The 224,011-nt window shown below is 61.3% G+C and carries 217 protein-coding genes, 2 tRNA genes, 1 other RNA gene and 4 pseudogenes (2 of these 224 only partly in view); 106 read left to right on the forward strand and 118 right to left on the reverse strand.

What is annotated here, in order from left to right; translation table 11 throughout:
- Positions 1-701, forward strand: the 3' portion of a protein-coding gene (locus ACSQ2Z_RS03825) for a hypothetical protein (RefSeq protein ID WP_436079983.1). 136 nt of this gene lie to the left of the window's left edge; 701 of the gene's 837 nt are visible here — the last part of the coding sequence; its start codon lies off the left edge, out of view; the stop codon is at positions 699-701.
- A gap of 44 nt (positions 702-745) precedes the next feature.
- Here the strand turns inward: ACSQ2Z_RS03825 and ACSQ2Z_RS03830 are convergent, their stop codons facing one another.
- From ACSQ2Z_RS03830 to gltX, 3 genes are all read right to left on the reverse strand, one after another.
- The gene (locus tag ACSQ2Z_RS03830) at positions 746-919 is read right to left on the reverse strand and encodes a DUF1328 domain-containing protein (protein ID WP_264266696.1); all 174 of its coding nucleotides are present in this window, start codon (positions 917-919) and stop codon (positions 746-748) included.
- Positions 920-1,041: 122 nt separating this feature from the next.
- Positions 1,042-2,571: a lysine--tRNA ligase gene (lysS, locus tag ACSQ2Z_RS03835; protein ID WP_436079984.1), complete on the reverse strand. Its 1,530-nt coding sequence runs from the start codon at positions 2,569-2,571 to the stop codon at positions 1,042-1,044.
- A 10-nt stretch (positions 2,572-2,581) separates the two neighbouring features.
- Positions 2,582-4,039, reverse strand: coding sequence for a glutamate--tRNA ligase (gene gltX / locus ACSQ2Z_RS03840; protein WP_436079985.1), 1,458 nt, complete (start codon positions 4,037-4,039; stop codon positions 2,582-2,584).
- 281 nt (positions 4,040-4,320) lie between these two features.
- Here gltX and ACSQ2Z_RS03845 point away from each other — a divergent pair, with 281 nt between their 5' ends.
- From ACSQ2Z_RS03845 to ACSQ2Z_RS03855, 3 genes are all read left to right on the forward strand, one after another.
- Positions 4,321-4,668, forward strand: coding sequence for an ArsR/SmtB family transcription factor (locus ACSQ2Z_RS03845; RefSeq protein WP_436079986.1), 348 nt, complete (start codon positions 4,321-4,323; stop codon positions 4,666-4,668).
- Positions 4,652-5,146 (forward strand): SRPBCC family protein, encoded by a 495-nt coding sequence (locus ACSQ2Z_RS03850; protein WP_436079987.1) that lies wholly within the window; start codon positions 4,652-4,654, stop codon positions 5,144-5,146. Before ACSQ2Z_RS03845 ends, ACSQ2Z_RS03850 begins: the two co-directional genes overlap by 17 nt.
- An 84-nt stretch (positions 5,147-5,230) precedes the next feature.
- A complete protein-coding gene (locus ACSQ2Z_RS03855) occupies positions 5,231-5,767 on the forward strand; it encodes an SRPBCC family protein (protein ID WP_436079988.1) in 537 nt (178 codons plus the stop codon).
- Positions 5,768-6,082: 315 nt separating this feature from the next.
- Here ACSQ2Z_RS03855 and ACSQ2Z_RS03860 read toward each other — a convergent pair whose 3' ends face one another.
- Together ACSQ2Z_RS03860 and ACSQ2Z_RS03865 are read right to left on the reverse strand one after the other, a co-directional pair.
- The gene (locus tag ACSQ2Z_RS03860; protein ID WP_436079989.1) at positions 6,083-6,832 is read right to left on the reverse strand and encodes a TerC family protein; all 750 of its coding nucleotides are present in this window, start codon (positions 6,830-6,832) and stop codon (positions 6,083-6,085) included.
- 167 nt (positions 6,833-6,999) lie between these two features.
- On the reverse strand, positions 7,000-7,698 hold the full coding sequence (locus ACSQ2Z_RS03865) for a TetR/AcrR family transcriptional regulator C-terminal domain-containing protein (RefSeq protein WP_436079990.1): 699 nt from the start codon (positions 7,696-7,698) through the stop codon (positions 7,000-7,002).
- Between the two features lie 130 nt (positions 7,699-7,828).
- Here ACSQ2Z_RS03865 and ACSQ2Z_RS03870 point away from each other — a divergent pair, with 130 nt between their 5' ends.
- The 5 genes from ACSQ2Z_RS03870 (at position 7,829) to xylA (ending at position 15,160) form a co-directional block, all read left to right on the forward strand.
- The gene (locus tag ACSQ2Z_RS03870; RefSeq protein ID WP_436079991.1) at positions 7,829-9,055 is read left to right on the forward strand and encodes an HlyD family secretion protein; all 1,227 of its coding nucleotides are present in this window, start codon (positions 7,829-7,831) and stop codon (positions 9,053-9,055) included.
- Positions 9,056-9,320: 265 nt separating this feature from the next.
- Positions 9,321-10,913 carry a DHA2 family efflux MFS transporter permease subunit gene (locus ACSQ2Z_RS03875; RefSeq protein WP_436082973.1) on the forward strand — a complete coding sequence of 531 codons (1,593 nt, stop codon included), beginning with the start codon at positions 9,321-9,323 and terminating at the stop codon, positions 10,911-10,913.
- Between the two features lie 371 nt (positions 10,914-11,284).
- The gene (locus ACSQ2Z_RS03880) at positions 11,285-12,358 is read left to right on the forward strand and encodes a LacI family DNA-binding transcriptional regulator (protein WP_436079992.1); all 1,074 of its coding nucleotides are present in this window, start codon (positions 11,285-11,287) and stop codon (positions 12,356-12,358) included.
- 10 nt (positions 12,359-12,368) lie between these two features.
- A complete protein-coding gene (gene xylB, locus ACSQ2Z_RS03885) occupies positions 12,369-13,853 on the forward strand; it encodes a xylulokinase (protein WP_436079993.1) in 1,485 nt (494 codons plus the stop codon).
- The gene (gene xylA / locus ACSQ2Z_RS03890) at positions 13,850-15,160 is read left to right on the forward strand and encodes a xylose isomerase (protein WP_436079994.1); all 1,311 of its coding nucleotides are present in this window, start codon (positions 13,850-13,852) and stop codon (positions 15,158-15,160) included. Before xylB ends, xylA begins: the two co-directional genes overlap by 4 nt.
- Before the next feature lie 159 nt (positions 15,161-15,319).
- Here xylA and ACSQ2Z_RS03895 read toward each other — a convergent pair whose 3' ends face one another.
- From ACSQ2Z_RS03895 to ACSQ2Z_RS03905, 3 genes are all read right to left on the reverse strand, one after another.
- Positions 15,320-15,793, reverse strand: coding sequence for a VOC family protein (locus ACSQ2Z_RS03895; protein ID WP_436079995.1), 474 nt, complete (start codon positions 15,791-15,793; stop codon positions 15,320-15,322).
- Between the two features lie 275 nt (positions 15,794-16,068).
- A complete protein-coding gene (locus ACSQ2Z_RS03900; RefSeq protein ID WP_436079996.1) occupies positions 16,069-16,440 on the reverse strand; it encodes a VOC family protein in 372 nt (123 codons plus the stop codon).
- Positions 16,441-16,454: 14 nt separating this feature from the next.
- Positions 16,455-17,477 (reverse strand): LacI family DNA-binding transcriptional regulator, encoded by a 1,023-nt coding sequence (locus ACSQ2Z_RS03905; RefSeq protein WP_436079997.1) that lies wholly within the window; start codon positions 17,475-17,477, stop codon positions 16,455-16,457.
- Positions 17,478-17,643: 166 nt separating this feature from the next.
- Here ACSQ2Z_RS03905 and ACSQ2Z_RS03910 point away from each other — a divergent pair, with 166 nt between their 5' ends.
- The 5 genes from ACSQ2Z_RS03910 to ACSQ2Z_RS03930 all read left to right on the forward strand — a co-directional run bounded on the left by ACSQ2Z_RS03910 (position 17,644) and on the right by ACSQ2Z_RS03930 (position 23,938).
- Positions 17,644-19,170: a sugar ABC transporter ATP-binding protein gene (locus tag ACSQ2Z_RS03910; protein WP_436079998.1), complete on the forward strand. Its 1,527-nt coding sequence runs from the start codon at positions 17,644-17,646 to the stop codon at positions 19,168-19,170.
- Positions 19,171-19,241: 71 nt separating this feature from the next.
- Positions 19,242-20,246 (forward strand): ABC transporter permease, encoded by a 1,005-nt coding sequence (locus tag ACSQ2Z_RS03915; protein ID WP_436079999.1) that lies wholly within the window; start codon positions 19,242-19,244, stop codon positions 20,244-20,246.
- Between the two features lie 67 nt (positions 20,247-20,313).
- A complete protein-coding gene (locus ACSQ2Z_RS03920) occupies positions 20,314-21,267 on the forward strand; it encodes a substrate-binding domain-containing protein (protein WP_436080000.1) in 954 nt (317 codons plus the stop codon).
- Between the two features lie 246 nt (positions 21,268-21,513).
- Positions 21,514-22,566: a sugar phosphate isomerase/epimerase family protein gene (locus ACSQ2Z_RS03925; protein WP_436080001.1), complete on the forward strand. Its 1,053-nt coding sequence runs from the start codon at positions 21,514-21,516 to the stop codon at positions 22,564-22,566.
- A gap of 190 nt (positions 22,567-22,756) precedes the next feature.
- On the forward strand, positions 22,757-23,938 hold the full coding sequence (locus ACSQ2Z_RS03930; protein ID WP_436080002.1) for a Gfo/Idh/MocA family protein: 1,182 nt from the start codon (positions 22,757-22,759) through the stop codon (positions 23,936-23,938).
- 9 nt (positions 23,939-23,947) lie between these two features.
- On the opposite strand, the gene ACSQ2Z_RS03935 is transcribed toward ACSQ2Z_RS03930, so the two are convergent.
- From ACSQ2Z_RS03935 to ACSQ2Z_RS03945, 3 genes are read right to left on the reverse strand one after another with little or no spacing between them, the layout of a single operon-like run.
- Complete coding sequence (locus tag ACSQ2Z_RS03935) at positions 23,948-24,334, reverse strand: TfoX/Sxy family protein (RefSeq protein WP_436080003.1); 387 nt, start codon at positions 24,332-24,334, stop codon at positions 23,948-23,950.
- Positions 24,331-24,696, reverse strand: coding sequence for a nuclear transport factor 2 family protein (locus ACSQ2Z_RS03940; RefSeq protein WP_436080004.1), 366 nt, complete (start codon positions 24,694-24,696; stop codon positions 24,331-24,333). The genes ACSQ2Z_RS03935 and ACSQ2Z_RS03940 overlap by 4 nt, the downstream gene beginning before the upstream one ends.
- Entirely contained in the window at positions 24,686-25,273 is a 588-nt protein-coding gene (locus tag ACSQ2Z_RS03945) for a TetR/AcrR family transcriptional regulator (protein ID WP_436080005.1), read from the reverse strand. The genes ACSQ2Z_RS03940 and ACSQ2Z_RS03945 overlap by 11 nt, the downstream gene beginning before the upstream one ends.
- A 235-nt stretch (positions 25,274-25,508) precedes the next feature.
- Between ACSQ2Z_RS03945 and ACSQ2Z_RS03950 the strand changes: the two genes are divergently transcribed.
- A complete protein-coding gene (locus ACSQ2Z_RS03950) occupies positions 25,509-26,882 on the forward strand; it encodes a GH1 family beta-glucosidase (RefSeq protein WP_436080006.1) in 1,374 nt (457 codons plus the stop codon).
- A 55-nt stretch (positions 26,883-26,937) separates the two neighbouring features.
- Entirely contained in the window at positions 26,938-27,543 is a 606-nt protein-coding gene (locus ACSQ2Z_RS03955; RefSeq protein ID WP_436080007.1) for an NADPH-dependent FMN reductase, read from the forward strand.
- A 91-nt stretch (positions 27,544-27,634) separates the two neighbouring features.
- Here ACSQ2Z_RS03955 and trhO read toward each other — a convergent pair whose 3' ends face one another.
- From trhO to ACSQ2Z_RS03980, 5 genes are all read right to left on the reverse strand, one after another.
- Positions 27,635-28,591, reverse strand: a complete 957-nt coding sequence (gene trhO, locus ACSQ2Z_RS03960; RefSeq protein WP_436080008.1) for an oxygen-dependent tRNA uridine(34) hydroxylase TrhO — start codon at positions 28,589-28,591, stop codon at positions 27,635-27,637.
- 82 nt (positions 28,592-28,673) lie between these two features.
- Positions 28,674-29,042, reverse strand: coding sequence for a VOC family protein (locus tag ACSQ2Z_RS03965; RefSeq protein ID WP_436080009.1), 369 nt, complete (start codon positions 29,040-29,042; stop codon positions 28,674-28,676).
- Between the two features lie 67 nt (positions 29,043-29,109).
- Positions 29,110-29,802, reverse strand: coding sequence for a helix-turn-helix transcriptional regulator (locus tag ACSQ2Z_RS03970; RefSeq protein ID WP_436080010.1), 693 nt, complete (start codon positions 29,800-29,802; stop codon positions 29,110-29,112).
- 63 nt (positions 29,803-29,865) lie between these two features.
- Positions 29,866-30,771, reverse strand: coding sequence for a CHAD domain-containing protein (locus ACSQ2Z_RS03975; protein WP_436080011.1), 906 nt, complete (start codon positions 30,769-30,771; stop codon positions 29,866-29,868).
- Positions 30,746-31,243: a CYTH domain-containing protein gene (locus tag ACSQ2Z_RS03980; RefSeq protein WP_436080012.1), complete on the reverse strand. Its 498-nt coding sequence runs from the start codon at positions 31,241-31,243 to the stop codon at positions 30,746-30,748. The genes ACSQ2Z_RS03975 and ACSQ2Z_RS03980 overlap by 26 nt, the downstream gene beginning before the upstream one ends.
- A gap of 222 nt (positions 31,244-31,465) precedes the next feature.
- On the opposite strand from ACSQ2Z_RS03980, the gene ACSQ2Z_RS03985 reads away from it, so the two are divergent.
- The 4 genes from ACSQ2Z_RS03985 (at position 31,466) to ACSQ2Z_RS04000 (ending at position 34,034) form a co-directional block, all read left to right on the forward strand.
- Positions 31,466-32,104 (forward strand): 2-dehydro-3-deoxy-phosphogluconate aldolase, encoded by a 639-nt coding sequence (locus ACSQ2Z_RS03985; RefSeq protein ID WP_018327996.1) that lies wholly within the window; start codon positions 31,466-31,468, stop codon positions 32,102-32,104.
- A 128-nt stretch (positions 32,105-32,232) separates the two neighbouring features.
- Positions 32,233-32,997: a tellurite resistance TerB family protein gene (locus ACSQ2Z_RS03990; RefSeq protein ID WP_436080013.1), complete on the forward strand. Its 765-nt coding sequence runs from the start codon at positions 32,233-32,235 to the stop codon at positions 32,995-32,997.
- 132 nt (positions 32,998-33,129) lie between these two features.
- Positions 33,130-33,822, forward strand: coding sequence for a GNAT family N-acetyltransferase (locus tag ACSQ2Z_RS03995; RefSeq protein WP_436080014.1), 693 nt, complete (start codon positions 33,130-33,132; stop codon positions 33,820-33,822).
- Entirely contained in the window at positions 33,819-34,034 is a 216-nt protein-coding gene (locus tag ACSQ2Z_RS04000; RefSeq protein ID WP_436080015.1) for a hypothetical protein, read from the forward strand. Before ACSQ2Z_RS03995 ends, ACSQ2Z_RS04000 begins: the two co-directional genes overlap by 4 nt.
- A gap of 63 nt (positions 34,035-34,097) precedes the next feature.
- Here ACSQ2Z_RS04000 and ACSQ2Z_RS04005 read toward each other — a convergent pair whose 3' ends face one another.
- From ACSQ2Z_RS04005 to ACSQ2Z_RS04015, 3 genes are all read right to left on the reverse strand, one after another.
- Positions 34,098-35,156: a nickel/cobalt transporter gene (locus ACSQ2Z_RS04005; protein WP_436080016.1), complete on the reverse strand. Its 1,059-nt coding sequence runs from the start codon at positions 35,154-35,156 to the stop codon at positions 34,098-34,100.
- Complete coding sequence (locus ACSQ2Z_RS04010; protein WP_436080017.1) at positions 35,150-35,791, reverse strand: DUF1007 family protein; 642 nt, start codon at positions 35,789-35,791, stop codon at positions 35,150-35,152. Before ACSQ2Z_RS04010 ends, ACSQ2Z_RS04005 begins: the two co-directional genes overlap by 7 nt.
- A 106-nt stretch (positions 35,792-35,897) precedes the next feature.
- Positions 35,898-36,791 carry a LysR family transcriptional regulator gene (locus ACSQ2Z_RS04015; RefSeq protein WP_436080018.1) on the reverse strand — a complete coding sequence of 298 codons (894 nt, stop codon included), beginning with the start codon at positions 36,789-36,791 and terminating at the stop codon, positions 35,898-35,900.
- A 708-nt stretch (positions 36,792-37,499) separates the two neighbouring features.
- Between ACSQ2Z_RS04015 and odc2 the strand changes: the two genes are divergently transcribed.
- From odc2 to ACSQ2Z_RS04030, 3 genes are all read left to right on the forward strand, one after another.
- Positions 37,500-38,633 carry an ornithine/lysine decarboxylase gene (gene odc2, locus ACSQ2Z_RS04020; protein WP_436080019.1) on the forward strand — a complete coding sequence of 378 codons (1,134 nt, stop codon included), beginning with the start codon at positions 37,500-37,502 and terminating at the stop codon, positions 38,631-38,633.
- Between the two features lie 88 nt (positions 38,634-38,721).
- Complete coding sequence (locus ACSQ2Z_RS04025; protein ID WP_436080020.1) at positions 38,722-39,312, forward strand: GNAT family N-acetyltransferase; 591 nt, start codon at positions 38,722-38,724, stop codon at positions 39,310-39,312.
- Between the two features lie 453 nt (positions 39,313-39,765).
- Complete coding sequence (locus ACSQ2Z_RS04030; RefSeq protein WP_436080021.1) at positions 39,766-40,209, forward strand: glyoxalase superfamily protein; 444 nt, start codon at positions 39,766-39,768, stop codon at positions 40,207-40,209.
- 39 nt (positions 40,210-40,248) lie between these two features.
- On the opposite strand, the gene ACSQ2Z_RS04035 is transcribed toward ACSQ2Z_RS04030, so the two are convergent.
- The 3 genes from ACSQ2Z_RS04035 to ACSQ2Z_RS04045 all read right to left on the reverse strand — a co-directional run bounded on the left by ACSQ2Z_RS04035 (position 40,249) and on the right by ACSQ2Z_RS04045 (position 43,270).
- Positions 40,249-41,238 (reverse strand): WD40 repeat domain-containing protein, encoded by a 990-nt coding sequence (locus tag ACSQ2Z_RS04035; RefSeq protein ID WP_436080022.1) that lies wholly within the window; start codon positions 41,236-41,238, stop codon positions 40,249-40,251.
- Positions 41,238-42,335: a CobW family GTP-binding protein gene (locus tag ACSQ2Z_RS04040; RefSeq protein WP_436080023.1), complete on the reverse strand. Its 1,098-nt coding sequence runs from the start codon at positions 42,333-42,335 to the stop codon at positions 41,238-41,240. Before ACSQ2Z_RS04040 ends, ACSQ2Z_RS04035 begins: the two co-directional genes overlap by 1 nt.
- A gap of 143 nt (positions 42,336-42,478) precedes the next feature.
- Positions 42,479-43,270, reverse strand: a complete 792-nt coding sequence (locus tag ACSQ2Z_RS04045) for a creatininase family protein (protein WP_436080024.1) — start codon at positions 43,268-43,270, stop codon at positions 42,479-42,481.
- Between the two features lie 94 nt (positions 43,271-43,364).
- Between ACSQ2Z_RS04045 and ACSQ2Z_RS04050 the strand changes: the two genes are divergently transcribed.
- The 3 genes from ACSQ2Z_RS04050 (at position 43,365) to ACSQ2Z_RS04060 (ending at position 45,998) form a co-directional block, all read left to right on the forward strand.
- Positions 43,365-43,865: a MarR family winged helix-turn-helix transcriptional regulator gene (locus tag ACSQ2Z_RS04050; RefSeq protein ID WP_436080025.1), complete on the forward strand. Its 501-nt coding sequence runs from the start codon at positions 43,365-43,367 to the stop codon at positions 43,863-43,865.
- A 104-nt stretch (positions 43,866-43,969) separates the two neighbouring features.
- Positions 43,970-44,998, forward strand: a complete 1,029-nt coding sequence (locus tag ACSQ2Z_RS04055) for a LacI family DNA-binding transcriptional regulator (RefSeq protein WP_436080026.1) — start codon at positions 43,970-43,972, stop codon at positions 44,996-44,998.
- A gap of 28 nt (positions 44,999-45,026) precedes the next feature.
- Entirely contained in the window at positions 45,027-45,998 is a 972-nt protein-coding gene (locus ACSQ2Z_RS04060; protein ID WP_436080027.1) for a 2-hydroxyacid dehydrogenase, read from the forward strand.
- Between the two features lie 12 nt (positions 45,999-46,010).
- Here the strand turns inward: ACSQ2Z_RS04060 and ACSQ2Z_RS04065 are convergent, their stop codons facing one another.
- Positions 46,011-46,769, reverse strand: coding sequence for a gamma-glutamyl-gamma-aminobutyrate hydrolase family protein (locus ACSQ2Z_RS04065; RefSeq protein WP_436080028.1), 759 nt, complete (start codon positions 46,767-46,769; stop codon positions 46,011-46,013).
- Between the two features lie 410 nt (positions 46,770-47,179).
- On the opposite strand from ACSQ2Z_RS04065, the gene ACSQ2Z_RS04070 reads away from it, so the two are divergent.
- The 4 genes from ACSQ2Z_RS04070 (at position 47,180) to ACSQ2Z_RS04085 (ending at position 50,637) form a co-directional block, all read left to right on the forward strand.
- Entirely contained in the window at positions 47,180-47,404 is a 225-nt protein-coding gene (locus ACSQ2Z_RS04070) for an aa3-type cytochrome c oxidase subunit IV (RefSeq protein WP_436080029.1), read from the forward strand.
- A 198-nt stretch (positions 47,405-47,602) separates the two neighbouring features.
- Positions 47,603-48,754 (forward strand): Re/Si-specific NAD(P)(+) transhydrogenase subunit alpha, encoded by a 1,152-nt coding sequence (locus ACSQ2Z_RS04075; protein ID WP_436080030.1) that lies wholly within the window; start codon positions 47,603-47,605, stop codon positions 48,752-48,754.
- Between the two features lie 61 nt (positions 48,755-48,815).
- On the forward strand, positions 48,816-49,226 hold the full coding sequence (locus ACSQ2Z_RS04080; RefSeq protein ID WP_436080031.1) for a proton-translocating transhydrogenase family protein: 411 nt from the start codon (positions 48,816-48,818) through the stop codon (positions 49,224-49,226).
- A 10-nt stretch (positions 49,227-49,236) separates the two neighbouring features.
- Complete coding sequence (locus ACSQ2Z_RS04085; protein ID WP_436080032.1) at positions 49,237-50,637, forward strand: NAD(P)(+) transhydrogenase (Re/Si-specific) subunit beta; 1,401 nt, start codon at positions 49,237-49,239, stop codon at positions 50,635-50,637.
- A 74-nt stretch (positions 50,638-50,711) separates the two neighbouring features.
- Here ACSQ2Z_RS04085 and ACSQ2Z_RS04090 read toward each other — a convergent pair whose 3' ends face one another.
- From ACSQ2Z_RS04090 to rpsU, 3 genes are all read right to left on the reverse strand, one after another.
- Positions 50,712-51,188, reverse strand: a complete 477-nt coding sequence (locus ACSQ2Z_RS04090; protein ID WP_436080033.1) for a DUF992 domain-containing protein — start codon at positions 51,186-51,188, stop codon at positions 50,712-50,714.
- Positions 51,189-51,436: 248 nt separating this feature from the next.
- Positions 51,437-52,321 carry a tetratricopeptide repeat protein gene (locus ACSQ2Z_RS04095; protein ID WP_436082974.1) on the reverse strand — a complete coding sequence of 295 codons (885 nt, stop codon included), beginning with the start codon at positions 52,319-52,321 and terminating at the stop codon, positions 51,437-51,439.
- A gap of 296 nt (positions 52,322-52,617) precedes the next feature.
- Positions 52,618-52,854: a 30S ribosomal protein S21 gene (gene rpsU, locus ACSQ2Z_RS04100; protein WP_037120916.1), complete on the reverse strand. Its 237-nt coding sequence runs from the start codon at positions 52,852-52,854 to the stop codon at positions 52,618-52,620.
- A 413-nt stretch (positions 52,855-53,267) separates the two neighbouring features.
- On the opposite strand from rpsU, the gene ACSQ2Z_RS04105 reads away from it, so the two are divergent.
- From ACSQ2Z_RS04105 to soxG, 4 genes are read left to right on the forward strand one after another with little or no spacing between them, the layout of a single operon-like run.
- Positions 53,268-54,521: a sarcosine oxidase subunit beta gene (locus ACSQ2Z_RS04105; protein WP_436080034.1), complete on the forward strand. Its 1,254-nt coding sequence runs from the start codon at positions 53,268-53,270 to the stop codon at positions 54,519-54,521.
- Between the two features lie 12 nt (positions 54,522-54,533).
- A complete protein-coding gene (locus tag ACSQ2Z_RS04110) occupies positions 54,534-54,878 on the forward strand; it encodes a sarcosine oxidase subunit delta (protein WP_018327970.1) in 345 nt (114 codons plus the stop codon).
- Positions 54,875-57,868 (forward strand): sarcosine oxidase subunit alpha, encoded by a 2,994-nt coding sequence (locus tag ACSQ2Z_RS04115; RefSeq protein ID WP_436080035.1) that lies wholly within the window; start codon positions 54,875-54,877, stop codon positions 57,866-57,868. The genes ACSQ2Z_RS04110 and ACSQ2Z_RS04115 overlap by 4 nt, the downstream gene beginning before the upstream one ends.
- Entirely contained in the window at positions 57,861-58,439 is a 579-nt protein-coding gene (gene soxG / locus ACSQ2Z_RS04120) for a sarcosine oxidase subunit gamma family protein (protein ID WP_436080036.1), read from the forward strand. Before ACSQ2Z_RS04115 ends, soxG begins: the two co-directional genes overlap by 8 nt.
- 217 nt (positions 58,440-58,656) lie before the next feature.
- Here the strand turns inward: soxG and ACSQ2Z_RS04125 are convergent, their stop codons facing one another.
- From ACSQ2Z_RS04125 to ACSQ2Z_RS04140, 4 genes are all read right to left on the reverse strand, one after another.
- Entirely contained in the window at positions 58,657-59,730 is a 1,074-nt protein-coding gene (locus ACSQ2Z_RS04125) for a DUF2332 domain-containing protein (protein ID WP_436080037.1), read from the reverse strand.
- Positions 59,723-60,211, reverse strand: a complete 489-nt coding sequence (locus tag ACSQ2Z_RS04130; protein WP_436080038.1) for a MaoC family dehydratase — start codon at positions 60,209-60,211, stop codon at positions 59,723-59,725. The genes ACSQ2Z_RS04125 and ACSQ2Z_RS04130 overlap by 8 nt, the downstream gene beginning before the upstream one ends.
- Positions 60,212-60,290: 79 nt before the next feature.
- Positions 60,291-62,264, reverse strand: coding sequence for a glycogen debranching protein GlgX (gene glgX, locus ACSQ2Z_RS04135; RefSeq protein ID WP_436080039.1), 1,974 nt, complete (start codon positions 62,262-62,264; stop codon positions 60,291-60,293).
- Between the two features lie 281 nt (positions 62,265-62,545).
- On the reverse strand, positions 62,546-63,472 hold the full coding sequence (locus tag ACSQ2Z_RS04140) for a LysR family transcriptional regulator (protein ID WP_436080040.1): 927 nt from the start codon (positions 63,470-63,472) through the stop codon (positions 62,546-62,548).
- A 61-nt stretch (positions 63,473-63,533) separates the two neighbouring features.
- Between ACSQ2Z_RS04140 and ACSQ2Z_RS04145 the strand changes: the two genes are divergently transcribed.
- The gene (locus tag ACSQ2Z_RS04145; RefSeq protein ID WP_436080041.1) at positions 63,534-63,770 is read left to right on the forward strand and encodes a DUF1127 domain-containing protein; all 237 of its coding nucleotides are present in this window, start codon (positions 63,534-63,536) and stop codon (positions 63,768-63,770) included.
- Between the two features lie 146 nt (positions 63,771-63,916).
- Here ACSQ2Z_RS04145 and ACSQ2Z_RS04150 read toward each other — a convergent pair whose 3' ends face one another.
- The 13 genes from ACSQ2Z_RS04150 to ACSQ2Z_RS04210 all read right to left on the reverse strand — a co-directional run bounded on the left by ACSQ2Z_RS04150 (position 63,917) and on the right by ACSQ2Z_RS04210 (position 84,168).
- On the reverse strand, positions 63,917-64,570 hold the full coding sequence (locus tag ACSQ2Z_RS04150) for a glutathione S-transferase family protein (protein WP_436080042.1): 654 nt from the start codon (positions 64,568-64,570) through the stop codon (positions 63,917-63,919).
- A gap of 198 nt (positions 64,571-64,768) precedes the next feature.
- Positions 64,769-66,397: an alpha-D-glucose phosphate-specific phosphoglucomutase gene (locus tag ACSQ2Z_RS04155; protein ID WP_436080043.1), complete on the reverse strand. Its 1,629-nt coding sequence runs from the start codon at positions 66,395-66,397 to the stop codon at positions 64,769-64,771.
- A gap of 6 nt (positions 66,398-66,403) precedes the next feature.
- Complete coding sequence (gene glgA, locus ACSQ2Z_RS04160) at positions 66,404-67,843, reverse strand: glycogen synthase GlgA (RefSeq protein WP_436080044.1); 1,440 nt, start codon at positions 67,841-67,843, stop codon at positions 66,404-66,406.
- Between the two features lie 3 nt (positions 67,844-67,846).
- Complete coding sequence (glgC, locus tag ACSQ2Z_RS04165; RefSeq protein ID WP_436080045.1) at positions 67,847-69,106, reverse strand: glucose-1-phosphate adenylyltransferase; 1,260 nt, start codon at positions 69,104-69,106, stop codon at positions 67,847-67,849.
- 123 nt (positions 69,107-69,229) lie between these two features.
- Complete coding sequence (glgB, locus tag ACSQ2Z_RS04170) at positions 69,230-71,440, reverse strand: 1,4-alpha-glucan branching protein GlgB (RefSeq protein WP_436080046.1); 2,211 nt, start codon at positions 71,438-71,440, stop codon at positions 69,230-69,232.
- A complete protein-coding gene (locus ACSQ2Z_RS04175) occupies positions 71,437-73,902 on the reverse strand; it encodes a glycogen/starch/alpha-glucan phosphorylase (protein WP_436080047.1) in 2,466 nt (821 codons plus the stop codon). The genes glgB and ACSQ2Z_RS04175 overlap by 4 nt, the downstream gene beginning before the upstream one ends.
- Before the next feature lie 425 nt (positions 73,903-74,327).
- A complete protein-coding gene (locus ACSQ2Z_RS04180; RefSeq protein ID WP_436080048.1) occupies positions 74,328-75,206 on the reverse strand; it encodes a transglutaminase family protein in 879 nt (292 codons plus the stop codon).
- Between the two features lie 37 nt (positions 75,207-75,243).
- Positions 75,244-77,658, reverse strand: a complete 2,415-nt coding sequence (locus tag ACSQ2Z_RS04185; RefSeq protein ID WP_436080049.1) for a circularly permuted type 2 ATP-grasp protein — start codon at positions 77,656-77,658, stop codon at positions 75,244-75,246.
- 7 nt (positions 77,659-77,665) lie between these two features.
- On the reverse strand, positions 77,666-80,995 hold the full coding sequence (locus tag ACSQ2Z_RS04190) for a DUF2126 domain-containing protein (protein WP_436080050.1): 3,330 nt from the start codon (positions 80,993-80,995) through the stop codon (positions 77,666-77,668).
- A 159-nt stretch (positions 80,996-81,154) separates the two neighbouring features.
- Complete coding sequence (locus tag ACSQ2Z_RS04195) at positions 81,155-81,835, reverse strand: redoxin domain-containing protein (RefSeq protein ID WP_436080051.1); 681 nt, start codon at positions 81,833-81,835, stop codon at positions 81,155-81,157.
- Between the two features lie 242 nt (positions 81,836-82,077).
- Positions 82,078-82,851, reverse strand: coding sequence for a VOC family protein (locus tag ACSQ2Z_RS04200; protein WP_436080052.1), 774 nt, complete (start codon positions 82,849-82,851; stop codon positions 82,078-82,080).
- 52 nt (positions 82,852-82,903) lie between these two features.
- Complete coding sequence (locus ACSQ2Z_RS04205; protein WP_436080053.1) at positions 82,904-83,392, reverse strand: DUF1579 domain-containing protein; 489 nt, start codon at positions 83,390-83,392, stop codon at positions 82,904-82,906.
- Between the two features lie 44 nt (positions 83,393-83,436).
- The gene (locus ACSQ2Z_RS04210; RefSeq protein WP_436080054.1) at positions 83,437-84,168 is read right to left on the reverse strand and encodes a DUF899 domain-containing protein; all 732 of its coding nucleotides are present in this window, start codon (positions 84,166-84,168) and stop codon (positions 83,437-83,439) included.
- 72 nt (positions 84,169-84,240) lie between these two features.
- Between ACSQ2Z_RS04210 and ACSQ2Z_RS04215 the strand changes: the two genes are divergently transcribed.
- On the forward strand, positions 84,241-84,687 hold the full coding sequence (locus tag ACSQ2Z_RS04215) for a MarR family winged helix-turn-helix transcriptional regulator (protein WP_436080055.1): 447 nt from the start codon (positions 84,241-84,243) through the stop codon (positions 84,685-84,687).
- Between the two features lie 57 nt (positions 84,688-84,744).
- The gene (locus tag ACSQ2Z_RS04220; protein ID WP_436080056.1) at positions 84,745-85,146 is read left to right on the forward strand and encodes a VOC family protein; all 402 of its coding nucleotides are present in this window, start codon (positions 84,745-84,747) and stop codon (positions 85,144-85,146) included.
- 99 nt (positions 85,147-85,245) lie between these two features.
- Here the strand turns inward: ACSQ2Z_RS04220 and ACSQ2Z_RS04225 are convergent, their stop codons facing one another.
- Positions 85,246-85,752: a MarR family winged helix-turn-helix transcriptional regulator gene (locus ACSQ2Z_RS04225; RefSeq protein WP_436080057.1), complete on the reverse strand. Its 507-nt coding sequence runs from the start codon at positions 85,750-85,752 to the stop codon at positions 85,246-85,248.
- 84 nt (positions 85,753-85,836) lie between these two features.
- On the opposite strand from ACSQ2Z_RS04225, the gene ACSQ2Z_RS04230 reads away from it, so the two are divergent.
- Positions 85,837-86,241, forward strand: a complete 405-nt coding sequence (locus ACSQ2Z_RS04230) for a GFA family protein (protein ID WP_436080058.1) — start codon at positions 85,837-85,839, stop codon at positions 86,239-86,241.
- Positions 86,242-86,515: 274 nt separating this feature from the next.
- Here the strand turns inward: ACSQ2Z_RS04230 and ilvD are convergent, their stop codons facing one another.
- The 6 genes and pseudogenes from ilvD to cpdR1 all read right to left on the reverse strand — a co-directional run bounded on the left by ilvD (position 86,516) and on the right by cpdR1 (position 90,649).
- Positions 86,516-88,357, reverse strand: coding sequence for a dihydroxy-acid dehydratase (gene ilvD / locus ACSQ2Z_RS04235; RefSeq protein WP_436080059.1), 1,842 nt, complete (start codon positions 88,355-88,357; stop codon positions 86,516-86,518).
- A gap of 256 nt (positions 88,358-88,613) precedes the next feature.
- A complete protein-coding gene (locus ACSQ2Z_RS04240; RefSeq protein WP_436080060.1) occupies positions 88,614-88,802 on the reverse strand; it encodes a hypothetical protein in 189 nt (62 codons plus the stop codon).
- A 437-nt stretch (positions 88,803-89,239) separates the two neighbouring features.
- Entirely contained in the window at positions 89,240-89,440 is a 201-nt protein-coding gene (locus tag ACSQ2Z_RS04245; RefSeq protein ID WP_436080061.1) for a hypothetical protein, read from the reverse strand.
- A gap of 272 nt (positions 89,441-89,712) precedes the next feature.
- A pseudogene (locus ACSQ2Z_RS04250) lies at positions 89,713-89,826 on the reverse strand (chemotaxis protein CheW); the annotation flags it as partial.
- 278 nt (positions 89,827-90,104) lie between these two features.
- Positions 90,105-90,179, reverse strand: a tRNA-Val gene (locus ACSQ2Z_RS04255).
- A 107-nt stretch (positions 90,180-90,286) separates the two neighbouring features.
- Positions 90,287-90,649 carry a response regulator CpdR1 gene (gene cpdR1 / locus ACSQ2Z_RS04260; protein WP_018327941.1) on the reverse strand — a complete coding sequence of 121 codons (363 nt, stop codon included), beginning with the start codon at positions 90,647-90,649 and terminating at the stop codon, positions 90,287-90,289.
- 194 nt (positions 90,650-90,843) lie between these two features.
- On the opposite strand from cpdR1, the gene ACSQ2Z_RS04265 reads away from it, so the two are divergent.
- On the forward strand, positions 90,844-91,728 hold the full coding sequence (locus ACSQ2Z_RS04265; RefSeq protein WP_436080062.1) for an N-formylglutamate amidohydrolase: 885 nt from the start codon (positions 90,844-90,846) through the stop codon (positions 91,726-91,728).
- Between the two features lie 390 nt (positions 91,729-92,118).
- Positions 92,119-92,892, forward strand: coding sequence for a histidinol-phosphatase (gene hisN, locus ACSQ2Z_RS04270; protein ID WP_436080063.1), 774 nt, complete (start codon positions 92,119-92,121; stop codon positions 92,890-92,892).
- On the opposite strand, the gene ACSQ2Z_RS04275 is transcribed toward hisN, so the two are convergent.
- Positions 92,881-93,882 carry an alpha/beta fold hydrolase gene (locus tag ACSQ2Z_RS04275; RefSeq protein ID WP_436080064.1) on the reverse strand — a complete coding sequence of 334 codons (1,002 nt, stop codon included), beginning with the start codon at positions 93,880-93,882 and terminating at the stop codon, positions 92,881-92,883. The genes hisN and ACSQ2Z_RS04275 overlap by 12 nt on opposite strands.
- 495 nt (positions 93,883-94,377) lie before the next feature.
- Here ACSQ2Z_RS04275 and ACSQ2Z_RS04280 point away from each other — a divergent pair, with 495 nt between their 5' ends.
- The gene (locus ACSQ2Z_RS04280; protein WP_436080065.1) at positions 94,378-94,851 is read left to right on the forward strand and encodes an Hsp20 family protein; all 474 of its coding nucleotides are present in this window, start codon (positions 94,378-94,380) and stop codon (positions 94,849-94,851) included.
- An 80-nt stretch (positions 94,852-94,931) separates the two neighbouring features.
- Here ACSQ2Z_RS04280 and ACSQ2Z_RS04285 read toward each other — a convergent pair whose 3' ends face one another.
- Positions 94,932-95,978, reverse strand: a complete 1,047-nt coding sequence (locus tag ACSQ2Z_RS04285; protein WP_436080066.1) for a threonine aldolase family protein — start codon at positions 95,976-95,978, stop codon at positions 94,932-94,934.
- Between the two features lie 563 nt (positions 95,979-96,541).
- Between ACSQ2Z_RS04285 and gltB the strand changes: the two genes are divergently transcribed.
- On the forward strand, positions 96,542-101,260 hold the full coding sequence (gene gltB, locus ACSQ2Z_RS04290; RefSeq protein WP_436080067.1) for a glutamate synthase large subunit: 4,719 nt from the start codon (positions 96,542-96,544) through the stop codon (positions 101,258-101,260).
- A gap of 178 nt (positions 101,261-101,438) precedes the next feature.
- A complete protein-coding gene (locus ACSQ2Z_RS04295; RefSeq protein ID WP_436080068.1) occupies positions 101,439-102,893 on the forward strand; it encodes a glutamate synthase subunit beta in 1,455 nt (484 codons plus the stop codon).
- Between the two features lie 111 nt (positions 102,894-103,004).
- On the opposite strand, the gene ACSQ2Z_RS04300 is transcribed toward ACSQ2Z_RS04295, so the two are convergent.
- From ACSQ2Z_RS04300 to ACSQ2Z_RS04315, 4 genes and pseudogenes are all read right to left on the reverse strand, one after another.
- Positions 103,005-103,328, reverse strand: a complete 324-nt coding sequence (locus ACSQ2Z_RS04300; protein ID WP_436080069.1) for a type II toxin-antitoxin system PemK/MazF family toxin — start codon at positions 103,326-103,328, stop codon at positions 103,005-103,007.
- Positions 103,325-103,519 (reverse strand): annotated as a pseudogene (locus ACSQ2Z_RS04305) (antitoxin MazE family protein); the annotation flags it as partial. The gene ACSQ2Z_RS04300 and the pseudogene ACSQ2Z_RS04305, both read right to left, overlap by 4 nt.
- 49 nt (positions 103,520-103,568) lie before the next feature.
- Complete coding sequence (locus ACSQ2Z_RS04310) at positions 103,569-104,789, reverse strand: SGNH/GDSL hydrolase family protein (protein ID WP_436080070.1); 1,221 nt, start codon at positions 104,787-104,789, stop codon at positions 103,569-103,571.
- Positions 104,790-104,894: 105 nt separating this feature from the next.
- On the reverse strand, positions 104,895-106,115 hold the full coding sequence (locus ACSQ2Z_RS04315) for a lytic murein transglycosylase (RefSeq protein WP_436080071.1): 1,221 nt from the start codon (positions 106,113-106,115) through the stop codon (positions 104,895-104,897).
- Between the two features lie 303 nt (positions 106,116-106,418).
- On the opposite strand from ACSQ2Z_RS04315, the gene galU reads away from it, so the two are divergent.
- Positions 106,419-107,306, forward strand: a complete 888-nt coding sequence (gene galU, locus ACSQ2Z_RS04320; RefSeq protein WP_436080072.1) for a UTP--glucose-1-phosphate uridylyltransferase GalU — start codon at positions 106,419-106,421, stop codon at positions 107,304-107,306.
- A gap of 56 nt (positions 107,307-107,362) precedes the next feature.
- On the opposite strand, the gene ACSQ2Z_RS04325 is transcribed toward galU, so the two are convergent.
- The 11 genes from ACSQ2Z_RS04325 to hmgA form a co-directional block, all read right to left on the reverse strand.
- Entirely contained in the window at positions 107,363-108,862 is a 1,500-nt protein-coding gene (locus ACSQ2Z_RS04325; protein WP_436080073.1) for an outer membrane beta-barrel protein, read from the reverse strand.
- 88 nt (positions 108,863-108,950) lie between these two features.
- Positions 108,951-109,409: an NfeD family protein gene (locus ACSQ2Z_RS04330; RefSeq protein WP_436080074.1), complete on the reverse strand. Its 459-nt coding sequence runs from the start codon at positions 109,407-109,409 to the stop codon at positions 108,951-108,953.
- A 3-nt stretch (positions 109,410-109,412) separates the two neighbouring features.
- A complete protein-coding gene (locus ACSQ2Z_RS04335; protein ID WP_436080075.1) occupies positions 109,413-110,420 on the reverse strand; it encodes an SPFH domain-containing protein in 1,008 nt (335 codons plus the stop codon).
- 146 nt (positions 110,421-110,566) lie between these two features.
- Positions 110,567-111,598, reverse strand: a complete 1,032-nt coding sequence (hemH, locus tag ACSQ2Z_RS04340) for a ferrochelatase (protein WP_436080076.1) — start codon at positions 111,596-111,598, stop codon at positions 110,567-110,569.
- A gap of 131 nt (positions 111,599-111,729) precedes the next feature.
- Entirely contained in the window at positions 111,730-113,640 is a 1,911-nt protein-coding gene (locus ACSQ2Z_RS04345; protein WP_436080077.1) for a 5'-nucleotidase C-terminal domain-containing protein, read from the reverse strand.
- A 216-nt stretch (positions 113,641-113,856) separates the two neighbouring features.
- On the reverse strand, positions 113,857-114,225 hold the full coding sequence (omp10, locus tag ACSQ2Z_RS04350; protein WP_436080078.1) for an outer membrane lipoprotein Omp10: 369 nt from the start codon (positions 114,223-114,225) through the stop codon (positions 113,857-113,859).
- A gap of 174 nt (positions 114,226-114,399) precedes the next feature.
- Positions 114,400-115,851: a homospermidine synthase gene (locus ACSQ2Z_RS04355; protein ID WP_436080079.1), complete on the reverse strand. Its 1,452-nt coding sequence runs from the start codon at positions 115,849-115,851 to the stop codon at positions 114,400-114,402.
- Between the two features lie 299 nt (positions 115,852-116,150).
- On the reverse strand, positions 116,151-116,462 hold the full coding sequence (locus ACSQ2Z_RS04360) for a hypothetical protein (protein ID WP_436080080.1): 312 nt from the start codon (positions 116,460-116,462) through the stop codon (positions 116,151-116,153).
- Positions 116,463-116,692: 230 nt separating this feature from the next.
- The gene (maiA, locus tag ACSQ2Z_RS04365) at positions 116,693-117,346 is read right to left on the reverse strand and encodes a maleylacetoacetate isomerase (RefSeq protein WP_436080081.1); all 654 of its coding nucleotides are present in this window, start codon (positions 117,344-117,346) and stop codon (positions 116,693-116,695) included.
- A gap of 8 nt (positions 117,347-117,354) precedes the next feature.
- Positions 117,355-118,371, reverse strand: coding sequence for a fumarylacetoacetate hydrolase family protein (locus ACSQ2Z_RS04370; protein WP_436080082.1), 1,017 nt, complete (start codon positions 118,369-118,371; stop codon positions 117,355-117,357).
- A 56-nt stretch (positions 118,372-118,427) separates the two neighbouring features.
- A complete protein-coding gene (hmgA, locus tag ACSQ2Z_RS04375; protein ID WP_436080083.1) occupies positions 118,428-119,783 on the reverse strand; it encodes a homogentisate 1,2-dioxygenase in 1,356 nt (451 codons plus the stop codon).
- Between the two features lie 80 nt (positions 119,784-119,863).
- Here hmgA and ACSQ2Z_RS04380 point away from each other — a divergent pair, with 80 nt between their 5' ends.
- Positions 119,864-120,325 (forward strand): MarR family winged helix-turn-helix transcriptional regulator, encoded by a 462-nt coding sequence (locus tag ACSQ2Z_RS04380; RefSeq protein ID WP_436080084.1) that lies wholly within the window; start codon positions 119,864-119,866, stop codon positions 120,323-120,325.
- 7 nt (positions 120,326-120,332) lie between these two features.
- Here ACSQ2Z_RS04380 and ACSQ2Z_RS04385 read toward each other — a convergent pair whose 3' ends face one another.
- A complete protein-coding gene (locus tag ACSQ2Z_RS04385) occupies positions 120,333-120,812 on the reverse strand; it encodes an Lrp/AsnC family transcriptional regulator (protein ID WP_436080085.1) in 480 nt (159 codons plus the stop codon).
- 131 nt (positions 120,813-120,943) lie between these two features.
- On the opposite strand from ACSQ2Z_RS04385, the gene hppD reads away from it, so the two are divergent.
- Positions 120,944-122,056, forward strand: a complete 1,113-nt coding sequence (hppD, locus tag ACSQ2Z_RS04390; RefSeq protein WP_436080086.1) for a 4-hydroxyphenylpyruvate dioxygenase — start codon at positions 120,944-120,946, stop codon at positions 122,054-122,056.
- Between the two features lie 148 nt (positions 122,057-122,204).
- Here hppD and ACSQ2Z_RS04395 read toward each other — a convergent pair whose 3' ends face one another.
- The 3 genes from ACSQ2Z_RS04395 to ACSQ2Z_RS04405 form a co-directional block, all read right to left on the reverse strand.
- On the reverse strand, positions 122,205-122,822 hold the full coding sequence (locus ACSQ2Z_RS04395) for an aminotransferase class IV family protein (protein WP_436082975.1): 618 nt from the start codon (positions 122,820-122,822) through the stop codon (positions 122,205-122,207).
- Between the two features lie 266 nt (positions 122,823-123,088).
- On the reverse strand, positions 123,089-124,246 hold the full coding sequence (locus ACSQ2Z_RS04400) for an aminodeoxychorismate synthase component I (RefSeq protein WP_436082976.1): 1,158 nt from the start codon (positions 124,244-124,246) through the stop codon (positions 123,089-123,091).
- Positions 124,247-124,436: 190 nt separating this feature from the next.
- On the reverse strand, positions 124,437-126,296 hold the full coding sequence (locus tag ACSQ2Z_RS04405; RefSeq protein ID WP_436080087.1) for a M3 family oligoendopeptidase: 1,860 nt from the start codon (positions 126,294-126,296) through the stop codon (positions 124,437-124,439).
- A gap of 204 nt (positions 126,297-126,500) precedes the next feature.
- Between ACSQ2Z_RS04405 and ACSQ2Z_RS04410 the strand changes: the two genes are divergently transcribed.
- Positions 126,501-128,048, forward strand: a complete 1,548-nt coding sequence (locus tag ACSQ2Z_RS04410) for a sigma-54-dependent transcriptional regulator (protein WP_436080088.1) — start codon at positions 126,501-126,503, stop codon at positions 128,046-128,048.
- Between the two features lie 183 nt (positions 128,049-128,231).
- The gene (locus ACSQ2Z_RS04415; protein ID WP_436080089.1) at positions 128,232-130,091 is read left to right on the forward strand and encodes a DUF882 domain-containing protein; all 1,860 of its coding nucleotides are present in this window, start codon (positions 128,232-128,234) and stop codon (positions 130,089-130,091) included.
- A gap of 73 nt (positions 130,092-130,164) precedes the next feature.
- Here the strand turns inward: ACSQ2Z_RS04415 and ACSQ2Z_RS04420 are convergent, their stop codons facing one another.
- The 3 genes from ACSQ2Z_RS04420 to ACSQ2Z_RS04430 all read right to left on the reverse strand — a co-directional run bounded on the left by ACSQ2Z_RS04420 (position 130,165) and on the right by ACSQ2Z_RS04430 (position 131,668).
- A complete protein-coding gene (locus ACSQ2Z_RS04420) occupies positions 130,165-130,428 on the reverse strand; it encodes a DUF2312 domain-containing protein (RefSeq protein WP_436080090.1) in 264 nt (87 codons plus the stop codon).
- A gap of 117 nt (positions 130,429-130,545) precedes the next feature.
- The gene (locus tag ACSQ2Z_RS04425; RefSeq protein WP_436080091.1) at positions 130,546-130,851 is read right to left on the reverse strand and encodes a DUF1244 domain-containing protein; all 306 of its coding nucleotides are present in this window, start codon (positions 130,849-130,851) and stop codon (positions 130,546-130,548) included.
- Between the two features lie 22 nt (positions 130,852-130,873).
- Positions 130,874-131,668, reverse strand: a complete 795-nt coding sequence (locus tag ACSQ2Z_RS04430) for an N-formylglutamate amidohydrolase (RefSeq protein ID WP_436080092.1) — start codon at positions 131,666-131,668, stop codon at positions 130,874-130,876.
- Positions 131,669-131,953: 285 nt separating this feature from the next.
- Here ACSQ2Z_RS04430 and ACSQ2Z_RS04435 point away from each other — a divergent pair, with 285 nt between their 5' ends.
- Both ACSQ2Z_RS04435 and pyk read left to right on the forward strand, forming a co-directional pair.
- Positions 131,954-132,337 (forward strand): DUF1036 domain-containing protein, encoded by a 384-nt coding sequence (locus ACSQ2Z_RS04435; protein ID WP_083926021.1) that lies wholly within the window; start codon positions 131,954-131,956, stop codon positions 132,335-132,337.
- Positions 132,337-133,776 carry a pyruvate kinase gene (gene pyk, locus ACSQ2Z_RS04440; RefSeq protein WP_436080093.1) on the forward strand — a complete coding sequence of 480 codons (1,440 nt, stop codon included), beginning with the start codon at positions 132,337-132,339 and terminating at the stop codon, positions 133,774-133,776. The genes ACSQ2Z_RS04435 and pyk overlap by 1 nt, the downstream gene beginning before the upstream one ends.
- Positions 133,777-133,990: 214 nt before the next feature.
- Here the strand turns inward: pyk and ACSQ2Z_RS04445 are convergent, their stop codons facing one another.
- The 5 genes from ACSQ2Z_RS04445 to ACSQ2Z_RS04465 all read right to left on the reverse strand — a co-directional run bounded on the left by ACSQ2Z_RS04445 (position 133,991) and on the right by ACSQ2Z_RS04465 (position 136,887).
- Positions 133,991-134,584, reverse strand: coding sequence for a hypothetical protein (locus ACSQ2Z_RS04445; protein ID WP_436080094.1), 594 nt, complete (start codon positions 134,582-134,584; stop codon positions 133,991-133,993).
- A gap of 172 nt (positions 134,585-134,756) precedes the next feature.
- The gene (gene ykgO / locus ACSQ2Z_RS04450; RefSeq protein WP_034855034.1) at positions 134,757-134,882 is read right to left on the reverse strand and encodes a type B 50S ribosomal protein L36; all 126 of its coding nucleotides are present in this window, start codon (positions 134,880-134,882) and stop codon (positions 134,757-134,759) included.
- Positions 134,883-135,066: 184 nt separating this feature from the next.
- The gene (locus tag ACSQ2Z_RS04455) at positions 135,067-136,116 is read right to left on the reverse strand and encodes a 5-(carboxyamino)imidazole ribonucleotide synthase (protein ID WP_436080095.1); all 1,050 of its coding nucleotides are present in this window, start codon (positions 136,114-136,116) and stop codon (positions 135,067-135,069) included.
- Positions 136,113-136,577: a 5-(carboxyamino)imidazole ribonucleotide mutase gene (gene purE / locus ACSQ2Z_RS04460; RefSeq protein ID WP_037120781.1), complete on the reverse strand. Its 465-nt coding sequence runs from the start codon at positions 136,575-136,577 to the stop codon at positions 136,113-136,115. The genes ACSQ2Z_RS04455 and purE overlap by 4 nt, the downstream gene beginning before the upstream one ends.
- A 106-nt stretch (positions 136,578-136,683) precedes the next feature.
- Positions 136,684-136,887 (reverse strand): YdcH family protein, encoded by a 204-nt coding sequence (locus ACSQ2Z_RS04465; RefSeq protein ID WP_018327895.1) that lies wholly within the window; start codon positions 136,885-136,887, stop codon positions 136,684-136,686.
- Positions 136,888-137,095: 208 nt separating this feature from the next.
- Here ACSQ2Z_RS04465 and ACSQ2Z_RS04470 point away from each other — a divergent pair, with 208 nt between their 5' ends.
- Positions 137,096-137,269 carry a YdcH family protein gene (locus tag ACSQ2Z_RS04470; protein WP_436080096.1) on the forward strand — a complete coding sequence of 58 codons (174 nt, stop codon included), beginning with the start codon at positions 137,096-137,098 and terminating at the stop codon, positions 137,267-137,269.
- 193 nt (positions 137,270-137,462) lie between these two features.
- Here ACSQ2Z_RS04470 and ACSQ2Z_RS04475 read toward each other — a convergent pair whose 3' ends face one another.
- A complete protein-coding gene (locus ACSQ2Z_RS04475; RefSeq protein WP_060639373.1) occupies positions 137,463-137,723 on the reverse strand; it encodes an ArsR/SmtB family transcription factor in 261 nt (86 codons plus the stop codon).
- A gap of 110 nt (positions 137,724-137,833) precedes the next feature.
- Entirely contained in the window at positions 137,834-138,613 is a 780-nt protein-coding gene (locus tag ACSQ2Z_RS04480; RefSeq protein WP_436080097.1) for a sulfite exporter TauE/SafE family protein, read from the reverse strand.
- Between the two features lie 102 nt (positions 138,614-138,715).
- Here ACSQ2Z_RS04480 and ACSQ2Z_RS04485 point away from each other — a divergent pair, with 102 nt between their 5' ends.
- The 7 genes from ACSQ2Z_RS04485 to ACSQ2Z_RS04515 all read left to right on the forward strand — a co-directional run bounded on the left by ACSQ2Z_RS04485 (position 138,716) and on the right by ACSQ2Z_RS04515 (position 146,181).
- Positions 138,716-139,369 (forward strand): thiamine phosphate synthase, encoded by a 654-nt coding sequence (locus ACSQ2Z_RS04485; RefSeq protein ID WP_436080098.1) that lies wholly within the window; start codon positions 138,716-138,718, stop codon positions 139,367-139,369.
- A 9-nt stretch (positions 139,370-139,378) separates the two neighbouring features.
- Entirely contained in the window at positions 139,379-140,578 is a 1,200-nt protein-coding gene (locus ACSQ2Z_RS04490; protein WP_436080099.1) for a tetratricopeptide repeat protein, read from the forward strand.
- Positions 140,579-140,684: 106 nt separating this feature from the next.
- Entirely contained in the window at positions 140,685-141,248 is a 564-nt protein-coding gene (efp, locus tag ACSQ2Z_RS04495; protein ID WP_436080100.1) for an elongation factor P, read from the forward strand.
- Positions 141,249-141,318: 70 nt separating this feature from the next.
- Entirely contained in the window at positions 141,319-142,119 is an 801-nt protein-coding gene (locus tag ACSQ2Z_RS04500; protein WP_436080101.1) for an inositol monophosphatase family protein, read from the forward strand.
- Positions 142,120-142,275: 156 nt separating this feature from the next.
- Positions 142,276-143,373: a flagellar motor protein MotA gene (locus ACSQ2Z_RS04505; RefSeq protein ID WP_436080102.1), complete on the forward strand. Its 1,098-nt coding sequence runs from the start codon at positions 142,276-142,278 to the stop codon at positions 143,371-143,373.
- A gap of 3 nt (positions 143,374-143,376) precedes the next feature.
- Positions 143,377-144,408, forward strand: coding sequence for a peptidoglycan -binding protein (locus ACSQ2Z_RS04510; protein ID WP_436080103.1), 1,032 nt, complete (start codon positions 143,377-143,379; stop codon positions 144,406-144,408).
- 129 nt (positions 144,409-144,537) lie between these two features.
- On the forward strand, positions 144,538-146,181 hold the full coding sequence (locus ACSQ2Z_RS04515; RefSeq protein ID WP_436080104.1) for an FAD-binding dehydrogenase: 1,644 nt from the start codon (positions 144,538-144,540) through the stop codon (positions 146,179-146,181).
- A 45-nt stretch (positions 146,182-146,226) separates the two neighbouring features.
- Here the strand turns inward: ACSQ2Z_RS04515 and ACSQ2Z_RS04520 are convergent, their stop codons facing one another.
- Together ACSQ2Z_RS04520 and ACSQ2Z_RS04525 are read right to left on the reverse strand one after the other, a co-directional pair.
- Entirely contained in the window at positions 146,227-147,216 is a 990-nt protein-coding gene (locus tag ACSQ2Z_RS04520; protein WP_436080105.1) for a Bug family tripartite tricarboxylate transporter substrate binding protein, read from the reverse strand.
- 139 nt (positions 147,217-147,355) lie between these two features.
- Complete coding sequence (locus ACSQ2Z_RS04525) at positions 147,356-149,161, reverse strand: ABC transporter ATP-binding protein/permease (RefSeq protein ID WP_436080106.1); 1,806 nt, start codon at positions 149,159-149,161, stop codon at positions 147,356-147,358.
- A gap of 217 nt (positions 149,162-149,378) precedes the next feature.
- Between ACSQ2Z_RS04525 and rpmE the strand changes: the two genes are divergently transcribed.
- From rpmE to ACSQ2Z_RS04550, 5 genes are all read left to right on the forward strand, one after another.
- Positions 149,379-149,600, forward strand: coding sequence for a 50S ribosomal protein L31 (gene rpmE / locus ACSQ2Z_RS04530; RefSeq protein ID WP_018327882.1), 222 nt, complete (start codon positions 149,379-149,381; stop codon positions 149,598-149,600).
- Positions 149,601-149,777: 177 nt separating this feature from the next.
- Positions 149,778-150,107: a metalloregulator ArsR/SmtB family transcription factor gene (locus ACSQ2Z_RS04535; RefSeq protein ID WP_112846878.1), complete on the forward strand. Its 330-nt coding sequence runs from the start codon at positions 149,778-149,780 to the stop codon at positions 150,105-150,107.
- Entirely contained in the window at positions 150,104-150,586 is a 483-nt protein-coding gene (locus ACSQ2Z_RS04540) for an SRPBCC family protein (RefSeq protein ID WP_436080107.1), read from the forward strand. Before ACSQ2Z_RS04535 ends, ACSQ2Z_RS04540 begins: the two co-directional genes overlap by 4 nt.
- Before the next feature lie 96 nt (positions 150,587-150,682).
- The gene (locus ACSQ2Z_RS04545; protein ID WP_436080108.1) at positions 150,683-151,471 is read left to right on the forward strand and encodes a DUF899 domain-containing protein; all 789 of its coding nucleotides are present in this window, start codon (positions 150,683-150,685) and stop codon (positions 151,469-151,471) included.
- A 168-nt stretch (positions 151,472-151,639) separates the two neighbouring features.
- Positions 151,640-152,056 carry a GFA family protein gene (locus ACSQ2Z_RS04550; protein ID WP_436080109.1) on the forward strand — a complete coding sequence of 139 codons (417 nt, stop codon included), beginning with the start codon at positions 151,640-151,642 and terminating at the stop codon, positions 152,054-152,056.
- Positions 152,057-152,203: 147 nt separating this feature from the next.
- Here the strand turns inward: ACSQ2Z_RS04550 and rcdA are convergent, their stop codons facing one another.
- From rcdA to ACSQ2Z_RS04565, 3 genes are all read right to left on the reverse strand, one after another.
- Complete coding sequence (rcdA, locus tag ACSQ2Z_RS04555; protein WP_018327877.1) at positions 152,204-152,722, reverse strand: protease adaptor protein RcdA; 519 nt, start codon at positions 152,720-152,722, stop codon at positions 152,204-152,206.
- 386 nt (positions 152,723-153,108) lie between these two features.
- Positions 153,109-153,300, reverse strand: coding sequence for a DUF1192 domain-containing protein (locus tag ACSQ2Z_RS04560; protein WP_436080110.1), 192 nt, complete (start codon positions 153,298-153,300; stop codon positions 153,109-153,111).
- Positions 153,297-154,574 carry an MFS transporter gene (locus ACSQ2Z_RS04565; protein WP_436080111.1) on the reverse strand — a complete coding sequence of 426 codons (1,278 nt, stop codon included), beginning with the start codon at positions 154,572-154,574 and terminating at the stop codon, positions 153,297-153,299. The genes ACSQ2Z_RS04560 and ACSQ2Z_RS04565 overlap by 4 nt, the downstream gene beginning before the upstream one ends.
- Positions 154,575-154,753: 179 nt before the next feature.
- Here ACSQ2Z_RS04565 and ACSQ2Z_RS04570 point away from each other — a divergent pair, with 179 nt between their 5' ends.
- Positions 154,754-154,909: a hypothetical protein gene (locus ACSQ2Z_RS04570; RefSeq protein ID WP_436080112.1), complete on the forward strand. Its 156-nt coding sequence runs from the start codon at positions 154,754-154,756 to the stop codon at positions 154,907-154,909.
- Here the strand turns inward: ACSQ2Z_RS04570 and ACSQ2Z_RS04575 are convergent.
- The 6 genes from ACSQ2Z_RS04575 to tkt all read right to left on the reverse strand — a co-directional run bounded on the left by ACSQ2Z_RS04575 (position 154,906) and on the right by tkt (position 162,129).
- Positions 154,906-155,823 carry a PhzF family phenazine biosynthesis protein gene (locus tag ACSQ2Z_RS04575; RefSeq protein ID WP_436080113.1) on the reverse strand — a complete coding sequence of 306 codons (918 nt, stop codon included), beginning with the start codon at positions 155,821-155,823 and terminating at the stop codon, positions 154,906-154,908. The two genes, ACSQ2Z_RS04570 and ACSQ2Z_RS04575, sit on opposite strands and share 4 nt — an antisense overlap.
- 220 nt (positions 155,824-156,043) lie before the next feature.
- Positions 156,044-157,069 carry a class I fructose-bisphosphate aldolase gene (locus tag ACSQ2Z_RS04580; protein WP_436080114.1) on the reverse strand — a complete coding sequence of 342 codons (1,026 nt, stop codon included), beginning with the start codon at positions 157,067-157,069 and terminating at the stop codon, positions 156,044-156,046.
- Between the two features lie 210 nt (positions 157,070-157,279).
- A complete protein-coding gene (locus ACSQ2Z_RS04585; protein WP_436080115.1) occupies positions 157,280-158,479 on the reverse strand; it encodes a phosphoglycerate kinase in 1,200 nt (399 codons plus the stop codon).
- Positions 158,480-158,492: 13 nt separating this feature from the next.
- A complete protein-coding gene (locus tag ACSQ2Z_RS04590) occupies positions 158,493-159,059 on the reverse strand; it encodes a putative glycolipid-binding domain-containing protein (protein WP_436080116.1) in 567 nt (188 codons plus the stop codon).
- A gap of 4 nt (positions 159,060-159,063) precedes the next feature.
- Positions 159,064-160,074 (reverse strand): type I glyceraldehyde-3-phosphate dehydrogenase, encoded by a 1,011-nt coding sequence (gene gap, locus ACSQ2Z_RS04595; RefSeq protein WP_113004401.1) that lies wholly within the window; start codon positions 160,072-160,074, stop codon positions 159,064-159,066.
- Positions 160,075-160,146: 72 nt separating this feature from the next.
- Entirely contained in the window at positions 160,147-162,129 is a 1,983-nt protein-coding gene (gene tkt / locus ACSQ2Z_RS04600; RefSeq protein ID WP_436080117.1) for a transketolase, read from the reverse strand.
- A 340-nt stretch (positions 162,130-162,469) separates the two neighbouring features.
- On the opposite strand from tkt, the gene ACSQ2Z_RS04605 reads away from it, so the two are divergent.
- The 3 genes from ACSQ2Z_RS04605 to ssrS all read left to right on the forward strand — a co-directional run bounded on the left by ACSQ2Z_RS04605 (position 162,470) and on the right by ssrS (position 163,366).
- Positions 162,470-162,742 (forward strand): DUF4164 domain-containing protein, encoded by a 273-nt coding sequence (locus tag ACSQ2Z_RS04605; protein ID WP_436080118.1) that lies wholly within the window; start codon positions 162,470-162,472, stop codon positions 162,740-162,742.
- Between the two features lie 31 nt (positions 162,743-162,773).
- Positions 162,774-163,148, forward strand: a complete 375-nt coding sequence (locus ACSQ2Z_RS04610) for a cell division protein ZapA (protein WP_436080119.1) — start codon at positions 162,774-162,776, stop codon at positions 163,146-163,148.
- A gap of 59 nt (positions 163,149-163,207) precedes the next feature.
- Positions 163,208-163,366: non-coding RNA, 6S RNA (ssrS, locus tag ACSQ2Z_RS04615), on the forward strand.
- 20 nt (positions 163,367-163,386) lie between these two features.
- On the opposite strand, the gene ACSQ2Z_RS04620 is transcribed toward ssrS, so the two are convergent.
- The gene (locus ACSQ2Z_RS04620; RefSeq protein WP_436080120.1) at positions 163,387-164,268 is read right to left on the reverse strand and encodes a LysR family transcriptional regulator; all 882 of its coding nucleotides are present in this window, start codon (positions 164,266-164,268) and stop codon (positions 163,387-163,389) included.
- 468 nt (positions 164,269-164,736) lie between these two features.
- Here ACSQ2Z_RS04620 and ACSQ2Z_RS04625 point away from each other — a divergent pair, with 468 nt between their 5' ends.
- From ACSQ2Z_RS04625 to ACSQ2Z_RS04645, 5 genes are all read left to right on the forward strand, one after another.
- Positions 164,737-165,348, forward strand: coding sequence for a 5-formyltetrahydrofolate cyclo-ligase (locus ACSQ2Z_RS04625; protein ID WP_436080121.1), 612 nt, complete (start codon positions 164,737-164,739; stop codon positions 165,346-165,348).
- The gene (locus ACSQ2Z_RS04630) at positions 165,326-166,150 is read left to right on the forward strand and encodes a TIGR00282 family metallophosphoesterase (protein ID WP_436080122.1); all 825 of its coding nucleotides are present in this window, start codon (positions 165,326-165,328) and stop codon (positions 166,148-166,150) included. Before ACSQ2Z_RS04625 ends, ACSQ2Z_RS04630 begins: the two co-directional genes overlap by 23 nt.
- Before the next feature lie 123 nt (positions 166,151-166,273).
- A complete protein-coding gene (locus ACSQ2Z_RS04635; RefSeq protein ID WP_436080123.1) occupies positions 166,274-167,113 on the forward strand; it encodes an MBL fold metallo-hydrolase in 840 nt (279 codons plus the stop codon).
- 30 nt (positions 167,114-167,143) lie between these two features.
- Positions 167,144-167,620 (forward strand): hypothetical protein, encoded by a 477-nt coding sequence (locus ACSQ2Z_RS04640; RefSeq protein WP_436080124.1) that lies wholly within the window; start codon positions 167,144-167,146, stop codon positions 167,618-167,620.
- Positions 167,621-167,707: 87 nt separating this feature from the next.
- Positions 167,708-168,454 carry a YebC/PmpR family DNA-binding transcriptional regulator gene (locus ACSQ2Z_RS04645; RefSeq protein ID WP_436080125.1) on the forward strand — a complete coding sequence of 249 codons (747 nt, stop codon included), beginning with the start codon at positions 167,708-167,710 and terminating at the stop codon, positions 168,452-168,454.
- Between the two features lie 49 nt (positions 168,455-168,503).
- Here ACSQ2Z_RS04645 and ACSQ2Z_RS04650 read toward each other — a convergent pair whose 3' ends face one another.
- On the reverse strand, positions 168,504-169,505 hold the full coding sequence (locus ACSQ2Z_RS04650) for an LLM class flavin-dependent oxidoreductase (RefSeq protein WP_436080126.1): 1,002 nt from the start codon (positions 169,503-169,505) through the stop codon (positions 168,504-168,506).
- A gap of 173 nt (positions 169,506-169,678) precedes the next feature.
- On the opposite strand from ACSQ2Z_RS04650, the gene ruvC reads away from it, so the two are divergent.
- The 8 genes and pseudogenes from ruvC to ACSQ2Z_RS04690 form a co-directional block, all read left to right on the forward strand.
- Complete coding sequence (ruvC, locus tag ACSQ2Z_RS04655) at positions 169,679-170,191, forward strand: crossover junction endodeoxyribonuclease RuvC (protein WP_436080127.1); 513 nt, start codon at positions 169,679-169,681, stop codon at positions 170,189-170,191.
- A 57-nt stretch (positions 170,192-170,248) separates the two neighbouring features.
- Complete coding sequence (locus ACSQ2Z_RS04660; protein WP_436080128.1) at positions 170,249-170,500, forward strand: AbrB/MazE/SpoVT family DNA-binding domain-containing protein; 252 nt, start codon at positions 170,249-170,251, stop codon at positions 170,498-170,500.
- A gap of 4 nt (positions 170,501-170,504) precedes the next feature.
- The gene (locus ACSQ2Z_RS04665) at positions 170,505-170,915 is read left to right on the forward strand and encodes a type II toxin-antitoxin system VapC family toxin (RefSeq protein ID WP_436080129.1); all 411 of its coding nucleotides are present in this window, start codon (positions 170,505-170,507) and stop codon (positions 170,913-170,915) included.
- Positions 170,916-170,928: 13 nt separating this feature from the next.
- A complete protein-coding gene (ruvA, locus tag ACSQ2Z_RS04670; protein ID WP_436080130.1) occupies positions 170,929-171,546 on the forward strand; it encodes a Holliday junction branch migration protein RuvA in 618 nt (205 codons plus the stop codon).
- 73 nt (positions 171,547-171,619) lie between these two features.
- Positions 171,620-171,904 (forward strand): AbrB/MazE/SpoVT family DNA-binding domain-containing protein, encoded by a 285-nt coding sequence (locus ACSQ2Z_RS04675; protein ID WP_436080131.1) that lies wholly within the window; start codon positions 171,620-171,622, stop codon positions 171,902-171,904.
- Positions 171,901-172,305 (forward strand): PIN domain-containing protein, encoded by a 405-nt coding sequence (locus ACSQ2Z_RS04680; RefSeq protein WP_436080132.1) that lies wholly within the window; start codon positions 171,901-171,903, stop codon positions 172,303-172,305. The genes ACSQ2Z_RS04675 and ACSQ2Z_RS04680 overlap by 4 nt, the downstream gene beginning before the upstream one ends.
- Entirely contained in the window at positions 172,302-173,342 is a 1,041-nt protein-coding gene (gene ruvB, locus ACSQ2Z_RS04685) for a Holliday junction branch migration DNA helicase RuvB (protein ID WP_436080133.1), read from the forward strand. Before ACSQ2Z_RS04680 ends, ruvB begins: the two co-directional genes overlap by 4 nt.
- 24 nt (positions 173,343-173,366) lie before the next feature.
- Positions 173,367-173,498, forward strand: a pseudogene (locus ACSQ2Z_RS04690) (metallophosphoesterase); the annotation flags it as partial.
- A gap of 41 nt (positions 173,499-173,539) precedes the next feature.
- Here the strand turns inward: ACSQ2Z_RS04690 and ACSQ2Z_RS04695 are convergent.
- From ACSQ2Z_RS04695 to ACSQ2Z_RS04705, 3 genes are read right to left on the reverse strand one after another with little or no spacing between them, the layout of a single operon-like run.
- The gene (locus tag ACSQ2Z_RS04695; protein ID WP_436080134.1) at positions 173,540-174,430 is read right to left on the reverse strand and encodes an NAD-dependent epimerase/dehydratase family protein; all 891 of its coding nucleotides are present in this window, start codon (positions 174,428-174,430) and stop codon (positions 173,540-173,542) included.
- On the reverse strand, positions 174,427-175,314 hold the full coding sequence (locus ACSQ2Z_RS04700) for a glycosyltransferase (RefSeq protein WP_436080135.1): 888 nt from the start codon (positions 175,312-175,314) through the stop codon (positions 174,427-174,429). Before ACSQ2Z_RS04700 ends, ACSQ2Z_RS04695 begins: the two co-directional genes overlap by 4 nt.
- Positions 175,311-176,531, reverse strand: a complete 1,221-nt coding sequence (locus tag ACSQ2Z_RS04705; RefSeq protein WP_436080136.1) for an NAD-dependent epimerase/dehydratase family protein — start codon at positions 176,529-176,531, stop codon at positions 175,311-175,313. Before ACSQ2Z_RS04705 ends, ACSQ2Z_RS04700 begins: the two co-directional genes overlap by 4 nt.
- A gap of 123 nt (positions 176,532-176,654) precedes the next feature.
- On the opposite strand from ACSQ2Z_RS04705, the gene ybgC reads away from it, so the two are divergent.
- The gene (ybgC, locus tag ACSQ2Z_RS04710) at positions 176,655-177,098 is read left to right on the forward strand and encodes a tol-pal system-associated acyl-CoA thioesterase (protein WP_436080137.1); all 444 of its coding nucleotides are present in this window, start codon (positions 176,655-176,657) and stop codon (positions 177,096-177,098) included.
- On the opposite strand, the gene ligD is transcribed toward ybgC, so the two are convergent.
- The 3 genes from ligD to ACSQ2Z_RS04725 are packed head-to-tail and all read right to left on the reverse strand — an operon-like array spanning position 177,099 to position 180,884.
- The gene (gene ligD, locus ACSQ2Z_RS04715; RefSeq protein ID WP_436080138.1) at positions 177,099-179,732 is read right to left on the reverse strand and encodes a DNA ligase D; all 2,634 of its coding nucleotides are present in this window, start codon (positions 179,730-179,732) and stop codon (positions 177,099-177,101) included.
- Between the two features lie 9 nt (positions 179,733-179,741).
- Positions 179,742-180,584: a Ku protein gene (locus ACSQ2Z_RS04720; RefSeq protein ID WP_436080139.1), complete on the reverse strand. Its 843-nt coding sequence runs from the start codon at positions 180,582-180,584 to the stop codon at positions 179,742-179,744.
- Between the two features lie 27 nt (positions 180,585-180,611).
- On the reverse strand, positions 180,612-180,884 hold the full coding sequence (locus tag ACSQ2Z_RS04725) for a hypothetical protein (protein ID WP_436080140.1): 273 nt from the start codon (positions 180,882-180,884) through the stop codon (positions 180,612-180,614).
- A 317-nt stretch (positions 180,885-181,201) separates the two neighbouring features.
- Between ACSQ2Z_RS04725 and tolQ the strand changes: the two genes are divergently transcribed.
- The 5 genes from tolQ (at position 181,202) to pal (ending at position 185,533) form a co-directional block, all read left to right on the forward strand.
- Entirely contained in the window at positions 181,202-181,924 is a 723-nt protein-coding gene (gene tolQ, locus ACSQ2Z_RS04730; RefSeq protein WP_436080141.1) for a protein TolQ, read from the forward strand.
- A 27-nt stretch (positions 181,925-181,951) separates the two neighbouring features.
- Complete coding sequence (tolR, locus tag ACSQ2Z_RS04735; protein ID WP_018327843.1) at positions 181,952-182,404, forward strand: protein TolR; 453 nt, start codon at positions 181,952-181,954, stop codon at positions 182,402-182,404.
- Between the two features lie 9 nt (positions 182,405-182,413).
- Positions 182,414-183,487 (forward strand): hypothetical protein, encoded by a 1,074-nt coding sequence (locus ACSQ2Z_RS04740; protein WP_436080142.1) that lies wholly within the window; start codon positions 182,414-182,416, stop codon positions 183,485-183,487.
- Positions 183,488-183,522: 35 nt separating this feature from the next.
- Complete coding sequence (tolB, locus tag ACSQ2Z_RS04745; protein WP_436082977.1) at positions 183,523-184,827, forward strand: Tol-Pal system beta propeller repeat protein TolB; 1,305 nt, start codon at positions 183,523-183,525, stop codon at positions 184,825-184,827.
- A 178-nt stretch (positions 184,828-185,005) separates the two neighbouring features.
- On the forward strand, positions 185,006-185,533 hold the full coding sequence (gene pal / locus ACSQ2Z_RS04750; RefSeq protein ID WP_436080143.1) for a peptidoglycan-associated lipoprotein Pal: 528 nt from the start codon (positions 185,006-185,008) through the stop codon (positions 185,531-185,533).
- Positions 185,534-185,612: 79 nt separating this feature from the next.
- On the opposite strand, the gene ACSQ2Z_RS04755 is transcribed toward pal, so the two are convergent.
- A complete protein-coding gene (locus tag ACSQ2Z_RS04755; protein ID WP_436080144.1) occupies positions 185,613-186,458 on the reverse strand; it encodes an alpha/beta fold hydrolase in 846 nt (281 codons plus the stop codon).
- Between the two features lie 317 nt (positions 186,459-186,775).
- Here ACSQ2Z_RS04755 and ybgF point away from each other — a divergent pair, with 317 nt between their 5' ends.
- From ybgF to serA, 8 genes are all read left to right on the forward strand, one after another.
- Positions 186,776-187,762: a tol-pal system protein YbgF gene (gene ybgF, locus ACSQ2Z_RS04760; protein ID WP_436080145.1), complete on the forward strand. Its 987-nt coding sequence runs from the start codon at positions 186,776-186,778 to the stop codon at positions 187,760-187,762.
- A gap of 73 nt (positions 187,763-187,835) precedes the next feature.
- The gene (gene tilS / locus ACSQ2Z_RS04765; protein ID WP_436082978.1) at positions 187,836-189,113 is read left to right on the forward strand and encodes a tRNA lysidine(34) synthetase TilS; all 1,278 of its coding nucleotides are present in this window, start codon (positions 187,836-187,838) and stop codon (positions 189,111-189,113) included.
- A gap of 99 nt (positions 189,114-189,212) precedes the next feature.
- Positions 189,213-191,156 (forward strand): ATP-dependent zinc metalloprotease FtsH, encoded by a 1,944-nt coding sequence (gene ftsH / locus ACSQ2Z_RS04770; protein ID WP_436080146.1) that lies wholly within the window; start codon positions 189,213-189,215, stop codon positions 191,154-191,156.
- Positions 191,157-191,446: 290 nt separating this feature from the next.
- Positions 191,447-192,799, forward strand: a complete 1,353-nt coding sequence (glmM, locus tag ACSQ2Z_RS04775) for a phosphoglucosamine mutase (protein ID WP_436080147.1) — start codon at positions 191,447-191,449, stop codon at positions 192,797-192,799.
- A 234-nt stretch (positions 192,800-193,033) separates the two neighbouring features.
- The gene (locus ACSQ2Z_RS04780) at positions 193,034-193,864 is read left to right on the forward strand and encodes an outer membrane beta-barrel protein (RefSeq protein WP_436080148.1); all 831 of its coding nucleotides are present in this window, start codon (positions 193,034-193,036) and stop codon (positions 193,862-193,864) included.
- 188 nt (positions 193,865-194,052) lie between these two features.
- Complete coding sequence (locus ACSQ2Z_RS04785) at positions 194,053-194,859, forward strand: outer membrane protein (RefSeq protein WP_436080149.1); 807 nt, start codon at positions 194,053-194,055, stop codon at positions 194,857-194,859.
- A 153-nt stretch (positions 194,860-195,012) separates the two neighbouring features.
- A complete protein-coding gene (locus ACSQ2Z_RS04790) occupies positions 195,013-196,191 on the forward strand; it encodes a phosphoserine transaminase (protein WP_436080150.1) in 1,179 nt (392 codons plus the stop codon).
- A 73-nt stretch (positions 196,192-196,264) separates the two neighbouring features.
- Positions 196,265-197,860, forward strand: a complete 1,596-nt coding sequence (serA, locus tag ACSQ2Z_RS04795; protein ID WP_436080151.1) for a phosphoglycerate dehydrogenase — start codon at positions 196,265-196,267, stop codon at positions 197,858-197,860.
- Positions 197,861-197,966: 106 nt separating this feature from the next.
- Here the strand turns inward: serA and ACSQ2Z_RS04800 are convergent, their stop codons facing one another.
- Positions 197,967-198,872 carry a DMT family transporter gene (locus ACSQ2Z_RS04800; protein ID WP_436080152.1) on the reverse strand — a complete coding sequence of 302 codons (906 nt, stop codon included), beginning with the start codon at positions 198,870-198,872 and terminating at the stop codon, positions 197,967-197,969.
- Between the two features lie 206 nt (positions 198,873-199,078).
- Here ACSQ2Z_RS04800 and ACSQ2Z_RS04805 point away from each other — a divergent pair, with 206 nt between their 5' ends.
- Entirely contained in the window at positions 199,079-200,377 is a 1,299-nt protein-coding gene (locus tag ACSQ2Z_RS04805; protein WP_436080153.1) for an adenylosuccinate synthase, read from the forward strand.
- Between the two features lie 63 nt (positions 200,378-200,440).
- A complete protein-coding gene (locus ACSQ2Z_RS04810; RefSeq protein ID WP_436080154.1) occupies positions 200,441-202,747 on the forward strand; it encodes a hypothetical protein in 2,307 nt (768 codons plus the stop codon).
- 73 nt (positions 202,748-202,820) lie between these two features.
- Here ACSQ2Z_RS04810 and rpoH read toward each other — a convergent pair whose 3' ends face one another.
- On the reverse strand, positions 202,821-203,726 hold the full coding sequence (gene rpoH, locus ACSQ2Z_RS04815; RefSeq protein ID WP_436080155.1) for an RNA polymerase sigma factor RpoH: 906 nt from the start codon (positions 203,724-203,726) through the stop codon (positions 202,821-202,823).
- A gap of 244 nt (positions 203,727-203,970) precedes the next feature.
- A complete protein-coding gene (locus tag ACSQ2Z_RS04820) occupies positions 203,971-204,999 on the reverse strand; it encodes an RluA family pseudouridine synthase (RefSeq protein ID WP_436080156.1) in 1,029 nt (342 codons plus the stop codon).
- A gap of 31 nt (positions 205,000-205,030) precedes the next feature.
- Here ACSQ2Z_RS04820 and ACSQ2Z_RS04825 point away from each other — a divergent pair, with 31 nt between their 5' ends.
- Positions 205,031-205,414 (forward strand): hypothetical protein, encoded by a 384-nt coding sequence (locus ACSQ2Z_RS04825; RefSeq protein ID WP_436080157.1) that lies wholly within the window; start codon positions 205,031-205,033, stop codon positions 205,412-205,414.
- 12 nt (positions 205,415-205,426) lie between these two features.
- On the forward strand, positions 205,427-206,254 hold the full coding sequence (locus ACSQ2Z_RS04830) for a TrmH family RNA methyltransferase (RefSeq protein ID WP_436080158.1): 828 nt from the start codon (positions 205,427-205,429) through the stop codon (positions 206,252-206,254).
- Between the two features lie 6 nt (positions 206,255-206,260).
- Here the strand turns inward: ACSQ2Z_RS04830 and ACSQ2Z_RS04835 are convergent, their stop codons facing one another.
- Positions 206,261-207,418 carry a hypothetical protein gene (locus ACSQ2Z_RS04835; protein WP_436080159.1) on the reverse strand — a complete coding sequence of 386 codons (1,158 nt, stop codon included), beginning with the start codon at positions 207,416-207,418 and terminating at the stop codon, positions 206,261-206,263.
- Positions 207,419-207,568: 150 nt separating this feature from the next.
- On the reverse strand, positions 207,569-208,102 hold the full coding sequence (locus ACSQ2Z_RS04840; RefSeq protein WP_436082979.1) for a DUF1134 domain-containing protein: 534 nt from the start codon (positions 208,100-208,102) through the stop codon (positions 207,569-207,571).
- Positions 208,103-208,435: 333 nt separating this feature from the next.
- Here ACSQ2Z_RS04840 and chpT point away from each other — a divergent pair, with 333 nt between their 5' ends.
- Both chpT and ACSQ2Z_RS04850 read left to right on the forward strand, forming a co-directional pair.
- The gene (gene chpT / locus ACSQ2Z_RS04845) at positions 208,436-209,083 is read left to right on the forward strand and encodes a histidine phosphotransferase ChpT (RefSeq protein ID WP_436080160.1); all 648 of its coding nucleotides are present in this window, start codon (positions 208,436-208,438) and stop codon (positions 209,081-209,083) included.
- Positions 209,084-209,199: 116 nt separating this feature from the next.
- Positions 209,200-209,562 carry a response regulator gene (locus ACSQ2Z_RS04850; protein ID WP_436080161.1) on the forward strand — a complete coding sequence of 121 codons (363 nt, stop codon included), beginning with the start codon at positions 209,200-209,202 and terminating at the stop codon, positions 209,560-209,562.
- Between the two features lie 238 nt (positions 209,563-209,800).
- On the opposite strand, the gene ctrA is transcribed toward ACSQ2Z_RS04850, so the two are convergent.
- Positions 209,801-210,499 (reverse strand): response regulator transcription factor CtrA, encoded by a 699-nt coding sequence (ctrA, locus tag ACSQ2Z_RS04855; RefSeq protein ID WP_018327818.1) that lies wholly within the window; start codon positions 210,497-210,499, stop codon positions 209,801-209,803.
- Positions 210,500-210,942: 443 nt separating this feature from the next.
- On the opposite strand from ctrA, the gene ACSQ2Z_RS04860 reads away from it, so the two are divergent.
- Entirely contained in the window at positions 210,943-211,293 is a 351-nt protein-coding gene (locus ACSQ2Z_RS04860) for a flagellar export protein FliJ (protein WP_436080162.1), read from the forward strand.
- A gap of 111 nt (positions 211,294-211,404) precedes the next feature.
- Here the strand turns inward: ACSQ2Z_RS04860 and ACSQ2Z_RS04865 are convergent, their stop codons facing one another.
- Positions 211,405-211,686, reverse strand: coding sequence for a GNAT family N-acetyltransferase (locus ACSQ2Z_RS04865; protein WP_436080163.1), 282 nt, complete (start codon positions 211,684-211,686; stop codon positions 211,405-211,407).
- A gap of 146 nt (positions 211,687-211,832) precedes the next feature.
- Positions 211,833-212,108: a CtrA inhibitor SciP gene (sciP, locus tag ACSQ2Z_RS04870; protein WP_436080164.1), complete on the reverse strand. Its 276-nt coding sequence runs from the start codon at positions 212,106-212,108 to the stop codon at positions 211,833-211,835.
- 520 nt (positions 212,109-212,628) lie between these two features.
- Here sciP and ACSQ2Z_RS04875 point away from each other — a divergent pair.
- From ACSQ2Z_RS04875 to ACSQ2Z_RS04885, 3 genes are all read left to right on the forward strand, one after another.
- Positions 212,629-213,375 (forward strand): response regulator transcription factor, encoded by a 747-nt coding sequence (locus ACSQ2Z_RS04875; protein WP_436080165.1) that lies wholly within the window; start codon positions 212,629-212,631, stop codon positions 213,373-213,375.
- A gap of 172 nt (positions 213,376-213,547) precedes the next feature.
- Positions 213,548-214,744: a tRNA 2-thiouridine(34) synthase MnmA gene (mnmA, locus tag ACSQ2Z_RS04880; protein WP_436082980.1), complete on the forward strand. Its 1,197-nt coding sequence runs from the start codon at positions 213,548-213,550 to the stop codon at positions 214,742-214,744.
- A 166-nt stretch (positions 214,745-214,910) separates the two neighbouring features.
- Positions 214,911-214,987, forward strand: a tRNA-Met gene (locus ACSQ2Z_RS04885).
- A gap of 298 nt (positions 214,988-215,285) precedes the next feature.
- Here the strand turns inward: ACSQ2Z_RS04885 and ACSQ2Z_RS04890 are convergent.
- The 7 genes and pseudogenes from ACSQ2Z_RS04890 to ACSQ2Z_RS04920 form a co-directional block, all read right to left on the reverse strand.
- The gene (locus tag ACSQ2Z_RS04890; RefSeq protein ID WP_436080166.1) at positions 215,286-216,377 is read right to left on the reverse strand and encodes an IS5 family transposase; all 1,092 of its coding nucleotides are present in this window, start codon (positions 216,375-216,377) and stop codon (positions 215,286-215,288) included.
- A 62-nt stretch (positions 216,378-216,439) separates the two neighbouring features.
- Positions 216,440-216,646 (reverse strand): annotated as a pseudogene (locus ACSQ2Z_RS04895) (AAA family ATPase); the annotation flags it as partial.
- Positions 216,647-216,694: 48 nt separating this feature from the next.
- The gene (locus ACSQ2Z_RS04900; protein WP_436080167.1) at positions 216,695-217,117 is read right to left on the reverse strand and encodes a hemin receptor; all 423 of its coding nucleotides are present in this window, start codon (positions 217,115-217,117) and stop codon (positions 216,695-216,697) included.
- Between the two features lie 317 nt (positions 217,118-217,434).
- On the reverse strand, positions 217,435-217,704 hold the full coding sequence (locus ACSQ2Z_RS04905) for a hypothetical protein (protein ID WP_436082981.1): 270 nt from the start codon (positions 217,702-217,704) through the stop codon (positions 217,435-217,437).
- Between the two features lie 193 nt (positions 217,705-217,897).
- The gene (locus ACSQ2Z_RS04910) at positions 217,898-218,293 is read right to left on the reverse strand and encodes a DUF1236 domain-containing protein (protein ID WP_436080168.1); all 396 of its coding nucleotides are present in this window, start codon (positions 218,291-218,293) and stop codon (positions 217,898-217,900) included.
- Positions 218,294-218,553: 260 nt separating this feature from the next.
- The gene (locus ACSQ2Z_RS04915; protein WP_436080169.1) at positions 218,554-218,721 is read right to left on the reverse strand and encodes a hypothetical protein; all 168 of its coding nucleotides are present in this window, start codon (positions 218,719-218,721) and stop codon (positions 218,554-218,556) included.
- Between the two features lie 158 nt (positions 218,722-218,879).
- Positions 218,880-219,818: an AraC family transcriptional regulator gene (locus tag ACSQ2Z_RS04920; protein ID WP_436080170.1), complete on the reverse strand. Its 939-nt coding sequence runs from the start codon at positions 219,816-219,818 to the stop codon at positions 218,880-218,882.
- 222 nt (positions 219,819-220,040) lie between these two features.
- On the opposite strand from ACSQ2Z_RS04920, the gene ACSQ2Z_RS04925 reads away from it, so the two are divergent.
- Positions 220,041-221,081: an NAD(P)-dependent alcohol dehydrogenase gene (locus ACSQ2Z_RS04925; protein ID WP_436080171.1), complete on the forward strand. Its 1,041-nt coding sequence runs from the start codon at positions 220,041-220,043 to the stop codon at positions 221,079-221,081.
- Between the two features lie 171 nt (positions 221,082-221,252).
- Here the strand turns inward: ACSQ2Z_RS04925 and ACSQ2Z_RS04930 are convergent, their stop codons facing one another.
- Together ACSQ2Z_RS04930 and ACSQ2Z_RS04935 are read right to left on the reverse strand one after the other, a co-directional pair.
- A complete protein-coding gene (locus ACSQ2Z_RS04930; RefSeq protein WP_018327806.1) occupies positions 221,253-221,717 on the reverse strand; it encodes a winged helix-turn-helix transcriptional regulator in 465 nt (154 codons plus the stop codon).
- A gap of 19 nt (positions 221,718-221,736) precedes the next feature.
- A complete protein-coding gene (locus ACSQ2Z_RS04935) occupies positions 221,737-222,900 on the reverse strand; it encodes a M20 aminoacylase family protein (protein ID WP_436080172.1) in 1,164 nt (387 codons plus the stop codon).
- 176 nt (positions 222,901-223,076) lie between these two features.
- Here ACSQ2Z_RS04935 and ACSQ2Z_RS04940 point away from each other — a divergent pair, with 176 nt between their 5' ends.
- Positions 223,077-224,011, forward strand: the 5' portion of a protein-coding gene (locus ACSQ2Z_RS04940; RefSeq protein WP_436080173.1) for a D-alanyl-D-alanine carboxypeptidase family protein. Its footprint extends 157 nt past the window's final position; the window shows 935 of its 1,092 coding nt (coding positions 1-935); the start codon lies at positions 223,077-223,079; its stop codon lies off the right edge, out of view.

Below are 224,011 nucleotides of genomic sequence, written 5' to 3' on the forward strand. Positions count from 1 at the left end.
AAAAAGCCCCTTCGCTCTCGGGCCTCGCCTGCACCACCGTCGAGACCCTGAAAATACGGCGCAACGGCCAGCGCTGGATCCGCAAATTTGTGAGCACGGAAACGGCTGGCGGTGTGGACCGGGTGCGCACGGCGTTGCGGATCGCGGGCCTGCTCGCCAAGGAAGAAAAGGCCGACCTCTACCAGGTCGTCGTTCTGGACCAGGCCGGACCGCGGGATCGCGCCGGGCGCCGTGGACCCGCCATCGGTGCGGAAGTGCTGTTCGCGCCCGAGCCGACCGGAATGCCGGGCATGAGCACACCATTTGTTGCGCGCTACAATGACGGCAAGGCGAATACTGTCGGCCTGTTCTATGGCCGCGACGTCGCTCTCTCGACCGACGATATCAAGAGCACGATGACGGCGATGGACGACAAGTCCGATTGCTTCGATCCGGTCGCCGCTGCCGCTGCGGCCGCGGCAGGAGCCGCCGGATCGGCATCGGGTGCGCATGGCGAAGAGGCTGCGGGTGACGATGGCGAGGCTGCTGCACCGGCGCATGGCCAAGAGCCGATACCCGAGCACGGCGAAGTGAAGGTGGAACAGAAGGATTTCTTCGGCTCCATGATGGCGATGGTTTGGGGCGAAAGCACAGAGCCAGCCGCGGATGCGCCCGTCGATCATGCCATCGAAAAGGTTGAAGGCGAAGCAGCCGGCCACTAACAGTCTTGCCGGCCGTGCGCCGTGTCAGCGCAAGACGGCGTGTATCAAACGACTGCGCTGCCCGCGATGAAAGCAAGCACCAGGAAGATCAGGAAGATGATCAGGGCGATGGCGAAGAGCACGCGCGCGATCGTCGCGGTTGCCGCCGAGACGCCCGAAAAACCGAGAAAACCTGTAATCAGCGAGATCACCAGGAAGATAAGCGCCCATTTCAGCATGGAAGGTTCCTTTTTCGATTCTGCCCGGATTGACGCGCAGTATCGGAAAAAGTTCCATGTGCGGAAAACGGACACGCCGCCGCATGGAGACGGCGGCGTGTTCCTGAGGGTGGCTTTCTTCCTCAGTCCGCCTTGCTGCGGCGGGCCGGGAACAGGATGATGTCGCGGATCGACGGCGCGTTGGTGAGCAGCATGATCAACCGGTCGACGCCGATGCCCAAGCCCCCGGCGGGGGGCATGCCCTGGTCGATGGCGTCGAGGAATTCGTCGTCCAGCTGCTTTGCCTTTTCGCCGCGCGCGTGCGCCTGCTCCAGCTGCTCGACCATGCGGGCGCGCTGCTCTTCCGGATCGTTGAGTTCCGAGAAGGCGTTGCCGAGTTCCCAGGTGTTGCAATAGGTTTCGAAGCGTTCGACGAGGCGCGGCTCGCCCGGCACTTCCTTGGCAAACGGCGAGATGTCTTTCGGGAAATGCGTCACATGCGCCGGCTGGATCAGCGTTGGCTCAACCTTCTCCTCGAAGATGAAGGCGAGGCATTCGCCCCATGTCGCATCCTTTTCGATCTCGAAACCGGCAGCCTTGGCCGCTGCGCGGGCCTCCTCGTCGGTCTTGAGGCTGAGGAAATCGATACCGGTCGCTTCCTTCACGGCATCCGGCATCGGCACCCGGCGGAACGGCCCCCTGAAGGAGATTTCCTTGTCGACGAAGGTGAACTCCGTGCCGCCATGGATTGATATTGCGAGCTCCGTGAACAGGCGTTCGACGAGGTCCATCATGTCCTCGTAGTCGGCATAGGCCCAGTAGCACTCCATCATGGTGAACTCGGGATTGTGCCGGGTGGAAACGCCTTCGTTGCGGAAGTTGCGATTGATCTCGAACACCTTGTCGGTGAGGCCGGAAACCAGGGTGCGCTTGAGGTAGAGCTCCGGTGCGATGCGCAGGAACATGTCGAGCTTCAGCGTGTTGTGATGCGTCTTGAAGGGCTCGGCCGTCGCGCCGCCATAGACCGACTGCAGCATCGGCGTCTCGACTTCCAGGAAGCCGTCACTCTCCATGAAACGGCGAATGCCGGAGACGATCTTCGAGCGCTGCAGGAAGCGGAGCTTCGAGTCGTCATTGGTCATGATGTCGAGATGGCGCTTGCGGTAGCGCAGTTCGATGTCGGACAGGCCATGCCACTTTTCGGGCATCGGCAGCAGCGACTTGGTCAGCATGGTAATTTCTTGCGCATTGATCGTCAGTTCGCCGCGCTTGGTGCGACGCACGACGCCGGTCACGCCGATGATGTCGCCGATGTCGATCATTGGCAGCAGCGCGCGCGCCTTCTCCGGAGTCGTATCCTTGTGGGAAAAGATCTGAATCTTGCCGCCGGCATCCCGGATATCCATGAACATACCGGAATTGCGCGAGGAATAGACGCGGCCGGCGACGGTGACGATGTCCTGCGTTTCCGTGTCGGGCTCGAGGCTCTCGTATTTTTCCGCCAGCTCGCCATTGGTTATCGTGCGGTGGAAATGCGCCGGATAGACGTCGCCGATCTGCTCGCGCAAGAGCTTCAGCTTCTGGGCGCGCACTTCGGTCACGTCGGAGGAGAGGGCTGTTTCCTGCTTATCTCTCGATGAAGCGGTAGTTTGGAATCCCATCAAGTCTTTCATCGTCTTTTCCTTACTTGCCGCTACCCGCCATCGAGGCGATGACCTGGCTCGCGACCTTCAGGCGCTGGCGCACGACCGAGCGACCAAGGATCGCCATCGAATCAAACAGCGGCAGCGAGCGGGAGGAGCCCGAAACAGCGATGAACAGCGGCGCCACGACGACCTTGAGCTTCTTGTCGAGGCGCTCTGCGACGGCGCGCAGCTCTGCTTCGATCGATTCGACATTCCATTCGAGGATTCTTTCGAGTGACGGCTGCACGTCGTTGAAGATCGCCACCAACTCTTCCGGGGAAGACTTCACCTTGGCAAAGGACGAGGTGTCGAGGCTAAGATCGGACTTGAACAGGAAGCCCGCGAGATCCGGCAATTCGCCGAGCTTGGTGATGCGCGACTGCGAGAGTTTGAGGCCCTGCCTGATGCGGTCGTTTTCCATCGCCCAGGACAAGACCCGCGTGGCGAATTCATCTTCGCTCAACCCTTCGCGCAGCCAGCGGCCGTTCAGCCAGTCGAGCTTCTGGATATCGAAGATCGCGCCGGCCTTCGACAGGTTGGCCGGGTCGAACTTTTCGGCGAGTTGATCCATGCTCAGCATCTCTTCGCCTTCGGCGATCTGGATGAAGAACAGGCCGAGGAAGTTCATCAGCGCCTCCGGCAGGTAGCCGAGCGCCGTATAATAGGAGATCGAGGTCGGGTTCTTGCGCTTCGACAACTTCGACTTGTCGGCATTGCGCATCAGCGACAGGTGCATGAACACCGGCGGCTCGAGGCCGAGATACTGATAGATCAGGATGTGCTTCGGCACCGAGGACAGCCATTCCTCGCCGCGCGCCACATGGGTGATCTTCATCAGGTGGTCATCGACGACATTGGCCATGTGATAGGTCGGCATGCCGTCGGCCTTGAGCAGCACCTGCATGTCGACGGCATCCCACGGGATGTCGACTTCGCCATAGACGCCGTCGACGAATTTGCAGGAGCCTTCGGTCGGGATTTTCATGCGCACCACGTGCGGCTCGCCCGCGGCGACGCGGCTGGTTACTTCCTCGGCCGACAGATGCAGGCAGAGGCCGTCATATTTCGGCTGCTTGCCGCTTGCGCGCTGGGCCTCGCGCATTTCCGCCAGCCGCTCGGGCGTGCAGAAGCAGCGGAAGCCATGGCCGGCCTCGACGATTTTCTCGACATAAGGCTTGTAGATGTCCTTGCGGTCGCTCTGGCGGTAAGGACCATAGGGGCCGCCGATATCCGGCCCTTCCGACCACTTCAGACCACACCATTTCAGCGCGTCCAGGACCTTCTGCTCGAATTCCGGCGTCGAGCGGGTCGCGTCGGTGTCCTCGATGCGCAGGATGAACTCGCCGCCCCGTTTCTGCGCGAAGAGATAGTTGAACAGCGCGATATAGGCGGTGCCGACATGGGGCTCGCCGGTGGGAGAAGGTGCGATGCGCACCCGGACTGGTCTGTCTGTCATGATCCTGGCCCGTGCTTTACGTGCTTTCGGCCTTGCGGCCGGAGAATGCTGTCCGGATGCGAAGGCGCATGCTTTTAAAGGGAAGGAAGTGCCCGATTGATGCCTGAAATGGCGGAAAATACCGGAAATTCCATTTGGCTGGCGTGAGACCATATTCAAAAGGGCGCGTCAAGGAAAACTGCGCCTCGATGGGTCTCATCAGCCTTTCAAAAGGCAGTTGACAAAATCTACCATTCGATTTACTTAACCATTAAGTTAATTAACTTTCTGGTTTAATACAAATGACCCCGGATCGCCTTAGCACGACCCTCTCGGCTCTCGCCGACCCGACGCGCCGGGCGATCCTGGCGCGGCTGGCATCGGGCGAGGCATCGGTGAACGAACTGGCCGAGCCCTTCGCGATGAGCCTGCCTGCGGTTTCCAAACACCTGAAGGTGCTGGAAAAGGCAGGGCTGATTAGCCGCGGCAGGGAGGCGCAGTGGCGCCCCTGCAAGCTGGAGGCGGGGCCGCTCAAGGACTTGAACGCCTGGCTTGAAAACTACCGCCGCTTTTGGGACGAAAGCTTCGACAGGCTGGATCTCTATCTGCAGAAGCTTCAAAGGGGAGATGAGAATGACCGCAAGAGCTGAATTCGTGCCGGCCGATAAGGCGAACCTCGTATTGACCCGGACGTTCAATGCTCCGGCGGCGCTGGTCTACAAGGTCTGGACGGACCCGTATCACCTCGCTCAGTGGTGGGGGCCGCATTGCTTTACCAACCCCGTCTGCGAGGTCGACCTCAGGCCGGGCGGTGTCATCCGCATCCATATGAAGGGTCCCGACGGGCGCATGTATCCGTCGAACGGCACCTTCAAGGAGATCGTTGAAAATGAGCGCCTGGTCTTCACCAGCACCTATGACGGCGAGGACGGCGTCACCATGCTGGAAGCCCTCAATACGGTCACTTTCACCGAGAAGGACGGCAAGACAGAGTTGACCCTCCATGCGCAGGTGCTCAGGGCAACCGAAGCCATGGCCCCGGCGCTCGACGGTATGGAGGAAGGCTGGAGCCAGAGCCTCGAAAAGCTGGCAACGGTTGTCGCCGCTGCGGCGGAAACCGCCGGCTGACTTTTTTGCTTACCCCTGCCTGAAAGCACATACCCTCAATGCTTTCAGGCAGGTCTCAATCCATCCCGTTTCAGGAACCCGAATATGTTGAAAATTCTGCTGATTATTGTTGCTGTCATCGTTGTCGTGCTGCTCGCCGTCGTTGTTTTCGCCTCAACCAAGCCGGATGTCTTCCACGTCGAGCGAACGGCGACGATCAATGCGCCGCCGGAGAAAATCTTCCCGCTGATCAACGATTTCCACCAGTGGCAGTCCTGGTCGCCCTATGAAAAGCTCGACACGTCGATGACCCGCTCGATCACCGGTGCTGAAAGCGGGCAGGGGGCCGTCTACGCCTGGGACGGCAGCGGCAAGGCCGGGGCAGGGCGGATGGAGATTGTCGAATCGGCGCCGTCCTCGAAAATCCTGATCAAGCTCGATTTCAGCCGCCCGTTCGAGGCCCACAACACGGCCACCTTCACGCTTGCGCGAGCGGCTCAAGGGACAACGGTGACGTGGGCGATGGACGGGGCGAGCCCATTGATCGCCAAGGTCATGGGCCTGTTCTTCGACATGGATCAGATGATCGGCAAGGACTTTGCGCAGGGCCTGGAAAACCTCAAGGCGATCGCGGAAAAATAGTCGAAAAGGGTGGAACTATTGCTGCCGTAGGCCGTTTTTCTCGTGAGGAATGCGGGTCCGTGACAACCGGACGCGAGGGACATGGAGAACACGGAGATTTTTCCGGTTTCTCTTCGTGGCCAACGAAAAGGCAGACGAGCTCCTACCCCTTCGGCTTCGCATCCCTCACTGTGTGCAAAGGTTGAAAAGCCTCGGGATGGGCGGTCCCGGGGCTTTTTCACGCGCATGCGTTCCGTGGTCTCGTCCTGCAGAACCCCCCGGTAGAAACGACACGATGAAGCCGGGGCAGCCTGACCCCGGCTTCTCTTTGTGTGGTTACTGTTTCAGCGCCTTTTCCCTCTGCCGCTTGCGGCGCGACAGCATGTTGAGCACCTCGACCAAGGCCGAGAAGGCCATGGCGGCATAGACGTAGCCCTTCGGCACGTGGAAGCCGGCACCTTCGGCGATCAGCGTCGTGCCGATCATCAGGAGGAAGCCGAGCGCCAGCATGACGATTGTCGGGTTCTTCTCGATGAAACGGGCGAGCGGGCCGGAGGCGACCAGCATGACCGTCACTGCGACGATGACGGAGACCACCATGATCGGCAGATGCGGCGTCATGCCGACGGCGGTGATGATGCTGTCGACGGAGAAGACGAGATCGAGCAGCAGGATCTGGCCGATCGCGGCGGCGAAGCCGGTCGTCACCGAGCTTGCGATGAAATCCTCATCGTGATCCACCGGATCGACATTATGGTGGATTTCCTTTGTGGCCTTCCAGACGAGGAACAGGCCGCCGGCGATCAGGATCATGTCCTTCCAGGAGAAACCATGGCCGAAGGCTTCGAACACCGGCGTCGTCAATTGCACGATCCAGGCGACCGTCCCGAGCAACGCAAGCCGCATGACCAGCGCGAGGCCGATGCCGACGCGGCGGGCACTTTCGCGATGCACTGCTGGTAGTTTATTGGTCAGGATCGAGATGAAAATGAGGTTGTCGATGCCGAGCACGACTTCCATGACGATCAGCGTGATCAGGGCGATCCAGGCAGTGGGTTCTTGCATGAGGAGCAAAATGTCCTGCATCGGGGTGGTTCCTTCCTCGATTCAAAGGGCACATAGGGAACCCGCGCAACCGTGAGGCAGCGCGGGCGAAAATGATTTCCCTATGTATGCGGAATCTGTGTCGTGACAAGCGCTGAAGGTTGATCAGGCGGCCAGGGATACCGTTAATTCTCCGCCTGGCTCGCTATTCAGGTCCGCCGCGGCCCGTATGCGGCCATGAAGACGCGAACGGCGCCGCTGATGACCCGATCGATCTCCTCGGGCCGCGGCGCGGTTTCCATTGTTCCGAAGAGGCGCAGCTTGAAGAAGCTGCCGCTGGCGAGGTCGAGAAACTGCCCCGCCGCCAGGTCGATGTCATCGATGTTCAGGCTGCCCGCGGCGACCTTATACTCCAGAAATTCCCGGACGACCGCCCGCAGATTCTCCGGTCCTTTGAAGAAGCGCTGGCAAAGGGCCGGCATCCGGTCGCGGACGCCGAGGACGATGCGCATCGCGTTGATGACCTTTTCGTCGGTCATATGCGTGACGAAGTGGACGCCGAATTTATAAAGGCTGGTCTCGACAGCATCCTCATGCTCGGCCAGCGCCGTGCGGACCGAGGCGAGGAACAGTGCGCGCTGGCGTTCGATCATTGCCGAAAACAGGTCTTCCTTGTTCTCGAAATAGACATAGATGGTGCCCTTCGAGACGCCCGCTTCCCGGGTGATGTCGTTCATGCTGGCGGCATCGAAGCCGACGCTCATGAAGACGCGCTTGGCCCCTTCGATGATCTGCTCGCGTTTTGCCGGGTCTTCGCCTGCCGCGCGCCGGCCGGGTGAGAGGCCCTGGTCGAGCAAACAACCATCGCCTTCCTTGGTTTCTGCCAATTTTTCTTCGTATCCGGACATTCTTGTCTCGTCGTTAACTTTCTCGAACTGATCGGTTCGATTTCCCCTTGATATGCGATCGAATTGGCGTTATGTCAATCGAACTGAACGGTTCGGTTCGAATTCTCCCATAAAGGGTTGGTGACGCAATATGTCAGTTTCAAGCAAGACCGGTGCTGCGCATGTTCGCCCCGTAGGCGACGATTTCGAAGCTCCGAACGAACAGATCGTGGCACCGGAGGCCAAGAGCGTAACCGAGCCCGCCACCGAAGCGCAAGCGGTGCCACAGGTCGCCGCCGCTGAGGAAAAGCCGGCGCCGAAGCGCCGCAAGCTTCTGATGCCCATGATCGGCCTCGCTGCGCTCGCTGCAGGCAGCTGGTACGGCTACGACTGGTGGACCAACGGTCGCTTCATGATCTCGACCGACGATGCCTATATCGAGGGCGATATCGCGTCGATCTCGCCGAAGGTTTCCGGCTATGTCGAGAAGGTCAATGTCGTTGCCAACCAGCATGTGAAGGCCGGCGATCCGCTGATCACGCTCGACAAGGAAGATTACCGGATCGCTGCCGACCAGGCTGAGGCGCAGATCGATACAGAAAAGCTGTCGCTGCAGCGCTTCGATGCACAGATCGCCGGCGCCAAGGCCAGCCTGCAGCAGACGCAAGCCCAGAAAACCGCTCTTGAGGCGACCGTGCGGGGTGCCGAAATCACGCTCAAGCGTGCCAGCGACCTCCAGTCAAAGGCAGTCGGTACGGTCGCCGACCTCGACAGCGCGCAGGTCGCGCTCGATCAGGTCAGGGCCAACCTCGCCGGTGCCGATGCCAATATCGTCGCCGCGACCGCCAACATTGCGGTCCTGACCGCGCAGCGCGCCGAAGCCGAAAGCACCATCCGCTCGCTCGAACTGGCCCGCGACAAGGCCGAACGGGACCTGGGCTTCACGGTCCTGAAAGCGCCGTATGACGGCATCGTCGGCAATCTGGCCGTTCAGGACGGGGACCTGGTCTCCGCCGGCCAGCGGCTGGCTGCCCTCGTTCCGGTCGATCAGCTCTATATCGACGCCAATTTCAAGGAAACCCAGATCGCCCATATGGTTCCGGGCTCGAAGGTCAATATCCACGTGGACGCGTTCGACGAGGAGCCGATCGTCGGCACCGTGCAGTCGATCTCGCCGGCCTCCGGCTCGGTCTTCTCGCTGCTGCCGGCTGAAAACGCCACGGGTAACTTCACCAAGGTGATCCAGCGGGTGCCGGTTCGCATCGTCTTCCCGAGGGACGTGCTGGACAGCGGCCGGTTGCGCGCGGGCCTCAGCGTCGTCGTCGATGTCGATACCCGCACGGCGCCGCGCAAGCAGGATGTCGCCGCGGTCAAGTGATGGGGTGCCCGCTGATAGCCTTATTCGTTCGACCAAGCCCCTCACCCCTAGCCCTCTCCCGCAAGCAGGGAGAGGGGACTAGCTCGGAATTCGCGGCTTGGTCCTTCTCCCCGTAAAAACGGGGAGAAGGTGCCCGAAGGGCGGATGAGGGGCGTCTCGCGATGAACCATCGTCCGGAAGCCGGATGAAAGCTACGCATTTTACGTTCATGACCAAGATGGCCGCACCGTTCGTCGGAACGGGAGCCGGCCGGGAGCAAGAGCCGATGGCTGCTACTGCCACCGCGGGCACGATCCCGCTTCCTGCCGCCGGTGCTGAAGAGCGGATGGATCCGAAGCGCTTGATCGCCTTCTTCGCGATGGTCTTCGGCATGTTCATGTCGATCCTCGACATCCAGATCGTCTCGGCCTCGCTTGCGGAAATCCAGGCGGGCCTCAGCGCCGGCTCCGATGAGGTCGCCTGGGTGCAGACGGCCTACCTGATCGCCGAAGTGATCATGATCCCGCTCTCGGGCACGCTGGCGCGCATCGTCTCCACCCGCGTCCTGTTTTCGGTTTCGGCCGCCGGCTTCACCATTGCGAGCGCGCTTGCGGCAACCGCCACCAATATCGACCAGATGATCGTCTACCGCGCGCTGCAGGGTTTTATCGGCGGAGGCATGATCCCGTCGGTGTTCGCGGCCGCGTTCACGATCTTTCCGCCCTCCAAGCGCAGCATCGTCTCGCCGATCATCGGCCTTGTCGCGACGCTCGCCCCGACCATCGGCCCGACGGTTGGCGGTTATCTCAGCCATGCCTTCTCCTGGCACTGGCTGTTTTTGGTCAATATCATTCCCGGCATTCTGGTGACGATCATCACCTGGAACTTCATCGACTTCGACAAGCCGGAACATGGCCTGATGAAGAAGTTCGACTGGTGGGGCCTATTCTCCATGGCCGTGTTCCTCGGCACGCTCGAATATGTGCTCGAGGAAGGCAACGCGAATGATTGGTTCAGCGACGAATTTATCCTGATGGGGGCCGTCGCCTCCGCGATCGGCGCCCTGGTATTCTTCTACCGCGCCTTCAAGGTCGAGTTCCCGATCGTCGATCTGAGAGCGTTCGCCAACCGCAATTTCGCCTTCGGTTCGCTGTTCTCCTTTGTCATGGGCATCGGGCTTTATGGGCTCACCTACCTTTATCCGCTCTATCTCGGCCGGATCCGCGGCTATGATTCGCTGATGATCGGCGAGACGATGTTCGTTTCCGGCCTTGCGATGTTCTGCACGGCGCCGGTGGCCGGCAAGCTCTCGACCAAGCTCGATCCGCGCGTGATGATGGCGATCGGCTTTGCCAGCTTTGCGACCGGCACCTGGCTCATGAGTCACATGACGGCCGACTGGGATTTCTACGAGCTTCTCGTCCCACAGATCCTGCGCGGCTTTGGTCTGATGCTCTGCATGGTGCCGATCAACAACGTCGCCCTCGGGACGCTGTCTCCGGAAAGGGTTCGCGGCGCCTCGGGCCTGTTCAACCTGACCCGCAACCTCGGCGGCGCTGTCGGCCTTGCCGCAATCAACACCATCCTGACCCAGCGCCAGGAAGAGCACTATGCGCGGCTGCAGGAACATGTTCAGTGGGGCAACCCGGAAGCCATTGACCAACTCAACAATATGATCGCGAAATACAATACGCACGGTCTCGATGGTGCGACGATCGCCATCCAGAAGCTCTCCGGCATGGTGCAGCAGCAGGCGACGATCCTGTCCTTTATCGATGTCTTCCTGATTCTCACCTTCCTGTTCGCAGCCTTGGTCGTCGGCGCCTTCCTGATCAAGAAACCGCAGTCAGCCCCAAGCGGTGGCGGCGGCGGCCACTGACCTGCCCCTGTCGCGAAAATCTCTATACGCCCCCGGTTTGATCAACCAGAATGCCCTGAGGTAATACTTCGGGGCATTCTGCATGAATGGCGAAACCTTTCTCCGGCTTTCCAAGGGGCAGCCTTGCGCTCCGCACTGGAGGGCTAATTATCGTTTGGCCTGTTTCAGGGGCACGAGCAGCCGATGATCTACAGCCGGGCGGGCGCGATCTGTTCGAGCCGGGAGAAGCGATGGCGGTGTTGCCTCACGAGCGCCTTCAGCAAACGTCTTGCCTGGTGTCACGCCGCGTGCCAAACCGCCTTCAAAATGGCGGAATAATTTTCTGATTTACGTACCTCAAATTTTCCGTTAAGGGTTCTCGCGGAGGAAACATGCGCCCGACAGTTCACGATATTGCCGCTGCGGCGGGAGTCAGCCTTGCGACCGTCGACCGCGTCTTGAACCAGCGCGCAGGCGTCCGCAAGGTGACGCGCGAGAGGGTCGAGCAGGTCATCGAGCGCATCGGCTATGTCCGGGACATGGCGGCCGCGAACCTCGCCAAAAGCCGTGTCTATTCCTTCGTCTTCATCCTGCCTTCGGGCGACAATTCCTTCATGCGCGGCCTTGAAGTGCAGGTGCATGCGGCGATGGCCCGCGCGCCGTTGGAGCGGATGGTGATTTCCATCGTCAAGGTGCCGGCCTTCAACGCCGAAGCTCTGGTTACGGCGTTGGACGAGGTCCGCGCAACTGCTCCGGCCGGCGTGGCGGTGGTGGCCGTTGAATCCCCGGATGTGATTGCGGCCGTAAACCGCCTGCGAGCCGACCGCATTCCGGTGGTGACGCTGGTTTCCGATCTGGCCGGCTCGGCACGCGATCATTTCGCCGGCGTGGACAACGTTGCGGCAGGGCGAACGGCGGCAAGCCTGCTCGGCCGCTTTCTCGGTGGCCGACCGGGGCCAATCGCAGTGCTTGCCGGTTCGATGCTGGTGCGCGACCATCGAGAACGCCTCGACGGGTTTCGCGCGGTGCTGAACGAGGATTTTCCCGGCCGCACGCTGCTGCCGGTTATCGAGGGACAGGATGATCCTGTTCTGGCGGAAAAGCTTGTCGGCGAGGCGCTCGCCGCATCGCCGGGAACCGTGGGCATTTACAGTCTCGGTGCCGGCAATCGCGGCCTGATCGCCGCCTTGAAACAGCGAAAAAACGCCCCGCCGGTCTGCGTCGTCGCCCATGAGTTGACGCGGCATACGCGCGCGGCGCTGAATGAAGGGCTGATCGACGCAGTTCTCAATCAGGATGCTGGCCACGAAGTGCGCAGCGCCGTGCGGGTGCTGAAGGCCAAGGCCGATGGCGCCGCGGTGATCGGTGCGCAGGAGCGCATCTATATCGACATTTTCCTGAAGGACAATTTGCCCTTCGATGAAGGTGACGAAAACCAACGGCCCGAACAGGGCGAAGAACTTTAGGGAGACCTTCATGTATCTGGGGATTGACCTCGGCACGTCCGGGGTAAAGGCGCTATTGATCGACGAGGGCCAGCGGGTTGTCGGTTCGGCGTCGGGCGCTATCGACGTCTTGCGTCCGCTTCCCGGCTGGTCGGAGCAGAATCCGGCGGACTGGATCCGGGCGACGGAGGAGGCGATCGCCGGGCTGAGGGCGTCGCATCCGGCGGAACTTGCCGCCGTCAAGGGTATCGGCCTTTCCGGCCACATGCATGGCGCGACACTGCTCGATGCCGAGGACAAGGTGCTGCGCCCTTGCATCCTCTGGAACGATACGCGCAGCTTCAGCCAAGCGGCGGCCCTGGATGCCGATCCCCAGTTCCGCGCCCTGACCGGCAATATCGTCTTTCCCGGGTTCACCGCGCCGAAGCTCGTCTGGGTCGCTGAAAACGAACCGGACATCTTTGCCAAGGTCCGTTGGGTACTCCTGCCCAAGGATTACCTTCGTCTGTGGCTGACAGGCGAGCATATCTCGGAAATGTCCGATTCCGCCGGGACCTCGTGGCTGGATACCGGCAAGCGCGCCTGGTCGGAAAGCCTGCTTTCCGCTACCGGCCTCAAGGAGCGGCAGATGCCGAGCCTCATCGAGGGCACCGAGGCGGGCGGCACGCTGAAAAGCGATCTCGCCGCCAGGTGGGGTATGGGCTCGGGTGTCGTCGTTGCCGGCGGTGCCGGCGACAATGCGGCGTCCGCCTGCGGCATGGGCACGGTCGGCGAGGGCAATGCCTTCGTTTCGCTCGGCACGTCGGGCGTCCTGTTCGCCGCCAATTCCAGCTACCTGCCCAATCCGGAAAGCGCCGTGCATGCCTTCTGCCATGCGCTGCCCAGCACCTGGCACCAGATGGGCGTCATCCTGTCGGCGACCGATGCGCTCAACTGGCATTCCGGCGTCACCGGCAAAAGTGCCAGCGAGCTAACGGGGGAACTCGGCGAAACGCTCAAGGCGCCCTCCGGCGTGACCTTCCTGCCGTATCTTTCCGGTGAACGCACGCCGCACAACGATGCCGCCATCCGCGGCGTCTTTGCCGGGCTCGGCCATGAAAGCAGCCGCGCCGTCCTGACCCAGGCGGTGCTCGAAGGTGTGTCCTTTGCGCTCCGCGACAGCCTGGAGGCCCTCAAGGCCGCCGGCACCGATCTGTCCCGCGTCACCGCCATCGGCGGCGGTTCGCGTTCGCGCTACTGGCTGAAGTCGATCGCGACCGCGCTCGGCATTCCCGTCGATATTCCCGCGGATGGCGATTTCGGCGCGGCCTTCGGCGCTGCCCGCCTCGGCCTCGTTGCCGCCACCAAAGCTGATCCGTTGTCGGTTTTCACCGCGCCCGTGACCGCCGAAACCGTGCAGCCCAACGGCTCGCTTCGCGGGGCGTATGAAGATACCTATCAGCGCTATCGCCGGCTCTATCCGGCGATCCGCGACGCCTACCGACTATCCCAAGACCAAGAGAGGAAATATCCATGAGCACCGGTTTCTTCGGCGATATTGCCAAGATCAAATATGAAGGCCCCGACAGCACCAATCCGCTGGCCTTCCGCCACTACCAGCCGGACGAGATCGTCCTCGGCAAACGCATGGAAGATCATCTGCGCTTTGCCGTCGCCTACTGGCACACCTTCACCTGGCCGGGTGGCGATCCCTTCGGCGGCCAGACCTTCCTGCGTCCGTGGTTCGAAGACACGATGCAGGCCGCCAAGCTGAAGGCTGACGTCGCCTTCGAATTCTTCTCGCTGCTCGGCGCGCCCTACTACTGTTTCCACGACGCCGACGTGCGTCCGGAAGGCAAGACCTTTGCCGAGAACACCAAGAACCTCAACGAGATCGTCGACTATTTCGCCGAAAAGCAGGCCGCGACCGGCGTCAAGCTGCTCTGGGGCACGGCAAACCTGTTCTCCAACCGCCGCTTCATGTCGGGTGCCGCGACCAATCCGGATCCGGACGTCTTCGCGTTTTCGGCGGCGACGGTGAAGACCTGCATGGATGCGACGCAAAAACTCGGCGGCGAGAACTACGTTCTCTGGGGCGGCCGCGAAGGCTATGAAACCCTGCTCAACACCGACCTGAAGCGCGAGCTGGATCAGCTCGGCCGCTTCCTCAATCTCGTCGTCGAGTACAAGCACAAGATCGGCTTCAAGGGCACGATCCTGATCGAGCCGAAGCCGCAGGAGCCGACCAAGCATCAGTATGACTACGACGTCGCGACGGTTTACGGCTTCCTCAAGAAGAACGGTCTCGAAAACGAAGTGAAGGTCAACATCGAGCAGGGCCACGCGATCCTGGCCGGCCATTCCTTCGAGCATGAGCTGGCGCTCGCCAACGCGCTCGGCATCTTCGGCTCGATCGACATGAATCGCAACGACTACCAGTCCGGCTGGGATACCGACCAGTTCCCGAACAACGTTCCGGAAATGGCGCTCGCCTACTACCAGGTGCTGGCAGGCGGCGGTTTCAAGACCGGCGGCACTAACTTCGACGCCAAGCTGCGCCGCCAGTCGATCGATCCGGCGGATCTTTTGATCGGCCATATCGGCGGCATGGATTGCTGCGCCCGCGGCCTGAGGGCGGCAGCGAAGATGATCGACGACAAGGCGCTGTCGCAGCCGCTCGCCGATCGTTATGCCGGCTGGGATTCGGCCGAAAGCCAGAAAATGCTGCGCGGCGAATATTCGCTGGAAGAGATCGCCGAGTGGGTCGAAAGCAAGGACATCAACCCGCAGCCGAAATCCGGCAAGCAGGAACTCTTGGAAAACGTCGTCAACCGCTACGTCTAATGCAGCTTGATTTCAGGGAGAGAGCCGGGAGCGAGAGCTTCCCGGCTCGTTTTACGACCTGATGTGGCATGCTGCGAGCCAGGGGTTGCGAGAGGCTGCAGCAGCTGTGTGCCGGATGCGGACGCTCTGGAAAAAATTGCCGCACGACGCGATGATGCCTTAACCGCGCCGAGCCGCTTCGATTACCCCCACGTCGATCTTCCTCATTGTCATCATCGCATCAAAGGCGCGCTTTGCTTGATCACCGCCTGCCGCGAGCGCTTCGGTCAGTACGCGCGGCGTGATCTGCCAGGACACACCCCACTTGTCTTTGCACCAGCCGCAATCACTTTCCTGGCCGCCATTGCCGACGATCGCATTCCAGTAGCGGTCGGTTTCCACCTGATCGTCAGTTGCGATCTGAAAGGAGAAGGCTTCGTTGTGTTTGAACGCGGAACCGCCGTTCAATCCGATACAAGGAATACCCGCGACAGTGAATTCTACGACCAATACGTCTCCCTCTTTACCGTCGGGATAATTTCCAGGTGCACGAATGATAGCCCCCACTGCACTGTCGGGAAATGTCTCGGCGTAGAAGCGGGCGGCGGCCTCTGCGTCTTTGTCGTACCATAGGCAGATGGTGTTCTTCGTCATTGCGCGGTCCTCCGTATTTAAAAGCCCAATTTCGCCTTGCCATTTATGCGCGCGGTGCGTTCGGTCGTCACCGACCGCATTCGGAGATTGAATGCGCGCGTGCGCCTAACGTTCCTGCGGCAGCGCATGAAAGGTTGTGCCGCTTCGCGACCGAATGCAAGCGGTGATGCAATCGGGCGACGGTGCGCTTTAGCGAGCGAAGTCGTTTGAAGATGCTGCGCCGGCGAGTATTCGCTGGAGCGGATCAATCGCGACCGAAGTCCGGCGAAGGCGGCTCACCGTCTCCCGGGCGACTGTCTGAATGACCGGCTGGAAACCGAAATGGAATTTCCGCACGGATCCTTGGCGTTGGCGAACACATAGCCGTCTGCTCGGTGCAGCGATCCGAATTCAAGTCCCTCGCCGGCGCATTTGGTACAGAAAGCTTCGACATCCTCGACGTCGAAGACCAGTTTCACCAACGATTGGCCCATCTTCTGGGCCTTGCCCGCCGGGTGAATCATCAGATTGACGCCGTCATCGGATGCAACGAGCTCGATGATCCGGTCGTTTGCCTGCCGGAGTGGCTTGAAAGCGAAATGCTTTTCATAGAAGCCGACCATGGCCTCCACGTTCCGCGCATAAAGAACAAGTCGGCCGAGTCGCAAAGCCGCGCTCCCTATCACCATATGCGCGACGGTGCCGAAACCGAATTGCGCACGACGAGATCGGGACGCAGCAGGATTTCCGTTTCGGCTGGGCGCCCGTCGGACAGCAGTTCCAACAAAAGCGCCATTGCGTGCTTGCCGATCAACGTGCGCGGCTGGCGGATGGTCGTGAGGGCCGGGCTCATGAAGACCGCCTGCGGCACATCGTCGAAGCCCGTCACTGAAAAGTCCCGCGGGATATTGTAGCCGCGCGCCTTGAGGCCGATCATCACGCCGATGGCAGTCTGGTCGTTGACGCACATGAAGGCGGTCGGCAGCGTGTCGCGCATGAAAAGCTGCTCGACCGCCAGCCTTCCGCTTTCGATCGTGCCGTCGCCTTCGAGCACGATGCGCAGATCGGCACCGACACCGGCTGCGTCCAGCCCTGCCTCATAGCCCATGCGCCGCCGGCTGTAGGCAAGGCGGGTACGGGAATCGCCGATGAAGGCGATCTTGCGATGACCCTCGGCAAGCAGGAGGTCGACGGCCTTGCGGGCACCTTCGATATCGTCGACGCCGACATAAGGTATGCCGCCGTTGAACACCGGTTCGAAGACGCCGACGCTGGGCGGCAGGCGCGCGGTCATGGCCTGGTGGCCGAAGGGCAGAATGCCGGTGAACAGGATGAGCCCGGCCGCCTGGTTGGAATTGAGAAACTTCAGATATTCCAGCCCGCGCTGGGCGTCGTTCTGAGTGTGGCCGATCAGCACGCCGTAGCCATGCGATCGCGCCTCGTTCTCGAGCCCGACCAGAATGTTGGAGAAGTTCGGGTCACCGATGTCGGGCGCCACGACAAGAATCATATTCGACCGGCCAAGCCTCAGACTGCGCGCCATGGCATTGGTCGTGTAGCCGGTAACGGCAATTGCCTGGTTCACCTTGAGCCGCGTCGAGTTCGCCACCTTCTCCGGCATGTGGATTGCCCGCGAGACCGTCGCGATCGAAACCTCGGCGATGCGGGCGACGTCCTCGATTGTTGCCGGCGTGGAATTCGACACTGCGTTCTGCCCTGGGTTCGGTCTCGGCGGGACACTACACAGACTTGTCCGGTGGTCAAAGCCCGCCTGGAGAAATTCCCTGTTATGTCCTGATGTAAACCTTTACATGATCTATGTAAAGGTTTACACAACATCCAAGCGGATGGGAACCGCAGGGAGGGACGTGATGGGTTCGGAGACCGTCGACGCCGGCACGGTGGTGCTGTCCGCGAGGCGAATAAGCAAGTCGTTCAGCGGCGTGCAGGTGCTCTTCAGCGTCAATTTCGACCTGCGTGCGGGCGAAATTCACGCACTGATGGGCGAGAACGGTGCCGGCAAATCGACCCTCGTCAAGATCCTGTCCGGTTTCGAACAGCCCACCTCCGGCGAAATCATTCTCGATGGCAATCCGGTCAAGTTGCCGCCTAATGGCGCGGCCGAAGCGCTCGGCATCGTCATCATTCACCAGGAACTCAACCTCGCCGAACACCTGACCGTCACCGAGAGCCTGTTCCTCGGCCGCGAAGTCACCCGTTTCGGCGTGCTCGATCGCAAGTACATGCGCTCTGAGGCGCGCCGCGTCCTTGATCTTCTCGGCTCGCATGTCGATGAAAACGCGCTGATCAGCACGCTTTCGATCGCCGACAAGCAGATGGTCGAGATTGCCAAGGCCATCAGCCGTGATGCGCGGGTGGTGATCATGGACGAGCCAACCGCCGTCCTGTCGCGCGCCGAGACCAATTTCTTGTTCAGGCAGGTGCGCAAGCTGCGCGATCAAGGCACGAGCTTCGTTTTCGTGTCCCACAAGCTCGACGAGGTCATGGAATTGACTGACCGGGTGACGGTCCTGCGCGACGGCCAGTGGATCAAGACGTCGCCGACGGCGATGCTCGACGGAGAATCGATCGCCCAGCTGATGGTCGGCCGCGAGCTGTCCAAGCTCTATCCGGCCAAGCGCGAGCCGGATGTCGATGAAGAGGTCATGCTCAGCGTCAACGCGCTTTCGACCGGCTATGTCCGCGATGCGAGCTTCGACGTGCGCAAGGGCGAGATCCTCGGCTTCTCCGGCATGATCGGCTCGGGCCGCACGGAGTTGATGGAGGCGGTTGCCGGGCTCAGGTCTCGCGCTTCCGGTGAGGTGGTCATCAAGGGGGAAGCGGTGCCGTCAGGCGATGTTCACGCGGCAAACCGTTGCGGCCTCGCCTACATGACCAAGGACCGCAAGTCCAAGGGACTGCTCCTCAATTCGCGCATGACCGCCAATCTGACACTGCAGTCGCTAGAGAGGCACGGCAAGCTCGGTTATCTCAGCCCCGCCAGCGAGGCATCTGCGCTGGAGCGGGCGCGCCGGCGCTTCGACATCCGCGTGCGCGACGGCAATGTGGTCGCCGGCCGCATGTCGGGCGGTAACCAGCAGAAGCTGCTTCTCGCCAAGGTTATGGAGATCGAGCCCGATATCATCATCATCGACGAGCCGACCCGTGGCATCGATGTCGGCACCAAGCAACAGATCTATCACTTCATCGCGGCGCTCGCCCGCGACGGCCGCTCGATCATCGTCGTCTCGTCGGAAATGCCGGAGGTCATCGGGCTTTGCACGCGCGTCGCGGTCATGCGCGAAGGGCGGATCGTCGGCATGCTGGAGGGGGAGGAAATTTCCGAACAGGAGATCGTGCGTTACGCAGCGGGACTGAAGAAGAAGGCGGTCGCCTGACTGCGCGAAAAGACGCACGAGGCCCTTGAAGCGAATTCCCATGGATCATGGGACGGGAGGTTGATTTGGTTATGAGCGTGAATGAGGAAACCGGGGAAATCCGGCGCCGGACCTGGCGGGATATCGATCTTCGGGCTATCGCGCCCTTTGCGGCATTGGTGGTGCTCCTGATCCTCGGGGCGATCGTCAACCCGAATTTCATCGGCATCACCAACCTCGCCAACGTCGCGACCCGCAGCGCCTTCATCGCCATCATCGCCGTTGGCGCGACCTTCGTGATCTCCTCGGGCGATCTTGATCTATCCGTCGGTTCGATGGTTGCCTTCGTCGCAAGCCTGATGATCCTGTTCATGAATTCGGGCGTCATCGCCGATCCCGCCCTGATGCTGACCGCAGCCGTTCTCTTCACGGTCATTGCGGGTGCCCTCTGCGGTCTTGCGAACGGTCTGATCACCACAGTCGGCCGGATCGAGCCATTTATTGCGACGCTGGGTACGATGGGCATCTATCGCGGCCTGACCACCTGGCTGTCGCAGGGCGGGGCGATCACGCTGCGTGAACCGGAACTCCAGGAAATGTATCGGCCGGCCTATTTCGGCTCGATCCTCGGCATGCCGGTTCCGATCGCGGTGATCCTCGCCGTCACCTGCGTTGCGGCCTTCGTGCTGTATCGCACCCGTTATGGCCGGCATGTGGTCGCCGTCGGTTCCAGCAGCGACGTCGCCCGCTATTCCGGCATTCCGGTCAATCGTGTGCGCACCATCGCCTTCGTCATCCAGGGGCTGTGCGTGGCGATCGCGGTTCTTCTCTACGTACCGCGCCTCGGCTCGACCTCGGCAACGACGGGCATTCTCTGGGAGCTCCAGGCCATCACCGCCGTCGTGGTCGGCGGCACGGCGCTCAAAGGCGGGGCGGGACGTGTGTGGGGCACGATCTGCGGCGCCTTCATCCTCGAGCTTGTCGGTAACATCATGCTGCTTTCCAATTTCATCAGTGAATATCTGATCGGCGCCATCCAGGGCGCGATCATCATTATCGCGATGCTCGTGCAGCGCTCGCTTGTGCGGAAATCGTGAATAACCGGGTTCATGGGTCGCCCGGTCGGAAGACTAAAGGACCCGCATTTACCAGGGAGAGAGAAACATGCGTAAAGGACTAATGGGCGTTGCAGCCGTCGCCATGATGGCGCTGACCGGCGTGGCCCACGCGCAGGAGGAGAAGAAGGTCACGATCGGCGTTTCGATCCCGGCCGCCGACCATGGCTGGACGGCAGGTGTCGTCTTTCACGCCGAGCGCGTCGCCAAGCTTCTGATGGAGCAGCATCCGGGCCTCAACGTCATCGTCAAGACGTCGCCGGATCCGGCAAGCCAGGCGAATGCCGTGCAGGATCTTGAGACCCAGGGCATCGACGCCCTCGTCATCCTGCCGTCCGATCCGGATCCGCTGGTCAATGCCATCAAGGAAGTCAAGGGCAAGGGCACGTTCGTCGCGCTCGTCGACCGCGCGCCGAGCGTCAATGACAACACGGTCCGCGATCTCTACGTCGCCGGCAACAACCCGGCACTCGGCCAGACAGCCGGCGAATATATCAAGGCAACGACGCCGGACGCCGAAGTCGTCGTCATCCGTGGTCTGCCGATCCCGATCGACCAGCAGCGCCAGGATGGTTTCGACAAAGGCATCGAAGGCTCCAGCGTCAAGGTTCTCGACCGCCAGTTCGGTAACTGGAACCGCGACGACGCGTTCAAGGTCATGCAGGACTATCTGACCAAGTACCCGAAGATCGACGTGGTCTGGTGTCAGGACGACGACATGGCCGTCGGCGTGTTGCAGGCAATCGATCAGGCCAAGCGCACGGACATCCAATATGTGGTCGCCGGCGCCGGCTCGAAGGACATGGTCAAGAAGGTCATGGATGGCGACAAGATGATCCCGGTCGATGTGCTCTATCCGCCGGCAATGGTTGGTACGGCTCTCGAGATGACGGTCGCCAACTTCTACGGTCAGGTTCCCGTTCGCGGCACCTACACGATCGACGCGACGCTGATCACCAAGGATAATGCGAAGGATTTCTACTTCCCGGATTCGCCGTTCTGATCCGGATCTGACACTTGGGCTGCCTGTCGCGCGATGCGGCGGGCAGCTTTTCATTTTCACCATGATTTCCCGAAAATTTGAGCCGAAGCTGATTGCCCGATAGCGCAAACATGGTAGCTTCCGGGCGCCCTGCAACGTTTCAGGTTAAGCCGTTGCTACTATATCGGTCGGCGACGGCGCGGTTTTTCAGGATTTGATCGATGTGGCCGGGGTGAGCGGCACTTCTTTCGACGGAGGAGACGACAGATGAAGACCATCAAGGGCCCCGCGCTCTTTCTTGCACAATTCGCCGGTGACACTGCCCCGTTCAATTCCTGGGGAGAGATCACCAAATGGGCCGCCGATTGCGGTTACAAGGGCGTGCAGGTGCCGAGCTGGGACGGACGCCTGATCGACCTGAGACAAGCCGCTGAATCCAAGGCCTACTGCGACGAGTTCGCAGGCAAGGCGCGCGACAACGGCATCGAGGTCACCGAGCTTTCGACCCATCTCCAAGGCCAGCTCGTTGCCGTGCATCCAGCCTATGATGAAGCCTTCGACGGTTTTGCTGCGCCCGAAGTGCGCGGCAATCCGAAGGCACGCCAGCAATGGGCGGTCGATCAGGTCAAGCTGGCGCTGACGGCGTCGAAAAATCTCGGCCTCGCCGCGATGGCGAGCTTTTCCGGCGCGCTTGCCTGGCCCTTCGTCTATCCCTGGCCACAGCGCCCGGCCGGTCTCGTCGAGACCGCCTTCGATGAACTTGCCCGGCGCTGGAGGCCGATCCTCGACCACGCCGAAGATTGCGGTGTCGATGTCTGCTACGAGATCCACCCCGGCGAAGACCTGCATGACGGCATCACCTACGAGATGTTCCTGGAGCGCACCGGCAACCACGCGCGCGCCAACATGCTCTACGACCCCTCGCACTACGTGCTGCAGTGCCTCGACTATCTGGAAAACATCGACATCTACAAGGATCGCATCCGGATGTTCCACGTCAAGGACGCGGAGTTCAACCCGACCGGCCGTCAGGGCGTCTATGGCGGCTATCAGGGCTGGGTCAACCGGGCCGGCCGTTTCCGCTCGCTCGGCGATGGCCACGTCGATTTCGGCGCGATCTTCTCGAAAATGGCAGCCAACGATTTTGCCGGCTGGGCCGTGGTCGAATGGGAATGCGCCCTGAAGCATCCGGAGGACGGCGCGCGGGAAGGCGCTGAATTCGTCAAGCACCACATCATCCGCGTCACCGAAAAGGCCTTTGACGACTTCGCCGACAGCGGCACCGACGAGGCGGCCAACCGGCGCATGCTCGGGCTTTGAGACCCCTTCTCCCCAGCGGGGAGAAGGTGGCCCGAAGGGCCGGATGAGGGGGCGACTAACTCCGAATTCGCCGAGAGACCCCCTCATCGCCTCGCATGCGCTCGGCTCTTCTCCCCGCTGGGGAGAAGAGGTAGCTGACCGCTGACCTAGGAGCTCTCCACAAACACAATTTCAATTCAAGGAGCAAAACATGGCAATTGAAGGAACCACAGAGGTTCGCGAAAAGCGTATTCGGCTCGGCATGGTCGGCGGCGGTTCCGGTGCGTTCATCGGCGCGGTCCACCGCATGGCGGCCCGTCTTGACGATCATTTCGAGTTGGTCGCCGGCGCGCTGTCGTCGACGCCGGAAAAGGCCAAGATCTCCGGCGCCGAACTCGGCCTTGATCCCACGCGCAGCTATTCCGATTTCAAGGAAATGGCCATCCGCGAGGCCAAGCTGAAAAACGGCATAGAGGCGGTCGCCATCGTCACGCCGAACCATGTGCATTACGAGGCTGCCAAGGAATTCCTGAAGCGCGGCATCCACGTGATCTGCGACAAGCCGCTGACTTCAACGCTATCGGACGCGAGGAAACTGAAGAAGCTGGCCGACGACAGCGATGCCCTCTTCGTGCTGACGCACAATTATACCGGCTATCCGATGGTGCGGCAGGCGCGGGAAATGGTCGCGAACAGCGATATTGGCGCGGTCCGGCTGGTGCAGATGGAATATCCGCAGGACTGGTTGACGGAAAACATTGAACAATCCGGCCAGAAGCAGGCCGCCTGGCGCACAGATCCATCCAAGTCCGGCGCCGGCGGCTCGACCGGCGATATCGGCACCCATGCCTATAATCTCGGCGCCTTCGTCTCGGGCCTCGAACTGGAAGAGCTTGCCGCCGATCTTGACAGTTTCGTCGAAGGCCGGGCGCTGGACGACAACGCCCATGTGATGATGCGCTTCAAGGAGAAGAACGGGCAGCGCGCCAAAGGCATGCTCTGGTGCAGCCAGGTTGCGCCGGGCCACGAGAACGGCCTGATGGTCCGCGTCTACGGCACCAAGGGCGGGCTGGAATGGACGCAGAAGGACCCGAACTATCTCTGGTATACGCCATTCGGCGAGCCGAAGCGGCTGATCACCCGTGCCGGGGCGGGTGCCGGCCCGTCCGCCGCCCGCGTCTCGCGCATCCCCTCCGGCCATCCGGAAGGCTATCTCGAAGGCTTCGCCAATATCTATACCGAGGCCGCCCGCGCCATATATGCCCGGCGCAAGGGCGACGCGGCCGATCCGGCTGTCATCTATCCGACAATCGATGATGGCATGAAGGGCATGGTGTTCGTCGATGCTTGCGTGCAGTCGTCCACGCGCAATGGGGCCTGGATCAAGGTCTGATCAATCGTGTCAGGCGCTGTCGCGGACGTTTCGCGGTAGCGCCTGTTTGGCAGCACCTCTTTTTGGCTTGGGCGCCGCCGCGTGGGCGCGAACTGCCCAAAGCGAGAGCGTATCGGGATCATCCATGACCTCGGCCGGCACTTCGTAGTAGCTTGTGACCGTCACCTTTTCCGCACGGCTCGAATATTGAAACGGCAATGTGCCCATTGCTTCGAAGGCGGCACGACCTTCGCTGTCCACTCTCAGGTAGAGAGAGCCCTTCATGACGAAACCGAATTGAACACCGTCCGCCTTCAGCGCAACCCCGCCGAAAAACCGCGATGTCGAAACCGGCCCGACGCCGTGGATGCGATCTGCAAAGTCGCGGGCCAAATCAAACGCGGAGGCGATGCTCACGCTTCGACGCCTTGCTCCGCAGGATCGAAGAAGCCGCTGATATGATGCAGGCGGCCATCGTCTGTCAGCGTTGCAAAGCTCGTGCCTGTCTGCAGTATGCCACCATCGGGTCCGTGCAACGCCCAATTGGCGAGTGACCGGCCGTGATGGTGGTGGACCGATCGAATCTGGAAGTGTCCACCCGGCGCGTTCCGTTGGAACTGGCCCATATATGTTGAAAGTTCTGCCGGTCCGTGGATGAGGCCATTCGGATCGCAATAGGTCGCGTCGCCGGCAAGGCAGGTGCCAAGCTCCGTTTCGCGCCCGTCGCCCTCCATCGACCAAACCGCCGCATATCGTTTCCACAGTGCTTCAGATGTCATGGTGAGCCTCCAATTGGTGAAATTCCGCGGCCACGAGCCGCTCAAGCGTCTGTTTGTCCTGACCCGCGCGGACGAGGACCAGCAGGCCCTGATAAAGGGCGAGCAACTTCGTGGCTGCCAGAACGGGATCAGTGCCGGCGCGCAGGGCGCCGTCCTGTTGCGCTGCGAGCAGCCGTTCGGCGAAAACCTTGAAAAGCATCTCCATGCCTGAGCGCACGTGACGGTAGGCGTGCTCGTCGCGGCCAAGTTCCACCGCGGAATTGGTGATCAGGCAGCCGTAGCTTTCGCCGTTCGGCTCATGCATGAGCGATGTGAAAAGGTTACGCAGACCAGCAATGCCGGCGGCAGCCGGGGCAAACCGGTCGATCCGGCCTCCAAGGACGGTCTTGTTGTAGTGCTCGAAAGCGGCATCGAACAATCCTGCCTTGTCGCCGAAGCTGTTGTAGATGCTGCCAGCCTTGAGACCGGTCGCCTCCTCGAGATCCAGGATCGAGACCCCCCGATATCCATCGCGACGGAAAGCATGCATGGCGCCCTTCAGCACGGACGATTCGTCATAGGAGCGGGGACGAGACACGAAGGACCTCTTTTTTGAATGACTATTCTAGAATAGAAATTCAAAAATAATCTGTCAATCCATTATTTGTCCGGAGCGCCGGCAAGACGGCTCCCGAGACAAAAATGGACGTGTCTGACATAAATCTGTAACGTTACAGACTTGCAATATACGCTCTGTACAAGGCCATTTCACTTGGCTAAACCCGCTATCGAATGCAGGCCGCAGCCCTGACGAATGTAGATCGGAGATTTTCATGATCGATCCAAAAATCCTTGCCGCGCGTTTCCCCGGCGATTTCATCTTCGGCGTTGCAACTGCCTCCTTCCAGATCGAGGGTGCGACCAAGGCCGACGGCCGCAAGCCGTCCATATGGGATGCCTTCTCCAACATGCCGGGCCGGGTCTATCAGGGTCACAACGGCGATATCGCCTGCGATCACTATAACCGGCTCGATGAAGACCTCGACCTGATCAAAAGCCTCGGCGTCGAAGCCTACCGCTTCTCCATCGCCTGGCCGCGCATCATTCCGGAGGGCACCGGCCCGGTCAACGAAAAGGGCCTCGATTTCTACGATCGCCTCGTCGATGGTCTGAAGGCTCGCAACATCAAGGCCTTCGCGACGCTCTATCACTGGGACCTGCCGCTGGCGCTGATGGGCGACGGCGGCTGGACGGCGCGTTCGACGGCCTATGCCTACCAGCGCTATGCCAAGACGGTGATCTCCCGCCTCGGCGACCGGCTGGATGCCGTCGCGACCTTCAACGAACCCTGGTGCTCGGTCTGGCTCAGCCATCTCTGGGGCATCCACGCGCCGGGCGAGCGCAACATGGATGCAGCACTTCGCGCGCTGCATTTCACCAATCTCGCCCATGGCCTCGGCGTTGCCGCTGTGCGCGAGGCGCAGCCGAAACTGCCGGTCGGCATCGTCATCAATCCCATGCATGTCTATGCCGGCAGCGACAGCGCCGAAGACAAGGCTGCGGCCGAACGCGCCTTCGATTTCCACAACGGTGTCTTTTTCGGCCCCATCTTCAAGGGCGAGTATCCGGAACGCTTCCTTTCTGCGCTCGGCAGCCGCATGCCGGCGATCGAGGATGGCGACATGGCGACGATCAGCCAGAAGACCGACTGGTGGGGCGTCAACTACTACACGCCGATGCGCGTCAGCCACGATCCGGCGAAAGGCGCCGAATTCCCGGCAACGGTCAGCGCCAAGCCGGTCAGCGACGTCAAGACCGATATCGGCTGGGAGGTTTTCCCGCAGGCGCTCGGTGATCTGATCCGCACGGTGAATGCACGCTACGCGCTGCCGGATTGCTACATCACCGAGAACGGTGCCTGCTACAATATGGGCGTCGAAAACGGCGCGGTCGACGACCAGCCGCGCCTCGACTATATCGCCGTTCACCTCTCGGTCACGGCCGACCTGATCGCCGAAGGCTATCCGATGAAGGGCTATTTCGCCTGGAGCCTGATGGACAATTTCGAATGGGCGGAAGGCTACAGGATGCGTTTCGGCATCGTCCATGTCGACTACGAAACGCAGGTCCGCACCATCAAGAAGAGTGGTCACTGGTACAAGGAACTGGCCGGGCAGTTTCCGAAGGGCAATCACAAGGCCGGGTGACAGCGCCGGGCCAAACTGCATCATGGCCGGGCTTGATTCTATAGCGGAGAACAGGATGCCCGGCCCATTGGTCCTATACGCGCTCTGCGGAAGCCTGCGGAAGGTTTCGACGAATCGTGCCCTGCTGGAAGCGCTGCGCGATATTGCTCCGCCGGACATCAGCATCGAAATCTGCGACCTGATCGGCGATCTACCGATCTTCAATCCGGACCGTGAGGCCGATGACATGCCGGCCTCGGTGCTGGCGCTGGCTGCCAAAATCCGCGCCGCCGATGGGCTGATCATCGCCTCGCCGGAATATGCTCATGGCATTCCCGGCGGGTTGAAGAATGCTCTCGACTGGCTGGTCTCCCGCGATGAAATTCCGCACAAGCCGGTCATGCTGGTGCACGCCTCCCATCGGGGCGATGATGCGCTCAAAGCTTTGGCTGAGGTGCTGAAAACCCTTTCCGTTCGGCTTGTCGACGCGGCTTTCTTCCGGATCAATCTTCTTGGCAAAACGCCGGAACAGCGTGAGGAGATTTTGGCGGATTCCGGAACTCAAGCTATCCTTGGCGAACATCTGCAACGGTTCGTGCGGGAGATCGTTCACGCGGAGGTTGGGCAGGTGCACTCTGTCGCGTCGGTGACCGCCGCACTTGACGAGAGCCGCTCGCGCTAGGCGGTGTCCGGTGCATTGGCCACCCTGAAAAGCCAGATGAGGACTGCTTAAACCGATTGCGGACGGAAAAACGCTTCGCCCTGGATTTGCTCTAACTTCCCAGGTGCCGCTCGCCGCGCTTCTTGGCGAGCTCGATCTGCTGCTGGCGCTGGCGGTAGCGCATGCGGTCTTCCTCAGTGCGCGTGTCGTAGCAGTGCACGCAGGAAACGCCCTCTTCGTGGCGCGGCGACGACAGCTCTTCTGGCGTCAACGGCTGGCGGCAGGCGTGGCAGAGGGTGTGCTCGCCCTCTTTCAAACCATGCGTCACCGAGACCCGGTCGTCGAAGACGAAGCAGGCGCCGTCCCATAGGCTCTCCTCCTGCGGCATCTCTTCCAGATATTTCAGGATGCCGCCCTTGAGGTGGTAGACCTCCTCGAAGCCCTGCTCCTTCATGAAGGCGGTCGCCTTCTCGCAGCGGATGCCGCCGGTGCAGTACATGGCGATCTTCGGCTTGTTGTGCAGGCCGGTATTGTTCTTCACCCACTCGGGAAAATCGCGAAAACTCTTGGTTTTCGGATCGACGGCACCGCGGAAGATGCCGATCGCCGTCTCGTAGTCATTGCGGGTGTCGATCACCAGGGTGTCCGGATCGGAAATCAGCGCATTCCAGTCCTTCGGCGCGACATAGGCGCCGACCACCTTGTTCGGGTCGATATCCTCGACGCCCATGGTGACGATCTCCTTCTTCAGCCGCACCTTCATGCGCAGGAAGGGCATGGAGGATGCCCAGCTTTCCTTGTGCTCGAGATCTTTGAATTCCGGCTGGCTGCGAAGAAAGACGAGAACGGCTTTTATGCCGTCCTCCGGTCCGGCGATCGTGCCGTTGATGCCTTCATGAGCGATGAGCAGGGTGCCCTTCACCTGATTGTCGTCGCACACCGCCTGCAGCGGTTGCCGGAAGCCGGCGAACCGGTCGAAGGAAACGAAATGGTAAAGCGCCGCCACCAGAAACGGACCATTGGCCTCCGGGATGCGGGTTTCCGGGCGAGGGGTTTGTATGTCTGTCATGCGGCGTGAAATACAGCTTTCGGCTCTTTCGCGCAATCTGCATCGTGACCCGGCGGTTCAGGCCGGGCGGCAGCATTTCGTGTCAGATGCCTTCGGGCGTGAAGACGCGCAGGCGGTGGCCGTCCGGGTCGGCGCCGGTGAAGGTATAGCCGAAGTCCATCGCCACCGGTTCCTGCAGGATGGTGATGCCTTTTTTGCTCCACTCGGCATGCAGCGCATCGACCTGCTCGCGGTCGTCGACGGAGATTGCCAGTTCGCTGCCGCCGGCATCGACGACGACCTTGGGTTCGATGGTCTTTCTGGACCAGAGGCCGAGCTTGGTGCTTTCGTTCATCTTGAAGAGTGCGAAGGTCGGCGAAAGCTCTATGGGCGTCGCGCCGAGAACGACCTGATAGAAATTGGCGCTCTCGGCCGGGCTGTCGACGGCGAGCAGGATATAATCGGCTTTCATGATGGTCTCCTTGGTGGTTTGCGGAGACCTTTCTATTCGGGCCTGCTGTCAGTTTCTGGCAGTAGGATCACATGTCGCTTTTCACGTTATGAACCCGGCGCCATTCCGCCAGCAAATGCTGTCGCGTCTGCGGAACGCGGATATCGGTTACGATCATCGATGCAATGCGTTCGGCCCGAAAATGGCGGAAATCCTCACGCAGTTCGCACCAGGCAGCGAGAACCCGGGTTTCCTCGAAATAACCCAGCGCAAACGGCCAGATGCGCCGGTTCGTGGATTGGCCGTTTATGTCCGCATAGCCGATATCGAGCTTGAAGCCCTGCCGAATGGCTTCGCGGACCGCCGCCAAATCCGTGCTGCCCACGATGGGTTTTCTGGCCGAGGAAACAAGCAGGGAATTCGTCTCCAGCTCGCGCCTAAGGTCGGCCGGCAGCACGGCGGCGATCTTCGCCAGCGCATTGCGGGCGGCGTCTTTCAGTTCGTCATCGGTTCGCGCCGCCACCCAGCGCGCGCCCAGCACAAGCGCCTCGATCTCCTCTTCGCTGAGCATCATCGGCGGCATCAGGAAACCGGGCTTCAGCACATAGCCGAAGCCGGGTGCGCCCTGGATGTCGGCGCCTTGCGCCTGCAGCGTGGCGATGTCGCGGTAGAGCGTGCGGATGCTGATGCCGAGGCGCTGCGCGAGCGCTGCGCCACTCGCCGGGCGGCGGTAGGTGCGCAGAAGCTGGATGAGGTCGAGCAGGCGGGTCGAGCGGGACATGCGCCACCGTACTGACACGAATTGGCAGCATCAATCCCGAAATGAACAAGCGTGCTTGTCACTTCAGGCGGCAGCCTGCCACAACAGCCTGATTTTCCGGCTTTCATCTCGTGGATCGTCCCGGAAAACGGACACTGCGAGCCGCATGATTGCTGTCCGCAACGTCTCCTGCCGGCTGATCACCACTGAAAGGAGATGGGCGAGGTCCTCGCTTCTGCCGAAAAGATCCTGCTGCTCGTTGACGAGGGAGGAGAGGAGGGCCAAGTCGTTGTGATGGCCGAGCAGATCGACCAGCTCAGTCGCCTCGACCCTCTTTGCATGCATTGCCGAAGGCCAGAGCGGTTGCAAGAGATCAAGGGAGTAGCGGTAGTCCTGGCTGCGCTTGCGCAATTCGTGGAAGACATGGGCGTCCGTCGTTTCGCCGCAGGCTTCGCATGCCGCCGCGGCGCGCTTCAGCATCCTGCACCACCCTTCGGCCAGGTGTTTGGCGGCCTTGTCGCCGTCATCCGAAAAGGTCACGTGGGAGATTGCCTCGAGAGCCTGGCCGCAGGTGGCGATCGCTTTCGCGACGCTTTCCTCCACCGGTCTCTCGTCGGCGGAGAGCATATCCCGCCGGGCCGTCAGGATCTTGTCGGTACGCTTCAACACCGCGTGTTCATCGTTGTTTTCGGCATGGTGATGCAGATACTGGATGACCTCGACGAGCGCCGTCGTGTCGCGAAACGTCGAAAGCGTTTTTGCCATCTCCCGTATGCGCGTGTTTTCCGCCTGCCTGAAAGCGGGCGCCGCAGTGGCGGCGAGGCGGTAGAGGGAGCGCAACCGCTTGAAGCATTTGCGGGCATCATGGATCGCTTCCAGCAGTCCCTTTGGGCGCTCCGTCAAGGCGGCAATCGCGAGTTCCAGCTGCTCGCTGCCAACCGCCCTGAATTCCTTCGTGAAGGTCTCAGAAGGGTGAATATGATAGCTCATGGTCGTTCTTCGAAGCCAACGGGTTGGTGGCCAGAAACTGGTTCGAATAGCGCGGGTCGCCGGTCACTTCGGTGCCAAGCCAGGCAGGAAGCTCCGGCGTATCGGCTTCGGCGCTCAGCTCGACTTCAGCGATGACGAGGCCTGCATGTGCGCCGCCGTAGACATCCACTTCCCAGACAAAGCCGCCATGCTTCACCTCATAGCGCGTCTTCTCGATGACGAGGCCGATCGCCTTCGACATCAGTTCTTTCGCATCATCGACCGGGATATCATATTCGAATTCGTCTCGCGTCATGGAGCCGTTGCCGATCTTGATCGTCAGCTTGGCCCGCGCATCGTCCATCAGCCGCACACGGGCGGAGCGATCGTCCATCGTGACGATATAGGCCTGCAGCAGGCTGGTGCCGCCATCCGCCTCGTCTCGCCATCCATCGGAGGCAACCAGAAACTTGCGCTCTATTTCCTTGGCCATCGCATCGCCTCGGTTGATTTCGTGTAGACTACAGATTTGTGGCAGGGGAACAAGCAGCACTTCGGGTTGGGGGTGGCATCGACCAGGCGTCGCCGCGCCTGTCGTCAAGCCTGTGTCACCATGCTCGAATAAGCTCGAAAACGCCCGTTTGGTCTCGACAAAAGCGGACAGGAAGAGTATTCGAACAGCGATTTCAATCGTTTTAAAGCAAAGGCGGCCGGCATGAGCAAGAAAACCGATACACTTCTTTCCGTCCTGAAATTGCAGCCGGTGGTGCCGGTGCTGATCATCGACGACGTCGCGACGGCGGTGCCGCTGGCGCGGGCTTTGGTCGCAGGTGGTCTAAAGGCGATCGAGATCACCTTGCGCACGACGGCCGCGCTCGAAGCGATCCGCGCCGTCGCCAATGAAGTCGAAGGCGCTGTCGCCGGCGCCGGCACCATCCTCAATGCAGCCCAGTATCAGGCGGCGGTCGAGGCCGGCTCTCAGTTCATCGTCAGCCCCGGCACGACGCAGGAGCTGATCGACGCCGCCAATGATTCCGACATCCCGCTCTTGCCCGGCGCCGCCACCGCCAGCGAAGTCATGGGCTTGCGCGAAGAAGGCTACGAGGTCATGAAATTCTTCCCGGCCGAACAGGCCGGCGGTGCGGCTTACCTGAAGGCGCTGTCCTCGCCGCTTGCCGGCACGCTGTTCTGCCCGACCGGCGGCATTTCGTTATCGAATGCCAAGGATTACCTGTCGCTGCCGAACGTCGTCTGTGTCGGCGGCTCCTGGGTCGCGCCGAAGGACCTCGTCGCCAAGGGCGACTGGGCCGGCATCACCAGGCTTGCCGCCGAAGCCTTTGCCCTGAAGGGCTGATTTGCACGCATGGATGCACCGGAGAGGCCGTTCCCTTGGGGGCGGCCTTTTCGTCTTCGCGTTTGCATTCTTTTCGTCGCATTCCTATGTCTCAATCCGGGTTCAATCGGCCAAGGGAGTGTGACCGAATGTTTGACGCGAAGAAATTGCTGGATCAGTTCCTGGGCTCGCAAATCCCGGGTGCGGGCGGCACGGTGCGCGATCGCGCGGGACAAGTGACGCAGATGGCCAAGGACAATCCGCTTGCCGCCGGCGCCATCGCCGCCGTGCTGCTTGGTACGGGAACCGGCCGCGAAGTCACGGGTGCTGCGCTGAAACTCGGCGGTCTCGCCGCGATCGCCGGCCTCGGCTATCAGGCCTACAAGAATTATCAGGCCGGCAAGGAGTCGGCCGCGCAGCCCGAAGCGCAGCCGCAGCCCGAGCTCCTGCCGCCGCCGGCCGATTCCGGCTTCAGCACGGAACCCGCCGTCGTCCGCAACGATTTCGTCCTGGTCCTGGTTCGCGCGATGATCGCCGCTGCCCGCGCCGATGGTCATATCGACGATGCCGAGCGCGCCCGCATCATGGACAAGGTGAAGCTCTCGGGGCTCGATTCCGAAGCCAAACAGTTCCTCGATGACGAGCTGAGCAATCCGGTCGATCTCGACGCCATCGTCGCAGCCGCAAGGACGGAAGAGGAACGCGTCGAACTCTACACCGCCTCGCGCCTCGCCATCGAGCCGGACAGCCGCGCCGAACGCGGTTACCTCGATCTTCTCGCAGGACGCCTCGGTCTTGCCGATGCGCTGGTTGATCATATCGAGGCAACGGTATCGGCCGCCAAGACGCCCGCTGCCGAGCCAAGAATGTCGGTTCCCCAGACCGGCGAACCGCCGATCAAATCGCCATGGTGATCCATCCATCACCACTTTGCATTTGTGCAGATGCGTGCGCTGTCCTATGCCAGTGTCAAAGTTTCGGGAATTCGGTTGCGGGGATCCGAGCCGATTCCAAGCTGGTGGTTTGGTCTCTCTGGAGAGCAGCAGATGCGCGATTTGACGAACTGGACCAGTTGCCCGGCTCCGAAGCCGGTAACGCTCGAAGGCCGCTATGTCCGCATCGAGCCTTACGACCGGGCAAGGCATCTGCCGGCCCTGTGGCAGGCCTTTGGCGGGCTCGATATCAATGGGCGCCTCCAGTATTTCTCGCAGGATGATTTCCGCGGCATCGAGGATTTCGATGCATGGCTGACTGCGGTACAGAAATCCGGCTGGATCACCGAAGTGTTCTATGACAAGGCAAGCGGCGATGTCGTCGGCATGGCCAATTACATGCGCCCCGATCCGGCAAACGGGGTGATCGAAGTCGGCGGCGTCGCGCATTCCTTTGCGATGGCCCGCTCGCCGCTCTCGACCGAGGTACACTACCTGATGGCCAAGCATGCCTTCGAGGATCTCGGTTATCGCCGCTACGAGTGGAAATGCGACAACCGCAATGAGGCCTCTAAGAAGACGGCGGGCCGCCTCGGCTTCACCTTCGAGGGGGTTTTCCGCCAGCATATGATTTCCAAGCGGGCAAACCGGGATACGGCCTGGTTTTCGATGATCGACGGCGAATGGCCGTTGCTCAAGTCAGCCTTCGAGGCCTGGCTGTCGCCGGACAATTTTTCAGGCGATGGAACACAGAAACGCAGACTCGAAGATATCCGCGCCGAACTGGCGCAGAAGGAGACGGCATGACCGCGCCGGAAAAGAAAGACCGCTCGCCGGCCATTGCTGCTGCCATCATCCTCATTGTCGTCGGGTTCGGTTTCTTCATCCTGCCAAAGATCATGCTCGCGCTCGGTGATATCTCGCCATGGCTCGCAGCCGTCGTCGGCGCCCTGTTCGTACTTAGCTTTTTCCTGATCTTCTGGCTGCGCGCGCGCCACCAGCGGCGACGCGGGCTTTAGAGCAATTCCAGGAAAAGTGTGAAACGGTTTTCCGTCCGGAATTGCGTCAAAACAAAGCGATGCCTAGCCCTGTAGCGACGCCCCGAGCAGCACGACGCCCAGCACCAGCACCAGCAGCGCGCCCGAGATTTCGATGCCGTTGCTGATCCGCATCGCCGCGTTTCCGCTTGAGGCATAGCGCACGGCCAGATCCTTGGCGGTTACGGCCAATGTCGCCAGCGCCGAGACGGTAATGGCGGTACCGATCGACATGGCGAAGACCGAGAGCACGCCGCCGAGATAAAGCCCGTTCAAAAGCGCGAAGCTGAGCACGATCAGCGCACCGGAGCAGGGCCGCAGGCCGACCGCGATGATGGCCGACCAGGCCTCCCGCAGCGCGAAGCGATCGCCCTTCAGCATCGACGGATCGGGCGCATGCGCATGGCCGCAGGTGTCGCAGACCTCGCCCGGCCCATGGCTGTGGCCGTGATGGTCGTGCGAATGATGCGCGTGATCGTGGTGGTGTCCATGACTGTGCTCATGAGCGGCGCTGTGGCCGTGATGGGTGTCTTGCGCCAAAGCCGGTGCTGGGCGACGCTGCCGCAGCCCGCGCAGCTTGCGAAACAGCAGCCAGCCGCCGAACGCTGCGATCAGAGCGTAGCTGACGATTTCAAGAAAATGCGTCGCCTGCGTCATCGAGATCGAGGAACCGCGCAACACGAGGTAGGCAGCGCCGACGAGCAGGATTGCAACCCCGCCCTGCATCATCGAGGAGAGAAACGAGAGCAGCACGCCGCGCTTCAGCTCGGTCTCATTGGCGATCATGTAGGAGGAAATCACCGCCTTGCCATGGCCGGGACCGGCCGCGTGGAAGACGCCATAGGTGAAGGACAGCCCGATCAGCGACCAGAGCTGCCAGGGGTTTTCCCGCATGCCTTTGATCGCCGCCGTCAGCGTGTGATAGAAACGCTGCTGCTCCATGTTCACGAAGGCGAAGAAACCGCCGAACAGGCCCGTCGTCTTGAAGGCCGGCTCGGCGGTGCCGATGCCGAGCGGCGACTGGGCGTGCGCCACGGCGACGCCTGCGATGGTCAGCATCAGCGCAAGCCCCACCAGGCGGCCGCTATTCCGTGACATCAGCATTTGAACTCGATCCTCGTCGCAAACATCTTCGACATGTCGGTCCCTGTCGGGTCGTTGAAGAAGGCGTCGGTCAGGGTCGCCTGATTCTGGGCCAGCACCTCGTCCGGATCGGGCCGGACGACCTTGTGCTCGCAGGCGTTCAGCTGATCGCCGACCGGGACAAGATCCTCGTCGGTGGGGAAATCCATCGCCGTATACATGGTCGGATCGTAGACGCCGAACGCCAAGCTGCCCTTGAGCGGCATCGCCTCGGACGGTTTGACGGCAAACATCAGAAGCAGCTGGCCGTCCTTGTAGTCGGCGGTGATCGCATCGGGCTTGTTGACCTTGATGGTTTTGCCGTTGTCGGTGATCGTCGTGTAATAATTGTACTCTGCGAGCGAATCGAGGACGGTCTGGCCGACCTCGGCCAACTCGTCCGGATCGAGCTGGGCATTCGAATTCTTGTCGAAATCCATCACGACACTGGACGAAAACAGCTCGTCGAACCGCCAGACATTGCGCAGTTCGGTGATCTGGTTCGACCCGTCCGCGACAATCTCCAGGCGCGCCTCGGCGAAGATATGCGGATGCGCGGCGGCGGCGAAGGGGACGAGGCATGCCGCAGCCGCCAGGGTCGGGGACGAAGGTTTCATAGTGTCGCGATTCCCTTGGCTCGAGCCGGCGCGTTGCCAGCGCCACTGCAATGTATGTCAAATGGGACGAAATTGGGACTTTGCACCTGCGGCAAAGTCGTCAATTTCACGTGTTCTTGCGGAACCAGTTGTATAGATAATCGACGAAAGTCCGCACTTTCGTCGGCAGGTAGCGCCGATGCGGATAGATCGCATAGATGCCGCGATCCTTGGGGAGATAGGTCTCCAGGATCGGAACCAGCGTGCCGGCAGCAATCTTCGGCCGGGCGATGAATTCCGGAACACCGGATATCCCGATGCCCGATTCCGCCGCACGCACGGCGGCAAGCGGGCTGTTGACCTCGATCGGTCCGCCGACAGGGACGCTGAAATGGGTTCCATCCGGCTCGACAAAACGCCAGTTGCTGTAGGAGCGGCCATTGGTGTCGATGATGCAGGCGTGCCGGGATAGTTCGGAAGGATGGTTGATTGGTCCGGTCTTTTCGAGAAACTCCGGCGATGCGCAGATCTGGACCTGGAAATCGTCCAGCTTGCGGGCGATCAGCGTCGAATCCTCGAGTTTCGTGATGCGGATCGCGACGTCAAAACCTTCCTCGACCAAATCGACGAAGCGGTCGTCGGAGACGATTTCCAGCGACAGTTCCGGATGCGCCTTGCCGAAATCGATCAGCGACTGGCCGATCTCCGCATCTACAAACGTGCGCGGTGCGGAAATGCGCAAGCGGCCCTTGAGGTCCGAGTTGCTGGCGCGGACGAGATCGGCGAGGTTGTCGATCTCCTTGAGGATTTCCGACGCCGTCCGGTAATAGGTGTGCCCGGCCTCCGTCAGCGAAAATTGCCGGGTGGTGCGGTTGAGCAGCAGCGCGCCGAGTTCGTCCTCGAGCTCGCGCACATATTTGGAGAGCAGCGCCTTCGAGCGTCCGACACGGCGGGCAGCAGCGGAGAAGCCCTCGGCATCGACCACATCGATAAAGGCGCGAATGCGAGTCAGAGTATCCATCGGTCAATCATTCCTTCTGCATCTGTGGTCGCGACTTACGCGCTCGATTCGCGCCGCCGGTTGGCCGACCGCATTGCACCATCCAAACGCACGTCTGTTGCGCTCTCGATACCTCTTGTCGCAACTGGCGAAAAGAGCCTTAATTTTCTGAAAGAAAATCGATTGGAATCAATGGCTTGACCAATTCCCATCAAGGTCTCTCATTGTTCATTAAATGTGAACGAAATGATTGTTTCCGTCTCCGGAAAAAATTCAACAGCCAAATCGAAAAAACTCTTGATTACGACAGGGTTTTTTCTTATTTCCCACTCAGCCCAAAGTCGCACGTGCCCATGGGTGTCCGCCGAACCCTCGAATTGGTGAGGAAATCGGTAAGGTACCTGGAATTAACCCCTCCAGTCGTTATTCCGGCCAACCGGAAAATGCGAGGACATCTGAAGCAACGACGGTGCGGGCCTTTTTGTTCTCTCCCTGCTTTCCATCAGCGGGGGTTACTGAAGAGGCACACCTTCATTGCCGGAAGTGCGGTAGGGTTCTCCCTCCAATCAATGGCAGACAAAGCCGAACAAGCTCTTGGCGGGGCATTGTTCACCATCCGCGCATTACGCGCATGTCTGGTCCCGGGGTCTCCACCGGCTGGTGCCAGGACGTGTTCGCGTATGCCCTTTGTCCTCCGGTTTTCCGGAGCCTAACAGATTGGGGAATACCATGACGACTGCACGCATCATCGACTTCTTGAACACCCGACGTCCCGAAGGCCCGTGCCTTGTGGTTGACCTCGATGTCGTGCGCGACAATTTCAAGGCTTTCCGTCATGCCCTGCCGGACAGCTCCATCTACTATGCGGTCAAGGCAAACCCGTCGCCGGAAATCCTGCGTCTGCTCGCCAGCATGGGCTCCAACTTCGATTGCGCGTCCGTCGCTGAAATCGAAATGGCGCTCGACGCCGGTGCGACCGCATCGCGCATCTCCTTCGGCAATACCATCAAGAAGGAGCGCGACATCGCCAAGGCGCATGCACTCGGCGTTTCGCTCTTTGCCGTCGATAGCCACGAGGAAGTCGAAAAGACTTCCCGTGCGGCTCCGGGCGCGCGGGTGTTCTGCCGCGTCCTGACCGATGGGGAAGGTGCCGAATGGCCGCTGTCGCGCAAGTTCGGCTGCGTCCCGCAGATGGCCGTCGACGTTCTCGTCTACGCCCATCAGCTCGGCCTGACCTCCTATGGCGTCTCGTTCCATGTCGGTTCGCAGATGACCAAGGTCGATGCCTGGGATTCGGCCCTTGCCGATGCCAAGCGCGTCTTCGTGCAGCTGGCAAAGCAGGGCATCGAGCTCAAGATGGTCAACATGGGCGGTGGTTTCCCGACCAAGTACCTGCGTGACGTCCCGTCCGCCGAAGCCTATGGCAAGGCGATCTTCGGTGCGCTGCGCAAGCACTTCGGCAACAACTTGCCCGAAACCATCATCGAGCCGGGCCGCGGCATGGTCGGCAATGCCGGCGTTATCAAGTCGGAAGTGGTGCTGATTTCGAAAAAGTCGGACAACGACAATCACCGCTGGGTTTTCCTCGACATCGGCAAGTTCGGCGGTCTCGCCGAAACCATGGACGAGGCGATCCGCTACCCGATCCGCACCGCGCATGACGCCGATGAAATGGAGCCCTGCGTTCTCGCTGGCCCGACCTGCGATTCGGCCGATGTGATGTACGAGAAGAACATGTATCCGCTGCCGATTTCGCTGACGATCGGCGACGAAGTTCTGATCGAGGGCACGGGCGCCTACACGACGACCTATTCGTCCGTCGCCTTCAACGGTTTCGAGCCGCTGAAGTCCTACGTCATCTGACAAGCCTGCTCCGGTTTTTTAAAGCCGGAGCAAGTTCACAATTTTCGTTCATCGCCGCTTATCACGGTATTGGGTACGGGAGGCCAGGATGGCCGCTGTTCTTGATTCTGTCCGCGCGTTCTTCGCGCAGAATGCCTTCACCATCGACGCCGAGAATCCCGGCGACGTCGTCGCGCGCGAAAACCTGCTCGATCGCGCCATGGGGCCGAACCGTCGCCGCAAGTCGTCGGAAGCGCTGCGCCGCGGCCGCGTGCCGGCCGAAGGCCTGGCGCTGGTTGCCCGCGATCCGCACGGCCATATCATCGGCACGGTGCGCCTGTGGAACATCGAAGCCGGCGTCAGCCGCGATGGTTCGTCGGTCGATGCCCTGTTGCTCGGCCCGCTCGCGGTCGATGCTGCCCATGAGGGCAAGGGCGTTGGCGGCGCCCTGATGCGGGCTGCGATCGTCGCGGCGAAGAGCCGCGGCCACGGCGCCATCCTGCTCGTCGGCGATGCACCCTACTACGAGCGCTTCGGCTTCTTCGCCGTAAAGGCGCAGCATCTCGTCATGCCCGGCCCGTTCGAGCGCAACCGCTTCCTGGGCCTGGAGCTGAAAGAGGGTTGGCTGGATGGTGCAGCCGGCATGCTGGTCGCCAGCGGCCGCAAGCTCGCCATGCCGAAACTGCGCCGGGCCGCCTGAATTTTCCCCGTTGATCCCCGCCCTGAAAAACCGTGTCATTCTTTGACGGTCTTCAGGGCGGAAACCGGGTTCGCGAACCGGCCTTGCCACCCGGCACGGTCCGGTCCTGAAGGCGGTGCCGGGAGTAGGGTAAATGCCCGAAATTCCGGTACCGGCAGGCAGCAAAGCCTGACACATCTACCAAACCGATATCGCTGCCTGCCTTTTCCTGAAGCAGCGCCGCTCCGGAGTCCCGACTGGCTCCGGAGCGGGGTTTCGGCGCACCTGAAATTTGACAGCGCCGCCGGGATGAACTACACGCATGGCAACGGGTGAGAGCCCCGGCCGTCCGCAAGCTTTTAAGCTTTTGGTGAAGTCTCTCGTTCCCAATTCGGTCGTCCACCATTGTGGCGTGCGAACGGTGGCAAGGCGGACTCCCTCCGAAAGACGGCACGCTCCTGTTGGAGACCCCCCATGCGCGGATCAGTCCCGCTTCCATCCCTCGATGCCCTGAAGGATCAGGCGAAACGGCTGCGTGCCGGCCTCGCCGCCGAAGGTCAGGACATCACCCACTCGAAATCTCTCGAACTTCTGGCCAAGCAATACGGCTTTCGCGACTGGAACACGCTTCACGCAGTCGCCGGTAACCGGCCGCCGCTCAATCCCTGGATGCTCGGATCCCGCGTCATGGGCCATTATCTCGGCCAGCCCTTCGCGGCGAAAATCCTCGGCGTTCAGGCGGTCACCGCCCAGCCCGGCCGCTATCGGCTGACCCTCGATCTCGACGAGGCCGTTGATGTCGTCACCTTCGACAGCTTCTCGGCCTTTCGAAAGCGCGTCCACTGCACCATCGACGAAACCGGCCGGACGCTCGAAAAGACGTCCAACGGTCGGCCGCATGTCGAATTGATGTGGTAGTTGTCGCGGGCCTTACCGGCCCGCGATCCAAGTCGCTCTTCAACCCGCAATATCAACCACGCCGCAATCGCCGGCTTCCGAGCCAAACGCGAGTTGCCGGCCGTTCCTGCTCCAGGCCATGGCGGTGATCGCGCCTTTGCCGGGGCGGCGCAAAAGCACTTCCTTGGCATCGGCGAAGCGAACGACAAGGATCATGCCGTCGGCATAGCCGATCGCCGCGATCTCCTCGATCGGATGACAGGAGACCTGGGTGACCATGATATTGGCGCGGGTGCCGAGTTCGAGCGGCGCCTTGCCCATCGGCCCGTCCTTGGCCTGGAAGGGCCAGACGATGGCGGCCGGTGCGCCGGAGGAGGCGAGCCATTTGCCCTTAACCGACCAGGATATGGATTTCACCTTGGCCGGATAGCCGGTCATGCGCATGTGGCGTGTTTCGGCGCCGGGCTTGGTGTCGAGCTTCCACCCGTGCAGGGCATTTTCCTGCATGCTGGTGACGACGAAGCGGCCGTCGGGCGAAAAAGTCACGCCGGTATGGGCGCCTTTCCATTCGAGGTCCACTGGCTGTCCGGCCATTGCGACCCAGTGCAGCGAGACACCGTTGTAACGGGCAAGGGCGATGCGCATGCCCTTCGGCGCGAAGGCGATGCCTTCCACCGTGCGTTCCTCGGTGAAATCCTTGACGGTCCCGTCCGTAAGCCGGACATGCGCCGTCTTGCCATAGGCATAGCCGACGGCGCCTTGCGGGCCGGCGGCGACCTGCGAGATCCATTTGCGGGGAACATTGGCGATTTCGGCGATCGTCCCGTCCAGCTGAACACGCAGCACCTTGCCGTCCTCGCCGCCGGTCAGCAGCGTGTCGGTCGCTTCGTCGCGCACGCAGCAGAGAAGGCCCTCATGCGCTTCAACAGTCTTGTGGCCATGATCAAGACGGTGGATCAGGCCGGAAGATTCGGCAAAGAACGGCACGTCACCGAGAAAAGCCACGCCGGCGACGTGGCCTTCGAGATCAAGGGGAGCGACTGTCGGCATCAGTGTGCTGCGGCCTCGGCGGGAGCGGCCTCGCAAGCCTTGAAGGTGCGCTCCAGCTTTTCCCGGTCAAGCTCACGGCCGATGAAGACGAGCCGGCTTTCGTGCTTCTCGCCGTCTTTCCAAGGGCGCTGGTGATCGCCTTCGATGATCATGTGCACACCCTGGACGACATAACGCTCCTCGTCGCCCTTGAAGGCGATGATGCCCTTGAGCCGCAGGATGTTGGGGCCTTCCGTCTGGGTGATCTTCTGGATCCAGGGGAAGAAGCGGTCCGGGTTCATCTCGCCGCCGCGCAGCGAAACCGACTGTACCGTGACGTCATGGATCGGCGAGGGGGCGTGGTCGTGGTGATGGTGGTCATGATCGTGATGGTCGTGATCATGGTGGTGGTGATCGTGGTTGCAATCCGGGCCGCATTCATGATCATGGTCGTGATCATCCTGATCGAGGAAATGCGGGTCGTTTTCCAGCGCCCGTTCCAGATTGAAGGCGCCCTGGTTCAGAACGTTCGTCAGGTCGATCTCGGAGCGCACGGTCCGGTGGATGCGGGCGGACGGGTTGATGACGCGGACGGTCGCTTCGATCCTCGCCAGTTCTTCCGGCGTCACCAGGTCGGTCTTGTTCAGGAGAACGACATCGGCAAAGGCGATCTGGTCTTCGGCTTCGCGACTGTCCTTCAAGCGCAGCGGCAGGTGCTTGGCATCGACCAGGGCGATGACGGCGTCGAGTTCGGTCTTGGCACGCACGTCGTCATCCATGAAGAAGGTCTGGGCGACGGGCACCGGGTCGGCAAGACCGGTGGTTTCGACGATGATCGCATCGAAACGGCCGGGGCGGCGCATAAGCCCCTCGACGACGCGGATCAGGTCGCCGCGCACGGTGCAACAGACACAGCCATTGTTCATCTCGTAGATTTCTTCGTCGGATTCGACGATCAGGTCGTTGTCGATGCCGATCTCGCCGAATTCGTTGACGATGACGGCATATTTCCGGCCATGATTCTCGGAAAGAATGCGATTGAGCAGCGTCGTCTTGCCGGCGCCGAGATAGCCGGTGAGCACGGTAACGGGAATGGGCTTGGCTGTGGTTTCGGTCATGGGAAAACCTCGAGAAATCGGATGCGTTCGGCATCGGGGTGGTGTTGATATAGGAGATGGAACGCGCCAGCGCAAATGCCAGGCCCGGATTCTTCACGCTGTTTTGCCGGTGCCGATCATGCGTGTCGAACCGACGCCCGGCACTACCGCAGCCTGGATGGATCGAAGGCCGCGACATCCTCCAGCAGTTCGATGATCCCCGAAACCGCGTGGGCGATCAATTGCTCGCCCCGCTCGGCCGTTGCCGCGGAAGCATCGCCAGCCACGCCCTTTTCGTTGAGGTCCGACATCTTCCAGCCGAAGGCATGCGGGCCATAGGCCCGCAGGTGCTTGTAGTGCTCGGCAAAATCGCTCTGGCGGGAGCCGAAGCGCGCCGCTTTCGCCATATCCACCTTGTCGGGATGAAGCGCCAGCATCACCGACGTCTCGATATCGCCGCCGTGAATGTCGATCGCCTTGTCTTGCGGCTTGATCCAGCCGTCCGGCTGCCCAAAGCGCGTCCAGCTCGTGGCGACGGCCAGCATGTTGAACTGCACCCGCGCTTCCGTCGCGACGATCGTCATCAAGGGCGAATTGCCGCCATGGGCATTCAGCATGACGAATTTGCGGATGCCCTTTTGGTGCAGTTGCTGCGCCATCCCGAGCCACCGTCCTACCGCCTCGTCATAGGCGAGCGATCGGGTGCCGGCCACGTCCATGTGCTCGATCGAATAGCCGACCGGTTCCGCCGGTAGGAAGGTCACGGGCAAAGCGGGTGGCAATCGCGGGATCAACCGCTCGACCAGTCCTTCGGCGATTAGCGTGTCGGTGTCAAAGGGCAGGTGCGGTCCATGCTGCTCGGTCGCGCCCAGTGGAAGCACGGCAATCCACTCTTCCCGGGCAGCAGGCGGAAGATCGGAAACATTGTTTTTCCAACGGGGTGCCGGGAATGCCATGCTTGCTTCAGTCCTTCGCTCGTACTTGCGGCCGGGGTGTTAATCGAGTCATACAGTGGAAGAGTGGCCGTGCAAGAAATTTGGTGGAGGACCGATGGGAAAGAAGAGCAAGGCCGAGAAAAAAGCCAAGGGCAACAAGAAGAAGAACCACGACGTTGCCGTCGAGGCTCAGGATCTTGCCTCCGTGCTGGTGCAGGCGGCGCGCTCCATGCGCACCGTGCTGTCGCGTAATCTGATCGAAAGCGGTCTTTATGCCGGTCAGGACGGCGTGATGCTGGCGCTCGCCGAAACCGACGGGCTGACGGCAGGCGTGCTGGCCATGAAGCTTGGCGTCAAGGCGCCGACCATGACCCGCACGATCGGTCGCATGGAAGCCCAGGGTTTTCTGGAACGGCGGGCTGACGAAGAGGATGCCCGCCTGACGAAGGTCTATCTCACCACGCTCGGCCGCGATCGGCTCCAGACGATTGCCGCCGCAGGCAAGACCTCAGAGGAAATTGCCACCAGGGGGCTGAGCGAAAAGCAGATCAAGACGTTGATGAAGCTGCTGCGCGCCGTCGACGGCAATCTCCAGAGCACGGACGCCGCGGAATGATTCTGGAAAACCGCCTTTAATTTGGCGATTGCAGCGTCAATTTAAACAGTTTAAAGAGGATTTAAAAATACGGGTGCCTAGCCGGCCGACTTGATGGGGGAAACGTGGCGCAGAAGATCAAGCTCTCAACCATTGCCGAAACGCTTGGGGTGTCGACGGCGACCGTATCACTGGCATTGCGCGACAGCCCGCTCGTTGCTGCCATGACCCGGGACAAGATCAAGGACCAGGCGCGGGCGCTTGGTTATATCTACAACCGCCGAGCCGCCAGCCTGCGCACCTCCCGCTCCGGCATCATCGGCGTCGTCGTGCACGACATCATGAACCCCTTCTACGGCGAAATCCTCAAGGCCATCGAGGCAGAACTCGATCGCGACCGGCAGACGTTCATTCTTTCCAATCACTATGATTCCGTCGAAAAGCAGCGAGCCTTCATCGAGACCCTGCTGCAACTGGGCGGCGATGGCGTCATCATGTCGCCGGCCATCGGCACGCCGCCAGAAGATATCCGGCTTGCCGAAGACAATGGCATGCCGGCAGTGCTGATCGCCCGCTCGATCGATGGGCTGGACGTACCGATCTTTCGCGGTGACGACGCCTATGGCATTTCGCTCGCCACCAATCACCTGATCAGTCTCGGGCACCGCGTGATTGCCATGGTCGGCGGCACGGACCTGACATCGACCGGTCGCGACCGCTATCAGGGCTACGTCAATGCCTTGCGCAAGGCCAATATCGATGTCGACCCCGACCTGCGCATTCCAGGTCCCCGCTCCATGCAAGGCGGTTTCGAGGCGGCGGTGCATCTGCTTTCCCTGCCGCAGAAGCCGACCGCGGTCGTCTGCTGGAACGATCTCGTCGCCATTGGCATGATGAACGGCATTGCGCGCGCGGGTCTCGTTCCCGGTCGCGATGTGTCGGTCACCGGTTACGATGACCTCGAGGAAGCGTCGATCTCCACGCCCGCATTGACCACCGTCTGGAACGGACAGTCGGACGTGGGCCGCAGTGCTGCGCGCGCGCTGCTCGACAAGCTCAACGGCAGCCACGAGCCGGACGGTATCCACCTGATCAAGCCCGAAATGCGGATTCGCCAGTCGACCGGGCCGTTGCGGCCCAATTCATCCGAATAAGGCGATCCGATCCCGGAAGGAGCGAAAGATGCCGCATGGCCGTCCCCGTATTCTTGTGCCCGGAAGGATGAGCAAGCGTGTGCTCGATCGTCTGCCGGATCACTTTGCGCCGGTCTTTGTCGCTGCCGCCGATCCCGCGCTGATTACCGCTGGCATGGCTTCCAGTGTCTCGGGCGTTGCGGTGCAGGGTAAACTCCCCGCCGATTTCATGGATGCGTTCCCCAACCTCGAAATCATTGCCAATTTCGGCGTTGGCTATGACGGCGTCGATGCCGGACACGCGGCGAAACGCGGTGTCGTCGTCACCAACACGCCGGATGTGCTGACGGAAGAGGTGGCGGATACGGCGATCGGCCTGCTCATCAATACGGTGCGCCAGCTTCCTGCCGCCGAGCAGTGGCTGCGGCAGGGGCGCTGGGCGAGGGAGGGCGCCTTTGCCCTGTCGCCGCTGACACTGCGCGGCCGCACGGTCGGCCTTTACGGGCTCGGCCGCATCGGGCTGGCAATCGCCAGGCGCCTCGAGAGCTTCGGCCTTTCCATCGCCTACCATACCCGCACGCCGCGCCCGGGCCTCTTTTACCGGCATTTTTCGACGTTGAAGGCAATGGCGGAGGCGGTTGACACGATCATCGTGATCGTGCCGGGCACCGAAGCCACCCGCAGAACCGTCAATGCGGAGGTTCTGCAGGCGCTTGGACCGCAGGGCGTGCTGATCAATGTCGGGCGTGGCACGACCGTCGATGAGGCGGCGCTTGCCGATGCGCTGCAGCGTGGTGTCATCGCCGCTGCCGGCCTCGACGTGTTCGAAAACGAGCCTTATGTGCCGGACGCTCTTCTGGCGCTACCGAACGTTTCGTTGCTGCCGCATGTCGGATCGGCCTCGCAGGCAACGCGCAACGCCATGGCTGACCTCGTCGTCGACAATCTGATCGCCTGGTTCGAGACGGGCACTGCGCTGACGCCGGTCGTCGAGACACCGTTCACCCGCAAGACGGCTTAAAAGGACCGTGCGTCAGGTCGTAACCTTCGAGGCCGCATAGGCGCGAACCGCGTCGCCGAAGGCCTGAAACAGGGTCGATGACGGGCGATCCTGGCCGACCCAGTATTCCGGGTGCCATTGCACGCCGACGGCAAAGGCTTTCGCGTCGATCACCGACACGGCCTCGATCGTGCCGTCTTCGGCGACGGCCTCGACGGCGAGACGCGGTGCTGCCTCGGAGATCGCCTGCCGGTGCAGCGAATTCACCTGCACCTCGCCGGTACCGAGAACGGAAGCAAGGCTGCTTCCTTCCTTGACGATGACCTTCTGGCGGATGCCGTAGGCGATATCGAGCTTCTGCACGTCCGGCTTGCGGTGATCCCACATGCCGGGCCTGTCCTGGATTTCGCTTGCCAGCGTGCCGCCAAGCGCGACGTTGAGCTCCTGTATGCCGCGGCAAATGGCCAGCAACGGCACACCGCGCTCAAGCGCCCGCCGGATCAGGGGAAGGCTCGTTGCGTCACGGCCCGGATCGAACGGTCCGTCCGCTTCGGTTGCCTGCTTGCCGTAGAGCGACGGATGCACATTGGTGCGCGAGCCACTGACGAGCACGCCGTCGACACGGTCGAGAATATCATCGGCGTCGTTGCCGGTCTCGAGTGCCGGCACCAGGAACGTCATCACGCCGGAGCCTTCGACGGCAGCGCGGACATACTGATGTGGCGTGGCATGCCAGACGTTGCCGTCAAAGGTCCTGAAATCGGCCGGTATGGCAACAACAGGTTTGGGCATTGCGGGTCTCCAGCTGCGGCTTCAGTCCCGTGGTCTCGCCGACTCGAAGCCTCGTTTCGCGTCCTATTGCCATTGCTCTCAGGCGCGGGGCAAAGTCAACTCTCCTCGTCACCAGGAGGTTTCCGTCCCTCGTACAGGGACCGGTCAGATTTAGCCTTGCTGCTCCTGTCCTGATAGGCTGGATCCGCTTGCCAACTCTCCGGCGTTTCCGTGACCCTCGGTTGCGTCCCTTATGTCGCAGGCGCGCCTCCCGGTTTTCGTTGCGCTTAGCTGTCACATTGTGTAAGGGCAGCTATGCGCAATTGACAGCTTGCGGCGCGTGGACGCGCATGCAATGAATTTTGAGACGAGGCATGGTGTCCGTGAGCCTGATAGGCGCGGCGCCATGGTATTTCAGGGAGACATGCATCATGGCTGAACATCATTCAGGACCGGTCGAAACGGGCGCTCCGATGGATTATTCCGAACACGAGAAGACCTACAACTTCTTCCTCGAAGCAGCGAAGTTCGGAACGCTTTTCTGCGTGGCGCTGCTGATCGCCATGGCCGCCGCCTTCTTTACCAGCGCCGGTTTCTTCACCGCGCTCGTGCTGTTCGTCCTCCTCAACGTCGCCGGCTTCGTGCTTCTGCGCTGATCGGCTTTCCAAAGTTTTGACGAAGACGGGCACCTGGGAGTGAGGTGTCTGTTTTCCCGTGGCCCGGCAGTTCCGGGCCTGGAAGAGCATGCGCGCCACCGCCATTGACGGCTTTGCGCGACTATCGAATGTGCGGGTATGGGAAGCCTGGCGGTGGTCCGGCTGCTTTCCAAAAGCCCGTCTCAGGGAGGGGAACCCGTGGCAGAGATCGTATTCATACCCCTGGAGAGCTTTTCCGGTGAAGGTCGCGTTGCCGCGTCGCCCGAAAGCGTCAAGAAGCTCAAGGCACTTGGTTTCGACGTCGTTGTCGAGGCGGGCGCCGGGTTGCTGTCGCGTATACCTGACGGCGAGTTCGAGAAGGCCGGTGCGCGGATCGGCTCTGGCGCTGATGCGGCGAGCGCCGATGTGGTGCTGAAGGTACGCCGGCCGTCATCGTCCGAGGTCGCGTCCTACAAGTCCGGCGCCATCGTGCTGGCGATCATGGATCCCTACGGTAACGGTGAGGCGCTGGCAGAGATGGCGAACGCCGGTGTTTCCGCCTTCGCCATGGAACTGATGCCGCGCATCACCCGGGCGCAGTCGATGGACGTCTTGTCGAGCCAGGCGAACCTTGCAGGCTACCAGGCTGTGATCGATGCGGCCTCCGAATATGACCGGGCGATGCCGATGATGATGACGGCGGCAGGCACGGTACCGGCCGCCAAGGTGTTCGTCATGGGCGCCGGCGTTGCCGGCCTGCAGGCGATCGCCACGGCACGGCGTCTCGGCGCGGTGGTCTCCGCCACCGATGTGCGCCCAGCATCGAAGGAACAGGTCGCCTCGCTCGGCGCCAAATTCATCGCCGTCGAGGACGAGGAGTTCAAGGCGGCCGAAACATCCGGCGGCTACGCCAAGGAAATGTCGGCGGAATACAAGGCCAAGCAGGCGGCGCTGACAGCCGAGCACCTAGCCAAGCAGGACATCGTCATCACCACGGCGCTGATCCCCGGCCGCCCGGCGCCGCGGCTGATCACGCGCGAGATGCTCAAAAGCATGAAGCCCGGCTCGGTCGCCGTCGATCTCGCCGTCGAACGCGGCGGCAATATCGAGGGCGCGGTCGCCGATCAGGTGGTCGAGGTCGAGGGCGTCAAGGTCGTCGGTTATTTGAACGTGCCCGGCCGCATCGCCGCCTCCGCCTCGTCACTCTACGCCAAGAACCTCGTGACTTTCCTCGAGACGATGGTGAGCAAGGAAACCAAGGCGCTAACCCTCAACACCGAGGACGAACTCGTCAAGGCGACGATGCTGACGCATGGCGGCGCGATCGTGCATCCGAATTTCGCGCCGGCCCCGGCCGCAGTCACCGCTTGAAAATTGGAAAGGGCGGTTCCGGTGCTTCGGGGGAAGCGCTGCCGTCCAAGGGAGATGTTTGATGGCCAATGACCTTCTCGACAAGGCGATCGGCGACCTCGACCGGGCGGTCGAAGCGGTGCGCACGGCAGCCGAATACGTGCCGGAAGCGGCGGGCGTCGCCGCCCACGGGCTGACCGGTGGGGCGATAGACCCCTTCGTCTTCCAGCTGGCGATCTTCGTGCTGGCGATCTTCGTCGGTTATTATGTCGTCTGGTCGGTGACGCCTGCCTTGCACACGCCCTTGATGGCCGTCACCAACGCGATCTCCTCGGTCATCGTCGTCGGCGCGCTTCTGGCGGTCGGCATCTCGGCCTCGGGTCTTGCCACCGGCTTCGGCTTCGTGGCGCTGATCCTCGCTTCGGTCAATATTTTTGGCGGCTTCCTGGTCACCCAGCGCATGCTCGCCATGTACAGACGCAAAGACAAGTGAGGCGGCCCTGATGTCACCCAATATCGCAGCCTTCCTCTACCTCGTCTCCGGCGTGCTGTTCATCATGGCGCTGCGCGGCCTGTCGCACCCGACCACCTCGCGCCGCGGCAACATCCTCGGCATGACCGGCATGGGCATCGCCATCGTCACGACGCTGCTTCTGGCGACGCCGTCGCTCAGTGGTTTTGCCCTGATCGTCGTCGGTCTTGCCATCGGCGGCGGCGCAGGCGCCTATATCGCCCGCTCGATCGCCATGACCTCGATGCCGCAGCTGGTCGCCGGCTTCCACTCGCTGGTCGGCCTTGCCGCCGTCCTGGTCGCAGCCTCGGCGCTCTATACGCCGTCCTCCTTTGGCATCGGCGAGATCGGCTCGATCCATGCCCAGGCTCTGGTCGAGATGGCGCTCGGAGTCGCCATCGGCGCCATCACCTTCACCGGCTCGATCATCGCCTTCCTGAAGCTCGACGGACGCATGTCGGGCAAGCCGATCATGCTGCCGTTCCGCCATCTCATCAACATCGCGCTCTTGCTGCTGATCGTCTTCTTCATCATCGGCCTCGCCGTCTCGGAAAGCCATTTCGACTTCTGGGCGATCGTCGCCCTGTCACTGGCGCTCGGCGTGCTTCTGATCGTGCCGATCGGCGGCGCCGACATGCCGGTCGTGGTCTCGATGCTGAATTCCTATTCCGGCTGGGCCGCCGCCGGCATTGGCTTCACGCTCGGCAATCTGGCGCTGATCGTCACCGGCGCGCTGGTCGGCTCGTCCGGTGCGATCCTCTCCTACATCATGTGCAAGGGCATGAACCGCTCGTTCATCTCGGTCATCCTTGGCGGCTTCGGCGGCGACAACGGCGCTGTTGCCGGCGATGATGGCACCCAACGCACGGTCAAGCAGGGCTCGGCCGACGATGCCGCCTTCCTGATGGCCAATGCCTCCAAGGTGATCATCGTGCCGGGCTACGGCATGGCGGTTGCCCAGGCGCAGCACGCGGTGCGCGAGCTTGCCGATGCGCTGAAGAAGAACGGCGTCGAGGTGACATACGCCATCCATCCGGTCGCCGGCCGTATGCCCGGGCATATGAACGTGCTGCTCGCCGAAGCCAACGTACCCTATGACGAGGTGTTCGAGCTGGAGGACATCAACTCGCAATTCGCCCAGGCCGACGTTGCCTATGTCATCGGCGCCAACGACGTCACCAACCCGGCCGCCCGCGACGACAAGACCTCACCGATCTACGGCATGCCGATCCTCGACGTCGACAAGGCCAAGACCTGCCTGTTCGTCAAGCGCTCGCTCGGCTCCGGCTATGCCGGCATCGACAACACGCTGTTCTACAAGGACGGCACCATGATGCTGCTTGGCGACGCCAAGAAGATGACCGACGATATCGTCAAGGCGATGAACCACTGAGCTGGTAACGGCCATCAAAAAGGTAAAATGCCCGCCGGTGAGGCGGGCATTTTTGTGACTGGAGATCAACAAGATCAGATCGCAGCTGGGGCCAGCGTCATCTTTTCGACGCCGATGGCGATGTTCAGTCCTTCCTGGACCTGAATATTGACCGGCTGCAGAACGAAATTTTTGTTCAGCCCGCCGCCGAGCACCTTGGCTCCGGCGCCGGCGGCAAAGCTCGCATCGGCGCCGATGCCGTAATATTCACCGCTCAGCGGAAATTCGGCGTCGCTTACACCCGTCTTGGCGAGCACTTCCCAGATCATGACACTCTTGCCGGTCTGGCCGACGTCGATGCCGAATTTCTCGATTTTGCCGTCATAGATTGCGGCAGGACCGCCGGAGGCTGGCGTATAGGTGCACCTTAATGCCTTTTCGGAACTGATGATCATACCCACTCCGCCTTGCGACTCGCAGACCAGCCGGCCGAGGGTCATATAGTTGGCGGCGCTGACTGGCACGGCCAACAGGGAGGCGAGGGCCGCGGCGATGATTGCTCGTTTCAACATGATCTTTACTCCTGTTCGAGCGGCGACCCGCCCATCTGGGTGGGCCGGCAAAATCGCGACTTTGCGTGCAGCGCATGCCCAGGCCGTTGAGGGGCGTGGCCAGAGGCATGCGGCAAATGACGACCCGTTAACGGCCGGGATCGGCGATGGTTCCGCGTTGCGGCAAATGCGCGGCAACAAAAAACCCGCCGGTGGCAGCGGGTTTCGTTCGATCCGTCGGTGATTGAAGCGTGCGCGGGGGGCTTCCGTTACGCACCGGCCTTGACGCGGGCGAGGCCTGCGCGGGCAAGCTCGTATTTAGGGTCGAGCTTGAGGGCATAGGAATAGGATTTCGCAGCCTTCGCCTTGTCGCCGCGGCGCTCATAGACAAGGCCCTGGTTGGCCCAGGATTCGGCGATCTTGCCGTTCAGGGTGATCGCCGTGTTGAAGTCCGAAAACGCGTTGTCGTCGTCGTTCATGGCAACATAGGAGATGCCGCGGCCGTTATAGGGCTCGGGTGAATTCGGCGCCAGCGAGATGGCGGTCGAGAAGTCTTCGATCGCCTGCGTGTGCTGTTTGCGCGCCTGATAGATCAGGCCGCGATTGTGATAGGCGCGCGGATCGGTGGTGTCGAGTTCGATGGCCTTGTTGAAATCGTTGAAGGCCTGGTCGAGCTGGCCGGCCTGGCGGTAGAGGTTGCCGCGACCGATGAAGGCGACGTCGTATCGAGGATTGAGCTGCAGGGCCATGTTGTAGTCGGCCTGTGCCGCTGCCTGGTCGCCCATGTTGCGCTCGACCAGCGCCCGGTTGGCATAGGCCTGGTAGAAGCGCGGATTGAGCTCGATCGCCTTGTTGAAGTCGGCAAGCGCCCGGCGGAATTCGCCGGCGCGGCCGTAGGCCGAACCGCGGACATTGTAGCCTTCCGGATCGCTCGGATTGGCCGAGATCACGCCGGAGAGGGAGGCAATGTTCTGCTCGGACCCTTGGGCCCGCTCGACGCGCATCATGTCGCTCGACGTTTCCGCCGTCGTGCAGCCGGAAAGCGTCAGTGCGGCGGCGACCGCCAGCATGGAGACAAGAGCAAAACCGCTCCGGGTGGCACGCGCGGCGCAAAGGCCGGAATGATCGGAAAAATCCGCAGTCTTGGCAGTCAATGTCAAGATTGTTCCCTCAATAAAGCGAAGCCTCGGGCGCATGCCCTGAACCTCAAGAGGCGCATCGGGCGACTATGCGCAGTTTCAAACTCGAGGAGCAACTCAAAGCATCGCCGTGGATGCCAGCTCCATGTCGGCAGACATTGCGGCACGCCAGGCGCGCCATTCGCATGCGTCCGAATGTTCATCCGGCCACACAAGGTTTGAGCCGGCCTGACGGCGGTTCAAACAGAAAAGGCGGCGGCGACCATGTCGCCCCCGCCGGATTTACGCGTGTTATGCGCGGGAAGCGCGGATCAGCGTGCCGGAGCCGCAGTGCGGCCGCCCGAAACCAGACCTTCGCGCTGTGCGCGCTTGCGAGCCAGCTTGCGAACGCGGCGAACGGCTTCGGCCTTTTCGCGGGCGCGCTTCTGGGACGGCTTCTCGTAGTAATCGCGCATCTTCATTTCGCGGAAAATGCCTTCGCGCTGCATCTTCTTCTTGAGTGCGCGAAGCGCTTGATCGACGTTGTTGTCGCGGACTAGTACCTGCACGTTAATCCCGTTCCTTTGGTTTCGAGTGGTCGCCTCATGAAGTCAGGTCAACGAGGCAATAAAATAGGTTCGCAGAGCCAGAAGCCCTACGATTGAAAAGAGCGGATACCAGATCGATCCGTCAAAGTCCAGACACGACTTGCGCGGGCCCATGAATTTTGCGGGACAGCCGTGGTTTTCCGGCAAACCCCGTTCTTTGGTCACGACGGTGCCATATGGCGCGTGTCAGGTCCGGTCGTTCGAGCGTCTGGATATCGTGATCGAAAATCTACAGGCGGCATGTCGCAACTCGTGCGACTCGCGCCGTCTCGCGTCGCAAAAGAAACGTTGCGGAAGTTCGGGATTTGCGATTTCTAGCATCGACCAAGGAAATTCACCGGCCTTACGGCGGGACCCACGGAGTGTGAAGGCGGATGCGCAAATATTCGGTTTTTGCTGTCGCTCGCGAAGCGATGCGCGGCCACAGGGGATGGGAGGCGCAGTGGACGTCGCCCGAACCGCGCAAGGAGTATGATGTCATCATCATCGGCGCCGGCGGCCATGGCCTCGGCACGGCCTATTACCTCGCCAAGGAGCACGGCATCACCAATATCGCCGTGCTCGAGAAGGGCTGGCTCGGCGGCGGCAATACCGGCCGCAACACCACCATCATCCGCTCCAACTATCTCTATGACGAAAGTGCGGGCATCTACGACCACGCGCTGAAGCTCTGGGACGGCCTCAGCCAGGATCTCAACTACAATGTCATGTATTCGGCGCGCGGCGTCATGATGCTGTCGCACAACATCCATGACCAGCAGGTTTTCAAGCGCCACATTCATGCCAACCGCCTGAACGGCATCGACAATGAATGGCTGACGCCGGAGCAGGCCCAGGAATTCTGTCCGCCGCTCGATATTTCCCGCACAGCCCGCTATCCGATCAACGGCGCTGCCCTGCAGCGGCGCGGCGGCACGGCCCGCCACGATGCCGTCGCATGGGGTTATGCCCGCGCTGCCGCCGACCGCGGCGTGCACATCATCCAGAACTGTGAGGTGACCGGCCTTCGCCGCCATGCCAATGGTGCGATCGCCGGCGTCGAGACCAACCGCGGCACCATCGGCGCCAAGAAGGTCGGCGTCGTCGCTGCCGGCCATACGTCGGTGCTGATGGAAATGGCCGATGTGCGCATGCCGCTGGTCAGCTATCCGCTGCAGGCGCTGGTGTCGGAACCGGTCAAGCCGATCTTCCCCTGCGTCGTCATGTCGAATACGGTGCACGCCTATATCTCCCAGTCCGACAAGGGCGAACTCGTCATCGGCGCGGGCACCGACCAGTATTCGTCCTATTCCCAGACCGGCGGCCTGCAGATTATCACCCATACGCTGGATGCGATCTGCGAGCTCTTTCCGATCTTCCGCCGCATGAAGATGATGCGCTCCTGGGGCGGCATCGTCGACGTGACGCCGGACCGCTCGCCGATCCTGGCGAAAACCCCGGTTCCCGGCCTCTACGTCAACTGCGGCTGGGGCACCGGCGGCTTCAAGGCAACACCGGGCTCGGCCAATGTCTTTGCCCACACCATCGCCAATGACGCGCCGCACAAGATCAACGCGCCGTTCACGCTGGAACGCTTCCGCACCGGCCGCCTCATCGACGAAGCGGCCGCGGCCGCTGTTGCGCATTAAGGGGAAAACACCATGCTTCTGATCTACTGCCCCTATTGCGAGGAAGAGCGTTCCGAGCTCGAATTCCGCCAGGCAGGCGACGCCCATATCGCCCGTCCCACAAACATGACCGAGATGACCGACGAGGAATTCGAGGCATTCTTTTTCCTGCGCGACAACGTCAAGGGCCTGACCTACGAGCGCTGGCGGCACCTGAACGGCTGCGGCCGTTTCTTCAACGCAGCCCGCGACACCGTTAGCGACAAGTTCGTGACGACCTACAAGGCCGGCCTGCCGAAGCCCGATATCAGCACGCTGCGCCCGGCCACGGAAGCGACAGTCGAAACCTATGAAGCCACGGAGTCCAATGCGAAATGAGCGGCGCCAATCGTATCCCCGGTGCAGGCCGTCTCACCCCTGCAAAGACTGCGCGTTTCCTCTTCGACGGCAAGAGCTATGCCGCGCTTGAAGGCGACACGGTCGCCTCCGCGCTTCTCGCCAATGGCGTCCATCTCGTTGGCCGCTCCTTCAAGTACCATCGCCCGCGCGGCATCGTCTCGGCAGGGGTCGAGGAGCCGAATGCCCTGATCGGCGTGGAGCGTGATGCTGCCCGCAAGCAGCCGAACGTGCGCGCCACGGTTCAGGAAGTCTTCGACGGCATGAAGGCGATTTCGCAGAACCGCTGGCCGTCGCTCGCCTTCGATGTCGGCGCGGTCAACAACCTATTGTCGCCCTTCTTTGCGGCCGGTTTCTACTACAAGACCTTCATGTGGCCGAAGCAGGCCTGGAAGCACGTCTATGAGCCGCAGATCCGCGCCGCCGCCGGTCTCGGCGTCTCGCCGACCGAGGACGATACCGACCATTATTCCAGCCGCTACGCCCATTGCGACGTGCTGGTGATCGGCGCCGGTGTCGCCGGCCTTTCGGCAGCGCTTGCCGCCGCCAGGACCGGTGCGCGCGTCATCATCTGCGACGAGCAGGGGCAAGTCGGCGGTGCGCTGCATTTCGACAAGAGCGTCACCGTCAACGGGCTCGAGGGCTACACCTGGGCTCAAGCGACTGCTGCCGAATTGGCTGAGATGGAGAACGTCACCGTCCTGCCGCGCACGACCGCCTTCGGCTACTACGCCCAGAACTTCGTCGGCCTGACGGAGCGCGTCACCGAACATCTGGCCAAGCCCGACAGGAAGCTGCCGCGCGAGCGTCTCTGGCAGGTCCGGGCCAAGCGCGTCATCATCGCCACCGGCGCCATCGAGCGTCACATGGTGTTCGCCAACAACGACCGCCCCGGCATCATGCTGGCCTCTGCCGCCCGCACCTTCCTCAATCATTTCGGCGTCGCCATCGGCAAGAAGATCGGCGTCTATACGGCCAACGATTCTGCCTATGAAGCCGCCTTCGACCTCAAGCGCGCCGGCATCACGGTTGCGGCGATCGTCGACAGCCGCGAGAAGCCGGGCGAGGCGGTTCTGGCAGAGGCGCGCAAGCTCGGGATCGAAGTTCTGGCAGGCCATGCCGTCGTCGATACCGCCGGCAAGCTGCGCGTCGCCTCGATGTCCGTTGCCCGCAATGGCGGCGGCCGTGCCCGTTCGATCGCCATCGATGCCCTCTTGGTTTCGGCCGGCTGGACGCCATCGGTCCACATGTTCTCGCAATCGCGCGGCAAGGTCGCCTACGACTTCGAAAGCCAGCGCTTCCTGCCTGGCACCTACGCGCAGGATTGCCTGTCCGTCGGCGCCTGCAACGGCACCAACGACCTGCAGGCAACCATCGAGGAATCGCTGGCGGCCGGCGAACTGATGGCGAATGCATCGGGCTTTGCCGCATCGCAGAAGGTCGAGGTTCATGGCAGCAACGCCTTTGCCTGGACCGGCGGCATGGCGGGGGCCGCCGAAGGGGCCGGACCGGACACGACCGTCAAGGCCTTCATCGACTTCCAGAACGACGTCTGCGCCAAGGACATCCGCCTTGCCGTGCGTGAAGGCATGCACTCGATCGAGCACATCAAGCGCTTCACCACCAACGGCATGGCGACGGACCAGGGCAAGCTCTCCAACATCCATGGCCTGGCTATCGCTGCCGAAACGCTCGGCCGCGAAATCCCGAAGGTCGGTCTCACGACCTTCCGTGCGCCCTATACGCCGGTGACCTTCGGTGCGCTGATCAACCATTCGCGCGGCGAACTGTTCGACCCGACCCGCAAGACGCCGATGCACGCGCTTGAGGAGCAGATGGGCGCCGTCTTCGAGGATGTCGGCCAGTGGAAGCGCGCCTGGTACTATCCGCGCGCCGGCGAGGACATGCATCAGGCGGTCAACCGCGAATGCAAGACCGTGCGCGACGTTGCCGGCGTCTTCGATGCCTCGACGCTGGGCAAGATCGAGGTGGTCGGCCCGGATGCCGCTCAGTTCCTCAACCTGATCTACACCAACAGCTGGGATACACTGAAGCCCGGCCGCTGCCGCTACGGCATCATGCTGCGTGAAGATGGCTTCATCTATGACGACGGCGTCGTCGGCCGCATGGCCGAGGACCGCTTCCACGTGACGACGACCACGGGCGGTGCTGCCCGCGTCATGAACCACATGGAAGACTATCTCCAGACGGAGTTCCCGCATCTCAACGTCTGGCTGACATCGGCCACCGAGCAGTGGGCCGTCATCGCGGTGCAGGGTCCGAAGGCGCGCGAGATCATCGCGCCGCTGGTGGAAGGCATCGATCTTTCCAACGAAGCCTTCCCGCATATGAGCGTTCGTGAGGGCAAGATCTGCGGCGTGCCGACCCGGCTGTTCCGCATGTCGTTCACCGGCGAAACCGGCTTCGAAGTCAACGTGCCCGCCGATTTCGGCCCGGCCGTCTGGGCTGCGATCTGGGAGCGGGCGGCACCGATGGGCGCCTGCGCTTACGGCACCGAGACGATGCACATCCTGCGCGCCGAGAAGGGCTACATCATCGTCGGACAGGACACCGACGGCACGGTGACCCCGGACGATGCGTCGCTCAACTGGGCGGTCGGCAAGAAGAAGCCGGACTTCGTCGGCATCCGCGGCCTGCGCCGCCCCGATCTGGTGGCGGATGGCCGCAAGCAACTCGTCGGCCTTCTGACCAAGGATCCGAACGTGGTGCTGGAAGAGGGCGCACAGATCGTCGCCGATCCGAACCAGGCGCTGCCGATGACGATGATCGGGCATGTCACCTCGTCCTATTGGTCGGAGAATTGCGGCCGGTCGATCGCGCTGGCGCTGGTTGCCGGCGGCAAGGCGAAGATCGGGCAGACGCTCTATGTGCCGATGCCCGACAAGACGATCGCCGTCGAGGTGAGCGACATGGTGTTCTTTGACAAGGAAGGAGGCCGCATCAATGGCTGATCTGATTGGGGCTGATCTGATTGGGGCTGATCTGGCAACCCGTACCCTGCCGCTCGCCGGCTTCCATGGCGGCTCCAGTGCCGCCGTGCTCTCGGCCGCAGCCCCGGCAACCCGCCTGTCGTTGCGGGCCAAGCCGGACGCCGTTTCGGCGCTTTCCCTCGCGCTTGGCCTGTCGTTGCCGATGAAGGCCAAGAGTTCGGCCTCGGCGCATGGCCGCCACGCGCTGTGGCTCGGTCCCGACGAGTGGCTGATCATCGACGAGAACGGGGCCGACCTGATGACGGCGGTCGTATCGAGCGGCGTGCTCCATTCGGCGACCGATATCTCCCACAGGAACACCGCCGTCATCGTCAAGGGGCCGGGCGCGGAAGTCGCGGTCAATGGCGGCTGCCCGCAGGATCTGTCGCTGGCGGTCTTCCCGGTCGGCGCCTGCTCGCGCACCGTTCTCGGCAAGGCGGAAGTCGTGCTTTTCCGCACCGCCGAGGATACGTTCCGGGTCGAGTGCTGGCGGTCGTTCTCGCCTTACGTTTCCGGGCTTCTCAGTGAAGCCGCCGAGGATGCGGGCAACTGATACGTCATGCCGGGCTCATACGGGTTCCGGTTAGACTGCTGTACCGCGCTCCTGCGAGCCCCTCATCCGGCCCTTCTTGTTTGAGAGGAAGGGGCGGCCACCTTCTCCCCGTGAACGGGAGAAGGGACAAGCGGCGAACTCGGTCATCCCCTCTCCCCGCTTGCGGGGAGAGGGTTAGGGTGAGGGGCGGTTGCCACGATATCGGAGCCAATCAGTCTCAATGCAGGCCGGGCCAGCCGATCCATTCCACCCAACGGCCATGAAAATCGGCGCGGCCGATCGGGTGTTTTTCGCCTGACGGCCAGACTTGCAGGCTGAGCGCCGCGCTGTGTTTCTGATCGTCCGCCTCCATCTGCAGCCGCGCAAGCGGCGCGCTCTCAGTTGCGCGCGCTCCGGCGGCAGCGATCAGCGCCTCGCCTCTTTCCTGCAATGGTTTCGGCAGATATTGCCACGCGATCGTGTGGTAGATCACATGAACCTGACCGTCATGAACGGGCTGGAGCTGTTGCGCCAGCCAATCCACCGCATCGGCGCGCTCCACGATCTGGCGGTTTGCGGCGGCGATCGCCAGGGCAAGGCGCGTGCGTTCCAGCCGGTCGGTCTGGTCTGCCCAGAGATAGGAGAGGAGCCGCATGGCGTCCTCCTCGCGCGCCGGGTTCAGCGGGTTGAGATCGCAGCCGGCGCGGCTGGCGATCTCAACGGGGACGTTGGGCGGCGTCGGACCGGTCCACTCAGGCGCTATCAGGACCGGCGATGGCTGTAAGGCCCAGGACATGTCACCCAACCGGTAGGCATAGTGGTCCCAATACAGATTGAGCCCGGCGCTGGCGCCGACTTCCGACAGCACCAGCGGTTTGCGGAACAGGCTGGAGATCGTCAGGAAGCCGGGAAGCAGGGCTGCGGAGCGGCGCACCTCGTTTGTCTGCGGCGCCGATTTCAGGCGATCGAGGATGAAGGCGACATGCGTGCGGCAGGCATGTTCTACGGCGTTCCAGAGATCGTCCGGCGCTGCGGCATTGGGCGGATAGACAGCCGCGAGCTGCGGGTCGGCGCCGGCCAGCACCAGCGCATGCAGAGCGCCGGCGAGCCGAAGCGGCACGGAATCGCCGTAGGGCGAGGGATCGCCAAGCCACGAGAGGATTTTCTCGCCGACTGGATGGGCGACAGTCAACCGCTCGGCGGCGAGCGTGCACAGGCTTGCGGTGAAGGGCGAACCGAGACCCCGGCAGGAACTTGCCTGCATGACGAAAGCGAGACGGATGGTTTGCTCTGTCGTCTGGGCGTCAGGCATCGTGCGGTCGGTCCTTCGGGTCGAACTGGATGATCGTCAGCCAGTTGGCGGTCAGTGCCGGTTTGCGTTCGCCCTCGATATCGACGGTGACGTCGTAGGTGACCATCAGCATGCCGGCACCGCGGAAGCGGGCTTCGGCCATGGTGAAGCGGCCGCGCACCTTGGCGCCGCACTTCACCGGCGTCATGAAGCGCACCTTGTCGAAGCCGTAGTTGATGCCCATGGTCTGCTCGCGCACCTTGGGCAGGCAATTGTAGTTCATCGCCGACAAGAGCGAGAGCGACAGGAACCCATGCGCGATGGTGCCGCCGAAGGGCGTTTCGGCTGCCGCCCGCACCGGGTCGGTGTGGATGAACTGGTGGTCGTCGGTGGCATCGGCAAAACCGTCGATGGTCTTCTGCGTTACCGTGATCCAGTCGGAGATCCCGATCTCCTTGCCGACCAGATCCTTGACGTCAGACAGTGAAATTTCTTGCGGCATTCTCTTTCCCGATCAAAAACATCCCGCTTCTGTATATGCCGCTCGTTTGAAAAACGGCAAACAGGCGCGCGGTTCTTGCTTATAAAATTTCGACGTGGAAACCGACGCTGCGCGCCGCGATCATGCCGAGACCGGCGCCGGCCGAAGGTAGAAGGCTTTGCCACCAGGCACCTTGCCGTACCGGCAGCTGGAAGGGATGCGGGGCGTGGCTGCGATTGATCACGACGGCAAGGCGGGTGCTTCGGTTCTGCACGGCGTCGCCGGTGACAAGCACCATCATCAGGTTATCGGTCGCGGGGCTTTCCCAATCGCTGATGGTCATCGGCTGACCGTCGAGTCTGAGCCATTCGACATCGCCATTTCCGGTGAAGAAGGTGGTGGCGCGGAAAACGTCGAAGCGCCGGCGGATCTGCGACAGGGCCGCGGTGTGTGCAATCAGGTCCTCGTCCAGCGCGGTCCAGTCGACCCAGGTGATAGCGTTGTCCTGGCAATAGGCATTGTTGTTGCCGCGCTGGCTGCGTCCGGCCTCGTCGCCGGCAGTCAGCATGACTGTGCCGCGCGTGGCAAACAGCGTCGAGAGCAAGCCCATGACGTCGCGGCGGCGGAAATCGACGATCTCCGGATCATCCGTCGTACCCTCGGCGCCGTTGTTCCAGGAGTGATTTTCGTTGTGGCCGTCGCGATTGTGCTCGCCGTTTGCCTCGTTGTGCTTGCCGGCATAGGAGACGAGATCCATCAGCGTGAAGCCGTCATGGGCGGCGATGAAGTTGACGCTGCGCGTCTCGATGCCGCCGTTACGCGAGAAGATGCTCGAGGAGCCGGCCAGCGCCGTTGCCAGATCTCCGACGACGTGGCGGTCGCCGCGCCAGGTGCGGCGCAGGTCGTCGCGGGCGCGGTCGTTCCACTCAAGGAAAGGGGCCGGGAAATTGCCGAGCTGATAGCCGCCAGGGCCGATGTCCCAGGGCTCGGCGATCAGCACGCGGTCCTTGAGGAGCGGATCGGCCAGCATTTCCGCCAAGAGCGCGGCGTCGCTGCGGAAGCCGTTCTGGTCGCGGCCAAGGATCGAGCCGAGATCGAAGCGGAAGCCGTCGACGCCGGCGGAGAGCACGAAGTGGCGGAGACTGTCGAGGATGAGTTGGCGCACGATGGGGTGGTCGCAGGCGATGGTGTTGCCGCAGCCGGTATCGTTGACCAGTTCGCCGGGCTGGCCGCTGGCGTGGCGATAATAGGTGTGATTGTCGAGGCCGCGCATCGAGAGCGTCGCACCCAGCCGGTCGCTTTCGCCGGAATGGTTGAAGACAAGGTCGAGAATGACGCCGACGCCTTCCGCATGCACGGCTGCCACGGTATCGCGCAGTTCCGTCATGCCGCCGGGCACCAGGCGGGGATCGAGCGCCATGAAGGCGATTGGGTTGTAGCCCCAGCCGTTGGTGAGGCCGAGCGGCGGCAGATGCCGTTCGTCGATCCAGGCGGTAATCGGCATGAGCTCGACGGCCGCGACGCCGATGCGTTTCAGGTGCGCAATGATGGACGGATGCGCCAGCGCGCCGACGGTGCCGCGCAGGTTTTCGGGGATCTCGGGGTGCAGAATGGTGAAGGGGCGGACGGCGACTTCGTAGATCAGGCCGCCGGCCTGGAAAAGCGGCGCGGCTATTTGGGCCGTCACCGGCTTGGTCACGATCGCTTTCGGCACAAGATCGGCGGTGTCTTCGCCGAAGACCGACAGGCGCGGATCGTGGCGGAAGGGGCGGTCGAGTTGGCGGGCATAAGGGTCGACAAGCAATTTAGCGGGATCGAACCAGAGGCCCTGGTCCGGCGCGTAGGTTCCCCAGGCGCGGAAGCCATAACGCGTGCCGGCGGCTGCGTCGGCGACGGTCAGGCTGTGAACGCCGTCCTCGCCGCGCTGCATCGGCAGGCGGCGCAACTCGATGTCTCCCGTTGCATCGAAAAGGCAGAGTTCTATGCCGGCAGCGGAGGTGGAATGGACTGCAAAGGTGGTGCCGTCATCTCCGATCGTGGCGCCGAGGGGCGAGGGGGCGGGCGGGTTCGGCATCGGGGTCACCTTGGGACTGCTGGCGGGAACGAAGATTGGATATCAGCTTGGTTTGACAGCGATTTGCCCCTGCTTTGAGCCGGGTTGCAAGCGGATTGTTGACATTCCTCTCAAGGGGGAGGTGGATCTCCCTCTTCTCCCCGGCGGGGAGAAGTGCCGAGCGCAAGCGAGGCGATGAGGGGGCGGCAGGCGGGGAGCAAGCAGCTCTCGCTCATCCGGCGCCTTGCGCCACCTTCTCCCCGCCGGGGAGAAGAGCGGGCAAACCGAGGAAATAAATAATGCTACGCGGTAGACGAGAGAGGGGCTGCCTTGGTTTCGCGCAAGGCTTTCATGACCTCCCTGAGGCCGCGTGTGAGATGCTTGTCGCGGCGAACGACGATGCCCAGGCGGCGGACGAGCTTCGGGCGCACCGGGCGGGCCTCCAGAAAGCCGGTCCGATCCCGCCTCAGGGATAGTCCGGGCAGGATAGACCAGCCGAGCCCAGCTGCGACGAGTTCCTTGATCGCCTCGACGCTGCCGAATTCCATGGCAGGCTTCAGCCGCACGCCGCCGGCGGACATCCATTCCTCAATGCTCCGACGCGTATTGCCGCCTTCATAGACGAGGAGCGTCTTTTCGCTCATGAATGCCGCATCCGGTCCCGCTGCAGGCATCTCGGCCCCTTTCGGCGCGACCGCCATAAGTTCGTCCTCGTAGAACGCCTCGACTTCGAGCGATCGTCCCGATGCCGGCATCGTGACCACCGCAAGATCGAGCGAATTTGCCTCCAGGTCGCGCAGGATGTCATCGGCATTTCCGATGCGAACCGTGATATCCAGCCCCGGCATTCTGGCCTTGGCCTTTGAGATGGCCAGGGGCAGGAGGTGGATGAAGGCCGTTGCGCCGCTTCCGATCCGGACGCGTCCGGCGACGCCGCTCCTGTGGGGTACCATCGACTCTGCTGCATCGGCCAATTCCTGGATGATTCTCCTCGCGTGGGTGAGAAGCTCAAGGCCCGCCGGGGTCGGCTGCGCGCGCCTGCCGACACGCTCGATCAACCGGACGCCAAGCCGCTGTTCCAGAAGCTTTATCTGTAGGCTGACGGCCGGCTGCGTGAGTGCAGCCTTTTCGGCGGCGGCGGTAAAGCTTCCGAGCTCGGCAACATGAACGAAGGACTGAAGCTGGTCGAAGTTCACCAAAGAATTCCTTATGGATTGAATAAAGAACATAAGCTTCTTTAAGGATAAAATCCAGTGCATCGTGAGGAGGATCGAACGGAGATTGACCGAGATGACGATGAACATACCCAATCACGCAACGGAGTTGCTGGCGCCGGATCGCGTCCGGTCACGCTGGATATTGATGCCAAGCCGAGGGCTGGCGTTCCTGTCGCTTGCGGCGCGTTACTTCGAAAAGCGCAGGAGCCGGATCGCGCTATCGGAACTCAGCGACGAGCAACTTCAGGATATCGGCGTGACGCGCTCAGAAGCCAGAAGCGAGGTCTCAAAGTCATGGTTCCTGGTATAAGGCTGCCGGGACCGCGGGCGCGCCAGCCCGGCTCACGCCCTGGCAGCATGTCCGATGGCGGCCGTGGCAGGTCGAGCTTGTGTGACAGTGACAGGCAGTTCCGACGTTCGACGTCACCCTGACTGCATGGTCGCTCTAATCGAGATTCATCTGGAGGTGGCGTGTCCCGGGACCGGCGGCAATGCCGGCGCGTCCAGCCCTTCGAAGGGGTCGCGCCAGGCGTCGATTGCTTCGAGTTGACGATACCAGCGGCCGACAGACGGGTAATCCTCGAGCGGCAATCCAGCGACATCGTTGAAGGGCAGAAAGGCTGCCATGCGGAAGTCGGCATAGGAAACCGAATCTCCGACCAGCCATCCTCCCTCGGAAAGCTCGGCCTCAAGGATTGCCGCGGCCGTGCGAAAGCGACGGAATCCCTCCTCGACCCGGCCCTGATCAATCGGGCCGAGCCTGTACCGCTGTTTGGTCCCGCGTTCGAAATGGACCATGTCGCAGGCTCTTGCGAAGTTCTCCTTGCCCCAACTGAGCCATCGGATCATTTCGGGCTGGTCGTCGCCGGTGCGCCAGAAATCGGAATGCGCGTCGCGGGATAGCCGGCAGGCTATCGCGTCGGCCTCCCAGAGGCTTTTTCCCGAGCCGGTCAGTATCGGCAGTGAAAGATTTGGATTGAGCGGCCGATATCGCTCAGCCTGTCCCGGAGCGAAGGGTGAGGCATATTCAAACTCGACATCCGCGTCGAGATAGCGTGCCACGGCGACTGCGAGACGAGGGTTGGGATTACGGCTGAAGAACAGTTTCACATGCCATTCCTTGAATAGTGCCGGTTCGGCTTTCGCACGGACAGGAATATCATTCGACTTGTGCGTTGTCGGGATGTCGGCCAAGGGCACCAGATGGCATCACCGTCCGCAACAGGACGCCTTGTACCTGCCACACTAAGGCGAGGGGACGAGGTTGCGAAGCTGCAGTTTCGTCCCCCTGTCGTGTCTTGCTGTCGCTTACGTAATAACGGTCGGTTCCGTCCGGCCCGTCCGCTCCCTGATCCCGGCGATCTCGTCGGCAACGGCGATCAGGTCGGCGAGTGCTTCCTGGGTGTCGAAGTCGTGGCGGGAAGCGTCGGGCTCGTAGCGTTCGATGTAGACGCGCAGGGTGGCTCCGGACGTGCCGGTGCCGGAGAGACGGAAGACGACGCGGGAGCCGCCTTCGAACAGGATGCGGATGCCCTGGTTGCTGCTCACCGACTTGTCGATCGGATCGTTGTAGGAAAAGTCGTCGGCGGCTGCGACCTTGAGCGCACCAAAGCTTTTTCCGGGCAGGGTGGAGAGCTGGTCGCGCAGTGCGCTCACCAGGCCGTTTGCGGCGTCGGTATCGACTTCTTCATAGTCATGACGCGAATAATAGTTGCGGCCGTAGGTGGTCCAGTGCTGACGGGCGATGTCGGCGACGCTGTCCATGCGCACGGCAAGGATGTTGAGCCAGAGCAGCACCGCCCACAGCCCGTCCTTCTCGCGCACGTGGCTGGAGCCGGTGCCCGCACTTTCTTCGCCGCAGATGGTGACCATGCCGGCGTCCATCAGATTGCCGAAGAATTTCCAGCCGGTCGGGGTCTCGTAGATGCCGATGCCGAGCTTTTCGGCGACGCGGTCGGCGGCGGCGCTGGTCGGCATGGAACGGGCGATGCCGGCGAGCCCCTTGGAATAACCGGGGGCAAGGTCGGCATTGGCGGCGAGGATGGCCAGACTGTCGGAGGGGGTGATGAAGATGCCCTTGCCGATGATCAGGTTGCGGTCGCCGTCGCCGTCGGATGCGGCGCCGAAGTCGGGGGCGTCCTCGCCCATCATCTCCTCATAGAGGGCGCGGGCATGGACGAGGTTCGGGTCCGGGTGATGGCCGCCGAAATCGGGCAGCGGGATGAAATTCAAGACCGAGCCCTTGGCAGCGCCAAGGCGGTTTTCGAGGATTTCCTTGGCATAGGGGCCAGTCACGGCGCTCATGGCATCAAAGACGATGCGGAAGCCGCTCGCGAGCAGCCGGCGGATCGCCGGGAAGTCGAACAGCTTTTCCATCAGTTCGGCATAGTCGAAGACCGGGTTGATCACCACGACCTCCATGCCGTCTACGTCCTGGCTGCCTTCGATGTCGAGATTGATGTCGGGAACCTCGGCTATCTTGTACTGGTCGATGACCGTGGTGCGGGCAAAGATCGCGTCGGTGACCTTTTCCGGCGCAGGGCCGCCATTGCCGATATTGTACTTGATCCCGAAATCCTCGGTCGGGCCGCCGGGATTATGGCTGGCTGAGAGCACGATGCCGCCGAAGGCCTTGTATTTGCGGATGACGTTGGAGGCGGCGGGCGTCGACAGGATGCCGCCGCGGCCGACCAGCACGCGGCCGAAGCCGTTGGCAGCCGCCATCTTGATGGCGATCTGGATGACCTCGCGGTTGTAGTAGCGGCCGTCGCCGCCGATCACCAGCGTGTCGCCACTGAAGCCTTCGAGCGAGTCGAAGATCGACTGGATGAAATTCTCGGCATAGTTCTTTTGCTGGAAAACCGGCACCTTCTTGCGCAGGCCGGAGGTTCCCGGCTTCTGGTCCAGATAGGGCGTTGTCTGTACGATTTTGGTCATAGGGTTTTAGCCTTTCGCAAGAAGACTGGAATAGAGATCGGCATAGCGATGCGCGCTCAAATCCCAGGAAACGTCTGATTTCATGCCCTGGGCCTGGAGGCGGGCCCAGACTTTCGGTTGCCGGTAGGCGGCAAACGCGCGCCGAAGCGCCTGGCGCAGGCTCGCAGCAGAAACGGGCGAGAATTGGAAGCCGGTGGCGACGCGTGCCGCAAGTGCCGCTTCATTGGCGTCGATGATCGTGTCTGCAAGGCCGCCGGTATGGGCGACGATCGGCACGCAGCCGTAGCGCAAGCCGTAGAGCTGGGTCAGGCCGCAAGGCTCGAAGCGCGAGGGGATGATGATCGCATCGGCGCCGGCCTGCATTAGGTGCGACAGCGGCTCGTTATAGCCGGTGACCATCCCGACCCGGCCGGGATGGCGGGCGGCGGCGGTCAGGAAGGCGCTTTCGAGCGATGGATCGCCGGAGCCGAGCACCGCAAGCTTGCCGCCATTGTCGACGATGTCGTCGATCACTTCGGCGAGCACGTCCATGCCCTTCTGCCAGGTGAGCCGGCTGACGACGCAGAAGATCGGGCCGGGGGCATTGTCGAAGCCGAAATACTCCGACAGGGCCCTGCGGTTGATCTCGCGCTTCTTCAGCGTCGTGGGGCCGTAGTTCGCGGCGATATGCGTGTCGGTCTGCGGGTTCCAGACATCGGTGTCGATGCCGTTGACGATGCCGCTGAGATGGGAAAGCCGCGCCGTCAGCAGGCCCTCGAAGCCCATGCCGAACTCGGGGGTAAGGATTTCCTGGGCATAGGAGGGGCTGACGGTGGTGATGGCGTTCGCCGTCTGCAAGCCGCCCTTGAGAAAGCCGACATCGCCGAAATATTCGACGAAGCTGATGGAGAAGGCCTCCGGCGGCAGCGCAAGCTCGGGAAACACGTCGGAGCTGAACTGGCCCTGGAAGGCGATGTTGTGGATGGTGAGCACCACCGGCATGCCATGGGCCGGGCCAAAGCGCATGTAGACCGGGGTCAGCGCCGCCTGCCAGTCGTGCACGTGAACGAGGTCCGGCTTCCAGTTCGGCAGCAGCCCCCCTGCGATTTCGGCGGCTGCCAGCGAAAGCGCTGCGAAGCGGCGGAAATTGTCGGTGTAGTCCAGACCCAGTCGGTCGACATAGGGGCCGCCGTCGCGATCGAACAGTTCCGGTGCGTCGAGGATGAGAAGATCGAGGCCCTCGTGATCGACGGCGAGGATCGAGGCGGGATGGCCGAAGAGATTGTCGAAGCCGCCGACCTTCTGCGGCTTCTTGAGCTTGTGCATGACGATCGGATAGCCCGGCATCAATGTGCGCATGCGGACACCGTGCGGTTTCAGGGCCGCCGGCAGGGCGCCCGCCACGTCGGCGAGACCCCCTGTCTTGATCAGCGGAAAGACTTCCGAGGCGACGGAAAGAACTTCCATGCCTTAGATGTCCAGCTTGTCGATCATCGCCTGGGTGATCAGGCAGATGCCGTTTTCCGAGCGGCGGAAGCGCTTGGCGTCGAATTCCGGATCATCGCCGACGACGAGGCCTTCGGGGATGACGACGCGACTGTCGATGACGACGTTCTTCAAATTCGCATGCCGGCCGATCCTGACGTTCGGCAGGATCACCGCACCGTCGAGGCGGGAATAGGAGTTCACCCGGACGCCGGTAAACAACATGCTGCGGTTGAGCGCGGCACCCGAGATGATGCAGTCACCGGAGACGAGCGAGGACGTTGCCGAGCCGCGGCGGTCCTCGTCGTCATGGACGAATTTTGCCGGCGGCTTGATTTCGGCAAAGGTCCAGATGGGCCAGGTGCTGTCGTAGATGTCGAGTTCCGGCGTCACATGGGTGAGGTCGATATTGGCCTGCCAGTAGGCGTCGATCGTGCCGACGTCGCGCCAGTAGGCCTCGCGCTCGAAATCGGAGCGGACGCAGGACTGGTTGAAACGGTGGGCGACGGCTTTGCCGTTCTGGACGATATAGGGGATGATATCCTTGCCGAAATCGCGCGAGGAGGAGGGGTCGGCCGCGTCGCGGCGCAGGACGTCCATCAGGAACTTGGTGTGGAAGACATAGATGCCCATCGAGGCGAGCGCCATCTCCGGATTGCCGGGAATGCCCGGCGGATCGGCCGGCTTTTCGACGAAGGCGATGATCTGGTCCTTGTCATCGACATGCATGACGCCGAAGCCGGTCGCTTCCATGCGCGGCACTTCCAGGCAGCCGATGGTGACGTCGGCGCCGGAATCGACATGCTGCTGCAGCATCAGCTCGTAGTCCATCTTGTAGATATGGTCGCCGGCAAGGATGACCATGTATTCGACGCCGTGATCCTCGATGATGTCGATGTTCTGGTAGACCGCATCCGCCGTGCCTTCGTACCACTGCGTTTCGGAAACACGCTGCGAGGCCGGCAGGATGTCGAAGCTTTCGTTTCGTTCGGGGCGGAAGAAGTTCCAGCCGCGCTGCAGGTGGCGGATCAGCGAATGCGCCTTGTATTGCGTCGCGACGCCGATGCGGCGGATACCGGAATTGAGCGCATTCGACAGCGCAAAATCGATGATGCGGGCCTTGCCGCCGAAATAGACCGCGGGCTTGGCGCGGCGATCGGTCAGTTCCTTCAGGCGGCTGCCGCGGCCGCCGGCAAGGACATAGGCCATGGCGTCACGGGCAAGGGGCTGGCTGCGTTTTTCCATTGATTTTTCCTCCCGATAGTATGGTTCCCGGAGAATATGCCAATCTCCTCGGATCGGCATATTCTCCAAATATTCTTGCTTCACACCGCCCTGGCTGGCCTTGGGAGCCCGCCGTGCCGTGCGTTAATCCTGCTCCAGCATCAGTGTCGCCAGCGGCGGCAGAGTGATGGTGGCCGTCGTGACGCCTGCGCTGTTTTTCGTTGCCTGGACGGCTCCTCCGTTGCCTTTGCCGCTGCCGCCATAGATTTCGGCGTCGCTGTTGAGGATTTCCTTCCACCGCCCTTCGATGGGCAGCGGGATGGTGTAGCTCTCCCGGTAAACCGGGGTCAGGTTGCTGACAACGGCGATCAATTTTTCGCCGGGTGCCTTGCGCAGCCAGGCAAAGACCGAGTTGTCACGGTCGTCGGCGATCAGCCATTCGAAGCCGTCACCCTCGCAATCGCGGCCGTGAAGAGAGGCCTTGCTGCGATAGGTGCCGTTCAGGTCGCGTACCAGCCGGCGCATGCCCTCGTGCAGCGGATATTCGAGCAGGTTCCAGTCGAGCGCGCGATCTTCCGACCACTCGCGCCACTGCGCGAATTCCTGTCCCATGAACAAGAGCTTCTTGCCCGGATAGCCCCACATGAAGGTGTAGTAGGCGCGCAGATTGGCGAACTTCTGCCAGTCGTCGCCGGCCATCTTGGCGATCAGCGCGCCCTTGCCGTGCACCACCTCGTCGTGAGAGAGCGGCAGCACGAAATTCTCGCTGAAGGCATAGAGCAGGCCGAAGGTCAGGTCGTTGTGGTGAAACTTACGGTGCACCGGCTCGCGCTGGAAATATTGCAGCGTGTCGTGCATGAAGCCCATGTTCCACTTGAAGCCGAAACCGAGGCCCCCGGTATGAACCGGATGCGAGACCTTGGGCCAGGAGGTGGATTCCTCGGCAATGGTGATGATGCCGGGGTGGCTGCCGTAGACCTGCTTGTTCATCGTCTGCAGGAAGCGGACCGCATCCAGGTTTTCGTTGCCGCCGTATTCGTTCGGCACCCATTCGCCGTGCTTGCGCGAATAGTCGAGGTAAAGCATCGAGGCAACCGCATCGACGCGCAGCCCGTCGAGATGGAATTTCTCGGCCCAATAGAGCGCATTGTTGACGAGGTAGGAGAACACCTCGGCGCGGCCGAAATTGTAAATCGCGGTGTTCCAGTCCGGATGGTAGCCCTGACGCGGATCCTCGTGCTCGTAGAGGGCGGTGCCGTCGAACCAGCGCAGGCCATGGGCGTCTGTCGGGAAATGCGCCGGCACCCAATCGAGGATGACGCCGATGCCGACCTTGTGGGCGCCGTTGACGAAGCGGGCAAAACCCTCTGGCTCGCCGAAGCGGGCGGTCGGCGAATAGAGGCCGGTCGTCTGGTAGCCCCAGGAGGGATCGAAGGGATATTCGGTGACGGGCAGGAACTCGATATGGGTGAAGCCCATGTCGATGCAATAGGGGATCAGCCGGTCGGCAAGCTCGTCCCAGGAGAGCATCTCGCCATCCTCGCGGCGCTGCCAGGAGGCGGCGTGAACCTCGTAGATCGAAATCGGCTGGCGCCGGGCGTCGACGCTTGCCCAATACGCCCGGTGCGCCTCATCCTCCCAGGCCTGGTCGATTTCGCCTGTTGTCATCGAGGCGTTCTTCGGGCGCAGTTCCGAGCGGCGAGCGAAAGGATCGGCCTTTAGCGGCAGGACTTCGCCATTCTTGCCGACGATCTCGTATTTGTAGATCGCGCCTGCCTGGATATCCGGCACGAAGATTTCCCAGATGCCGGTGTCCTGGCGCAGCCGCATGACGTGGCGCCGGCCATCCCAGTTGTTGAAATCACCAACGACGGAGACACGCCGCGCATTGGGCGCCCAGACGGCGAAGTGAAAGCCGTCCGCACCCTCATGCTTCAGCGGATGTGCGCCCATCTTGTCGAAAAGGCGCAGATGCGAGCCTTCGCGGATGTAATAGTCATCCATAGGCCCGAGCACCGGGCCGAAACTGTAGGGATCCGTGACGGTCCATTTGCCGCTCTCGTTACGGGCGCGGTAGCGGACCGGCTGGATCTTCTTGACGGGGACCACGCCTTCGAAGAAGCCGGCATCGTTCCGGCGGGCAAGCTCGCCGATCTCCTTGCCGGCCAATGTCTCGACGGTCACCGTTTCGGCGCCAGGGATGAAGCAGCGGGCGACGAACTCCTTGCCCGCCTGATGAACGCCGAGAACGGCGAACGGATTGTTGTGCGTGCCGGCGAGGATCGCCGCAATCTCTTCCGCCGACAGACTGGCTGGTGGAGCGGCAGGCGTGGCGTCATTCGGCACTGATGTCATCCGGCTCTCCAGATTTCCCCGGCATATTGCCGGATTGTGCGGTCGGAGGAGAACCAGCCCATGCGCGCGGTGTTGCGAATGGTCTTGGAATACCAGCCGGCTGTGTCGGTCCAGATCGCATCCACCTCACGCTGTGCCTTGGCATAGGCGTCGAAATCGGCCGCCACCATGAACCAGTCGTGATTGTAGATGCCGTCGATCAGGCTGGAGAAGCGGTTGCGGTCGTCGGGCGAGAAAACCCCCGAGGCAATCGCCTGCAATGCCTGGGAGAGCTCGCGCGATTGCTCGATGATGGCGCGGGGATTGTGACCCTCGGCGCGAACCTTGGCGACCTCTTCCGCTGTCATCCCGAAGATCTTGATGTTCTCCTCGCCAACCCAGTCGCGCATTTCGACATTGGCGCCATCCAGCGTGCCAATGGTCAGCGCACCGTTCAGCGCGAACTTCATGTTCCCCGTTCCGGACGCTTCCATGCCGGCTGTCGAGATCTGCTCCGACAGGTCGGCGGCGGGGACCATGATCTCGGCGAGCGAGACGTTGTAGTTGGGGATGAAGACGACCTTCAAAAGGCCGCGCACGGCCGGGTCGTTGTTGATCACGCGGGCGACATCATTGGCGAGCTTGATGATCAGCTTGGCATTGTGATAGCTCGGCGCCGCCTTGCCGGCGAAGAGTTTCACCCGCGGCACCCAGTCCTTTTCCGGATGCGAGCGGATCTGGTCGTAGAGCGAGATCGCCTCGACGATGTTGAGCAGCTGGCGCTTGTATTCGTGGATACGCTTGATCTGGATGTCGAACATCGCCGACGGATCGAGCCGGATGCCCATGCGGCTCTGGACGAGTTGCGCAAGCCTCACCTTGTTGGAACGCTTGATCCTTGCGAATTTCTCCTGGAAATCCGGTTTGTCGGCGAAGGGATCGAGGGCCTGCAGGGCCTCGGTATTGTCCATGAACTCATCGCCGATCGCGTCGCGGATCAGCGTAACCAATTCAGGATTGCACTGCATCAGCCAGCGGCGCGGTGTGATGCCGTTGGTCTTGTTGTTGATGCGTTCCGGATAAAGCCGGTGCAGATCGGCGAAGACGGTTTCCTTCATCAGTTCGGTATGAAGGGCCGAGACGCCATTGATCGAATGCGAGCCGACAAAGGCGAGATTGCCCATGCGCACGCGGCGGTCGCCGCTCTCGTCGATCAGCGAGATGTTGCGGACTTCCTGGTCTGAGTGGGCCTTCTGCTTGCGGGCCTCGAGCAGGATCTTGGCATTGATGGCATAGACGATCTGCATGTGGCGCGGCAAAAGGCGCTCGAACAGCGGCACCGGCCAGGTTTCGAGCGCTTCGGGCAGCAACGTGTGGTTAGTATAGGAGAAGGTGTGGCGGGCGATATCCCAGGCGGCCTCGAAATCCATGCCGTGGACGTCGGTCAGCAGGCGAACGAGCTCGGCGACGGAGACAGCTGGATGGGTGTCGTTGAGCTGGATGGCGACCTTGTCCGGCAGGGAAGTGAAGTCGGGATATTGCTGAAGATGGCGGCGCAGGATGTCCTGCAGCGAGGCGGAGGAGAAGAAGAACTCCTGGCGCAGGCGCAGTTCCTGGCCGGCCGGGGTGGCATCAGCCGGATAAAGCACGCGGGCGAGACTTTCCGCCTTGTTGCTTTCGCGAAGCGCGCCGATGTGGTCTCCGGCATTGAAGGCGTCGAGCAGGATCGGGTCGATCGGATGAGCGGTCCACAGGCGCAGCGTGTTGACGCGCTTGGCGCGCCAGCCGACCACCGGCGTGTCGCAGGCCGTCGCAATGACGCGTTCGGCCGGCTTCCAGACGTAGCGGGTCACTTCCTCATCGACATTGACGGTCTCGACCGAGCCGCCGAAGCCGATTTCGTAGGAGCTTTCGCGGCGCTCGAACTCCCAGGGATTGCCGTGGGCAAGCCAGGTTTCCGGCAGTTCCACCTGCCAGCCATCGGCCATCTGCTGGCGGAAAAGGCCATGCACATAGCGGATGCCGTAGCCATAGGCGGGGATATCGACCGTCGCCATCGACTCCATGAAACAGGCGGCGAGACGGCCGAGGCCGCCATTGCCGAGTGCCGCGTCCGGCTCCAGCGTCGCGATCACGTCGAGATCGACGCCGAACGAGGCGAGCGCCTCACGCAATTCGTCCATCAGGCCGATATTGGTGACGGCATCGCGCATCAGGCGGCCGATCAGGAACTCGAGCGATAGATAGTAAACGCGCTTGGCATTGCTCGAGTAGGTCTTGCGCGTCGATTCCATCCAGTTGTCGGTGATGCGGTCGCGCACAACCAGGATCGCGGCGGTCAGCCAGTCGTGCGGTTTGGCGACCTTCGGATCCTTGCCGATGCGATAGGTCAGGCGCTCGATAATTTCCTCGGCGAGAACTTCGGAGTTCGAGGCCCGGGGGGCGGCACTCGGAATCTTTTCGTTGTGCAAACGATCCATCATGAAAAAGGTTTAACCTCTGCTTGCGGTTTGGGAGACCGGAGGCGAACACCAACGGGACATGGGAGCGATTTATGCACCGATACGAAGCGCTTGCAATAGTGTTTTCAATAAGATGAAAATTGGATGGGAGCGACTTACCAAACGGCTTGCAAATACTTGCAGGCATTGCGGAAAACGCCAGGGGGCCGCCGCGATTGTTCGGGACGGTCCTTTGGCAGGACTGTTGAACGGCCTTATTTCGTCGGGATTATTGTCGTCGCCGCGGCTTTCTCACCGATATATTTCGATAGTGGCGTCCAGCTGTTTGGCGTTCCCGATGGCAAGAAATGGTCACTGGAAACCGTAATGCGGCCGTCAAACCGTAAACGCTGCCCACGGCGTGGGTGGCTGCGCAAAAGGAAGACGCGCGGGCGTTGCCGTTCGATTCACTGCAACGGAATGACGTCCACGGCCTGTTCGGTCTTGTGTGATCCGTAGCTTTTCAGCACGCCAATGACGGGCGCCACGTCACTATAATCGCGGCCGTGGCCGACGACGATATGATCCATTCCGGCAAGAATATTGTTGGTGGGATCAAGCTCCAGCCACCCGATGGTGGTTCCGCACCAGAAACGCACCCAGGCATGCATGGCATCGGCACCTTCGAGACGTTCCTTGCCTGGCGGCGGGATGGTTCTGAGGAAGCCGCTGACGTATCCAGCGGGTATGCCAAGGCTGCGCAGCGCGGTGATCATCACATGGGTGAAATCCTGGCAGACGCCGCGCCTCAGCTTGAAAGCCTCGCGCGGCGTCGTATCGACGGTGGTCGCCTTCGGGTCGTAGGTGAAGTCCTGGTGGATCTGAGCACAGATGGCGGTTGCGATCTGACGGATGGTCATGCCCGGCTTGGCGATGCCACGGGCATAGGATGCAATGGCGGTATCCTCGGGAAGGCGGGGGCTGGCCCCGAGGAAATGATGCGGCGAATTGGCGTCGAGCGACCAGACACTGGCGATCTCGCCCGGGAAGGCCGCAAGATCCGGCGAGAAATCGGCGGTGAGCGGCTGGGGCTCGAGCTGGACGCGGGCCTGCATGCGGATCACCAGCTTTTCATGCTGCTTGCGAAACAGGATCGACGTCGAGGGGTTGGCGAAGAAATCGACACTGTCCCTGCGTTCCTCCGGCGCCGGCGTGCAAGTGACGGTGCCAGCCACCAGCCGCTGGCGGTCCAGCAGCGAGACGGGCAGCACGCGCACGACATGCCTGCCGCCGGAAACCGGGACTTCGTAGCTATAGGTGATCCGCAGATTGATGTCGTAGAGCATGGAACTCTCAGTTTCGGCGCAGCAGGTCAGGCATATCCTATCCGAGATAGGTTTGCGCGAGGATATCGGAGAAACGCCCCAGTTCCTGTTCGAGGCGATTGTAGACCAGGGCGTTCATGGCCTCCGGCATCATGACGGCGAGGCCGGCGTGGAGGCGCATGGCTTCGCGGTAGAAGGGCGACATCTGGCCGTTCGAGAAGGCGTTCGGCAGTTGTTCGACCTCGGTCTTGATCTCGTTCAGCTGGTAGAGGATCGAGCGCGGGTTGAGCGGATCGAGGGCAAGAAGGTCCGTTACCGTGAGCGCCGCGGTGTTGACGTTGTAACGGCGGCGGTGCGTCATGACGCTGTCGCCGATTTCGAGCAGCATGTCGTAGGCGCCGTCCGGGGCGTCCTCGCCCGACATATGGCCGAGCAGGCGGGTCATGTGCAGGCCGCGCTCGAGATAGCGGCCGATCGACAGGAAGCGCCAGCCGGTGAAGCGATACATGTTTTCATGGACGAGACCGGCAAAGCCCGCGAGCTTGCGCAAGAGGATTGTCATTGCATGGGTGGCGTCATCGCCCGCCTGCACCGTCGACTGGAATTTGCGGGCGGTCTTGGCGAGATCGTTGAGCGCCAGCCAGCCATCGGCCGAAAAGCGGTCGCGGATGTTGCTGGCGGAAAACAGCGCGCTGTTGATATTGATGACCAGGCTTTCGGGCACGGCTTGCCGGGTGTCGATATCGAGACCCGCGAGATAGTCGGTGATGTCCTTCAAAAGCGGCATTTCGGTATCGGCGGTTTCGGCAAACCGCCCATGCCAGGCGCGTAGGATGCGCAGCGCGCCTTCCGCCCGCTCGATATAGCGGCCGAGCCAGAAGAGGTTGTCGGCGGCCCGGCTCGGCAGGCTGCCGGGCAGGATGCGGATGAAGCTCTCCTCGGCCGGCAGCAGCGTCATCTGCTCGACCGGCTTCTGGCTGACGATCCAGACATCGGCGGCCGAACCGCCCGCCTGCATGGCGATCGCGGCCGCATCGGCGCGTGAACCGATGCGGGCGAAGCCGCCCGGCATCACCTGCCAGCCGTCACGGGTGCGGGCGACGTAGACACGCAGGCTCATCGGCCGCGGCGTCAGCTTGCCGTTAACCCAGGCGGGCGTTGTGGACAGCGTCACGACCTCCTGGCCGACGAGCTTCGGTCCCTCGGTCTGCAGCCATTCCGAGATCGAGACCTTGGCATTGTCGCGCAGGGACGAGCCCAGCACCGAACGGCCGTTGTCGTCGAAGAAGGGCCTCGTCGAATAGGCGGGGCCGATCACCATCTTCTCGACGTTCTCGGCGACCTGATCTCGCTCCGGCTGCTGGCCGCACCACCAGGTGGCGATGCTTGGCAGGATCTGGTCTTCGCCGAGCAGATGGCGGCAGATTTTCGGAAGGAAGGCAAGGAAGGCGCGGGTTTCGAGAATGCCGGAACCGAGCGAGTTGACGATCGAGACCGAGCCGGAGCGCAGCGCTTCGACCATGCCGGGTGTGCCGATCTGCGAGCCCTGGTTGAGCTCCAGCGGATCGGCGAAGGCGGCGTCGAGGCGGCGCCAGAGCACGCCAATGGGTTTCAGGCCGGCGACGGTGCGCACCATGACACGGCCATTGATGACGGTCAGATCCTCACCCTCGAGCAGCATGAAGCCGAGGTAGCGGGCGATATAGGCGTGTTCGAAATAGGTCTCGTTGGCGACACCCGGCGTCAGAACGGCGATGCGGTCGTCCGGGTGCTTCTTGCGCAACTGCAGCGCGTCGCGGAAAGCGCCGAAGAAGCCCGCGAGGCGATGGACATGCGTTTCCGCGTAGAGATCGGAGAAGGCGCGGGTGGTCGCCACCCGGTTTTCAAGCGCGAAGCCGGCGCCCGAGGGGGCCTCGGTGCGATCCGACAGCACCCACCAGTTGCCGTCCGGCCCGCGGCCGATCTCGAAGGAACAGAAATGCAGGAAATGGCCGTCGGCGGGAAGCACGCCGACCATCGGGCGCAGGAATTCCGGATTGCCGGCGACCAGCGACGGCGGCAGGAAGCCTTCGGCGACAAGCCGGTTGGGACCATAGATATCGGCTGCGACGCGCTCCAGCAGTTCGGCGCGCTGGACGAGGCCCTTGGAGACGGCCTGCCATTCGGCATCGTCGATCAGGACCGGAACGTGGGACAGCGGCCAGCTCCGCTCCGAATTCTCCTTGGTGCCGTAGGCCCGGTAAAAGACGCCGGCGTCGCGCAGATAACGGTCGGCGCGGGCAAAGCGGTTGGCAAGTTCCGTCTCGTCCATACGGCCGATGGTGGAGAGAAGATGCCGCCAGACCGGCCGGACATTGCCATGCGTATCGAGCATTTCATCGGCAATGCCGGGAAGCGCGCGATAGCCGAAAACCGGATCGTTTTCGTCCCGGTTCTCTGCACGTGCCGCTTCCGCCGTCTGCTTCTTTGACATAAAGGCCCTAGGCTCCTGCCGGACGCCGCAAATCGAGCGTCAGGGGAAATTCCGCTGATGGGGCTTCTGGTACGAGGGCGTAATCGCCGGCTGTGTGACCCCACGGCTCGAAGCGTGCCAGCCTGCGGGCTTCCGCCTCGTTGCCATTCACCGGGAACGTGTCGTAACTGCGTCCGCCCGGGTGGGCAACATGATAAATGCAGCCGCCGATCGAACGCCCTGACCATGTATCATAAATGTCGAACGTAAGCGGTATATTAACCGGCAAAGTCGGGTGCAAACCCGACGCCGGCTGCCAGGCCTTGTAGCGCACGCCGGCAACGGAGACACCGTTTACGCCTGTCCTGGTAAGCGGCAGCGCACGACGGTTGCAGGCGACGGTGTAGCGTTCCGGATTGGCCGTCTCCAGCCTGACCTGCAGGCGTTCGACCGAACTGTCAACATAGCGCGCGGTACCCCCAACGGCGCCCTGTTCGCCCGTCACATGCCACGGTTCCAGCGCCTGTCGCAATTCGAGCCTGGCGCCCTCGTATTCGACCTCGCCGCAGAAGGGGAAGCGGAACTCGAGCTGGGCCTCGAACCATTCCGGTCGGAGATCGAAACCGTTGGAGCGGAGATCGGCGAGTACGTCGAGGAAATCCTGCCAGACGTGGTGCGGCAGCATGAAGCGGTCATGCAGTGTGGTGCCCCAGCGGACGAGCTTGCCTTCGGCCGGATTCTGCCAGAAGCGGGCGATGAGGGCGCGCACCAGCAATTGCTGGGCAAGGCTCATGCGGGCGTTAGGCGGCATTTCAAAACCGCGGAATTCGACGAGGCCGAGGCGGCCGGTCGGGCCATCCGGCGAGAACAGCTTGTCGATGCAGATCTCCGAGCGGTGGGTGTTGCCGGTGACGTCGGTCAGGAGATTGCGGAACAGGCGATCGACCATCCAGGGCAGAGGCTGCTCAGCCATGCCGGGCAGCGGCACCTGCGACATGGCGATCTCCATCTCGTAGAGCGTGTCGTGGCGGGCTTCATCGATGCGCGGCGCCTGGCTGGTCGGGCCGATGAACATGCCGGAGAAGAGATAGGACAGCGACGGATGCCGCTGCCAATGCAGGATCAGGCTTTTCAACAGGTCCGGCCGGCGCAGGAACGGGCTGTTTTTCGGGTTGTCGCCGCCGACGACCACGTGGTTGCCGCCGCCGGTGCCGGTGTGGCGGCCGTCGATCATGAACTTGTCGGCGCCGAGACGGGTGAGGCGGGCCTCCTCGTAGATCGCCGTGGTGATGGCGACGCAATCGGCCCAGTTGGATGCCGGGTGGATATTGACCTCGATGACGCCCGGATCGGGCGCGACGCGCATGACGTTGATGCGCTCATCCTGCGGCGGCGAATAGCCCTCGATATGGATCGGCAAGCCGAGATCGGACGCGGCCTTCTCGGCGGCGGCGATCAGGTCGAGATAGTCCTCGATACGCTCGACCGGCGGCATGAACACACAAAGCCTGCCGTCGCGGGGCTCGACGCTGAGCGCGGTGCGGACAGCCCCGCGGATGTCGCCCGTCGATCCGGCGATATTCTGCTCGTTGCGACCCTGTTGCGGCTCGCTCGCCGTGCGGGACGCCTCCGCCAACGCCCGGGCGGGGGCGCTGTAGTCCGGCAACGGCCCGCGCGGGATCGATGGATCGGCCTGGTGGATGTAGGGATATTGCGACGGCGGCACGTAGGGCAGGGTGCCGAGCGGCATGCGAAAGCCGATCGGCGAATCGCCGGGGATCAGGAAAATCTTGCCGCGGCGGGTGCGCCATCTTTCGCTCACCCATCGGGGTCCCCTGGCCTTTGCGTTCCAGGCCTGAACAGGAAGGATATAGCCGGTCGGGGTCGTCAGCCCGCGCTCGAAGACCTTGGCGATCCGGGCGCGTTCTTCCGGGCTATCGAGCTTCGAATTGGACGGGTCGACGTTTTCCGGCAGGCTTCCTTCCTTGATGATCCATTCCGCCGGGTCCTCAAAGGCCGGGATGATCATGTCGGGCTCGATCTCAAGCTCCGCGGCGATGCCGGTCAGCAGCGCCTCGGCTTGCCTGTCGGTGACCTTGGTGTCCTGGCCCTCGGCTGCAATGAGCTTCGGATCATGCCAGATCGGCTTGCCGTCCTTGCGCCAGTAGAGCGAGAAGGTCCAGCGCGGCAGGCTTTCGCCCGGATACCACTTGCCCTGACCGTAATGCAGGAAACCGCCGGGCGCAAAGCGCTCGCGCAACCTGCGGATCAACTGGTCGGCCTTGTCGCGCTTGGTCGGGCCGACTGCACCGGTGTTCCATTCCTCCGATTCGAAATCGTCGATCGAGACGAAGGTCGGCTCTCCGCCCATGGTGAGGCGCACGTCGCTGGCATTCAGCACCGTGTCGACATGTTCACCGAGCGCGTTCAGCGCCTGCCAGCTTTCCTCGGAGAAAGGCTTGGTGATGCGCGGATGTTCGGCGACGCGCGCGACCTTCATGTCGAATTCGAAGGTCGTGTTCGCATCACCATAGAGGCCGCCGGAGATCGGTGCGGCATTGTGATAGTGCGGCGTCGCGGAGAGCGGAATATGGCTTTCGCCGGTCAGCAGACCGGAGGTCGGATCGAGACCGACCCAGCCGGCTCCGGGGATATAGACTTCGCACCAGGCGTGCAGGTCGGTGAAATCGACGTCGGTACCGGACGGGCCATCGAGCGCCTTGAGATCGGGGGCCAACTGGATGAGATAGCCGGAAACGAAGCGGGCGGCGAGGCCGAGATGGCGCAGGATCTGCACGAGCAGCCAGCTCGAATCGCGGCAGGAGCCGAGCGCCAGCTGCAACGTCTGTTCCGGGGTCTGGACGCCGGGTTCCATGCGGATGACGTAGTTGACGGTCTGCTGCAGGCGGGCGTTGAGGCCGACGATGAAATCGATGGTTCGCAGGGGCGTCAGGTCGATGGACGCAACGTAGTCGGCCAGCGCCGGGGTCATCGGCTCCGTCTGCATGTAGATCTTCAGATCGTCGCGGATATCCTCGGGGTACTGGAAGGGGAATGTCTCGGCCTCTTCCTCGATGAAAAAGTCGAACGGATTGTAGACCGTCATGTCGGCGATCAGATCGACCTCGATCTTCAGCTCGGTGACCGGATCAGGAAAGACATAGCGGGACAGGTAGTTGCCGTAGGGGTCCTGCTGCAGCGTGACGAAATGATTGGACGGCGAGACCTTGAGGGAGTGGCTGATGACCTTGGTCTTTGAATGCGGCGCCGGTTTCAGCCGGATGATCTGCGGCCCGAGCCGAACCGGCTTGTCGTATTTGTAATGCGTCAGGTGATGAATGCTTGCTTTGATCGCCATGCGGTTTTTTATCCCCTCGATGATGGGTCTCTGCCACCATTCAAACGACTTTGTGCAATGCGAAGAAAGATTGCAAGGCTGAATTCTTCGGGGGAAGATTCATTTCCCCCGAGGGCATTTACTGCGACGATGTGATGGCCGAGCGCCGGTGCACGGCAGTCAGTGTCCAAGACTGTCAACAGCGGCAATGATCTCCGTTGCGCCTGGGAAGATGCCAAGACCGTTCGGCCCGTCGAGCGCCTCGATTTGCGCCCAGCCGACGATGCCGGCCGCATCGACCAGAAAGTGCCCGACGAGCTGCGTACCGTGATTTGCAAGGATCGCCTGATCGGTTTCGTCAAGCTCGAAGCCGTCCCTTTCGTTAAGGACGACGTTGGCTTCCATCGGCTGCAGAGGTTCCGGCAGCTCGCCGGTTGGGTTGATACGTGCCGCCCCGAATTGCTCCATGGTTGTGCGAGCGGGCCATTCGGGGCGCTCGCTGCTGTCCTCGGGCAGGAACGCGGCGCGTGGCACGCCGAAGGCGCGGTGCGTGCGGCAATCCGGGTCGCACAGAAGCATGACCGGCGTCGGCTGGTAGCGGAAATACAGGCGGGCGCGTTCCACCGGCGTGTTGATGACGGCAAGGATCTCCACCCCGGCGGCGTGCAGGGTCGGCTGCAGGGCGGCAAGCTGCCCAAGCTGCCGCCGGCAGAACGGGCAGTGCAGGCCGCGAAAGAAGCCGATCAGGAACGCGCGGCCACGCACGCTCTCGAGAGTGACCAATCCGTCGAAATTGGCCGCGGGAAGGGCGAATGACGGCGCGGGCTCTCCCGGTCGCAGCGGGCGTATCTGGTCTCCCATGGAGTATTTCCTTTTTTGCGCTGTGACCGGACGGAAATTCGACCATATCACACCTCGCAGAAGTGCACCGTGTCGACGCCGCGAATGTGGCTCGGCGCTGCGCACTCCCGGGCGACATGGGTTCGCCGGCGCCCGAGCGGCTGCGATGGCCGGCAGTCATCGTAGCGGCAGCCGCGAGCCAACGGCGCGAGGACGCGCAGGCAGGGATCTGCCGGCGCGTCCACCTCCTGCGGAAGCGACGTTCAGCGCTTCGTCGATACCAGGCTGAAGTGGGCGCCCTGCGGATCGACGGCGCCGATCACCCAGGAGCCTCCGGGCACTTCCATCGGCCCCATGACGACCTTGGCGCCTCGCGAGGTTGCCCGCTCGACTGCGGCGTCGAGAGCGTCGACGTTGAAGTAGTATCCCCAATAGGGGGCGGGGATTTCCGGCGTCTTCGTCATCATGCCGCCGATCTGCGCGCCGTTGTGGGTGAATATCTGGTAGACGCCCATCGCGCCCATATCCATAGCCTCGTCCTTCCCCCAGCCGAACATCTTCTGGTAGAAGGGGAATTCGACGGAAAGGTCGCCGGCCATCAGCTCGTGCCAGCCGACATTGCCATTGGCATTCCGGGCGAGCTCGGGCATTTCGCCATCGCCAGTGCCCTTGAACAGGGCAAAAACCGCGCCATGCGGATCGGCGACGACGGCGAAGCGGCCGATGGTGGGAATATCGTCCGGCTCGCGATGAACCTTGCCGCCCAGTTCCGCGACCTTCTTTGCCGCGGCATCGACGTCATCGACGCCGATATAGCCGATCCAGGCCGGCGGCGCTTTCATCTGCACGGCGCCTTCGGGAATTGTCATCAGGCCGGCAACGCGCACACCGTTCGCCAGGAAAAGCGTATAGCCGGCGTCCGCCATGCCAGAATCCTCGGACGTCCAGCCGACGACGGCATCATAGAACTCCTCGGCCGCCTTGGTGTCGGTTGTCATCAGTTCGTACCAGACGAACGCTCCATGTTTGTCGCTCATTGCATCCTCCCTTTGATGTTTGCAGGTCCCTAAGCCCGAAAAAGGCAGAGTATCAGGCCGCGGATATTCGTGTGTAGTCGGAAGACATGACAGGCTTCCAAGTGCCGTCGGTATTCTGGATGCGGGAAGAGAAATTCCTCGCATTCTCGTCCTTGATGGTGATGACGTCCTGATAGCGGGCGGTCCCGCCGGAGCCCGCGAAGTCGAGGCCCTCGCAGTCGAGCGTCAGCACCTTGCCGGTCTCGTCGAGCGACCCTTCGTAGACCCAGAGATAGGTCATCGCCGAACTGATGAAAGAGCCGACATACCGTTTTTTGGCGGGATCATAGCCGAGTGTCATGATGTTCGTCGCGATGCTGCCGTCCGGCATGATGCCGGTCGTCTCGGAGACGATCCAGGCGCCGCCCAGCGAGCGGGTTTCCTCAATCCATGCTCCCTCGGATGCCTGTTCACCGGTGCCAGCGGGCATGTCGAAGGTCACGCGCCACTTGCCCGTAAGCTGCTCCAGCCAACGGTGTTCTTCCAGAATTTCAGCTTTCATCACATCGTTCTCCTTGTCGGCGCGATTGTCCCGGTCAGACCGGGTCAGGCGCAGCAGGATTGCGCCAGGGACGAATCCTCATATTCGTCATGGCGCTTCACGAAGCTCAATGTTGACGTCTCATTGCGGCCTTTTGGTGCCCGGTCGAGGATCATCAGTGTGGTCAGGATCTCCTCGCCGCCGCGGGCATAGTCGGAATAGGTGTGGTAGACATTGCCGGCGTCGTCGCGGGCAAAGGCGCTCATGCCCGGAAGCTCGTCATTGGCCTGGTCGCTGGATACTTCGCGGAAGTTGTAAAAGACCTTGCCGCTCTCCAGCTCTTCCTTGGTAAAGGAGACGTGGAAATCGAAATTGAAATCGCTGCCGAAGGATGAGACCCAGGGAAACTTCCAGCCCATGCGCTTCTTGTAGGCCTCGATCTTGGCAAGCGGCGCACGCGAAACGGCGACGAAGGTCACGTCATGATGGTTGAGATGGGTTAGCGTGCCGTCGATATGGTCGGCGAGGAAGGAGCAGCCCGGGCAGCCGGCCTCCCAGTCGGGGCCGAACATGAAGTGGTAGATCATCAGCTGGCCGCGGCCGTCAAACAGGTCGGCGAGCGTCTTCTTTCCCGTCGGCGTGTCGAAGGTATAGGTCTTGTCGACCTTGACCCAGGGCAGGTTCTGGCGTGCTGCACGGATCTTGTCGCGCCGGCGCGTTTCTTCCTTTTCCTCCACCAAGAGCGCCTTGCGGGCCTCGAGCCATTCTTCGCGGGATACAACCGGATTCGTCGACATCGTTCTTCCCTCCTTGAGAAATTGCGCTTCATTCCGCTTGACTAATTACGTTGATATCAACATTATTACGCTATGTCAAAGCCTGTTGTCATTCCTTTCGAGACCACCCTTCATGTGCGCGACACATGCCTGTGCCTTCATGTGCAAAGAGCGGCGCGGGTGCTGGCGCGAAAATTCGACGAGGCGCTCAGGCCGCTTGACCTGACCAACGGGCAGTTTTCGCTGCTGATGTCGCTCAACCGGCCGGACCCGCCCGGCATGGGTCCCGTCGCCCATCTGCTCGCCATGGACCGGACGACGCTGACGGCGGCGCTGAAGCCGCTGGAGAAGCGGGGGCTTTTGGAAACGATGACCGACAACAAGGACCGGCGCCTGCGCCGGATGAAGTTGACGCCGGCAGGGCATGCCCTACTTTCCAGTGCGGTGCCGATCTGGACGAAAACGCATGCCGAGGTCGATGACACGCTGGGCGAAGGCCGGCCGGACCGGTTGCGTTCGGACCTTCTGGCGCTCGCCTGAGCGCTTTTTCCTTCCGCCGGAGGCGGACAATCCCCACAACCAAAGAGGAGACTGTCAATGAGGATGATTTTCGTGAACCTGCCGGTCAAGGACGTTTCGCGTTCGAAAGCATTTTTCAGCGGGCTCGGTTTCAGTTTCAACCCGGAATTTTCGAGCGACGATACGCTCTGCATGATCGTCGAGGAAAACATCTTCGTCATGTTGATGCATGAGGCACGCTTCAGGGAATTCATCATCGACGAGATCGCCGACACCAGCAAGGTGACTGAAGTGCTGACCGCACTCTCCGCCGGCAGCCGCCAGGAAGTGGACGAGACGCTGGCCAAGGCGCTGTCGCTGGGCGGCAAGGAATGGCGGCCGGTCATGGACTATGGCTTCATGTACGGCTGCAGCTTCCAGGATCCCGACGGCCATGTCTGGGAACTGGCCTATATGGAGCCGCAGCAGGCGGCGGTTTAACAAATCATAGCGTTTTCTAATTGCTCAACCTTTTGGTGCCTCGCTCCGTCAATTCGTGTTCAATTTTGTAAGTGGGGAGAGAACCAGAAATGGCGTTCATCATTGTAAATTGCGTGAGGTGAGCGGGAGAGGCCGATGTTTCTTCTGGTTGCGTGCCTTCGGACGAGCGAGGCCGTCCAGCACCCGGGCAAGGACTTCGGTCGCGGTGCGTAGATCCTCGGCTCCGAATTCGGCGCCGAGCGCATCCGCCCAGGCAGCCTGCCGGAGCTGGATATCGTGCAGCGTCGCCTCGCCTTCAGGCGTCAGCACCAGCAGCTTGGCCCGCTGGTGTGCGGGGTTTTCCTCGTAGCGCACCAGCCCTTCGGCCTCCAGCACATCGGCGATCCGCTGGACTCCCTGGCGCGCGAGGCCGAGAATGCGGCCGATTTCGGCGACCGACCTATCGGCGTGGCCGGCTGCCGCCAGCACCTGCCAGCGGGCGCTGGTCTGGCCCGAGGGTTTTGCGAGCGCGTCGCCCTCGCTGCTCAGATGGGCGGCAAGGCGGATGACGGAAATCGAGAAGGCGGCAAAGGCATCGCCCGCAGCGGTACGGTCAGGTTTTTTCATATTGACAACCTGTTGTCATTCTGTACAGTTTGAACATGACAACAGATTGTCATATCGGGGCGCATCAGGCAAGGGAGAGCCGGGATGAAAATGACCTACAAGGGAAGCTGCCACTGCGGCAAGGTGCGTTTCGAGGCCGATATCGACCTGGATGCGGGAACGGGCAAATGCAACTGCTCGATCTGCACCAAGCGGCGCGCCTGGGGCGCATTGATCAAGCCGGAGGATTTCCGTTTGCTGTCGGGCGCGGATGACCTGTCCGACTATCAGTTCGGCACGATGAGCGGTCATCACCGTTTCTGCCGCACCTGCGGTATTGCACCATTCAGCGATGGTTATGTCGAGGCGATCGGCGGCGCCTTCGTCTCGATCAATCTCGCCTGCCTCGACGATCTCGATCCCTCCGTGCTCGCCGAGGCGCCGGTGAAATACTCCGACGGCCGCAACAATGCCTGGTGGAACACGCCGAAGGAGACGCGGCATTTGTGAGGGGCGCGGCGCGCATTTCCTCCTCCGTTATTCCTGTCTCCGGGCTTGACCCGGGGATCGGTCACAGGAAGCCTCTCACGGCGTGTCCGCGCCATGAGAGGGCTCATAGCCTCGCGACCAAGTCCTGTCGCGCCGATGCGCAGCGGTGGATCCCCCGCCACAAGGGCGAGGATGCCGGAGAAAAATAATGCCCCGTATTTGATCTGTAGGCCGGTGCCGGCGCCCAAGCTGGCCCCCAACAAAATCAAAGGGCTCCTGGAGGAGCCCTCGTTCATCAATCTTCGCCGAGATCGCGCACCGCTCCGCGGTCGGCGGAGGTGGCGAAGGCGGCGTAGGCTTTCAGCGCGGTCGTGACCTTGCGCTTGCGCTGCTCGACCGGCTTCCAGCCCTTGGCGTCCTGCTCGGTGCGGCGGGCGGCGATTTCGGCCTCGCCGACACGCAGCGAGATCGTTCGGTTCGGAATGTCGATGTCGATCATATCACCTTCGCGCACGATGCCGATCAGGCCGCCATTGGCGGCTTCCGGCGAAACATGGCCGATGGAGAGACCCGAGGTGCCGCCGGAGAAGCGGCCGTCGGTGATCAGCGCGCAGTCCTTTCCGAGGCCCTTCGATTTCAGGTAGCTGGTCGGATAGAGCATTTCCTGCATGCCCGGGCCACCCTTCGGACCTTCATAGCGGATGACGACGACGTCGCCGGCCTTGACCTCGTTGGCAAGGATCGCCTTGACGGAGGAATCCTGGCTTTCGAAGACGCGGGCGGGGCCGGAGAATTTCAGGATCGATTCATCGACGCCGGCGGTCTTCACGATGCAGCCGTTGAGCGCGATGTTGCCCTTGAGCACAGCCAGGCCGCCATCCTTGGAGAACGGATGCTGGGCATCGCGGATGACGCCCTTTTCGCGATCGAGATCGAGTTCCTTCCAGCGAGCGCTCTGGCTGAAGGCGACCTGCGTCGGTACGCCGCCCGGAGCTGCGCTGAACAGTTCGAGCGCTGCGGGATTGTCGGTGACGGCGATATCCCATTTGGACAGGGCATCGCCCAGCGTCTTTTCGTGGACTGTCGGCAGGTCGGTGTTCAACAGGCCGGCCCGGTTGAGTTCGCCGAGGATCGCCATGATGCCGCCGGCGCGGTGCACGTCTTCCATGTGCACGTCGGCCTTGGCCGGTGCCACCTTGGAGAGGCACGGCACCTTGCGCGACAGACGGTCGATGTCGTCCATGGTGAAATCGACTTCGCCTTCGTGGGCGGCGGCGAGGATATGCAGGACGGTGTTGGTCGAGCCGCCCATGGCGATGTCGAGCGCCATGGCGTTTTCGAACGCGCCTTTGCTCGCGATCGTGCGGGGAAGGGCGGTGACGTCGTCCGCTTCGTAATAGCGCTTGGCGAGCGAGACGATCTCCCGGCCGGCACGCAGGAACAGCTTCTCGCGGTCGGAATGAGTGGCAAGCGTCGAGCCGTTGCCGGGCAGCGACAGGCCGAGCGCTTCGGTCAGACAGTTCATCGAATTGGCCGTGAACATGCCCGAGCAGGAGCCGCAGGTCGGGCAGGCGGAGCGCTCGATGATCTTGACGTCCTCGTCCGAGACCTTGTCGTCGGCAGCCGCAACCATGGCGTCGACCAAGTCGAGCGCGTGGATCTTGCCGTCGGAGAGCACGACCTTGCCTGCTTCCATCGGGCCGCCGGAGACGAAGATCGTCGGAATGTTGAGGCGTAGCGACGCCATCAGCATGCCGGGGGTGATCTTGTCGCAGTTGGAGATGCAGACCATGGCGTCGGCGCAGTGCGCGTTGACCATGTATTCGACCGAGTCGGCGATCAGTTCGCGCGACGGAAGCGAATAGAGCATGCCGTCGTGGCCCATGGCGATGCCGTCATCGACGGCGATCGTGTTGAATTCCTTGGCGACACCGCCGTTCGCTTCGATCTCGCGCGCGACCAGCTGGCCAAGGTCCTTCAAGTGGACGTGGCCCGGCACGAACTGCGTGAACGAGTTCACCACGGCGATGATCGGCTTGCCGAAATCGCTGTCCTTCATGCCCGTTGCACGCCACAAGCCGCGAGCGCCGGCCATGTTGCGGCCGTGGGTGGTGGTGCGGGAGCGATAGGCGGGCATGGACGTCTTCCTTGAACGTTAAGCCTGGGTAAGGGCGGATATGGGGAGCAGGGCTTACAATTGCAGCGGTTCCTATCGCAAAACTGCGCCCGCGTCACGATTTTCGTAACAATGTTTTCGTGTTTTTTCAGCGATGCAGCATCGAGCCGGTCCTGGGAAGAGGCACTCGACAAATAGAAACGCTGCTGGACACTTGCATCGGCAAGTTCACTGCGCAAACCTGCCGCTCTCCGGCAACGGGGACGGGTTTTTCATTCTAGACCAGCGGGCTTTTGCGGCCGGCGAGGTAATCCCTGTTCAGCGCGTCGGCAATATCTCTCGCATCGTCATGTTCAAGGCCGGTCAGATCACGCCCGTCCGACGCTGCCGGCAGGCGGGTGATAATGTCGACCACGGTCCATGTACCGTTCGTCTCCTGGCGCAGGCTGTAGCGGGGTTCGTTCATCGGCAGATGTCCTGTGGCGCCGTGTTCTTGAGGGGTTTCAACTGCGCTGGCAGCGCTTCGTAGTATGATCCGCCGGGAAACGGCAAAGTCAAATCGGCGGCAACGGCACGTCTGGAAGCGGCTCTTGAAAATCCAGGCAAGATCATCAGCGGGGGTGAAATGCAGTCGCACCCATGCGGCCGGCGCCACAGGTTCTGCGGATGACGGCGAGCCGGGTCGCGCGATGCCGGGGTCACATGAAGTTGCTTTCCCCGCCGGACGCATATCCGCCGGGGCCGATTCGATCGCCCTGATCGTCACGCGAGACCGCCGCTGGCTTATAGCCCCACAATCGAACGGCCGCGCCTAGCCCTGCTCGGAGCTGAGCGCGTGATGATCCCGCGTGGGCGGTATTCGCTGATGATATCCATAACCTGGAGGGGCTATTTTGCTTGCGCTCAGAGCGACGACTGTCTTCTCCGCCGAATTTTCAGTGTAGTCTCAAAAATCATTTTGTTGCGATAAGTAAGAAAAGGCGCCGGGGCATTTCGAAGGGCGGCTTCGATGAGCTTTTTTCTCATATAATGAACTGCTGCCTCCAATTCCTCGGTCCCGACGCTTGGATCTGCGGCTAATTTCTTGGCCACGGTTTTGGGCATCATGCTCTCCAATAAGCCGCATCATGCGGCTAGCGGAGACTATAGATCGCACAAAATTGATGAGAAGAGTCAGGAATGGCGGAAACCGTGATTGTCGTTACCAAAGGATAAATCATGCTCCAGATGGAGGCAGTTATCGATCACCGAGGGCTCTCCTTTGGCCCTCCGCCAGCGGTTGGCAAGACAACGTTCGGCTATCTCGACGCGACGACGCTTGCTCCCTCTCGCTGAGGAACTTCAAGTTCCAACGATTAAGCGAAGTTTGTCGCACCCCTGTCGAAGGGCGTGGTGATTTCGGGAACCGGCTGAACCTGATCGGCGCGGATCGTCAGAATGTCCAAGACGCCATCGACGACCAGACCGACAACCGTGTTGTGCATTTCTGCGGGAAGAGTTGGACTTTCTGAGAAAGCGGCTTCGGAAATTGTGGTGCGCGGCAATGCACCGCCCCCGAACCCCCGCCGTCATGGCGGTAAGAGATGCAGACCGAACCCTGTCGGATAACCCCAAATTCGGGGCGGCGTCCGAAGGGCGCAGAGAGAACCGGCTCGCGTCTCCCGCGTGTTCCCGTTTTCCGTTCACTACGCGCTTACTGGCAAATTCCGACAAAAACAAAGGGCTCGCCAATCTCTTGGCAAGCCCTTTGTTCTGGTAGGCAATTGGATGGTGGGCGTGACAGGGATTGAACCTGTGACCCCTACGATGTCAACGTAGTGCTCTCCCGCTGAGCTACACGCCCATCCGATGTCGGCGCATAGATCACAAAACCTCTTGTGGCGTCAATAGGCTTTTATCGGCTTTTTGACAGGAAGTTTTGCGACCCTGTGGACGCCTTGCAACCCGGGCTCAGGCGGCCAGCATCTTGTTCACTTCGTCGACGAGATCGCGCAGGTGGAACGGCTTGGAAAGCACCTTGGCGTCCTTTGGAGCCTTCGAATCGGGGTTCAGTGCGACGGCGGCGAAGCCGGTGATGAACATCACTTTCAGGTCCGGATCGAGTTCGGTCGCCCGGCGGGCAAGCTCGATGCCGTCCATTTCGGGCATGACGATGTCGGTCAGAAGGAGCGAGAACGGTTCTTCGCGCAGGCGGTCGTAGGCGCTTGCGCCATTGTCGAAGGACAACACCTTGTAGCCGGCCTTTTCCAGGGCTTTCACCAGGAAGCGGCGCATGTCGTTATCGTCTTCGGCGAGGAGAATTTTTGGACTCATGGATAAAGCCGTTGCACCTTACGTGTCGATGTCGGGAATAGCGGTGACTTGATGAAACCGCATGCGAGTAAATATCCGGTGAAGACACGGGGTCAAGCCCCGCTCACTGGCAGGAAACGACTATGGACACGAATGCTGCCAACTGGCAACATACACGAAGCACCAAGATTGTGACATGGTAAAAAAGGGCTGCGATGACGCAGAACGTTAGCGAAACCGAACAGTTCGAAGTTCGCGAACCGGAACAGCAGCGCATTCCCTTTGTGTTCAATTCTCCCCATAGCGGCCGGATTTATACCCAATCTTTTCTTGAGCAGTCGCGTTTGGACGACCTGTCGATCCGCCGCTCGGAAGATCATTTCGTCGATGAGCTGTTCCATTCGGTGACGGATCTCGGCGCGCCGCTGTTGCTTGCGCATTTCCCGCGCGCCTTTCTCGACGTCAACCGCGAGCCTTATGAACTCGACCCGCGCATGTTCGATGGCGCCCTGCCGCCGCATGCCAATATCAGCTCGATGCGGGTGGCCGGCGGGCTCGGGACGGTGCCGCGGCTGGTGGCGGAAAACATGGAAATCTACCGTGGCCGCTTTCCTGTCGCCGAGGCGCTGGAGCGGATCGAAACCATCTACAAGCCTTATCATGCCTGCCTGCGACGGCTGATCGCCCGCACCCACGTCCAGTTCGGGCTGGCGGTGCTGATCGACTGCCATTCGATGCCGGGTAATATCCGGTTGGCAGGTACCGGACAGCGGCCGGATTTCATCATCGGAGACCGCTACGGCACCAGCGCCTCCGCCGACCTGTCGCGCGCCGCCGTCTCGATGCTCGAAGACCTCGGCTTTTCGGTCGCCCGCAACAAGCCCTATGCCGGCGGCTTCATCACCGAGCATTACGGCCGGCCAGCGCGCGGGCTGCACGCCCTGCAGATCGAGATCAACCGCGGTCTCTATGTCGATGAGGCGACGCTGCAGAAGAAGAAGGACTTTGCGATGCTGGCTCACGCCATCGGTGTCTTCCTCGGCGGCCTTGCGGCACATGTGGACAAATATGCTGGAAATTCTTCTCTGGCGGCCGAATAACGCCGCGGTCCTCCCCAAATCAAAAATCCGGGCAAAAAAAACCGCGCTTGTGGCGCGGCTAAGTCTAGGGAGGAAACACCCAAGGAGGGTATTTACAGCCACAAGTGACTGTAGGGAAAAGTTAATATTGCAGCGCACAATTGTCAAGTGAGTTCAGGGCCTCGTTTGCTGCGATGCGCCATTTCCGGTGATGAGAAATTGCCAAAATAGCTCGGTTCCGAAGCGCTCCGGCGATTTTTGAGGTACGTTCTTCGGGAATCTTGCGCCGTGCCGCTTTCTCTTAGGGCGAATCCGCCGCATTTTTCCTAATTTTCGGGGACAGACTTCTTTTTTAAAAAAATCTGCAATAAGCACGTTAAGCATCCCTTTCCTCGATTTTCGTGAGGCTCCATGCTGCCGGACCGTGAATTTTTCGATCGCCTCGCCGACGCGGCCAAGGCGGAAACCCTGCCGCGATTCCGCACCGGCATCAGCGTTGCCAACAAGGAGGCGGCCGGCTTCGATCCGGTGACGGAAGGCGACCGTGCCGCCGAAGCGGCGATCCGCAACCTGATCGAAAGCCATTTTCCCGATCATGGCATTCTCGGCGAGGAGTTCGGCAATGTCGGGCTTGACCGGGATTATGTCTGGGTCATCGATCCGATCGACGGCACCCGCGCCTTCATCTCCGGCCTGCCGGTCTGGGGAACGCTGATCGGTCTCTACCACAAGGGCGAGGCGGTGATGGGGCTTATGGACCAGCCGTTTACCGAGGAGCGCTACTTCGCCGATGGCAAGGATGCGTTTTATCGCGGCCGGGACGGCAACAGGAAGATCGCCACACGCCCCTGCGCCGACCTCGGCCAGGCGATCCTGTTCACGACGTCGCCGCATCTCTATACCCGCGACATCAAGACCCGCTTCGAAGCCGTTCAGAGCAAGGTGCAGCTCGCCCGCTACGGCTGCGATTGCTACGCCTTCGCGCTGCTCGCCTCCGGCCATATCGACCTCGTCATCGAATGCGGCCTGAAGCCCTATGATGTCGGCGGGCTCATCCCGCTGATCGAACAGGCCGGCGGCATCGTCACCGACTGGAACGGCGGGCCTGCGGAAATGGGCGGCGAAATCATCGCCGCCGGCAGCGCCGAGGTTCACCAACAGGCGCTGGCGATCCTAAAGGGCTGAATGCTCGACGCTCTCGCCGGATGGCTCGTCCATGTCCGTCATCGCCATATCGGCGCTGCTGCCGGGAATGAAGGCTTCGATGGCGGCGATGGCCTGGGCGCGGTAGTAATCTGCCTCCTGCAGCAGTTCGTGGCGGGCACCATCAATGGGAATCATGTGGCCGGCGCGGAAGTTGCGGGCGAGGTTCTCGACGGCAAGGTGCGGCACGAGCTGGTCCCGCGTCGGGGCAAGGATGATGGTGGGCACGCGGATCTGCGTCAGGTGCTCGCGGCTGGTCGTGCGCTTGATCGCCTTGAAGGTTTCGTGCAGCCAGCGGGCAGTCGGCGGCCCCAGTGCCAGTTCGGGATGCGTGTCTGTCAGCGCCTTGTTGCGGGCAAAGCGCCGGGCATCCGACGTTAGCGGGTTTTCCGAAAACGGTAGTGAACCGTTGTCGCGCATCAACGGCAGGAAGCCGAGCCCGCACAAGCTGAAGGCGGCTGCGAGACAACTGATCGTGCCGTGCCCCAGCTTCTGGCCGCCAAGCGCAACGAAGGGCGCCAGGATCGCCAGGCGATCGATGCGGCTGGCGAGCAGCGGCGCCTGCGACAGGGCGATCAATGCGCCCATGGAATGGGCAAGCATGAAGAAGGGCAGGCGTGTATCGGGCAGCACGATCTTGTCGAGGAAAATGGTGAGGTCGCGCTCGTAGTCCGAAAAGCGGCGGACATGGCCGCGGCGGGGCGTCCTCAGCAGGCGTTCCGAGCCCGCCTGGCCGCGCCAATCGAAGGTCGCGACCCAGAGGCCCCGCGCCGTCAATTCGGTGATGGTCTCGGCATATTTCTCGATCGATTCATTGCGGCCCTGGAGAAGCACGACAGTGCCCTTGGCAACCGGCGCATCGCATTTAAAAATCGCGTAGCGGATTTTCTTGGCCCCGGCGCCCTCGAAGAAGCCTACGGTGTGATTGTCGGGGATCGGATTGTCCGGGGTGGAATGAAGGGTGGGCATCATGGGCAAGATCGGTCCGGCGGGTCTCCGCAAGGTGTGCGCTGATAACAGACTCTATACTTGGGGGAGTCCGATTAAGGAAGTGTGCAGGCACAGCATTGGCACCAGGGATAGGCGAGCGGGCGCCGGCCGTCAAAGAAAAAGGGCCGGAAACGGTGGGGACTGATTTACCGTTCCCGGCCGGAGACAGTCGGTCGGCTGAAGGCGGGCAGCGTGCGGGAGAAGGGACGTTCACCGTGCTGCCTGCCTTGTCTTCCGATAATGCCATATTAGCGTATGGAATCTGAATGCCGCCGGAACCATCCGTTCATCCTGCGTTTATCGAAAAGGCCGCGTTTTTCGGCGGTGGAACCTGATTTCGGGGTCTTGAAGGCCGGAAAAACAATTCCCATCTCATCACTGCGGGTGCCGAAGACGGGCCCGTTTAACCGGCTTTGCCCTCGCCGCTTTCGGGATGACAAAGCCATGATCGCTAACAGTTGCTCTCAAGAGGACATCATGCGTCACGTTGATTTTTCCCCCCTCTACCGTTCCACGGTCGGCTTCGACCGCCTCTTCACCATGCTTGACAGCCTCGGCCAGCCGGACCAGTCGCAGACCTATCCGCCCTACAATATCGAGCGGACCGGTGAAGACACCTACCGGATCACCATGGCTGTCGCCGGTTTCGACGAAAGCGAGCTTTCGATCGAAGCGCGCGAGCACACGCTGACCGTCAAGGGTGAGAAAGGCGAAGAAAAGGCACCGGAAAACCAGTTCCTGTATCGCGGCATCGCCAAGCGCGCCTTCGAGCGCCGCTTCCAGCTCGCCGATCACGTGGAGATCCAGTCCGCTTCGCTGAAGAACGGCCTGCTTCACATCGATCTCCTGCGCGAGATCCCGGAAGCTGCCAAGCCGCGCAAGATCGGTATCACCGTTGCGCAGTCGCAGCCGAAGCAGATCGAAGCGACCCAGGTCGAAACCGCCAAGTAAGCGTTCGAGCATCGATCAAGAGATGAAGAAACGGCGTCCGGGAGGGCGCCGTTTTTTATTTGGGGTGCCGCGGGCAGGGCTTAGCAGGCCGTGATAAATCGCTCCACGTCCTCGTTGGTCGTCGCGAAGCTAGTGACCAGACGATAAAGGCCTTCGTCGGCCGCGATCGATCCTGCCAATGTGTGTGGCACGGGCCAGTCGTAGAAGACGGCACCCTTTTCTTCCAGCTTTTTCGCCGCGTCCTTCTTCAGGATGGCAAAGAGTTCATTGGAACCGCTCGGCCAGGCAAGCCGTGCGTCTGTCGATGCGTCGATGCCGTCGGCCAGCCGATTCGCCATGCCGTTTGCGTGCCGGGCGAGGTCGAGCCAGAGGCCACCTCCGAGATAGGCATCGAACTGGGCGGCGATGAAGCGGGACTTGGAGAAGAGTTGGCCGGAGCGCTTGCGCAGATAATGCATCTGGCCGGCCATTGCGGTGTCGAACAGGATGAGCGCCTCGGCACACCAGCAGCCGTTTTTCGTGCCACCGAAGGAGAGCAGGTCGATGCCGCGTTTCCAGGTCATTTCAGCCGGGCTGACGTCGAGCGTCACCAGCGCATTGGCAAAGCGCGCGCCGTCCATGTGGAGAGGCAGTTTGAATTTCCTTGCGATGTGCGCGATCGTGTCGATCTCATCGAGACTGTAAACCGTGCCGGCCTCGGTGGCCTGCGTCATCGTGATTGCCATCGGCTGTCCGCCATGGACGAAGCCGGGCGGGAAGCGCTTGATCTCGGCCTCCAGCCTCACGGGATCGACCTTGCCGAGCGGACCATCGACCGGGGTCAGGCGGCTTCCATGAGAGAAAAATTCCGGCGCGCCGCATTCATCGACATTCACATGCGCTTCGCGATGGCAGAAGATGTGGCCGCCCGGGCGGTTGACGCTGGAAAACGCCAGCGAATTGGCTGCCGTTCCGGTCGCGACGAAGAAGACGGCGACGTCGCGTTCGAATACGTCGGAAAGTGTCTTCTCCACCTTTTTATCGAGGTCACTGGTGCCGTAGGCAGAGGCGAAGCCGCCAGCCGCCTTGACCAGGCTTTCGGCAATCACGGGATGGGCGCCCGCCCAATTGTCGGAGGAGAAGATCATCGATGTGTTCCTGTGGTTTCCGGGCGCAAGCTCCGGCGGAATTGGGGTAGCGCCGACCATAAAGAAGCTGGAGCGGCAATCAACCGGAACTGCCAGATAGGGACAATGTCAGACCAGTTTGAAACCAAATTGAAGAAAACGGCGGGTTGGCGAAAGAAAATTACAAAAATGCGAAATTAACCGCAATGTTCAGCAAAATCGCCCAGAATATTTTATATTGGTACCCTTGCGGTCTGGGGAGCTTTCTGGCATAGAGCCTATGAAATAGGACAGTCTTGCTGTCCTATTTCGGTCTCAAGACCGGAAAGACGCCGGGAAGCCCCGCAAAGCGGTGGCCGGCTGACGATTGTCAACCGCGCCGGACGCTCGATTGTCCGGGCTGACGTGGCAATTGCGATGGTCGCGAGCACTCTTTGCCTGATGCAGTAAATGCTTCATTTGCGACCGGATCAGGATCATGCAACGATAATGCCGGCGCCGGCCTGGAACGGGTAACCTGCCCGCAAAAGCCTGCCTGGACTGCGGAAAATCCGGTCTCAAGCCGGGTCAACAGGAGGAAGACGATGACGGACTTTACGCCATCCACCGAAACTGGACTCAACACTGTGCGCCAAACGGCGACGGTTGAGAAAGACGCCGCATTCCCGTTCGGCCTGCCGAAAAAACAGGGCCTTTACGACCCGAAGAACGAGCATGACGCCTGCGGCGTCGGTTTCGTCGCGCATATGAAGGGTCAGAAGTCGCACCAGATCGTCAAGGATGGCCTGTTCATCCTGGAGAACCTGACGCATCGCGGCGCCGTCGGGGCCGATCCGTTGATGGGCGACGGCGCAGGCATTCTGGTGCAGATTCCCGACCGCTTCTTCCGCGAGGAAATGGCTCTTCAAGGTGTCACGCTGCCGAAGGCCGGCGAATATGCCGTCGGTTACCTGTTCATGCCGCAGGACGAGGCCCAGATTGCCCATTTCAAGCAGGTGATCGCCGACGTCGTCGCCGAAGAAGGGCAGACGCTGCTCGGCTTCCGCGAAGTGCCGGTCGACAATTCCTCTCTCTCCAAGGCGCCGGAAATCGCCGGAACCGAGCCGCATCATCTGCAGGTGTTCATCGGCGCCGGCCGCCATGCGGCGACCAATGCCGAGTTCGAACGCCGCCTGTTCACGCTGCGCAAGGTGATCTCCAACCGTATCTATGATGCCTTCCATGGTGCCGAGACCGGCTTCTATCCGGTATCGCTGTCGTCGAAGACCATCGTCTACAAGGGCATGTTCCTCGCCTATCAGGTGGCTGCCTATTTCAAGGATCTGGCCGACCCGCGCTTCGAATCGGCAGTGGCGCTGGTGCACCAGCGGTTCTCAACCAACACCTTCCCCTCCTGGAAGCTGGCGCATCCGTACCGCATGGTCGCCCATAACGGCGAAATCAACACGCTGCGCGCCAATGTCAACTGGATGGCCGCGCGGCAGGCATCGGTGTCCTCGCCTTTGTTCGGCGACGACATCTCCAAGCTCTGGCCGATCTCCTATGAGGGCCAGTCGGATACGGCCTGTTTCGACAACGCGCTCGAATTCCTCGTGCAGGGTGGCTATCCGCTGTCGCACGCCGTCATGATGCTGATCCCGGAAGCCTGGGCCGGCAACCAACTGATGGCGCCGGCACGCAAGGCCTTCTACGAATATCATGCTGCCCTGATGGAGCCGTGGGACGGTCCGGCCGCCGTCTGCTTCACCGACGGCAGCCAAATCGGCGCGACACTCGACCGCAACGGTCTGCGCCCGGCCCGTTATCTCGTCACCGATGACGACCGCGTCATACTGGCGTCCGAAGCCGGCACCTTGCCGGTGAAGGAAGAAAGCATCGTCAAGAAGTGGCGCCTGCAGCCGGGCAAAATGCTGCTGATCGACATGGAGGAAGGTCGCATCATCTCCGACGAGGAGGTGAAGTCGAACCTTGCCAACGCGCATCCCTACCGTCAGTGGCTGGACAACACCCAGCTCATTCTGGAGGATCTGAAGCCTGTCGAGCCGCGGGCGCTGCGCCGCGACGTGTCGCTGCTCGATCGCCAGCAGGCGTTCGGCTACAGTCAGGAAGACACCAAGATCCTGATGTCGCCGATGGCGACGACCGGCCAGGAGGCAATCGGCTCGATGGGTACCGACACGCCGATCTCGGCTATGTCGGACAAGGCGAAGCTGCTCTACACCTATTTCAAGCAGAATTTTGCGCAGGTCACCAACCCGCCGATCGACCCGATCCGCGAGGAACTGGTGATGAGCCTCGTCTCCTTCATTGGTCCGCGCCCGAATATTCTCGATCATGCCGGCATGTCGCATGCCAAGCGGCTGGAAGTGCGCCAGCCGATCCTGACCAATGGCGACCTGGAAAAGATCCGCTCGATCGGCCACACCGAAGACCGGTTCGACACCAAGACGCTCGACTTCACCTATGACGTCGCGCGTGGCGCCGAAGGCATGCCGGAAATTCTCGACCGGCTCTGCGAGCGGGCGGAAGCGGCCGTCCTTGGCGGTTACAACATCATCGTGCTCTCCGACCGCCAGATCGGCCCGGATCGCATTGCGATCCCGGCGCTTTTGGCAACCGCGGCCGTGCACCATCACCTGATCCGCAAAGGGCTGCGCACCTCCGTCGGTCTTGTCGTCGAGAGCGGCGAACCGCGCGAAGTGCATCATTTCTGCCTGCTGGCGGGCTTCGGCGCCGAAGCGATCAACCCGTATCTCGCCTTCGATACGCTCACCGACATGCACAAGCGCGGCGAGTTTCCGAAGGAAGTCGATGGCGGCGAAGTCGTCTATCGCTACATCAAGGCGGTCGGCAAGGGCATTCTCAAGGTCATGTCCAAGATGGGCATCTCGACCTACCAGTCCTATTGCGGCGGCCAGATATTCGACGCTATCGGGCTCTCGTCGGAGCTCGTCGACCGCTATTTCTTCGGTACCGCGACGCAGATCGAGGGCATCGGCCTTGCGGAGATCGCCACGGAAACCTTCAACCGTCACAAGGCGGCTTTCGGTCCCGATCCGATCCTTGCCAACACGCTCGACATCGGCGGCGAATACGCCTACCGCATGCGCGGTGAAGGCCATGCCTGGTCGCCGGACGCCGTTGCCTCGCTGCAGCACGCCGTGCGCGGCAATGCCGTCGACCGGTACCGGGAATTCTCCGAAATGGTGAATGGTGCGGCGCTGCGCATGAACACTATTCGCGGTCTGTTCTCGATCACAAGCGCGGACGGCCGCAAGCCGATCCCGATCGACGAGGTGGAGCCGGCCGCCGACATCGTCAAGCGCTTCTCGACCGGGGCGATGTCCTTCGGCTCGATCAGCCGCGAGGCCCATACGACGCTGGCGATCGCCATGAACAGCATCGGCGGCAAGTCCAACACCGGCGAAGGCGGCGAGGAAGCCGATCGCTACTTCCCGCTGTATGATGGTTCGCCGAACCCCGAGCGTTCAGCCATCAAGCAGGTGGCGTCCGGCCGCTTCGGCGTGACGACCGAATATCTGGTCAATGCCGACATGCTGCAGATCAAGGTGGCGCAGGGTGCCAAGCCCGGCGAGGGCGGCCAGCTGCCCGGCCATAAGGTGGACGCGACGGTTGCCAAGACCCGGCATTCGACGCCGGGCGTTGGCCTGATCTCGCCACCGCCGCACCATGACATCTACTCGATCGAGGATCTGGCGCAGCTGATCTACGACCTGAAGAACGTCAACCCGGAAGCAGACGTTTCGGTAAAGCTCGTCTCCGAAGTCGGTGTCGGTACGGTTGCGGCCGGTGTTGCCAAGGCGCGCGCCGATCACATCACCATCTCCGGCTATGACGGCGGCACCGGTGCCTCGCCGCTGACCTCGCTGAAGCATGCCGGCTCTCCCTGGGAAATCGGCCTTGCCGAGACCCATCAGACGCTGGTGTTGAACGGGCTTCGCTCGCGTATCGCGCTGCAGGTCGATGGGGGTCTCAAGACCGGCCGTGACGTCATCATCGGTGCGCTGCTCGGAGCCGACGAGTTCGGCTTCTCGACGGCGCCCTTGATTGCCGCCGGCTGCATCATGATGCGCAAGTGCCACCTCAACACCTGTCCGGTGGGCGTGGCGACGCAGGACCCGGTCCTGCGCAAGCGCTTCAAGGGTGCGCCGGAGCATGTGGTCAACTACTTTTTCTTCGTCGCCGAGGAAGTGCGCGAAATCCTCGCCTCGCTCGGCTTTGCCAAGTTCGACGACATCATCGGCCTTTCCGAACTGCTCGAGAAGGACGCGATGATCTCGCACTGGAAGGCCAATGGTCTCGATTTCAGTCGTATCTTCTACAAGGTCGATGCGCCGAAGGAGAAGACCTACTGGACCGAGAAGCAGAACCATCCGATCCACGACATCCTTGACCGCAAGCTGATTGCCGCCGCGCAGCCGGCGCTGGAATCAAAGACCCCGGTCTCGATCGAGGTTGACATCAGGAACGTCGACCGTTCGGCTGGCGCCATGCTGTCGGGAGAAGTCGCCAAGCGCTATCGCCACAAGGGGCTCAAGGATGACACGATCTCGGTGAAGCTGCGCGGCACGGCCGGCCAGTCCTTCGCGGCCTTCCTGGCGCGCGGCATTACCTTCGAACTGATCGGCGACGGCAACGACTATGTCGGCAAGGGCCTCTCGGGTGGCCGCATCGTCGTGCGCCCGCCGGAAACCTCGAAGATCGTCGCAGCCAAGTCGATCATCGTCGGCAACACGGTGCTCTATGGTGCCATCTCCGGTGAATGCTACTTCAACGGTGTTGCCGGCGAACGCTTCGCGGTCCGCAACTCCGGTGCCATCGCGGTCGTCGAAGGCGTGGGTGATCACGGCTGCGAATACATGACCGGCGGCGTGGTCGTCGTTCTCGGCGAGACGGGCCGCAACTTCGCGGCCGGCATGTCGGGCGGCGTCGCCTATGTGCTGGACGAGAGCGAGGACTTCGCCAAGCGCTGCAACATGGCGATGGTCGAGCTCGAGCCGGTTCCGGAAGAGGACGACATGCTGGAGAAACTGCATCATCACGGCGGCGATCTCATGCACAAGGGCAGGGTGGACATATCCGGCGATATGACGCGCCATGACGACGAGCGGCTCTATCAGCTGATCTCGAACCATCTGCACTACACGGGTTCGCCGCGGGCCAAGGAGATTCTCGACCACTGGGTCGAGTTCCGGCCGAAATTCCGCAAGGTCATGCCGGTCGAGTACCGGCGTGCGCTGGAGGAAATGGAGCGCATGCGGATGGGCGTCGCGGCGGAGTAAGCCGCGGCTGCCATTCATCGGGTGATTTCGGCGGGGTGTTACGGTCGCTGTTCCGGCGATCGCGTTCATGGCGAACGACGAGATCAATATGGAATTCATCGGGCCGGGTGCGCTGATCGGCTTCGCCTACTGATACTGGGGTCCCGCGTGGCCTCCTCTATGATATAAGGGACGAAACATGGGTAAGGTTACAGGTTTCATGGAAATCGACCGGCAACTGGCGAAGTACCAGCCGGCGTCGGACCGCATTCGGCATTTCCGCGAATTCACGATCCCGATGTCGGACCCGGAAGTGCAGAAGCAGGCCGCGCGCTGCATGGACTGTGGCATCCCCTATTGCCACGGCCCGACCGGCTGCCCGGTGCACAACCAGATCCCCGACTGGAACGATCTCGTCTACAACGGCAACTGGGACGAGGCGATCCGCAACCTGCACTCGACCAACAATTTTCCGGAGTTCACCGGCCGCATCTGCCCCGCTCCCTGCGAGGAAGCCTGTACGTTGAACCTCGAGGACGCGCCGGTCGCGATCAAGACCGTCGAGCAGGCGATCGCCGACAAGGCCTATGAGATGGGCTATATCGTGCCGCAGCCGGCGGTGACGAAGACCGGCAAGAAGGTTGCGGTCATCGGATCCGGCCCGGCCGGCATGGCCTCGGCGCAGCAGCTCGCCCGCGCCGGTCACGAGGTTCATGTCTATGAGCGCGAAAGCAAGCCCGGCGGCCTGCTGCGTTACGGCATTCCGGACTTCAAGATGGAGAAGAACTTCATCGACCGCCGCGTCGATCAGATGCGCGGCGAGGGTGTCACCTTCCATTGCGGCGTCAATATCGGCGTCGACCGCACCGTCGACAGCCTGATCGAGGAACATGACGCAGTGCTTTACTGCGGCGGTTCGGAGACGCCGCGCAATGCCGGCATTCCCGGTGTTGATTTTGCCGGCGTGCATGACGCGATGCCTTACCTCGTCCAGCAGAACCGCCGCGTCGGCCGCGAGAACATCGACAGCGTCGGCTGGCCGTCCGATCCGATCCTGGCCGGCGGCAAGCATGTCGTCGTCGTCGGCGGCGGCGATACCGCGTCGGACTGCGTCGGCACCGCTTTCCGCCAGGGCGCCGTCAAGGTCACCCAGCTCGACATTCGGCCGATGCCGCCGGAAAAGGAAGACAAGCTTGCCGTCTGGCCGTTTTGGGCAACGAAGATGCGCACCTCCTCCTCCCAGGCCGAAGGCGCAGTGCGCGAGTTCCAGGTGGCAACGCTCGAATTCGTCGGCGAAGACGGCATGCTGACGGGCGTCAAGTGCTGTCAGGTCGATGAGCGCCGCAAGCCGATCGCCGGCACGGAATTTATCATCAAGGCCGATCTTGCCTTCATCGCCATCGGCTTCAGCGGCCCGTTCACCGACAGCGTGCTGAAGGATCTCGGCGACAAGCTGACGATCAACACAGACCGCCGCGGCTCGACCAATGTCGTCGCGGACGACAAGGACTACCGCACCTCGGTCGACAAGCTCTGGGTGGCCGGCGACGTGCGCCGCGGCCAGTCGCTGGTCGTCTGGGCGATCCGCGAAGGCCGCCAGGCGGCCCGCGCCGTCGATGAGGCGCTGATGGGCTCGACGGTGCTGCCGCGGTAGGGTAGGGCGTTGTAAGGGACCGACTGAGGTAACTCGATCAGCGGCATGCGGTGCTCCCACGAGAAGCGCCGCATATTCATGTTCGCGATAGCGCGTGTTCTACGGCCACGATCATGCGAAGCCTAAGAACAGGGCCATCGACCGATTGACGGCAATCATTGTTTCGTCGTCGATCCGGCCGAACGCCTCTCCAAGTCGGTCGCGCTTTACGGTCATGATCTTGTCGATCATGACCTGTGACGTCTTACGGAGGCCGTTTTCACGTGTTGGTTCGGTGGTCAACCGGATCAAGGGCGCGTTGACCAGCGTGCCGGAAACCAGCAGGACGGTGACGGTGGCGTTCCTGTCGAATTGATCCGACTGAATGATAAAGGCCGGGCGGGGCTTACCGAAATCGCCGAGCATCGCGACTGTGACAAGATCGCCCCGCCTCATGCGTTGTCGGTATCCAGGTCGGCAAGGGCGGCATCCATGAAGTCCCGTAACTCTTGATCGATCGCATCGGCCTTCGCAACCAACAGCGATTGACGGCGGCATTGCTCGGTGAATCCTGGTCGCCTTGTGTCGGGAACCCATATCTGCAAAGGCCGCAGTCCTGCCGCGCGCAGACTCTCCCGGCGCTTTTGTCAATCAACAGCCCCGGTTGCGGGATGCGTGGCACGCCACGAGGTCTCCTCAATTCCTCATCACCGGGTTGCTGATCACCGTCTCCGGTTTCGCCAGGCGGAAATCATCGACGCGTCCGACCGGAGCATCGGCGATCTCGCCCTTTTCGACCAGGCGGTCGCGCGGGCTCTTGCCGCTGGTGAGCGGTGCCGTGCCGCCGAGAAGGGTCGCGCCGCCATCGAGATCGGGATCATCGAGGCTGATCGGCTGGGTCTGGAGGATGTCTTCGTTGGCGGTGGGGGCAGCCACGACGAGGTCTTTCAGCCCGTCGGCACCCGGAACGTCTTGCGTCGAGACGGCCGCGTCGCCGAGCAGTTTGCGGATGTCCTTCTCGACGTAGAAGGCAAGCTTGCGCTTGCCGGCCTTCGTCAGGTTGATGCCGTCTGAGCCGCGCAGGCGAACCTGCTGGCCGTTGATGTCAGACCCGGTCATGACGAATTTGCCGCTCTCGTCGACAAAACCGTCCCAGATATCGATGAAGCTGCCGCCGACTTTTTCAGTTTCCGCACGAAAGATGCCGTTCAGGGTAACCATGTCGGCGGTCATTGCGGTGGACTGGAAGGGCGGCATACCGACCCAAAGCAGGGGGATATTCTCGCTGCGGGCGAGTGCTGCGAAGGCGCCGGTGCGGCGCGTGTATTCGGCAAGCCAGCGGTCGGCACGGAATTTTTCCTTTTCCCCGTCGATCGACATCTGCTGGCGTTCGTTGGCACCGAGGCTGACGATGATGATCGATGGGCTCACCTCGGCGACATAAACCGGCAGGTTTTCCGGCCAGTTGAAATAATCCTCGCGCACCAGGCCAGAGGAGCCGTTGGCGCGGGTTTCGATGACGACACCGGGCGTCGTCTCGAAGGCAACTTTCAACCCGTCACCGAGACTGCCGGCCATGAAATCGCCGACGACCAGAACCTTCTTGGCATTTTCCAGTTTTTCAACCACGACGGGGGCGGGCTCGACCGGAGCGGGCTTGGTCTTCTGCTTTATTTTTCGTGGCTTCTGGCGCTGTTGCGGCTGCCTCTGCCGGGGCTCGTAGATCGGAACGTCTTCATAGACGGGCGGTGGCCGCCGCCGGCCGAAACCGAACAACATGTCGATGATCGATCGGCGCTCCTGAGCACCGGCCTGTCGCGGTGGCTCCATCACGAATGCCGTGGCGCCGACCGCGATGACGATCAGGCCATTGAGCAGCCAATTCACGCCGCGTCTGAATGCCGTTTTCGTGCTCATGAAACTGTCCAGGGCGTCTTTCGCGCTAAAGCCAATGCGGCGCACCGGCATGGGCAGCCTTCTGTATCCGCCGATCGTGGCGCAGGAATGCGCCGCAATTGAGGGCTAGTTCCGCAGAGCCTTCAACAGATGTTGTGTCGGTTCGCCGTCCGGTGCGAGACCGTTGCGGCTCTGAAAGGCCTGGATGGCGGCCTTTGAACCGGTGCCGAAATTGCCGTCGACTTCGCCGTCATAATAGCCGAGTGATTTCAGGCGGGACTGCAACTCGAACTTCTGCTTGATGTCGAGCGAACCGTCCGGGCGGCTCCAGGCCTGCAGCATGCCGCCGTAACCGGCGATTTCGTCGGCAAGCAGGCCGACGCCGAGCGCATAGGAATCGGATGCATTGTAGCGCTTGATGACGAAGAAGTTCTTGCTCATCAGGAAGCCCGGGCTGCCGGCTCCGCCGGGCATCTTCAGCTCCGCGCGCTGGCCACCATTGCGGAAACCCTTGCCGTTCGGGCGGGTGAAGCCGAGGGCGGCCCACTGGGCGAGCGTCTTCGTCTGGCCGGCATATTGGCTGCCGTCCCGCGGCGGGGCCACTTCGTAGCCCCAGGTCTGACCTGGCTGCCAGCCGTTCTTCTTCAACAGATTGGCAGCGGTTGCCAGCGCATCCGGCACGGAGTTCCAGATGTCCTTGTGACCGTTGCCGTCGGCGTCGATGGCGTAGAGCAGATAGCTGGTCGGGATGAACTGCGTGTGGCCCATGGCGCCTGCCCAGGAGCCGTTGAGTTCGCGCGGGCTGATGTCGCCGTTCTGCAGGATCTTCAATGCGGCAATCAACTGGGTCTTGGCATATTTGGCCCGTTTCGGATCGGCATAGGCAAGGGTCGCCAAGGCGCGCGGAACATAATGGAGGCGCTCGTCCTTTGCCAAGACCGCGCCATAGTTGGATTCCATCGACCAGATCGCCAGGAGGATGGTCTTGTCGATGCCGAAGTGGCGCTCCAGGGCGGCGAGCGTTCGGCCATGCTTGACCGCCATCTCCTGTCCGATCTTGCGCGTATAGGGGTTCACGCGGCTGTCGATATATTCCCAGATCTTGTGCTTGAATTCGGGCTGATAGCGTGCTTTCTCAAGCACGTCCGGATCGGGCGTCTTGATACCGGCGAAAGCCTGGCGATAGGTGGCCTTGGTGATCCCGCTCTTTGCCGCGGTGGCATAGAAGCTGTTGATCCAGGTCTCGAAACCGGCATCCGCCGCGGCGGGCGACGAGGCAAACAGGGCTGTGGCTGTGATGAACGCGGCGGCGGCACGGCAAAGGAGATTTTTTCGGGTCTTTGTCATCAGCTGTCGTTTCCGTTGGTCGGCGTTCCGCGCAAGATCATGTGGTTGATCGGCGGTACGCAAATTTACAGTCTTAGAGCCAGCTTCATGCACAGGCTACATGCATGTGGTTCCATTTTCGGGCCGTTCAGCCAAAAGGCAACCGCCAGAATGGGAATCTTACGAAAATGAAGTCAACAAATTCTTTACCATGAATAGGGGGTATCGGCTTCTTTCGCAAAAAAATAGCAATTTGCCGCTTAATCCCTATTGATAACAATTTGCCCCGTTTAAGATTGCAATGTCGTGATTCTGGAGATGTCAATGACTGACAAGCGTAAAGTTCGTAAGGCCGTATTCCCCGTGGCCGGTCTTGGAACAAGATTTCTGCCGGCGACCAAGGCCGTTCCCAAGGAAATGCTGACGGTCGTCGACAAGCCCATCATCCAGTATGTCGTCGACGAGGCGCTCGAGGCAGGCATTGAACATTTCGTTTTTGTCACTGGCCGCAACAAGCATGTGATCGAGGACTATTTCGACATTCATTTCGAGCTTGAGCAGACGCTGCGCGAGCGCAGCAAGAAGGCGGAGATGACGCTTCTGGCCCAGCAGCTGCCGAAGGCGGGCTCGGTGAGCTTTACGCGCCAGCAGGAGCCGTTGGGGCTCGGTCACGCCGTCTGGTGTGCCCGTGAGATCGTCGGCAACGAACCCTTCGCGCTGCTTTTGCCCGACATGATCATGCGTGGCGAGCCGGGCTGCATGAAGGGGATGATCGACCTCTATTCTGAGAGCGGCGGCAACATCATCGCGGTGGAGGAGTGCGAACCTGACCAGGCGCATAAATACGGCATCGTCGGCGTTGGCGAGAAGATCGGCGATGGCTTCCGCATCACCGGTATGGTCGAAAAGCCGGCCAAGGGCACGGCGCCGTCAAACTTCTTCATCAATGGCCGCTACATCCTGCAGCCGGAAATCTTCTCCATCCTGGAAAACCAGGAGCGCGGCGCAGGCAATGAAATCCAGCTCACGGACGGCATGCTGAAGCTGCTCAAGTCCCAGGACTTCGCCGGCTATCTGTTCCGCGGCGAGACCTACGACTGTGGCGCCAAGGATGGCTTCATTCTTGCGAACGTTGCATTTGCGCTTGAGCGCGCCGACATACGCCCTACCGTCGAAGCCAAGTTCAAGGCGCTTGTTTCGAAGCTGCAGTAAGTTCGCGTTCGATGAGAGAAGCCCGCCTGCAGCAAAAGCAGGCGGGTTTTACGTGTCTAACGTCGCAGCGTCAGGCCGACACCTACGCGTGCGACATTGGTCGCGGTGCCTATATCCTGCGTTGTGCGCTCGTAGCCGACATCGCCGGTCAGGGCGAGATAGCGGTTCAGGTCCCAGGTGAGGCCAGCGCCGGCGAGCCAGACCCTCTGGTCTTCCGAGACGCTGCCGGACGGATAGTTGCGGAAGGTCAGGCTGTTCGACAGGCGGGCCACCAGGTTCGAGCGCAATTCATGTGTCGCTTTGCTGCTCAGCGTATAGGCGAGCGCACCGCTGTCGCCGGGCGTGGTCGAAGGTTCGATGCCGGTCGAAATGCCGTAGGTTATGTTGGTCCCGCGCTGGGGCGACCAGTTGAGCAGGCCGTCGATGGTGAAGCCGCTCAGATTATCGAGGCGATTGTCGTCGAAGCGGTAGTTCTCGTAGCCGAGCGCGATTTCGCCGTTGAGCTTTTCGCCGAGACCGACCTCGACGCCGGCCCGGCCGCCATAGCTGTCATAGGAGCGCTCGAAACCGGACGTATCTGTTCGCAGATCGTAGATCGATTTTCCGGCCGAGGCTTCGATGAACGGGATGAGCGCCGGTGAAAGCTCATAGCCGACGCGCACGGTGGCTGCGCCCGCATTGCGGTTCCTATCCTGCATCGACAAGGTGGAGCCGTCGCTGAGATCCGCGTCGCCGTAGACGTAGCGGTCGAAATCCACCTTGGCGGAGCCGCGCAGGATGCCGAAGTCATGCGCAATGCCGGCGCCGAGCGTGTATTGATTGATGCCGGATTGACTGCTGGCGCCGCTGAGGGCATTCGGATCCGTCGCATCCTCGCGTTCGAAATGGTAGCCGGCCTTCAGCGTTCCCGTTGTATCGTTGCCGATATCGAGGCGCAGAGCGGCTTCAATGTCGGCGGTCGGCTCCGTCTCGCTGGAGCCGGAGACGTTGCGCTGCCAGGTGCCTTCGCCGGTCACGGACAGCTGGTGACGCGACCAGTCGGAGGTCAGCGTGCCTTTCAAACCGGTTTCGAGATAGCTGCGGCTTTCCTTCGAACTGCCGGTCTTGGTGCTTTCGTAGTTGAAGGTCTGGCCGAGGGTCGGCTTCAGGATGAAGCTGCCGAGCCGGATGCCCGGGGCATCGTTGCGTTCGAGATCGAGCTGCGAGCGCAGGCCATCGACGGTGTTTTCGCGCAGATTGGTGCGGGCCATATCCTCATCGATTATCGGATCGTTGAGCAGCGGTTCGCCTGCATCTGTGCTGATCGAGCCGGTGGTGAGGGCATCCTGGCCGGTCGCGGTTCCAGCGGCTGCGGCAGCGTTGGTATTCGTCGTGCCGGGTGTGGTCGTTTCAGGGTCATCGCTGGAAGCCGTTGTGCCGGTACCGGAGGATGCTGGAACAAGAGCTTGAGCGGAAACGATGCAGGGCGAGAGCATCGCGCAGCCGGCAACGAGCCAGGCGGCGGCAGCCGGGCGCAGGACGCAAGTCCTCTTCGTGCGTGGAAAGATTGGCGTCATATGCCCGGAAATCCGTTTACCAGTATTTAGCAACGGTAAACGGATGTAGTTAACCGTTCCTTTCCGAAACGGCTTTTCGGCTTTAATTTCAGGCGCTTTCCACGGTCAGTTGGCCACCGCTGCTGCCGGTCACTTTGACGCGGGCGCCGGCGGGCAGGTCCGGCCCGCTGACGGTCCATGTCGTGTCGTCGAGCCGGATCCGGCCGCGGCCTTCGGTGATTGGCTTTTCAAGCACGGCTGTGCGGCCGATCAGGCGGGCACCGCGCTGGTTGAGGAGCGGTTCGTCCGACGTATCGGCGGAGCGGGCAAGGAGGCGGCGCCCGGCGAAAACCGCCGCGACGGAGAGAATGGCGAAGAACACCAGTTGTGCCTGCCACATCCAGAAGCTGGTTTCCCAGAGCAGCAGGGAGACGGCACCGGTCAGGATGGCAGCAATGCCGATCCAGACGAGGAACATGCCGGGCGCGACGATTTCGGCTGCCAGCAGCATGAGACCCAGCGCCCACCAGCCCCAGGGGCCGAGTTCAAGGATGATGCGCTCGATCATGGATCAGCTTTCCTGTTGGGGTGTTGCAAAGGGATTGCGGACGGGCGCCGTGCGTGGCGTCGTCTGCCGCACGGGGGCCAGCGAATTGCCGCCATCGCCGAACACGTCCCTGGCAATCGCGCCGATACCGCCGAGCGAGCCGATCAGCGAGGAGGCTTCCATCGGCATCAGGACGATCTTCGAATTCGGGGCGGTGCCGATCGCCGCCATGGCTTCCGTGTATTTCTGCGCGACGAAATAGTTGATCGCCTGCACGTCGCCGGCGGCGATCGCCTCCGACACCATCTTGGTGGCCTTGGCTTCGGCTTCCGCCAGGCGTTCACGCGCTTCGGCATCGCGGAACGCTGCCTCGCGTTGGCCTTCGGCCTGCAGGATCGCCGATTGCTTGGCGCCCTCGGCGCGCAGGATCTGCGCGTTGCGCGAGCCCTCGGCTTCCAGCACCTGGGCGCGTTTCTCGCGCTCCGCCTTCATCTGCCGCGCCATGGCATCGACCAGATCCTTGGGCGGCTGGATATCCTTGATCTCGACGCGGGTGACCTTGATACCCCAGGGGCCGACAGCCTCATCGACGACGCGCAGCAGCTTGTCGTTGATCGTGTCGCGGTTGGACAGGAGCTCGTCGAGGTCCATCGAGCCCATGACGGAGCGGATGTTGGTCATGGTGAGGTTCAAAATGGCCGTCTGCAGGTCGGAGACCTGATAGGCGGCCTCGGCGGCGTTGAGCACCTGGTAGAAGGCAACGGCGTCGGCCGACACGCTCGCATTGTCGCGGGTGATGACCTCCTGCGTCGGCACGGCGAGCACCTGCTCCATCACGTTCATCCTGGCGCCGATGCCGTCGATGAAGGGAATGATGATATTGAGGCCCGGCTCAAGCGTCTTCGTATATCGGCCGAACCGCTCGACCGTGTAGCGGTAGCCTTGCGGGACTGTTTTGACCCCTTTGAAAATGAGAAGAACGGCGAGCACCACAAGTACAACGACAGCAATATCCAGTCCGGCCAGTGGCATTAGGTGTTCTCCTGTTGGGTGCATCCTGTTGTTGAGCGCACTTTAGGATAAGACGTGGCCGTTGGCTGCCTTATTTGCAAGGATTGCGAGAATTTCTTGCAGCGCTGTTCTGGTCTCTCTCCACCTCCCCCTCAAGAGGAGGGTGGTCAGGCCCAGCCCATCAATTCCCGGCGCACGACACCCTCCAGCACCCTCATGCCGCCCGGGCTGTCGTTGAGGCAGGGGATATGGGTGAACTTCTCGCCGCCGTTGTGATGGAAGCTCTCGGCGGCTTGTTCGGCGATTTCCTCCAGCGTCTCCAGGCAATCCGAAACGAAGCCGGGATTGATGACGGCGATCCGCTTGATGCCTTCCTGAGCCAGTTTCTCGACCGTCTTGTCGGTATAGGGCTGCAGCCATTCCTCGGGCCCGAAGCGGGACTGGAAGGTGAGCTGCAGTTTTTCCTTCGGCCAGCCGAGCCTTTCGCGCAGCAGCTGTGCAGTTGTCTGGCACTGGTCGTAGTAGGGGTCGCCCTTGTCCGAATAGGATTGCGGGATGCCGTGGAAGGAGGCAAGCACCACCTCCGGCTCCCAGTCGAGCGTCGCAAGGTGGCTCGTGATCGAGTTGGCCAAAGCGTCGATATAGACGGGATCGTCGTGATAGGGCGGAACGGTGCGCAAAGCCGGCTGCCAGCGCATTTTCAGAAGCGCCTTGAAGGCCTCGTCATTGACGGTTGCCGTGGTCGCTGCCGCATATTGCGGATAGAGCGGGAAGACGAGGATTTTTTCGCAGCCGTCCTTCTGCAGTTCCTCCATCTTCGACCGGATCGACGGCTGGCCGTAGCGCATCGCCCAGTCGACCCGCACGTTCGGAAGATTGGCGAAGGATTTCGCCATCCGTTCCGCCTGGTTGCGTGTATACGTGCGCAGGTAGCTCTCGTTGAGGTCTTTGTTCCAGATCGTCTCGTATGCTTTGCCGACCTTGGCGGGACGCGTGTTGAGGACGATGCCGAAGAGGATCGGGTACCAGAAGAACGGCGACCATTCGATGACGCGCCGGTCCATCAGGAATTCCTTGAGGTAGCGCCGCATCGAGGTCTTGTCGGTGCCGTCCGGCGTGCCGAGATTGACCAGCAAAACGCCCACTTTTCCAAATTTGACGGGCGGATGGTTCGGAGCGGTGATGTCGGTCGCGGTCATTCGGGTATCCTGCGGGGTAAGACGAGCGTGCCTCTTATACGGCAAGGCGGCCCTGCGGTGCATGCCGTTCTTAAAAAGAAAAACCGGCCCGGGAAAGCCCGGACCGGTTGTTCGACAAGAGACATATTGTCTTACTTGGCGGGAATCTGCAGTTCCTTGCCGATTTCCAGCTTTTCCGGAACGGGATTGCCGTTGGCCGCGGCGATCGTTTTCCAGAGTTCGCCATTGCCGTAGAGGGCCTTGGCCAGATCCCAGAGCGTATCGCCCTTGACGACGACGTGCTTGGTCTCGGCCGCTGCCGCGGTTTCTGCCGCAGGTTTGGCTTCCGGCGTCGTGGTTTCCGTTTTGGTCTGCTCGGCCGGCTTGGCGTCGGGGGTCACTGTCTTTGCGGCCGTGTCGGTGCTTGCCTGCGCCGAGGGCTGGGTCTCGGTGGCAGCGGCGATTTCGGTGATGCGGCCGTCGGTCATCGGTTTGTAGGGATTGTGCGCCGCGAGGTAGTCGGCGAGAACCGTCTCGAGGCCCGGGCCGTAGTCATAGGCGTTTTCGGCCTTGGTCTTGAAGACGCTATAGCCGTCGCCGCCATTGCGCATGTAGTTGTTGGAGACGACATTGTAGGTCTTGACCGGATCAAGCGGCGCGTAGGCTTCGCTTTCCTTGACCTCGACCTTCGAAACGCGGCTGCCGACCGGCTTGGACTTGTCGAAGGAAAACGTCATACCCGCCACCTGCGGGAAGCGGCCGCCGCCTTCCTCGATCTGGCTCAGGCCGTTCTCGAGTGCCGCCGTGATGTCGGCGCCCTTCAACTGGAACGTCGCAACCGTGTTCTGGAACGGCAGGACGGTGATCACTTCGCCCATCGAGACGTCGCCGGCGTCGATCGAGGCTCTGAGGCCGCCACCGTTGGTGATGGCGATGGTGACGCCCTGACCCTTGACGCGGTCAAGCATGGCGTCGGTCACGAGGTCGCCCATCTCGCATTCGCGGGCGCGGCAGGTTTCGCGGCTTCCATCGATCGGCGCGTCGGTCTTGCCGATGATCTTGGTCTTTAGTCCCTCGATCGGCTTTGCCAGTTCCTTGATGCGGGCAAGGATCGTCTCGTCCGGCTTGATCTTGGAATCGATCAGGATCGGATCGCCCTTGGCCGACTTGACGACGCCACTGTCATCGAAGGTGACGACGAGATCGCCGAGATACTTGCTGTAGGACCCGGCCTGCACGACAGGTACCTTGTAGCCGCCGGGGTTGTCGACCAACGTCGGATATGGACCTTCGGCCTTCTCGTCCGTGTTGGACAACAGGCTGTGCGAGTGGCCGCCGACGACCACGTCGACATCGGGGATTTTTGCGATCACGGCAAGGTCGCGCGGATAGCCGACATGGGTGAGCGCGATGATCTTGTCGACGCCCTGCTTCTTCAATTCCTGTACAGCTGTGGTAATCGTATCGACGTCGAGCCCGATCAGCACATTGTCGCCGGGCGAGGAGATTTCGGCCGTGTCGTTGGCAACCGCGCCGACGATGCCGACCTTCTGCCCGCCGACATCAAGCACCAGCGACGGCTTGATACGATCGATCAGCTTCGACTTGGTGCCGGCCAGCACGTTGGACGAGAGAACCGGGAAAGTGACCTTATCGAGGAAGGTCGCCAGCCCGTCTTCGCCGTCGTCGAATTCATGGTTGCCGACGGTCATGGCATCGAACTTCATCAGGTTGAGGAATTCGGCTTCGGCGGCACCCTTGTAGGTCGTGTAGAACAACGATCCCTGGAAGTTGTCGCCGGCATTCAGGAGCAGCACGTTCTTGCCGGTCAATTCCCCACGCTTCTGGTCGATGGCCACCTTCAGCCGGGCGGCGCCGCCGAAGCATTCGTTCTTGCCTTCTTCCTCGGCCGTGCAGGTGGAATCGAACTTGTTTATCGATTCGATGCGGGAGTGGAAATCGTTGATGTGCAGGATGTTCAATTCATAATCGGCGAAGGCGGCACTGGTTGAAAGCGCAAGGACCGAGGCCGTCATCAGCCCGGTTCGCAAATGTCTTATCATATATGTCTCCTGTTTGGCGGGTGAGGCAGGCAGCGCCGCGGATTAGACCACAGCTGCGTTGTTCCGTGGCAGCCGTATCGGCCGCGATGGTTTCACCAGACGCCGCGGACATCAAGCGGCAAAATCAACTCTTTGCAACCATTTCCCGGCAAGGTTAAAAACCAGGGGTTTAAACAAAAGACTCCGCAGAGGAGGCTTCAGTTGGTCTCGAGCCGGTCAGCTCTTACGGACAAGCGAGAACTGGGCGCCGGAATCGGTGGTGCAGTTGAGCTGCGTCTGGCTGACCATGGCGCAGTTGACCTTGGACTGGGTGTTGCGGACCATCGAGGTCATGTTGATTTCGACCAACGTGGGCGAGAGATTGACATAGTTGCCGGAGGCCAGGACCTGATTGGTGTCGGTGGTCCGTGTCGTGAAGGTGCCGCCCGCGAAGGTTGAAACGATGCCGTTCGGATCGGCCCACGCTCCTTCAACACCAGCCGGTGCCATCTGAGCGGGCGGCATTTGGCGCACTTCGCGCGAGCCCATGCAGGAGGCAAGCGCCGCCGCTGCGGACAGGAGGGTCAGGATGGTGATCGGCTTCATATATGTCTCCCGGATGCTGCGCGGAAAGCTATCTTTCAGTTGAAAAAACCATGCCGTGATCAGGAGTTGAAAGCAAGAGTGGGGCACGAGCGCGGCGGATTATTCGCAGGTCGACGAAAAAAACGCCCGGGGATCGTTCCCCGGGCGTCGAATTTTAAAGCCTAATCAGACAGTTCAGCGAAACAGGATGTTCTTGAACTGCCATGGATCCTTGGTGTCGAGTTCTTCCGGGAACAGGCCCGGACGGCCGTCGAGCGGGGTCCAGTCGGTGTAGTGGCCTTCAACCGGTCCGAGATAGGGCATCTGCACTTCGAGGCAGCGCTTGTAATCGATCTCGTCGGCTTCGACGATGCCGGCTTGCGGGTTTTCCAGTGCCCAGACCATGCCGGCGAGGACGGCGGAGGTCACCTGCAGGCCGGTCGCGTTCTGGTAGGGGGCGATGCGGCGGGTTTCCTCCAGCGACAGGCGCGAGCCGTACCAGTAGGCGTTCTTGTCGTGGCCGTAGAGCAGCACGCCAAGTTCGTCGATGCCGTCCTCAAGCTCGTTTTCGTCGAGGACGTGATGGATCGGCTGCGCATTGCCGCCATTGCCGAACATTTCGTGCAGGGAGAGCACAGCGTCGTTGGCCGGATGGTAGGCATAGTGGCAGGTCGGACGGTAGGTCACGTCGCCATCCTTGTCGCGCACGGTGAAGAAGTCGGCGATCGAGATGGATTCGTTATGGGTGACGAGGAAGCCGTATTGCGGACCAGGCGTCGGGCACCAGGTGCGAACGCGGGTGTTGGCGCCCGGCTGCTCGAGATAGATGGCCGCCTGGCAGCCCTTCTTGTGCTTTTTGGCGTTCTTCGGCATCCAGTTTTCGTGTGTGCCCCAGCCGAGTTCAGCCGGCTGCAGACCTTCGGAGATGAAGCCCTCGACCGACCAGGTGTTCCAGAAGACGTTGAGCGGCTTCGGCTTCTTGGTGAGCTGCGTGTCGCGCTCGGCGATGTGGATACCCTTGACGCCGACCTTTTTCATCAGCTTGGCCCAGCCTTCGCGATCATGCTGGTCCGGCTCGTCGAACTTCACGCCGAGATCGCTGGCGAGGTTGAGCAGAGCCTGCTTGACGAACCAGGAGACCATGCCCGGATTGGCGCCGCAGGTGGAAACGGCGGTCGCGCCGCCCGAGTTCTTCGCCTTTTCCTTACGCATGGTTTCGCGCAGCGCATAGTTGGTGCGTTCGGCATTGCTCATGGTTTTGTCGAAATAGAAGCCGAGCCAGGGCTCGACGACCGTGTCGATGTAGAGGACGTCAAGCTTGCGGCAGAGCTTCATCAGGTCGACCGACCCCGTATCGACGGAAAGATTGACGCAGAAACCCTGGCCGCCGCCTTCAGTCAGAAGCGGCTTCAGGAGCTCTTTGTAGTTGTCCTTGGTGACATGCGACTTGATATGCCTGACGCCGTGCTTTGCCATAATTTCGGTGTGGTCTGCGTCGTCGCGCGGGTCGATGACAACCATCCGGCTCTTGTCGAATTTGAAGTGGCGCTCGATCAGGGGCAGGGTGCCGCGGCCGATGGAGCCGAAGCCGATCATCACGATCGGCCCGGTGATTTCGCCGTACACCGGGTAGGTTGTTTCTGTCATTTTGCTTTCTCTCCTGGAGACGGGTTCTTTTGACTGTTTAACGGGCGGATTTCGCCCTGTCATGACTCGAATGGCCCTAGAGCATAGATTTCTGTCACAATAAAGAGGCCGGAAAGCGCGCGCGGGCGAGATCGCGAAGCGGCCAGCAAGAGTTGCTGGGGGACGCGCGACGCCGTTCGCACCTGTTGCGCCGTTTCACGGACCTCGTGTGATTGAAGGAGAATAAAGAGGCGTCGATTCAACGCGCTACGCGTTCGGCGCCTTCTGGTAGCGCAGAATGCTGCAAGCGCTGCTGCACATCATGTCTTCGCGTCCGGTTCAACCGGGACGGTTTCCCAGTTCTGGCCGGCAAAGACCACGCAGCTGCGACCGCTGACGTTGGTCACCAGCATCGTCCAGCTGCCACTCGCGGCGACATAGACCTCAAGGATGGCGCCCTCATTGATCAGACCGACGGCCACGAGTGTCTCGGAATAATGCGAGCGGAGGAATTCGACGACCTTGGAATGTTCGGCGCAATTAAACATCTGCTGCGCCGCTGCTGGATGCGCCATCGCCGCAACTGCCATAAGTGCGGCCCCGGTGAGTATGTGGATCAGTTTGCGTGCCATGCCGCACCTCCTTTCGCCGGTAGTCTGGCGGAAAAGGAGATTGGTTCGACCTATCCTGCCGGGCCGGCATTCCTATGGTCGGAACCTAACGCGACACGCGTAAATGGTGCCGCCACACGCGCATTATGGCAGAAATTTCATTATTTTTCAAAAGATTATTGGAGACCGGCAGGGTCGCGGTCGACATTGAAGCTTTCCACGTGCGGGGCAAGCGCAGGTGATGATGGCCGCTAACGCAGTTTCGCATTCAAGATCGCGACTTGATCCGGATGCGCCCGCGCAAATACCGGAAGTTGCTCGCAATTCCCGGCGATCACCGTGGCACGCGGACAGGCGGAAAGGTCGATGCCCCATCGGCGGGCATTGTAGATCTGCGGCACAAGGCACAGATCGGCCATGCTCGGCTGGTCGCCGTGGCAGAATTCGCCGGTTTCGGGGCTGTCCAGCATCCGTTCGAAGGCACCCAGACCCTCGCCGATGAACTTCCGCATCCATGCAGATCGCGCCGAGTCCGGGTCTTTTGATTGCTGCATGACATGGAAGACGACGCCGAGATTGCAGATCGGATGGATATCCATGGCAATCGCGTAGGACAGCGCCCTGACGCGCTGGCGGGCCACTGGATCGGCGGGCAGCAGCGAACCCGGCCGTGTCTCCGAGAGATATTCGATGATCGCCAGCGACTGTGTGAGTATTCGCCCATCGATCTCAAGCGCGGGAACCAGGCCTTGGGGATTGCGGACGAGATGCTCCTGCTGTCTGTGTTCTCCAGCCAGGAGATCGACGGGTACGGACCGGTAGGGAATCGCCAGCATGTTGAGCGCGATCCGCACGCGGTAGCTGGCCGATGAGCGCCAGTAGTCGAACAGAACCGTTTCGCCCATGAGTCACCTCAATCTCTTTGATACTTCGTCACAGTCTGTTCGATCGCCCCGAAGATCGAGTGTCCTGCCTCGTCCCTCATCTCGATACGAACGGTGTCGCCGAACCGCATGAACGGCGTGATCGGAGCGCCTGTTTCGATGGTCTCGATCATGCGGATTTCGGCGATGCAGGAATAGCCGGCGCCGCCCTGCGCGACCGGCTTTCCCGGTCCGTCGTCGAGCTTGTTGGAAACCGTGCCCGAGCCGATGATGGTGCCGGCGCAGAGCGGCCGGGTCTTGGCGGCGTGCGCAATGAGTTCGCCGAAATCGAAGGTCATGTCGACGCCGGCATTGGCGCGGCCGAAAGGCTTGCCGTTGAGATCGACATGGAGCGGCAGGTGCAGCTTGCCGCTATCCCAGGCACTGCCAAGTTCATCCGGCGTCACCGCAACGGGCGAGAAGGCAGAGGAGGGTTTGGACTGGAAGAAGCCGAAACCCTTGGCGAGTTCGGCTGGGATCAGCCAGCGCAGGGAGACGTCGTTGACGAGCATCACCAGCCGGATCGCCGCGCGGGCCTCGTCGATCGTCGCTCCCATCGGCACATCGTCAACGATGACGGCGATCTCTGCCTCCATGTCGATGCCGAAGGATTCGTCGGCCATGACAATCGGATCGCGGGGGCCGATAAAGCTGTCCGAGCCGCCCTGGTACATCAGCGGGTCGGTCCAGAACGTCACCGGCATTTCGGCGTTGCGGGCCTTGCGCACCAGTTCAACGTGATTGACATAGGCCGAGCCGTCCGCCCACTGATAGGCACGCGGCAGCGGCGAGGCGGTGTCGTGTTCATGAAACCGCATGGACGGCTGGGCGCCGGCCTCCAGCCCTTCAGCCACCGCGGCGAGACGCGGCGCCACGTGCTCCCAGTCATCCAGCGCAGCCTGCAAGGTGCGAGCGATGTGGCCGACCTCGGAGCAGCGGGTCAGATCCCGGGAGACGACGACGAGCCGGCCGTCCCGGGTGCTATCCTTGAGGGTTGCAAGTTTCATGGTTCTCTATTCCACTTTTCGAGTAATCGATTGGCTCTCAGTTGTCGCGCCCAACGTTACTTGATGCCGGGCGTGCCGTCGAACCTGCGCTCCAGCCCGTCCCAGCATTCGAGATAGTCGTCCTGCAGCGTCTCAAGTTCAGCGGCGTAGCGTGTCAGTTGCTGCGGGTAGCGGGTCTCGAACATGAAGGCCATGGTGTGTTCGAGTTTCATCGGTTTCAGCTCGACATTGGAGGCCTTTTCGAAACCCATCGCATCCGGGCCGTGCGGCAACATCATGTTGTGCAGGCTGATGCCACCCGGCACGAAGCCCTCTTCCTTGGCATCGTATTGACCATGGATCAGCCCCATGAACTCGCTCATGATGTTGCGGTGGTACCACGGCGGGCGGAAGGTGTGTTCGGCGACCAGCCAGCGCGGCGGGAAGATGACGAAATCGACATTGGCGGTGCCCGATTCCTCCGTCGGCGCCGTCAGCACGGTGAAGATCGACGGATCGGGATGGTCGAACAGGATGGCGCCGACCGGAGAGAAGGTCCTGAGGTCGTATTTGAACGGGGCGTAATTGCCGTGCCAGGCGACGACGTCGAGCGGCGAATGGCCGATCTCGGTGACGTAGAACTTGCCGCACCATTTCACGTGCACGCGGCACGGCGTTTCCTTGTCTTCATAGGCGGCAACCGGCGTCTTGAAATCGCGCGGGTTGGCGAGGCAATTGGCACCGATCGGGCCGCGATCCGGCAGCGTGAACTTGGCGCCGTAGTTCTCGCAGATATAGCCACGCCACTCAGGCCCTTCGCCGAGGCGCGAGACCTTGAACATCATGCCGCGCGGGATGAGGCAGATCTCGGATGGTTCGACATCGATGATGCCCATTTCGGTAAAGACGCGCATGGCGCCAAGCTGCGGCACGACCAGCAGTTCGCCATCGGCATTGAAGAAATAGTCGTCGATCATATCGTCGTTGAAGACATAGGCATGCGCCGCCATGCCGATCTGGGTCATCACGTCGCCCGCGGCCGTCATCGTGCGGATGCCGGCGAGGAAGTTGAGCTTTTCTTTTGGCGCCTGGATCGGGCTCCAGCGCAGCTGGCCGAGCGGCAGGGAGTGATCGTCGAGGCACGGCGCCGATCTCCAGAAGGGATAGCCCGCATTGGAAAACCGGCGGGTGTGCCGCACGCTCGGGCGGATGCGGTAGAGCCACGAGCGCTCGTTGGTGCCGCGCGGTGCCGTGAAGGGGGAGCCGGACAGTTGCTCGGCATAGAGCCCGTAATTGCATTTCTGTGGACTGTTCTGGCCCTGCGGGAGGGCTCCGGGCAGGGATTCGGTCTCGAAGTCGTTGCCGAAGCCCGGCATGTATTGCGGGCTGTTCGCCACGGCATCGACCGCGGTGGTTCGGGTTTTCTCCAGCATGGCTTGCGCCTCCTCAACAGATATGGTTACAAATGTAACTGTCGATTTTGTAACTATCAAGGAAGTCATGGACCCCAAGCATGGACCCCAAGAATGTCATAAGCGACTTCGATCTCGAACGGTTCCTGCCGTTTCGCCTCAATCGCGCCGCGGAGTTCATCGCCTTGCGCTTCGCCGCCGCCTACAAGGCCGAATATGGCCTGACGCGGCCAGAGTGGCGGACACTGGCGGCACTTGGGAGCTCGGGGCGCATGACGGCGACCGAGGTCGGCGTTCATTCGACCATGCACAAGACGAAGGTCAGCCGCGCCGTCTTCGCACTGGAGGAGCGCCGGTGGCTAAAGCGGACGCAGCATGAGGAAGACCGTCGCGTCGAACACCTGGAACTGACGGCTGCGGGGACTAAAGCCTATCGGGAGCTGACACGGCTTGCGCGCGACTATTCGGCGGAACTGGAAAAGCTCCTGGGGAGGGATGGCCTGAAGGCCCTGTCGTCCGGGCTGACAGCTGTTGAAAACGCCATGGCGAAACGGCGCCGCTGAGGCACGCTCAGTGCTTGCCGCGCTGGCGAACCGGCAACCCCTGAAAGTCCTTCAACGTCGCCAGTACGATCGAGGTCTTTACATGTTGCACGCTGTCATGCGGCAGGAGCACGTCGTTGACGAAGTGCGATAGGCCGGCCAGGTCGTAGGTCACGACCTTGAGGTGATAGTCCATCTCGCCGGTCAGGGCGTAGCATTCCAGCACCTCCGGCAGATCGGCGATCAGGGCTGCGAAACGCTTGGCATTGTCGCGGTTATGGGTGGCAAGGGTGACGGCGATCACGACCATCAGATCGAGCCCAAGCCGGCCGCGATCGAGCACGGCGCGGTAGCCGTGAATGAAGCCTTCCGCCTCCAGCCGGGCGCGGCGGCGGGAGCACTGCGACGGCGACAGGGCGATAAGATCCGACAGTTCATTGTTGGTCAGGTGGCCGTCGCGCTGCAATTCGGCAAGGATCTTCAGGTCGTAACCATCCATCTGTTCCATTTGTGCATACCTTCGTCAAATTTCGCACAGATCATGCATTGATCTGGTTATATCACGCAAGAATGCAAGCACAATGCATGGGATTTGCGCCATGATCGCCTCAACATTCGAGGAGTTCAAAGGAGAGAACCATGGGACCCTTCCCGCATGATGCACCCCCGTCCGGCATAACCGCCGAAAACCCGGCAGGGACGGACGGTTTCGAGTTTGTCGAGTTCTCTCATCCCGAGCCGGAAAAGCTGAGAGAACTTTTCACCCGCATGGGCTACACCTGCGTTGCCAAGCACCGCACGAAGGACATCACCGTCTGGCGCCAGGGCGATATCAACTATCTGCTCAATGCCGAACCGGGCAGCCATGCCATGCGCTTCGTCGCCGCTCACGGCCCCTGCGCGCCGTCCATGGCCTGGCGCGTCGTCGATGCCAAGCACGCTTTCGAGCACGCTGTGTCGAAGGGTGCGACGCCCTATGAAGGCCAGGACAAGGCGCTTGACGTTCCGGCCATCGTCGGCATCGGCGGGTCGTTGCTCTATTTCATCGAGACCTACGGCAAGAAGGGCTCGCCCTATGAGGCCGAATTCGAATGGCTGGGCGAGCGCGATCCGAAGCCGGAGGGCGTCGGCTTCTATTATCTCGATCACCTGACGCACAATGTCTACCGCGGCAACATGGACAAGTGGTGGGCGTTTTATCGCGAGCTCTTCGGTTTCAAGCAGATCCACTTCTTCAACATCGATGGCCGCATCACGGGTCTGACGAGCCGGGCGATCACCTCGCCCTGCGGCAAGATCCGCATTCCGCTCAACGAATCGAAGGACGATACCAGCCAGATCGAGGAATATCTGCGCAAGTACAAGGGCGAAGGCATCCAGCACATCGCGGTCGGAACGGAAGGTATCTACGACGCCACCGACAAGCTCGCTGCCAACGGGCTGAAATTCATGCCGGGCCCGCCGGATACCTATTACGAGCTCTCTCATGAACGCGTGCATGGGCACGACGAGCCGATCGAGAGGATGAAACAGCATGGTATCCTGATCGACGGCGAAGGCGTGGTGGATGGCGGCACAACCCGCATTCTCCTGCAGATATTCTCGAAGACCGTGATCGGTCCGATCTTCTTCGAATTCATCCAGCGCAAGGGCGATGAAGGGTTCGGGGAAGGCAACTTCCGTGCCCTCTTCGAATCGATCGAAGCAGACCAGATCCGCCGCGGCGTGCTGCACCCGACAGCTGCGGAATAACGGGAAATCTTCGCAGTTTGCCAAGCGCCGCCGGCTTCGCGCCGGCGGGGCCATTTTTTGCTCCTACAGCGCCGCGCGTCAAACATGACGCGCAAAGGACGCTGTAGCACTTTGAAACTGCTGCATAATTCCTTAAATCGATTCCGATTTAAGGAATTATGCAGTAGACCAGCTCCGCCCTGATCAACCCACGGAGTGAATTGCCCACATAAAGCGTGCCGTTTTGTAGATCTTCGAGCGTCAGGCGCTTTACGCGGGCGCGGCGGGCGCAAATCAGTTCGGTCCTGAGCACGCCTGCGAGCAGACCGCAGGATATCGGCGGCGTCTTCAACATGCCCGTTCCGTCGTCGAGAAAGATCGACGTGATCGTGCCCTCGCAGGGTTCGCCTCTCTCATTGAGCAGCAGGACTTCGTCGGCAGCGGCAGCTGGATATTCGCCCCGCGCCGCCTCGTAGATCTCGCGCCGGGTGGTCTTGTGGCGCAGGAGCTTGTTGGCCGAATCGAGGCGGACGGCGGCGACCGCGACGCGCCAGATGGTGTTTTCGGGAAGCGGTGTGAAGGGCGCGGTGGTGATGGCGATCTCGCCGGAGGGGCTCAGCGTCAGGCGGACGCGGAGGGGCGATGGCAATTGATCCAGGACTTCGGCGTTTGCTGTTTTCAAGTCGCCCTGTGCTTGCTCCTTCTTCTCCCCTGCGGGGAGAAGGTGGCGCGCAGCGCCGGATGAGGGGGGAATGCCGCTACCGAGTTCGCCGACAGACCCCCTCATCGCCTCGCTGCGCTCGGCACTTCTCCCCGCTGGGGAGAAGAGGGAGGGCGCGGCGATGGCCTCGTTCGTACACTTATCTTCCGAAGACCTGTTTGGCGAAGGGGAAAGGGGCGCTCCAAGCGCTTCCTCCAACGCGTTTTCAACCTGGTCTGCCCCGGCAAATCCCAGCCGCCCGGCCGAGCGCTTCAGGCGGGCGAGGTGCAGCCGCAGGCGGACGATGCCGGTGCCCGGTTCCCATCGCATCGTTTCGATCAGCGAAAACTCCGTCATCGCTCGATCCAGGCGTCGCCGACGGCGAAGCGTGCTTTCAGCAGGCATTCCTCATATTCCGCTTCGGCGGTCGAATCGAAAACGATGCCGCCGCCGACGTTGAAGACGGCTTCGCCATCCGGAAAGAGCGACAGCGTGCGGATGGCGACGTTGAAACGCATGATACCATCAGGCGCGATGAAGCCGATCGAGCCGCAATAGGCGTCGCGCGGGCCGGCTTCCAGATCATGCAGGATTTCCATTGCCCGCATTTTTGGCGCGCCGGTGACCGAACCGCACGGGAACAGCGCTTCGAAAATCCGGCTGATTCCGACGTCCGGCAGCAGTTTTGCCCGAACGTGGCTCACCATCTGGTGCACCGTCGGATAGGTCTCGATGTCGAAAAGGCGCGGGACCTCGAGCGTGCCGATCTCGGTGATGCGGGAGATATCGTTGCGCAAGAGATCGACGATCATCCTGTTTTCGGCCTGCGATTTCGGATCGGCACGCATCTCACGGATGATTTCCTCATCCTCCGCCGGGCTTGCTCCGCGCCGGGCGGTGCCCTTCATCGGGTGTGTCTCGATCCAGCCCTCCTTGTCGACCTTGAAGAAAAGTTCCGGCGAGCGCGACAACAAGGTCGGGCCGTCGAGCGAGACGAGCGCGCCGTATTTCACCGGCTGCCGCTCGATCAGCGACCAGAAGGCGGCGAGCGGATCGCCGTTCCAGCGGGCAGCGACCCGCATGGTGAGGTTCGCCTGGTAACAATCGCCCTGTCGCAGATGCTGGTGCAGGCGATCGAAGCGCTGCCTGTAGGCATCAAAGTTCCAGCTTGCGCGGGGCTCGGTGATGAACGGCTCATTTTCAATGCGGCGCCGGGGCTCGCAAAGCGGATGTGCCTCGGCCGGTCCGTCGAAGACACCGAAGGACATGAGCGGCGTGCGGCGGTTTTCCTCGGCAAAGGGAGCAAGCTTCTTCTCGAAGAGATGGCCCGCCTCATAGCTCATGAAGCCCGCAAGCCATTTTCCGGCGCTGTATGCGGCTTCCATGTCCTCGAGCCCGCGCCAGAACTCGGCCTTCGTCCGCGCCGTGATGACATGCGAAGGCTCGGTGAAGACGGTCGTCCTGTCTTCGCTGTCGTCGCGGAAAAGGACAAAGGGGCCGGTATCGGTCATGCTGCTCACGTCGGTGTCCGCATGGATGCTCGGGTCAAGCCCGAGGATGACGGGGAATGGGGGCGCCCGCGGAATGCCAGGTTCAGTTTTTTTGTTCGCCAAGTCTCCAGATCGTCATCCTCGGGCTTGACCCGAGGATTCATGCCAAGATCTGCGAAATGCGCTTCCATATCCTGCATCCGCCCAGAACTTAGGCCCTATCAAGCGCCTCAAGCTCGTCGATCAGCCCCTCCAGCATCGACAGGCCCTGTGCCCAGAACGACGGATCGGTGGCGTCGAGGCCAAAGGGGGCGAGCAGTTCGGCGTGATGCTTGGTGCCGCCGGCCTTGAGCATCTCGAAATACTTTTGCTGGAAGCCGGTTTCGGCCTTCTGGTAAACGGCGTAAAGCGAGTTTACCAGGCAATCTCCGAAGGCATAGGCGTAGACATAGAAGGGTGAATGAATGAAGTGGGGGATATAGGCCCAATAGGTCTCGTAACCCTCCGAAATCCGGATCGCCGGTCCAAGGCTTTCCGCCTGAACGGACAGCCAGAGTTCACCAATGTCGTCGGCGGTCAGTTCGCCTTGTCTGCGGGCGGTGTGGATCTTGCGCTCGAATTCGTAGAAGGCGATCTGGCGCACGACCGTATTGATCATGTCCTCGACCTTCTGGGCGAGCATGGCCTTGCGCTCGCGCTTGTCCTTCGTCTTGTCGAGAAGGGCGCGGAAGGTCAGCATTTCGCCGAAGACGGAGGCGGTTTCTGCGAGCGTCAACGGTGTCGAGGCCATCAGGGCGCCCTGAGCGCCGGCGAGAACCTGATGCACGCCGTGCCCGAGCTCATGGGCGAGCGTCATCACGTCCCGCGGCTTGCCCATGTAGTTGACCAGCACATACGGATGCGCCGAAGGCACGGTCGGATGTGCGAAGGCGCCGGGCGCCTTGCCCGGGCGAACCGGCGCATCGATCCAGCCGCCGTCGAAGAAGCGGCCGGCGATATCCGCCATTTCCGGTTCAAAACCGCGATAGGCGGACAGCACGGTTTCCTTGGCATCAGCCCAGGGAATGAGCGAGGTCGGCGTTTCCGGCAGCGGTGCATTGCGATCCCAGAATTCCATCTGTTCCATGCCGAGCCACTTCGCCTTCATCGCATAATAGCGGTGCGAGAGGCGCGGATAGGCGTCCTTCACGGCAGCGGCTAGCGCATCGACCACGTCGCGCTCGACCCGGTTCGCCAGATGGCGGCTGTCGGCGATATCCTTGAAACCGCGCCAGCGATCGGAGATTTCCTTGTCCTTGGCGAGCGTGTTGGTGATCAGCGTGAAGGTGCGGATGTTGGCCTTGAAGGTCTTGGTCAATGCCTCGGCTGCCTTTTTCCGGACGGCCGGGTCGGCCTCCTGCAGCATGCTGAGTGTCACTTCGAGTGGCCGGTCCTCACCGTCGATATTGAATGTCAGCGACGCCATCGTCTCGTCGAACAGGCGGTTGAAGGCGCTGGCGCCGGTCATCGATTTTTCGAGGAAGAGTTGCTCCAGCTTGTCGTCGAGCTGGTAGGGCTTGTCCATGCGCAGATCGACGATCCACGGCTTGTAGTGGCCCGCCAGCGTATCGATTTCGACCGCGGCATCGATGACGGCATCGTCGATCCGGTTCAATTCCAGCGAGAAGAACAGGAGATGGCTCGCCAAATCCGTCAGCTTCGACTGGGCATCACCGTAGAGCTTTCCGTGGGCCGGATTGGACGTGTCGGAGAAATAGGTGAGGCCGGCAAAGGAGCCGATCTTGCCCATCAGGTCCTCCAGCGCCTCATATTCGCGCACAGCCGCGCCGATGCCCTCGTCACCGGTCCGTGTTGCAGCATCCGCCAGCCTGCCCTTCCATTTTGCTTCGAAAGCCTTCGTCGCGGCCTCGGCCTTATCCAGGTCGCCGAGGTATTCCTGCGACGTTGCCGATGGATAGAGATCCTCCAGTTTCCAGGACGGCAGGTCGCTCAGTTGCGCTGCGTCCGCGGCCCCTGAAGCGGTGGCATGGACGATGCGGTGAGATGTCCGGAACGACGGAAGATGGTGCATGGGCGTTCACTCTTTTCAACGGGTGCGGCCCCGGATTCGGGTGGCGAAGCAGAGGGCGGATATGGGCCCCTGACCTAACGTCGGCAATGGTTAAAATGCAAGCATTTCTCAAAAGACGATTTTCAGCCCTTTGTGGCACGAATGCTTCTCACGATGCGGCACATGAGGTGTCGTTTTGGTTCTATCAGAGAGCAGGAGGCCTTCATGACATCCCAAATTCTCGTCATCGACGATGATCCGGTCCAGCGCCGCCTGCTGACGAACATGATCGAACGTCTTGGCCATGTCGCTCATCTGGCCGACAACGGTCGCAGCGGTCTGGATCTGCTAGAGCGCAAGCGCGGTCTGATCAGCGTCATTCTGCTCGATCTGATGATGCCCGAAATGAACGGTCATGGGTTCCTCGAAGCGATCGCCGAGCGCGGCATCGATACGCCGGTCATCGTGCAAACGGGACAGGGCGGCATTGAGACCGTCGTTCTCGCCATGCAGGCCGGCGCCTTCGATTTCGTCGTCAAGCCGGTTTCGCCCGAACGCCTCAGCGTTGCGATCACCAACGCGCTCAAGATGGACCACCGCGAAAATCGCGGCCGCGCCACGAAGCGATCGCGCAGCGGTGCCGTTGGTTTCGATGATGTGGTTTCGGCAAGCCCTGCCATGATCCGGGTGCTCGATCTCGCGCGCCGCGCCGCGCAGTCGAATATTCCGATCGTGCTCGAAGGTGAATCCGGTGTCGGCAAGGAAATGGTCGCCCGCGCCATCCAGCACGCCAGCGAGCGCGCCAGCAAGCCCTTCGTCACCGTCAATTGCGGCGCTATCCCGCACAATCTGGTCGAAAGCATCCTCTTCGGCCATGAAAAGGGCGCCTTTACCGGCGCCACGGAAAAACACTCCGGCAAGTTCGCCGATGCCGATGGCGGCACGCTGTTCCTCGACGAGATCGGCGACCTGCCTGTCGAGGTCCAGGTAAAGCTCTTGCGCGCGGTGCAGCAGGGCGAGATCGAGACGATCGGCGCGCGCCATCCGCAAAAGGTGAATGTCCGGCTGATCTCGGCGACCAACAAGGACCTCATCAACGAAGTGCGCGAAGGCCGCTTCCGCGAAGACCTGTATTACCGGCTGAACGTCTTCCCCATCGCCATGCCGGCACTGCGCAAGCGCAAGGAAGACATTCCGGTTCTGGTGCGCACCTTTGTCGAGCGTTTCGCGCTGGAACAGCGGCTTGCGGCGCCGCTGACGGTTTCAAGCGGTGCGTTGGCACTGCTCACCGCCTATGACTGGCCCGGCAACATCCGCCAGTTGGAAAACGCCATCTTCCGGGCGGTCGTGCTTGCCGAAGGGTCGGAACTGACAGTCAAGGATTTCCCGCAGATCGCCACGCAAATCCCCGGCTATGTCGTCGCCGAGAAGTCAGGCTTCACCTGGGAAGAGACCGGGCCTTCAAGACTGCCGGTCGTCGATGCCGAATACCCGCCGTCGATCTATCCGCATTTCGCCGCCGCCGAGAAGGCCGAGGCGCGAAATGCCGGTGCGGATCAGCCGCCTGAAAACGCGATTGCAAGCGTCGATGATGGCGGAAATGTGCGCAAGCTGGCCGAAGTGGAAGAGGAACTGATTCGTTTTGCGCTCAAGTTCTACCGCGGGCAAATGAGCCAAGTGGCCCGAAAACTGGGAATCGGAAGGTCGACATTGTACCGTAAACTCAAGGATTATGGCATTAACCCGGACGATCCTTTCAGCGAGGCCGCATAAAACGAGGGATAACAAAGCATAACGATCCGTCGTATTTGGCTGTTGTCGTTTAGACCTTGTTAGTGATCCATTCACTATATTATAAGGATAACCGATGACTGTGGCAGATTTGCCATGCTGTGACCGCAATTGAAAGTCATCAGAGCAGCACGGGACGCTTTGTCCGCCGGACGGGGATTGAGTTTGCAAAATTTGTTCGGATTCAAGAAGCCTAACGGCTCCGTGATAGCCAGTTTGTGCGCCGCGGCAGCCCGAAAGGCACCACGTATCCTTGCATCGCTTCTGATCGCGGCCTCGATGGTCACGCCAGGCATGGCCCCGCCGGTCGAGGCGGCCGGCCAGACCCGCACACTCAAACTCTATTTCATCCATACCCAGGAAAAGGCTTCGATCACGTTCAAGCGCAATGGCCGCTATGACGCCAAGGGGCTGCAGCAGATCAATCGCTTCTTGCGCGACTGGCGCCGCAACGAGCCGACGAAGATGGACCCGCGCCTTCTCGATCTTGTCTGGGAGGTCTACCAGAAGAGCGGCTCGCACGACTATATCCACGTGGTTTCCGCCTACCGCTCGCCGGCCACCAACGGCATGCTGCGGTCGCGCTCCAAGGGCGTGGCCAAAAAGAGCCAGCATATGCTCGGCAAGGCAATGGATTTCTACCTGCCCGACGTCAAGCTCAAGAATCTGCGCGAAATCGGCATGAAGTTCCAGGTCGGCGGCGTCGGCTATTACCCCACCTCGGGTTCGCCTTTCGTGCACATGGATGTCGGCGGCGTTCGCGCCTGGCCGCGCATGAGCCGCGGCGAACTTGCGCGCCTCTTCCCCGACGGCAAGACGATGCACATGCCGGCTGACGGCAAGCCGCTGCCGGGTTATGAACTGGCCGTGGCCGATTACAAGCGCCGGGTCGGCGCCAGCGCCATTGAAGTGGCTGGCGGCGGTGCCAAGGGACCGGGCGACAAGGATACGAAACGCAAGGGCAACCTCTTCGCCATGCTGTTTGGCGGTGGCGATGAGGATGAAGAACCGAATGCAATTGCCAGCGGCGAGCTGGAAGGTGCGAACGAGCAGCCGGCCGCCAAGGCCAAGGTGACTGAGGTCGCCGTTGCCGAGGCTGAGCAGGCTCTTCCCGGCGTCGATGGCTCGGAACAGGCCCCGGAGAAAGAAGTGGCCGCGCCGGTGCCAGGCGCAAGACCGGCCTTCAAGGATGTACCGGCAGACGCGGGCGTCCAGACGGCGCTCGTTGCTCCGACCAAGGAAGCGGCGCAGGAGGCCTGGGCCGCGGCTCTGCCTGAACCGGCCGCAACCGAAGGCGAATATGCCGATCTGAACGGCTACAAGATTCCCGTGCCGCAGATGCTTGGCAAGCGCGGCTTGAATGGCGATGCCGGCAGCGACATGCTGATGGCCTCGACCGATCCGAATGCCGCGGTGCTGGGTGAGGATGTCGCAGCGCTTGGTTTTGTGCCTGTGCCGGCCATGCGCCCGGCAGACGAAGCCTCCCTGATGGCCGTGGCCGACGCCAATGTCGTGGTGCCGTCCTTTGCCGAACGGGTTGAGCAGCCGCAGGCAGTGGCCGAGGCGGAGCAACCGGTTGAAGCCGTTGCCGAGGCACAGACACGTGTGGCGCTTGCACAGCCGACGCCGCAGGAGCGGCCGATTGAGCTGGCGGCCTACGTGCCGCCGTCGGGCGCCGAAACGCGCGCCGCGATCTTCGAGGATGTCTTCGATGCGACTGCAGAGGCACCCGCCAAGGGCAAGCGTCCAAACAAGCAGGAGGCCGATGCCGCGACCCGTTCTTCGGTCCGCACCGAACCGAAGCTGACCCAGCAGATCATTTCCAACTGGGCGCTGTCGAACGCCCGCATGGCGACCTTGTCCAAGCCGGTGAAGGCGCCGCGCTTCGTCAGCAAGACGCTGCGGGCTTCGCCGACGACGGTCTATTCGGCCGGTTTCTCGAACGAAGCCGGTTCCGTAGATACGGCACGGTTCAGCGGAAGTGCGGTCAATTTCCTGGAAGTGAAGAAGTTCAGCACGAACTGATCTGATCCATCACGGATAGGTCACGAAAAAACCCGCCGGAATGGCGGGTTTTTTGTTGGTTGCGGGGCGCCGCTTATGCGGCTGCCGGCGCGTCGATCATGCCGAGCGCTGCGAGGTAGGTATCGAGGATGGCTTCCTGCTCCATGCGCTCGTCCTTGTCCTGCTTGCGGATAGCGATGACTTTTTTCAGGATCTTCGTATCGAAGCCGGTTCCCTTTGCCTCGCCGTACACATCCTTGATGTCGTCTGCGATAGTCTTCTTTTCTTCTTCCAGCCGTTCGATCCGCTCGATGAAAGAGCGAAGCTGATCGCGAGCGACGCCGTGGGCATCCGACATGGTTTTCTCCTTGTTGGGGGACTGAATTTGCGAGGCTGTGACCTGCCGCGAAGTCGCTTCAAGGTCAAGTGACATTGCGTAACGCCGCACCGATTTCGCGGCTTTCAGCAACGTCTGCTATTCCTTGGGCTTGTTCACCTCGAAGGCGGCCTTCTGTTCGCTGGAAGCTTCCTTCTGGTGAAGCGACCGCCATTCGTCATAAGGCATGCCGTAGACGATCTCGCGGGACTGGTCTTTATCCATCGGCACGCCGGCGGCAATGGCGGCGTCGCGATACCAGTTGGACAGGCAGTTGCGGCAGAAACCGGCAAGGTTCATCAGGTCGATGTTCTGGACGTCGGTGCGTTGGCGCAGATGGGCGATGAGGCGGCGGAAGGCGGCTGCTTCGAATTCCAGCTGCTGTTGTGGCGTCAAATCGGTCATCGTCGTCTCTTTCAGCCATTTTTTAGAATGCATAAGGCCCAGTGCGGGAAGGATATCGCCTGAATTCGTGCAATTCAGGGCGTTCGTTCAGGCTGGCGAGGATCGGCCCAAGCCGATCATCCCATTCCGCCACGCCGGTGTCGTTGCCGATCAGATCCTGCCGGACCTCGATCAGTGCGTGGGCGAGGCCGGGTTCCATGCAGTGACGGAACATCGTATCGCCACGCAGGGCGCCGTCGTAGGGCTCGTTGTTGCCGACAAGGACATCGCCGGAAGCCTCCAGCGTCTCGATCAGCGGGACGATCGCCCGCGGATCGTTGTCCCAGAGGACGGCGGCATGCCAGGGGCGGGGCACGCCCTTCCATGCGGGCGTATAGGAATGAAGGGAAATCACCAGCGGCGCCGTGCCGCTTGTCGAGCCGACCGCAGCGATGGTTTCCGAGACGGCGCGATGATAGGGCCGGTGAAAGCGGTTGAGACGACGTTCCCATTCGTCCGATGAGATGGGATGATTGCCGGGGACGATAGCGCCGTCCGATATCTTCATGATCAGCGTCGGATCGTCCTCGCCGCGATTCGGATCGATCAACAGCCGCGAAAAGCAGCTAAGGACGGCGGGAACGTCGAGCCGGGCGGCGAGCCGGCGGACCAGCGCCTCGACGCCGATATCGTAGGCGATGTGCCGTTCGAAGGCGCCTTCGGGAAGACCAAGCCTGCCATATTCCGGCGGCAGCCGATTGGTGGCATGATCCGCCAGGAGCACCAGACCGGCGGCATTGTTACCCTCAATGATCTCGAACGGTGATGTTTCCCGCATGCAGTATCAACTCGATTCATGATTGACGAAATTTGATGGCATGCTGCGGCGCTTATCGCAAGGTGAAGGGGATTTTGTGACATTTCAGTCAACAGAAAGCCTAATATAATCGATTAGAGTCGCGTTGACTTTCCCGGCCTACCGTCGCAAGAAAGTGCCACGACAAATCACAATGGAGACCCATTGGAAACCGTGTCCAGATATCCTCTTTCCAGGCTGAACGTCCGGAACTGGTCCTTGAGTGCCGGTATTCTCTTCATTCTGGCGGCGTTCTCGCCGGTTCTGATGGCGAGCGAAGCGCGGGCCGAGTTCCGGGTCTGCAACGGCACCCAGAATCTCGTGGGTGTGGCCATCGGCTACCGGGCCAAGGAAGGCTGGATCACGGAAGGGTGGTGGCAGGTTCCTGCGACCACCTGCGCCACCCTGATCCAGGGTGAACTTCAATCACGGTACTATTACCTCTACGCTGAGGATGCGGCCCGCGGCGGTCGTTGGACGGGTGGCGTCAACATGTGCGTCGCCGAAAACGAGTTCAAGATCACCGGCGTGCAGGATTGCTTCGCGCGCGGTTTCCAGCGGATGGGGTTCAAGGAATATGACACGGGGCGTCAGGGGAGCTGGATGGTTCAGTTGTCCGATACTCCAGGGACCCAGGAAAGCCACAACTGATGAAGCGGAATAGAAAAGTCAAAATCCTCGCGACGCTTGGACCTGCATCCAACGAAGAAGAGATGATCCAGAAGCTGCATGAGGCGGGCGCTGATCTTTTCCGGATCAACATGAGCCATGCCAGCCATGACATGATGCGCACGCTGATCAAGCGTATCCGCAATGTCGAGCAGCGCTGCGGCCGCCCGATCGGAATTCTTGCCGACCTTCAGGGTCCGAAGCTGCGCGTTGGCAAGTTTGCGGATGGCAAGGTCGATCTCGTTCCGGGCCAGACGTTCACGCTCGACAACAAGGACGAACCGGGTGACAACACGCGTGTCTTCCTGCCGCATCCAGAAATTCTCGAAGCCGTCCAGCCGGGTCACCGGCTGCTGATCGATGACGGCAAGTTGCATCTGCGCGCCGACAAGTCTGACGGCAAGAGCATCGTCTGCACCGTTGTCGCCGGCACCAAGATTTCCGACCGCAAGGGCGTGAGCCTGCCCGACACGCTGCTCGGCGTCGGTGCACTGACCGAGAAGGACAGGGCCGATCTGGATGCCGTGCTCGAGACGGACGAAGTCGACTGGGTTGCCCTGTCGTTCATTCAGCGCCCGGAAGATCTCTCCGAGGTCCGCAAGGTCTCGCGCGGTCGCGTCGGCCTGATGTCGAAGATCGAGAAGCCGCAGGCGATCGAGCGGATCGACGAGATTATCGAACTCTCCGACGCCCTGATGGTTGCGCGCGGCGACCTTGGTGTCGAAATGCCGCTGGAAGCGGTCCCGGGCCTGCAGAAGCAGTTGATCCGCGCCTGCCGCCGTGCCGGCAAGCCGGTCGTTGTTGCAACGCAGATGCTGGAATCGATGATCTCCGCGCCGGTCCCGACCCGCGCCGAAGTGTCGGACGTTGCCACCGCCGTCTTCGAAGGCGCCGATGCCGTCATGCTGTCGGCCGAATCCGCCTCCGGCGAATATCCGGTCGAAGCCGTGTCGACCATGGCGTCGATCGCCAGCAAGGTCGAACTCGACCCGCACTATCCGGGTATCATCTACGCGCAGCGCACGCCGCCGGAAGCGACCGGCGCGGATGCGATTTCGCTTGCCGCCCACCAGATCGCCGAGACGCTGAAACTGTCGGCGATCGTCTGTTACACCTCCTCGGGCAATACGGGTCTGCGCACGGCGCGCGAGCGTCCGCAGGTTCCGGTGATCGCGCTTTCGCCGGTCATCCAGACCGCGCGCCGTCTGTCTGTTGTCTGGGGTCTGCACAGCGTCGTCACCAGGGACGCGACCGATCTTGACGACATGGTCAACCGCGCCTGCCGCATCGTCGCGACCGAAGGGTTCGGCAAGCCGGGCGACCGCATCATCATCTCGGCGGGCGTGCCGTTGGGGACGCCGGGCGCGACCAATATGCTGCGCATCGCCTATATCGGCTCGGATGGCCTGAGCGGCGTCTGAATCTGACAGCATGCCTTCTTGGGGCGCCGCGCTTCCGGCTGGAAGCGCGGCGTTTTTCATTCGGTCTTGTCGCTGGCTATCCGCGCCGCCGCCCGTACCGCCAGTTAATACATCACTGTCTCTCTCGCGCGGTTTGTGCGCATGCGCAACTGATCTGACAGTTCAATACCGTCCGATACGAGAAAGAGCGACCGGCGGTTTCGCCGGCGCAGACTTATGTGCGATTGCCGGCGAACTTTTCTTCGAGGTTGCCGAGCTGCTCCTGCGCCTGACGATCGGCAGGGTAGATTTCGAGAAACTGCTCCCACGCCCTCAGCGCCAGTTCGTCCTTGCCGGCTGCGGTGAGGATAGACGCCATGCCGGCGAGTGCGCCGAAATGCCGGGGCTCGATCGCCAGCACCTGGTTGATGTCGGACATGGACTTCCGATAGTTGCCCATCCGGTAGTGCAGCGTCGCGCGCTGGTTCCAGCCCTCGACATATTGTGGCGAGAGATAAATGACCTGATCGAAGATATCGAGCGCGGTTGCCTTGCGATCAGCCTCGAGCGCTTTTGTCGCCCATTGCATCAGGAGATTGACGGAGGCGCTGCCGGAATCCTGCCATTCGACACGGATGCGATCGGAGATTTCACGCGCCTTTTCGGGGTCGCGTTCCCGTTTCAGATCGGCAAAAAGCGCGTCCAGCCGCTGCTTCGGCGTCGTCAGTTCCGATGTCGCCGAAGCCGGTGCGGTGTCCGCTGCGAGAAGAGAGGGTGCGCCAGTGACCGACGCCGAAAGCGCGATCACGAGAATCAGACTAGAAGACATAAGTTTAACCATGGCAGATAAGGTAGTCCGCCATGGCCGAAGATCAAAATCAAATTTGAGGTATCAATTCGATGAACCGTCCGAGCCCGGTTTCTCCGCAGAGGAAGGCTCAAGCGCTTTCATTCCATTCATGAACGGGCCGGAAACGTCCGTTTCCCGTTCGCAGAATGGATCAGCCCTGACGGGCCTTGAAGCGCGGGTTCAGCTTGTTGATGATGTAGACGCGGCCCTTGCGGCGCACCAGACGGTTTTCGCGATGGCGAGCCTTCAGCGACTTGAGCGAATTTTTGATCTTCATTTTTCTGATCCGCAGTTTCGGCGAATCCGAATTCGCCGGTCTTTAACAATCAAAAGCGCGCTTGCAGACCGTTCGGGCCGAGCGCGCTCTTAGGGTGGCAGGCAAATAACCCGGCATCGCAAACGTGTCAACCACAGAGAGCCGGTTTTAACGCCGGCTTTCGGCTTTTCTGTGGGTTAAACTCTCAAATCAGCCAGGTGACATGGCCCATCTTGCGGCCGGGTCGGGCTTCGGATTTGCCATAGAGATGGATCAGAGCGTTCGGCTTGGCGAGCCAGTCCGGGACGTCGTTGATGTCGTCGCCGATCAGGTTCTGCATCATGCAATCGGAGTGCCGGGCCCCGTCCGATAAAGCCAAGCCGGTGACCGCGCGGATATGCTGCTCGAACTGCGAGACGACACAGGCGGCTTCCGTCCAGTGGCCGGAATTGTGGACGCGGGGTGCGATTTCGTTGACGATTGGCGTTCCATCGGAAAGCACGAAGAATTCCACGCCGATGACGCCGACATAGCTGAGCGCCTCAAGGATGGCGCCGGCTGCGGTGCGGGCCGCCGCTGCGGTTGTTTCACCGACTGAGGCTGGAACCGTGGAAGTATGAAGGATACCGTGGCGGTGGATGTTCTCCGCCGGGTCGAAGCAGGCGATCGAGCCATCGGTGCCGCGCGCGGCAATGATCGAAATCTCCCGGTCGAAGGCAACGAAGCTTTCGAGGATGAGCGGCACGTCGCCGAGCGCCATGTAGGCGCCAGTTGCGGCGTCGCTCGCGCCGCGGAAGACGCGCTGGCCCTTGCCGTCATAGCCGAGACGGCGGGTCTTCAGAATGCCAATGCCGGAAAAATCGGCAAGCGCCTGTTCGAGCTCATCCTGGCTGTCGATGGCGTGAAACCGGGCGGTCGCGATGCCGCAGTCGTTGAGGAACTGTTTTTCCGCTACCCGGTCCTGCGACACTTCCAACGCCCTGGGCGGGGGGTAAACCGGCAGCGAGCGCGCAAGCAGATCTGCTGCGGCGACCGGGACATTCTCGAATTCATAGGTGACGAGGTCGCAGGCTTCCGCGAGTTTCGCCAGTGCCGCCTCGTCGTCATAATTCGCGACGATCTGGCCGTTGGCCACCTGGGCGGCGGGACAGTCGGGCTGCGGCTCGAGGATGATGGTGCGAAAGTTGAGCCGGGCTGCCGCCATGGCGAGCATGCGGCCGAGCTGGCCGCCGCCGATGATGCCGATCGTTCTCATGCCTGATCCACGGGGTATTCGGCAACCGCAGCACTCTGCTGTTCGCGCCAGTCGTCGAGACGGTCGGCGAGATCCGGATCGCTGAGTGCCAGGACGGCCGCGGCAAGAAGGGCTGCATTGACGGCGCCGGCGCGACCGATCGCCAGGGTGCCGACAGGGATGCCGGCCGGCATCTGGACGATCGAAAGAAGGCTGTCCTGGCCGGAGAGCGCCTTGGACTGAACGGGAACACCAAATACCGGAAGCGGCGTCATCGCCGCCGTCATTCCGGGCAGATGGGCAGCACCGCCGGCACCGGCAATGATCACCTTGAAGCCTTCGTCGCGGGCGCCCCGGGCAAAATTGATCAACCGGTCCACCGTGCGGTGTGCCGAAACGATGCGGGCATCATAGGCGATGTCGAGGGCGTCGAGCGTATCGGCGGCATTCTTCATCGTCTCCCAGTCGGACTGGCTTCCCATGATGATGGCGACGGGAGGGGGGGATGCTTTCGTCACGGTGTTCGTTCCGGTTGTTACAAGGCCGAATTCTAAAGCCGGAGCGCGTTCGCTCAAACACGCCGCCGGTTCAGGCGATAATGTCGGGAATGATCTGATCCTCGATCTTGGTGATCTTGTCTTTGATGATCAGCTTCTTCTTCTTCATCCGCTGTATGCGCAGGGCATCGCAGCCCGTCTGGATCATGGCATTGATCGCAACGTCGTAATCTTCATGTTCCTGCCTCAGCCGCGCTACGCTTAGTCTGAGTTCGGCCTGATCCTGATCTGGCATGCACTGTTCCCCGTCGGAGCCGGCAGCATCGTCTGCTATCCGCATCAAATCGAGCGTCGCTCTAGCACAGAATTGTTGGTAACGGGAAGTTATCCTTCGCCACGATTTCGCCTTCGACAAATGAAAAATAGCATGGCACATTAACTCGGTTAACGTCGAACATCCGGCATTCGCCCGCCGGGTGCAAGCAAAAGGAAGGGACTGCCACATGACCATTGAGGCTCATCTTGCAACGCTTGAGAAAAAACATGGTGTTCTGGAGCAGGAGCTCCACACTGCTCTCCTGCAGCCCTCGGTCGAGGACCAGCACATCGCCGACATCAAGCGTCGGAAGCTGCGCTTGAAAGACGAAATCGAAAAGATTCGGTCTTCCTCTCACTAATTAGGTAAAGCAATCTTATTCATCGGGAAACTTTTGTTCCAACGCGAGAAACCATCCCGAAAAGGCGAAATGAATTTCGCAAATCCGGTTGCAGCGTTGTTGAGAGACGGAGCGCGTTCAGCGCGGACATGACGTTCGCCAGAGTACCGTGGTACCGAGTTTCCCGATGTCTGACCTTTCGAGGTCACAACAATCACGACCAGAACTGATCAAGCCAGAGATTGACCCGGTCGAAGCCGGGCTTGTTGATCGCGTAAATCCGTTTCGTGCCGCTGGCGGAGACTGAAACCAGGTTTGAGTCCAAAAGAGCCTTCAGATGCTGCGATACAGCTGGGCGGCTGATCGGCAGTCCTTCCGCCAATTCATTCACTGTTCGCGGCGCGCGGCGCAGTTCCTCCAGCAGATAGCGCCGGTTCGGATCCGAGATTGCATCAAAGGGATCAGCGTTTGACATGCGCAAAAGCTAGGAGAATTCAAAGCTCACGGCAAGCAAATTGTGCAATGCGGTAATGGAATTTTGCTTTGCGGGATGCAAGCGCGGCGTGTGGTCGTGGCGGGCGCCCCTTACGATCCAGTTGCGAGCGCCACCAGGCCGTCATAGGCAAGTTTCAAGCCGGCGAGGAACGCCATCATATACATGAACGGATAGAAGACCTGCGGCTGCATACGTCTGACGACCCAGGCGCCGGCCATCGTTGCCAGCATGGCTAGCGGAAAAAGCGTCAGTGATGTCGTCAGATTGCTGGGATCCAGTTGTCCGAGTGCAAAATATGGAATGAGCTTGACGGCGTTGAGGATGGCGAAAAAGCGCACCATGGTGCCGGTATATTCGCGCGGCGGGAGCTTCAGCGGCAGGGCGTAGATCTGGAAGGGCGGGCCGCCTGCATGGGCGACGAAGCTGCCATAACCTGCAAAGGAACCGAGGAAGCTGGCCTGTAGCGGTCGGTGCGGCTTTGCCGGAATGATGATACCGCGCCGGGCGCGCCAGACATTGTAGACGTAACGCAGCACGAAGAGGATGGTGATGACGCCGATGATCAGCCGCAGCGCATCGCGGGGCACATAGGCTGAAGTCGCCCAGCCGATGGCGATGCCGGCAAGCGCGCCGGGCAGAAGGATCGTCAGCGTTTTCGTGTCGCCGTGCTGGCGCCACATCCACAGCGAGACGAGGTCCATGGCGATCAGGATCGGCAATAGCAGGGCTGCTGCCTGCACCGGAGAAACGGCGAGCGACAGGAGGGGCACGCCCATCAGGGACAGCGCTTCTCCCATGCCCCCTTTGCTGAAGCCGACAAGCACAACGGCGGGAATGGCGATGGCATAGAACTGAAAATCGGGAAGCATGGGTATCGGTTGATCCTTTTGCCCGCAGGGTCTATCGCTTTTGCGGATCGAAATCGAGTAGGGGTGGCGCGCGACGCGCATTTCACCGGAAACAGAGACATTATGAGCAATACAGACAACCGCTGCCGCCTTGTCCTCATCGCGCCTGATATCGCCGATGTCGAAAGCCGCGTGCAAATCCTCGGCGATGCGTTGCGCGGCGGCGACGTGGCGTCAGTCATCGTGCCGCAATACGGACTGGACGAGCATGCCTTCCAGAAACACGCCGAGGCGCTTGTTCCAATCATTCAGAAAGCGGGTGCTGCGGCGCTGCTGGCTGGCGATACCCGGGTTGCCGGCCGCGCCAAGGCCGATGGCCTGCACGTGACCGGCAATGCGGCGGAACTTGCCGAGGCGGTCGAGAAATTTTCACCGAAACTCATCGTCGGCGGCGGCAATGCCACGGACCGGCATCATGCGCTGGAAATGGGCGAGATCCGCCCGGATTATGTCTTCTTCGGCAAGCTCGACGGCGACATCAAGCCGGAGGCGCATCCGAAGAACGTTGCGCTCGCCGAATGGTGGGCCTCGATGATCGAAATTCCCTGCATCGTCATGGGCGGCACGGATCCGCAATCGGCGCTCGCCGCTGCCGAGAGTGGCGCGGAGTTCGTTGCGCTGCGTCTTGCCGTGTTCGCCCAGCCGGACCAGGCGGCGGTCATTGTTGGGCAGGTCAACGCACTTCTTGACGAAAAAGCGCCACGGTTTGAAGAGTAAGACATTTCCATGTTGATCCGTCTCTCGTCATTGCGGCACCGCGTTCCGCTTCTCCTGATATGCGCCACTGTTCTCGGCGCGCCCGTCTGCCTGCGTGCGGACGATGCGTTGCCCGGTGTGAACTCGGCCACGCCGGCACAGGAGGCTGCGACGCCAGCGGGGCAAGGCGAGATCGACGAGGGCGCGGTCGCCAAACGCGGCCGGATCACGCCCTTCAACGGTGCGGCCCTGCCGGAAGGCGAAATACCGAAGCTGCAATCTCCGGACGAGGCCAAGAAGACGGATGCGAGAAAGCTTGAGCCGTCGAGCGGCGTCAATGTGCTGGACCGGATGGGCGCGGAACTGCCGGCCCTGCCGCAGGAAAAGGCGTTCGCTGGCAAGGCTGACGATGCCTATGGCGCGTTTCAGCGCGGTTACTATCTGACCGCGATGGAACTGGCCCTGCCGCGGGCGCAGCTCGGCGATGCGGCGGCGCAGACGCTGGTTGCGGAGATCTTCGCACAGGGGCTCGGCGTTGCGCGCAACACCAAGGATGCCGCCTTCTGGTACGGCCAGGCGGCCAATGCCGGCGATCCCGGCGCCATGTTCAAATACGCACTTCTCTTGATGGAAGGGCGCGATGTTCCGCGCGACAAGAAACGGTCGGAAGAGCTGATGAAGAAGGCTGCCGACCTCGGCAATCCTTCCGCCCAGTTCAACTACGGCCAGCTGCTGGTCGCCGACATGCCGGGCGAAAGGGGCCTGAAGGCGGCGCTGCCCTATTATGAAAAATCGGCCGAGCAGGGCATCGCCGATGCGCAATATGCGCTGTCGCAGATTTATTTGAACGTCGACGGCATCGACGAGAACAAGCGGGCAAAGGCGCGTGACTGGCTTTTGCGCGCTGCCCGTGCCGGTTTTGATACCGCGCAGCTCGACCTTGCCATCTGGCTGGTTGACGGCGTCGGTGGCGATCGCAATCTCGACGAAGGCTTCAAGTGGATGCGGCGCGCTGCCGAGGGGGGCAATGTCGTCGCGCAGAACAAACTGTCGCATCTCTATATCAATGCGATCGGCACGCGTCCCGATCCGGTCGAGGCTGCCAAATGGTACGTGCTGTCGCGCCGGGCCGGATTGAAGGATCTCGCGCTGGAGGATTTCTATCTCGGACTGACCGAAGAACAGCAGAAGGCGGCGTTGAGCGCTGCCAACAAATACCGGGCGTCCTGAGCGAGTTTTCAGCGCAAGGCTTGAACTTTCGGGGGTTTTGTGGTCTTGAAGCGCCGGATTGGCTGGCCGATGGGCGCGGCCCGGACTTCTTTAGGACATGCTTCCCATGAAAATCAGCGGCAGCGAAATTCGCCCCGGCAGCGTCATCGAGCACAATGGCGGCCTTTGGGCTGCGGTCAAGAGCGTAACGGTGAAGCCGGGCAAGGGCGGCGCCTTCAACCAGGTCGAGCTCAAGAACCTGATCGACGGCACCAAGCTCAACGAACGTTTTCGTTCGTCCGAAACCGTTGAACTCGTCACCCTCGATCTCAAGGACTTCCAGTTCCTTTATGAAGAGGGCGATGCTCTGGTGTTCATGGATGTCGAGAGCTATGAACAGCTGGAACTGCAGAAGGACTTCGTCGGCGATCGCGCCACCTTCCTGCAGGATGGCATGATGGTCTCTGTCAGGCTGTACGACGAGAAGCCGATCGGCATTTCGCTGCCCGACCAGGTGGTCCTGACGATCGCGGAGGCCGATCCGGTGGTGAGGGGGCAGACGGCCGCGTCGTCCTACAAGCCGGCGATCCTGGAAAATGGCGTGCGCGTCATGGTTCCTCCGTTCGTCGAAGCCGGCGAGCGCATTCTGGTCGATACCAATGAAATCGCCTATCTCCGCCGCGCGGACTGATCCGCAGCGGCACGTTTAAATTTCTCCGGCCGTTGCCGCGGCCGGTTTTCTGTTTCGAAGGAAAGCCAAAATGGCACGCTCAGCTCTTCTCAATGTCATGGTTCAGGCCGCTTTCAAGGCCGGCAAGTCGCTGGCGCGTGATTTCGGCGAAGTCCAGAACCTGCAGGTCTCGCTGAAGGGACCGGGGGACTACGTTTCGCAGGCCGATCGCAAGGCCGAAAAGCTGGTCCGGGAAGAGCTTCTGAAGTCGCGTCCGACCTATGGCTTCCTTGGCGAGGAGAGCGAAGAGATTATCGGCACCGACGGCGCCCATCGCTGGATCGTCGACCCGCTGGATGGCACGACGAACTTCCTGCACGGCATCCCGCATTTTGCGATTTCGATCGCACTCGAGCGCCAGGGCGAGATCGTTGCCGCCGTTGTCCTGAACCCGGCGACCGACGAGCTCTTCACGGCCGAGCGTGGTGGAGGCGCCTTCCTCAATGATCGCCGGCTGCGCGTCGCTGCCCGCAAGAACCTGTCGGATGCCGTGATCGGCACCGGCATGCCGCATCTGGGCGTTGCCAACCACGGTACCTATCTCGTCGAATTGCGGCATGTGATGGGCGAGGTTGCCGGTGTCCGCCGCATGGGTGCTGCCGTTCTCGATCTCGCCTATGTTGCGGCAGGCCGGTTTGACGGTTTCTGGGAGCGCGGTCTGTTTCCTTGGGACCTTGCCGCGGGAATCCTGCTGATTCGCGAAGCCGGCGGGTGGGTCGCCGATATCGACGGCGGCAACAAACCGATGGACGACGGCTCGATCGTTGCCGGCAATGAATATATCCGCAAGGCGCTGCACGAGGTGCTGCACCGCCCCATTCCGGGAAAATAAGCCGGAAAGCTTGAACGGGCGGCTGTTTCATCCTGTTGATGTTGCCCGTTGTTTCCCCTTCAATTTGGCACAAACTTCCTCTAGTCTCCGGCGCAAGCATAGCTTTGTCCGCGTGTGCGGGCAGGCTGCAGCACATGAGAACCGGAGAATAAACCCATGGCGAAATTGGAACTGTCGGGATGGGATACCGGCGGAGCTTTGAGCGAGGGTTATAATCCCAACAAGCTGACGAGCCCGATGGTTTTCTTCTGGACGATGGTGATCTTCCTGATCATCGTCGGGTTTGTCGCTGCCATCCTGTTTCGCCAGGCGCACGCCGCCTTTTCGAGCAATCCGGGACTGAACGGCCTTATTCTTGGTGTTCTGCTGATCGGCATTCTCTTGGTTTTCAATCATGTCCTCAGATTGCGCCCCGAGGTTCGCTGGTTCAATTCCTTCCGTGCCGCCGGAAGCGCCGAGAAGGTTGGCCGCGACCCGGTCCTCCTGGCGCCGATGCGCGCCCTCATCGGCCAGCGCCACTCCATGGCGATCTCGACGACGGCGCTGCGGTCCATCCTCGACTCGATCGCCACACGCCTCGACGAATCGCGCGACACCTCGCGGTATCTGACCGGACTTCTGGTCTTCCTCGGCCTGCTCGGCACCTTCTGGGGTCTGCTCGGCACCATCGGGTCGATCAATACGGTCATTCAATCGCTCGATGCCGGGACGGGAAGCACGCAGGATGTTCTGGCCGCTTTGAAGACCGGCCTGTCGGCGCCGCTGTCGGGCATGGGGACTGCCTTCTCGACTTCGCTTTTCGGTCTCTCCGGTTCGCTGATCCTCGGCTTTCTCGATTTGCAGGCGGGGCGCGCGCAAAACCGCTTTTACACTGAACTCGAAAACTGGCTGTCGTCCGTGACGGATGTCAGTTCGGACGTGATGGTCATCCCCGGCAAGTCGGCCGCAGCGCCTGCCGAAGAGCTTCGGCAGTTGACCGAGCAACTTGCCCGCCTCAATCACGATGGCGGCATGAACCAGCGCACGACCGCCGCCATGGCGAGCCTTGCCGAGGGCATTCAGGGGCTGGTGAAGAACATGCGCGGCGAGCAGCAGATGCTGCGCGACTGGATCGAGGCGCAACAGGATGAAGCAAAGTCGATGCGCAAAACGCTGGACAAGCTTTCGGCGCGTATCGGACATACGGAAAAGATTCCCGTTCATCCGGAAAGACCGCACAAGCTTGCGCGCATCGAAGACGCCGGGGGGGAATGACCGATGGCACTTGCGCGCAAGGGCCGGACACAGAGAACGGTCGATTACTGGCCGGGTTTCGTCGATGCCCTTTCGACGTTGCTCCTGGCCATCATGTTCCTGCTCTCCGTTTTCGTGCTGGCGCAATTTCTGCTCAGCCGCGAAATCAGCGGCAAGGAAGATGTGCTCAACCGGCTGAACAGCCAGATCAACGAACTGACCCAGCTTTTGGCGCTGGAGAAGGGCGGCAAGCAGGATCTCGAGGATTCGCTTGCCAACCTGCAGGCATCCCTGGCCTCGTCGGAAGGCGAACGTTCGCGGCTGCAGGCGCTGCTCGACCAGGGGACCGGCAGTTCCGATGTCGCCAACCGGCAGATCGGTGATCTCACGGGAAAGCTGGATGAGGAAAAACAGATCAGCGCCCGCGCAATGAGCCAGATCGACCTCTTGAACCAGCAGATCGCTGCACTGCGTAGCCAGATCGCCGCCATCGAGGGAGCGTTGCAGGCATCCGAGGCCAAGGACGAGGCGTCGCAGACGAAGATATCCGATCTTGGCCGGCGGCTGAACGTGGCGCTGGCGCAGCGCGTGCAGGAACTCAACCGTTACCGTTCCGATTTCTTCGGGCGGCTGCGTGAAATCCTGTCCGATCGCGAAAATATTCGTATCGTCGGCGACCGCTTCGTCTTTCAGTCGGAGGTGCTGTTTCCATCTGGTGGTAATGAACTGAATCCGGAGGGGCAGGAAGAGATGGCCAAGCTTGCCACGGCCGTGCTCGATCTCGCCAAGGAAATTCCCTCTGAGATCAACTGGGTGCTCCGGGTCGACGGGCATACGGACAATGTGCCGCTTTCCGGGACAGGCCGCTACGCCGACAACTGGGAGCTTTCCTCGTCCCGCGCGACATCCGTCGTCAAGTTCCTGATCTCCAGGGGCGTTCCGGCGGCTCGACTCGCCGCGGCGGGGTTCGGCGAATTCCAGCCCATTGCCGAGGGCGACAGTCCGGCCGCGCGCTCGCAGAACCGCCGCATCGAACTGAAGCTGACCGAAAAATAACAGGGTCGGCGCCGGTCCGTATCGGCATTCCCTGCGCATAAAACCTGTGTTTTGTGGGACAGCTTCTCCATTGCCCTGACGTTTACGTATGCGTAATGTCGGGCAGGGTGGAGTTGCTGGAGGAAGAGCATGGATTGTGATGTTCTGGTGATCGGGGCGGGGCTTGCCGGCCTCGTCGCGGCGGTGGAGGCTGCCGACCGGGGGCTCAGGGTCATCGTGCTTGATCAAGAAGGCGAGCAGAATTTGGGCGGACAAGCCTTTTGGTCGCTCGGTGGCTTGCTGTTTATCGATAGCCCAGAGCAGCGGCGCATGCGAATCCGTGACAGCCTCGACCTGGCGCGGCAGGACTGGATGGGGTCGGCGCAGTTCGACCGGCCCGAAGATTATTGGCCGCGCCGCTGGGCCGACGCCTATCTCGATTTTGCCGCTGGCGAAAAGCGCACCTGGCTGCATAGCCAGGGCATGCGCTGGTTTCCGGTTGTCGGCTGGGCGGAGCGCGGAGGTGGTCTTGCACACGGCCACGGAAATTCGGTGCCGCGCTTTCACGTGACGTGGGGCACAGGTCCAGGCGTGCTGGCGCCGTTCATCGCGCGGGCGCGGGCGGCGGAAAGCAAGGGACGCATCCGTTTCCGCTTTCGTCATCGGGTCGACGAACTGATCATGACCAATGGTGCCGTCACGGGCGCAAGGGGATCGGTTCTGAAGACCGACGGCGTGCCGCGCGGCGGGCGCAGTTCGCGCGAGGTCGTAGACGAGTTCTGGTTCGAGGCCGGCGCCGTCGTCGTCTCGTCCGGTGGCATCGGCGGCAATCATGATCTGGTGCGCAAGCAATGGCCGGTCGACCGGCTCGGCCCGCCACCGAACTTCATGGTCAGCGGCGTGCCGGATTATGTCGATGGGCGCATGGTCGAGATTGCCGAACAGGCGCGCGGTTCCGTCATCAATAAGGATCGCATGTGGCATTACACGGAGGGCCTGCGCAACTTCGATCCGATCTGGCCGAACCATGGCGTCCGTATCCTGCCCGGGCCGTCTTCCTTCTGGTGCGATGCCGACGGCAACCGTTTTGCCGCGCCGGCCATGCCGGGCTTCGATACGCTCGGCACCCTGAAGGCGATCCGCAGGACGGGCGCTGACTACAGCTGGTTCATCCTGACCAAGGCGATCATCAGACGAGAATTCGCGCTTTCGGGCTCGGAGCAGAACCCCGACCTTACCGGCAAGGACATCCCGCTGCTTTTGAAACGCCTGGGTAAAAATCCGCCAGGCCCGGTACAGTCCTTTATGGACAGGGGCGAAGACTTCGTCATCCGCGACCGGCTGGACGATCTGGTCGAGGGCATGAATGCGCTCACCGGCGAGGGGCGCCTTCGGCTCGCCCATCTGCGCCACCAGATCGAGGCGCGCGATCGCGAGATCGACAATCCATTTTCGAAGGACGCGCAAGTCACTGCCATTCGCGGCGCCCGCAATTATCTCGGCGACAAGTTGATGCGAACGGCCAAGCCGCACCGGCTGCTCGATCCGAAAGCGGGACCGCTGATTGCCGTGCGCCTCAATATCCTGACGCGAAAGACGCTGGGTGGCCTGCAGACCGATCTCAATGGCCGTGTGCTGGAGCTTTCGGGCGAACCTGTTCCCGGCCTTTATGCGGCAGGCGAAGTTGCAGGTTTCGGCGGCGGCGGCATGCATGGCTACAACGCGCTGGAAGGGACATTCCTAGGTGGCTGCATCTTTTCCGGGCGTGTTGTGGGCCGCAGCATCGGCGCTTGATGCTCGGCCGAAAAGCTCTCCGGGCAACCGGAGAGCTTTGGGCCATCAATCCATCTGAACGTTGGCGTCCTTGACGACCGGACCCCATTTCGCCAGTTCTGCCTTCACATGCGCGGCAAGCTCATCCGGCGTCGAGCCGACGATGGTGGCGCTGAAGCCCTTCATCTTCTCGGCTACGGCCGGGTCCGCCAAGGCCTTCCTGGCGGAAGCATTGAGCCGATCGATCACGTCCTTCGGCGTGCCCGCTGGGGCGAACAGTGCGTTCCAGGTATAGGTCTCATACCCGGGAATGGTTTCGGCGATCGTCGGCACATCCGGGAAAGACGGTGCGCGCTCCTTCGTCGTTACGGCCAAGGCCCTGAGCGTGCCGGATTTGATATGACCGGAGGATGAGGGCAGGTTGTCGAACATGATCGGCACTTGGTTGCCGATGACATCGTTCAGCGCCGGACCTGATCCCTTGTAGGGCACGTGTTGCATGCTGACGCCGGCCATCTTCTTGAACAGTTCGCCGGAGAGATGCAGCGGCGTGCCGTTGCCGGAGGATGCGTAGGAGTATTGCTCAGGGGCCGCCTTCAGAAGCGCCAGAAGCTCCGCGACATTCTTTGCCGGAAGCTGCGGGTTGACCACGAGCACGTTGGGCACGAGCACCAGCAGCGAGACAGGCGCGAAGTCCTTTTCCGGGTCATAGGGCTTTGTCTTCAGGATCAGAGGATTGAGCGCGTGGGTCGCAACCGTTCCCATCAGGATCGTATAGCCATCGGGTTCTGCCCGCGCCACACGGTCGGCACCGAGATTGCCGCCGGCGCCCGCGACGTTTTCCACGATCACCTGCTGGCCGAGATCGTCGGACATCTTCTGGCCGATGATGCGCGCAACCACGTCGGTCGAGCCGCCGGCCGCGAAGGGCACCACCAGCGTTACCGGGCGATCGGGAAACTCTTGCGCCTTTGCTTCACCGCCGAGCGAAAGCGCCGATGTCGCCATCAATGCCAGCGCGAGTGCCGTGCGCCGCTTCAATAAGGACAATGCCATTCAAATCTCCTCCCAGGACGTAGCCACAAAGCTGCAGAAAAACGTGTCGGCGGCAACAATAGCGTCGCCCCATAGAACGGCAACCTCGGGAGAAGAATTAAGGGTTGTACTCAATCGATTTTATTCGGAACAGGACGCCTCATCCAAGCGTCACGACATTGCTTGCTTCAGGGCTGTCATAATCGAACTGCAGCCGCGCCAGCTTGGCATAAAGGCCGCCCTGGCGGACCAGCGAGGCGTGGGTGCCTTCCTCGACGATCCTGCCCTGATCCATGACCAGGATACGATCGGCCTTCAGCACGGTCGCCAGCCGGTGGGCGATGACCAGCGTCGTGCGTTCGCGCATCAGGCCGTCGAGTGCCTTCTGTACTAGCGTTTCGCTCTCGGCGTCGAGCGCGGAGGTCGCCTCGTCGAGCAGCAGAACCGGGGAATTTTTCAGAATCGCGCGGGCGATGGCGATGCGCTGCCGCTGGCCCCCGGACAGCGTAATGCCACGCTCTCCGGCCTGCGTATCGTAGCCCTGATCGAGCTTTGCAATGAATTCATCGGCCTGGGCGGCAATGGCTGCGGCACGCACCATGTCGCGCGATGCGGTGGGCAGGCCGAAGGCGATGTTGTCGTGGATCGAGGCGGCGAAGATGGTGACGTCCTGCGGAACGATGGCGATACGGCCGCGCAGTGCCTCAGGATCGACCAAGCGGATATCGACGTCATCGACGCGGACCGTTCCCTTGGCCGGGTCGTAGAACCGCAACAGCAGCGAGAAGACCGTGCTCTTGCCGGCGCCGGAAGGGCCGACGATGGCGACCGTCTCGCCCGGCTTGACGGCGAAACTCAGGCCCTTGACGCTCTTGTAGCCCGGACGCGAGGGATAGGCGAAATGGACGTCGTCGAAGGTCACTGCTCCTTGTGCCGGCTCCGGCATGGCGACGGGATTGGCAGGTGCCCTGATGTTCGGTTGTTCAGCCAGCAATTCGCTCAAACGCTCGGCAGCGCCCGCTGCCTGCGAGAGCTCGCCCCAGACCTCCGACAACGCGCCGAGGCTGCCTGCGGCAAAGACGGAGTACAGGAGAAACTGGCCGAGCGTGCCGGCCGACAGGGTGCCGGACAGGACGTCCTGCGCACCGAACCATAGGATCGCGACGACGCTGCCGAAGATCATGGTGATGGCAAAGGCGGTGAGGATGGAGCGGGCCTTGATGGCGGCGCGCGCTGCCTCGTAGGCGCTTTCGACCGCGCTGCCATAGCGCGCTTGCGCGACGGCCTCGCCGTTGAAGGCCTGGACGGTGCGGGAGGCGGAGATGGCTTCGCCGGCATACGCCGACGCCGTGGCGAGGGTATCCTGCGCTTCGCGTGAACGCCGGCGCACCGAGCGACCGAAGCCGACAAGCGGGAAGACGATGACGGGGATGGCGATAAGGACCAGGCTTGACAGCTTCGGGCTGGTATAGACCATCATGGCGATGGCCCCGAGACACAGGATAGTGTTGCGCAGAGCAACAGATGCCGTGGCCCCGACGGCGGATTTGATCTGCGTCGCATCGGCGGTCAGCCGCGAGACGATCTCGCCGGACTGGTTGACATCGAAGAAGGACGGGGAAAGCCGGGTGACATGGTCGAAGACGTCGCGGCGCAGATCCGAGACGATCCGCTCGCCGAGTGTGATGACGAAGTAGTAGCGGGTCGCACTGGCCACCGCGAGCACGATCGCCAGAACCATCAGCATCGAGAAATAGGTGTTGATGAAGCCGGAATCGGAGACGGAGAAACCGTGGTCGATCATCCGGCGCACGGCCATCGGCAGCGTCAGCGTCGTGACGGCCGCAATAACGAGCGAAATGCCGGCCCCGATGACAAGATTGCGGTAGCGCCGGATATACGGCAACAGCTTGGCCAGCGGGCGCACGGACCTGCGCCCCGCCTGTTGAACGACCTCATTCGACACATGACCTCCAATACCGGAAGAAGCGGCAAAACTCGCACAAGTCTTCTCCGGCGGTACTTGTTATCCTCATGACCATCATGTATAGGCACGGCATCAAATTGGGAAGCCGTGGTCCCTTGGGTGGTCTGCGGCTTCATTTACGTGTTCGGTCCCCATGCCGCAATGGCCCGCAAATGGCTTGCGACAATTGGACCCTGGAACTTGCAGGAAGATTGTTATGAAGGCTGATATCCATCCCGCTTACCACATGATCAAAGTGGTCATGACCGACGGCACCGAATACGAAACCCGCTCGACCTGGGGTTCGGAAGGCCAGACCATGAACCTCGAAATCGACCCGAAGTCGCACCCGGCCTGGACCGGCGGCAACCAGCAGCTGATGGACCGCGGTGGCCGCGTCTCCAAGTTCAAGAAGCGCTTCGAAGGCCTCGGCCTCTAAGTTTCCATTGCTGGATCAGATTTTGGGAAAGCCCGGTTCGTCCGGGCTTTTTTGCGTTTTGGGGCTTGGAGGCGATACGGGATTGTTGGTCTCGAGCCATCTGGCGGGGAGTCTAGGCTTCCTCCGATAAAAAAGATTAGTATTGACTTATCAATTAGTATCGGCTATTTGATTCCCATGATCGAAGCTGCAAACATCACCGCCGTCCTGCGCACACTCGCCGACCCGACGCGGCGAGCCGTGTTCGAACGGGTCGTCCGGTCCGACGAGATTACCGTCGTCGAGTTGACGCGTGGGAGCGGCGTGACACAGGGCGCCATCTCCCAACATCTCAAGTCATTGAAGCAGGCCGGTCTGGTTGCCGAGCGCCCGGAAGGCCGCAACGTGTATTATCGCGCTGAGCCCGAGGGTCTCGCCCCGCTCGTCGATTGGATGAGCCATTACGGCGTCTTCTGGCGCGAACGCTTCGCAAATCTCAGAACCTTGCTCAAGGAGATCGATCCATGACCGATGCCGCTTTGAAGTCCGACACGCAAGACATCGTGGTCGACGAGGTCTTCCCGCACGCGCCGGAGACGATCTGGTACGCGTTGACATCCGGCGAACTTATGGCTCGCTGGATAATGGCGCCGACAGGATTCGAGGCCGTGGAGGGCAAGCAGTTCACGTTCCAGACTACGGCGGCCGGCGCATGGGACGGTGTCATTCGCTGCCAGGTGCTGGAGGTGATACCTTACGAGCGCTTCGTCTATGCCTGGAAAGGCGGACACGAGGGAAACGTCGGATATGGCTCACGGCTGGACACCGTCGTCACGTTCATCCTTTCCAGGGTTGAAAGTGGGACGCGCCTTCGCCTCATCCACTCCGGTTTCGTGCTACCGCGGAACGACACTGCTTTCAGGAGCATGAGCGAAGGTTGGAAGAAGGTTGTCCGAAACCTCGACGCCGTCGCTGCGGAACAGGCAAACTCGAAGCGACGACACTGACGCGGGTCTGCGAAAGCGGGTCCCACAGGTGCCCGGCGGTTCGACCGGAATGGACCGCTTCCATGCAACAAGCATTTCGACAAACAGGAGGAAACCATGCAGCATCAAGTCGTTTCTCGCGATGAGTGGCTGGAGGCCCGCGTCGCACTGCTCAAGGAGGAGAAGGATCTGACGCGACGCAGCGACGCGCTCGCGCGGCGACGGCAGGAATTGCCGTGGGTCCGGATCGACAAGGAGTATCGTTTCGAGACTGACGAGGGGAACGCCTCGCTGTCAGATCTCTTCAGAGGGCGCTCTCAGCTCCTCATATACCACTTCATGTTGGGCCCCGACTACAAGGCTGGATGTCCGTCCTGTTCATCGATCGCGGACGGGTTCAACGGCTTCGTCGTTCACCTGGAGAATCATGACGTCGCGTTTTCTGCGGTGTCGCGGGCGCCGCTCGCGAAGCTGCAGGCATACAAGCAGCGGATGGGGTGGACGTTTCCCTGGGCGTCCTCGTTCGGCAGCGACTTCAACTTCGACTTCAACGTGTCGTTCACCGAGCAGCAACAGCGCGACGGGACCGTCGAATACAACTACCGGCGCGAGCCGGCGTTGCAACGTGGCGGCGGTGGGGCGCCTGAGATACCCTCCCGTTCGACACCCGACGGGCCTGCGACTGCAGCGGCCATGAGCGGAACCGACGCAGCCACGTTCGCGCGCGAGAGGCCGGGCATGAGCGCCTTCGTTCTCGAAGACGATGTCGTCTATCACACCTATTCCGCCTATGCGCGCGGACTGGATGGCCTCTGGGGCATGTACCAATGGCTCGACCGCGCGCCCAAGGGGCGCAACGAAGAGGGCATCTGGTGGCGCCGCCACGACGAGTACGACCAAGGCTGACCGAGGTACGCGGTTATCGCGGCGTGATCGATTGGGTCTGCCCGCAAGACACTTACGCCAAGGGCGGTTTGGTCGCCCTTGGCGAATGGTAACGCATGGCCAGATGATTCTGCCGAACCCGCTCCATACCTTCGGAACATTCCAACAGCGCTTTATAGGAGAAACGATATGAGCAGAGCTTATACGGGCGGGTGCGCCTGCGGTGCAATCCGCTATGAGATTTCGGCCGAACCGTTGGTGATGAACGACTGCCAGTGCCGCGACTGTCAGCGCAAGAGCGGAACCGGGCACGGGTCCTACCTCACCTTTGCGGACAAGAGGAACGTGAAACTCGAAGGCGCAGCGAAGCATTGGGACATCGTTAGCGACAGCGGTAACGTCAAGACACGCGCGTTCTGCCCCAGCTGTGGGTCACCGGTGTATTTGACGTTCTCGGCGACGCCAGACCTTTTCACCGTGCACGCCGGGAGCCTCGACGACCCAAGCCAATACAAGCCGCAGATGGTAACGTACAACGTGCGCGGTTACGCATGGGACCACGTCGATCCAACACTTCGGAAATTCGACAAGATGCCCTCGGCGTGAAAAGCCGCGATCCTGCTTCGCATCAAGTCTGTCGGACCGGGCAACGCTTCACTTCAGTTGGTCGTCTTGCGCCGCTTGGCCGTCCAAGAACACAAAACCCGGCACAACGGCCGGGTTTGAAGCATTCGGCTGCCTGCCAGGCTCCGATCAATTTGTCCCAAAAGCGGTCTGCAGCAGGGTGAGCTGGGCCTTGACGCCATTCTGGTTGTCGGGCGTGAAGTTCTGGGCTTCCTGCGGGCGGTAAATTTCGCGGTCGAGCAGGGCGACGCGGTTCTGCAGGCGCAGCGAGCGGTCGATCAGATCGCGGAAACCTTCCGGCAGGTCGTTCCAGCCGGGTGCGGTGCGATCGACGTTGAAGCTGTCGAGGCGGACCTTGTTCTTTTCCGACAGGACCTGCTCGCGATTCATCTCGCCATTGTTGACGGCGCGCTGCAGGAGCAGCCAGGATGCCATCTGCATCAGGCGGGTGGTGAGGCGCATCGATTCCGCTGCGTAGAGAACTGATGCCATACGCGGCAGAACCTTGGAGGCGGCACGACCGGGGCCGTCGAGATAGCTCGCGGTCTCTTCAACCAGGCCCATGCCTTCCGCGTAGAGAGCCTTGAACTGCGCCGAAGACGCAGCGTGCCCCGCGAAGCTCACAGTATTCAATCCCCGTTCGGACATGGTCTGCTTTCCCTGGTTAAACGCATCAACTCGGTCAGGTGACAAGCGGGTCAACAGGAAGTTTCCGGCCGCTCGTTCTATTGTTGGAACATGATCCCATAGCGCATTTCGCGCAAGCCTATTCTTAATAAAGGGTTAATCTCCACAATTCTTTGACGGCTGGGGAAAAAAGGCAAAAAAAAGAGCCGCAAACGCGGCTCTCAAGGTAAAACAGGGAGAAAAATCAGACCAATCGCCAAACGCGGAATTGTCTGAGTCCAGAGCGATCCGGATGCGTCAGTAATACCTTATAAGGCTTAATGAAGCGTTATGGCGGCCGGATTCTCGGCGATGCAATGTCTTGTTTTCCGCTTTTGACCTCGATTTGGTTGCTGCAACGGGCCGCATCACGAACGAAAGAACTTTTCAGCCGCCGACTTGCTTGCCGATTTGCTTGCTCTTTCCGCTTCAAGGCGCGCGATTTCCTGTTTCAGCATCTCGATACGCAATGCGAGCTCTTCGGCCGAAAGAAGCGAGAGGTCACAGCCGATCTCGTGGGCCGGCTGTTTCTTGGGACGGTCGTCGTCAAACAGGCTCATGCGAACCTCCGTTCGGGCTCGTCGTCGCTTCTTTCCTCGAGAGGAGCTGCCCGCGGCGACAGTTGCAGGCTTTCCGGCGTCGTCAGGGTGCCGGGGTTGATGGTCGAGTAGGCGTCGCGTTCCGATGCCGGCACTGCGGCACGCATGCGGCTGCGGAAGATCGCGTAAGCCGTGATCAGCACATGGGCGCAGGCGGTGATCATGAACAGGCCGTAGGGGCCGGTGACGGTCATGATCGGGCCGCCGATGGTCGGGCCGATGATCGTGCCGATGCCGTAGAGCAAGAGCAGGCCGCCGGAAATCTTGACGAAGTCCTCCGGCGTGGCGAAATCGTTGGCATGCGAGACGGCGATCGGATAGAGCGCGTTGGCGGTTGCGCCATAGACGCCGACGAGCGCGATCAGGAGAACGACGCCCGTCGGTTCGACCAGGAAGATCAGTGCGCCGGCAATCGCGGCGATGGCGGCAAGCGCGGCCAGAACATAGCGGCGGTCGATCATGTCCGAGAGGCGCCCGGCGGGGAACTGCATTACGGCGCCAGCGAAGATCGTCGTACTCATCATCAGCGCGACAGTGCTGTCGGTAAGTCCCACCTGACGGCCGAAGACGGCGCCGAGCGTGCCGTAAGCGCCATTGGCGATGCCAATGAGCAGGATACCGAGGAAGGAAATCGGTGAGTTGCGATAGAGCGCCGGCAGGTCGAGGCTAACCTGTTTCAGCGGTTGCGGTGAGGCCGCGGTCGACAGGAGCGTCGGCAGCATGGCCAGGCAGTAGACGATGCCGGCGCACATGAAAAACAGCGTCGTCGACGTATCGCCGAACGGGATCATCAACTGACCGCCGACGACGCCCATCAGGGTGATGGCGATGTAGAGCGAGAAGATCGCGCCGCGGCTCTCATTGGTGGCGCGCTCGTTCAGCCAGCTTTCGATGATCATCGAGGTTCCGGCCGTCGAGAAGCCGGTGAAGGCGCGTAGCACCACCCACCAGATCGGATCGACGAGAATGCCGGTCAAAAGCGCGATGATCGCCAGGATGGAAGCAAAGCAACTGAAGGCGCGCACATGGCCGGCGCGCTTGACGATGGTCGGCGCCAGCAGGCAGCCCAGCACGAAGCCGCTGGCCCAGGAGGTGCCGAGCAGGCCGAGCAGCGTCGTTGAATACCCTTCCGTCGTGCCGCGCACCGGCAGCAACAGGCTGTGCAATCCATTTCCAAGGAAGAGAAACAGCGTTCCAAGCAGAAGTGAGGTGACGGGAAGAAGGTTTTTTCTCATGTGAAATCCGCTGGTTCCGGGTTGCGCCGAAAAGTAGGGCGATGCCACCACAATTGCCAGCCGGAAATTTTTATTGAGTGAGATTGGAAAGGACGTTCTAACCCTGTTCGCGCGCAAAAGTGACGCGCGTGTGACGGCCTGAAGTCCTGCCGAGTTCTTTTCCACAACAGAGAAAAATGATGTCCAAAGCGTTAACGGTACTCCTGCTTCTGGCCATGGTGATCCAGATCCTGAAGCCGCTCAACCTGCCTGGACTGCGCCAGCGCCGAGACTTCTGGAAAGTCGCCGCCTTTGCGATCGCCGCGATGATGCTGATGGTGTTGATCCGGCCCTAAAGGCTGATGCTGCCGCACATGACGGCGATACAGCGCCCGGCGATCCGCACGCTGCGAACCAGCCCATCCGATTTGCGCACGGTCAATTCTATCAGGCTCCGGCGTCCCATTTCGATGCCCTGCTCGATGGTGACGTTGATGTCGAGGTCGCGATCCGGCTGCAGCGAGGCGAGAAGCGCCCCCAGCGCCCCGGAGGCGCTTCCGGTTGCCGGATCCTCGATGACGTTGTCGAGCGGCGCAAACATCCGGGCGCGAAGATGCCACGGATTGTCGGGCAGGTGCGTATAGAGAAACAGCGCGAACTGCTCGCCCTCGCACGAGAATCGCCGGTCGGTCTCGGCAAAGGCAGCGGTGTTGGGGCAGGCGCGCGCGAGCGTTTCCAGGTCTGAGACCTCGGCGAGCGCGAAGGGCAGGCCGACGGAGGTGATGACGGGAGCATGGGTCTCCGTGCGAATCTCGCCGGCGCTGATGGAGGCGCAGCGGGCGACGGTGTCGCTGTCGATTTGCCGCCCAACCGATAGCGGCTGCGGCGCGAGAATGCTGGCACCGGCGACGCGTCCGTCGTCGCGAAGTAGCGCCGCCTCGACGATACCCGCCTTTTCTTCGAAACGAAGGACATCCCCAGACGCCTTTCCGAAAACATCCGTCTGGGCGCCGAGCACGAAGGCGGTGCCGACATTGGGATGGCCGGCGAAGGGGATTTCCATGGTCGGCGTGAAAATCCTCACCCGCGCCGTGTTGGCTGGGTCTTCCGGCGGAAGCACGAAGGTAACTTCGGAATAACGGAATTCAGCCGCGATCTGCTGCATCTGTGCATCGGACAATCCGCGTGCATCGGGGATCACCCCAAGCTGGTTTCCGGCAAACCGCTCGTTGGCGAAAACATCGACGGTGACATAGGCGACGCTGTCCATAAGTTGCTTGCTCCCGTTCCGGCTGAGACCAGTTCAAGGAGATAAAGGAGAGCGAATGCCGGGCGAAGTGCGTTCTTGTCACCCGGACAATCGAGGTGGCGTTTGTTCAAGGCCGGCGCGGAGACGAAAAGTGCCTTGTGAGAAAGCACGTGTAGATGCCGACAAAGAAAACCCGGCCGCATGCGCGGGCCGGGTCTTCTCCCCTCCCTGTAACTTTAAATCAGGCGGCCCGTTCGAACTCCTTCTTCCAGCCGCCCGTTGCAGCAAGGCTGCACATCTTTGCGCGGTGGGTGAAAGCGCGCTGGCCGGCAGCGACGTTTTCCGGCTTGCCGCTCCAGGCCGTCAGAGCCTCGGTCTGCAGTGCGCGGCCATAGGAGAAGGTCATGCCCCAGGGCAGGTCGGAGCCGGCCTTGATGGCGGAGAGATGCGCCGTGGCCTCTTCCGTCGACTGGCCGCCGGAGAGGAAGGCGATGCCCGGAACGGCAGCGGGCACGGTGCGTTTCAGGACTTTCACCGTGCGCTCGGCAACCTCTGCGACCGATGCCTGCCGAGCCTTCTTGCCGTCGATGATCATGCTCGGCTTGAGGATCATGCCTTCAAGGCTGACGCGGGCATCGCTCAGTTCCTCGAACACGATCCGCAGCGTTTCCTCGGTGACTTCTTCCGAACGGTCGATTGAGTGGTTGCCGGGTGCGCCGTCCATCAGCACTTCCGGTTCGACGATCGGGACGATGCCGGCTTCCTGGCAGAGGGCTGCGTAACGGGCCAGCGCCTGCGCATTGGCCTTGATCGCGCCGAAGCTCGGCAGGACGTCGGATACGGAGATGACGCCGCGCCATTTGGCAAAACGGGCACCGGCGTCATAATAGGTCTTCAGGCGGCCGGCCAGGCCATCGAGGCCCTCGGTGATCGTCTCGCCCGGGAATTTCGCCATCGGCTTTGCGCCTGTATCGACCTTGATGCCGGGAACGGCACCCGCGGCGCGGATGATGTCAACGAAGGGCGTGCCGTCTGCCGCCTTCTGAAACAGGGTCTCCTCGTAAAGGATGACGCCGGAAATATAGGACTTCATGGCCTCGTCGGCGCGAAACAGCAGCTCGCGATAGTCGCGGCGCGATGTTTCGGTCGATGCAAGGCCGATCGTATCGAAGCGCTTGCCGATCGTCGCAGTGGACTCGTCTGCTGCCAACAGGCCCTTGCCGGTCGCCACCATGGCTGCTGCAATGTCTTCAAGTCTTTCGCTCATATGCGTTCTCCTGGTTGTCCTACAGCTCGCCGATAGCAGAAGAATAGGGCAAGGAAAATGAAAGTTAAATTCTTTAAAACGATTAAAATTAATTTAATCGTTTGAAATATTGGGGTTTATTGTTGCGATGCATCCAAACACAGTGCGATGCAACGAAAAAACCCCGGCACAGGCCGGGGTGATGGAAGTAGTTGTCGCAGCGGCGCTGGTTTATTTCTGCTGGTGCAGAATGTCGACGCCGGGGAGCGGTTTGCCCTCCATCCATTCGAGGAAGGCGCCGCCTGCGGTTGAGACATAGCTGAGGTCGTCAGCCACTTCCGCGTGGTTCATCGCCGCGACCGTATCGCCGCCGCCGGCGACGGAGACGAGCGCGCCGCTCTTGGTGCGGGCAGCAGCGTGCTTGGCAACGGCAACGGTGGCCTTGTCGAAAGGCGCGATTTCGAAGGCGCCGAGCGGGCCGTTCCAGACAAGGGTTTCGGCCTTGCTCACCCAGTCGTTGATGGCGATGATCGATTTCGGTCCAACGTCCAGCACCATGGCGTCGGCCGGGATCGCTTCGATATCGACCACCTCGTTGTCGGCGCCTGCCTTGAATTCGCGGGCAACGACGCCGTCGACCGGCAGCACGATGGCGCAGCCGGCGGACGCGGCTTCCGTCATGATCTGCCTGGCGGTGCCGGCAAGGTCATGTTCGCAGAGCGACTTGCCGACATTGGTGCCGCGCGCGGCGATGAAGGTATTGGCCATGCCGCCGCCGATGACGAGGGCATCGACCTTCATCACGAGGTTCATCAAGAGGTCGATCTTGGTCGAGACCTTGGCGCCGCCGACGATGGCAACGACGGGACGCTTCGGATTGCCGAGACCTTTTTCGAGAGCCTCGAGTTCCGCCTGCATGGTGCGGCCGGCATAGGCGGGCAGCAGATGGGCGAGGCCTTCCGTCGAGGAATGGGCGCGGTGGGCGGCGGAGAAAGCATCGTTGACATAGATGTCGCCATTGGCGGCGAGCGCCTTGGTGAAATCCGCGTCGTTCTTTTCCTCGCCCTTGTGGAAGCGGGTGTTTTCCATGAGCAGGACATCGCCGTCGTTCATGCCGGCAACGCCGCTTGCTGCCTTCTCGCCGATGCAGTCAGCGGCGAATTGGACGCGCTGGTCGAGAATGTCCTCGACTGCCGGGGCGATCAGCGACAACGACATGTCGGCGACGGGTTCACCCTTCGGACGGCCGAAATGGGCGAGCAGGATGACCTTGGCGCCCTTTTCCGAGAGTTCGCGGATCGTCGGCACGACGCGCTCGATGCGGGTCGCGTCGGTCACCTTGCCGTCCTTGACCGGCACGTTTAGATCGACGCGGACAAGCACGCGCTTGCCGGCGATGTCGGTGAGGTCGTCGAGGGTCTTGAAAGTCATGATCGGTCTCCGGTCATAGTCTCTGGAAAAGGGTGGGATAATCGGTCACCAGCCCGTCCTCGTCCACCGGCAGTTCGACGGTGAAGGCGCGGTCTTCCGCCTCGTAGCGATAGAGCCGGTCTTCCTCGAGGCAGGCGTAGGTCTGGCCATCGGGAAATGGCTCGAACGTATCGAAGGGCACATAGAGCATGGTGAGTTTGGCGGTGCCGTCCCGAGGCGTCAGGCCGAGGCGGCGAATGGGCAGCGTGTTGGTAAAGGGCGTTCCGGCAAGATCGATATCGATGCAGCCGTCAAGGGCGGGGAAGGCGCTGCCGTCCGCGCCGCGCCAGCGGCCCTTGCCGTCGGACACGAGTGAAAGCCGTTGACCTTCGGTCGTTTCGATGCTGAAGGCGAGGACGGTCCAATGCGGATCGCAGTCGATAATATAGCGCACACCATAGGCGCGGCCGCCGCGTTCGCCAATCAGCACGCTCGACGCGCGGAGGCCCGCGCCATCGACCGGCGCGATCGTCAGGTGTTCGAGCCCTTCCCCCTCAAGCGGACGCCAGCGTACCGTTGTTGGGGAAAGGGCGCGAAACATGACTTTAGATCAGCTTTGCCATTGCAACGGCCGTGTCGGCCATGCGGTTGGAGAAGCCCCATTCATTGTCGTACCAGGAGAGGATACGCACGAACTTGCCTTCCAGAACCTTGGTCTGGTCGTTGGCGAAGATCGAGGAATGGCTGTCATGGTTGAAGTCGCGCGAAACCAGCGGCTCGTCGGTGTAGCCAAGGATACCCTTGAGCGCGCCGTCCGAGGCTGCCTTGATCGCACCGTTGATTTCCGCAACCGTCGTGTCGCGCTTGGCGACGAACTTGAAGTCGACGACCGAGACGTTCGGGGTTGGAACGCGGATCGAGGTGCCGTCGAGCTTGCCCTTGAGGTGCGGCAGGACGAGGCCGACCGCCTTGGCGGCGCCGGTCGATGTCGGAATCATCGACAGGGCGGCTGCGCGGGCGCGGTACAGATCCTTGTGCATCGTGTCGAGCGTCGGCTGGTCGCCGGTATAGGAATGGATCGTCGTCATGAAGCCATGGTCGATGCCGACGACGTCGTCCAGGGTCTTGACGACCGGCACCAGGCAGTTGGTCGTGCAGGATGCGTTGGAGATGACCAGGTGTTCCCTGGTCAGTTCGTTGTGGTTGACACCGAAGACGACGGTCAGGTCAGCGCCGTCGGCCGGAGCCGAAACGATGACGCGCTTGGCGCCCGCCTGAAGGTGGAGGGCAGCCTTGTCGCGGGCGGTGAAGATGCCGGTGCATTCGAGCGCGATATCGACGCCCATCGCGCCATGCGGCAGGGTTGCCGGATCCTTGATCGCCGTCACCTTGATCGGCTTGCCACCGGCAACGATGATGGTGTCGCCTTCGACCTTCACGTCCGCCGGGAACTTGCCGTGGATCGAATCGTAGCGAAGCAGGTGCGCATTGGTCTCGACAGGGCCGAGATCGTTGATGGCAACGACTTCGATGTCGGTGCGGCCGGATTCGACGATGGCGCGAAGGACGTTGCGGCCGATGCGGCCAAAGCCGTTGATGGCAACTTTTACAGTCATTTCAGGTCTCTCCCTGTCTAAGGTCTCGGTGGGGAAAACAGGGCGCGTTGGGCCGCGCCCTGTGAAGGAAAATCAGGCGAGCTTCTTTTCGGCGGCGGCGACGATCGCCTCTGCGGTGATGCCGAAGTGCTTGAACAGATCCTTGGCCGGGCCGGATGCGCCGAAGGAATGCATGCCGATGAAATCGCCATCCGAGCCGATGAAATAATCCCAGCCCTGACGGACAGCCGCTTCGGCGGCGATCTTCACCGGCGCATTGCCGATGACGGCCTTGCGATAGGCTTCCGGCTGTTCGGCGAAGAGTTCGAAGCAGGGCACGGAGACGACACGGGCAGCGATGCCCTTACCGTTCAGGTCGGCCGCTGCCTTGACGGCGAGCTCGACTTCCGAACCTGATGCGAAGATCGAGACTTTGGCATTGTCGGCGGCAACCAGTTCATAGGCACCCTTGGCGCAGAGGTTTTCAGCCTCGTATTTCAGGCGGGACGGCGCAAGGTTCTGACGGGTCAGCGCCAGACCGGACGGACGATGCCGTTCCTTGAGCGCCAGCTGCCAGCATTCGGCGGTTTCAACGGCGTCGGCCGGCCGGAACATCAGGAGGTTGGGGATGGCTCGCAGCGCGGCCATGTGCTCGATCGGCTCGTGCGTCGGGCCATCTTCGCCGACGCCGATGGAATCGTGCGTCAGGACGTGGATGACGCGGATGCCCATCAGGGCCGCGAGGCGGATGGACGGACGGCAATAGTCCGTGAAGATCATGAAGCCGCCGGAGTAGGGAATGAGACCGCCGTGCAGCGCGATGCCGTTCATGGCGGCAGCCATGCCGTGTTCGCGAATGCCCCAGTGCATGTAGCGGCCGGAGAAATCGGTCGGGGTGATCGACTTCATCTGGCTGGTCTTGGTGTTGTTCGACGGCGTCAGGTCGGCCGAGCCGCCGAGCGTCTCGGGCAGCGTGCCGTTGATGACTTCAAGCGCGTCTTCGGAGGCCTTGCGGGTGGCGACTGTCGGCGGCGCGTCGGCGATCTTCTTCTTGTAGGCGTCGACGGCGGCATCGAGGTTTTCAGGCAGTTCGCCGGCGAAGCGGCGGGTGAATTCGGACTTCTTGGCCGTCTCGGTCGCATCCAGGCGGCCTTCCCATTCCCTGCGTGCGCCAACGGAACGTTTGCCGGCTGCGCGCCATGCCTCGAGAATGTCGGCCGGGACGGTGAAGGCCTCAGCTTCCCAATCGAGCGCCCTGCGGGTTGCGGCAATTTCCTCGGCCCCGAGCGGCGAACCATGGACCTTGTGGGTACCGGCCTTGTTCGGCGCGCCGAAGCCGATGACGGTCTTGGCTGCGATGAAGGTAGGGCGATCGGATTTCTGGGCGGCTTCGATGGCGGCTGCGATCTCCTCCGGATTGTGGCCGTCGACGCGGATCGTGTTCCAGTGAACGGCCTGGAAGCGGGCAATCTGGTCGGTCGAATCCGAGAGGCTTACGGCTCCGTCGATGGTGATGTTGTTGTCGTCCCAGAAGAGGACCAGCTTGTTGAGCTTCAGGTGGCCGGCAAGCGCGATCGCCTCGTGGCTGATGCCTTCCATCAGGCAGCCGTCACCGCAGAGGACGTAGGTGTAATGGTTCTGCAGTTCGCTGCCGAATTCTTCGGCGAGCTTGCGCTCGGCGATCGCCATGCCGACGGCATTGGCAATGCCCTGGCCGAGCGGGCCGGTGGTCGTTTCGATGCCCGAGGCATGGCCGTATTCCGGGTGGCCGGCGGTCTTCGAGCCGAGCTGGCGGAACAGCTTGAGGTCCTCCATCGTCATGTCTTCGTAGCCGGTCAGATGAAGCAGCGAATAGATCAGCATGGAGCCATGGCCGGCCGATAGCACGAAGCGGTCGCGGTCCGCCCAGAGCGGGGCCTTCGGATCGAACTTCAGGTAACGGGAGAATAGAACCGTTGCCACGTCGGCGGCGCCCATCGGCAGGCCGGGGTGACCCGAATTGGCTTTTTCGACGGCGTCCATGGAAAGGAAACGGATCGCATTTGCCATCCGGTCGTGTTGTTTGCGAGAGATCATTGACTGTTCCGCTTGAGTTCGGTGGACAGGGAACGGTCTCTATCCTCCAAAGACCGTGTAAGAAAGCGGCTGACACATAGCATCTGCTTCGTCGGAGTCAACAAATACGGCCATTTTGAGTACCTCCGTAGCGCCTTTTTCGGCCCCTATCCATCGAAGAAGATCAGATGGCCGCAAGTGATGCAAATCGATTTAAACGGTCGTGATCCACAGCTTCTGCGGGCCTGTAAAGTCCTTGCCGTTGTGGAGCCATGCCGAATGGGTCTAAGAATGTAACGAGCTTGAAATACAGAGGCCGGACGGCGATTCGTGGCCGTCTGGTGCGTATCGGGAAAGCGTGATGGCGGCAGGAAAGACAGTCAAGGCGGCGATCGAGGAGTTGCGCAGCGCAGTCAGCAGCCTCGAGAATGCCGTTGACGGGCGCTTCGACCGGGAGCGCGACCGCGGTGAAATTGAAGGCGAGGTTCGCCGGATCAACACCGACCGGTCACGGCTGGCGCAGGAGCTCGACCAGTCGCAATTCCGCGCAAACCGTCTTGAGGAAGTGAACCGCGAAGTCTCGCGCCGTCTCGTGACGGCCATGGAAACGATAAGGGCAGTGCTGGACCGCTGATGCGTGGTCCGCCTGCGGGCAGGTGACGGGAATGGCGCAAGTAACGGTGACGATCGACGGCAAGGCCTATCGCATGGCATGCGAAGAAGGCCAGGAAGATCACCTGACGGACCTCGCCAACCGCTTCGACCAGTATGTCAGCCATCTGAAATCCCAGTTCGGCGAAATCGGTGACCTCCGGCTGACCGTCATGGCCGGCATCATGGTGATGGACGAGCTCAGCGAAGTGAACCGCAGGCTGAAAAGCCTGCAGACGGAGACCGACAATCTAAGGCAGGGACGCGATGCGACCGTGGCCGACCAGCAGAAGGCCGAGGAGGCGCTTGCCTCGGTGCTGTCAGAGGTGACGACGCAGATCCACGGCATCGCGGCAAAGCTTTCCGGCAAGGGTGCTCCCGCCAACTGAATTTGGAGAAGTTCGGCGGCACCACTGGCGCAAGCTGCCAAGCCACTCTATATTGCCGTTGCGGTCTGCGCTTCCCGACAGGACACCACAATCCCTGGGGCCATACTCGATCCACGGGAGCTGTCCCTGACCTGGCCCGTGGGCTAGGTCACATGGCGCCCACCTACGTTTGTAGGCACCCAGGATCGTAAACCATCCACCGGCTGTGTGGATCGCACTTTTTCCTTTCCGGCGCAAGTCAGGTGTGAGCCGCCGGCGGAGCGCGGAAAGCCTCGCGAATGGCGTTGGCCATACTTTCAACGATCCGCTTGTTTCCGCTTCGCGCCCTGGTCTTCAGCACCACATTCGAAAAGTCGATGACGTCGTACCCTTCTGCGGCCGTCAGTTCCCGGCACCCGACGGGGATGCTGCTGCGGGTAAGCGGAGCGATGGCGAGGCCGGATGTCACGGCGGCGATCAGGCCGTTGCTGGCGCGGCTGATATAGGCGACGCGGCTTTCGATGCCGCGTCTCTTCAGGTTCTTCAGCGCCAGAGCGTCGCACCATCCGCCTTTCAGATAGGTATAGGTGGCGATCGGCACGGGATGGCGCTCGTGGATCTGATGCTGGTCCGACGTCACCCAGACGGTCGGATCAACCATCAGAACTTCGTTCTTCGGATGGCCGCCGGGTTCGAAAACGACCGCTATATCGATTTCGCCTGCCTCGAGAGCCGCCAGATTGGATATTGAGACGCCCTGCTGCACTGTGACTTCGACGCCCGGATGAATGGCGGCGAAGGCGCCGAGAGCCTTCGGCAGGGCCGAATTGATGTATTCTTCCGAGATTCCGATCCTCACCGAGCCGTCGAGGGCGGGCTGTCGGATGGACGCAGCGGTATCATCGAGCAGGGAGACGATGCGGCGCGCATTGTCGAGAAGCCGCGCACCGTGACCCGTCATGTTGACGCCGCGCGATCCGCGCTCGAACAGCGGCTCGCCAAGAATGTCCTCCAGTTTCTTGATCTGCACGCTGACAGCGGACTGCGTCCGGCCAACCGTCTTCCCCGCCTTGGTAAAATTGCCGCTGTCGGCCACCGCGACGAAGGTTCTCAGAAGATCGCTTTCAAGAGGAGGAAACACCGCAGCCAGCCATCATGTTTTCGAATGATAGACATCGTTGCAATTTGTTGGATTGATGTCAACGCAAGTCCGATACTCTGCGAGAACCTATGGGAGTTTCGGATATGAAGCACGATCACAGGGCACGGCGACGGTCCGTCAGAATGACGGAGCATTTTTGGCGCGGCATTGAGGAATGGCGGGCAGGGCGCCTGGCACGGCGAGCATTGGCCCAGATATTACGGCGCGAGAACGCGCATCTGCTCGATGATATCGGGATCGACAAGGCAGACGTCGATTGCAGACGGGATCAGGCTCAGGATGGTGCAAGGCAGCGTTTTTGGATGTTGTGAAATAAGGTTGAGAGAGAGAGAGAGAGAGAGAGAGAGACCTTTTCGTCGCAAAAAGTTGTAGAAGCGACGGCGGCGCGGTTTCCCTCTGCCGGTTGGATGCACTAGAAATAGACATTCGCTGTAAGAGGGTATGTGCATGACACCGAGGGAACTGAAGGCTGCGCTGCGAATGGAGCGGCTGGCGCTGCGCGATGCGATGACGCCGGACGCGCGGCTGAAAGCCAGCCTTAGAATGCTCGACCATGCCGGCGACGTCATCGAGTTCGAGCCCGGGCATGTGATTTCCGGCTTCTGGCCGATCCGCTCGGAAGTCGATATCCGGCCGCTGATGACACGCCTGCGCGAGCGCGGCGCGCGGCTGTGCCTTCCCGTCATTCTCGACAAGAAGACCATTGTTTTTCGGGCACTCGTGCCCGGTGTTCCGATCATCGAAACCGGTTTCGGCACCACCGGCCCGGGCGAGGATGCGCCGGTGCTTGATCCCGACATCATGCTGGTGCCGCTGTCGGCCTTCGACAGAACGGGTCACAGGATTGGCTACGGCGCCGGATATTACGACCGCGCGATCGAACGTTTGCGCCGGAAAGGCCATATGCCAAGGCTGATCGGGATTGCATTCGACTGCCAGGAAGTGGCATCAGTGCCCGCAGAGCCACACGATGTGGCGCTGGACGCCCTGCTGACCGAAAGCGGGCTCAGGATCTTCGGGCTAGGAATAAGCAAATATGAGACTTTTGTTTCTGGGTGACATGGTTGGCAAGACCGGCCGAACGGCGGTCTGGGACCGATTGCCCGGTTTGATCAGTGATCTGAAGCTCGATTTCGTCATCGTCAACGGCGAGAATGCTGCCGGCGGCTTCGGCATCACCGAGGACATCTTTCTCGAAACCATCAATGCCGGCGCCGATGTCGTGACCACCGGCAACCATGTCTGGGACCAGAAGGAGGCCGTTACCTTCTGCGAGCGGCACGACCAGTTCCTGCGCCCGGCCAACTATCCGGCAGGTACGCCCGGCCGCGGCTCCAATCTCTATTTCGCCCGCAACGGCGCGCGCGTGCTCGTCGCCAATGTCATGGGCAGGGTGTTCATGCATCCGGAACTGGATGATCCCTTCAAGGCGGCGGAAGCCATTCTTGACGCCTGTCCGCTGAAGGAACAGGCCGATGCCGTCGTCTTCGATTTCCACGCGGAAGCGACCAGCGAGAAGCAGTGCTTCGGCCATTTCGTCGACGGCCGCGCCAGCTTCGTTGTCGGCACCCATACGCATGTGCCGACCGCCGACCACCAGATCCTCAATGGCGGCACGGCCTATATGTCGGATGCCGGCATGTGCGGCGACTATGACAGCTCGCTCGGGATGGAGAAGGAAGAGCCGCTGAACCGCTTCATCTCGAAAATGCCGAAAGGCCGCTTCGAGGCGGCGTCCGGTCCTGCCACCATCTGCGGCGTCGGCGTCGAGATTTCCGATCGCACTGGCCTTGCGGAAAACATCGCCCCTCTCCGGATCGGGCCGCGGCTGGCGGAGACGATACCGGGGTTCTGGGTATGAAACCGCCTCGGCGGAACAAGAAGGCAATGACGCGATTGTGAGCAGCCGCACACAATCGCTGCTGGACGTAGCTTTCATCGTGCCTATCCTCAAGGCCCATGCAAATCCTTGACTGCGGGGTGCATGATGCTGCGATATCTCCTCCTCCCGTTTGCCGCCATCGCGCTTTTGCATTTTCTCTGGCCGATGCCGGCGCGTGCGCAGAATTCGACCCGGCCGATCAGCCAGTGCCAGGCGATCGCTGAGGCGCTTCCCGATGTCGCCTTTGCCAGTTTCAACCCGCGGGCTGCGCTTAATGTGCAAGCCGTCGTCAGCGACGAGGTGAAGATCACCTATATCGGCCATTCGACTTTTCTCATCGAAACGCCCGGCGGTTTATCGATCGCGACGGACTATAGCGGCTGGTATGCGCCGCCGAAGACGCCGGATGTGGTGACGATGAACAAGGCGCATTCCAGCCACTACACGCTGACGCCCGATCCGGCGATCAAGCATGTCCTGCATGGATGGGGTGGCGACGGCGAGCCGGCGGATCATGATGTCGTTATCGGCGACACCTATATCCGCAACGTGACGACCGACATTCGCGCTGGCAGCGGGATGATGGAGCCGGACGGCAATTCCATTTTCATTTTCGAAGTCGCAGGTCTCTGTATCGGCCATCTCGGCCACCTGCATCACGAACTCGATGATACCGACTATGCCGAGATCGGCCGCCTTGACGTGCTGATGGTGCCGGTCGATGGCGGTCTGACCATGGGTGCGGAAAGCATGAGCCGCGTTGTGACGCGGCTACGCTCCGCGCTGATCCTGCCGATGCATCGGCGCGGGCCGCCGGTCGCGAATTTCCTTCAGATGTCCGGCGATGGCTTCGACAAGAGCTTTGCGACGGAAGCGAGCGTCACGGTTTCCCTGCGTTCCTTGCCAAAGAAGCCGCTGATTTATATCCTGCAGGGCGTGTGACTTCGGGGACACATTGTTAGGAATCATGGAATGAGATTTTTCGCCGTCTGTATGCTTGCCATTCTTTCCATGACATCCCTTGCTGTGGCCGAGGGAGCCCCGCCACCGCGTATGCCGACGGCGGAAGGCGACAAGAACGTCGCCGTGCCGGAAACGAAATCGTTCGGCCGGAGGCAGGAATTCGTGCTGCCATCCGGCAATATCGGCTGTGTCTATACGCCGGAGGGTGGAACGGAGGTCTACCAGCCAGCCGACGGCGGCCCTGAACTCTCCTGCGACCGCGCCGCGCCGCGTTATGTTCGGGCGACGCTGTCGCGCAACGGTGCGGCCAACCTCTTTCACGATGTAGGCGACCAGAGCTGCTGCTCCGCCGGCCCGGTACTCGATTATGGCCAGACCTGGACGGCGGGACCGTTCTCCTGCCTCTCCACCCGCAGGGGCCTTTCCTGCGAGCGCGATGGCGGTCACTCCTTCTTTCTCAGCCGCCGGCGGATCGACGCCAACTGAAAAAAAGTGGTGCCTGCTGGACGCAAAGCGCCAATGAAACTATAAGGCGCCCAAATCCAAACATGACAAGTATGCGAAGAGGGCGCCATGGCCGGCCATTCACAGTTCAAAAACATCATGCACCGCAAGGGCCGTCAGGACGCAGTGCGGTCGAAAATGTTCTCCAAGCTTGCGCGCGAAATCACTGTCGCGGTCAAGGGCGGCCTGCCTGACCCGACCATGAACGCGCGCCTGCGCCTGGCGATCCAGAACGCCAAGGCACAGTCGATGCCGAAGGACAATATCGAGCGCGCCATCAAGAAGGGTTCCGGCGCCGACGGCGAAAACTACGAGGCCGTGCGTTACGAAGGTTACGGTCCGGGCGGCGTTGCCGTCATCGTCGAGGCGCTGACCGACAATCGCAACCGCACCGCCTCCAACGTCCGTTCGACCTTCACCAAGGCTGGCGGCGCGCTCGGTGAAACCGGGTCGGTTTCCTTCTCCTTCGACCGCGTCGGCGAAATCGCCTACAAGCTGTCGGCCGGCAGCGCCGACAAGGTCATGGACGCGGCGATCGAAGCCGGCGCCGAAGACGTGACGACCGACGAAGACGGTCACTTTATCACCTGCGGGTTCGAGGATATCGGCGAAGTGTCTAAGGCCTTGGAAGCAACGCTCGGCGAAGCAGACATGGTCAAGGCGATCTGGCGGGCCCAGAACACCATGCCGGTCGACGAAGAGCGCGCGCAGTCGCTGATGAAACTGATCGACACGCTGGAAGACGACGACGACGTCCAGAACGTCTACACCAATTTCGAAGTCTCCGACGAAGTCATGGCCAAACTTTCGGCCTGATCAGTTAAATCATGTCATGGCAAAGGGCCCGGTTTTCAGCCGGGCTTTTTTATGCGGCTTTTGCCAAGTCCTGTTGCGCCTCGGCAAACAGGCGCACAGATTTCAGCCGTGCCTCCATATCGTAGATCGGCATGGAAATGATCAGCTCATCAGCCTTCGTCTGGTCGAGGAACCGGTCGAGCTTTGTCCTGATCGCCGCCGGGCCACCGACGACTGCGTAGGTCATCGCGTGATCGACGAAGACCTTTTCCGTCTCGCTCCATAACCCGTCCATGGAGTCCACCGGCGGCGGAAACTGGCCGCGCGCATTGCGACGAAGGGCCACGAAAGATTGCTGCATCGAGGTGAAGAGATGGCTGGCTTCGTCGTCGGTACCGGCAGCGACGCCCATGATGCCGACCATGGCATACGGCTGATCGAGATATTGCGACGGCTCGAAGCGCTCGCGATAGATCTCCAGCGCGGACAGAAGCATATCCGGCGCGAAATGCGAAGCGAAGGCGAAGGGCAGGCCGAGCATGCCGGCAAGATGGGCGCTGAAATGGCTGGAACCGAGCAGCCAGATCGGCACGTTGCTGTCGGCGCCGGGAACGGCGATCAGAGCCTGATCTTCCTTGGCCGGGCCGAGCAGCGCCTGAAGTTCGACCACATCGTTCGGGAAATTGTTGGCGCTCGTCTCCATGTTGCGGCGAAGTGCTGCGGCAGTGCGCATATCCGTTCCGGGTGCTCGGCCGAGACCGAGATCGATGCGGCCGGGATAAAGGGCTGCCAGCGTGCCGAACTGTTCGGCGATCACCAGCGGTGAATGGTTCGGCAGCATGATGCCGCCGGAGCCGACCCGGATCGTCTTCGTACCCGCCGCAACATGGGAAATGACAATCGAGGTCGCGGCACTGGCTATACCTTTCATGCCGTGATGCTCCGCCAGCCAGAAGCGCTTGTAGCCCGCCGCTTCCGCCTCTTGCGCAAGCCGGCGTGAATTCTGCAGCGCCTGGGAGGCGTTTGACCCGTGTGTGATCGGGGAAAGGTCGAGGATGGAAAAGGGGACCATGATAAATCCTTCGATCAACGATTTTGATAGAGGCCTATGTAAGATCGAATTTCGTAAATCCAAGCCTGCCGGAGGAGAGAGGGTGCAGATCAGTTCCCGCTAAATCATGGGAATGTTTTTGTTTTGTTCACATTTTGCTGGCAGCGTCCCGCCATCGGGAATAGGATTTGAGCATGCAGAATACGATTCGCATCATCGGTATCGACCCGGGACTTCGCCGCACCGGGTGGGGCATCATTGACACGCTCGGCAACTCCTTGCGGTTCGTCGCCTCCGGCACCGTCACATCCGATGGCGAGATGGACCTTGCTTCGCGCCTTTGCCAGTTGCATGACGGATTGGCGGAGGTGATCCACAGTCACAAGCCGGATGAGGCGGCGGTCGAGCAGACCTTCGTCAACAAGGATGCGGTGGCGACGCTGAAGCTTGGCCAAGCGCGCGGCATCGCCATGCTGGTGCCGGCCCGGGCCGGCTTGCAGGTCTCCGAATATGCGCCGAATGCGGTGAAGAAGGCAGTGATCGGCGTTGGCCACGGCGAGAAGCAGCAGATTCACATGATGCTGAAAATCCTGATGCCGAAGGCCGAATTCAAGGGCAATGACGCCGCCGATGCGCTGGCGATCGCCATCTGCCACGCCCACAATCGCGGTGCAGCACGGATGCGGATGGCGGCGCTTGCAGGCTGATTTGTTCTTGACTTGTTCTGATGGTAAGGATATTTCTTACTTTGAAGGAGCATGTCGATGCGCGTTACGTCGAAAGGTCAAGTTACTATTCCCCGGGACCTGCGAGAGCTGGCGGGTATAGCGCCCAATAGCGAGGTCCTTTTTTTAATGGAGGGCGGCAAGTTGACCATTGTTCCCAAAGACGGCCGGCAGGAACAGGAAGACCGCGTTCGCCTTGAGCGATTTCTTGAGACATTGCAACGGCTTGAAGGAACGGGCGATCAGGAGGTCGACGCGAACCAGCTTATGGAAATGACACGGGACCGCTGATCTCATGGCGACTTTGGTGGATACAAATGTCCTGGTCGATATAGCTGTTCGCGACCCGACCTGGTTGGGGTGGTCAAAAACCCAGCTTATCGCCGCCGCAAAACGTGGCGCTGTCGTCATCAATCCGGTCATCTACTCGGAATTTTCGGTGCGTTATCAACGAATGGAAGAGGTGGACGCCCTCTTGCCGGAACCCCAATACAGTCGGGAAAACCTCCCCTGGCCTGCGGCGTTTGCAGCCGGAGTGGCTTTTGGTAAATACAGGCAAGCCGGTGGGCGCGAGCGGGTGCTACCCGATTTTCTCATCGGTGCGCACGCGGCCATTCGCGGCCACACCATTTTGACCCGCGATCCAAAGGGCTACCGGGCCTATTTTCCTTCCGTCGAACTGATCACGCCGGAGACCCACCCATGAAGGATTTTTCGCCATGATCGGCAAACTCAAGGGAACGATCGACGAGATCGGCGACGACCATGTCGTCGTGGATGTTCACGGCATCGGCTATGTCGCGCATTGCTCGTCGCGGACATTATCCAGGATAGGCTCGCCGGGCGAGGCGGTCGCACTCTTCATCGAGACCTATGTCCGGGAGGATCAATTGCGGCTGTTCGGCTTCCTGTCGGCGCTCGAGCGAGAATGGTTCCGCCTGCTGCAGAGCGTTCAGGGCGTCGGCTCCAAGGTGGCGTTGGCAGTCCTCTCGGTTCTGACGCCGGGCGAACTGGCGAATGCGATCGCTTTGCAGGACAACACATCCGTGTCGCGGGCGCCGGGTGTCGGCCCGAAGGTCGCGGTGCGTATTGTCACCGAACTCAAGAACAAGGCACCTGCCTTTGCCGGTGAAGCGGCGGCCAATATCGGCCTGAAGCAGGAGCTTGGCGAAGGCGTTGCTGCAGCACCTGTGGCCGATGCGGTTTCGGCGCTGAGCAATCTCGGCTACTCCCGCGATCAGGCTGCAAACGCGGTTGCCGCGGCGCTGAAGAATGGCGGCGAGGGCGCAGATAGCGCCAAGCTGATCCGGCTGGGGCTGAAGGAACTGGCGCGCTGACTGGCCGTTTGTGTGATCGGCGGAAATTTGCTAGAATTTCCGCCAAAACTAATTCCGTTGGAAGGATTGCGCCATGTGGTGGGAAGTTACCCTTTCGCCGAAGGGTCAGGTGACCATCCCGAAGGAAATGAGGGAGGCCTTGAAGCTCCGCCCCGGCGATCAGTTGATCTATTCCGTCGTTGATGGCGAGGTCGTCCTTACCCCCAAGAATATCGATTTCAACGATCTTGCCGGTCTGCTGGGAAAGCCCCCCAAAGGACGGGCCACCTTGGACGAAATCGATTCTGCAGTCTTGAAGGGCGGCGGCGCGAATGTCGTGGATACGCAGGACGACGATGAAGCGGACGCTTCGGCATGACGGTGTTCGGGCTGGACACGAATATCGTGATACGGTTTTTCGTCAATGACGATCCGGTGCAGCGCGCAGCGGCACTCCAGTTCGGGGAAGGTCTTGGGCGGGACTATTCGGCTTTTGTCACACTTATCGGATTGCTGGAGCTTGATTGGGCCCTTCGGTCGCAATACGGGTACGACAGGAAAGATGTTACGTTTGCCATTGACCGGTTGCTCCACACGCGCGGGCTCATCGTCGAGAATCATACGCTTGTCGTAAAGGCTCTTCGGCTTGTCGAAAAAAACAATGCAGATTTTGCAGATGCCGTGATTGCCTGCCGCTCGTTTGAGGAAGGTTGTCACTCCACCAAGACCTTCGATGTGAAGGCCGCACGCAAAGTCCCCGGAATGGAACCCCTCGCATGACCGATGCCGCACGTCTGATCACACCGGAAAAGCGGGGCGAAGACCTCGATACGACGCTGCGGCCGCAGTCGCTGGACGAATTTACCGGCCAGGCGGAGGCGCGCGCCAATCTGAAGGTGTTCATCCAGGCGGCGAAGAACCGTGGCGAGGCGCTGGATCACGTGCTGTTCGTCGGTCCGCCCGGCCTCGGCAAGACAACGCTGGCGCAGATCATGGCCAAGGAGCTCGGCGTCAATTTCCGCTCGACCTCGGGTCCTGTGATCGCCAAGGCGGGGGACCTTGCGGCGCTTCTGACCAATCTCGAAGACCGCGATGTGCTGTTCATCGATGAAATCCACCGGCTCAACCCGGCGGTCGAGGAGATCCTCTATCCGGCGATGGAGGATTTTCAGCTCGACCTGATCATCGGCGAAGGGCCGGCGGCACGCTCGGTGAAGATCGACCTGTCGAAGTTCACACTGGTTGCCGCCACCACCCGGCTCGGCCTTCTCACCACGCCGTTGCGCGATCGTTTCGGCATTCCGGTGCGGCTGAGCTTCTATACGGTTGAGGAGCTGGAACTGATCGTCCGGCGCGGCGCCCGGCTGATGGGCCTCGGCATCACCGACGACGGCGCCCGCGAAATCGCGCGGCGCTCGCGCGGCACGCCGCGTATTGCCGGCAGGCTGTTGCGCCGGGTGCGGGATTTCGCCGAGGTGGCGAGGGCGGAAGCCGTGACCAAGCAGATCGCCGACGAGGCATTGACCCGGCTTCTGGTCGACAATATGGGCCTCGATCAGTTGGACAAGCGGTATCTGACGATGATCGCGCTCAATTTCGGCGGCGGTCCGGTCGGGATAGAAACGATCGCGGCGGGGCTGTCGGAACCACGCGATGCGATCGAGGATATCATCGAGCCCTATATGATCCAGCAGGGTTTTATCCAGCGCACGCCGCGCGGACGTGTTTTGACCGCAAATGCATGGAAACATCTTGGATTGCAGGTGCCTAAGGATCTTGAGGCCACTCAGTTCCGCCTGTTCCAAGAGGATGATTGAGTCAGGCGGCTCTCAAATTTGTCGGGTGAGTGCCATGCTTATGGCCACATCGTCGAGGATGACCGCAGCCTCATCGTTTCGGGCAGGCTCGGCTGCTCGCTCGCGCCCATCCGCTTCGGCTCGCCGCCGGAAACCGTCGTTGTCGACCACGAATAGCAACGGGCTTTTGGGCTGACGTTGCGGCCGCCGCCACACGGTTATCCGGCCAGTTGTTCGACCGTCCGCCGCAGGAGATACCTGCCGCCGGGTCTCCAGCCAAGCGATTGGATCTTGCAGCACCCCATCGGATTGTAGCCGGATGCGTCTGCCTGTTCCGGCAGCGGATGCGGACAGTGTGTAACCCGCTGCAGGATCGAGAGAATTTCGCGGTTGCCGGTCAGGATATCCGACACGTTGAACGTCCCGCCGTTGATCCGCACCGTATCGACCTCCAACATCAACCGGACGGCCTTGGCGACATCTTCGCCATGCACTTCGGTCCCTATACGCGGGGGAACGATCCTTCCCGACAAGTAGTCCTCGAAAAGTGATGCCCATTTGTGCGTGCGGCCCGGGCCTGCGGGACCGTAGATTCCCGTGGCCCGTAGGCTGGCGGTGACAAAGTCATGGCCGCAAAGCGAAAGCAGGCTGCGCTCGGCCTGCAGCTTGATTTCGCCATACAGCGTATCGGGCCTGGCAAGCATGCCTTCCTCCAGCAAGGCGCCGGCGGCTTGCGGGCCGTAGGCGGCGCGGCTCGACAGGAAGACGCAGCGGCGGACGCCGGCGTCGCGCGCGCTCTCGAACAAGCGCACGGTCCCATCCAGATTGGCGCGGCGAAATCCGTCTGGATCATCGCCTTCGCCGCCACGATACCTTCCCGGCAGATGTTCGAATGCCGCGTGGACGAAATAGTAGACGTTGTCGAAGGCCTCGATCTGGTCTGCTTCGGGATCAAGCAGCAGAGGGACAAAAGCAACGTCCTTCGAAAAGAAACACGGTTCAGGCGCCGTGCGGCCACCGACGGTAACTTTGTAGCCGCGCTCCAGCAGGTGCTCGACGATGAAGCGGCCGGCATAGCCTGTGCCGCCGGAAACGAGAACGCGTGTCATGACTTCCTGAGCTCGTCGAGGTTTGGCGACCCCGGATTTGGCAGGTCGGCGATCTCCGGAAGTTTCTCGCCAATGAAGAAAGCATGCCAGAGATCGATCAGAGGTTGCAGCTTTTCTTCTTTCGGATGGTCCTTTTCCCAAGGTTTTTCATATTGGTAATGCAGCACGCCGATTGATGCCCAATCCCATAGCGCCGGCAAGTTGAACCAGACATATTGCAGCATGTTCATCGTGACAGGCAGGCCGTGCCAGTCCGGGAAGAAATTCTGCAGAAAGGTCTGGTCGGTGCGTGGCCAGAAAGCATCGGGAGCATCGAGCTGTGCGAGCATGGCTTCGAAAGTTGAAAGCGACGGGGCGGCTACGAACACGCCAGCGTTCAGCCGGTGAAAGTCGGCAAGGCTCTCGTAGACATTCGGTGCTGCGGAAAATTCGGGATAGCCGAAATAGCGATCGATATTCTTCAGAACCAGTGCGTCGGCATCGATGAAGATGCAGCGGTCGTATTCGGTCAGTTGCCAGAGCCGCAGCTTGCAGAAATTGTCGAGCGGCGAATGGAAGTCGGGTTTGCGGCCCTTGGTAAAGGGAGCGGTGTCATGGACATTCCGGCGGGAATGGCGTTCGTTGAAAGCGTCCGACAGAGGCAGGAGCTCGGTGGCGACGAGCCGGCAGCCGAGCCCGGCAAGCGGAATGAGCCGATAGGGTTCCACGCCGCCGGTGTGAAGGACGACGATATCGGCACCGGTGTCCGTCAGCCTTATGGAGCGGGCAAGGGCGGTCGCTCCCATGGCGTAGTCGGCGTTCGTCACGAGCGTGACGAACGCATTGCGCGAACCGGCGGCGCGGGAAGGTACGATGCCTTCTGAAACCGGAGTGGACTGGGTCATGAGACCGATTTCAGCCTCCGGCCTTCCGGGTCGTGGTTGATCTTGGTGGCGATGTCCTTTGTCCAGGCCGAAACGGCAGGGACGCGGCTGCGATCGACGCGGTAGGCGTATTTCTTGCCGACATCGACGATTTCCGCAAGCAGACCGTCCTGAAGCGTGGTCGGATTGAGACCAAGATCCCGGAACTTCTCGTTGCGCACGACGAGATCGTTCTCGGATGCTTCGTTGCGTGGATTGGGCAGCCAGGCGATCTCGGAGCCGGTCAGGCCCGCGATCATTTCCGCCAGGTCGCGGATCCGGTGGGTCTCGGTCATCTGGTTGAAGATTTCCACGCGGGCGCCGCGCTGCGGCGGGTTCATCAAAGCGAGCTCGATGCAGCGCACCGAATCCTGGATATGGATGAAGGCGCGGGTCTGGCCGCCGGTGCCGTGCACCGTCAGCGGATAGCCGATCGCGGCCTGGATAAGGAAGCGGTTGAGCACGGTGCCATAGTCGCCATCATAGTCGAAACGGTTGATCAGCTGGGTATGGCGGCGGGTCTGTTCGGTGTGAGTGCCCCAGACGATGCCCTGATGGAGGTCGGTGATCCGCATGCCGTCGTTTTTGGCATAGAACTGGAACAGGAGCTGATCGAGGCACTTGGTCATGTGGTAGATCGAGCCGGGATTGGCTGGGTAGAGGATGTCCTGGGCGACGGTGCGGCCATCCTCAGTCTCGATGCCGACCGGCAGGTAGCCTTCCGGGATTGCCGCGCCGACGGTCGAATAGCCATAGACGCCCATGGTGCCGAGATGGACGAGATGCGCGTCGAGGCCGATCTCGACCAAGGCGTTCAAGAGGTTATGGGTCGCGTTGACGTTGTTGTTGACCGTGTAGTTCTTGTGCCGGTCGCTCTTCATCGAATAGGGGGCTGCGCGCTGTTCGGCGAAATGGATGACGGCGTCGGGGCGATTTTCGGCGAGCCAGTTTTTCAGGAGTTCGTAGTCGCGGGCGAGATCGACGGGGTGGAAATGGATGCGGCGGCCGGTTTCGGCGTGCCAGATGCGGGTTCGTTCCTGAATGGAATCCATCGGAGTGAGCGACTGGACCCCGAGCTCGGTGTCGATCCAGCGGCGCGAGAGATTGTCGAGAATGTGAATGTCATGCCCGGCATCGGAGAGATGCAGGGCCGTCGGCCAGCCGACGAAGCCATCACCGCCAAGGACAGCAATTTTCATGCAGGGAATCTCCTTCACGTGGAAACGATGTGACGGTGATAGGGATGGAATGTGACAGGACGACAATGCTTGCCAAACGGCTTTTGTTCCGCCACAGGAAAAAGAAAACTTCCGAGGTTCTGAATGACGTTGATCGCGCTTTCCGGCGAACTGACAGATCATGGGCACCGGCTGGTGCAGCGGGTCTATTACGAGGACACGGATTTCTCCGGTGTCGTCTATCACGCCCGCTATTTGCATTTCATGGAGCGGGCCCGCACAGACTATCTGCGGCTGCTTGGTGTCGAGCAGGCGACGCTGGCGATCGAGGGGGACGTGGAAGGTCTCGTCTTCGTCGTCCATCGCATGGAGATCGATTTCAAGGCGCCGGCGCGCATGGACGACATCCTGACGATCACCACGACGACGGAAAAGGCGGGCGGCGCCAAAATGGTGCTGCAACAGGAAATTCGCCGCGAGGGCACGCTGCTGATCGCCGCCAAGGTCATCATCGCCGTGATCAACGGCCAGGGCCGACCGCGGCGGCTGCCGGAAGCGCTGGGCAAGAAGTTTTTGGGGCAGGGCTGATCAGCTCTCGGCACCTACCACTTTCAGCATCGCCTTGGTCAGGCTCTGTTTCCAGTCCTTTGCCTCAGCCCACGGGTCGTTTGCCTCTTCGATCCTGCCGAGGATATCCGGAATATGGAAGCTGTTGGCGGCGTCGAGATCGGCCAGTTCCTCCCACGTCACCGGTGTCGCGACCGGACCGCTCTTGCGGGCTCGGATGGAATAGGGAACGACGGCGGTTGCGCTGCGTTCATTGCGCAGCCAGTCGATGAAGATGCGGCCCTTGCGTTTCGCCTTCGACATGGTGGCGATGTAGTGGTCCGGGTCCTGATCGGCGATCTTGACGGACAGCGCCTTGGCAAAGGCCTTGGCGTCTTCCCACGGCGCGTTGCGGGAAAGCGGCACGATGACGTGAATACCCTTGCCGCCCGAAACCATGGCGAGCGATTTCAGGCCGATATCCTCCAGTGTCTTGCGCAGATCGACGGCCGCCGTCTTCACGGTTTCAAATGTCACGCTCGGATCGGGATCGAGATCGAAGACGAGGCGGTCGGCGGCATCGAGCCTGTCGACGGTCGAGCCCCAGATGTGGAATTCGACCGTGCCCATCTGCACGGCAGCGATGAGGCCTTCGGCGTCATCGACATAGAGGTAGTTGGCAACGTCGCCGTCCGATTTCTCGATCGGCACCTGATGGATTTCGTCCGGGAATCCGTCGCCGGCATGCTTCTGGTAGAAGCATTGATGGTCCGGCCCTTGCGGGCAGCGCAGGATCGAGGCCGGATGTCTGCCGGCAAACGGCAGCATCCGGTCGGCGACGACGCCATAATAGCGCGCGAGATCGATCTTGGTGATGTCCGGATCCGAAAAGAGCAGACGGTCGGCATGGGAAATGCGGATACCGAGAACATCGCCTTCGGCATCGGTTTCCTTGCGCTCGGCCGCCGTTTTGCTCGCGGACGCGGTTACGTCCGGGGGCGCTTTGAGCTTGGCCGCCTTCTTTTCCGCGGATGTCGTGGAAACGGGTTTTTCGGATTCCAGTGTCACGGCGGTTGCCTCCTTGTCCTCGCGCAGGCCTTCGAACGCTGCGTGGCGGATATGGCCATCATCGGTGAATTCGGTGAAGTCGATCTCGGCGACAAGTTTTGGTTTGAGCCAGACGGCGCCGCGCGCGATCTCACGCGGCACCGTCTCGAAAGCGGGTTTCTCGATTTTCAGCCTGGCAAAACGGGACGCCAGATCTTCCATCGTGCCTTCATCGAAACCGGTCCCGACGCGGCCCTGATAGACGAACTTGCCTCCCTGATAGGCGCCGACCAAGAGCGAGGCGAAGGGGCGGCCGCGTTTGTCGGAGGGTGAATAGCCGCCGATGACGAACTCCTGTCTTTTGGTGCATTTGATCTTCAGCCAGCTGCCGACGCGTCCCTCGCGATAGGGGGCATCCGCCCGCTTGGCGATGATGCCCTCCTGTCCGGCCCTGCACATGGCCTGGAAGACCTTCTTGCCGTTGCCCTGGACATGTTCGCTATATTGGACCGACCGGCTACCGCCCAGCGTCTCGATCAGCGTCCTGAGCGCCCGCTTGCGTTCGATCAGCGGCTTCTTGCGCAGATCCTTGCCGTCAAGAGACAACAGGTCGAAGGCATAGAACCGCGTCTCCCCGCCGCCCTTCAGCGCCTTCTGCAGGGCGGAAAATTTGGAGCCTTCTCCTGAAGCGGCGACCGCTTCGCCGTCGATCAGTGCACTCTTGCAATCGAGGTCGGAAAAACCCTCGACGATGTCGGGGAATTTTTCCGTCCAGTCGAGGCCGGTGCGGGTGAAGCAGTTGACGCCCCCCTTGCCGATGGCGATCATCAGCCGGTAGCCATCGAATTTTGCTTCGTTCAGCCAGTCATCGTCATCCGGGGCATCGGAAACCAACGTCGCGAGCTGCGGCCTTTGAAACGCCGGTTTTATGCCCGTCTGCACGTTTGCGCTCGGGCGGGGCGGCTTTTCCTCCGTAGCGACGGCACCCGCCTTGACGTTTTCGGCAGTGCTTTTGTTGGACTGCCAGATGCGGGCCTTCTTTTCGCCCCGGCCCGCGGCGATCTCGTCCATCGACCGGCCGGTCTTGATGCTGGTCAGCTTTGCCCTGAGCAGGCTTTCGCCGTCGGGGTCGGCCTCCTCGTCGTCTTCCTTGATCAGCAGCCAGTTTTCGCGTTTTTCGCCCTCGCGTGGTCTCATGCGCACCAGCGTCCATCCGCCGCGCAGGCGCTGGCCGTGGATGTGGAATTTCAGCTTGCCTTCCTCCAGCCCGTCGTCCGGGTCGTTATCCGGCTCCCACCAGCCGGTGTCCCACAGCATCACCGTGCCACCGCCATACTGCTCCTTCGGGATGGTGCCCTCGAAGTCGCCATAGGCCAGCGGATGGTCTTCGGTGCGCACGGCAAGGCGCTTGTCTTGCGGGTCGAGGCTCGGGCCGCGCGTAACGGCCCAGCTTTTCAGCACACCCTTCCATTCCAGCCGGAAATCATAATGCAGCCGGGTCGCATCATGTTTCTGGATCAAAAAAAGTCTGCCCGACTTGGATCGCCTGGCCGCGCCCTTCGGCTCCGATGTTTTGGTGAAGTCGCGCTTGCGATTGTATTCGGTCAGGGAATCGTGCTGCTGAACCATGATAGTGCCTCAAGCGGATTTTTTCCTAGGCGTGGTTTTCTTCGACACGTGGGATTTCCCGCCGCCCCCTTCGAGGCTCTTTTTCAGGGCCGACATCAGGTCGACGACATTGTCGCCGCGTCTGCCCTTCTCCTCTTCCTCATCGACCTCGATCTTGGTTTTCTTGCCCTTGAGCTTTCGCTGAACCAGTTCCTTCAGCGCGGTTGAATAATTGTCCTTGAAGGTCGTCGCGTCGAAAGGGGCGGTCTTGCGGTCGATGAGGGCGGTTGCGACCTCCAGCAGTTCCTTGTCGGCCTTCTTGCCGGAAAGGCCCGAGAACATCGGGTCAGCCTTTCGCAATTCATCGGCATAGTGCAGCGTTTCGAGCAGCAGACCGTCGCCGCACGGCTTTATGGCGGCAATGTACTCGCGCCCGCGCAACGTCAGTTGGCCGAGCCCGACCTTGCCGGCAGAACGCAGCGCATCGCGCACGACGCGATAGGCATCCTCGGCAAGGTCGTCAGCAGGCACTAGATAGTAGGGCTTGTCGTAGTAGATCGGTGAAATCTCGCACGCATCGACGAATTGGACGAGCTCCAGTGTCTTCTTCGTTTCGAGTTTGACGGCGTCGATTTCCTCCGGCTCGAGCAGGACATATTTGCCGCTCTCGTACTCGTAGCCCTTGACGATTTCGTCCATGTCTACAGGACCGACGCCCTCGACAACCTTGTCATAGTGGACAGGCTTGCCCGTGGGTTCATGGATCTGGCGGAAGGAAAAGCGGGCGCCGGATTTCGTCGCGCTGAAGACTTCGATCGGTATGGAAACGAGGGAGAGGCGCAACTGCCCTTTCCACAATGCTCGCGATGCCATGTCTCCACCTTTTGCGTTTCAAGCGGGCTAGTGCGGGATGTTCCTGGTGTTCGTGTCGCGGGCGAGAAGCCGCTCGAGGGCTGCCACATCCTCGCTGGTGATGACGGGCACTGGATCGGAAATCATGGCCTGCAGCACCTCGGGCGATATCGCGTCGTTCTCGATCGCCCATTCCAGCGCCTCGCGGGTTTCCCGCTCGGCGCGGAGCTGCGCGTAGAGCGCAAGGATGAGGCGGTCGCGGGGATCGAAATGCGGCCGTGCGGGACGTTTCGGTGATTTCTTCGGTGTGTTGATGCTCATGGCCGGCTAACGCGGTCGGCGGTGGAATGTTCCCGGAGCGGTCTGCCGCCTGCTATCGTCCGTCGCGATTGCAGCGCAATAAAGTAACACTCCCTTAACCATAATGATGTCTTAATGCCCCTATTAGGGTTTTGTGCGGTGCACGTCATCCTTTCACCAAGATTGAAAGCAAGAAGGCAGACAGGAAGCTTAAAGATCGGCATGAAGGCCGGTTATCGGCAGCTGCCGGGTCAATCTTGCAACAATGACGTTTGAGCTACCTGGCTGTGAGCATGAGACTGCTCTTGCCGGGCGTTTGGATTCGGGGATTTGAGACTATGGAACAGGTTGGATTGGCTGCGGCGACGACGGACGTAACGCTGTGGTCGCTTTTCATTGAAGCGGGATTTGTCGTCAAGCTGGTGATGCTGGGGCTGATCGGTGCGTCCGTCTGGACCTGGGCGATCGTCGTCGACAAGACGCTCAAATACGGCAAGGTACGCCGCCAGCTCGATGCCTTCGAACAGGTGTTCTGGTCGGGTCAGTCGCTGGAGGAGCTCTACCGGACGCTATCGGACCGGCAGACTTCCGGCATGGGCGCGATCTTCGTCTCCGCCATGCGCGAGTGGAAGAAATCGTTCGAACGCGGCGCCCGCTCGCCGATTGGTCTGCAGATGCGCATCGACCGGGCGATGGACGTCACGCTTTCGCGCGAATCCGAAACGCTCGAGGCGCGACTCGGTTCACTCGCCACCATCGGCTCGGCCGGTCCGTTCGTCGGACTGTTCGGTACGGTCGTCGGTATCATGACCTCGTTCCAGGCGATCGCCGGTTCGAAGTCGACCAATCTTGCGGTCGTTGCGCCCGGTATCGCCGAGGCGCTGCTTGCCACCGCAATTGGCCTTCTCGCCGCTATCCCGGCGGTTATCGCCTACAACAAGCTCTCCGCCGACGCCGGCAAGATCACCTCCCGCATGGAAGGTTTTGCCGACGAATTCTCGGCCATCCTTTCCCGCCAGATCGACGAAAAGCTGCAGCAGCCGCGCCAGGCCGCACAGTAACCGGGCCTAAGAGACGGAGTATTTGCTATGGGTATGGCAGTAGGCGGATCGAAGGGCTCGGGCGGCGGACGCCGCCGTCGCGGCCGCGGCAAAGCGATCATGAGCGAAATCAACGTCACTCCGTTCGTGGACGTGATGCTGGTGCTGCTGATCATCTTCATGGTTGCCGCCCCGATGATGACGGTCGGCGTACCGATCGACCTGCCGGAAACGCAGGCAAAGGCGCTCAATTCCGAAACGCAGCCGATCACCATCTCCGTCAAGAGTGACGGCCAGGTCTTCCTGCAGGAAACCCCGATCCCCGTCGAGGAGGTCGCCGCCAAGCTCGAGGCGATCGCCACGACCGGCTACAGCGAGCGCATCTTCGTGCGCGGCGACGCGACGTCGCCCTACGGCGTGATCGCGGACGTCATGTCCCGCATCCAGGAAGCCGGCTTCAAGAACATCGGTCTCGTTACCCAACCGAAGAAGGACCAGTAGAGCGCTGCGATGAAGACAAGTCTCATCACATCCGCTGTGCTGCACGGCCTGGTGCTGACCTGGGCGCTGGTATCACTCGGCAGTCCGGCAGACTTCGAGGTCGCCGATGTCGAGGCGATGCCCGTTGATATGGTCCCGATCGAAGAATTGACCAAGCTGCAGCAAGGCGACAAAGAAGCGCCGAAAGCCGAAATTCCGTCGGTAACGCCAACCAAGCGTCCGGATACCGTCGAAAACGCGGAGAACGTCGGCGAAAACAAGGTCGACATGAAGACGCCGCCCAAGCCGGATGCCAAGCCGAGCAACAACGAGTCTGCGGCTGCACCGGAAAAAACCGAGAAGGCTCTGCCGACGCCCGATCCGGTGAAGGAAGATAGCAAGGAAATTACCGAGGAAAAGCCCGCTTCCGAACCTGCGACGGAGGTCGCGTCCCTTCCTGAGCCCAAGCAGGAGGTGAAGCCGGATCTCAAGCCCGAGGAACAGCCGGCAGAGGAGCAGCCTGCGGAAAATCCTGACGCGGAAGCGTTGCCGGACAAGGTTCCGACGCCGGTGGCTAAGCCGAAGGTCGAGCAACCGGCCCAGACCGCAAAGACACCTGAGCGCAAGAACGAAGAAAACAAGAAAGAGAAGAAGAAGGCGTCGTCCCAGAACGAGTCAGACTTCAACGCCGACGAGGTTGCGGCCCTTCTCAACAAGACCGAGCCCTCGAACGGCGGCGCAAAGCGCGGCAAGACGGAGAAGGCATTCGGAACCTCGAAATCAACGGCCAACACCCTTTCGCAGAGCGAGATGGATGCGCTCACCGGCCAGATTCAGAAGAACTGGTCCGTCCTCGCCGGCATCGCGGATGCGGGCGACGTTAGGGTCAAGGTAACAATGCAGCTTGATCCGCAAGGGAATCTCGTAGGCGAGCCCGAGGTGGAAGCGACGGGCGGTTCCGAAGCGGCGCGACGGACGATTGCTGGCGGTGCGCGGCGAGCGATTCTGAAATCCTTGCCGTTCCAAGGTCTGCCCGCCGAAAAATACGACTCGTGGAGCGAAGTGGTCGTTAATTTCGATCCGAGCTCGATGATGATCCAATGACACGAAATGAATGAATGGCTGAAAGGCTTCGATACATGCTGAAACGCAATCTTTTCCGTTTTCTCGTCGCACTCGCGGCGGTGGTCACATTGTCGACTTCGCCTGTTTCCGCGCGCGTCGAACTGAACATCAACAAGGGCAATGTCGAGCCCATGCCGATCGCCGTCAGCGACTTCCTGCAGGGCGAGCTGGGGCAGAAGATTTCCGATGTGGTCGCAGCCGACCTCAAGCGCTCCGGCCTGTTTGCGCCGATCGACAAGGCCGCTTTCATCGAGAAGATCAGCAATCCGGATGCCTCCCCGCGCTTCGAGGACTGGAAGGTCATCAATGCCCAGGCGCTGGTCACAGGCCGCGTGACGCAGGAAGGCGATGGCCGCCTGAAGGCAGAGTTCCGTCTGTGGGATACTTTTGGCGCCCAGCAGATGACGGGCCAGCAGTTCTTCACCCAGCCGGAAAACTGGCGCCGCGTCGCCCATATCATCGCCGATGCTATTTACGAGCAGATCACCGGTGAAAAGGGCTATTTCGACACCCGCATCGTCTACGTCGCCGAAAGCGGTCCGAAGACAGCGCGCAAGCGGCAGCTGGCGATCATGGACCAGGACGGATTCAACGCCCGCGCGGTCACCAATTCCAACGATATCGTGCTGACGCCTCGCTTCTCGCCGAACAAGCAGGAAATCACCTACATGTCCTTCGAGGGCAACGAGCCGCGCGTCTATCTGCTGCAACTCGAGACCGGACAGCGCGAGGTCGTCGGCAATTTCCCCGGCATGACCTTTGCGCCGCGCTTCTCGCCGGATGGCCAGCGGGTCATCATGAGCCTGCAGCAGGAAGGCAACGCCAACATCTACACGATGGACCTGCGCTCGCGCACGACGACGCGCCTGACCTCGACGGCCGCGATCGACACTTCGCCCTCCTATTCGCCGGATGGCAGCCAGGTCGTCTTCGAAAGCGACCGTGGCGGCCGCCAGCAGCTCTACGTCATGAGCGCTTCGGGTGGCGGTCAGAACCGCATCTCCTTCGGCGACGGCTCTTACTCGACCCCGGTCTGGTCGCCGCGCGGGGACCTGATCGCCTTCACCAAGCAGTCGGGTGGCAAGTTCTCGATCGGCGTGATGAAGCCGGACGGTTCGGGCGAACGCATCCTGACGACGGGCTTCCACAATGAGGGCCCGACCTGGGCACCGAACGGCCGCGTTCTGATGTTCTTCCGTCAGAATGCCGGTGCCGGTGGCCCGCAACTCTACTCGATCGATCTGACCGGCTACAACGAGCAGCTGATCTCTACCCAGGGCTTTGCATCCGATCCGGCCTGGTCGCCGCTGCTCGAATAGCGTTGTTGCGATGCGGCAGGAAAGTGGCCTGGCCGCCGCTTTCTCGCCGCAAAGGGCTGATCTAGCAAGCCTCCATTCGTATTTTGACACTCTGTTAACCATACTTGTTGAAAGTCGATTAACCGCTTCCGGTTACAGTCTGGCAACCCTGAATTTAGACATCCAAGGAGACCGGCCCATGAGCCGCATTCACGCCAAGGCCGAAGGCCGCATGCAAACCCTCGCTCGCAATCCGGTCATGGTTGCCCTCGTCATGACGCTCGCCATCGCCGGCTGCGCCTCGAAGAAGAACAACCTGCCGAACAGCGCCGGCGAACTCGGCCTGAACGCAGCGACGCCGGGCTCGGCGCAGGACTTCACGGTCAATGTCGGCGACCGCATCTTCTTCGATACGGACTCCACCTCGATCCGTGCCGACGCGCAGGCAACGCTCGACAAGCAGGCTCAGTGGTTACAGCGCTACCCGAACTATGCGATCACGATCGAAGGTCACGCCGACGAACGCGGCACCCGCGAATACAACCTTGCCCTCGGCGCACGCCGCGCTGCCGCGACCCGCGATTATCTCGCGTCGCGCGGCATCCAGGCCGGCAAGATCAAGACGATCTCCTACGGCAAGGAAAAGCCGGTCGCCGTCTGCGACGACATTTCCTGCTGGTCGCAGAACCGCCGCGCCGTTACGGTTCTCGGTGGCGCCGGCATGTAATTGCCGACTTGTGTGAAAGCCTAACGATTCTTCAAATGCAGCGGGCCGCGTGTTCTTCACGCGGCCCGTTTTTTTTAAGTCACCGGACTCCGATGTGCGCACCGATCGCGCCCGTGATTTGCGGCCAGTCGTTTCTGTGCAGCTCATGGCCGCCGCCTTCGATCCGTTGCAGCTTCGCGCCACTGACTGCGTTTGCCAGAGCCTCGCCATGGGCGATCGGGAAAATCGGGTCCGCGGTTCCGTGAATGACGAGGAGGGGAACGCGCAGGTCGGCTGCGGCCAGGCGCTTGTCGCCGTCGCCGCCCTCAAGCATGAAATGGTTAGTCGCGCTTGCGAACGAGCGGGCGCGATCCATGTCCCGCTCGACCAACAGGCGCGTGGCGGCTGCGTCATGCGGATGTGTCATGCCGGCAATCATACTTGAGTTGCGCAGCATAAAGTCGAGGACACTTGCGCGGTCGGTCCAGTCAACGGTCTCTCCCGTTGCCGCGTGCTCGCTATAGGCATCCGTGAACGGCGGCAGGCCGTAGATCCCCAGCGGGGTTGAACTCATGATGGTGAGCGTCCTGACGCGATCGGGATGGGTGAGCGCGACGCGCTGGGCGATGAAGCCGCCCATCGAAATGCCGACGACGTCGGCGGCTTTGATCCCGTAACCGTCCAGGATCGCTACCGCATCCTCCGCCATGTCGGAAAGGGTATAACCGGGTTCGCCGAGTGGATAGGTGGTGGACAAGCCGGTATCGCGATTGTCGTAGCGGATGACGAAACGCCCTTGAGCGGCAAGTTGCTCGCAGAACTCTTCTGGCCACCACAGCATTGAGGCCATTGCCCCCATGATCAGCAGCAAGGCCGGGTCGGAAGGATGGCCGAATGTCTCGGTGGCAAGCTCCACCTCGCCGCGTTTGATCGTCAAATCTGCCATATCTGGTCCTCTTTTTGCCGAGCATCGTTGTCCCGGGTCTGGAGTGCCACCACCGCAACGGTGTGTGATTGCGAAATAAAACTGGTTTTATGTGAATTCTGTTTTCGGATTTGGCAAGAGGATTTTGCGCGCTGCTGTGGTTTCAGCCAACGCACAGCGGAAGGGGCCGGCATTCGGGCTGTTCCTTAATTTTTTGTCACACTTTCACCGAACTCCGTTGCTTTTTGAGGCCAATTGGAAAACTGTGCGGCAATCACCCGAAGGCCGATTTGCAGCGGCTGCGGGCGAGAGTGGAATATTCAAACGGGACACATGACATGAAACATTTTGTCGTGGCGGGAGTGATCGGCCTGACCGCCTTTGCGGGCTTTGGCCAGACAGTCACCGCCATGCCGCTTTCCGCGCTGTTTAACCGCGCAATTCACGGCGAGACTCAAACGGCGCCGCTGCTCAAGGTGCAGTCCAGCGAAGTTGGACGCGTCGGGCAGCTCGAGGAACAGATCCGCTCGCTCAACGGGCGCATCGAGGAAATGAGCTTCCAGCTCCTGCAGATGCAGGAACAGATCCGGAAGTTTCAGGAAGACAACGAGTTCCGTTTCCAGGACCTCGAAAGCGGCAAGTCGGGCTCGACCAAGAAGAGCCAGGTGAACACGCCGGCTTCGAACGACACTGCATCCACCGGCGTGCCGGCAACGGATGATCAGGCAGCAGCAACCGATCCCAATGCAGGTTTGGGATCGGATACGACTGCGGGCGGCAACGCGGGAGCTCCGCCTACGACGCTCGGCGAAATCGTGTTTGATGAGAACGGCAATCCTGTTGCGGCAAATCGAAACACCGCCAGTCTTGAAGAGACACTACCGGGTGTCGATCAGGGCATCAACCAGACGCCGGACAGCCAACAGCAGACGGCGGCGCTCGACAATCCCGGCGATCTCTACCAGTCCGCCTACGGCCATGTCCTGACTGGCGACTACAGCCAGGCCGAAAACGAATTCCGCGACTATCTGGATGTCTTCCCGAATGGCGAGAAAGCCCCCGACGCCAGCTTCTGGTTGGGTGAAGCACAATATTCGCAAGGCAAGTTCAACGACGCGGCCAAGACCTTCCTGAATGCGCACCAGACCTACAGCAAGTCGCCAAAGGCGCCGGAAATGCTGTTGAAGCTCGGCATGTCGCTCGCTGCCCTCGACAACAAGGACACGGCCTGCGCGACGCTGCGCGAGGTCAACAAGCGCTATCCCAAGGCTTCTTCTGCGGTGAAGGCCAAGGTTACCAGCGAACAGAGCCGCCTTGCCTGCTGAGGCAGATCGCGCTCCGCCGCCCGCCGTTGTCGAAGCGGTGAAACAATTTCTTTCGGCCTTCAAGACACCTGGCATGATCCTCGCCGCCGTTTCCGGCGGCAGCGATTCGAAAGGGCTGCTGCTTGCGCTGCACGAAGCGATTGCGCATGGGGGCTTTTCCGCCTTCTCCCTGTCTGCCTGCACCATCGATCATGGCTTACGGCCGGAATCCGCCGATGAAGCGCGTGCCGTCGCACATTTTTGCGCGGGCAGGGGAATCCCCCATCTCACGCGCCGGTGGCAGGGTGAAAAGCCGGCGACTGGCCTGCAGGCCGCGGCCCGCGAGGCGCGTTACGTCTTGTTGGCTGACGCCGCGGAGGAGATGGGTGCGCAGTGTATCGTGACCGCTCACACGGCCGATGATCAGGCCGAAACGATTGCGATGCGGAAAGACCGCTCGCAGCTAGGTGCATTAGGCTTGGCGGGAATGGCCGATGGAATGCTTGTCGATCGCCGCGTCTGGGTGTTACGGCCGTTTCTGAGGCAGCGCCGGGCCGATATCCGCAGTTACCTCACACTGCGGGGCGAAGACTGGTTCGATGATCCGAGCAATGCCAATCCTCGCTTCGAGCGCGTCCGGGTTCGCCAGGCGCTCCATGAAGACGCTCCGTCGACCATCGATCAATTCATGGCCGCGGCCGAAGCGCGGTGCCGCTCCAGCGCACGCGTTGCTGATCTGTTGGAGCGGCATGTCGCTGTCTTCGGGCGGCTTGCCGCGCGGATCGATCCGGCGCTTGCCGGAGATATGCCCGATCCGGATTGGCGCCGTGCAATCCTGTCGCTCACGGCAGTCATCGGCGGCAGGCAACATCTGCCAGGGCGCGAGACGGCGGCGCGGCTTGCCGCGTTTCTGGCCGAGGGGACGGATGGCCGGATGACGGCCGGGCGGGTGGTCTTCGACCGCCGCCGTTCAGGCCTGTATCTCTATCGGGAGGCAAGGAATTTGCCGGAAATCGTTGTTCGGCCTCGTCAGAAAGCGATCTGGGACGGCCGTTTCATTGTTTCGAATATCGGGGAAGAGCCACTGATGGTCGCCGGCGGTGTCGACACCAGGGAATTTGCGGCGAGACCGATTGCCGCAGGTCTCCCCGAGGCGATTGTCAAACGCGCGGCCAAGTCCGCCCCGGTCTTCTCTGCGGCGGGGCAGGGCGCCTTGTCGTATAAGCCCTTGGTCGAAAGCAGTATCGGCCTTTACGACACCTTTTTGCCGCGTTTCGACCTGATGATGGCGAATAGCATCGCTGCGCTCTTTGGCCGTGACCGGTATCTTGCTCCTCCGTTTCACGATGTTTTGACCGAAAAGACAGGTTGAACCTGAGTTTACCTTGGCAAGCCGGTCGCGCAACCCTATGTTAGAAGTAAGAATGCAGCCGCAAATCATTGAGGGTTGCCACAGGTTCCGGGGAGTTCGATGAACCCTAATTTCAGAAATTTTGCCCTTTGGGCAATCATTGCCCTGCTGCTGATCGCGCTGTTCAGCATGTTTCAGCAGCCGACCGAGCGCACCGGGTCGAAGGATATTCCCTTTTCCCAGTTCCTGAAGGACGTCGATGGCAGCCGCGTCAAGGAAGTGCTGATCACCGGCAACAAGGTGATCGGTTCCTATACCGAAAGCGGTGCGACCTTCCAGACCTATGCGCCCGCGATCGACACGGCTTTGACCGAACGCATGGAAGCCAAGAACGTAACCGTGACGGTTCGCCCCGAAACCGACGGTTCCTCCGGTTTCCTCAGCTATGTCGGCACGCTTCTGCCCATGCTTCTCATCCTCGGCGTCTGGCTGTTCTTCATGCGGCAGATGCAGGGCGGCTCGCGGGGCGCAATGGGTTTCGGCAAGTCCAAGGCCAAGCTGCTCACCGAAGCGCATGGCCGCGTGACGTTTGATGACGTCGCCGGTGTTGACGAAGCCAAGCAGGACCTCGAGGAAATCGTCGAATTCCTGCGCGATCCGCAGAAGTTCCAGCGCCTTGGCGGCCGCATTCCGCGCGGCGTGCTGCTCGTCGGCCCGCCCGGCACCGGTAAGACGCTGCTGGCCCGGTCCGTTGCCGGCGAAGCCAATGTGCCCTTCTTCACGATTTCCGGCTCGGATTTCGTCGAAATGTTCGTCGGCGTCGGCGCATCGCGTGTGCGCGACATGTTCGAGCAGGCGAAGAAGAATGCGCCCTGCATCATCTTCATCGACGAAATCGACGCCGTCGGCCGCCATCGCGGCGCCGGCCTCGGCGGCGGCAACGACGAACGCGAGCAGACCCTCAACCAGTTGCTGGTCGAGATGGACGGCTTCGAAGCCAATGAAGGCATCATCCTGATCGCCGCGACCAACCGCCCGGACGTTCTTGACCCGGCGCTGCTGCGCCCGGGCCGCTTCGACCGCCAGGTCGTCGTTCCGAACCCCGACATCAACGGTCGCGAGCGCATTCTGAAGGTGCATATCCGTAACGTGCCGCTGGCGCCGAATGTCGATCTGAAGGTTCTCGCGCGCGGTACGCCCGGCTTCTCCGGCGCCGATCTGATGAACCTTGTCAACGAAGCCGCGCTGATGGCTGCGCGCCGCAACAAGCGCGTCGTCACCATGCAGGAATTCGAAGACGCCAAGGACAAGATCATGATGGGCGCGGAACGCCGCTCCTCCGCCATGACCGAAGCCGAGAAGAAGCTGACCGCCTATCACGAAGCCGGTCATGCAATCGTTGCGCTGAAGGTGCCCGTTGCCGATCCGTTGCACAAGGCGACGATCATTCCGCGCGGCCGTGCGCTCGGTATGGTCATGCAGCTTCCCGAAGGCGACCGCTATTCGATGAGCTACAAGTGGATGGTGTCGCGCCTGGCGATCATGATGGGCGGCCGTGTTGCCGAGGAAATCACCTTCGGCAAGGAGAACATCACTTCCGGCGCATCGTCCGATATCGAACAGGCAACGAAGCTTGCCCGCGCGATGGTGACGCAATGGGGTTTCTCCGATGAACTCGGCCAGGTAGCCTATGGCGAGAACCAGCAGGAGGTCTTCCTCGGCCACTCGGTTTCTCAGACCAAGAACGTCTCTGAGGCGACATCGCAGAAGATCGACGTCGAAATCCGCCGCCTGATCGACGAGGCTTATTTCGAAGCCAAGCGGATCATCACCGACATGCACACCGAATTCGTTGCTATCGCCGAAGGCTTGCTCGAATACGAGACGCTGACGGGCGACGAAATCAGGGCGCTGATCCGCGGCGAAAAGCCGGCGCGCGACCTCGGCGATGACTCGCCTCCGCATCGTGGCTCGGCCGTTCCCTCGGCGGGCGTGAAGAAGGATGGTTCCGTCGGCCATAAGGGCGACGAGGCCGAAGGCGGGTTCGAGCCGCAGCCGCAATAGGCGACACCGAGCACAAATGCCAATTAAACTGCCGCGTCGAAAGATGCGGCGGTTTTTCTTTGTCCTGAATAATTTGGTAACGCGCTGTAATGAATTCTGATGATACCACGGGATGTTGTTGCGAAGGTTTTATGGCAATAAAATACCCATGCGCAATTTTCCGCATGATCGCAGTTTGAGGTCGCCATACCTTCAAACGCGATCCGGAAAGCCGGTGTTGCGGAAAAGCGGCTCCCGGGCGGCCTGTGACTGACGTTGCGCTGGCGCTTTTGACAAGAATTGGAGTTTTTATGAAGCGCAAATATTTCGGGACGGATGGCATCCGCGGACAGTCGAACCTGTTTCCGATGACGCCGGATCTCGCCATGCGCGTCGGCGTTGCCGTCGGTACGATCTTTCGCAATGGCGCGCACCGGCACCGCGTGGTGATCGGCAAGGATACGCGCCTCTCGGGCTATATGCTGGAAAATGCCCTGGTGGCCGGTTTCACCGCCGCAGGTCTCGATGTGTTCCTGCTGGGACCCATACCAACCCCCGGCGTCGCTATGCTGACGCGCTCGCTGCGCGCCGATATCGGCGTGATGATCTCCGCCTCGCACAATCCTTTCGAGGACAACGGCATCAAGCTGTTCGGCCCGGATGGCTACAAGCTGTCCGACGAGATGGAAGGCCAGATCGAGGAACTGCTCGAAAAGGACATGACGGCACAGCTCGCCAAGTCGCAGGAAATCGGCAGGGCCAAGCGCGTCGAAGGCGACATCTATCGATATATAGAACATGCCAAGCGCACGCTGCCGCGCGATGTGACGCTTCAGGGCCTGAGGGTTGCAATCGACTGCGCCAATGGCGCCGCCTACAAGGTCGCGCCGCTTGCACTGTGGGAGCTCGGTGCGGATGTCGTGACGATCGGAAACGAGCCGAACGGTATCAATATCAACCTTGACTGCGGATCGACCCATCCGGAAGCATTGCAGAAAAAGGTGCATGAGGTACGCGCCGATATCGGCATCGCGCTCGATGGCGATGCCGACCGCGTGCTGATCGTCGACGAGCATGGCAAGATTGTCGACGGCGACCAGTTGATGGCGGTCATCGCCGATAGCTGGGCGGCCGAAGGCATGCTGAGCGGCGATGGCATCGTTGCGACCGTCATGTCGAATCTTGGCCTCGAGCGCTATCTCAAGGGACGCAGCCTCAACCTGCATCGCACCAAGGTCGGGGACCGGTACGTCGTCGAGCACATGCGTCAGAACGGCTTCAATGTCGGCGGCGAGCAATCCGGCCACATCGTCCTCTCGGATTTCGGCACCACCGGCGATGGCCTTGTCGCCGCGCTGCAGATTCTCGCCTGCGTCAAGCGTCAGGGAAAATCGGTCAGCGAAGTGTGTCACCGCTTCGACCCGGTACCGCAGGTTTTGAAGAATGTCCGGGTTTCGTCCGGCATGTCGCTCGAAAACGTCACCGTCCGTCAGGCAATTGCCGACGCGGAGGCGGAGCTTGCCAAGAGCGGCCGGTTGCTGATCCGCCCGTCCGGCACCGAACCGCTGATCCGGGTCATGGCGGAGGGCGACGACCGGGAGCAGGTCGAACGCATCGTCGACGAGCTGATCAGCGTCATCAGCGCCGTTCGCAACGTCGCCTGATGCTTGCCGATTTCCGATACATCGAGAAAGGCCGGGTTATGCCCGGTCTTTTTTAGCTATTGCTAGGAAAACGTCGGGCGTTGCTTTGTGTTTAAGCAAACACATTAATAGTTACGGTAAATTTTTGTAGTTAATTGGACCTTAACCTTTCTTATTCATGATCCGCTTCGACACCTATGTATTGGAGGCCTCTCTCTTGGCTGACCAAGCAACAAAAGTATTGGAGTGGGAGCCATGAAGAGGATTTGGAGTGGCATTGTTGCAGTTCTCCTCGGTAGTGCGCCGGTACTCGCGCAGGAACCCTATCAGCAGCCGGTAGACGCGCAGGAGCCGTATCAGCAGCCGGTAGACGTGGCCGCGGCCAGCGGCTGGTATCTGCGCGGTGATGCCGGCTTCTCGAATAAAAATCTGCGTGGCGCCCACTATTTCCAGGGTTCCAATAGCAACCTGCAGGATTTCGATTCCGCCGAAGTCGATAATTCATACCTGCTCGGCGTCGGCGTCGGCTATCAGATCAACCAGTATCTGCGCACGGACGTGACGCTCGACTATCTTGGCAAGTCCGATTTCCATGGCAGCACGACCGGCTCGTGTGGTGTGGCTGTCTCCTGCGTTTCGACGGACGTTTCGTCGATGTCGGCCTGGAGCCTGATGGCGAATGCCTATGTCGATTTCTGGAGCTACGGTTCGTTCACGGCCTATGCCGGTGGCGGCCTTGGCGGCACGAAGGTTAACTGGAGCAACCTGCGCAACACGAGTTGCGATACGACGGATCCGACCAATTGCGATCCTACGGTCGAGCATGAAGGCAAGGATCCGTGGCGCTTCACCTATGCGCTGATGATCGGCGGCGCTTTTGACCTCACCTGCAACCTGAAGGCAGATGTCGGCTATCGCTACCGCCGCGTTCTCGGTGGAGACATGTTCGGCTTTGCTTCGAACGGTGGGCCTGGCTCCGACAAGGGGTTCCATCTGCATGAAGGCCGTGCGGGCCTGCGTTACGCGTTCGGCGAAAATTGCGACCCCGTCTATGATCCGCCGGTCGAGCCTATGGTCTACAAGTAACCTTGAACCAGAATCTCTGATTTCAAAGGCCGTCCGGTTTCCGGGCGGTCTTTTTCTATTCCTGCGTCATCCTCATTAAGAAGCATGGTTAACCGTTGGTTAACCTGGGGCTGCGATAGTTAACGCTCGTAAACGCGGCCGAGAAGGGTCGGTTCCCCGCCGCTGAAGGCATTCCCAAGGACGATACGATGCGGCACACTCTTCTCCATGCATCCGCGCTGGCGCTGCTTTTTGCCGGTGGTCATGCGATGGCGGCGGACGATCTGCTCGATGCGCCGGAAGTCACCATCTCGGCGGCAGAAACGGGAACCCAGCGTTTCTATCTGCGCGGCGATCTCGGCTATGCCGGCTGGACGGAGCAGGGCGATGCGTCGCTTCGCCTGTTCGACGCCGGTACGGGGACGACGGATACCGTTTCGTTCGATGAGGCCCGCTTCGGCAAACCGTTCTCCGGCTCCTTGGGTGTTGGCTATCAGTTCAACGACATGTTTCGTGCCGATCTGACTGGCGATTATTTCGAAGGGCGGTTCGACGGTTCGGGTGAGGCGGACATTCCCTGCGCCGGCGAGGCCGCCGGGACCTCTTGTGCCGCAGGAGAACGTGCCGACTACAGGGCGACCGGCATCATGGCGAACGGCTATGTCGATCTCGCGACGCTGGCCGGCTTCACGCCCTATCTTGGCGCTGGTCTCGGCGTGACCCAGTTGCGCTGGAGCGATGTCTCGCTGACAACCGCTTGCGTCGCAGGCGCCGCCGCCTGCTCGGGCGCCGCCGCCGCCACGCAGTCTTTCGACGGCGACAGCAGCTGGCGCCTGACCTATGCGCTGATGGCCGGGGTTTCCTATGACGTGACGGAGCGGCTGAAGCTCGACATTGGCTACCGCTACTCGCAGATTGCCGACGGCGACATGTTCGGCAGCGGCGATACAAGCGGACGCGACGACGGTCTCGGCCGCCACGAAGTTCGCGCGGGTCTGCGGCTGGCGTTATGGTAGGTTAGGACCTAGTTCCGCCTACCATGCTCATCAGCGCCAAAAATCTTTTCAGCAGCGACATAAGTGTGTTGACTTCCTTCCCGGTCCGCAATATTGACGGCGGCAGGCCACCTCTCCCTAACGAGAGGCTTTCTATCTGGAAGGATAGCTCAGATGACGACCCCTGCTACGCCGGACATTCGTCCGCAAAACACCCATTTTTCTTCTGGCCCCTGCTCGAAGCGTCCCGGTTGGTCGCTCGACGCGCTCTCTGATGCAGCACTCGGTCGCTCGCATCGTGCCAAGGTTGGCAAGAGCAAGCTGAAGCAGGCCATCGACCTCACCCGCGAAGTTCTGGAAGTGCCGGCGGACTACCGGATCGGCATCGTGCCTGCGTCCGACACCGGCGCTGTCGAGATGGCGCTCTGGTCGCTGCTCGGTCCGCGCGGCGTTGACATGGTCGCCTGGGAAAGCTTCGGCTCCGGCTGGGTATCCGACGTCGTCAAGGAGCTGAAGCTCCCCGACACCCGCAAGATCGTGGCCGAATACGGCCTGCTTCCGGACCTCTCCAAGCTCGATTTCGACCGCGACGTGGTCTTCACCTGGAACGGCACGACCTCCGGCGTCCGCGTTCCGAATGCCGATTTCATTCCCGCTGATCGCAAGGGCCTGACGATTTGCGACGCCACCTCTGCCGCGTTTGCGCAGGACCTTGATTTCGCCAAGCTCGATGTCGTCACCTTCTCCTGGCAGAAGGTTTTGGGCGGCGAGGGCGCGCATGGCATTCTCATCCTGTCGCCGCGCGCTGTCGAGCGGCTGGAAAGCTATGAGCCAGCCTGGCCGCTGCCGAAGATCTTCCGCATGACCAAGGGCGGCAAGATCATCGAAGGCATCTTCCAGGGTGAGACGATCAACACGCCGTCGATGCTCTGCGTCGAGGATTATATCGATGCGCTCAACTGGGCAAAGCAGATCGGCGGCCTCAAAGTGCTGATTGCACGGGCCGACGCCAATGCGCAGGTCATCCATGACTTTGTTGCAAAGACGGACTGGGTGGCCAATCTGGCCGAAGATCCGTCAACGCAGTCCAACACCTCCGTCTGCCTGAAGATTGCAGACAAGGATGTTGCGGCACTTGATGCTGCGGCGCAGGACGCTTTTGCCAAGGGCATGGTGGCGCTGCTCGAAAAGCAGGGCGTTGCCCACGATATCGGCGCCTACCGCGATGCCCCGTCCGGTTTCCGTATCTGGGCCGGTGCGACCATCGAGACCGCCGACCTCAGGGCGCTGATGCCCTGGTTCGACTGGGCTTTTGCGACCCAGAAGGCGACGCTTTCCCAGGCCGCGGCCTGACTGGTTTATGACCGCGCCACAGGGCGCGGTCTCCCCCCTTTTCAATTTTTGACGAAACCAATGGAGGCCAATCATGGCACCTCGCGTACTCGTATCCGATGAACTGTCGGAAACCGCCGTCCAGATCTTCCGCGATCGCGGCGTCGAAGTCGATTTCCAGCCGCAGCTCGGCAAGGACAAGGAAAAACTTGCCGCAATCATCGGCAACTATGACGGTCTCGCCATCCGCTCCGCCACCAAGGCGACGGAAAAGCTGATTGCGGCTGCGACCAACCTCAAGGTCATCGGCCGCGCCGGTATCGGCGTCGACAATGTCGATATCCCGGCCGCCTCGCGTCGCGGCATCATCGTCATGAACACGCCATTCGGCAACTCGATCACGACAGCTGAACATGCCATCGCGCTGATGTTTGCCGTCGCCCGCCAACTGCCGCAGGCCGATACCTCGACCCAGGCCGGCAAGTGGGAAAAATCGAAGTTCATGGGTGTCGAGATCACCGGCAAGACGCTTGGCGTCATCGGCGCCGGCAATATCGGCGGCATCGTCTGCGCCCGCGCTATCGGCTTGAAGATGCACGTACTTGCCTATGATCCCTTCCTGTCGAAGGAAAGGGCCGAGGAAATGGGCGTGACCAAGGTCGAGCTGGACGATCTGCTTGCCCAGGCCGATTTCATCACCCTGCATGTGCCGATGACGGACAAGACGCGCGGCATCCTCAACCGCGAGGCACTGGCGAAGACGAAGCCGGGCGTGCGCATCATCAACTGTGCCCGCGGCGGTCTGGTCGACGAGCACGCCCTCGCCGACGCCATCAAGTCCGGTCATGTCGCCGGTGCCGGTTTCGACGTGTTTGAAGTCGAGCCTGCGACGGAAAGCCCGCTCTTCGGCCTGCCGAACGTCGTCTGCACGCCGCATCTCGGCGCCTCTACCACGGAAGCGCAGGAGAATGTTGCCCTGCAAGTCGCCGAGCAGATGTCGGACTATCTGGTCAAGGGCGCGGTTTCGAACGCGATCAACATGCCGTCGATCACCGCTGAAGAAGCGCCGATCCTGAAGCCGTTCATCAAGCTTGCCGACGTTCTCGGCGCCTTTGTCGGCCAGGTAACGGAAAGCGCCATCAAGGAAATCGAGATCCTTTATGATGGTGCCACCGCCGGCATGAACACCAAGGCGCTGACGAGTGCGGCTCTCGCGGGCCTCATCCGCAGCCAGGTCTCCGACGTCAACATGGTTTCGGCGCCGGTGATGATCAAGGAAAAGGGGATCATCCTGTCCGAAGTCAAGCGCGACAAGTCGGGTGTCTTCGATGGTTACATCAAGTTGACGGTGACGACAGCGAACCAGACGCGCTCGGTTGCGGGCACGGTCTTTTCCGATGGCAAGCCGCGTTTCATCCAGATCAAGGACATCAACCTGGATGCCGACGTCGGCAACCACATGGTCTACATCACCAACACCGACGTTCCCGGCATGATCGGCTTCATCGGCATGACGTTGGGTGATGCCGGCGTCAACATCGCCAACTTCCAGCTTGGTCGTCACCATGCCGGCTCGGATGCCATCGCGCTTCTTTATGTCGATGCCGCGGTTTCGGAAAACGTTCTCGACAAGCTGCGCGCCAACCCGGCAATCCGCCAGGCCAAGCAACTGGTGTTCAACGTCGAGTGAGCCCCGATACGCGCCGCGTGGAGCGCGCATGTCCAGGACGAGAATAGAGACGCGCCGGATTGATCTCCGGCGCGCCTGTCATTGACGAAGCGAATGGATGACCGCTCTACGAGGTCTGTTCCTTCGTTACCGGACGCGGTCGGCCACGTTCCGCAACCGCGATGCCACCAAGCACCAGCACCATCGCGACGATATGGAAGGGCTGCAGTGCCTCGCCGATGAGAGCGATGGACAAAAGCGTGCCGAAGATCGGGATGGTGTTGATGAACAGGCCTGCCCGGTTGGGGCCGATCAGTTCGACGCCGCGCACATAGAGGATCTGCGAAACCAGAGAGGGCAGGAGGCCGGCATAGGCAACGATGGCCCACCCTTGAGCATCGGGCAAGACGAGCCGGTCCGCTGAAAGCTCCCAGATGACGAGCGGAATGCTGCTGACGAGCGCGCCGAAAGCCGATATCGCGATCAGGCTTTTCCAGTGAATGTTCGGTTTCCAGCGCAGCGCCACGGTATAACCGGCATAGACCAGCACGGCGGCCATCATCAGCGCGTCACCCTGATTGAGTTTGAGTGACAGGAGCGTGGTGAGATCGCCATGCGACGCGGTCAGCGCCACGCCAAACAGCGTCAGCGTGAAGCCTGCGATCTGCGCCATCGAGAAGGCCGTGCGGAACAACAGATAGTTCAGCACGAAGATCACCATGGGAATACCGGCCTGCTCGATGACGGCGTTGATGGCGCTGGTATGTTGCAGAGCCGAATAGAGGAATGCGTTGAACGCGGTGAAGCCGACCGTACCGTAGCCGAACAAAAGCAGCCAGTTCTTGCGGATCGCGGGAAAGTCGCGGCGCACCTGTAGTGCCGAGAAAATCAGAAGAACAATGCAGGCGACCACCCAGCGCAGGCTCGTCAGCATCATCGGGCTGACATGGCCGACTGCCATCTTGCCCGCAACCGAATTCCCACCCCAGATCAATGTGGTGATGCAAAGAATGACGTATGCTTGGAGGTTCACAGGTGGCGCTTCCCTAGACTGCTTTTCAAGCCTCGTTGTGACCTGAGGCTTCCAGAGGTATCCTGATACAGGCTAAACCGAGTGGATGTCATGCAAAAACCCCAAATCCAAGCCTAAACAGGGTCGCTTTCCAAAAAACAAAACAGTATAGATGCGCGGGTTTGAAGACAGCGCAATGACGGGCGCGTGGAAACAGGAAAACTGAAATGACGAATGTCGTGGTGGTCGGATCGCAATGGGGTGACGAAGGCAAGGGCAAGATTGTCGACTGGCTCTCGGAGCGCGCCGATGTCGTCGTGCGCTTTCAGGGTGGTCACAATGCCGGCCATACCCTGGTAATAGACGGCACCAGCTACAAGCTTTCCCTCCTGCCTTCGGGCGTCGTGCGTCCGGGCAAGCTCGCCGTCATCGGCAATGGCGTCGTTATCGATCCGCACGCGCTGATCGCCGAAATCGAGAAGCTTGACAAGCAGGGTGTGACGATTACGCCGGAAAACCTGCGCATAGCCGACAATGCGACGCTCATCCTGTCGCTGCATCGCGAGCTCGACGGTATCCGTGAGGACGCGGCTTCCAACAGCGGCACCAAGATCGGCACCACCCGCCGCGGCATCGGCCCGGCCTATGAGGACAAGGTCGGCCGCCGCGCCATCCGCGTCATGGATCTCGCCGACCTCGACACGCTACCGGCCAAGGTCGAGCGCTTGTTGACACACCACAACGCGCTGCGCCGCGGTCTTGGCGAGGCGGAAGTGAGCCATGACGCGATCATGGCGGAACTGTCCTCCATCGCCGCCCGTGTCTTGCCATTCATGGATACCGTTTGGCTGCTGCTCGACCGTCATCGCCGCAAGGGCGCTCGCATCCTGTTTGAGGGTGCGCAGGGCACGTTGCTCGATATCGATCACGGCACCTATCCCTTCGTCACCTCGTCCAATACCGTGGCGGGACAGGCAGCGGCCGGTTCGGGCATGGGCCCGGGCGCGCTCGGTTATATCCTCGGCATCACTAAGGCCTACACGACACGCGTCGGCGAGGGACCGTTCCCGACCGAACTGCACGATGAAGTCGGCCAGTTTCTCGGCGAGAAGGGCCATGAGTTCGGCACGGTCACCGGCCGCAAGCGGCGCTGCGGTTGGTTCGACGCCGCGCTGGTGCGCCAGTCGGTGGCAACCAATGGCATCACCGGCATCGCTCTGACCAAGCTCGACGTGCTCGATGGTCTTGATGAACTGAAGATCTGCGTCGGCTACACCTTGGACGGCGTCGAGATCGACCATCTGCCGGCAAGCCAGGCGCAGCAAGCACAGGCAAAGCCCGTCTACATCACGCTGGAAGGCTGGAAGGAATCGACTGTTGGCGCCCGCAAATGGGCAGACCTTCCGGCCCAGGCGATCAAATATGTCCGGCAGGTGGAGGAGCTGATTGGGGCGCCGGTAGCGCTGCTTTCGACCAGCCCCGAGCGCGATGACACGATACTTGTGACAGACCCGTTTGAGGACTAGTCTTCGCGTTTACGACTGGGCAAGGGTCTGGCGTAAGCACGCCGATTGTATGAGAAAGTTCTGATGGCGGATTTTGTTGCAGTTATTCGAAGGACCGTCGACGGTCTGTCGGACAATGTTCCCGAAATGCGGGCCAAGGTCTATGAAAAGGCCAGGGGCGCCGTCCGCCGTCAACTCGAAAGCATGAAACCTCGTCCCTCGGACGAGATGATCGAACGCCAGATGGTCAAGCTCGAGGCGGCGATCAACGAGGTGGAGAGCGACCACGCCGAAGCGCTTCCTGCACTTGACGATGAACCGGTCGGGTCGGTGGTCGAGGCTGCATCCGAGCCTGCGGAGGCAGTCGCGGAAACGGCAGCGGTCGACGACGCCGAACCCGTCGAAGAGCCCGTGGCCGAGGAACCCCACGCCGCCGTTGCCGAAGAGCAGCATTATGAGCCGGTGGAAACCCATGATGCCGAACCGGCTCCTGCTATAGAGGAAACGGCCGAGCTCCCGGCCTATGCTGAAACGCTCGCCCACGAGACTGTCTCCGAGCCGGTTGCTGAAGTCGAGGGGCGGGACGAATCCGCACTTGCCATGGAACCTGCATTGCAACAGCCGGGATCCGTCGAGACCCACGAACCCGTCGAAGCGCCGGCGCATGAGCCGGGCTACAGCGTTATTTCCGAGCAGCCTGACACCGTGCCGGTCGAGACGTCTTCCCCGGACGATGTCCATGCGGCGGATGATTTGGAAACGGAGCTCTTCGCGCAGTCGTCGAGAGCCGAAGACAAGCCAATGCCCTCCGCGTCCGAGTGGGAACTGCCGGAATGGAACGATCCTGTTTCCGCCGCCGCGCACAGCGAATCCGTCTGGACCGAGACTGCGCACGACGTTGCGATCACCGACGAAATTCCCGACCTGTCAGACTATGAACCGGTCGAAACGGTTGCGCCGCCGCACGCCGATACCGGCGGCAACGCACAGGAAGCCGCCGAACCTTCGCATTCCTGGGCATGGGACGACAGCGACCCTTTCGCCCAGAGCCCGGCGCCGGTTGTTGCGGGTAGCACGGAACCCGCCATTTCCGACTGGTCCTGGCCCGTCGAGAAACCCGCTGCTGTCGAGCCGGAGGGCGAGATACCTTCCGGAAGCGCCTGGAACGACGTTGATGAACTGCTCGAACATGGCAGCGTCGCAACGGCTGCCGGTGCGGCAGCGGCCTTGCAGCAGAGCAGGGAAGCGGCGGGGACTATCGCGGAGGACCTGGCGGTACCGTCCAGACCGGTTTCCTATCGCGCCGAGCCGAAGCGCTCGCCCATCAATCTCAAGGTCATCGCAGTTGCCGCGGCTGTCCTTATCGTCGTCGGCGGCGGGGCTTATGCCTATTGGCGAAATCAGGACGTGATCAATTCCTGGGTTGCGGCCACGATTGAGTCCCTGACGGCGCAGGTGCCGGGGCAGAAAACGCCGGATGCAGCCGGGCCGGAAGAGGGGGGCAGGGACGTCAACACGCCGGAGACAAGCACGCAGACCGAGACGCCCTCCGGCACCGACGTTGCGTCGCTTGACAGCAACAGCACCAAATTCACGCAACGCCTGCAGGCGGATGGTACCGAAGTCGATCAGGGGCCAGCACCTGCACCGGGAGGGGAAGCTTCTGCCGCGGAAGGCAAATCGGTTGCCGCCCAGACGGAGGCAGGCACGCCGCAGGATGCCGCGCAAGCAGCGCCTGCAGGTCAGGCCGGAGACGCCCAGCCCGCCCAGCCGGTGCCCGGGCAGCAGACCGCCACCAATCCGGCGTCACAGGAGATCCCTGCCGGCACCCAGAAGATGTTCCTCTATGAGGAACGGCTAGGACAATCCGCGCCGACGGCGATCGAGGGCAATGTCGCCTGGTCGGTGAAGGAAGAATCTCCGGGCGGCGACGCCAAGCCAGAGCCGGTCGTCCAGGCACAGATCAATGTTCCGGAACGCGGTTTGACGGCGTTGATGACGATCAAGCGCAATGCCGACGCGTCGCTGCCTGCAAGCCACGTCATCGAGTTCGTTTTCTCGTTGCCGGAGAACTTCGAAGGCGGCAGCATCGAAAGCGTCCAGCGCGTCGCGATGAAGCGCAACGAGCAGGATCGCGGCGATCCGCTGTTCGCTGTGCCCGCGAAGATCACGGAGGATTTCCACATGATCGCGCTGAACGACTTCCCCGAAGCCGTGGCGACGAACACCGAGCTTCTGCGCAGCCGCAGCTGGATCGATATTCCGCTGACCTATCGCAACGGCCGCCGCGCCCTGCTGACGCTTGACAAGGGCCCGGCGGGCACCGAAGCCTTCACCAAGGCCATGCAGGCCTGGAGCCTCGTCGCCAAGCCAAATCCCGCCGGCCAGTAGGGCGTGAAATTCCGCATGAAAAAGCCGGCTGGGGAGCGATCCCCAGCCGGCTTGTTTATCTGCTGCTTTTCTCTCAGGCGCCTTCGACGACGCGAAGCGAATTCTGCCGGTCGAGCGCTGCCTTGCGGACGGCGTCCTGAACTTTTTCGAAGGCTCGGACCTCGATCTGGCGAACGCGCTCGCGGCTGATGTCGAATTCCGTCGAAAGGTCTTCGAGCGTCACCGGCTCTTCGGTCAGGCGGCGCGCCTCGAAGATGCGGCGTTCACGATCGTTCAACACTTTCATCGCGCTGGCCAAAAGGCCACGGCGATTTTCCAGCTCGTCCTGCTCGATGAGCATTTCTTCCTGGGTGTCATGGTCATCGACCAGCCAGTCCTGCCATTGGCCGGACTCGCCTTCACCTGCCTTGATCGGCGCGTTGAGCGACGCATCGCCGGAGAGCCGCTGGTTCATCGAGACGACTTCGGCTTCCGAAACGTTCAGCGTCGTTGCGATGTGCTTGACCTGCTCGGGCTTCAGATCACCCTCGTCAAGGGCCTGGATCTTGCCCTTGAGGCGACGCAGGTTGAAGAACAGCCGCTTCTGATTGGCGGTCGTGCCCATTTTGACGAGCGACCACGAGCGCAGGATATATTCCTGGATCGAGGCCTTGATCCACCACATGGCATAGGTCGCCAGGCGGAAGCCGCGTTCCGGATCGAACTTCTTGACGGCCTGCATGAGGCCGACATTGCCTTCGGAAACGACTTCGCCGATCGGCAGGCCATAACCGCGATAGCCCATGGCGATCTTCGCCACAAGGCGCAGATGGCTGGTCACGAGTTGATGGGCCGCCTTGCGATCGTCATGCTCCTGGTACCGCTTGGCGAGCATGTACTCTTCCTGCGGCTCGAGCATGGGAAATTTACGGATTTCGTCAAGGTAACGGTTGAGACCGCCCTCTCCGGCGGTTATGGACGGTAACGTACTGCGGGCCATAATGCACCCCCCTTTCGCGTTCCGGCCTCCTTCTGGCAAGCCGGGCTTGTGGGTCTGTCCGACCCCACATGCTCATAGATAAGTGCGGCGAAAGCATGATTCAAGCACTCCGGTTTCACACAGGTGTGATGCCGGAGAAGCGAATGCTTCATACGGGTTGCAACATGTAAATTGTGTTCGTCGGCAAAATATCAAGGGCTGAAATACAACAACTCCGATCTTTTCCGGCCTTGCAAAGTCGAACTTAAGTCTTCGCCTTCAATGCCTCGACCAGTTCACGCATATCGTCGGGAACCGGCGACTTAAAGTGCATGGTTTCGCCGGTCGAAGGGTGTTCGAAGGCCAGCATGAAGGCATGCAGCGCCTGACGGGGGAAGCGGTTGACGACGGCCTTTGCCGCGTCAGGCAGCAGGTTGGCCTTGGTCTTGAACGCTGCGCCGTAATCCTGGTCACCGATCAGCGGGTGGCCGATATGGGCCATATGCACGCGGATCTGATGTGTGCGGCCGGTTTCGAGATGGCACTCCACCATCGAAGCGAGTGCGGTCGCATCCGGCTTTTCGTGATAGCGCTCGACGACCTCGTAATGAGTGATGGCCTCGCGTGCATCGTCCGTGCCTTCCTGCTTGACAGCCCGCTTGACGCGGTCGCCGGCGCGGCCGAGCGGGGCGTCGATCGTTCCTTTCAGGCCGCGCGGGCGCCCCCAGACGACGGCCATATAGGCGCGCTCCAGCGGGCCGGTTCGGCCGTGATCGGCGAACTGCTCGGAGAGATGCCGGTGGGCCACGTCGTTCTTGGCAACGACCATGACGCCGCTCGTGTCCTTGTCCAGGCGATGAACGATGCCGGGGCGCTTGACGCCGCCGATGCCCGACAGGCTGCTGCCGCAATGATGGATCAACGCGTTGACCAGCGTGCCGGTCCAGTTGCCGGCGCCGGGATGAACGACGAGGCCGGGTGGCTTGACCAGCACGATCAGGTCGTCATCCTCGTAGAGCACATCAAGCGGGATATTTTCTCCCTTGGGTTCGGGATCTTCCGGTTCAGGCAGGCCGATCTCGAAGACGTCGCCCGGCTGCACCTTCTTCTTTGCTTCGGTGACGGTCTTGCCGTTGACGGTGACCTCGCCCAGTTCGATCAGGCTCTTGATGCGGTTGCGGGAAAACTCGCCAGCCAGCGCCCCGGTCAGGAAAGCGTCCATGCGGCCGCTTGCTTCCTCATTTGCGGTCAGGACTTTCCTAATCGCCGGGGCTTGTTTAAAGGGATCGCTCATTCTTCGTTCCATTCCGCAGGTAAGGCCAGCCATGTCTACTCAGAAACCAGACGAACAGGAAGAAAAGCCGCTCGATCCGGTGATGGAGAACGTGCGCCGCAAGATGATCCGTCTGCAGCTTGTCTCGGCCGGTGTCATGTTGGTGATGCTTATGGTCGTGCTTGGAGCGATTGTCTACAAGCTAACACGCCTGAGCGACCAGGATGCGCCGCAAACGGCCGCCGTTTCAGTTCCGAGCGATGCACCGCGGACGGCGTTCGCAGCCCTGCCGGCTGGGTTTGAGGTTTCGGACGTGGCCCTGTCGGGCGGCCAGATCCTGTTCTACGGCGCTGTCGGCGGCGGAGACCGCAAGGCGATCGTCTTCGATATCGCAGCCGGCCGCATCATCGCGGATATCACCGTCAAGCCGAACTAGCGGGATAGTCTCATGGCGAACGCTCCTGTCCGCATCGACGACCCGGCCGATCCGCGCATCGCCGGCTTCGTGTCGATCAAGGAACGGGACCTCACCGGGCGGCACGGCCGGTTTATCGCCGAGGGAACCGTCGTGCTGCGCATGCTTGCCGCCGCGCATCGCGCTGGCCGCGGCATAGAGGCCGAGGCGTTCCTTGTGCTCGAAAACCGGGTCAGCGGTCTCGGCGACATTCTCGCTGAATATCCGGCGGATATTCCGGTCTATGTCGCCAATACCGCAGTGTTTGATGCCATCGCCGGTTTCCATATGCATCGTGGTGTACTGGCGCTTGGCAAGCACGACCAGGCGCCTCGAATGGATGCCCTGATCGGCGGTCTGCCCGCGAAAAGCCTGGTGCTGGCCGCCTGCGGCATCTCCAATCACGACAATATGGGGTCGATGTTCCGCAATGCCGCGGCATTCGGCGCCGATGCGGTGCTGATGGACGAAGCCAGTTGCGATCCCATGTACCGCAAGGCGATCCGCGTGTCCGTCGGTTCGGTGCTGACGGTGCCTTTTGCCCGCGAAGGATCGGTTACCGGACTTGTGTCGAGACTGCAGGAGGCAGGGTTTTCGATCTGGGGGCTGTCGCCGCGCGGGCAAGCCGATCTGCGTGACATTGCGCCATCGCCGCGCACGGCGCTTCTGGTAGGCACGGAAGGCGAGGGATTGCCGCAGCATATCCTGTCCTCGATCCGCACCGCACGCATTCGCCAGCGACCCGGTCTCGACAGCCTCAACGTCGCGACCGCAACTGGCATTGCGCTGCATCAGGTCGCGATGATCAACGGGTTTATTTGACGGCGTTTATGGCTGCTCCGGCCGCAGCATGTTCCTGGCGCGGCTGGCGAGGCTTTTTTCGCTTTCCCCAGTCGTTGCGCCCGCTGGTTTGAGAATGGCCGGTATCGGCGAGGCCGAGCCCTCCTTTGCCGCAGTCAAGGCCACCATGGTTGCCGCGATATCGGCAATCTCCTCCCGCAGCGCGTCGTCATGCGACACGGTTTTCGAATTGACCAGCCGTTCCGACAGGGCAGCCGCCCGGTTGCGGGCGTCATCGGCTGGCACGGTCAGATCGATCGCGACACTTGCCGGGAGGGGATCGCCTGCGGTCGCATTCACGGACAGGCCATCGGCGATAAGATTTTCCGGCAAAGACTTCTTCTCTTTCCGCGCAGGCAGCGTCAGGCCGGCGGTGGCCGCATCCCGGAGCTTTGCCTTCAACCGCTCGATTTCCACTGCACGGCGCTCCAGGAAGCTGTCCTTGTCCGCATTGGCAGCAATTGCCCTTGCGAGCTTGGCTTCGAACTGGCGGACGCGGGTTTCGTCGCGGGCAAGCCTGGCTTCCAGCTCGCGCGCCCTGGCGCTTTCCGCTCTCAGTTCGTTGCGCAGGTTTTCGCGCTCGTCCCTCAACCCGGCAATGCGGCTTTTCAGGTTTTCCGCCTCCGTGTCGGAGGTGGCGGCGTCAATCTTCAGGCCGTCCAGATCGCTGGTGAAGTGCTCTAACTGACGGGTCAAAGTCTTGATGTCGGTGTCCTTCTTGACGTTGTCGCGTTCGACATCCGCCAAACTCGCTTTCAGCCGCTCGACCGTCTGTTCCAGTTGGCGGATGGAGGAACGCTGGTCGGCAGCCTCGACATTCATGTCGGCGATCTGGGTATGCAGGTCGGCATTTTCGCCGGCGAGACGCTGCGCTTCTTTCCGGACGGCATCATTCTGCAGCATGAGCTTTACATTCTTGTCGCGCTCGCGCTTCAGGACCTGGCTGGTGCGTGCGTTTTCGGCGGCATAACCGGCGCGCGCCGCGTCCTTCTGTGCCCGCACTTCCTGTGGAGACAGCGGCATCGTCGCCTTCAACCGGTCTTCGGCGAAACGGACGATGCGCTTGTGGACGACCGGAGCAGCCAGAAGGCCGAGAATGACCGCCGTCAGGAAACCGAGTGCAAACAGGAGTGCGAATTCAATCAAGGGCTGGCCATTTCAATTCGAAGCACGCGGCAACGGTTCTCGTTTCGGTCACTCGAAGGCATAACGATATCATCACTGCAAGTATTCGCGGACGCGCCTTTTTTGCAAGACGCGTCCGCGCAAGAAATGATGGAAGGCCGCGCGTATTCCTCAGAAAGGGTTCCAGGTAGGCTGCTGCGTGAGCTTCAGATAACCGACATTGATGCCAAGCCGTGCGCCGATCCCTGTGCGGATCGGCACCAGCACGATGTTGTCATCGGTCAGCACGGTCATGCCGACGCCTGCGACCACGTAGGCCGAGCCGGAGACGCCGCCGAAGCGCTTGTAGAGCGAGGGGACGGCTGGAAGGTTGTAGACCAGCATCATCGTGCGGCTGCCCTGGCCGCCCCAGTCGATGCCAAGCGACGGGCCCTGCCAGAACACGTTATGCTGACCCGCATTCTTTGTGTAGAGGTCCCCTTCGCCATAGGTAAGGCCGGCCACGAACGCGCCAGAGCCTTCCTGGCCAAGGATGTAGCCGTTGGGCAGGCCGTATTTGGAAAACGCGTTTTCGATCACCTTGGCAAGGCCGCCGGATGTTGATCCGAAGAAGCCGTGACCGGCGTCGACGATTTCCTGCATTGTGTACTGGCTGCCGTTGGCACTCTGCGCCTGCGAAGCGGATATGAGGCTGAAGACAGCCATCAACGTCACGAGCGCGTGCAGAAGGGTGGTTTTCACGGCATTGGCGATCCGCTGCATAGTTTTCTCCGTAAATCCGGGAGCGGCCGGGCAAATTCATTCGCAGGCCGTTGTCTTGCCCCGTTCCGTCTTGTCGATGGTCCGGGCTGATTGTCAGCAATTTGAACCGATGATCTTAACAATCGGTTTACCAAATGTGGTGTCTTTATGATCTTCGCCCTGACGCTATGTCCGCGCAATCTTCGCGGGCTACACCGTGCTGGGCAAAAGCATCGCGGAAAGCCGCCTGACCACGCTTATGAGCCGGAAGCCGAAGACGGCTATTGAGGAAACGACATGGGAAAGAACCCGAACCTGACCTTGACCGGTCCTGACCTTGCAGCGCTTCTGTGCAGCCGCGTCTGCCATGACATCATTTCTCCTGTCGGCGCCATCAACAACGGCCTCGAGCTGCTGGACGAGGGCGGGGCGGATGCCGATGCCATGGACCTGATCCGCACCAGTGCGCTCAACGCCTCTGTCCGGCTGAAGTTCGCGCGGCTCGCTTTCGGCGCCTCCGGTTCGGTTGGCGCCTCGATTGATACCGGCGAAGCCGAGAAGGTGGCGAAGGATTTCGCCTCCGTCGAAAAGAAGACCGAAGTCACCTGGACTGGCCCGCGCGTGATCATCGCGAAGAACCGGGTGAAGCTGCTGCTCAATCTTTTCCTCATCGCCTATGGCGCTATTCCACGTGGCGGCAAGATCGAGGTCGTGCTGGAGAATCCGGAATATGACGCCGTCTTCAAGCTGATCGCCAGGGGACGGATGATGCGCGTGCCGCCGAAGCTGATCGAGCTTCTGTCCGGTACGCTCGAAGAAGCGGTCGATGCGCACACGATCCAGCCCTATTACACGGTCTTGCTTGCCGAAGAGGCCGGCATGGAGATCGCGGTCGATTCGACACCGGAGGAGATCGTCTTTTTCGCAAAGATGACCGAAGCCTGAGGCGCGTCCCAAGATAAATCTCTTTTTAACCCACGCGGTAACAGAATCTTTGCCAAACCAGCATACGGTTGTTGTTAGGGAATGACTCCCGCTTAGGTATAAAGAAGGAGCTAGAGATGCAACGGTTAATGATCGCCGATGATTCCGACGTCGTACGCAAGGTTGGAAAGCGCATCCTCTCCGGCTTGAATTTCCTGGTGTCCGAGGCCGCCAACGGCCTTGAGGCTCTCGTTCGTTGCGAAGCGGAATTGCCGAATATCATCATTGTCGATGCGGCTCTCGACGGCGCGCTGGACCTCATTGCCAATATCCGCAACCTACCCGACGGAAAGACCGTGCGCATCTATTATTGCGTTGTCGAAGCCGACCTGAAGAAGATGATGGCCGGCAAGCGGGCCGGCGCTGACGACTTCCTCCTGAAGCCGTTCGACCGCAAGATTCTGACCAGCGTCTTCGCCAGCCGGTCGGTCGCTGCCTGATCACACGTCACCCCCCGATGTCCGCATGATGAAGCCGTCGACTCGGGCCGCGGCTTTTTTTGTGCATTTTTGGGCGATCGTCTCGATTTATCTTGGGCGATCGTCTCGATTCCTCCAGGCCCAAAACGAAAAACCCGCCATCTCTGGCGGGTTTTCACAGTCATTGCGGCGCGATCGGCCGTAGCGTCACCACATATGCGGAAATGTGGGACGCCGCCAGCCGAAGAGCCGGCAGAAATCAGGCGCTTTCTGCGTAATCGCCGTCCGGCTCGCGCAGCACATAGCCGCGGCCCCAGACCGTCTCGATATAGTTCGCGCCGCCGGCGGCATTTGCCAGCTTCTTGCGCAGCTTGCAGATAAACACGTCGATGATCTTCAGTTCCGGTTCGTCCATGCCGCCATAGAGATGGTTGAGGAACATTTCCTTGGTAAGGGTGGTGCCCTTGCGGAGCGAGAGCAGCTCCAGCATCTGGTATTCCTTGCCCGTCAGGTGGACGCGCTGGCCGCCGACTTCGACGGTCTTGGCATCCAGGTTGACGATGAGCTCGCCGGTCGAAATCACCGACTGTGCATGGCCCTTGGAGCGGCGGACGATCGCATGAATGCGGGCGACGAGTTCGTCCTTGTGGAACGGTTTGGTCATGTAGTCGTCGGCGCCGAAGCCGAGGCCGCGAACCTTGTCCTCAATGCCGGCCATGCCGGAAAGGATAAGGATCGGCGTCTTGACCTTTGACAGGCGCAGCGTTCTCAAAACCTCATATCCGGACATGTCCGGCAGGTTGAGATCGAGCAGAATGATGTCGTAATCATAGAGCTTGCCGAGATCGACGCCCTCTTCACCAAGATCGGTGGTGTAAACGTTAAAACTTTCCGACTTGAGCATCAGTTCGATGCTCTGCGCTGTCGCGCTGTCGTCTTCAATCAGTAGAACCCGCATAATTGTCCCCTTTTCCGCCGCCGAAAGGTCGTTGATGGCCCCCTTACGCGATACGGATCCAGTCGTTGCCTGATTTGGAGGCTGCCAGCAAATGGTTAACAAATTCTGATTCACTCTGGCAAGCTGTATCGGAAATGTTAAATATTTTTAGCAGTCCTCTGATTTTGCATGTGAATCTAGAATGATATTCTTAACACGCCACATTAAGAAAATCGGCTATCTGACTCATCCGACTCAATCTATGCCGAACCTCAAATTTAACATTCGGCATTTACTGACCCTTAAATGATCGTCCCTATGATTAACGATGCCCGTAAACGAAAGGTTACCAGCGGTAGGATTTTGTTAAGATCGCTGGAATTTTTTTGATTTTCCGACACGGCAGGTCGGTTGGACGGGCCATAATCCAGTAACCGGGGTCTCGCATCACGGGAGTATTGCGTATGAAGTCACGTGAGAGCCTTGTTCGCCTGAAGGAATTTCAGGTGAAGGAGAAACAGCGTCAGTTGAACCAGCTTCAACTGATGATGGCCGAATTTGAGCGGATGACCAAGGAATTGGAAAACCAGATCACGTTCGAAGAGAAGAAATCGGGGATCTCCGATCCTTCGCATTTCGCCTATCCGACGTTTGCCAAGGCTGCCCGGCAGCGGGCCGACAACCTGCAGGTCTCGGTTCGCGAATTGAAGGTGCAGCAGGATGCGGCGGAACTGGCGCTGGAGGAAGTGCAGGCGGAATTCGCCAAGGCAGCCGCGCTTGAAGAACGCGATAGCAGCGTTCGCATGCGCGCCTAAAGCGTTCTGCGGCGTTCAAAGACACAAGGGTCTTTCTGACGGACTTGTCTCAAGTTCGTGAGAAGGGCCTTGTGCGTTTTTGGTGCAGCGCGCGTAAGCGCGTGCGCAATCCTATGCCTGGATGACATCCTGCCATTCGGGATGGCGGTGCGTCTGGGCGCGCATGAACGGGCAAAGCGGAATGATCTTCCAGCCGCCCTTGCGGGCCTCCTCGATCGCATGGGCAGCGAGCGCCTGACCGATGCCCTTGCCGCGCAGCGCGTCGGGAACGGCGGTGTGATCGATGATGATCAACTGTGGCGACGACCTGGAATAGGTCATTTCGCTGGTGTGACCTTCGACCACCACGCTATAGCGGCCGTGCGAGCCGGCTTCCTCAAGTCTGATATCCATGCGTCCACCCATCCGGATTGTCTGCTTGTGGATATTTGGCATGCCGCGAGCAGAAAGCGAAGGGTGGCCGGCACCTGAAAATGCTTCGGGCGGCTGCCGGGTTCGTGGCAACCGCCCGAAAAAAGGCTTCGCTTAACGTGTGCCGATCAATGGCGATACTGCTGGATGCGCGTTGTGCGCAGGCCGGCGAGGCCGTGGTCGTTGATGGAGCACTGCCAGGACAGGAATTCTTCGACGGTCAAGGTGTAACGTTCGCAGGCTTCTTCCAGGCTCAGGAGCCCGCCACGAACGGCGGCGACGACTTCAGCCTTGCGGCGGATCACCCAGCGGCGGGTATTGGCCGGCGGCAGGTCTGCAATCGTCAAGGGGCTGCCATCGGGGCCGATGACATATTTTACGCGGGGTCGTATCATTTCGGTCATTGGACTCTCTACACATACTCAAGACCATATGCGTCCAACCTACCTTGCCACATTTAACATTTGCCTAAGCGCACGGTAACAATTTGCTTACAATTTTAGAGACTTCCGGGACGTTGCTGCCAATGGACCTGAGACTTGTCGGCCCTGCAGTGCCGGCCGAGGGGAGGGGCGTTTCCCGCAAAGGCAAATAGTTTTGAATGGCGTCGTCTTTTCCTTTCCCAAGTTAAGTGAGGCTATCAACAAGCGTTCGCATGGGAGCCATGCAGATATAGCACTGCAGTTTGGTTAAAAGGTTGGTAAATAACGCCTCGTTATTGAGAATAAAGCATCATTTCGATGCTCCGGAATGCTTCCGTGCATCACATTATTTCCAAACTCCGGCCTGTTGCTTCGATCGTGTCCCCTTCGACGCTTTCGGAGTTTTGTCGCTGTTTAGCCAACCATGCCTTGAGAGAAGCTACCGGAACCAGAATTTTTCTTGAGGCGCCGGCGACGTAGGCCGGCAAATGGTGATCGAAATATGAGAGACCCTGACAAGCTGGCCTTGCGGAGCGAGGCGTATGCTGATTTCTTTTCCGGTATGAACAGTTCGGCAATCCAGACGGAGTATGAAGTGTTGCACCTGATGCGCCAGTGCACGGCGCAGTTTGGCTTCAGTCACTTCATGATCGCGCGCCTTCCCTCAGGCGAGCAACAGCGCTTTGCCGAGCGTCTTGTGCTGAGCAGTTGGTCATCCGACATGGTGCGGCAATATGATGCTGCCGCCGTGTTTCATGCGAGTGCGCTGATCGAGCGGCTGCGTCAGACGAGGCTGCCGATTTTCGGCGAAACGGCCGTCCTCATGAACGCGCACGGTGACAATGCTGTCGATGCCACCGGTGCGCTGTTTGCCGGCCAGGCGATGCGCAACGCCTTTGCCGTCCTCATGCATACGACGTCCGGCGAAGCTTTTGTGATCCTCCTTTCTGGCGCCCGCACCGAGCCCGACAGGGCCGAGACCGCGGATCTCTACCTGACCCTGCTGCAGCTCTTCGAGACCCTCGAGCGCACCTTCGAGGCCGGCGTCTCGGCACGCGACAAGCTGTCGGCCCGCGAGATCGAGTGCCTGCGCTGGGCCGCGGCCGGCAAGAGCAGCGACGAGATCGCCATCATCCTCGGTATTTCCGTCTATACGGTCTCGAGCTATTTCAAGACGGCGACGCGCAAGCTCGATGCGGTCAACCGGATGCAGGCGATCGCCCGCGCCTTGCGGATGAAGCTGATCTGAAGCACGTTTTCAGCGCGCTCTTGTCCATATCCTCGCGACTTTCTATATAGCGGGCTTGCGGGTTGGCGCAGTTGCCGGACGCAGCTTCGCTGCGGCATTGGCCGTTTGCAGGAAACAGGGTATGGTCGCGCCGCCGAAACCGCCGATGGACCGGAATGCCGGATTGGAAACCGTGAACAGTCTCGATTTTGATCGCAAGCCCGAAGATACGCGCGTCGTCGTTGCCATGTCCGGCGGCGTCGACAGCTCCGTCGTGGCCGGCATCCTGAAGCGCGAGGGCTATGACGTTCTCGGCATCACCCTGCAGCTCTACGATCATGGCGCTGCCGTGCATCGGGCCGGTTCCTGCTGCGCCGGCCAGGATATCGACGACGCCCGCCGCGTCTGCGAAGTCCTTGGCATTCCGCATTACGTGCTCGACTATGAACAGCGCTTTCGCGAGACCGTCATCAATCCCTTCGCTGAAAGCTACGTCGCCGGCGAAACGCCGATCCCTTGCGTCGCCTGCAACCAGACGGTCAAGTTTGCCGATCTGCTCGCGACCGCGCGCGAACTCGGCGCCGATGCACTGGCGACCGGCCATTATATTCGCTCCCGCGCCAATCCTCAGCCCGGAGCTCCTGGCCGCCGCGCCCTTTTTCGCCCAACCGACGCCGATCGCGACCAGAGCTATTTCCTCTTTGCCACGACGCAGGAGCAGATCGATTATCTGCGCTTCCCGCTCGGCAGTCTCACCAAGGCCGAAACCCGGGCGCTGGCCGAAGACATGGGCCTCGTCGTCGCCAAGAAGGCCGACAGCCAGGACATCTGTTTCGTACCGCAGGGCAAATATTCCGATATCGTCTCGAAGCTGAAGCCGAACGCGGCGCTGTCGGGCGATATCGTCCATCTCGATGGCCGGGTGCTCGGCAGCCATGAAGGCATCCTGCATTACACGATCGGCCAACGCCGCGGCATCGGCATCGCCACCGGCGAACCGCTTTACGTCGTGCATCTCGACGCGCGCTCGCGCCGCGTCATCGTCGGTCCGAAGGAAGCGCTGGAAACGCGTCGCGTTTACCTGCGCGACGTCAATTGGCTGGGCGACGGCGATCTCCATGACGTGGCAGCCAACGGCTTCGCCTGCTTCGCCAAGGTCCGCTCCACCCGCCAGCCGGCAGCCGCTATCCTGCGCGCCGATGCCGGCGGCATCTCCGTCGAGCTTCTGGAGGGCGAGGCGGGTGTTGCCCCCGGCCAGGCCTGCGCGCTCTATTCCGGAATCGGCGAGGACGCCCGCGTCTACGGCGGCGGCTTCATCCTGCGCTCCGAACGCGAAGCGGCAACCGAGGCAGCCCTGAAGGGCCTGCTGCAGAGCTCGGCCGCGGCCTGAGCGGGGCAGGGGCGCCTGCCGCCCCTTGCTCGGCATATTGTTCACGGACCGTTGGAAAACTTCCGATTTTTTAAAACGGCTCGGCTTGACACCGGCATGAACCGCACCTTATAAGCCGCCCACTGACGGCGACGACAGCGGCCAAGGCCACGTCAAACGTCCCGGCGGCGGGGTAGCTCAGGTGGTTAGAGCAGCGGAATCATAATCCGCGTGTCGGGGGTTCGAGTCCCTCTCCCGCTACCATTTTTCTCTTTGTCGGCCCGCAGACGTAGGTAACAGCTTGTCCCTATGACATGGGTGACAACCGCGTGCCGAACGGCCACAAGCCTTGATCAGGAATCTTCCAAACCAAGATTAGTCTTCCAAATAACGTTCGGGATTTGACAAAAAACGCTTCAGCAGGCGAACGCTAGTCAACTGGAGACCTCGAATTACCGCTGAATTGGTGATCGGCGGCACGGCCTGATGGCTGTTGGCGGCTTTTGCCTCCGATTTCAGGTTGGATTTCGTGGTGTCACTGCCCCTTTCGGGGCGGCGTGCATCATGCGGTGACGCGTCGTCCTTCGTGGAAGACATAGCGGAGCATGTTGTAGGCGATATTGGCCATGCCGATCTTTACCGTCGCCCTGCTGACACCAATGGTTCGAATGAAGAGCTTCATCTTGTCCTTTTGCCTTGCGAACACATGTTCGACGGCGGAGCGCACTTTCGAGCGGCGGCCATTGGCCCGCGACATCGCTTCCGGCATCGGTTTGCCCTTCGGCTTCCTTTGATGGATATCCGACTTCAGGCCATTGTCCTTCAGCCATTCCTCATTGGTCTTCGAACGATAGGCGCTGTCGGCCCAGACCGTCGATGCCGTGTTGTCCTTGGTCACAACGTTTCTGAGTTGAGCGCCGTCATGAGCAGACGCACTCGTCACCGTCCATCCGCGGATGAAGCCGTGCGCCCGGTCGATGCCCGCATGGTTCTTGTAGCCGAACATCGGAATGGCGATGTCGTGCTGCCGGGTCGCTGTTGATGTCGGCGTTTCTGTCGGTTGCTTCGCCTTGGAATACTTCATCGTCCAACGGGCGTCACGATCCTTCTGTGCGAGCTTGGCGGGCTTGTCCTTCCAGCCCTCGGGGATCTCGCCCGCCTTGATCGCCGCTTTCTCGTCCTGGCTATTGTGCTGCTTGGGAGCCTGAATGATCGTCGCGTCAACGATCTGACCGCCCTTGGCCAGATAGCCGGACCGCGACAGATGTTTGTCGAAACGGGCGAACAGATTATCGATGGCACCGGCCCGCACCAGGCTTTCCCGAAACAGCCAGATCGTCTTGGCGTCGGGCACCTTCTCGGACAAGGACAGGCCCAGGAACCGCATGAATGACAACCGGTCCTGGATGACGAACTCTGCCTGGTCGTCGGAGAGATTGTAGAGCGCCTGCAGCACCAGGATCTTGAACATCAAAACCGACGGGAAAGCAGGTCGACCGCCCTTCGATCCGTCGGATCGCTTCAGTGCCTTCGCCAAACGCTTCTCGAACACAGCCCAGGGGATAATCGCGTTGAGCTTCTCAAGCGGATCTCCTACCGCACTCAAGCGCTCGTAACGCTCGTCCAGATCCCAAAAGCCAGGCTGTCCCCGCATCATCCGCTCCCTGCAAATCACACTGCCGGAGTGAATCACGAATTCCGCAAAAAGGGGAGGTTTTAAGAGGTGTCCAACTCGTCATAGCGTTTCTCCGCGATGCCTTCTGATCCAAGCTCGTAGATCGTGGCTTCTGGCAAAGCCAGCAAAATCGGGGAATGAGTAACGACGATGAATTGCCCACCGTCAACTGACACCCGACGAAGGAGCTGTACAAGCTGAATCTGGTTGCTCACGGAAAGCGGTGTTTCCGGCTCGTCCAACAAATAAAGCCCGCCTCCAAGTTGTGGGAGTCAAGTATAAAGCCTACGCAAAGGTTAGCACTTTTCGGGTTTATTCAAGACTACGTGATTAATAAAGTATTCCACGCACTCCTTCGAATATCCCAAAAGATAACCGTCAATTCTATGTAGATCTGAAGATGTAAAATTGGAGTTTTTTGTATCAGATTCAAGTGCTTCATAAATCATAAGCGACAACTTCCCCCGCCACTCTTCTCCCGGCAAGCAGTACCAACGCCTTTCGATAAGTGGAGCTGACCCCGGTGCGGTAAATTTTACAAATATACCTTTTTCAACATACGGTTCGAATTGCTCTCCAGTGTATTCAGGAGCCATACCTGGCTCTACTGAGAACATTGCCATTGGCTTAACACCTGCCAGCATCAGTTCAAGTTCACGCGCCACGTGAGGTCCGATCAGCGGGTAACCATTCTCATCTACGTCCTGATCTTCAGTCATTTTTAGTTCCTTTAAGGTACGCAAATCCACAGCTTCCGCCCCTTGTAACACCGGCTTGCGACAACGTTCGTGCGATTTCGGATGAAGCTGAAGCTACACGCCAACGTGCATACGCGCACGAAAAGTGGTCAACTTAGCTCATATAAGATGCCAACGCACGAGCTTCTGATAGGGCTGGCAGATCTATTCGCGCGCTTGAACGATGGAGGGGCTGAAAAGCAGCAAAAGGGGCGAAGCTTGAGATTCGAGCGCCTCCGGCCTAGGAGGTGGCTGGCGACAAACATCTGTCGATATGCTCTCGATCGGCGCCAATATCCTCAATCAAATGAGAAAAAGTCCGGCCGGACGCGTTCGCGTCTGATCAGCGTGAGGGAGCGGTCCGGCTCGATCCTGTAGGTCTCGATGGCCATGCGGCCGGTCTCGTCGATGATCTGATTGGTGAATGTGCTGCCGATCGGCGCCTTCGTCAGTTTTGTGCGCGGCTGGTGGCCGCCGTAGGTGATGCTTCCGGGGATCGGCTCAACCCGTGATGGCGTGCAGGATGTGAGTATGATCAATATCGCGCAGCCTGAAATCAGATTTTTCATCATATCGCTCTCCGTCGTGCAAACGCGATACACGTTACTCTGGGAAATACCGCGGGAGAACTGAAACCTGCTGACGTGAGCTTCGGACTTCTCGGGATGCGGCCGGGCGGTTGTCGAGGAACGCAACGGGCTTGCCCGGACCAAAAAGGGCGGACCACCGTCCGCCCCCTTCTGCTCCATGCGATGACCGGTTTTATCGTATGATCTGCACGACCGTGTAGGTCTGCGGGTCGACGATCACACGCTGGTTGTTGACCACCGCATAAGCGTAGCGTGTGTCTTCCGGTACGGGCATCAGCACGACATCGCGCGGGATCGGTTTACCGACTACCAGCGGCTGCTCGATGATGACCGATTGCGGCAGCGGCTGCTGTTCCACATAGGTCACCACCCTTTTCGGCGGCGCATCGATCGCGGCACCGGCCGCCAGGCCGACAACGCCACCCACGGCAGCACCAACCGGACCGCCGACGATGGCGCCCGTGACCGCGCCGCCGGCGGCACCGGTAATGGCGCCATCCTCTGCGAGCGCAGCGGTGGACATCATGCCGAGAACGGCCGCGGAGGCGATCAGGATCTTGGTTTTCATGGCTCACTCCTTTCGTTTGTCATGGCCATGTGGTTGACAATGCGGGAGGAGGAGGGATCGTTCCGAAAAATATCATCGCAAATTGTTTCGCGAAGTAACGCCGCGTTAGCCAGTTTTCGCGCGGAATGCTGTCAAACGGCTTGGCGATACGGCTGGGAAGGTCATCGCCGCCGCCGGGGGGCGTTGGAAAAATGTGCTTCTGAACGTTCGCCAATCGACGGAGCAGCCGCGTGCCCTGCCGGGAAAACGGCACCGCGGCATCAGCGCATGATGAAATAGATCGCTGCGCCCCAGAACAGGACACCGGCCAACACGGCGGCGGCCAGCGCCTTTATGCGCGGCGTCGGCGAGAAGGATCCCTTCGCGGCTCCAAGGTCCCGATGATCTTCTGCGAACGCCGAATAGCCGTCTCTTCGGTGATTTGCCATCACATGCTCCTCGCCTCTGTGTGCAAGAAAGATACGGAAATGCCGTTAAGGAAGGCGTGCGAGAAAGGAGACAATTTTAACGACCGGAAGGATTGGCCCATCGCGATCGCCGCGCGCCAGGCAACGCGCAATTACAATGCGCCTCTTGAGCAAGCGTTTTATCCCTCGCTCAGCATTTCCGCACCGCCTGTCAGCCGGTCCATCAGGCTGCGGCGGACACGACCGACATCGCGCCGCGGCGGCTCGCCGTACTGCCGGGCATATTCGCGGCTGAACTGCGATTGGCTTTCATAACCCACCTGATGGCCCGCCGATCCCGCATCGAGCATCTCTTCCAGCATCAGCCGGCGCGCTTCCTGCAGGCGCAACTGCTTCTGGTACTGCATCGGGCTCATGGCCGTTATCGCCTTGAAATGATGGTGCAGCGAGGAAACGCTCATGCTGACGCGGCTGGCGAGTTCCTCGATCTTCAGCGGCACGGCGTAGTGCTCCTTCAGCCAGATGCAGGCACGGTTGATCTGATGTGACTGGCTGTCGGTTATGGCCATCTGGCGCAGGCGGCCGCTCTGCGGTCCGGTCAAGAGGCGATAGAGAATCTCCTGCTCGATCAGGGGAAGCAGGACCGCAACGTCTTGCGGCCGGTCCAGCAGCCGCAGCAGTCGCGCCGCGGCATCTTCGAGCTCCGGCGTCAGCTCGCTTACCGCCATGCCGCGTGTGGCTGGGGCAGAGCTGTGATCGGCCTGACCGGCATGGTCCAAACCGACGATCTTCACGGTGTCAATCTGGAACGTCATGCTCAGATAAGGCTTTTCGACGGTCGCTTCGACGATCTGGGTGGTCACCGGCAGGTCGATCGAGGTAAGCAGATAGTCGCCGTGACCGTAGCGGTAGACGTCGTCGCCGAGCGCCACCTGTTTTGCGCCTTGGACGATCAGCGCCAGGCTCGGCTTGTAGGCGCCACAGGCTCTGATGCCTGTTCCCGAACGCCTATGGACACTCAAGCCGGGGATCGACGTTTCGTGATCGCCGTCTTCTTTGGCGAAACGGGCAATGAGATCAATCAGTTCCTGACTGCGCGGGGTTCTTGGATCTGTCATAATCGAAAGTCTTTCCAGCCATTTAGGTTTTATCACGCAATCCGACAGTTAGTCTCTTAACATGTGTCTGCAAAACTTTGGCGACGTGTTTTGCAGGATCGGGCAACAATCTTGCAGGATTACTCTAACACCTGTTCGCCGCTCGCTGCATAGTGCGCTTCCGGGGAGAGGCCGTTCGTGCTTCCGTTACAATCCCCGCCTCATCACATAAAGGAGTGACCCATGGCCCTGGCAAGAGGATATGCGGCGACGGACGCGTCGAAACCGCTGCAGCCCTTCACGTTCGAACGGCGCGAACCCCGCGAGGACGACGTCGTCATCAGCATCAAATATTCCGGCATCTGCCACTCGGATATTCATCAGGCCCGCAACGAATGGGGCAATTCGATGTTTCCGATGGTTCCCGGCCACGAGATTGCCGGCATCGTAACCGCGGTTGGCGACAAAGTGACGAAATTCAAGGTTGGCGACCGGGTCGGTGTCGGCTGCTTCGTCGACAGCTGCACGACCTGCGCCAGTCGCGACCTCGATCTCGAACATTATATGCCAGGCCTCGTCGTGACCTACAACGGCGTCGAGGCAGACGGAAAGACGCCGACGCAGGGCGGCTATTCCGATCATATCGTCGTCAAGGAAGGCTATGTCCTCTCCATTCCGGAGCATCTGCCCTTCGAGGCGACGGCACCGCTGCTTTGCGCCGGCATCACGCTCTATTCGCCGCTGCGCAACTGGGGCGCCGGTCCCGGCAAGAAGGTGGCGATCGTCGGCATGGGTGGTCTTGGCCATATGGGCGTCAAGCTCGCCCACGCCATGGGCGCGGACGTGACTGTCCTCAGCCAGACGCTGTCGAAGAAGGAAGACGGCCTCAGGCTGGGTGCCGACCACTATTACGCCACCAGCGATGCGGAGACCTTCAAGACGCTGGCCGGCACCTTTGATCTCATCCTGTGCACCGTCTCGGCGGAAATAGACTGGAACGCCTATCTCGGCCTGCTCAAGGTGGATGGGACCCTCGTCCTGCTCGGCGTTCCGGAAAAGCCGGTGCCGGTGCATGCCTTCTCGCTCATTCCGGGCCGCCGGTCGATTGCCGGTTCGATGATCGGCTCGATCAAGGAAACGCAGGAAATGCTCGATTTCTGCGGTGAGCACAACATCGTCTCGGACATCGAGCTGATCCGCATGGACCAGGTCAACGAAGCCTATGAGCGCGTCATCAAGAGCGACGTGCGCTACCGCTTCGTCATCGACATGGCGACGCTTTAGAAAGAGTTGCCCCTCATCCGGCCCTCCTTGTTTAAGAAGAAGGCCGGCCACCTTCTCCCCGCGTGCGGGGAGAAGGGACAAGCTGCAAACTCTTGTGGTCCTTCCGCCCGCATGCGGGGTTAGGGTGAGGGGCACTTCTAATGATGAAGCAACGACCCTCGCCAACCGTCGTCACACCAACGGCAGCGGTCCGTCATTCTTGATCTCTTCCATCACCGCATAGGTGCGCGTCTCCTTGACGCCGGGCAGCGTCCAGAGCACTTGTCCGAGAAAATTCCGATAGGCGTGCATGTCCTCGAAACGGGTCTTGACGAGATAGTCGAAGCCGCCGGCCACCATATGGCATTCGAGCACGGCCGATGCCTGTTTGATGGCGATGGCGAACTTGTCGAAGACTTCCGGCGTCGTCTTGTCGAGCATGACCTCGATGAAGACGAGCAGCCCGAAGCCGAGCTTGTGCGGATCAAGCCTTGCGCCGAAGCCGGAGACGTAGCCTTCCTTCAAGAGGCGGCGCAGCCGCTCGCTGGTTGCGGTGGGGGACAGGCCGATGCGGTCGGCCAGTTCGAGGTTGGTGATCCGGCCGTCTGCCTGCAGGATGTTGAGAATCCGGCGGTCGATCTTGTCTATTTCATGCATCGGCGCGCTCCCGGAGCCGTCACGCCGCAAGCCGCATTTCAGCGAGCTTCACCCAATAGGAGATGCCGTGCGGGATCGCTTCGTCGTTGAAGTCATAGGCGGGATTGTGCAGGCCGGCGGTATCGCCGTTGCCGATGAAGATGAAGGCGCCGGGGCGGGCGAGCAGCATGTAGGAAAAATCCTCGCCGCCCATCATCGGGTCGAGATCGGCCGACACCTTCGTTTCGCCGGCAATGCTTGCCGCGGCCGACAGAGCATGGCCGGTCTCCTCCCGGTGATTGACTGTCACCGGATAATTGCGGCCATAGGACACCCGGATCTTGGCGCCGTAGGCGGAGGCGAGGCCTTCCGCAATCTGCTTGAGGCGCGCTTCGGCGAGGTCGCGGACCTCCGGCATCAGGGTGCGCACGGTGCCGGCCAGCAAAGCCTGCTCCGGGATGATATTGTGGGCAAAGCCGGCATTGAACTTGGTGACGGAGACGACGACGGAGGCGAGCGGATCGACGGTGCGCGAGGCAATCGTCTGCAGGGCATTGACGAGTTGCGAGCCGATGACAATCGGGTCGACGGTCTTGTGCGGCTGGGCCGCGTGGCCGCCGCGGCCGTCGATGGTTATGGTGAATTCGTCCGTCGAGGCCATGATCGGGCCGATGCGGGTGCCGAACTGGCCAAGCGGCATGCCCGGCATATTGTGCATGCCGTAGACTTCCTCGATGGCAAAGCGCTCCATCAGGCCGTCCTTGACCATCTCGTTGCCGCCGCCGCCGCCTTCTTCGGCCGGCTGGAAGATCACCGCGACCGCGCCCTTGAAGTTGCGGGTCTCCGCCAGGTACTTCGCTGCACCCAGCAGCATGGCGGTATGGCCGTCATGGCCACAGGCGTGCATCTTGCCGGGCACGGTGGAAGCCCAGGACTTGCCGCTCGTCTCGGTCATCGGCAGGGCGTCCATGTCGGCGCGCAGGCCGATCGTGCGGCCGTCGCCGTGATTGCCTCTGATCAGACCGACGACGCCGGTGCGGCCGAGGCCGGTCACGATTTCATCAACCCCGAATTCCCTCAGTTTATTTTCGACGAAGGCTGCCGTATTTTCCACGGCGAACAGAAGTTCCGGCATGGTGTGCAGGTGTCGCCGCCATTCGGTGACTTCGTTCTGGAGCTCTGCGGCGCGGTTGAGAAGGGGCATTGTGGGTTCCTATGGGTCCATTGCGGGCATCGGGTATGGGACATTTGGCATCGACGCGGAAGAATGGTCTTTGCCATCACCTCGCCATATAGGTTAAATAGCCGGACGATACGAGGCAATTCCCGATATTTCGAGGTCTGATTGTGGTGACGAATGGAATCCGGACAGGTGGCAAGATGAAGCTGTTTTCGGTGCTGGCGGGTGTCTGTGCATCGCTTCTGGTGACTGCCATGCCGGGCGCTGCCAATCCGAAGCTGGTGGTGGACGTCAATTCGCTGAAGGTCTATGAGCAGCAGGATATCTACCAGAAGTGGTACCCGGCCTCGCTCACCAAGCTGATGACGGCCTATACCACATTCCGCGCGCTGAAGTCCGGTCAGCTGACGCTCGAATCGCCGGTGGTGATCTCGAAGAATGCGGCGGGCGAACCGCCGAGCAAGATGTTCTACAAGCCTGGCCAGGCCGTGACGCTCGACAGCGCGCTGAAGATGATGCTGATCAAGTCGGCAAACGACATCGCGGTTGCGATCGGTGAGACGGTCGCAGGCTCCGAGCCTGCCTTCGTCAACCTGATGAATGCCGAAGCCCAGCGGATCGGCATGACCTCCTCGCATTTCATCAACCCGAACGGCCTTCCGGGCGCCGGCCAGTACACGACAGCCCGCGATCTCGCGGTGCTGGCCGTCACCATCAAGCGTGAGTTCCCGCAATACGCCGCTTATTTCGCCTATGAAGGCTTCACCACGGGCAAGAAGAACTATCCCAACCTCAACATGCTGATTGGTCGCTTCGATGGTGCCGATGGCATGAAGACCGGCTTCATCTGCGCCTCCGGCTTCAATCAGGTCTCGTCGGCGACGCGCAACGGCCGTGCCGTCGTTTCCGTCGTGCTCGGTGCCGAAAGCCTCGGCGGCCGGGCGGATGAATCGGCGCGGCTGCTGCAGCTTGGCCTGACGTCGAGCGGTGCCGGCAAACCCGGTCTTGGCCAGATCGCGCCTTATGGCGAAACCCGTGGTATGGTCGCTGATGTCAGCAAGGAAATCTGCAATCCGAAGGCCGCAAAGATCCGCTCCGAAAACCGGGACGAAGTCGGCCGGCAGAAACTGCTTTC

It is taken from the genome of Pararhizobium sp. LjRoot235 (genome assembly GCF_964254145.1).
Classification (GTDB): Bacteria; Pseudomonadota; Alphaproteobacteria; order Rhizobiales; family Rhizobiaceae; genus Pararhizobium.

Coding starts and splice junctions, on each gene's coding strand:
- ACSQ2Z_RS04410 (WP_436080088.1), top strand. CDS start 126,501: ATGACATCCCAAATTCTCGTCATCGACGATGATCCGGTCCAGCGCCGC.
- ACSQ2Z_RS04240 (WP_436080060.1), bottom strand. CDS start 88,802: ATGAACGAACCCCGCTACAGCCTGCGCCAGGAGACGAACGGTACATGG.
- ACSQ2Z_RS04865 (WP_436080163.1), bottom strand. CDS start 211,686: ATGGATATCAGACTTGAGGAAGCCGGCTCGCACGGCCGCTATAGCGTG.
- ACSQ2Z_RS03860 (WP_436079989.1), bottom strand. CDS start 6,832: ATGCAGGACATTTTGCTCCTCATGCAAGAACCCACTGCCTGGATCGCC.
- ACSQ2Z_RS04025 (WP_436080020.1), top strand. CDS start 38,722: ATGGCCGCTGTTCTTGATTCTGTCCGCGCGTTCTTCGCGCAGAATGCC.
- ACSQ2Z_RS04175 (WP_436080047.1), bottom strand. CDS start 73,902: ATGATGGATCGTTTGCACAACGAAAAGATTCCGAGTGCCGCCCCCCGG.
- pyk (WP_436080093.1), top strand. CDS start 132,337: ATGAAGCGGAATAGAAAAGTCAAAATCCTCGCGACGCTTGGACCTGCA.
- ACSQ2Z_RS04780 (WP_436080148.1), top strand. CDS start 193,034: ATGAAGAGGATTTGGAGTGGCATTGTTGCAGTTCTCCTCGGTAGTGCG.
- ykgO (WP_034855034.1), bottom strand. CDS start 134,882: ATGAAGATCAAAAATTCGCTCAAGTCGCTGAAGGCTCGCCATCGCGAA.
- ACSQ2Z_RS04540 (WP_436080107.1), top strand. CDS start 150,104: ATGACCGATGCCGCTTTGAAGTCCGACACGCAAGACATCGTGGTCGAC.
- hemH (WP_436080076.1), bottom strand. CDS start 111,598: ATGACCGCGACCGACATCACCGCTCCGAACCATCCGCCCGTCAAATTT.
- ACSQ2Z_RS04200 (WP_436080052.1), bottom strand. CDS start 82,851: ATGAGCGACAAACATGGAGCGTTCGTCTGGTACGAACTGATGACAACC.
- ACSQ2Z_RS03955 (WP_436080007.1), top strand. CDS start 26,938: ATGCCCGGCCCATTGGTCCTATACGCGCTCTGCGGAAGCCTGCGGAAG.
- ACSQ2Z_RS04830 (WP_436080158.1), top strand. CDS start 205,427: ATGGCGAACGCTCCTGTCCGCATCGACGACCCGGCCGATCCGCGCATC.
- ACSQ2Z_RS03830 (WP_264266696.1), bottom strand. CDS start 919: ATGCTGAAATGGGCGCTTATCTTCCTGGTGATCTCGCTGATTACAGGT.
- ACSQ2Z_RS04610 (WP_436080119.1), top strand. CDS start 162,774: ATGGCGCAAGTAACGGTGACGATCGACGGCAAGGCCTATCGCATGGCA.
- rpoH (WP_436080155.1), bottom strand. CDS start 203,726: ATGGCCCGCAGTACGTTACCGTCCATAACCGCCGGAGAGGGCGGTCTC.
- ACSQ2Z_RS04695 (WP_436080134.1), bottom strand. CDS start 174,430: ATGACACGCGTTCTCGTTTCCGGCGGCACAGGCTATGCCGGCCGCTTC.
- ybgC (WP_436080137.1), top strand. CDS start 176,655: ATGACGTTGATCGCGCTTTCCGGCGAACTGACAGATCATGGGCACCGG.
- ACSQ2Z_RS04565 (WP_436080111.1), bottom strand. CDS start 154,574: ATGAGAAAAAACCTTCTTCCCGTCACCTCACTTCTGCTTGGAACGCTG.
- ACSQ2Z_RS04910 (WP_436080168.1), bottom strand. CDS start 218,293: ATGAAAACCAAGATCCTGATCGCCTCCGCGGCCGTTCTCGGCATGATG.
- pal (WP_436080143.1), top strand. CDS start 185,006: ATGAGCCGCATTCACGCCAAGGCCGAAGGCCGCATGCAAACCCTCGCT.
- ACSQ2Z_RS04665 (WP_436080129.1), top strand. CDS start 170,505: ATGGCGACTTTGGTGGATACAAATGTCCTGGTCGATATAGCTGTTCGC.
- ACSQ2Z_RS04335 (WP_436080075.1), bottom strand. CDS start 110,420: ATGCCACTGGCCGGACTGGATATTGCTGTCGTTGTACTTGTGGTGCTC.
- ACSQ2Z_RS04785 (WP_436080149.1), top strand. CDS start 194,053: ATGCGGCACACTCTTCTCCATGCATCCGCGCTGGCGCTGCTTTTTGCC.
- hmgA (WP_436080083.1), bottom strand. CDS start 119,783: ATGCTGGAGAAAACCCGAACCACCGCGGTCGATGCCGTGGCGAACAGC.
- ACSQ2Z_RS04035 (WP_436080022.1), bottom strand. CDS start 41,238: ATGCCGACAGTCGCTCCCCTTGATCTCGAAGGCCACGTCGCCGGCGTG.
- ACSQ2Z_RS04505 (WP_436080102.1), top strand. CDS start 142,276: ATGGCGAAATTGGAACTGTCGGGATGGGATACCGGCGGAGCTTTGAGC.
- ACSQ2Z_RS04480 (WP_436080097.1), bottom strand. CDS start 138,613: ATGCTTCCCGATTTTCAGTTCTATGCCATCGCCATTCCCGCCGTTGTG.
- ACSQ2Z_RS04155 (WP_436080043.1), bottom strand. CDS start 66,397: ATGACCAAAATCGTACAGACAACGCCCTATCTGGACCAGAAGCCGGGA.
- ACSQ2Z_RS03970 (WP_436080010.1), bottom strand. CDS start 29,802: ATGTCCCGCTCGACCCGCCTGCTCGACCTCATCCAGCTTCTGCGCACC.
- tolQ (WP_436080141.1), top strand. CDS start 181,202: ATGGAACAGGTTGGATTGGCTGCGGCGACGACGGACGTAACGCTGTGG.
- ACSQ2Z_RS04345 (WP_436080077.1), bottom strand. CDS start 113,640: ATGATAAGACATTTGCGAACCGGGCTGATGACGGCCTCGGTCCTTGCG.
- ACSQ2Z_RS04810 (WP_436080154.1), top strand. CDS start 200,441: ATGGCGGATTTTGTTGCAGTTATTCGAAGGACCGTCGACGGTCTGTCG.
- ACSQ2Z_RS04130 (WP_436080038.1), bottom strand. CDS start 60,211: ATGCCGCAAGAAATTTCACTGTCTGACGTCAAGGATCTGGTCGGCAAG.
- ACSQ2Z_RS04485 (WP_436080098.1), top strand. CDS start 138,716: ATGAGCAATACAGACAACCGCTGCCGCCTTGTCCTCATCGCGCCTGAT.
- ACSQ2Z_RS04605 (WP_436080118.1), top strand. CDS start 162,470: ATGGCGGCAGGAAAGACAGTCAAGGCGGCGATCGAGGAGTTGCGCAGC.
- ACSQ2Z_RS04080 (WP_436080031.1), top strand. CDS start 48,816: ATGGCCAATGACCTTCTCGACAAGGCGATCGGCGACCTCGACCGGGCG.
- ACSQ2Z_RS03855 (WP_436079988.1), top strand. CDS start 5,231: ATGTTGAAAATTCTGCTGATTATTGTTGCTGTCATCGTTGTCGTGCTG.
- ACSQ2Z_RS04535 (WP_112846878.1), top strand. CDS start 149,778: ATGATCGAAGCTGCAAACATCACCGCCGTCCTGCGCACACTCGCCGAC.
- ACSQ2Z_RS04470 (WP_436080096.1), top strand. CDS start 137,096: ATGACCATTGAGGCTCATCTTGCAACGCTTGAGAAAAAACATGGTGTT.
- ACSQ2Z_RS04585 (WP_436080115.1), bottom strand. CDS start 158,479: ATGACTTTCAAGACCCTCGACGACCTCACCGACATCGCCGGCAAGCGC.
- ACSQ2Z_RS04660 (WP_436080128.1), top strand. CDS start 170,249: ATGCGCGTTACGTCGAAAGGTCAAGTTACTATTCCCCGGGACCTGCGA.
- ACSQ2Z_RS04010 (WP_436080017.1), bottom strand. CDS start 35,791: ATGAAACCTTCGTCCCCGACCCTGGCGGCTGCGGCATGCCTCGTCCCC.
- ACSQ2Z_RS04015 (WP_436080018.1), bottom strand. CDS start 36,791: ATGGATACTCTGACTCGCATTCGCGCCTTTATCGATGTGGTCGATGCC.
- ACSQ2Z_RS04110 (WP_018327970.1), top strand. CDS start 54,534: ATGCTTCTGATCTACTGCCCCTATTGCGAGGAAGAGCGTTCCGAGCTC.
- hppD (WP_436080086.1), top strand. CDS start 120,944: ATGGGACCCTTCCCGCATGATGCACCCCCGTCCGGCATAACCGCCGAA.
- ACSQ2Z_RS03915 (WP_436079999.1), top strand. CDS start 19,242: ATGAGCGTGAATGAGGAAACCGGGGAAATCCGGCGCCGGACCTGGCGG.
- odc2 (WP_436080019.1), top strand. CDS start 37,500: ATGACGACTGCACGCATCATCGACTTCTTGAACACCCGACGTCCCGAA.
- ACSQ2Z_RS04180 (WP_436080048.1), bottom strand. CDS start 75,206: ATGCTCTACGACATCAATCTGCGGATCACCTATAGCTACGAAGTCCCG.
- ACSQ2Z_RS04000 (WP_436080015.1), top strand. CDS start 33,819: ATGACCGCGCCGGAAAAGAAAGACCGCTCGCCGGCCATTGCTGCTGCC.
- ACSQ2Z_RS04050 (WP_436080025.1), top strand. CDS start 43,365: ATGGGAAAGAAGAGCAAGGCCGAGAAAAAAGCCAAGGGCAACAAGAAG.
- ACSQ2Z_RS04705 (WP_436080136.1), bottom strand. CDS start 176,531: ATGAAAATTGCTGTCCTTGGCGGTGATGGCTTCGTCGGCTGGCCGACG.
- ACSQ2Z_RS03870 (WP_436079991.1), top strand. CDS start 7,829: ATGTCAGTTTCAAGCAAGACCGGTGCTGCGCATGTTCGCCCCGTAGGC.
- ACSQ2Z_RS04040 (WP_436080023.1), bottom strand. CDS start 42,335: ATGACCGAAACCACAGCCAAGCCCATTCCCGTTACCGTGCTCACCGGC.
- gap (WP_113004401.1), bottom strand. CDS start 160,074: ATGACTGTAAAAGTTGCCATCAACGGCTTTGGCCGCATCGGCCGCAAC.
- ACSQ2Z_RS04070 (WP_436080029.1), top strand. CDS start 47,180: ATGGCTGAACATCATTCAGGACCGGTCGAAACGGGCGCTCCGATGGAT.
- ACSQ2Z_RS04400 (WP_436082976.1), bottom strand. CDS start 124,246: ATGACCGATACCGGCCCCTTTGTCCTTTTCCGCGACGACAGCGAAGAC.
- ACSQ2Z_RS03965 (WP_436080009.1), bottom strand. CDS start 29,042: ATGAAAGCCGATTATATCCTGCTCGCCGTCGACAGCCCGGCCGAGAGC.
- ACSQ2Z_RS04265 (WP_436080062.1), top strand. CDS start 90,844: ATGACGCAGAACGTTAGCGAAACCGAACAGTTCGAAGTTCGCGAACCG.
- ACSQ2Z_RS04500 (WP_436080101.1), top strand. CDS start 141,319: ATGGCACGCTCAGCTCTTCTCAATGTCATGGTTCAGGCCGCTTTCAAG.
- sciP (WP_436080164.1), bottom strand. CDS start 212,108: ATGACCGAAATGATACGACCCCGCGTAAAATATGTCATCGGCCCCGAT.
- ACSQ2Z_RS04915 (WP_436080169.1), bottom strand. CDS start 218,721: ATGGCAAATCACCGAAGAGACGGCTATTCGGCGTTCGCAGAAGATCAT.
- xylA (WP_436079994.1), top strand. CDS start 13,850: ATGAGCACCGGTTTCTTCGGCGATATTGCCAAGATCAAATATGAAGGC.
- ACSQ2Z_RS04330 (WP_436080074.1), bottom strand. CDS start 109,409: ATGATCGAGCGCATCATCCTTGAACTCGGCCCCTGGGGCTGGTGGGCG.
- ACSQ2Z_RS04285 (WP_436080066.1), bottom strand. CDS start 95,978: ATGATCTTCTCCTCCGACAATTGGGCGGGCGCCCATCCCGTGATTGCC.
- ACSQ2Z_RS04650 (WP_436080126.1), bottom strand. CDS start 169,505: ATGGTCCCCTTTTCCATCCTCGACCTTTCCCCGATCACACACGGGTCA.
- ACSQ2Z_RS03975 (WP_436080011.1), bottom strand. CDS start 30,771: ATGAGCTATCATATTCACCCTTCTGAGACCTTCACGAAGGAATTCAGG.
- ACSQ2Z_RS04395 (WP_436082975.1), bottom strand. CDS start 122,822: ATGAGGGGGTCTGTCGGCGAACTCGGTAGCGGCATTCCCCCCTCATCC.
- efp (WP_436080100.1), top strand. CDS start 140,685: ATGAAAATCAGCGGCAGCGAAATTCGCCCCGGCAGCGTCATCGAGCAC.
- ACSQ2Z_RS04550 (WP_436080109.1), top strand. CDS start 151,640: ATGAGCAGAGCTTATACGGGCGGGTGCGCCTGCGGTGCAATCCGCTAT.
- ACSQ2Z_RS04145 (WP_436080041.1), top strand. CDS start 63,534: ATGACGATGAACATACCCAATCACGCAACGGAGTTGCTGGCGCCGGAT.
- ACSQ2Z_RS04570 (WP_436080112.1), top strand. CDS start 154,754: ATGTCCAAAGCGTTAACGGTACTCCTGCTTCTGGCCATGGTGATCCAG.
- tolR (WP_018327843.1), top strand. CDS start 181,952: ATGGGTATGGCAGTAGGCGGATCGAAGGGCTCGGGCGGCGGACGCCGC.
- ACSQ2Z_RS04935 (WP_436080172.1), bottom strand. CDS start 222,900: ATGCCCCTTCTCAACCGCGCCGCAGAGCTCCAGAACGAAGTCACCGAA.
- ACSQ2Z_RS04205 (WP_436080053.1), bottom strand. CDS start 83,392: ATGAAAGCTGAAATTCTGGAAGAACACCGTTGGCTGGAGCAGCTTACG.
- ruvA (WP_436080130.1), top strand. CDS start 170,929: ATGATCGGCAAACTCAAGGGAACGATCGACGAGATCGGCGACGACCAT.
- ACSQ2Z_RS04905 (WP_436082981.1), bottom strand. CDS start 217,704: ATGAAAAATCTGATTTCAGGCTGCGCGATATTGATCATACTCACATCC.
- ACSQ2Z_RS04740 (WP_436080142.1), top strand. CDS start 182,414: ATGAAGACAAGTCTCATCACATCCGCTGTGCTGCACGGCCTGGTGCTG.
- ACSQ2Z_RS03950 (WP_436080006.1), top strand. CDS start 25,509: ATGATCGATCCAAAAATCCTTGCCGCGCGTTTCCCCGGCGATTTCATC.
- ACSQ2Z_RS03910 (WP_436079998.1), top strand. CDS start 17,644: ATGGGTTCGGAGACCGTCGACGCCGGCACGGTGGTGCTGTCCGCGAGG.
- ACSQ2Z_RS04125 (WP_436080037.1), bottom strand. CDS start 59,730: ATGCCTGACGCCCAGACGACAGAGCAAACCATCCGTCTCGCTTTCGTC.
- ACSQ2Z_RS04105 (WP_436080034.1), top strand. CDS start 53,268: ATGCGCAAATATTCGGTTTTTGCTGTCGCTCGCGAAGCGATGCGCGGC.
- ACSQ2Z_RS04860 (WP_436080162.1), top strand. CDS start 210,943: ATGAAGTCACGTGAGAGCCTTGTTCGCCTGAAGGAATTTCAGGTGAAG.
- ACSQ2Z_RS04475 (WP_060639373.1), bottom strand. CDS start 137,723: ATGTCAAACGCTGATCCCTTTGATGCAATCTCGGATCCGAACCGGCGC.
- ACSQ2Z_RS04435 (WP_083926021.1), top strand. CDS start 131,954: ATGGCGAGCGAAGCGCGGGCCGAGTTCCGGGTCTGCAACGGCACCCAG.
- ACSQ2Z_RS04215 (WP_436080055.1), top strand. CDS start 84,241: ATGTCAAAGCCTGTTGTCATTCCTTTCGAGACCACCCTTCATGTGCGC.
- ACSQ2Z_RS03875 (WP_436082973.1), top strand. CDS start 9,321: ATGGCTGCTACTGCCACCGCGGGCACGATCCCGCTTCCTGCCGCCGGT.
- ACSQ2Z_RS04490 (WP_436080099.1), top strand. CDS start 139,379: ATGTTGATCCGTCTCTCGTCATTGCGGCACCGCGTTCCGCTTCTCCTG.
- ftsH (WP_436080146.1), top strand. CDS start 189,213: ATGAACCCTAATTTCAGAAATTTTGCCCTTTGGGCAATCATTGCCCTG.
- ACSQ2Z_RS04325 (WP_436080073.1), bottom strand. CDS start 108,862: ATGACGCCAATCTTTCCACGCACGAAGAGGACTTGCGTCCTGCGCCCG.
- ybgF (WP_436080145.1), top strand. CDS start 186,776: ATGAAACATTTTGTCGTGGCGGGAGTGATCGGCCTGACCGCCTTTGCG.
- ACSQ2Z_RS04630 (WP_436080122.1), top strand. CDS start 165,326: ATGAGACTTTTGTTTCTGGGTGACATGGTTGGCAAGACCGGCCGAACG.
- ACSQ2Z_RS04445 (WP_436080094.1), bottom strand. CDS start 134,584: ATGTCTTCTAGTCTGATTCTCGTGATCGCGCTTTCGGCGTCGGTCACT.
- ACSQ2Z_RS04090 (WP_436080033.1), bottom strand. CDS start 51,188: ATGTTGAAACGAGCAATCATCGCCGCGGCCCTCGCCTCCCTGTTGGCC.
- cpdR1 (WP_018327941.1), bottom strand. CDS start 90,649: ATGAGTCCAAAAATTCTCCTCGCCGAAGACGATAACGACATGCGCCGC.
- ACSQ2Z_RS03980 (WP_436080012.1), bottom strand. CDS start 31,243: ATGGCCAAGGAAATAGAGCGCAAGTTTCTGGTTGCCTCCGATGGATGG.
- ACSQ2Z_RS04465 (WP_018327895.1), bottom strand. CDS start 136,887: ATGCCAGATCAGGATCAGGCCGAACTCAGACTAAGCGTAGCGCGGCTG.
- ACSQ2Z_RS04405 (WP_436080087.1), bottom strand. CDS start 126,296: ATGCACCATCTTCCGTCGTTCCGGACATCTCACCGCATCGTCCATGCC.
- ACSQ2Z_RS04790 (WP_436080150.1), top strand. CDS start 195,013: ATGACGACCCCTGCTACGCCGGACATTCGTCCGCAAAACACCCATTTT.
- ACSQ2Z_RS04065 (WP_436080028.1), bottom strand. CDS start 46,769: ATGCCCAAACCTGTTGTTGCCATACCGGCCGATTTCAGGACCTTTGAC.
- ligD (WP_436080138.1), bottom strand. CDS start 179,732: ATGGTTCAGCAGCACGATTCCCTGACCGAATACAATCGCAAGCGCGAC.
- ruvC (WP_436080127.1), top strand. CDS start 169,679: ATGCAGAATACGATTCGCATCATCGGTATCGACCCGGGACTTCGCCGC.
- glgX (WP_436080039.1), bottom strand. CDS start 62,264: ATGCCGAACCCGCCCGCCCCCTCGCCCCTCGGCGCCACGATCGGAGAT.
- ACSQ2Z_RS04700 (WP_436080135.1), bottom strand. CDS start 175,314: ATGACCCAGTCCACTCCGGTTTCAGAAGGCATCGTACCTTCCCGCGCC.
- ACSQ2Z_RS04560 (WP_436080110.1), bottom strand. CDS start 153,300: ATGAGCCTGTTTGACGACGACCGTCCCAAGAAACAGCCGGCCCACGAG.
- ACSQ2Z_RS04805 (WP_436080153.1), top strand. CDS start 199,079: ATGACGAATGTCGTGGTGGTCGGATCGCAATGGGGTGACGAAGGCAAG.
- trhO (WP_436080008.1), bottom strand. CDS start 28,591: ATGACAGACATACAAACCCCTCGCCCGGAAACCCGCATCCCGGAGGCC.
- ACSQ2Z_RS04725 (WP_436080140.1), bottom strand. CDS start 180,884: ATGAGCATCAACACACCGAAGAAATCACCGAAACGTCCCGCACGGCCG.
- ACSQ2Z_RS03865 (WP_436079990.1), bottom strand. CDS start 7,698: ATGTCCGGATACGAAGAAAAATTGGCAGAAACCAAGGAAGGCGATGGT.
- ACSQ2Z_RS04755 (WP_436080144.1), bottom strand. CDS start 186,458: ATGGCAGATTTGACGATCAAACGCGGCGAGGTGGAGCTTGCCACCGAG.
- ACSQ2Z_RS04510 (WP_436080103.1), top strand. CDS start 143,377: ATGGCACTTGCGCGCAAGGGCCGGACACAGAGAACGGTCGATTACTGG.
- galU (WP_436080072.1), top strand. CDS start 106,419: ATGACTGACAAGCGTAAAGTTCGTAAGGCCGTATTCCCCGTGGCCGGT.
- ACSQ2Z_RS03990 (WP_436080013.1), top strand. CDS start 32,233: ATGTTTGACGCGAAGAAATTGCTGGATCAGTTCCTGGGCTCGCAAATC.
- ACSQ2Z_RS04190 (WP_436080050.1), bottom strand. CDS start 80,995: ATGGCGATCAAAGCAAGCATTCATCACCTGACGCATTACAAATACGAC.
- ACSQ2Z_RS03850 (WP_436079987.1), top strand. CDS start 4,652: ATGACCGCAAGAGCTGAATTCGTGCCGGCCGATAAGGCGAACCTCGTA.
- ACSQ2Z_RS04045 (WP_436080024.1), bottom strand. CDS start 43,270: ATGGCATTCCCGGCACCCCGTTGGAAAAACAATGTTTCCGATCTTCCG.
- ACSQ2Z_RS04030 (WP_436080021.1), top strand. CDS start 39,766: ATGCGCGGATCAGTCCCGCTTCCATCCCTCGATGCCCTGAAGGATCAG.
- glgA (WP_436080044.1), bottom strand. CDS start 67,843: ATGGAAGTTCTTTCCGTCGCCTCGGAAGTCTTTCCGCTGATCAAGACA.
- ACSQ2Z_RS04580 (WP_436080114.1), bottom strand. CDS start 157,069: ATGAGCGAAAGACTTGAAGACATTGCAGCAGCCATGGTGGCGACCGGC.
- ACSQ2Z_RS03930 (WP_436080002.1), top strand. CDS start 22,757: ATGGCAATTGAAGGAACCACAGAGGTTCGCGAAAAGCGTATTCGGCTC.
- tolB (WP_436082977.1), top strand. CDS start 183,523: ATGCTGAAACGCAATCTTTTCCGTTTTCTCGTCGCACTCGCGGCGGTG.
- ACSQ2Z_RS04085 (WP_436080032.1), top strand. CDS start 49,237: ATGTCACCCAATATCGCAGCCTTCCTCTACCTCGTCTCCGGCGTGCTG.
- ACSQ2Z_RS04385 (WP_436080085.1), bottom strand. CDS start 120,812: ATGGAACAGATGGATGGTTACGACCTGAAGATCCTTGCCGAATTGCAG.
- serA (WP_436080151.1), top strand. CDS start 196,265: ATGGCACCTCGCGTACTCGTATCCGATGAACTGTCGGAAACCGCCGTC.
- ACSQ2Z_RS04840 (WP_436082979.1), bottom strand. CDS start 208,102: ATGGCTGTCTTCAGCCTCATATCCGCTTCGCAGGCGCAGAGTGCCAAC.
- tilS (WP_436082978.1), top strand. CDS start 187,836: ATGATCCTCGCCGCCGTTTCCGGCGGCAGCGATTCGAAAGGGCTGCTG.
- chpT (WP_436080160.1), top strand. CDS start 208,436: ATGGGAAAGAACCCGAACCTGACCTTGACCGGTCCTGACCTTGCAGCG.
- ACSQ2Z_RS04455 (WP_436080095.1), bottom strand. CDS start 136,116: ATGAGAACGATCGGCATCATCGGCGGCGGCCAGCTCGGCCGCATGCTC.
- soxG (WP_436080036.1), top strand. CDS start 57,861: ATGGCTGATCTGATTGGGGCTGATCTGATTGGGGCTGATCTGGCAACC.
- ACSQ2Z_RS04640 (WP_436080124.1), top strand. CDS start 167,144: ATGAGATTTTTCGCCGTCTGTATGCTTGCCATTCTTTCCATGACATCC.
- maiA (WP_436080081.1), bottom strand. CDS start 117,346: ATGGGCGAAACGGTTCTGTTCGACTACTGGCGCTCATCGGCCAGCTAC.
- hisN (WP_436080063.1), top strand. CDS start 92,119: ATGCTGCCGGACCGTGAATTTTTCGATCGCCTCGCCGACGCGGCCAAG.
- ACSQ2Z_RS04380 (WP_436080084.1), top strand. CDS start 119,864: ATGGACCCCAAGAATGTCATAAGCGACTTCGATCTCGAACGGTTCCTG.
- ACSQ2Z_RS04230 (WP_436080058.1), top strand. CDS start 85,837: ATGAAAATGACCTACAAGGGAAGCTGCCACTGCGGCAAGGTGCGTTTC.
- ACSQ2Z_RS04520 (WP_436080105.1), bottom strand. CDS start 147,216: ATGGCATTGTCCTTATTGAAGCGGCGCACGGCACTCGCGCTGGCATTG.
- ACSQ2Z_RS04185 (WP_436080049.1), bottom strand. CDS start 77,658: ATGTCAAAGAAGCAGACGGCGGAAGCGGCACGTGCAGAGAACCGGGAC.
- ACSQ2Z_RS04680 (WP_436080132.1), top strand. CDS start 171,901: ATGACGGTGTTCGGGCTGGACACGAATATCGTGATACGGTTTTTCGTC.
- glgC (WP_436080045.1), bottom strand. CDS start 69,106: ATGGAAAAACGCAGCCAGCCCCTTGCCCGTGACGCCATGGCCTATGTC.
- ACSQ2Z_RS04930 (WP_018327806.1), bottom strand. CDS start 221,717: ATGCATGAAATAGACAAGATCGACCGCCGGATTCTCAACATCCTGCAG.
- ACSQ2Z_RS04245 (WP_436080061.1), bottom strand. CDS start 89,440: ATGCCCAAAACCGTGGCCAAGAAATTAGCCGCAGATCCAAGCGTCGGG.
- ACSQ2Z_RS03995 (WP_436080014.1), top strand. CDS start 33,130: ATGCGCGATTTGACGAACTGGACCAGTTGCCCGGCTCCGAAGCCGGTA.
- ACSQ2Z_RS04635 (WP_436080123.1), top strand. CDS start 166,274: ATGATGCTGCGATATCTCCTCCTCCCGTTTGCCGCCATCGCGCTTTTG.
- ACSQ2Z_RS04545 (WP_436080108.1), top strand. CDS start 150,683: ATGCAGCATCAAGTCGTTTCTCGCGATGAGTGGCTGGAGGCCCGCGTC.
- glmM (WP_436080147.1), top strand. CDS start 191,447: ATGAAGCGCAAATATTTCGGGACGGATGGCATCCGCGGACAGTCGAAC.
- ACSQ2Z_RS04300 (WP_436080069.1), bottom strand. CDS start 103,328: ATGAGGCGGGGCGATCTTGTCACAGTCGCGATGCTCGGCGATTTCGGT.
- ACSQ2Z_RS04575 (WP_436080113.1), bottom strand. CDS start 155,823: ATGGACAGCGTCGCCTATGTCACCGTCGATGTTTTCGCCAACGAGCGG.
- ACSQ2Z_RS04225 (WP_436080057.1), bottom strand. CDS start 85,752: ATGAAAAAACCTGACCGTACCGCTGCGGGCGATGCCTTTGCCGCCTTC.
- ACSQ2Z_RS04355 (WP_436080079.1), bottom strand. CDS start 115,851: ATGACAGAAACAACCTACCCGGTGTACGGCGAAATCACCGGGCCGATC.
- ACSQ2Z_RS04420 (WP_436080090.1), bottom strand. CDS start 130,428: ATGTCGGATGCCCACGGCGTCGCTCGCGATCAGCTTCGCTCTTTCATC.
- rcdA (WP_018327877.1), bottom strand. CDS start 152,722: ATGTCCGAACGGGGATTGAATACTGTGAGCTTCGCGGGGCACGCTGCG.
- ACSQ2Z_RS04195 (WP_436080051.1), bottom strand. CDS start 81,835: ATGGGAGACCAGATACGCCCGCTGCGACCGGGAGAGCCCGCGCCGTCA.
- gltX (WP_436079985.1), bottom strand. CDS start 4,039: ATGACAGACAGACCAGTCCGGGTGCGCATCGCACCTTCTCCCACCGGC.
- ACSQ2Z_RS04825 (WP_436080157.1), top strand. CDS start 205,031: ATGTCTACTCAGAAACCAGACGAACAGGAAGAAAAGCCGCTCGATCCG.
- ACSQ2Z_RS04675 (WP_436080131.1), top strand. CDS start 171,620: ATGTGGTGGGAAGTTACCCTTTCGCCGAAGGGTCAGGTGACCATCCCG.
- ACSQ2Z_RS03895 (WP_436079995.1), bottom strand. CDS start 15,793: ATGACGAAGAACACCATCTGCCTATGGTACGACAAAGACGCAGAGGCC.
- rpmE (WP_018327882.1), top strand. CDS start 149,379: ATGAAGGCTGATATCCATCCCGCTTACCACATGATCAAAGTGGTCATG.
- ACSQ2Z_RS04875 (WP_436080165.1), top strand. CDS start 212,629: ATGAGAGACCCTGACAAGCTGGCCTTGCGGAGCGAGGCGTATGCTGAT.
- gltB (WP_436080067.1), top strand. CDS start 96,542: ATGACGGACTTTACGCCATCCACCGAAACTGGACTCAACACTGTGCGC.
- ACSQ2Z_RS04850 (WP_436080161.1), top strand. CDS start 209,200: ATGCAACGGTTAATGATCGCCGATGATTCCGACGTCGTACGCAAGGTT.
- ACSQ2Z_RS04315 (WP_436080071.1), bottom strand. CDS start 106,115: ATGACAAAGACCCGAAAAAATCTCCTTTGCCGTGCCGCCGCCGCGTTC.
- ruvB (WP_436080133.1), top strand. CDS start 172,302: ATGACCGATGCCGCACGTCTGATCACACCGGAAAAGCGGGGCGAAGAC.
- ACSQ2Z_RS04005 (WP_436080016.1), bottom strand. CDS start 35,156: ATGCTGATGTCACGGAATAGCGGCCGCCTGGTGGGGCTTGCGCTGATG.
- ACSQ2Z_RS04515 (WP_436080104.1), top strand. CDS start 144,538: ATGGATTGTGATGTTCTGGTGATCGGGGCGGGGCTTGCCGGCCTCGTC.
- purE (WP_037120781.1), bottom strand. CDS start 136,577: ATGGGAAGCCAGTCCGACTGGGAGACGATGAAGAATGCCGCCGATACG.
- ACSQ2Z_RS04060 (WP_436080027.1), top strand. CDS start 45,027: ATGCCGCATGGCCGTCCCCGTATTCTTGTGCCCGGAAGGATGAGCAAG.
- ACSQ2Z_RS04360 (WP_436080080.1), bottom strand. CDS start 116,462: ATGGCACGCAAACTGATCCACATACTCACCGGGGCCGCACTTATGGCA.
- ACSQ2Z_RS04920 (WP_436080170.1), bottom strand. CDS start 219,818: ATGACAGATCCAAGAACCCCGCGCAGTCAGGAACTGATTGATCTCATT.
- ACSQ2Z_RS03940 (WP_436080004.1), bottom strand. CDS start 24,696: ATGACATCTGAAGCACTGTGGAAACGATATGCGGCGGTTTGGTCGATG.
- ACSQ2Z_RS04140 (WP_436080040.1), bottom strand. CDS start 63,472: ATGTTCTTTATTCAATCCATAAGGAATTCTTTGGTGAACTTCGACCAG.
- ACSQ2Z_RS03985 (WP_018327996.1), top strand. CDS start 31,466: ATGAGCAAGAAAACCGATACACTTCTTTCCGTCCTGAAATTGCAGCCG.
- xylB (WP_436079993.1), top strand. CDS start 12,369: ATGTATCTGGGGATTGACCTCGGCACGTCCGGGGTAAAGGCGCTATTG.
- ACSQ2Z_RS04210 (WP_436080054.1), bottom strand. CDS start 84,168: ATGTCGACGAATCCGGTTGTATCCCGCGAAGAATGGCTCGAGGCCCGC.
- ACSQ2Z_RS04890 (WP_436080166.1), bottom strand. CDS start 216,377: ATGCGGGGACAGCCTGGCTTTTGGGATCTGGACGAGCGTTACGAGCGC.
- ilvD (WP_436080059.1), bottom strand. CDS start 88,357: ATGCCCGCCTATCGCTCCCGCACCACCACCCACGGCCGCAACATGGCC.
- ACSQ2Z_RS04430 (WP_436080092.1), bottom strand. CDS start 131,668: ATGCGGGAAACATCACCGTTCGAGATCATTGAGGGTAACAATGCCGCC.
- ACSQ2Z_RS03925 (WP_436080001.1), top strand. CDS start 21,514: ATGAAGACCATCAAGGGCCCCGCGCTCTTTCTTGCACAATTCGCCGGT.
- ctrA (WP_018327818.1), bottom strand. CDS start 210,499: ATGCGGGTTCTACTGATTGAAGACGACAGCGCGACAGCGCAGAGCATC.
- ACSQ2Z_RS04275 (WP_436080064.1), bottom strand. CDS start 93,882: ATGATGCCCACCCTTCATTCCACCCCGGACAATCCGATCCCCGACAAT.
- ACSQ2Z_RS04590 (WP_436080116.1), bottom strand. CDS start 159,059: ATGTTTCGCGCCCTTTCCCCAACAACGGTACGCTGGCGTCCGCTTGAG.
- ACSQ2Z_RS04280 (WP_436080065.1), top strand. CDS start 94,378: ATGCGTCACGTTGATTTTTCCCCCCTCTACCGTTCCACGGTCGGCTTC.
- ACSQ2Z_RS04370 (WP_436080082.1), bottom strand. CDS start 118,371: ATGAAACTTGCAACCCTCAAGGATAGCACCCGGGACGGCCGGCTCGTC.
- ACSQ2Z_RS04625 (WP_436080121.1), top strand. CDS start 164,737: ATGACACCGAGGGAACTGAAGGCTGCGCTGCGAATGGAGCGGCTGGCG.
- ACSQ2Z_RS04425 (WP_436080091.1), bottom strand. CDS start 130,851: ATGACCGATTTGACGCCACAACAGCAGCTGGAATTCGAAGCAGCCGCC.
- ACSQ2Z_RS04295 (WP_436080068.1), top strand. CDS start 101,439: ATGGGTAAGGTTACAGGTTTCATGGAAATCGACCGGCAACTGGCGAAG.
- glgB (WP_436080046.1), bottom strand. CDS start 71,440: ATGACATCAGTGCCGAATGACGCCACGCCTGCCGCTCCACCAGCCAGT.
- ACSQ2Z_RS04115 (WP_436080035.1), top strand. CDS start 54,875: ATGAGCGGCGCCAATCGTATCCCCGGTGCAGGCCGTCTCACCCCTGCA.
- ACSQ2Z_RS04645 (WP_436080125.1), top strand. CDS start 167,708: ATGGCCGGCCATTCACAGTTCAAAAACATCATGCACCGCAAGGGCCGT.
- ACSQ2Z_RS04220 (WP_436080056.1), top strand. CDS start 84,745: ATGAGGATGATTTTCGTGAACCTGCCGGTCAAGGACGTTTCGCGTTCG.
- tkt (WP_436080117.1), bottom strand. CDS start 162,129: ATGATCTCTCGCAAACAACACGACCGGATGGCAAATGCGATCCGTTTC.
- ACSQ2Z_RS03845 (WP_436079986.1), top strand. CDS start 4,321: ATGACCCCGGATCGCCTTAGCACGACCCTCTCGGCTCTCGCCGACCCG.
- ACSQ2Z_RS03920 (WP_436080000.1), top strand. CDS start 20,314: ATGCGTAAAGGACTAATGGGCGTTGCAGCCGTCGCCATGATGGCGCTG.
- ACSQ2Z_RS04310 (WP_436080070.1), bottom strand. CDS start 104,789: ATGAGCACGAAAACGGCATTCAGACGCGGCGTGAATTGGCTGCTCAAT.
- ACSQ2Z_RS04900 (WP_436080167.1), bottom strand. CDS start 217,117: ATGACTGAAGATCAGGACGTAGATGAGAATGGTTACCCGCTGATCGGA.
- omp10 (WP_436080078.1), bottom strand. CDS start 114,225: ATGAAGCCGATCACCATCCTGACCCTCCTGTCCGCAGCGGCGGCGCTT.
- lysS (WP_436079984.1), bottom strand. CDS start 2,571: ATGAAAGACTTGATGGGATTCCAAACTACCGCTTCATCGAGAGATAAG.
- ACSQ2Z_RS04720 (WP_436080139.1), bottom strand. CDS start 180,584: ATGGCATCGCGAGCATTGTGGAAAGGGCAGTTGCGCCTCTCCCTCGTT.
- ACSQ2Z_RS04820 (WP_436080156.1), bottom strand. CDS start 204,999: ATGAGCGATCCCTTTAAACAAGCCCCGGCGATTAGGAAAGTCCTGACC.
- ACSQ2Z_RS03880 (WP_436079992.1), top strand. CDS start 11,285: ATGCGCCCGACAGTTCACGATATTGCCGCTGCGGCGGGAGTCAGCCTT.
- ACSQ2Z_RS04925 (WP_436080171.1), top strand. CDS start 220,041: ATGGCCCTGGCAAGAGGATATGCGGCGACGGACGCGTCGAAACCGCTG.